We start from the raw sequence: 230686 nt of genomic DNA, 5'->3' as shown, positions 1-230686 counted from the left end.
TGGTGCTGCGCACCCGCGATGGCGGAATCAGTTGGGAAAAAATCAGCCCCGACCTCACCCGCAACGACAGCACCAAGCAGGAAGTCGGCGGTGGGCCTTTCACCAACGAAGGCGCTGGTGGCGAAAACTACAACACCATTTATTACCTGATCGAATCCAGTTTGGAAAAAGGGGTGATTTACACCGGCTCGGACTGTGGCCTCGTACACGTGAGCCGCGACGACGGCCGCACCTGGACCAACATTACCCCCAAAGACCTGGCTGAATGTTTGATCCAGTCCATCGAGGTTTCTCCACACGACCCGGGTACTGCCTACATCTGTGGCACGCGTTACAAATTCAACGACTTTGTTTCCTATACCTACAAAACCACCGACTACGGCAAAAGCTGGGTGAAAATTGCCACGGGCATCGATGCGGATGATTTCATCAAAGTCATTCGGGAAGACAAAGTAACCAAGGGCTTGCTCTACGCCGGAGCGGAACGGGGCTTTTACCTCTCCACCGATGGCGGCATGCAGTGGAACCGTTTGCAGCTCAATTTACCGATTGTGCCGGTCACCGACTTACAAATCCGCAACAACGACCTGGTAGCCGCTACTGCTGGCCGGGCCTTCTGGATTTTTGACGACCTGGGCACTTTCCAACAGGCTAAGGGTGTGGTCGGAACCGCAACGGTTCAGCTGTTCAAACCCCAGGCTACCCGCCGCTACAGTGGAGGTTCTTCCTACCTCTCCGGTGAAGGCTCCCCGGGCGTGGGTATGAACCCGGCTGAAGGCGTCATTTTTGATTATTACCTCAAGGAAAAAGCCGACACCAATACGCTGCGGGTGGAGATTCTGGACGCAAGTGGCAAGGTGATCCGCAAATTCAGCAACAAAAAAGACGAAAACTACAAGCGTTATCCCGGTGGCCCGGCTCCAGAACCCGTTTTGCCCGCCGCCACTGGTGTGAACCGTTTCGCCTGGGATTTCCGCACCGATGGCCTGGTCGATGTGCCGGGCGTGTTCATTTATGGCGATTATCGCGGACATCGGGTTGCTCCGGGCAGCTACAAAATCCGCCTGAGCCACCGCGGGCAGGTACTGGAACAAAGTGTCGAGGTCTTGCCCGATCCCCGCATCAATGTAAGCCCCGCCGATTGGCAGGCCCAGCAAAGCATGTTGCAAAAATTGGCCGAACAAATCAACGCCATTCACCAGTCGGTACTCCAATTGCGCAAAGTCCGCAAACAACTGGACGCCTACAATGAAGTGCTAAAAGACAATAAAGCCGCCGCCGATTTGCTGAAAAAAGGCCAGGACCTGGTCAAAAAAATCAACGACCTGGAAAGTGAACTGGTGGAGCCACGTACCAAAAACGGCCAGGACGTGATCAACTGGCCCAGCAAACTCAGCGCCGAACTTTTCACCGTACGGGGTAGGGTAGATGTACACGATCCGCGCATCACCCAGGGCAACCGCGATCGTTTTGCAGACTTGAGCGCGGAATGGGCCAAACAGCAGCAAGGACTCCAGAACCTGAAGAAGGAGATTCAGGGGTACAACGAGGAGTTTAAGAAGCAGGGGATTCCGGCGCTGGTGGAGTGAGGAATTTTTCGAGCGAGGAATAACGAATCGCGAGAGGCACTGAGCCTTATAGGCTAGTGTCGATTGGTTCTAAATTGAGCACTGATTTCAACCCCGAAGGGGTGACAGGATTATAGAAATGGATGAATGCCAGTTCGTTTTCCAAAGATAAACCCCGAAGGGGTGACATGATTATAGCAAAGGTTTAATGTCCACATTCTTCCAAGAGAAACCCCGAAGGGGTGGTATTATTTTAAGACGACACGCAAAAGAATAATACCACCCCTTCGGGGTTTCTCTTGGATAACGACCTGGCATTCACCAATTTCTATAATCATGTCACCCCTTCGGGGTTTAATTTTGTCATTCCAACCAATCAAAAAGGTATTTTTCGTTGTATTCGACTTCGAATTTTTGCAAAAACTCCAGGTATTCTTCCTTGAATGTTTTTTTGCGATGGTGTTTTTCCTGATTCAAAATGTACTTATACACCGCATCCATTTGGGAATGGGCGTAGGAGAATGCGCCATAGCCGTCTTGCCAGGAAAATTCATACGGGAGGAATTGCTGGTCATTGATGAAATCACTACTGTTGTTTTTGACATCGCGGATCAAATTGGAAACCGACATGGATGGCTTGAGGCCAACAAAAACATGGACATGATCCGCCACACCATTTACAATGATCGACTTCTGGTTTTTATTTTTGATGACGCCCGCCATGTATTTGAATACCTCTTCTCGCCAGGGTTTCTGCAGCAAATTTTGCCTGCCTTTTACTGCAAAAACATATTGGATGTAGATTTGAGTATAGGTTCCAGCCATTCGTTACTGTTTTTGTGAACCGGTTAAAATAATTATAGACATTCTATACCGAGAAACCCCAAAGGGGTGACAGGATTATAGAATCAATGCCTGTGCCGTTCCTAGAAAAACCCCGAAGGGGTGGCATTATTTTATTTTAAGGTGGCATGCAAAAGAAGAATACCACCCCTTCGGGGTTTCTCTTTTATAAATTAACCGGTTATCTTTTGCTATAATCCTGTCACCCCTTCGGGGTTTTTCTTGCTAAGTGCAATCCAGAACAACCCGCAACACCTCTCATCGAGGAGCGATGTGGGAATTCCCATATCGCTCCTCGATGAGTTCAATGTATTCTCGCGTATTTTTCAGCCTCAGGAAATCCGCTACCATTTTACCCTTAAAAGGTTTCGCCATTTCCGTGGCATTGATCATCTTATTGCCATCGGCAAATTCGAAGCTGATGTGCTGGCCTTCGTAATCAAATTTGATGATCTTCTCGCTCATGGTCTGGTGTGTATTTTTGAAAAAGCAGTGCTAAGATACTGGTGAGCAAGGTAGGGAGATGGGGAAGGGTAGTCAAGGCACTTTTGACGGGATTTGACCAGGGCAAATTCAGAGAATTGACGAATTTTTCGAATGATGAATGACGAATCTTGGGTAACCCCAAATTCGTCATTCATCATTCGAAAAATTCGAAAAACCCCTCAATCCAACAACCTCCGATGATAATTGATCTGCCCCAAATGATACGACAAATGCGCGACCAAATGCACCAAGAAGAACTGGGTCGACATTTTTCCGCCGAACACTTCCTGCGGGTAATCCGCTTCTAGTTGTTCGGGAGTGACCTTGCTCAAGGCCTCGGCCACCACTTTGCGGGTGTTTTCGACCATCTGGATGAGTTCGGCCTGGGGGACGTTTTTTTGTGAAAACTCCAGGTCTCGATCGCGGATGTACCCCGTTTTGCCCAGTTCCCCGCCGATGTAGGTGTTCAAATTGCCCACCAGGTGCAGGCAGAGGTTTCCTGCCGAGTTGCTGATGTTGCCATCAACGATCCAGATATTGGCCTCGTTTTGGTACAGGCCAATTTCCTGGCTGAGGCGCTCAAGGTCTCGTTTGTATAAAGTTTGTAAGGTTTCAAGTAACATGATTAGGTATTTTGAATGACGAGTTTTTCGAATGACGAATGACGAATATTGGGCAGCCCCGTATTCGTCATTCGTCATTCGAAAAATTCGTCATTTTATAAACATCCGGATTGTGTACCTCCATCCAAATCGCCGGATTGGCCACTGGTTTCCAGCCATACTGAGCGTACAAACCATGCGCATCACTGGTAGCCAGGATCCAGCGCCGCAGCCCTTGCAACTGGGGGTGCCCCATGATGGTTTCCATCAACCATTTGGACAAACCTTTGCCTCGATGAGCATCCAGAATATAAACATCACCAAGGTAGGCAAAGATGGCATAGTCGGAAATGATGCGGGCATACCCCACCTGTTCCTCGCCACAGAGGACGATAAATGTGAGCGAGTGCGCTGCCGCTTTTTTTACCGTTTCGAAGGGAATTCCGCGGCTCCAATACGATTCTTTGGACAAATACTGGTGCACGGCATGCAGGTTCAAATGCGCTTTGTCCGTGGTAATGAGGTAATTGTCACGAGTGACCGAAATGTTTTCCATAAGTTGAAGTGAATTGAAACAAATGTACAGTTTCGTGAAAACTATTTACAAACTGTCTCCACCGCTACATTTCAAGTGGCATAATAGTTCCATTTTGCAGTCACAATTTGATCGCTTGTATGTTCAGACGCACCAAAATAATACTCATCTTGATGCTGGGCTTCTCCAGTGTCGCCCTCTCCCAGGGCACCCAAACTCCGGCGGAGTTGGGCAAAGTTGCGTGGGTGCGTGATTTTGAACAAGGCTTGGCGCGGGCCAAAAAAGAACAAAAGCCAGTGTTTTTGCTCTTTCAGGAAGTGCCCGGATGCAGCACTTGCCAACGTTATGGCGCTGAAGTACTGAGCCATCCACTTATTGCTGAAGCCATCGAATCCCTGTTCATCCCTGTTGCGATTTACAACAACAAAGGTGGCAAAGACGCCGAAGTACTCAAGTTGTACAATGAACCTGCCTGGAACAATCCGGTGGTGCGCATTGTGGATGCCAGCAAAAAGAACCTGGCTGAACGGGTTTCAGGAAATTACACGCCCCTGGCGGTATTGAATGCGATGTTGGTGGCCCTGGAAAAAAGCAATCTGGTGGTACCCACTTACTTAGCTTTGTTGCGGGAAGAATTCCAAAGCAGGGAGCTGGGCACCAAAACGGCGACTTTATCGATGTACTGTTTTTGGATCGGTGAAAAAGAACTGGGGAAAATCCCGGGAGTAGTAGCGACCGAAGCTGGATTTATGGCTGGCCGCGAAGTAGTAACCGTGGAGTACAATCCCCGCTTGCTTTCTTTTGAAAACCTGATTGAATCGGGCAGCAAAGTGAAATGTGCCGATGGCGTTTTTACCGCCGATGCGCAGGAGCAAGCTAAAGTAGAAAAGGTCTTGGGAAAAGGCAAAGTGAAAAATCCTTCCACTTATCGCCCCGATCCCGAAAGTAAATATTACCTTTATCAAAGTCATTATCGTTATCTGCCGATGACGGAGTTGCAAGCGGCGCGTGCCAATAGCCTTTTGGCTGGTGGCAAGTCGCCAGAAGAGGTGTTGTCGCCTCGGCAGATTGAACTGGCGCGCGAAATCAAGGCCAATCCAAAGAAAAACTGGAAGCCTATGATTGGCAAGAGCGTCACCGAGTCCTGGCCTTGGCCAACGGCTTGACCCAGATTTGTTTAGAGTTAGAGTACCCAATATCATTGCCGACTACCTGAAGTAGTCGGCCTTTTTTTTGCCCACCAACGTACACTTACCGGATTATTTTATACGTTTCACAACTGATTTCCCCCATTGAGCTGAATATTTTGCTCCCTTCTAGTAACACCCAAATTTTAATCAAATGAAAAAAATTCTATTCGTTTTACCCTTCGTCCTGTTCGGACTGAGCCCTGTTTTTGTGCAGGCGCAGGTATCCAGTGGCAGTGTTGGCATTGGTTTACAGGTGGGCGACCCGAGTGGTTTGACCCTGAAGTTTTACAATGGCAGAAAGGCTTCGGTCGATATTCTAGCGGCCTGGGACTTGAATGATTATTTGTTTGTCAACGTCCATGCCTTGTACCACAAACCGGTGGGCGGTTCCGGCAATGTCAACTTCTTTTATGGCCCGGGGGCATTCATCTCCTTCTATGAGCGTGGCCGCTACGAGGATTACATTGGTGCGGGCATCAGTGGTAACTTCGGTTTGAACGTATTTTTTGACCGCTTCGAACTTTTTGGGCAGATTACGCCAAGGTTGCAGGTGCTTGAATACACCGATGGTGATTTGGGCGGTGGGGTTGGTTTGCGCTTCTATTTTTAAGGTGACACTATGTTGATGAGTCCCAATCTTGGGTGACTCTTTGGTGCCTTAGGTTTCTTAGGTGGTGAAAAAGGAAAAAACCTGCGTAGCAGGATATTCTTTCACCACCTAAGAAACCTAAGGCACTAAAGAGTCACCTCAGATTTTTTAAGGCCTTCTCAATTCTCGGATCAACCCCTTCCGTTCCTACTCCATATTGCAAATACTGCCGCGCATGTTCCATATCCCGCTTTTGCTGCGCAAAGTGTACATAACCAACTTGATACGCAAAATCAGCGATTGCCTGAGGCACCGCCCCACTACTTGGTTTGACGTATTTCATAAAGTCATGAATCGACTGCGAATTAGGATCGTACACCGCAGCTTGGGCAAACACATCCAGCATCGGTTGGAGTTGCAGGTCAATTTTGTAGCGCTCACCGGCCAGCCCGGCCATAAAGCCCCAGGCCGCTTTGTACTCTGGTAAAATGCGGGTCGCCTCGGCTACCATTGGGATCATTTCATTCAGCTTGGCCTTTTTGAGTTCATTGGTCGGCAACTGAGCGTACTCATTGCGGAAGATGGCTACGGCATGGAAGAGTTTGGCGCGGGCACTTCCCGTAGAGATTTTATACGCAGCCTCATTAAGGGTCGTTTCATCTTTCCAATCGGGCAAGCGGGTGAAGGTTTTGAGGGCATAACCTAAAGAAAGCACCGCAATCAGCCCCAGCCCCAGTGGGTAACTTTGCCCTGCACTGAGCCCTAATTTTTTTGGCAAAAACGCCACAATCAACCAGGCGCAAAACAAGCTGAATCCCAGAGAGGGCAAAAACACAAAACGCTCATTCATAAAAGCCCCCACGGTAAAGGGCAAATTTGATACTATAGATAAGGTGATCAAATAAAAGGCCGCCGCAAAAGTGGGGACATTTTTTTTCCAAAGCCCCCAAATGGCCACTCCCGCCAACGCTACATGCAACGCCAGTCCCAACGAAGCCCGCCAATCGTCAAAACCAACCACGGGCACATGATAAGGATAGTAGTCGTGGGTAAGTGGGTGGGGAAAAACCAGGAGTTTGAGGTACCAGCCCAGGGTCAGAAAAATGGTTGCGTATTTATTGCTCGAAGAAAGATTGACAAAAGGGTCGTTCATCGGGTTTGGGTCGGTTTCAGGTCCGCCCAACAACTGCCCGACGATGGCGTAACGCAAGGCCACATACAACACCCCGGTCAGGGCCAGGGTTCCCGTATTGATCAGCAAATGCCGCTTGCTGGCCGAACCAAAATAGTAGATGGCCAATGGAATCACCGCAATAAACGTCAAGGCATTTTCTTTGGACAACAAGCCCAGGAAAAAAACCACGGCGGCAATGATGTTCCAGCGCATCTCGCCCGCTTGTGCGTAGCGCCAACTGGCGTACAAGGCACCCATGGCTCCCAGGGCAGCCATAATTTCGTCGCGCCCTTTGACATTGGCTACCGCTTCACTGTGGATGGGATGCAATACATACAATAAGGTAGCTAAACCAGCCAGGCTGAACCACCAGCTGCCTTTTTCCTGCGGCGGAAAAACCCGGCGCAGGGTGCGGTAGGTCAACCAACCCAATAGGGCGTAAAGCAGCAAGTTGACAAAATGGCTCAAGGCCGCATTTTGCCCAAACAAACCCTTTTCGATGGCAAAAGTGACGATGGACAAGGGCCGGTAACGACCACCCACCAGTAGGTTTTTTTGCTCGCCAAAAAAGCCGGCAAAGGACTCCGTACTCAGGATTTTGCCAATTCCGGCAAAACCTTCCTGCACGTACTGGTTGTTGACGTACATCATCTGGTCGTCCAGCACATAACCATAGCGGAGAGAAGGGGCGTAGAGGAAAAAAGCCAATGCGGCGATGATCAGTCCGGCAGTACCCGTGGAAGATTTGGCCTCCATTGGAACGGCTTTAGCAGTTTTGGAGTTTGGTTTATTGGCACTGCCAGAAGCAGGAACAGATTTGGAGCTAGGCTGGTGTTTCCTTTTTGCCATGATTGTATCCTTGATTTGGGAGCGAAAATAGGAAAAAAGTTTAGAAGCTTGAGCTATATCGGTCGCTGAGCGAAGCCGAAGCGCAGATATAGCTCAAGCTTCTAAACTTTTTTCCCCAATCCTAAAAAAACCTGCTAATCCTGCCTATTTTTGCAGCCGCTATGGGGTGATAAAAAAATAAGTGCTCATTTTGCCAAAGGATTAGATAAGGAAACGATTCATTCCAAGTGCCTTATCTAATCCTTTGGCTTAAGAAAAATGAGCACTTATTTTTGCCCAACTATTATAGCGAAATAAATCTTAAACCATGATTAACATTACTTTCCCAGATGGTAAGGTTCGGGAGTACGAACCAGGAACAACGGCGCTTGAAGTAGCCCGTTCCATCAGCGAGGGCTTGGCCCAGAAGGTTCTTTCGGCAAAAGTAAACGGCGAAGTGTGGGATGCCACCCGTCCGATCCCCACCGACGCGACCTTGACGCTGCTCACCTGGGATGATAAAGACGGAAAAACCACATTCTGGCACTCCTCCGCCCACTTGATGGCCGAGGCATTGGAGGCCCTGTTCCCTGGCATCAAATTTGGTACGGGCCCGGCTACCGAGAATGGTTTTTACTACGATGTTGATCCCGGTGGCAAACAGATCTCGCTGGACGACCTGCCCAAGATCGAGGAGAAAATGCTCGAACTGGCCCGGCAGAAGAATGGCTACATCCGCAGAGACATTACCCGCGATGAAGCCCTGAAGTTTTTCCAGGAGAAAGGAGACGAGTACAAAATTGAACTGATTGAAAAACGCGGTGCCGACGAAGCCCTCACGCTGTATACGCAAGGCAACTTCGTGGACCTTTGCCGCGGGCCACATATTCCGGATACCGGATTCATCAAGGCTGTAAAATTGACCAACGTAGCGGGTGCTTATTGGCAGGGTGATGAGACGCGCCAGCAGTTGCAGCGCATTTATGGGGTTGCTTTCCCCAAACAAAAAGACCTGCAAGAGCACCTCGTGATGCTGGAAGAAGCCCGCAAACGCGATCACCGCAAGTTGGGGCAGGAACTAGAACTTTTTATGTTTTCCGAGCGCGTAGGGGCGGGTTTGCCCATTTGGCTACCCAAGGGCAACGCCCTGCGCGACCGTTTGATGAACTTCCTGCGCACTGAGCAAGAAAAGCGGGGCTACAAACTGGTCACTACCCCCCACATTGGCCGCAAGGAATTGTACGTCACTTCCGGGCACTACGCCAAGTACGGCAAGGATAGTTTCCAACCCATCCACACGCCAAGGGAAGGGGAGGAGTTCCTGCTCAAGCCGATGAACTGCCCTCACCACTGCGAGATTTATGCGCACCGTCCCCACTCTTACCGCGATCTGCCGATGCGTATTGCCGAGTTTGGCACGGTGTATCGCTACGAACAAACAGGCGAGTTGCACGGTTTGTCGCGGGTACGTGGCTTCACTCAAGACGATGCCCACATCTTTTGTACCGAAGATCAGGTAAAGGATGAGTTCCTGAATGTATTGGATCTGACCCGGACGGTTTTGTACAAAATGGGCTTTAAGGAGTTCACGGCTCAAATCTCCCTGCGCGACCCCAATACACCCGAGAAATACCTCGGAACGGACGAAAACTGGCGCAACGCCGAAAACGCCATCATCGAAGCAACCCGTGAGGTAGGCCTAAAAACCACCATGGAGTTGGGCGAAGCTGCCTTCTACGGCCCGAAGCTGGACTTCATGGTGCGCGACGCCATTGGCCGCCAGTGGCAATTGGGTACCATTCAGGTGGATTACAACCTGCCCGAACGTTTTGAACTGGAATACGTAGGCGCCGACAACAAAACCCACCGCCCGGTGATGATCCACCGCGCACCTTTTGGGTCGATGGAGCGCTTCATCAGTATTTTGATTGAAAATACGGCGGGTAAATTCCCGCTTTGGCTCATGCCCGAGCAATATGCACTGCTGCCAATCAGCGATAAATTTGTAGACTACTGCAAAGAAATCGAAGAGAAACTGGCCGCTCACGACATTCGGGGTTACATCGACGACCGCAGCGAAACCATCGGTCGCAAAATCCGGGATACCGAATTAAAACGTATACCTTATATGCTCATCGTTGGTGAGAAGGAAATGGAGGCTGGCGCAGTAGCAGTACGTCGCCAAGGCGAAGGGGATAAGGGCAGTGTGAGCCTGGAGGCTTTTGTGGAGCTGTTCGAGGAAGCACTGGCGAAGGAGGAAGAATAGGAAAAAGTTGAGGAGTTGAGAAGTTGAGAAGTTTAGGCTTCCGCAGTGACTTAGACATGGTTTTCGTCAAAAACGCTGCGGAAGCCTAAACTTCTGAACCCCTCAACTTCTCAACCTTTTTATCATCCAAAAGTTAAAAAAATGCAAATACCTAAATTAGGTTTGCATAATACTTGAACTCAACGTATTTTTAAAGTGTTAAAATTTTGTCCTAAAATACTATTGCATGAAGCACTTCTTACTCTTATTAACCCTGGTACTTTTCATAATCCCGAAAGCGATAGGACAAACAAGCGCTAAGACTGGCAATTGGTATGCATCAGCAGAGGCAGACCGAGGTGTCATCATTGAGGTTTACCCCAATCCAACTACCAGTCACATTGGTTTAACTGACGTTCAAGGTGTGCAAAAAGTGATGGTTTTCAACCTGGCAGGCCGCCAGATGAAAATCTTCGATGACATTGCAGCCGACAAAAAAATGTACGTTGGAGACCTACCCAGAGGGATTTACCTGGTGCGGATCATCGGTGATAAAGACAAAGTCATCACCACCAAGAGGATCAGCAAACAATAAATTAGGGGCGAGAAAAAACAAGCGTTCATTTTGACCCACTATTCAGGTATTCAGGAAAGAACCAAAAACGGCTGGATGAAGTTGAAAAGACTTGATTCAGCCGTTTTCTATTTTAGCTTATGTCCAACACGCTCTTGCAACGCCACACCACCCTCAGCGCCAACCTCCTGGCCTTTTGCCGCTACCTGCGCCAGAAAGGTTTCACCATTGGCCCCCAGGAATCAAGTGCAATGTTGGCTGCGCTAGACATCGTTGAACCCTTTCACGACCCACAATTGTTTCAATATACCCTGCGCGCCACTCTGGCCCGCACGCAACGCGAGCAGGAACTTTTTGATCAAATTTTTCCTCAATATTGGAAGGAGCTGGAAAAAGCGGTTGATTCCAAAATCGCCGAGGACAAGCAGCCGCGCAAACCCGGCACCCGCCAACAACCTCCTTCCCTGCAAGCCCTGAAAAGTTGGCTCAACGGCAAACCTGCCCAGGACAACATCGAATTGGCGGTGTACAGTGCTGGCGAATCCCTGGGGCGCAAGGACTTTTCTATGTTCAGTGCCGAGGAATTGCAGGAAATCAACAAACTGATCCTGCAAATTGCCCGGCGCATGGCGCGTCAATACAGTCGCCGCAAAGAACGCGCCCGCTCCGCCAGTATGCTCGACCTGCGTACGACCATGCGCAAAAACCTGCGTAGGGGAGGAGAGCTGATCGAATTGGCCCGTTTTCGCCCCAAACAACAAAAGAACCAACTCATCCTGCTTTGTGATGTAAGCAAGTCGATGGACTTGTACAGCCAGTTTTTGATCCAGTTCGTGTATGCTTTTCAGCAACTGGGCCAACGGGTGGAGACCTTTGTTTTTTCCACCAGCCTGCAACGCATTACCAAGGTTTTACGCCAAAGTAATTACCGCCAGGTGCTGAACGAACTGAGTGAGACCGTCCCCGGCTGGTCGGGAGGGACCCGCATCGGGGCTTCCTTTGAGCAGTTTTATCAGCAATACAGCCGTTTGTTGCACGGCCATAGCACGGTGCTTATTCTCAGCGACGGGTGTGATACGGGCGATATCGAAGTGCTGGAGGAAAGTATGCGCAAAATTGGCAAAAAGGCCGAGCGGGTGATTTGGCTGAATCCACTGGCGGGTCGGCCTGGTTATGCGCCTGAGGTGCGGGGCATGCAGGTGTCGCTGCCGTACGTGGATCTGTTTGCGCCGCTGCACAATGTGGAGAGTTTACGGGCTTTGGGGAGGGTGTTGTGAGTAACTTTATATTTTCAAAACATTTTTCACCACCTAAGAAACCAAAGGCACTTTAGATTCACCTTAGTTTTATTCCATCTACAAACAAACAACATTAGCCACACCACATGAATAAGTTCAGCCTGTCCTTCTGCTGCCTTCTCTGCTTTTCCAGCCTTTGGGCGCAAAAACCAATTCTGCCCAGCGACCAGTCCGAATGGTGGAAACGCAACAACCTGCGGCTCATCCAAATGAACCTACCCGCCTACGAAGCCGCCAAACTAGACGCAGATAGCATCGTCAAAGACCTGCGCAACTTTTCGGCCAATGCCCTTATCATCAATGCGGGAGGGATCATGGCATTTTACGAAAGCAAGCTGGACTTTCACTACCTCAATCCCTACATGAGGCCAGGCGACCTGGGGCGGATCGTTCAACGTTGCCACGATCACGGGATAAGGGTAATTGTACGTTTCGACTTTAGCCGAGCCGATGTAAGCATTTTCCAAAAGCATCCCGACTGGTTTTATCTATCACCTACTGGCAAAAGAATTGTCAATACCGATAAATACGTCGTGAGCATCAATGCGCCCTATGTGCAGGAAAAAGCCTTTGACATCGTTGCTGAAGTGCTCGACAACTTTGATGTGGATGGAATCTTCCTCAACATGCCCGGCTACCAAACCCGCAATTCCTACGAAAACACCTACGAAGGCATCGACCAAAACGAATACGACAAGGCTGCTTTTAAAAAATGGAGCGGAGGCCTGGACTTGCCCCTGAAAGAAGACAAAAACGACCCCGTTTTTAGAAAATACGAGGAATTTAAAAAGGAAAGCATTAGCCTGTGGTCCAAAAGACTCCATGAATTGGTCAAGGGCCGCAAAAAGAAAGTGGCCATCTGCACTTATCTCGAAGACTATGTCGACATCATTCGCCACGAAAGCCAGACCCACGGATTGCCTTATTGGCCTTACACGGGCAGTGACAATACCAACCACATCGAACAAACCTTTCCCGATAAAATTGTCAGCAATGCCAGCATCCAACAAATCTCTTTCCGCAGTCGCTTCAATGCGGCTGAACCCGAAGAGGTAGGCATCCGCCTCTGGGAAAACCTGGCCAACGGCTCCGGTACCGACGTAAGCCTGATGGGTGACCTGCGGGAGTACGAAGACCAGCGGAATTTTGCGGTGATGAAAAAGATATATGCTTTTCAGAAAAAATGGGAACCCTATTTTGGTAATTACGCCTCGGTGGCCAAAGTTGCAGTGGTCGCCCCGGGTTATTGGCCAGGTGGTTTGCCAATGGAGGAGTATCGGGGCATCCAGATGATGTTGAAGGAAGCGCATATCCCTTTCGACATCATCCAGGACAACCATTTGGCCCGGCTTAAAGCAAAACTGAGTCAATACAAGGTTTTGATTTTACCCGATATTCAATATTTGGCTGCGCAGGATTTAGCGGTTTTGCAGGAGCTTTCGCAGGCGGGTGTATCGCTTTTTGCCAGCAATCGCAGCCTATTTGATGCTCCGGCGGCTTTAAAAACCTTGTTTGGGGCGACTATTGTAAAGGATCTCAACGATGGGGAGGGCAATTATTTACAACCCAATGATCCTAAAATCTTCACCCATTTCGTCGGGCAAAGTATGGTGCATTTTAAGTACAACCTGGGGCTGTACCAATTTGATCGGGGCGACAAGTCGTTACTACCCATTTTGGACAAAGGCCGCCCCGGCCCACCCGAAATGATCGGTGGCCACGATCCGCTCAATTATTTTGCAGCGAACTTGCACCAAAACGGCAAGAGCACCAATGCCTTGATGCCCATCAACATTGGCCGCATTTATTACCAAACGGGGTACGAACAGCACAAGTACCTGGTGCTGGATATTTTGAAGCAGTTGTATCCCGCTCTTGACCAAGAGATCGTCACGAATGCCCATCCCCGGGTAGAAATGATCCTGAATGAATACATGCCGAATACGGCAGAGGTGACCATTGCTACACCTTTTCGTTCGGCTGGGCATATCTTGCACTTGATCAACCTGACGGGTTTTAGTGGGAATACGTATTTTGAACCGCTACCTGTTTACGATACTGAGGTCAAAATTAAGGTGACTTATCGGCCACGGAAAGTTTGGAAATTGGGGGAGGAGAGGCCCATCCCTTTTGTCTACCAGGAAGGATATGTGAGTTTCAAAGTGAGCCGTTTGACGGATTATGCGGGGATTGTAGTGGAGAAATAATTGTTCTATTGCGAAGTACCTGAGGTGTTTCTTTAGTGCCTTAAGTTTCTTAGATGGTGAAAAGAAACAATAGGACAATTTCACCACCTAAGAAACCTAAGGCACCAAAGAGGCGCCACAGGTATAGCGCGCAGAAAAAAACTGCCCTCAACACCACGAAACGTTGAAGGCAGCATCTAAAAATATCGCGTCTGCATCATTTGACACTCAAGAGCGTCAAAGTTTGTTTTTTATCTCCATGCTGGAATACACCCGTTTGAGCCTTGTCCAGCTTGGTCGCCAAGGCTGCAGAAACAAGTACTGGAATCTGCTGGAAATAAGTCCATTCCCCAGAGCTGTTTTCCAAAAGCACAGTACCTTCCATATTCAAGGGCAATTCAAAACTCCCGGCTACAGCCTCCTTTTTCAGCACCTTTACCAATTTTATGGCAATGGAAGATCCATCCTGCGGTGGATTTTCGATGGTGGTTTTGTTGACCTCCAGGGTGTAAACATAGCCCCATTCGTACTCAAAGCCTTGGATTTCATCGTACCAATATTCCCAGTCAGCCTGGCCTTGTGTTTTGACCAAATAACAGAGTTGGACAGATTCGCCCTGACAAGGCACTTTGTAGTGTTGCACGGTCATGGTTTCGGTTTTTTCAGGCGTTTTGCTGCTCGTTTTTGCGGCGTTTTCAGCGCATTGAAAAAACGTGGTTGCCATAACCATTAATACGAGGCATTGAACCATTCGAGTCATCATTTGCGCATGTATTGGAAGGATGCATCAGGACGACCAACATAGCAAGTTTTGGTAAACTTGTATTTTTTGATCAAACACAGTGCCATTTGAGCTTCCGCCATCGAAGTGCCAAAGTCAAAGAGGATGCTGTTGCCATCCGTAATTTTGACCCGCCCACCGATGGTCTGGATTTGTAGATTGGCCGGATTGAAGCTAAGGCAATCTTCACCCGCCAACATAGGTGCATTGGATGCTGCGCCATTGACCAAACTGTACTGGAACGAAGGATCGGGGCGACCTACATAACAACTGCGGTTGAAACCCAGGTGTTTGCACAGTTGAACAATGCGCTCGGCTTCAGCTTTGTTGGGTGCAGCAAACATGGAACTGTTGCCACTGACGACTTTCCAAATGCTACCGCTTTGAACAACTGTAAGACTAGCTGGATTGAAAGTCAAACAATCTTCCGCGCCACAATTGGTCGATTTACAAGGACCAGGAGCGTACAGATTGTTCAGCGCTGCGACGTCTTTGGGGCTTAGTGCATTGCGCTGGCCAATGGTAGTAGCGTTGGTGCCTGGAGGTTTGCGGATCGAAATGGTAGGTTGTCCGTTTTTGGAAAAACCATGGGTGCCGTAGTGCATAATCGAGCCGTAGTCGTAGGTGCCAATGTCGGTACCGTCTGCTACATGTTTGTTGAAGTTGTGTTCCTTGCCTGCGGTGATGTTTGCCCAGTTGACGGTGATGAAATTGTCGCGGTCGGCGCGGGAATGCTCGTGCCAAAGTCCGGCAGCGTGACAAATTTCGTGGGCAATGCTACCTTGTGAGCAGCTTCCAATCACGATGTCTTGCATTCCACCTTGGCGGCCTACATAAGAAGCGCAGCCCGATCCCGACACAAAACGAATGTAATCGCCTTGATTGGTGCGGGGCACCAGACAGATGTTGGTTGTGCTGTTGACATGATTGATGGCCCAATTGATGGCTGCGGTTTGGGGGTGCCCGGGGGTGATGTAATAGGGGATCACCGAGTTTGGCCAGCGGTACTGAGCACCGTCGATAGCCACTGCATTGTCGCCTTCAAAACTAACCAATGGACCAAGGATGATGTCGCCTTCGGTGACTACCAGATTGTTGTATACATCTACTTTAATGCTTTGGGCGACTCTGGCGAAAGGAAGTTTGATCGACAGTTGGCGTTGGGTAGGTGTAATGTTCGTCGCGTACTGTTCTTGTGCGGAGAGGGTAGTGGTGTTGCTCAAAAAAAACAGTAGCATCAGGCAGCTGGAAAGGACAGGTAGTGTTCTGAAAATCGGTTTTTGGGTCAATGAAATCAAGAGTTGATTCCAAAGCCCGGCTAAAGGTGTTTTCATGTCGAAGAGGTTTTAGCATCGTAGCAATATTGCTAGTGACACAATTAAGTGTTGATGCAAAACCCCTTCGTTCCAGATTCTGGTACTTTTTTGAAATAGTTTAAAGCCATACTACTGGGCATTTTTGTATTTCAGAAGTGAAGGACATGAATTGCCATGTGCTTTAGCGCGTGGATGGAGATTGTCTTTTTGATGGACTTTAGTCCTGGCATTAATTTTTAAGCGAGGGCTAAAGCCCATTTTTAAAAAATCCTGCTAACCACGCGCTAAAGCACGTGGCAATTGATGTCCTCCGAGTAAAATGTTCAGTAGTGTGGTTTGAAACCCCACCTCTGGAATGGTTTTAGAAATTTAGCCACGAAGTATAAGCATTTTCGCGAACTAGTCGATCCTGACTTTGTCAGGGTAGATTAGTTAATTTTATCGATTTTTACTAGGTTCTCAAAAGTGTCAATGATGTATTGCCCTACATCGCCTTCTATTTCTTGGCAAAATTTTTCATTTATCTTTGAACGGGCACTTTGGTTAAAGCCTAGAGAAAGTACACAAATATCTTGTGGGTTTAACCGATGCTTAAAACCCTCAATACGAGTGAAACCTGGATGAAAAACTGGTAATACTTTATTAGAGGATTCATAACGGAATACTTCGTTCTTTCTGGCATAAATGAGAGGATCTTGCCTAATAGAAGATTGAAGAAGCCCATTTTTTTTTATTCGGATCGTTGTTTTTTCTGAAGTTACAGTTTGTAGACCATCATCCACGGGTTGTGAAAAAGCTATATACGCTTCACCTGTGAAATTTTCAGGAACAAGTATTTCAAGTTTGGGATCACGAGCGAAATTCAGAGAATCTTTATAGCTCTTGTCTTTCAAGAAAAGCCCTACTTCATCAATATGGCCTGAAATTTCACCTGTTTTATACCCAACAAAAACAATATGACTAGTAAAAAAATATAAATTAGCTTTGAATAAAGACCCGATTTTTACAATTAAAACTGAATCATTACTATTCGATTCAATTAGATATGGAAGACCTGGGGCTTCAAATAAAAAATCATCAACATGTATATTAAAATGCCTAAGCGTATCAAAAACAATGAAATTTTCCGAAAAATCATAATTATACCACTTACCTGTGATATTTTGACTGGTCAGCTTGATGCTATAACCGAAAAAGAAAATGAAAGAAATGATGATTAGAACATTTTTCTTTTTCATAGAAATTATTTGGGAAACAAAAAGAATGTGAATTGTCCTGCGTACAAATGAGTTCTTGGCGTAGACATGTCACTAATCTACGACCAAGTAAGAATAGGCTTCCACCCTTCGTTCCAGATTCTGATGCTTTTTTAAACTAAATCTTTATAATTCACCATTGAACTCCCGATAGATTACGGCCAATAACACTTGACCTACTGCTCTTAAAGTGTACCGGTCAATTTTGTCTATGGTATCCCCGTCCGTGTGCCAATGGTCCACAAAACCAGTTTTACTAGCTGCCGGTTTGTTGATGATGTCGATCATTTTGATCCCTGCAATGTAGTTGACGTACACGTGATCATCGGTAATACCGCCAGTTGCTTCTTCTACAAAATATTGACCATAACCCATTTCTTTGGCCAGGCCCCATACTTTTTGCAGGACATCACCAGCACGCTCGTAAGACACATCGTCGAACCCAAAACGTGCGGATGGGGCACCTACCATATCGAGCAAGATGCCATATTCAGGGCGGATTCCACCTTTATAATGCAGGTTTTTGGCCCAGTATTGGGAACCGAGGCACCAGGTGTCGGATTTAGCGTTTTCACTGCTGTCGCCCCAATCTTCGGCATCAAAAAAGACGATGTCCACGCCAATGTCTACTGGATTGGCCTGCAATTGGCGGGCTACTTCAAGCAGAATGCCTACCCCGCTACCCCCATCGTCAGCACCCATTACGGGTTTGGTTTTGTCACCAGTCGCAATAGGTGAGTCAGCAAAAGGGCGTGAATCCCAGTGGGCAGCCAGGAGAATCCGTCGGCTGAGGTCAGGGCGGTATTGACCAATGATGTTGGTGCTATTCAGTTTTTTGCCATCAAAAGTAGTAGGCGTGAAATTTTGCTCGATGACTTCCAGTCCATAGCCTTTTAGTTTGGCAGAAAGCCAGTTTTTGCAGGCCACGTGAGCGGCAGTATTGGGCACGCGGGGGCCAAACTCGGTTTGTTTGTTTACGTACTGGAAAGCCGAATCACGGTTAAAAGCAGGAACTTTTGCTGCAACAGGGGGCTTTTCATCCACTACTTCGGGCTGGCTTTTTCCATTTTTACAAAAAGTAAAACCAAAAGCCAGAACGCAAATAAGCCCACCCAAGAGGGCCAGTTTATTTTTCATGTTTTTCATATTTATCTTCTTTACCTTCCTTGTCTTCCTTCCCAGCGACAACGATGACAATTTCCCCTTTGATTTTTTCGGGGTGCTGTTGAAAAAACGCAACAAGTGACGCCAAAGTACCCCGATGCGCTTCTTCGAATAACTTGCTCAGTTCGCGTACCACACAAGCGCTGCGCTCAGGGCCACAAAACTCCAAGAGTTGTTCCAATGCCTTTACCAGGCGATGGGGCGATTCGTACAGCGCAAAGGTTTGGGGTAAAGACGCCAGGTATTGCGCTCGGGTTTGTCGGCCTTTTTTATGGGGCAAAAAACCTTCAAAATGAAAACGGTCACAGGGCAATCCCGACAGAACCAGGGCCGGTATCAGCGCGGTTGCACCGGGCAAACATTCTACCCGAATCCCTTGCTTTACACATTCGCGTACCAGCAAAAAACCGGGATCAGAAATACCGGGGGTACCCGCATCCGAGATCAGCGCCAACTTTTTACCCGCCAAAAATTCTCGCATTACCCCATTTACCGCCGTATGCTCATTGTGCGCATGATGGGCCCAGAGGGGAGTTTCGATGCCGTAGTGATCAAGCAACTTGCGTGAAGTACGGGTATCTTCCGCCAGGATGATGTCCACCTCCTTGAGTACCCGAATGGCGCGCAGGGTGATGTCTTCAAGGTTGCCGATGGGCGTTGGAACGAGGTAGAGCATGGGTGAGGCTTAAAAGTTTAATGGTTTTGGATTGCATTCAGTCACTGAGCCGGTCACTGAGCGTAGTCGAAGTGCAGGTCAGTAACCGAATGCAATCCAGAACCATTAAACTTTATTCTATTGCGGTTAATTCAAAAGCGAAACTCTCCATAATCAAATTGGCCAGCAATTTGCGGCAGGCGTTGTCCACCGTTTCACGGGCTTCCTCCTCCGTCTCAGCCTCCAGGGTTAGGGTGATGTGTTTGCCAATGCGCACATCCGCCACACTATGAATATCCAGGCTTTTTAGATTGTGTGACACCGCTTTACCTTGGGGGTCCAGCAATTCTTTATGGGGCATAATGTCAATTTCTGCAACAAATTTCATGGCAATGATTTACGCTTAAAAAAATGGATGAAAATTGAAAAAAGGATGTACAGTGATACCACTATCGCTAAGCCGGCAATTTGCCAAAACAGCAAAACAGCCACTGCAATCGCCGCAAAGATAATTCTTATCTCATTCCCTGTCCATTGTAAGGATTTGAATTTAAAACTAAACATGGGAATTTCTAGAACCATTAGTGCTGAAAAGAGTGCCGTAATTACATAAAACCAGATTGGACTGGCAAAATGTAAAAAAGAACCAGGAGAAAGATAAGCCGCCAACAAGCCCACCATGAACAAAGTGCAACCCGGGGTGGGTAAGCCCAAAAAACCATCGCTTTGCCGCTCATCCAGATTGAATTTGCCCAAACGTAAGGCGGCAAAAAGGGTAATGGTAAAGGCCGGGAGCGCCCGAATTTCCAGATCTGTTGGCCATTGCCCCTGCCAGGCCGCAGCAATCAGTCCGTACAAAATAATCCCTGGCACCAACCCAAATGAAACCATATCGGCCAGCGAATCCAGTTGTTTGCCCAATTCAGAATGCACATTCAGCATGCGTGCAAGCATTCCATCGAATAAATCAGCCAATGCACCCAATGCGACCAACCCCATGGCCCATTCCAAACGTCCGTATAGTAGACATAGGCTCGCACATGCGCCGCAAAAAAGATTCAATAAAGTGATGGCATTGGGAAGGTGGCGACGCATTTGTATTTTTTTTGTCATTCAAAGCACAAAAATATCATCCTCTTTCCAAATGGTGTGATATAAATCTGGCTTAATGGCGTTATTTGTAGTAGCTTCAGTAAACTTTATCAATTGAGAGGCCAAATTGGATCGGCTATGAGAAAAATTTTTGTACTGTTTATTTCTGTGTTTGCGCTAGGCAAGCTTTATGCCCAAGCTCCCGTAAACGACATTTGTACCAATGCCTTTTTATTGGATACATTAGATGGGTGGTGTTCCCGATCAGCACAATTTACGACCGTGGGGGCTACCCCAACAGCAGGTCTAGCTATTCCAACCTGTATGGCTACGGGTACTGTTCATAATGACGTATGGTTTGCGTTTGATGCGATAGGGACGGATGTCAACATCAGTATTGCTGGCGCAACTCGCCTTAATTCTGGTGGTACATTGAGGGCTCCCCAGTTTGCCTTGTACAGGGGCACCTGTGGTAATTTGCAGGAGATGAATACCTGTATTTCGGATGCGTTTAATCGGCATACCATTCAAGCTTTTGCTTCCGGGTTGACCATAGGGCAAAGGTATTTTATCCGGGTCAGTTCCCGTACTAACTTGAATGGTACTTTCAGACTATGTATTAATAATTTTACGGCGAGCCAAACCCCCAGCAGTGATTGTGCAACCGGAAATATTCTTTGTGATAAAAGTTCGATTTCGATTCCACTCGTAATAGGTGAAGGCAAAGATCCTAATGAAATAGATGGTTTTTGTGGAAGAACACGTTGTACCCCTGAAGAGTCTCAGTCGAATTGGTACAAATGGACTTGTGATGTAGCAGGGCCTTTAACGTTTACGATTACTCCTTTGAATCCCGATGATGACATTGATTTTATGGTTTTTGAGCTGCCTAATGGTGTCAATAATTGTGCTCGCAAGGACGTCATAAAATGTATGTCTTCGGGTGAAATCACAGGGCCTGGCATCACCATAAATGATTGGATCAATTGTACTGGCGCAACAGGTTTGCGCGCAAGAGAAAATGGAGATGTAGAATACTGCGGATGCGATGTAGGAAGCAATAACTTCCTTTCTCCACTCAACATGGTGAGTGGCCGCGCCTATGCTTTGGTCGTAAACAATTTTAGCAATTCAGGATCTGGATATACGATCACCTTTGGAGGGACCGGGACTTTTGTCGGTCCTAAGACCGATTTTAATGTAGACTCGAGCCCCGGTTGTATTGGCCAAGAAGTGAAATTTACAGATGCTTCTGTTTTCAATGGAGGATTTACCAAATGGGAATGGTTCTTTGGTCCAACCTCCGATCGTCCAGGAGCCGTAGATGGAAAAGGCCCACATGTGATTCAATTTAATCGGCCAGGTAAAAAAAACATCCTGCTCAGAGCCACCAGTACCGATGGATGCGTAGTGACCAAAATTAAGGAAATTGAGGTAGAATGTTGCAAAAATCACTTCACCCTCAGTAGTCAAACACGGGATGAGAACTGCCCCGATACGCGCACAGGCTCCATTGATGTAGGGGTGAGCAACAACTATGGACCTTACATTTACACATGGAATAATGGGTCACGTACTGAAGACCTTCAAAACCTTAGCCCTGGTACCTACTCCATCAAAATCACCGATCAAGCCACCTGTGATACCAATTTGACTTTCACAGTAAAAGGCCCAACTCCCTTTGTACTTACCGCCCAAGACAAAGAAGCGACCTGTAATGGTGGCCGGGACGGCGAATTAAGTGTTCAACTCACTGGTGGCACTGGACCCTATCAGTACAGCTGGAACAATGGCCCCCTGGTCTCCGACCCAGTTCTCCGCAATGCAGCTGCCGGTGATTACACCTTGCGATGGCGGGACCGAAATGGTTGTGAAAAAGATACTTTACTTAAGGTTCGTGAAATTACTCTGCGGCTCGATCCGACCATTGATGCAGTTACCCGACCGACCTGTTTTGGATCGGCAAATGGCTCCATTGTAGTGCGATTGGGCAATGGGCAAGGACCTTATCAATACAATTGGAATGATGGCCTGGGTTTCCGAGGGGCCAATTCTTTGCTCAATATTCGAGCGGGAACCTATAAGGTATCCGTGCAAGATCAAAACCTCTGCAAGGGTGAATTCAACTTTTCAGTAGCGGATTTTCCACGCCTGGTGCTTCAAATGAACAGCAGTGATCCGAGTTGTTTTGGGGCAAAAGATGGAGCCGTCGATATTTTGGGTAGTGGAGGTACCGGCACTTATACCTATCTCTGGGACAATGGATCCATTGCCCCTTTCCGTTCGGATTTGCCCGCAGGTACCTATCGGGTTACCCTGACCGACTCTAATGGATGTAATCGGGATACACTTGCAAGACTGGTTGACCCACCTTTGTTGCTCATTGGTGATGTCCAGCCGGTAGATGTCATCTGCTTCGGCGATGCGTCAGGCATCATTAGTCTACTTGGAGCTGGGGGCCGACCGCCTTATAAGTATGGCATCAATGGTGGCAATTTTCAAAGCGACAATCGTTTTATTGGGTTAAGGGCTGGAACTTATACGGTTGCGGTTGAAGATGCTGGTGGCTGTACAGCTTCACAAGAAGTAAGCATCAAAGAACCTCCACAATTGCTGGTGGACGCTGGTTTGGATACTTCTATTTCATTGGGGCAAAAAATCACCTTACTGGCCGTGCCGAACAATCCATCGGTTAGTTTTCAGTGGTCGCCTGCTGATCTGGTCACTTGCTCTACCTGTCAAACCACACTGGCAGGCCCCTTACGCACGGTGCGCTATCAGATTGAAATAACCGATGCCACGGGCTGTAAAGCCACCGATCAATTGTTGGTCACGGTGGTCAAAAACCGCCCGATTTATATTCCGAATGGATTTACGCCCGATTTGGACGGTAAAAATGATTTTTTCACCCTCTATGGCGGGCCGGCAGCCCGACGAATTCGACGACTCCAGATTTACGACCGTTGGGGAGAACAAATGTTTGATACCAAAGACATCCCACTTGGCCAGGAGCCCCTCGGCTGGAATGGCACTTATCGGAATCAATTGATGCCCGCGGGCGTGTACGTGTACGTCGCAGAAGTGGAGTTTATTGATGATGAGGTGCTGATATTTAAGGGCGATGTGACCTTGGTGCGGTAAGGGTTAACCTTGGCTTCCATTGGATTTTTTAAGATTTTGTTCTATTTTGGCATTAGAAAAGTCTATGTTGTATAAGTAATTGAATAGACTTTTCTATCCAATTATCAACAAACCCTTTGCCAATGAAAAATTCAATTCAAGCCAAGGTTAATCAATACCTGCAACTGGATTTTATTGATGATGATAGTTTGTGGATTTCAAGTAGTTATACACTCAGAAAAGTAATCGGCATTTTGGGGATGTTGCTACCCCTTTTATTATGGGCAATGATTTTGTGGTACAATAATATCATCTATCCTTTGCCTTCTATTAGCCACTACTACTTTACTCATGCGAGCAGCATTTTTGTAATCACACTTAGTTTATTGGCGGTATTTCTGATCATTTATAAAGGAAAAGAACCAGTGGATTTTTATTTTTCCTTATTTGCCGGGATTTTTGCCATGTGTGTGGTTTTGTTTCCAACCAACAATTTGGTCTGTGAATCTTGCACCTCAACCAATAATTGCGTTGTAACTACCTGGAAAGAACAGCCATTTAGAGAAAAGATTCATTTTATTTCGGCAGGCCTTTTTTTGCTTTGTCTTGCAGTTATGTCCTTTTTTTTATTCACAAAATCAAAACTAAAAGGAAAGGAAAGAGGGCCGAAAAAAAGACTCAGGAATATAATTTATCAGGGCTGTGGCGTATTGATTGTTTTGGCAATTTTGGTTGCTTTTTTAGGCAATGTGTATTATCCCGATTGGTGCCATAAATCAAGTTTTATCTTTTGGATGGAGTTTGTTGCTGTTGAGTGCTTCGGGTTTTCATGGATGGTGAAAGGTGATTCTTTTGCTTGTTTCAGGGATAAAGATGAAAATTTGGTGCAATTCACCCAAATTCAACATGTGGGCATCCCCGTTGCAGACCTTGAAACTTCAAAAACATTTTATAAAGGTTTAGGATTTAAAGAAGTAATGGGGACTACTTTTATACACCATGGTAATGAAGGTAAAGTTGCTATGATGAAAAGAGGTTCCGTTACCATTGAAATATATCAGATGCCTGAACCGGAGCTCACAGAAATTAAAAACCGCAAAAATGGACATATCGATCACATTGCCTTCGATGTAAAAGAAATAGACAAGGTATATGCAACTTTAAAGGCCCACAATTACAAAATTATAGAACCAGGACCTGTGCTTTTACCCTTCTGGGAAAATGGTTGCAAATACTTCAACATTGAAGGACCTGATGGTGAACGATTGGAATTCAATGAAATATTGTAAAGAAGTGGGTCGTATTCCGACCTGGAGATAATGCTCAAGTACTCGCGCCCCCGACACGGGGTAACATACGCCAATGTCGCAGAAGTTGAGATTATTGGATCATGAGCCGTTGATGTTTAAGGGAAATGTGACCTTGGTGCGGTAGAAAATGTTCAAGCCAATTGTGCCAACTGCAGTTTCCCTTTTTCCGTAGCGATCAAAGAAAGTTGCCATTTGAGGAGCTTGATATAGTGCTGAATGATTTCTTTTGCCGAAGTATCCTGTTGGTAAATGAACGATTCATGAATCCAGGAGCGACCCAAAAAGGCCAAAAACGACAAAAACATTTCCTGATCGGGCTCCGATAATTGCAATACACCTTTACTACGTAGTCCGATCAGAATGTTGTTGAGCTGAGTTACCCGTTTTTCATAGGTTTTTGTATACGCATACCGCTTCCTGAGTACTTCTTCAAACTCGGTATTTCCAATTAGCAGACCTCTATACGCATATTGGTTGGTAAATAGCCCCTCATATAAGGCAATAAAGGATTGCAATGAAGGCTCATTTAGGGCATAAGCATCAAAACAAATGTTGTTTCCTTCTGACATTTTTTCCATTAATGCCAAAATAACATCCTCTTTTTTAGGAAAATGGTAAGACATATTGCCTGGACTAATCTCTAAAGCTCGGGCAATGTCACGTACACCAACATTGTGAACTCCTTGATGGTTAAAGAGTTCAAGTGATTTTTCTAATATCTTGCCTTTGGTGTTCATGTTTTTTTAGCACAATGTACTAAATTTATTTGCATTAAATAGTACAATGTACTAATTTTGCTGCAAATAAAATCAACACCTATGCAGTACCCTTTCAAATTGCCCCACAAAATCCAGAATTTCTCGGGCGAAGTAATTGTTTTTAAGGAACGCCTGATTGATCAGGATGGCATCGAAATGATGCTCGTTGAAAACGAAGTAGCTCCAGGCAGTGGCCCTCCCTTTCATGTACACTTTTTGCAGGATGAATACCTCAAAGTTGTCGAAGGAACGATGGGTTATCAATCCAGCGGCGAGCCGGAAAGAATAGCCAACCCAGGTGAAGCTGCTTTATTCAAAAGAGGAGACGTACACCGCTTCTGGAATGCTGGAGACACTCCACTACGTTGTGAAGGTTGGGTAAAACCAGCCAATAGCCTTGATTTTTACCTCGCCGCAGTTTATGCTTCAATGGACAAAGCGGGCAAACATGCTGGCGACCCTTTTGACACCGCCTATCTGATCACTCGTTATCGGACTGAATACGACTTAATGGTTATCCCCACTTTTGTAAAAAAAGTAGTGATGCCTATCATCGTTTCTATTGGAAAAATCCTGGGCAAGTACAAGCATTTTGCCAATGCCCCTGCCCCACTTAAATGAATCACCCATCAAACACCTAAAATCATGACTATTAAAAATTTTCTGTACGGTCTTTCCTGTTTCCTTTTTACGCTGATCATTGGCGCTGCTATTTATGAGCATATTGCAATTTGGCCTCATGCCTTTGCAGCTATACCAGCTTCCCTGGCCATGTTTCAAGGCGAGTATGGCTTGAACTCGGCACCTTTCTGGATGAACATCCATCCATTGACACTGCTAGTGTTCCTAATTAGCCTCTTCATGTCCTGGAAAACAGCACGTAAAAAGCATGTGTTGTTTGCTGTCGTAGGATATGTGGTGGTCTTGATTGCTACCTTCACCTATTTTGTGCCAGAATTGCTCGATTTAACTCAAACACCTTTCTCTGCAGAAGTAAACCAGCAATTGACCAATCGAGGCACGCGCTGGGAAAACCTGAGCCTGGTCAGATTGGGAGTTATTATGGTCATTGCGGCTTATTTGTATGCTGGGGCATTCAAACCTGGGGAGAAAATCCAGTAATGAATTCTTGATTAGGATTCATATGATTTGAAAATCAAGAATTTGTGCGCAAATCTAGAACCCCTCCCCGAAGGTTTCAAACCTTCGGGGAGGTAAAGCAACGAAAAGTGCGTTGCTCGACCGCCCCGAAAGTCTAAAACTTTCGGGGCGGGGTTTCAGATACTGCATATGTTTCTAATTATTTGGCAATCAAATTGCCACAATTCTAATCTATATACTTTTACAGCCTCGGATCCACCTCTTCACTCTCCAATGCCAAAACCCCAAACACACATTCATGCGTTTTGCGCAATGGCTCCTTCGCCACAAAACGCTCAAGGGCCTCCATTCCCAGGGTAAATTCCCGGATAGCCAGCGAACGTTTGTGCCCCAGTCCCCGGCTTTTTAGCTTCTGAATCTGCTCGGGGTGGTCGTATTCCGGCCCGTAGATGATGCGCAAGTACTCGCGGCCCCGACACTTGATGGCAGGTTGTACAAAGCCATCTTCGAGCCGGGTGAGGAATTGACGGGGTTTGATGACCATCCCTTCCTGTCCACGAGCAGTGAGCTCCGACCACCAGTCAATGGCGGCAGTGACCGAGGCTTCGTCGTCCAGATTGACCAGCTGGTATGGTGTGGCCAATAGCAACTCAGGATCGGCGGCGCAAAAACTGGCGATTTCCTCCATGTGCCACAAGTGATCTTGTCCGGAATGTACTCGTCCTTCGGTAGCCAAAATGTGAAAAGGTGCCAATACTAAACCCTTCAACCCATCAACCGGACGGCAATAGTTGCGATAAGCCTGGGTGTACTTTTCGATGGCCTCAGCTCGATCGGTATATCGGGTTTGCAAATCTTCCAGCGGCAAATTCCGCGTATTCCCTAGCGTAAAAGCGGATTGAAGTACCTGCATCGAAGCTGTACCCGCTGCGTGCAAACTGGCGTATTGGTTTTTGATCAACTCCTGGGCTTTGGCCGACCAGGGCATCAACTCACAGTCCAGACAAACCCAATCGGTTTCATGTTTTTCCCAAAAATCACTCTGGGTTAGGGCTGCGTTAACCCGTTGGATGAAAGCAGCTTCCAGGTTTTTGTCATCAAAAAAAGCGCGCCCTGTACGGGTATAACATACGCCCAGGCCACCTTGGATTAGCCCAAAACGGCGGGTAGCGACTTCTTTGGTTTGGCAAACAATGACCACCGCCCGAGAGCCCATGTGTTTTTCTTCACAGATCAACTCGGTTACCCCCATTTTGCGGTAATAAGCAAAACCTTCCAGTGGGTGTTCCAACAAGTCGGGCAGGGCACTCGTTTCGGTAGGTGACATGGTAGGCGGCAGGTAAATCAGCCACTTTGGATTGATGGCAAAACGCGACATTACTTCCAGGGCAGCAATGGAGTTTTCCTCCTTGATCAGAATTTTCTTGTCGTAACGGGTCTCGATGAAGCGGCGACCACTGACATCGGCCATATCCAGCATGTCGTCGTTGGCGTGTTGAGCACTAACACTCATCACGGCATTGCTGCGCTGGATCGGGCGGCTTGGTTTGTAGTATTCCTGCAAAGCGGGTATGGTAACCAATTTTTTTTCAGGGTAGCGCAAGGCCGTCAAACCACCGCCGAAAACACAACCGGTATCGATGTCGATGGTGTTGTTCAGCCATTCGGCGTCGGGTACGGGCGTGTGTCCAAAGACAACCATCGCTTTCCCTTTGTATTCCGCGGCCCAGTTGTAGCGTACGGGCAGACCAAACTCGTCGGTTTCGCCGGTTGTTTCGCCATAAAGGCAAAAAGACCGAACAGCACCACTGGCACGTCCCTGCATTTCCTCCCGCAAGCCCGCGTGAGCGACCACCAATTTCCCCTCATCAAAAACCAGGTGACTGACCAAGCCATCCAAGAAGCCACGCAGTTCGTGTACAAATTCGATGGGCTCATCGGCCAGCTGTTCCAGGGTTTCTGCCAGGCCGTGGCGTACTTGTACATCCTTGCCTTTTAGTTTGCGCAGCAGTTTGTCATCGTGGTTGCCGGGTACACACCAGGCCTGTTGGTTTTTAACCATACTCATCACCAGGCGCAATACCTCTGGTGATTTGGGGCCACGATCTACGAGGTCACCAACAAAAATGGCTTGTCGGCCGGCGGGCGGAGTCACTTTGAAACCATAGTCCAAACTGGGATCTTGACGCTCAATCCGGTATTCCATTTTTTCCAGCAGCAATTGCAGCTCGTCAAAACAGCCGTGTACGTCGCCAATGATGTCGAAAGGCCCTTTGATTTGGCTAAAATCACTCCAACTGGGCGTGCGACGAATTTGCACTGCCGCAATATCCTCCAGGCTATCCAGAATGTAAGTATACCGAAAACCATCCTTGCGCAAAAAGCTCAAAGAGCGTTGCAAGTCCCGGCGTTGGTTGCGGATGACGTGTATGCCAAAATCGCGGTCACTGCGCTGCTCGTGGCGCTCGAACAAGAGTTTCTCTGGCAGGTTGAGCACAATGGCTACGGCTAGGACGTGGTATTGACGGGCCAGAGCCAGCAGGGATTTGCGGGCTTCGGGTTGTACATTGGTGGCGTCCACTACCGTCAGCTTGCCTTGTTTGAGGCGTTTGGCCACAATGAGGTGCAACACTTCAAAGGCGTCGTCGTTGACGTTCAGTGCGTTTTCGCTATCGGCCACCAGGGCACGACAATAGTCAGAGGAGACAATTTCAGTTGGGCGAAAATGTTGCCGGGCAAAAGTTGATTTGCCGGAGCTACTCGCCCCAATGAGAACAACGAGGGCGAGTTCGGGTATGTCGAGTTGGCCGGGTATGGGCCGTGGTTTTTTTAGTTCTTCGGGGTTTTTCATGCTTTCATTTTATGATGAAAATCAAAAAGTATTCAATCCACACTCCGCGTAAACACAGCCATTTGGGAAGCCGCGCCCCAATTCGGATCCTCTTCGCCAATGCCTTCGATGCTAGCGGTATACCCAAACTGGTCACCGACCTTTTGAACCCATTCAGCAAATTCCTGCCGGGTCCATTCAAAGCGGTGATCGCCGTGCCGGAATTTGTCTTCGGGCATAGCGTAGTGGGCGTTGTACTCGCGGTTAGGCGTAGTGACCACCACGGTAGTCGGGCGCGCAAACTCAAATACCGCCCGCTCCAGCGCAGGCAAACGTTCCAAATCCAGGTGTTCAATCACCTCGATCAGGGCAGCTGCATCAAAACCGACCATGCGGCGATCGCGGTAGGTGAGGGCACTTTGGATCAGCTCAATCCGCTCTTTTTGTTTGGGCGTCATGTCCTTCAAATACAGGCGACGGGTAGCGACTTGGAGTACTTGAAAGGATACATCCGCGCCCAAAATTCGCGTAAATTGCCCTTCGCGCAGCAGCATTTTTAACAAACGGCCTTCGCCACAGCCCAGGTCAAGCACCGACTTGGCGCCAGAAGTTTTGAGCACTTCCAGCGCGGCATTCAAGCGTTGTTGGTGCAAAGTGAGGCGTTCTTCTTCTACTTCGAGATTGATTGGCTCGGGTTCAAGTTCGGCGCTTTCATTTCCATCTTCTTCTATAAAACGTGCTAGTGCCATTTTGATCAAAGAGGAATGGTTCAGGTAGCGGCGTACAATGAACTCCCGTTCGGGGTGGTCCTTGAGCCAGCTTTCCCCTTTTTTCAACAAGACCTCAATGTCGTTGCTGGAAATGTAGTAGTGCCGCTCGTAGTCAAACACGGGTAGCAAGACGTACAAGTGTTGCAAGAGTTGCTGTAAGGAGATGTTGTGCTGTAAAGTAATGCTGAAATAGGAACTTTCGCCCCATTCCGGGAACTGCTCATCCAATGGCTGCCGCTCGGCTTGCAAGGTATAACCCAAAGGCTGAAAGATCCGCTCCAACAAACCCAGGCCTCCTTTTACCTTTAGTGCGGGAATTTTTGCTTCCAGGGCCAAAGGGATACCGATCCATTCGGGTTTGTCCTCACAGCGGCCATTGAGCGCGGAGGAATAAACATTGGAGATGGCCGAGCTGGTGAAGGACGAAGCTACGTATGGCCGATCGTTGACGTAGTGCTGCAACATGCGGCTTTCGCCGGGTACTTTGAGGCTACGCACCAACTCAACGGGGTCGATGTCCAGCAACAATACGGCGGTACAACGCTCATCGGTAGCCTCCGGGAAAAATACGTGAGCCTTGCCTCCTGCAGTGCTGAAGGTTTGAACTTTATCGGGATGCTTGTGGAGCAGGTAGCCTAGGTTGGTGGCTGGGTGTTGGGTTGTGGTGATGGATAGGAACATGGGATTTTGTGGGTTTGAAAATAGACATTTTGATGCTGCCAGATAATCAGCACATTAGCCTATTACCAAATCAGCAAAATTTTAAACATTCAAATAACTCATCAAACCCTGATAACGTTCCTTCAAACTGTCCAAATATTCTGCTTCGTTGAAAGAAGCTTTGATTTCGTACTTGAAGCGCTCGAAGGTAGCCAGAATATTGTGGATGTGTTGGAGGTTGATCTTGAGGGTGACGTCGATGCGCTCTGATTCTGGGTAGGAGCTGATAAAAGAACTGAGGATGGTCGCTCCTTCCGATTCCACGATCCGGGCGATTTCGGTCATGGAATAATCCCGGCGGCTCAATTCCAGCACAATGATGCTGCCCGAATCGGCGAAAGAAACCGTGCGGGCAAAGTAACGCAGGAGGTCTTCCAGGGTAATGACACCCAGGTAATTGTTGTCCGCATCCACTACAGGCACAACCGAAAGATCTTGATCGGCAACAATGCGCATGACCTCGTAAATGTGGTCATTGCTGTGCACGTAGGGCCTTTGCAAGGAAAGGCTGTAAGAGCCAATGGCTTCGTTGACGTCGAAGTTCATCACGTCGTCTTCCGACAACACGCCCAACAACTCGCGGTTGTTGACGATGGGTAAGTGGCGCACATAAAATTCACTCATCATTTCCAACGCCACGTCACCAGTGTCGGAAGTTTGTAAGGGAATAATGGCCGTCGAAATCAACGTTTCTGCAATCATTTTATGCTTAATAGCGGGGCAAAAAAATGAACACTTGTTTTTTTGTCGCCCCTTAGTTCATTAGCTTGTTCTTTTGGGTTGCAAACTCTTCTTCAGTCAATAAACCTTTCAATTTCAGCTCGTTTAATTTTTGGAGTTGTTCCAAAATTGGCGAGTGATCCTCGGTCGGTTCTTGTGTGGGCTGTGCCTGGGTGTGAGCCGCCTGTTTTTGTGGGGTAGGCTGCTTGAGGCGGAAACCATTGGCTTCGAACTCGTCAAAAGCGTCCTGGATGCGTACAAAAGCCAGGGCATCGTGTTCCTTGATGCGTTTAAAGTCGGTAAAACCCAGGGTTACGGCCCGGTCCAAATGTTCCAGTGCTTTGTCGGCCTCTTCGTTTAAGGAGTAGGTACAAGCCAGGTTGAAATGGATGGAAATGTCATTGGGGTCCAGGTCCAGGGCTTTTTTGAATTCTTCAATGGCCCCTTGGTAATCGTAATCCTTGTATTTGTCGATGCCACTTTTTTTCAGCATTTGTTGTTTGTCCTGGTTTACAGGCTGACGTACGGGTGCGGTACTGCGTCTTTGTGGCTCCTGTGGACGGCGGCGTTCGTTGCGGTTAAACTCCCTGTCTTCTCGCCGATTTCCACGTTTAACAACTTTGTATTGATCAGGATTGAACTGAAGATTAAATTTATCATCATCCATGGTAAGGATCATGATGCCATGAATGAAACCAACAATCCAGGAGATTGGCAAAGGCAACCAGAAAAAAATGAGATGGAGAAAACCCAGGCCAGTTTGACCAAGATAAAAACGGTGTATACCCAATCCGCCTAAAAATATTGCCAACAGACCAGCAGTTGTTTTGTCTTTCATGATGATGTATTACGCCGGAAAACTTCGACATCCAATTTCGAACCAATGTAAAAACGTATGAGGATGGAAAATGGATGTCTGCCCCGGGCTTATTTTGCGATGTAAAATAACAAAAACTAGATTTTGAGGCAATGTCCGACTTAATTTAGTACAGATCAAAATTAAGTCGATCAAATTCCCCACAATTGAGCTTAAGTTATTATAAGACGAGACAAAAGCCTCAATGGTTGTGAATTTTGCAGGTTAAAACAGTAAAATCGTCCGGATAGTTCTCGTCGCCTCTAAAAGCATCCAGGATGGTTAGCAAGCCCTGGTTGAATGTTTCAGCAGGAAGTTTGAAATTTTCCTGCACGTAATCATACAACAACTCCTCGGTGACAAAGTCCCCGGCACTGTTGCGAATATCGGTCAAACCGTCGGTGTAAGCCAGGATAATGGCTTCCTCTTCCTCTACCTTACATTCACCAATCTCAATACCCGGAATTTTCGCATACGAACCCAGCATAATGCAGCCCTTGTTGAGTTCCAGCAGGCGGTTTTGGGAAACCAGAATCGGGGGGTTATGCCCCGCATTGACATAGCGCAATACCCGCGTACAGGTGTTGTATTCAGCGATGAAAAAAGTAATGAAACGATCACCTTGAGTAATGAGGTTGACCGAAGTATTCAAGTCGCGGATGAATTCGTCAAGGTCCGCTTGTTTATTGATCAAGGTATGGAAGTTGGCCTGAAAATTGGCCATCAACAATGCGGCCGACAAACCCTTACCCGTAAAATCGCCAATGCAGAAGACAATTTTATCGTTGGGAAACTCAATGAAGTCGTAATAATCGCCCCCAACCCCAAAATGTGGTTTGTAAATACTGGCAAATTCATAATTCCGGCAAGAAGGCAACTGCTGAGGGATCAATAGTTTTTGTACATCTCCAGCTAGTTCCATTTCCCGTTTCAGGCGCTCCTGCTCCAATTGGCGTTTGAAGAGGCGTTTGTTTTCCATCGCGACTGCGATGATGTTGGTAATGGTGGTGATGATTTGGACTTTGTTGTACATGTCGTCATCCTCAGCAAAACCCCCAATGAATACATAAGCAATCGCAATATCTTTATGGCGAACGGGGATGACTACGTCGAAATGGCGCATAAGGGGGGAATCATTCTCCTCCAAATTGCGCAAACGAGTATACTTAGGAAAATGAGCCGTGATGTCTTCGCTGAGCAAGTTGGCGGGAATCCCGAGGGAAGTTGCACAGCGCCATATTTCTTCCTCTTTGATGAAGAGCGCCATTTTTTTGATGCCCATTTCCCAACTTAAAAATGAACTGTACATGTCGTACAATTCTACTCCGGATACATTGTTGTTGATGGCCTGAGTGATGCTCAACAGGCGATTGATCTGCAATTGTTTCAAATGCAGTTCTTTCTCCAAGTTTTCAACGTTGGACAGCCGGTTGCGGATTTCAGAAAACTCAGCCATAATAATTGTTTGGTCCAGTGTAGAGACGCACGGCTGTGCGTCTTTAACTACAGAGACGCACAGCCGTGCGTCTCTACAATTTCCCTGTGAAGATAAGCCACAGAAAGGAAAAATAAACGATTTTTGTAAAATGGTGTTATGATCTTACCAAAGTTTAGGGGCGATAAAAAAATGAACATCTATTTTTGCCCCACGGATTAGTGATTTTTGTGCCTCGTTGATATGCCCTTCCTGACACGTAACTGACTATTTCCTAACCTCCAAAGCGCCCTTGATAATGTTTTTCCAACTTACACTGGCCATATTACCTGCAATCCTCATTGCATGGGTAATCTACCGTTCCGATCGGCACGAGCGGGAGAAGTGGTTTCCACTTACCCTATGCTTTATGCTGGGTATGTTGGTTACCCTTCCAGTGATGAAAGTGCAGGAGTTCTTTTACCACCGGGGCATTGATGATCCGGCGAGTTTGTTTTGGGTTTGTGTCACTTCTTTTGTAGTGGTATCTTTTACTGAGGAACTGTTCAAGTTTTTAACCTTGGTGCTGTTCCCCTATTTTCGCCCTTTTTTCAACGAGCCACTCGATGGCATCATTTACGCCGTGATGATCAGTATGGGTTTTGCTACCCTGGAAAATGTACTATACGCTATGGAGTACAGCATTTCTACTACTGCGCTACGAGGGCTTACTGCCGTACCAGCCCATGCGGTTTTTGCTACTATGATGGGTTATTTTGTGGGCAAAGCCAAGTTCAAAACCGAACGGAAAGTCCAAATCCGCTTTTTAGCCACGGGCCTGGGTTTAGCTGTTTTGGTACATGGGTTATACGATTTTTTCATCATCCAGGAGTTTTACGACTGGCTGATTCTTTTGGCGATCGTCACGCTTTTTATCAGCATCTTTTTCGCCATGCGCATGCTCAAAGAGGAGCAGGAAGAGTCGGAGGTTTTGTGGCAAAAAAAGCATCCGCAAACGGCGGTGGATGAGTCGGAGGAAATCGAATCGAACCCTTGATACCCTGGCTTCAATCCTGATCGCCATAAAAAAGTCTAATCTTCTCCACTTTGCTTTAACATTTTTATCTAACTTTACCCCACAAGTGAAAAAATTTACAAGCTGTGGATTCAATTCATCGCTTCAAAGTTGAAGGCATCGCGGGGGAAGAGATTGATTTCGCTGATTTTAAAGGCAAGAAAATTCTAGTGGTCAATGTAGCTTCAGAATGTGGCTACACGCCACAATATGTACAGTTGCAGGAGCTCTACGAAACTTTTAAACATAAACTAGTCGTCGTGGGGCTGCCCTCCAATGATTTTGGCGGGCAAGAGCCCGGCTCTAATACTAGCATCGCCCATTTTTGTAAAATGCGTTACGGGGTAAGTTTCCCCATGACAACCAAAGTCCACATCAAAGGCCCTGAAGTTCACCCTTTGTACCATTGGTTGACCCACAAAAGTGAAAACGGGGTCATGGATTCGGAAGTCGAATGGAATTTTCAAAAATACTTGCTGAACGAAAAAGGCCAATTGATCAATACTTTCCGCTCTTCCATTAGTCCTTTTGATGAGGTTATTTTGGACCAAATCGAGGATTGATCCTTCCTTTGAGGCTGTAAAGCCTGAAATCATCATGCGTTTTAAAGATATTATTGGACAAACCGAGGCAATCAGCACACTCCGGTACATGGTCGAAGCCGACCGTTTGCCGCATGCGCTATTGTTGTTGGGACCTCCGGGTATCGGAAAACGCACGCTGGCTCTGGCACTCAGCCAATATTTGTTGTGTACTCAACGAACCGATGGCGACTCCTGCGGAGAATGTGCCTCCTGTGTCAAAACGTCCAAGCTGATTCACCCAGATGTGCATTTTTCCTTTCCGGTGGTTGGTGCGGGCATGACCAGTGATAAATTTATGGTTCAATGGCGGAAAGCCTTACAGGAAAATCCCTATCAAGATAGCAACCAGTGGCTGCAACTGATTGGAGCTGAAAACAAACAAGGCAACATCAACAAGGATGAATGCCAGAACATCATCCGTAAGCTCAGCCTAAAAACCTTTGAAGCGCCAGTTAAAACCTTGATTCTTTGGCTGCCTGAATACCTTGGAAATGAAGGCAACCGCCTGCTTAAACTCATCGAGGAGCCACCTCCCGCTACCCATTTTATCCTCATTGCTGAAAACGCAGAGTTGATCCTCAATACCATTCTGTCGCGCTGTCAATTGGTGAAAATTCCGATGCTGAATGATCAGGATATAGTGGATGGTTTGTTGCGGCAGGAGCTTTGCCCCGAAGACAAAGCCTGGGGAATTGCACATCTTTCTGATGGTAATTTCAATGAAGCCATTACCTTAGCAGCGAATAAAATAAGCAACGATGCAGCCTTGTTACTTGATTGGCTGCGCAAATGTTACAAAGGTTATGGGCCAGAAATGGTCAAATGGAGTGAAGGTTTTGCCACCCTTGGGCGGGAAAACCAAAAGCATTTTTTGCAGTATGCCCTGCATTTTATGCGCGAGTTTTTGATTATGATGGTAACGGGAAGTACTAATGCCCGACTTCAGGCGGAGGAATTGAGCAGTGCCCAAAATTTGGCAAAAGTGCTCAATGTAGACCAAGTGGAGCAAATAGTACGTTTATTCAACAATTGTTATCAATATGTGGAACGGAACGCAAATCCAAAGATCCTTTTTTTGGATGCTTCCATCCAGCTACATAAAACGATGAAACGATGGGATGTTTAGGTTGTACGAGTTGTGGAACCAGTAGTGGCGGCAGCACCAAAGGATGCAACAGCAGTGGAGGCTGTGCAACGGGTGGATGCAATCGCTTGAATACCTACGATTGGCTGTCCACTTTGGACATCATTGATATTGACCCGCTGAATATTGTTGAAATCAGCTTTAAAAACGGGGTGCACAAGCAGTTTTTTCGGGTAGCCGACCAGGTACGTGTCGTTACAGGCGATATGGTGGTGGCTGAAACCGGAAACGGTTATGACATTGGCAAAGTCAGCCTGTCGGGTGAGCTGGTGCGCTTGCAAATGAAACGCCGCCGGGTGGATGAGCGCTCAGTGAACAATTTCGTGTTGCGCCGCGCCAATGAGCGTGACCTGGAGCGCTTGCAAGAAGCCCGTGAAGCTGAGCAACCGACGATGGTGCGCGCCCGGGCCATTGCGCGTACGCTGGGCCTGGAAATGAAGATTGGCGATGTGGAATACCAGGGTGACAAGCGCAAGGCGACTTTTTATTACACCGCTGATGGTCGGGTCGACTTCCGTGAACTGATCCGGCATTTCGCCAAGGAGTTTCGCGTAAAAATTGAAATGCGGCAGATCGGTGCGCGCCAGGAATCCGCCTTGATTGGTGGGATTGGTTCCTGTGGGCGGGAATTGTGCTGCTCTACCTGGTTGACCGACTTCAAATCGGTATCGACAGCTGCCGCACGCTACCAAAACCTGGCCATCAATCAGGTGAAGCTTTCAGGGCAATGTGGCCGTTTGAAATGTTGCCTCAACTACGAATTGGATACTTATCTGGATGCTCTTTCGGATTTTCCGAGTGGTGCAGATAAACTGTATACTCAAAAAGGGGCTGCGACTTTGATCAAAACCGATATTTTCAAAAAATTGCTTTACTACGTTTACGATCACGAGCGGGGTAGGGGAGCAATTTATCCAATGGATTTGAGCAAGGTCAAGGAAATTCAGGAAATGAACGCACGGGGTGAAAAACCAGCCGAGTTCGATGTTGCAGCTACAACGGCATTCGTACCAGAAGAGGAAGGATTTGTGGACGTGACGGGTGAAATTGAATTGCCCGATGACAAAAAACGCCGCAAAAAGAAAAAGAAAAAACGCCCTGATCAGCAGCGTAGCGGGGAAGGGAACGCACAAAACAACAACCGGGGCGAGAACCGGCCCAAGCCACAAGGTGGTGCTGGTCAAAATCCGGGACAAGGAGATCGACAAGGGCGCCCTGAACGCTCTGAACGCCGCCCCGATCCACAACAACGTGGGAACAACAACCCCCGTCCACCCAAAGAGGAAGGTGCTAATCCTCAGCCACCCAAAGGAAACAATCAGGGGCCACGCCCGAATAATCCGAACAACCCCAATAACCCGAACAACCGGGGCGGGGGCGGAAGCAACAACAACAATTCCGGAGGCAACAATACCGGCGGACGGCCCAATCCACGTCCACCGCAGCCGCCACGTGGGCCACAAAACCAGCAAGGTGGAGGTGATCAAGGCAACAATAACCCGAATCCCCCCAGCAATAACGATGGTGGTGGAAATCCAGAGGGTGGAGGCCAAGGGAACAACAACAACCGGAGAAATAAAAATCGGAATAAACGCCGCCGGTAGTAGTGGCAACCCTATGTGGTTGCCACTACATCAGGGTGCGCCACCCATTTCCATGGGACATGGAAATGATAAGAACGTTAGGGGCAACCACATAGGGGCAACCACATAGGGGCAACCACATAGGGTTGCCCCTACGTTATTCTTTCAAAAAACTCACCTTAGCATCCTCGTATTTCGCCAATTGCTGCTTTAATCCGACGATACTTTTTACCGGGCCGTCATCCGCAGCCAGGTTGATCAACCATTTGGGAATGCTGCCTGCCGGGTCCGATTTGAGTTGGTATTCGAGGCGGATCATACCATTTGCCAGGGGAGTGTAGGTCCATTTGGTTTCCAGCGTTTTGATGCGTACGATTCCGTCCTTCTCAGGAATCATCTGAAATGCGGACTTGCTGGTGGATGTCACTTGTTTGGTATGGGGATCCTGACGCATCACATAATGTACAATCATATCCCGGTCAGAAAAAGGTAAGGGAAAATCTGTACGCATGTACAAATAACCTTCAGTGGCACTGACTTCTTTGACCAGGTAGGACTCCTTGAGGCGATAGGCCCAGTTTTTGAGGTTGGGAATATCAGTGGCCAGCGCTACTACTGCTCTTAAACTGGCTTTTACTTCAGTGCGCAGCTTCAATTCTAAAATTCCGGTGATGCTATCCTTGCGGGTATAGACTTGTACCCCATTGTGGTCGTGCCGAAACTTCCAGGGGTTGTTTTGGGCAGCTAAGTGATTAAAGGTCAGGCTGGTGGTCAACCAGAGTAACATGGTCAGGCATTTCATTGCGGGTGGTTTTGACAGTCGTATGCCTGAGTAAACGATTTAATTAAAGGGATTGTTTTGTTTGGGCAACCCTTGGTGGTTGCCTTTGATGGTTGCCACTACCGAATGGCAACCACCAAGGATTGCCACTACTATTTCACATCTCCCATCCATTTTTTTAAGATGGGGTTAAAAATAATGAATAAAGCTCCTGAGATCAGTGCAAAGGTAACCACGGACAAGAACAGGGCTGGCATTTGGCTAGCATTTTCGGTGTCAACACCTCCCGCAAATAAGCCAGCAATCAAATTACCCAAAGATGCACCTACGAACCAGATTCCCATCATTTGCCCGACGTAGCGCTTGGGCGATAATTTGGTCGTAGCACTCAATCCCACCGGGCTCAAGGTCAGTTCACCGATGGAATGTAAAAAATAGGTAAACCACAACCAACCCATACCCACCTTGGTGCCAGCAGCAGCAATTTGAGCCGCAAAATACATGACCACAAAGCCGAATCCCATCAAGATGATCCCGATACCGAATTTAATAGGTGTATTGGGGTTTAAGTTGCGTGCAGCTAATTTTACCCACAACCAGCCAACAATGGGCGCAAAAAGGATAATGACTAAGGAATTCGCGCTTTGCAACATTCCTGCGGGCATTTCCCATGACCCAATCATGCGGTTGGTAAAGTCACGGGCGAAGAGGTTTAAGGAAGAGCCAGCCTGTTCAAATCCGGACCAGAATAAGGCCGCTCCAACAAAGAGGAAAAAGATCACCAACACTTTTTTCTTTTCATCGGGATTCAATCCTCCAGCAACCATGATGTACAGGAAGTAAAAAAGAGTAATTACTACAATGATGACTCCTACGGCCTGGGCAATGCCCGTTGCAGTGGTGACATCGATGATGCCTCTCCATTGGAGTACTGCCAAAAACACAACTAATGCAAGGCCAAGCACCCCAGCCAGGACTCCATTGACTTTACCTACGGCTACACCTTCTTCAACTTCTTCCTTGAGTTTGGGTTTAAGGCCCAGCTCATTGAGGCTACCCTGGGTGAGCCGGAATTGCAACAAACCGAAAAACATCCCGATTGCGGCGGCCCCAAAACCCCAGTGCCAGTTGTAAGCGGCCAGAAAGGGAACAAAGATTTGACCAAAAAAGGAACCCAGGTTGATGCCCATGTAAAAAATGGAAAACCCCTGGTCGCGCCTTGCACCACCTTCGGGATATAAATCGCCCACAACCGTACTAATATTGGGTTTGAGTAACCCCGTACCACTAGCGACAAATACCAGGCCAAGTACAAATATTCCCGGACTACCCGGAATAGCCAGAATCAGGTGACCAATCATGATCAGAATACCTCCGTACCAAATGGCTTTGCGTTGCCCCAAAATATTATCAGCCAGCCAGCCACCGGGTAAGGTCAACAAATACACTCCAGCAGTATACAAACCATAGATGGCCCCTGCTTCGGAAGGGTCAATGCCCAAACCTTTCTCCGCTAAACTCGCAGTCATAAACAAAATCAAGATCGCCCGCATCCCATAATAGGAAAAGCGCTCCCACATTTCGGTAAAAAATAGCGTGGACAAGCCCGCAGGGTGCCCAAAAAATCCCTTGCTCATACTTTAGCCGTCGTTTCGTCAGTAAATTTTTTGCATAATTTAGCAACACCGAATGGTGTCCTCGCTGCTCAAGATAGGGATATTCGGAAATTTTGGAGAAGAAATGCAGTAAATCGGGTGGATTTGTCGGATTTAGAGTACAAAACCCAGATAGCATTGAACGAATAAATTTAGATCCAGTTCTAAATTCCCTTTCCGTCCACACCAAGACATTTTCAGCAAAAGCCCATACTGCCTACTAGCATTTCCGCCGTAAAACCCGCAATTTCGCCTTTATATAAGCGCTTAAACAATTCCAAAACCATGCGTAGCCTCATTCTCTCGTTTTTCCTGGCCTTTTCCCTTTTTACTTGTGAAGAAATCCCTCCAGTGATTACCCCCCTGGAACCGGGCGGCCCCAATGTGAACGTCAAACGGCGGGTGCTGATCGAAGAGTTTACGGGCGTACGCTGCGTCAATTGCCCGGCGGGTACGGTGGAAGTGCTCAATTTGAGGGAATTGTACAAAGACCAAGTGATTTCTGTAGGTGTACATGCTGGTTCCTTTGCGCCTCCTTATCCCGATAGCAAGTACGACTTTCGCACCCCAGAGGGAGACGGAATTATCAACCTCTTGGGTAAACCGCTGGGCTATCCTTCGGCAGTTGTGAATCGCAAATTGTACGATGGCGAATTTGACTTGCAGTTAGGACGTTCGCAATGGGCAGGGTACATTGCTCAGGAGCTTGCTGCTGCACCTTTGGTGGATCTAAAATTGAGCAAAACCTACAATGCAACGACCCGCGTCCTCAAAGTCACCATCGATACCGAGCTGCTCCAACCCCTGCCCCAGGACGATATCCGCCTTAGCGTGATGCTCGCCGAAGACCAAATTGTAGATGTACAACTCACCCCGGATGGTAAAAAAAGTGATTACAGCCATCGCCACAACCTGCGCGACATGCTCACTGCTTTTGACGGCGATTTGATCGGTGGAGAGTTAAAAAGCAGCAAAAAAAGCTCACGCAGCTATACCTTTACTTTACCTGCCAACTGGGTGGACAGTCAGTGCAGCATCATTGCTTTTGCCCATTTGGGCGGTGGGAAGTTGGATGTATTGCAGGTGATTGAGGGGAAAATCCTATAACGAAGTGATGAATGATAAATGATGAGTGATAAATTGGAGCCCTAACTCATCACTCATCATTCATCACTTATCATTTCCTAAGCTGGCATATTCATCAATTTCTTCTTATCCCGAATCGTAATCATCCCATCGGTGATGTCGATATAGCCATCCTGCTTGAATTCAGTGAGCATACGGATTACACTTTCTTTGGCTGTACCGACAATGCGAGCCAGGTCATCGCGCAAGACGTTGATTTCGTCCTTGCCTTCTTTTTCGGCGAGCAGTAAGACTGCGTCGGCTACCCGTTTGCGCACGGAGTTGTAGGCCAATTGCAGGAGTTGTTCTTCTTTTTCGGCGATGTTGTTGGCCAACATTTTGATCAATTGGGAAGAAACATCCCGATTGGCGTGGAGCAGGGCGGTGAAGTCTTCTTTGGGGATGAGGCTCACTTCGGCATCTTCCAGGGCCGCCGCCGAATCATCATAAGTGCTGTCTTTGATCAAATCGACATAACCGATGAAATCACCTTCGGTGTAGATGTCGATGATGTATTCCTTGCCACTTTCGTTGGTTTTAAAAACCTTTACCTTGCCACTTTTGACAAAATAGAGATAACGTGGGTAATCACCTTCCTCATAAACCAGATCCCGCTTTTTGTAGTGCTTGATCTTGCGGTTGTCGGATAGTTTTTTGAGTTCTTCGTAACCTTTAGCGGCGTTGATGAAAGCAGTGATGCCTTGTTCAGTGCGGTCGAACTGTTTGCGCAGGTGTTCGCTTTTTTTCAGACGAGTTTCGATAACAGCCAGCAATTCATCTTTAAAAAAAGGCTTGGTAATGTAGTCGTCCGCGCCAAGGTTCATACCTCGCCGGAAATCAACTCTTTCCGTTTTAGCTGTCAAAAACACAAAAGGAATTGCTGCAGTTTCGGGGCGTTTGCCCAGAATATTGAGTACACCAAAACCATCCAGTTTGGGCATCATTACATCACAAAGAATCAGGTCAGGTTTGACCCTTTGGGCTGCATCTACACCCACAGTACCGTCCTCGGCCAGATGCACCTCATACCCGGAGAGTTCAAGGATTTCCTCCAGGTTTTCGCGTACTTCCTGGTTGTCTTCAATGACCAGAATTTTTTGCTTATTCATCGTTGTGGTGTTTTATGTAACGCAGAAAAATTAAGTTCCCGATTTGGGTTTTGAATAGGAAGTCGAACGCTTCATTTTAAGTGAGCTTCCTATTCAAAAGCCTCTAAAAAAATCGGGAAGTAATTTTTTGCGTCATACTATAAAGATAAGGGAATGTGAACGTGGAAGGTGGTGCCTTCACCCAAGGTACTTTCAAAATGAATACGTCCGCTCATCAATTCCACATAACGTTTGACAATATTTAATCCTAAGCCAGTCCCTGGAATGTTTTCGGCGTTGTGGGCCCGAAAAAAGCGGGTGAACAAATGTTGTTGTTCTTCCTCGGGAATACCAATGCCATGATCCTGGATACTGATGTTCAATTCATTGTTTTCAATGGTGACATAACAATCGATGGTTTTGCCCGGCTCTGAATATTTGATGGCATTGGAAAAAAGATTGATGAATACATTTTTCAGCATCTTTTTGTCCAGTATAATCACCGTATCTGGGCTAACCCCATGGTGTTGGAGAATTTGGCCTGGTTTCAGGAGGGCTTGAACATCGTCCATTACTTCATCGCAAAATTCTTCCAGGTTGAATTCGACCGGTGTAATGGAGATTTTTCCTTCTTCGAGTTTGCTCAAGGACAAAAAATCATTCAGAATACTGATCAGGTTGTTGACCGCAGATTTGATGCGGGTGGTATGCCGCAGCCTTTTGTCTTGTTGGTCTTCACTGGTATACATCTCCAACAAATCTGCGGAAGACAGGATGGTACTCAAAGGTGTACGAAACTCGTGGGAAGCCATCGACACAAACCTTGATTTAAGTGTGTTTAACTCGCGTTCTTTTTCAATGGCTTTGCGCAGCTCCTGTTCGTTTTTGCGTAAAGTGGCTTCCGCTACTTTGCGTTCCTGAATTTCAAATTCCAGTTGGTTATTGGTATTCAGCAACTTATTGATCGTAGTGGCCAATTCTTCGGTACGCCGATGTACTTCCTCTTCCAGGTGCTGATTGAGTTCTTTGATGCGCGCTTCGGCGGCTTTTTCAGCGCTCAAATCGTGCAAAATACCCGTAAACACCATCCTCTCCGGCAGTTGAACTTCACTGATGCTGAGTCGGAGAGGGAAGGTACTGAGGTCTTTGCGCAAGCCCATTACTTCCCGGCCAATGCCGATGATTTTCTTCACCCCGGTTTGGATGTAGTTTTGGATGTAAGTATCGTGAGCATCCCGGTGGGGATTCGGCATGAGCATACGGATGTTTTGGCCAACCAATTCTTCTTCGGAATAAGCGAATAAACGTGCCGCGGCCTCGTTCACGAGTTCAATGATCCCACTCTCATCGATGATGATGATGCCATCTGTAGCTGTTTTGATGATGGCCTTCAAACGTAAGGCTGCTTCAGAATCGTGTTGATGTGCAATTATCCAGTCCAAACCAATGATAATTTTGTGTCGTGAAGGTAAGATAAGTATTCTTTCGGTAATGACTTAATATGTCACTGAATCCGATGACAAAAGTCATTCACAAAAAAACAGAGAACCCTGATCTTGCACAGGTAGAGTAGCAATGCCATGAGAAGAACAATATTTGAACGATACGCGATGGAGAAATCAAGCAAGGCCCAAATCAAGTTGTTAGGGATAGGCTCGGCTAAAGACCGCGCTTTAAAGGCCAATCTTTTGGCTGCATTGGAGGCCTTGGATTTAGAGGTAGAGTTACTGGAAATTAGTAACGTGAATGAGATCCTCAGCTATGGCATTTCAGGCATTCCCGCCCTTTTATTGGATGACAAAATTATCTTCCAAAAAATAGTCCCTTCTGTTGAGGAATTGGGTACCGTATTGAATGAATTGTTGCAATACCGTGAAAGCCCTAAAGGCGTTTGATCGCTAGCTTTTTTCAATCCATTTCATCTGATAAATATCACCATCAAGGTTTGACACTGCTCAGTGCAAGCCAGGAACGGGCTGTGTAATTTTGATTTGTGACGAATGAGAATCTGGAGGAACACTTAAAAATTTAAGCATGGTTCCTTTTCTGTTTCACCCAATCCACATGTATTATGAATCCGAATCGACCCATCAATGAAGTAATGACCTCCAAATTGGTTACCGTCGGCCCTATGGCCAGCGCATATCAGATCAAAGCGATATTTGACCAAAACGAGTTTCATCACCTGCCCGTAGTAGAAGCAAATGACAAACTGCTTGGCATCATCAGCAAGCAGGATTTTTATAAAGTCGCTTATGTACTTTCTCTACAGACTACAGGCCGCACCTGGTCCGAGAAAGAATACGAAGTACTTTGTGCCAAGGACTTGATGACAGAACATCCCCTTACGTTGGAATCAGAAGATACCATCGGGTTAGCCGCAGATATTTTTTTAGCCAATCAATTCCACGCCATTCCAGTTGTAGAAGATGATCGGTTGATTGGCCTGGTCACCACCCACGACCTGCTGTTGTACTCCTTTAATTCGCCCATTGTAGAGGAATGGCAATAAATACCTAGTTGGTATAAGCCCATGGTGAAAATCTAAACGCAAAGAAAAAGCAAAGCCCCCTGCTCATATCGAACAGGGGGCTTATTAATTGGCATTACTTGTTGTAAAGTGCCTATTGGTTATCGTTTGACAATTTTTTGGACACTACCAATCTGGTTCCCTTTTGCGTCGGTTATTCGCAAGAAATAGAATCCAGTCGGTTCGGAGCCTATCGAAAGTAGAATCTGTTGTACAAATTGTCCTTTGTACAAGGATTGCCCTCGCGAGTTGGTCAAGTCATAAAAGAGCTTGACGTAATTATCGGTCTGGATGATCAATAAGTCCGTAGTCGGGTTTGGATAAACCTTGAGTCCTTCAGGAGCGACATCCAAAGGAATATCTGGATTTCCGGTATCGATAGTATCAACAGGAGGTGTTACTATGGTATCCTTCGGAGGAGTCACCACCGTATCTTTAGGCGGAGTGACCACCGTGTCTTTAGGAGGTGTTACGACTGTATCCTTTGGAGGTGTAACGATGGTGTCCGGTGGATTGGTAACCACGGTATCACCAGGGCCACCAATGACGATCGTAGTATCTCCAGGATTCGTGATGGTATCTTTTGGAGGAGTGACCACCGTGTCTTTAGGCGGTGTTACGACGGTATCTTTAGGTGGTGTAACTACCGTATCCTTTGGTGGTTTCGGAGGATCGAGCTTTTTGGGATCAAACTGAGGTACAAAGATCGTCTTGGAAACGATAGTGGTAACACTGTCGCAGCTTGGATCGATGAAAGACCGAGTACGCAGGGTCAGTGTCAAATCGTAAAACCCAGTTCTTGGAAAAACATACCGCAGGGTGTCTTTTGACTTCACCACCGTATCTCTCAAGCCTTTGAAGCTCCAGAAGAACGTTGAATTTTTGACCATGGTATCCGTCAGGTTTCCACGGATAGAGAAGGTATAAAATGGTGCGCCTAAAATAAGTGTATCCTCCACGATTGATAAATCAGCGGGTGGGATCAAGAAGTTAAAGGCGGTGCTTTGGAATTGTACCGACATGTCGTCCAACCAAAGTTTTTCATCTCCTTCACCTGAAAACTCAACGATGTAGGTGATCTTATTGTAAAACGCCACACTATTTGGCGCTTTGGCTTCAATGTTCTGGTAGGTCATGTTCAGGCCAGTATATTCGGCCAATTGAACCCTTTGAGAAAAAAGCCCCTCCAGTTCAGCCCATACTTTTACCGTATCCAATGGACTGACAAATTCGTTGGGAGACATCACTTTCAGGTTCAGGGCCAAATCGCCAAAGAACATGAAGCAAGTCGAATAATTTAACGGCTCCATGACCAAACGAGCTTTTCCGTTGACCCGTTCCAGTTCGATGAAAGACTTACCCGAATAAGGGAAATATCCTTTGGCATTGGCAGGGTTATCCACCACTTTTGCCCCCGTTGATTTGCTGGTGCTCAAAGACCATGGTTTGCCTTGCCCCATCTCTGGCAAGTTGTAGGCCAAAAGCCCTTTGATGGATTCGTTGGTGGGTTCTGTAACTTTTAATACCGCTTTTGACAAAGAGGCATCCTCCAGGGTTTCATCCCGGTGGAACAACAACTTGTCAATGGTCATGTTGCGGGTTGCTTCGGGCAACAAAACCAAAGTATAAAGGGTATTGGCATTAAAGAAAAAGGTGCGGCGAGAGTTTTGCCAAACGTACTTCGAGTCAGGACCGCCTGTTGCAGTTACCCGGCGACGAATGTTATTGGCTGCAGCTTCGTTGATTCGAGGCAGTACAAAACTTGCCGTTGGTGCGGAAAGTTTGCGGCTGAAGTACATGGTATAGTTACCACTGTTGGTCACCTGAATGTGGTAAACGAGCTTGGATGCATTGTAGTCAAGATTGGGAAAGTTGCGGTCAGCAGTAGTGGTGACACCTTTGGTATTCCCATCTTGTTTTATCTCCCAATTAGCCGTTTGGCCTTGTCCGCTTGCTTGATTGTCAGCGAAAGCTTCCGCTTCAAAAAGCAAATAGGCAGACTCGGTCTGGTTAATGATGCGCGCAGTTTGAGCTGACGCGAAGAGATAACAACCTGTTAGTAGCACGGATATAAATAGCCGAATCATGGGTATTATGATTGTGAAAAAAATGACGAAATAACAACCAGATTAATTAGGAAACCTTTACAAAGGTCCGACTGGCCTTTTCATGAGCATGAATCCTGTGCAAGACTTAAAAACAAGAGCTAGGAGAGTAATTAGCTCTGCAAATATAAAAAACCTTTCTGGTTCTCCCTAGCATTTTTAATGATAATAATATAAAATACCGGGTGCAGGGTAGGTGGCTCATAGCTGTCAGCAATCAGCCCTCAGCAATCTGCAACAACAAGGCTGAGGGCTGATTGCTGACAGCTGATCGCTAAATGACTCGCGTTCTTCCCCCGTCAACCAAGATACTGGTACCTGTCACGTAAGCAGCGGCAGGTGTACACAAAAAAGCGGCAACTGAGGCAATTTCTTCAGGCGTGCCAAAACGTTTGGCGGGGATGGTTTCCCGGGCTTGATCCATCTCTTGTTCAAGGGAAATGCCTTTGCGTTGGGCAGCTCCTCCGAGGACTTCTTCCAGTCGTTCAGTTTTGGTGAAACCAGGTAAAACATTGTTTACGGTGATGCCAGTGGCAGCAATTTCGTTAGCAAGGGTCTTTGCCCAGGAGGCTACCGCCCCACGGGTAGTATTGGAAACCCCCAAATTGTCGAGAGGTACCCTCACTGAAGTAGAAACGATGTTTACGATGCGACCAAAGCCTGCTGCCTTCATTTGAGGGATGACCAATTGAGCCAGGAGGTGGTTACACAGGACGTGATTTTGGAAAGCTTCGAGGAATTGTTCTGGTTTGGCGTCCAGAATGGCACCGCCATTGGGCCCTCCGGTATTGTTGACCAGGATATGAATGGGCTTTAAAGTCACCAAACCGTGGACCCGTTGGTGCAATTCTTCCCGCTTGTTAAAATCAGCTACCAAAAAATCATGCTGTTGATGTGGGTGATTTTGCTCCAATTCCTGTACAACTTCTGCCAATAACTCCGCAGAGCGCGCCATAAGTGTTACATTTGCGCCTAGTTTGGCCAGCTCAATGGCGATGGCCTTACCAATTCCTTTGCTGCTGCCACTGACGAGCGCGTTTTTGCCCTGAAGATTTAAATCCATTGTTTCATTATTTTGTGGCAACAAAAATGCAGAATTAATGCCTTATGCAAAAAACTTATTTCGCCTCTGATTTTCACCTCGGGGTGCCCGGAAAATACAGTAGCCAGGAAAGAGAGCGGCAATTGTTGCGCTGGTTGGATCAAATCAGCGTAGATGCTCAGGAGATTTTTCTGGTTGGAGATTTATTCGATTTTTGGTTTGAATACAAAAGAGTCATTCCAAAAGGGTATACCCGATTTTTGGGCAAACTAGCTGAGTTGCGCGACGCAGGTATCCCCATTCAGTTTTTTACGGGGAATCACGATATGTGGATGTTTCGCTATTTTGAGGATGAATTTGGTATTCCGATTCATCGACAACCCATCATGAGAGAAATCAATGGGAAAAGCTTTTTGATTGGCCACGGTGATGGCCTTGGCCCCGGAGACTACGGTTACAAAATGCTCAAACATATTTTTGCCAACCCTTTTTTTCAATGGTGTTTTGCCCGTTTACATCCCAATTTTGGCATGGGGGTGGCCCAATTTTGGTCAGGTCGAAGCCGCAGTGTACATCCTCCGCAGGCGCAGTTTTTAGGCCCTGAAAATGAATGGCTACTCGTTTATATCAATGACCAACTGGAGCGCAAACCTGCTGATTTTTACATCTTTGGTCACCGGCATTTGCCCATCGATTGTGTGCTAAAAAATGGAAAGAGTCGTTATATCAATTTGGGTGAATGGTTGCATTACAATTCTTACGCAGTATTCGATGGTGAAAATCTGGAAATACAGTTTTTTGAAAACCCTCAAGGACAGGTCTTTGGCCCTTAGGTCTTTATTGGTTTGCCTTGTTTTCTTTTTTTTGGACCATCTGGCCCTTGCCCAAAAGGTAGACAGTATCCCTTTGGCCTACAGTTTTGATGCTCAGGTTCAGGTGTTGGGCAGCGATAAACTCAAACAAATTTATTTCGTTTCACCGCGTCAGGTCTTGTACAAGTGTACTGAACAAGGCAAGGTGCTTTTTGAATTCAGCAACCGTTATTTGGGCAACTTGAGCAAAATAGATGTCAGCGATCCCTTCGATATCCTGTTGTATTACCCGGATTATCAGACCCTTATTTTTTTGGACCGGACCCTCAATGTTACAGCGGATATACGCCTGAAGGCTGAACAATTTCCCTTGCCAACACTGGTTGCGCTGAGTCGGGATCGCCAGGTCTGGATTTATGATGCAGGGCTCAACACCCTTAACCGGATGGATCGGCAAGGCAACATCAAAAGCTCCAGTCAGGACTTGAGCCTGCTTTTAGGGCGCCGCTTTAGTCCCAATCAGTTGGTTTGTAATGAAAGAGGGGTGTACCTCGTTGACCCTGAACAAGGCGTATTGAGTTTTGATCTTTTTGCCCAGTTTCAAGCCTTCTTGCCACTGGTGGGTGTTGAACAGTTGCAAACTTTTGATCAATACCTTTTGTACCGCCAACAGGGGAGCTATTACGTGGGAGAAACGATAGGCAACGCCCAACCCCTCCAAGGATTACCCAATAACTTGCTGCTTTTTTGCGGACTGCCGAACTGGATTGTGGCTTGGGATGGCACAAAAATTTTACGCTTTCAAAAATAAGACCATATAAAGACTAACAAGGTATTTAGAAATAGTATTACTTTTAAATCCGTTATTTGACTCCTCTTTTCGGTTTTAGCACATTAACCAAGTTTGGATCACCAGGTGGATCAACACGTAATTTTTGAGGTTTTTTATGGCAAAAAAATAGGTCCATAATCCGCAACCTCATTCTTTTCGTACGTGTCTGTAATTCACCTAAAATACCTAAAATCATGAAGAAGGTTTTTCGAGTACTCGGATTTTTAGTCCTTGCTGTTGTATTGTTGGTTGCTGCTGGAGCGGCTTTTATTCAATTCAGAGGTGTACCTACCTACGAGCCTAAAGATGTCAAAATAACGGTGAAACCTGACTCTACTCGCCTGGAGCGAGGTGAGCACCTCGTAACCCTGATCTGTGCCGAATGCCATCGAGGCGAAGGCAATAAATTAAGTGGGAAACACATGGTTGATGTTCCCGCTATGTTTGGTTACGTGCACTCAGGCAATATTACCCGCGACAAAACCCACGGTGCAGGTCGTTATACCGATGGTGAACTGATCCATTTTTTGCGTACCGGAATTAAGCGTGACGGTTCTTATTCTTACATCATGACCGGTTTTCCTCGCTTATCGGACGAAGATATATACAGCATTGTAGCTTATTTGCGTTCAGATGCACCACAGTTGGACCCTGTTGCCAAATCAAGTCCACCTTGCCAGCCTACCTTTTTTACCAAGTTTTTGACCAATACCGTGTTTAAACCTTTCCCGTATCCAGAAAAACCGATTGTGGCACCACCGGTTACGGACAAAGTAGCCTACGGACGTTATCTGGTGCATGGAGGGGTAGATTGTTACAACTGTCACTCCGCCAATTTTGCGTCCAACAACGCCTTCGAGCCTGAAAAATCGAAAGGTTACCTGGCTGGAGGCAACATATTGATTGATCCTACTGATTTGCGCGAGATACCCTCGGCCAACCTGACTCCACATCCTGAGCATGGTATTGGCAAATGGACGGAAGCAGAATTTGCGGAAGCGGTACGTTTTGGCAAACGCCGGGGTGGAGGCTCATTGAGTGCAGCTATGCCCAAGTTTACGGTAATGACTGATGAAGAGATCAGCGCTATTTATGCTTTTTTGCGTACGGTGCCAGCTACGGATAATGCGGTGGCTAGGGTCAGATAAGGAGTTCCGGGTTTTGGGCCAGAGGGACCAGTTTTAACTCTAGACACTGGCGCTGGTACAAGTCTCCAGACTTGTACCAATATCAACACGTCTTTGACGTGTGTGTTTGCTCGGTGTGTCCGGGTTGCCCGTGCGTCAGAGACGCGAAAATGTTGGTACAAGTCTGGAGACTTGTACCAGCTAGTTTGTCTAATGAAACTAAAATTTCAAAGATCGATGAAACTTTATGTCGATCTTTGTTTGTTCAAGTACCATCATTCGACAAACGCTGGCCGCTGCCAACCCGTACATATGAACCTACAGCCTTTCCGTACCGAACTGCGCATCCTTTTTCACCTAGGTTTGCCTATTGCCCTGGCCGAATTGAGCAGCATGTTGCTGGCTACTTTGGGCACTTTTATGATTGGACAAGTGAATGTTACCGACGTTGCTGCAGCCGGAGCAACCAACCCCATCTTTTGGTTGGTTGCCCTGATCGGCATCGGAGGTTTGTCAATGACCTCGCCCTTAGTGGCCGCGGCAGACGAAAGAGACGACCCGGCTGAAGTCAAACGAATTTTATATGCGAGTGGAATCACCTCATTCCTTTTTTCCTTGGTGGAAGGGATTGTGTTGATTGTGATTGCACTTAATTTTCAACTCCTGGGACATGAGCAGGATGTGGCCAGATTGGCACAGCCCTATCTTTGGATATTGATTGCTCAATTGCCCATGATGTCCTTGTATTTTAACCTCATCTACTTCATTGATGGGCTGTCGATGACCAAAGTTGGTTTGGTATTTTCCCTGGCAGGAGCCCTTTTGGGGGGCACCCTCAATTGGATTTTTGTTTTTGGTATAGGAGGCATTCCTCAACTGGGAGTAGCGGGCCTGGGGCTTTCATTCTTTCTCACCATTGTTGCTCAGCTGATCGGTTTAATTGTCTATTTACGGCGCGGTGCCCGATTCAAAACGATCATGAATGCAGTGATTCATAAAGATGAAATTTGGGCAAAAACAAGGGAATTTATTGGATTGGCCTTGCCCGTTAGCGGACAAGCTTTGATAGAATATTCGGCTTATTCTTTGGGCGCGGTATGGGTTGGACATTTGGGAAAATACTCACTTGCAGGTCATCAGGTAGCGATGACTTTGGCGAGTACCACGTTTGTGGTGCTGATGGCCATTGGGACGGCCGGATCGATTCGGATTGGACAAGCTTTTGGTCAAAAAAACCACAGCCAAATTCGCTTGTCGGGCTTTTCGGCAATGTTTTTAGCCGTGACACTGGTACTGATTCCTGCCTTGTGTTTTATGTTTGGCTCGGGCAGTATTGCCAGGGCTTTTATCGAAGATTCCAAAGTTTGGGACATCGCCTCTGCATTGATCGTCATTGCCGGGTTGTTCCAGGTTTCTGATGCCATGCAATCGGTAGGCATTTCATTGCTGAGGGGAATGGAGGATACTCGAATGCCCTCAATTATATCTTTTGTGGCCTATTGGCTCCTTGGCATGCCTATAGCCTATTGGCTGACCTTCCAATTGGGATGGGGGGTAAAGGGAGTGTGGGTTGGGTTTTTGATCGCTTTGAGTACCCAGGCGGTGTGGTTCACGTGGCGGTTTTATTGGCTGAGTGGAAGACATGTTTGATCATTAACCTTACATTCCTTTCTTCCGCTCCCAATGATTCAAATCTTCAATTTCCTGTAGAATGTACAAATAGTTCTCATAGCGTAGGGAGCTGATTTCTTCCCTTTCCACTGCTGCTTTTACCGCACATTTTGGTTCGTTGCGGTGTAGGCAGGCTCCGCCGAAGCGGCATTGGGGGGATAGAGCGAAAATCTCCCGGAAATTATGGGCTACCTGGTTGGGTTCCAAATGGATAAAACTGAGGGTTTTGATACCCGGAGTATCAATGATTTGCCCGCCCATGTCCAGAGGATGCATTTCGGCAAAAGTGGTAGTGTGCTGCCCTTTGCCTGACCAATCCGAAATTTCACCTACGCGCAATTCCAGGTTGGCTTGGATCTGATTGAGTAAACTCGACTTTCCTACACCCGACTGGCCACTCAGCATCGTGACTTTGTCTTTCAATTGGGCCTTCAACTCAGCGACGCCATCGCCGGTCATGGCTGAGGCCAAAATGACGGTGTAGCCTAAGCCCTGATAAAGATCCTCCAGGTATGCATATACTTCCAGGTCTTCGTCGTTGTACAAATCCGCTTTGTTGAAGACAATAATGGTAGGGATCTCATAGGGTTCTACCATCAGCAAAAAGCGATCGATGAAACCTTGTTTGAGTTTTGGTTGGGTAATGGTGGTGACCAGCAAAGCCTGATCGATGTTGCTGGCTAAAAGGTGCAAATCGTGTTTGCGGCGAGGAGATTGGCGTACCACGTAATTGCGGCGGGGCATGATGCCTTTTATCAGACCGTTCCCCGTTTCATTTTCCATTTCAAACACCACTTCATCCCCGACAGCGATGGGGTTGGTGAGTGGCAAGTCGTTCAAACGCATTTTACCTACCGTACGGCATTCCAACACTTGTCCGTCTTCCATTCGCACATTGTACCAACTCCCCGTCGACTTTATGACTGTTCCTTGCATTTGTTATTCGTTACCTGCTGCACGTACTGCCGCAGCAATTTCGATCAATAATCCTGGATCTTTTTCCAGTGCATTGCCAACCACCAGCAGATCTGCACCTGCCTTTAGGTTGGTATAAGCCAGCTCTGGGCTACGTACTCCACCGCCAGTGAAGAGCGGAACCTCTACAGCTGCGCGTACTGCCTGGATCATCTCTGCACTTACCGGGTGTTGTGCACCACTGCCAGCGTCAAGGTACAACAGCTTTAAACCCAGCATGGTTCCCGCCATGGCTGTACAAACAGCAATTTCAATTTTTTCGGGCGGAATGGGTTGGGTATTGCTCATGTAAGCGGCCGTAGTACTCACGCCGCCATCGATCAATAGGTAGCCTGTCGGAATGATCTCCAAACCCGAAGCTTTCAGATAAGGCGCTGCAATCACGTGTTGACCAATGAGTAAATCCGGATTGCGCCCCGAGATGAGTGAAAGTAGGAGAATGGCATCGGCGCGTGCGGAAATTTGTAAGGGACTACCCGGAAAAATGACCAATGGTTGCCGAACGTTTTGGCGCAGCAACATTAGATATTCCTCCATTTTTGCATCCAGGAGCAAACTGCCCCCAATGAAAAAAAAGTCGACTCCCCGTTCGGCCAGGGCAATGAGTGCATCTACCGATTGGGTACGTAGTCGGTCGGGGTCGATGAGAACCGCCAATTGCTTTTGTCCCGTTGCGCGCGACTGTTCGATGGATGCGTATACCTTTGTGTTCACGTGTTGGTTTCTCTATATGGGGCAATAAAAAAATAAGGGCTCATTTTGCTAAAGGATTAGATGAGTAAGTAGTTTTTTTAAGTGACTTACATGATTCTTTGGCTCAGGGAAAATGAGCACTTACTTTTGCCCCACTACTTTGATGTCAATTAAATTATTGGCATTGCTGATTGATCCCTAAAACATATTTTTCTACCACGCCAATTTCCACTGCCGTCTCGGCACCGGAAAATCCAGTAATCAGCTTGTCTTTCATGTAGTTGCGGGCGAAAGTAGTCAATTTATTTGAGACGGGCATATAAGACCAGTGCCATTTCTCTTCGTTGTAGCCATGAGGGCGCTCGGCGTTTTTGACAGAGTAAGGCTGACAAAACCCAAAATTTCCCGCATTTTTGACCAACCAGGCATAGATTTTTTGGCCATCACCCTGTAAAAACCACTTATCAGAAAGGTTATTCAGGTCAATGTCAGTACCCCAGTGGTGGCGGGATGCACCGGGCATAGCACTGTATTCCATAATCTTGATTGCACGATTTTTGGCAAGGGGGTAGGCTTTAGCGGCATTTTCACCATTAGACAAAATCCGGCTGCCGTTCCATTTGGCCTCCCAAATGCCCTTTTGAGCATCAAAATTGCGGGCTGCCGAGATGATTTTTAAGGAAATTCCCTCTTTAAGTGCAGCAGCATGCATGGATTTGAAAGCTTCGTAAGCGTCTTTACGCATGTACATGTCTGCGCGGTCGGCATAGGGGCTGCTTATTTTGGCAAAATCGGCGTGCTGGGCAGGGTCAAAATGCCCCATCAGGTAGTCCAAATCCAAATCAACTTGCTCGGCTGCTTCGGTTTGTGCCGCCGTTCGTGCTTTTGCCTGGGATTTTTGTTCGTTCAGTTTATGCGATGAACTTCCGGTGTCACTACAACTGGCGCTCCAGAGGCCAAACATCAAAATGGGGATCAAGACTTTTATCATCAGTATTCAAATTCTTTTTGTTCATAAGGATAACCAAAGAGAAACTTCTCCTTGATGAGCGCGGCCACTTTGCTGGGTACCATCATTTCAAAACCAGCATTGCCATTGCGCACCAGTGAGAGCACTTCTTTGGAAAAAATGTGCAGGATGTTGTGATCGTAGCCTTCGATGTCGACAATTTGCTGGTTGTCGATTAAGTGGCGGTACAAAAATTTGGCACCTTCAGGCACTGGGGTATTTTGGGCAGTCATCAATTCTTCATTGCCTTCCTGCATGGCCGGGTACACATAGATCTTGACATTTTTGGTGAACAACTCACCAAAGGCCGCCAACAAACGCCCATCCATGTTTTCATAGTATTTGCGATTGACCAATTCCAGCAAAAACTGCACTCCCAGCACCAAACCAATTTTATTGATGCGGTAGTCGGCCAGGTAATTGATTAATTGAGCGTGTTCTTCACAATTGGAAATGATCACCGTTTGCCCCAGTGCATTCAACAATTCAGCCCGATCCAGGAAGTCTTTTTCATCCAATTCCCCGTCCGATTTTAGGTTGGAAAGGGTGATTTCGGTGAGGAGGTAAGTCTTTTTGGTATCTACATCGGGCTCATTGCGGAACTGTTGATAACCCGTTTTGAGCATGTCCATATTGACGAGGGTAGGGGGGCGGAAACTCCCCCGAACGACCAAGACATCTTTTTTGTACAAAAACTCCGAAGCTTGCAAATTCCGCCCATCGGGGCCAAACATGGCTACATCGGATAGGCCGTGTTTGATCAGGTAAAGACTGAGCAACCGATTGTCCACATGGTCAAAATCGGGGCCAGTGAGGCGCACCATGTCGATCTTGACGCGGCCCCTCAGGCTATCGATCAGGGATTCCAGCAGTTCCTCTGGGTCATCATTGTGGCGGTAGCAGGCATAGAGGAGATTCACACCCAGGATGCCAATGGCTTGTTGCTGGAGTTTGTTGTCGTTGTCGAGCATGCGCACGTGCAACACCAGATCGTTGGGTTCCCCTTCCGGAGTGAGTTGGAAACGAATGCCCAGCCAGCCATCCCCCTGGATGGTTTTGCTGTAATTGATGGCAGCAATGGTGTCAGCAAAAACAAAAAAACTACATTCGGGCCGTTCTTGCCGCAAGCGGGTGTTCATCAACTCGTACTCGTGGTCGAGCATCTTGTACAGGCGTGACTCACAGACATATCGACCACTGGGCTCGGGCCCGTAGATGTGATCGGAATACACCTTGTCGTATGCTGACATGGTTTTGGCAATGGTACCGGCTGCCGCTCCAACCTGGAAAAAGTAGCGGGCTACCTCCTGACCTGCCCCAATTTCAGCAAAAGTGCCGTAAATGAGTGGGTCGAGGTTGATCTCAAGTGCCTTTTGTTCGGTTTCGAGTAGTTTGCGCATGGAAAGAATATTGGGCACAAGGTACGAAATATGTGTGGGGTGTCAGTGCTTGTTGAATTTTTTTTGAATTTGATGATTTCATTTAAGAGCAATCGGGTGCTCAATCAGCATGGAAAGGATTTATAAAAATGTGCTTTCAGGCCACATTTGATGGGCCTGTCCGGTCTACAAAATGACAATCCATCGTAGACCAAGTTCTTTTTTATCCATGCAAAACCTGAAGATCGCCACCGCCCAATTTGAACACAAAAGCGGCGACAAAACCTACAACCTGTCCATTATTGAAAAACTGACGGCTCGTGCAGCCGAGGCTGGTGCCCAGGTCATCGCCTTTCACGAATGCTCCATCACCGGATATACCTTTGCCCGAAACTTATCCAAAGATCAAATGTTGGAGGTGGCCGAATTTGCTCCCGAAGGGGAGAGTACCCAGGCCTTGATTCGCATTTCCCAACAATACAATATCGCTATCCTTGCTGGCCTTTTTGAAAAAGACGAACAAGGCAATTTGTACAAGCTCTACGTTTGTGTGGACAAAACGGGCTTGCTGGCCAAATACCACAAAATCCATCCTTTTATCAATCCCCACCTCACCCCTGGCCAGGGATACTGCGTATTTGACTTGTATGGCTGGAAATGTGGCATCCTGATTTGTTACGACAACAATGTGATAGAAAATGTCCGGGCAACCCGACTCTTGGGTGCCGACATCATTTTTATGCCCCATGTTACGATGTGTACTCCATCCACCCGCCCTGGAGCAGGATTTGTTGATCCAAAACTTTGGGAAAACCGGGAAAATGATCCCACCTCCCTCCGCCTGGAATTTGATGGCATGAAAGGTCGGGACTGGCTGATGAAATGGTTGCCTGCCCGGGCTTATGACAACGGCATTTACGTGGTGTTTGCCAATGCGATTGGCATGGATGACGATCAATTGAAAAATGGTTGCTCGATGATTATTGATCCATTTGGGGATGTGATTGCGGAATGCCGGACTTTGGGGGATGATTTTACCATGGCTACGCTGACGTCGGAAAAATTGACCCAGGCGGGTGGATATAGGTATCTCAAAGCAAGAAAGCCAGAGTTGTACGGAGAGATTTTGGCGCAGGAGCATCGGTCTGAGCAGAAGGTGGTGTGGTTGGATGAAAGTGGAAAATAAAAATTTATGTTTTTATTTTTTTTATCAGACACTTTTTATTATTTTTAGTCACAAAAAAATTATGGACAACCTCATCACCGGCGAACGCATCGCCGACTTGTTATCCATCAAAGGCATTGATTTTGAACAGAAAAAAATGTTTGGTGGGCTCTGTTTTTTGGTAGATGACAAAATGCTGGCTGGCACTTACAAAGGGGGAGTTATGGCGAGAGTAAGCCCTGAGGAAGCAGATCTATTGGCCGAAAAACCTGGTGTCAGCCACATGATCCACGCCGGACGGGCCATGCCAGGTTACCTCATGATTGAAAGTGAGGCATATGAAGAGGATGAAGCTTTGGGCTTTTGGTTGGACAAATGCCTGGAGTACAATCCCAAAGCAAAATCGAGTAAGAAAAAAAAGTAAAGAGTACCATTTTACAAGGCAAAATGGCACCCTTTGAAGTTTTTATTGCTTGGGAATCACACCCAATTGCTGAAGCATCACCAATTGGTCAAGAACTGCCCAATGCTCCACCCCTTTGCCAGCGGCATCAAAACGAATAATGTCTACCTGCTCTAGATCAACTTTTTTATTCGTTGCGGGCATGCCCATAAACGAACCGGTGTTGGTTCCAGTGTAGCGGGAGTGTACAATCACCATGTTTCCTTCGGCAACAATATTGATCGGAGTGGTTTTGCCATCGGGGAAACCGACGTGAAAACCCGAAATCATGATTTTGGCCAACTCAAAATGGCTGCTTGCATTTACTCCAGGAGGAGGTGCCATGTGTTCAACCAAATTGGGGCTAACATACAATGCAAAGGCATTAAGATCTCCGGCATCCACAGCGGAAAGGATTTTTTTGGTGGTCTCTTTGTTTAGTGTGGGTGTTTGTGCAGCAAGAAAGGATGCGCTCAGTAAAAAGCTCAATAGGCTCAGGGTGAAAACATTGGAGATTTTCATTCGTAAAGATTTAGGTGTTAGGTGTAAAAAATCAAATCAAAGCGACTTACGAAAAAATCTCGCCTGTGGATCACCCGAATTATCCTTTTTCAAAAAAATTCCTGCAATGGTTAGGCTTGCTACAAAGTCATTATTATACCAGCAACCAAAATTGGCCAGATGAGGTAACACAGCACCAATAAGCGGTTGGCATAGCCAGCCAATGGAATTACTCCTTCTGGCAACTTTTCGGGTGGTTCGACGTCCGGCCCCATTGGGTACCCCGCTTTTTTAAAGCCCGAAAACAACAAAGCCATGGCTCCCGCCATCAAAACCAAAGCGATCCAGGGAGCATGAGAAGAAAGCAACAAAACGCTCCGATAGGAGGACCAGGGTTCCAGGCTCAGCAAGTGATAACCAATGAGCAAGGTCGCCAGCGGAAGCGTGGGTACCCCGATCATAAAAGAGAGGCCATGGTTAGGGTGTTTTATATCGAACAGGCCGCCCATAATGGCACCAATGCCCGAAATGAAGAGTAAAATCACCCCGATTGATGCCCAAATTGTACCAACAAGGTTCCAAAGCAGTATAGAACTCAGGATGGAACAGGCTCCCCATAAAAAGAAAAATGCGGTCAGGAGCCTTTTGTTTTTACCCAGTGCGTACTCACTGATCATCCGCCAACTCGGTTGAAACTCAGGGCTTACAACGTGCAGCGCCAGTAAACAAAGCAGTGACAGACATCCGGATGCTATTGATAAAACTGCTATAATTTCCATTGAGTCATTATTTTTTCAGGTTATCGAGCAGTTCTTCCAACTGGTCAAGGGCCATCGATAAGCCTTCTTTCATGCCCATTTGAATGACGGTTTCCAAGTCCGCAAGCGATTGATAGGTCACTACCGTTTGTACTTGGGTCGTATCTGAAAGTTCTTCAAACGTGGAGTGCCATTCCGCCCGGGGAAGTTGAGCGTTTAGTTCCCCCTCTGCATCGCAGAAGCCATCCCAACCCTTGTAGCTTTCGATAGGCTGAATGCTAATGTAATCCATACGCCCCCAGTGCTCTTCTCCATCGGGCCCACACATGGCATAATGCCAGTGACCGCCTTCCCGGAAATCCATACTTTTCGTGCGGGCTTTCCATGGTTTTGGGGCAAACCACTGCTCCAATAGTTCGCTTTTGGTGTGACAGTCCCACACCAGTTGGCGGCCTGCTGCAAATTCCCGGCGTACGGTGATGGTGTTTTTTTCCTGGTCGACCAGGAAGTCGAAAAGAAGTTTGGCAGTCATGCTTTATCCGATTTTAAGGTTTGAAGTAAATCGTCGAGTTGATTGTAGCGCTGTTCCCAAATTTTGCGGAACTGCTCAAGCCATTGGTCGATCTCTTTCATTTTATCAATTTTGAGTTGGTAATAAATTTCTCGGCCTTGTTGTTGCTGACTTACCACCTCGCAATCGGTCAGGATTTGCAGGTGTTTTGAAACAGCTTGCCGGGTCGTATCGAAATGTTCAGCGAGGGCGTTTGGCGTCATCGCCTGCACGGCAATCAGGGCGATGATAGCTCGGCGAGTTGGGTCTGCAATGGCTTGGAAAATATCTCTGCGCATGGGTAAATCAATTTGTGCAAATGATCGGTTGCAAATATATGTGCAAATGATCAGTTGCGCAAATTTTTCAGCAGCTTTTTTGGGGAAAAGAGCAACGAGTGATTTAATTGATTGATTTTTAATTTTTTGGATAAAAATAGAATAACCCGACTACTCCGATACTTTATCTCGATATCCTTTGGGTGAAACCCCTGTATGTTTTTTGAAAAAATTAGAGAAGTAAAAAGGGTCATTAAAACCCAATTCTGCAGCCACTTCTTTTACTGAAAGTTTTTCATACGTCAATAAACGTTTGGCTTCAGAAGTCACCAGGCCATAGATGACCATTTGGGCGGTTTTACCCGCGTGGAGTTTGGCCAGCTCGTTTAGCTTGGCTTCATTGCTTTGTAGTTGTTGTGCCAGGGTAGCCAGGGTAGGTGCCTGTCGGAATTGGTTGCGCACCTTTTCCAGAAATTTTAAAAACAGGGCATCCGGTTTCCAGATTTCATCGCCACGGGCAATTTTGGCGCGGTTGATCATCACCAGGATCAACTCCAGATTGGCATGTACGGAAATGAGGTATTGGTAGGGGTTTAAGGTCAAATCTTCCCGAATTTGCTCCAACAATTGGGTGAAACGCTGGTGCTCAGGTACGGTTATGACTTCATTCATTCCAAAGTGGCAAAAAAGCCCATTGTGAAAAATGAGTTCGATATCGGCATCCGTTTTACAAAAAAAATCATAACTGAATTCCAGTACTACACCCTGGGCATTAGAATCTGCTATCAGCCAATGTACTTGCCCTGAAGTAATGGTAATGACCTCGTGGGCAAGCAGCAAGAATTCGGTCCCGTCCACCATCACCTTGATCTCCCCTGCTGTACACCAAAATAAAACATAACGCATGACCCGGCGTGGGCTTTGTAACGCAGTGTACTCCTCCAAAGGATGCCATTCGATCATAAAAGTAAGTATGGATTTGTCCAGCAATTTAGGCCAATATTTCCACTTTTACCAGGAGGATTAAGGGCAAAATGCAATGCTGTTCACTTCGTACCCCATGCTTAAATAGATAACTCCTTTTGGCTACAACATTGCGACTTTTGGCTACAGCAGGTTTCTGGTTTTTAATGAAAATTGCTGTGACAAATGCCAGAAACATAAACGCGCAATTTCAATGTAATTCTTATGAGATTTACACTAAGCATCAACAACAAACCCACAACGCTGGACGCCGATCCCGAGATGCCTTTACTTTGGCTCATTCGTGATGAAGCCAATTTGAAAGGTACAAAATTTGGCTGTGGCAGAGCCCTTTGTGGGGCCTGTTCTCTTTATGTTGATGGGGAATTGATCCGCTCCTGCTCTTACCCCGTCCGTATGGCGGAAGGAAAAAAAATAACCACCATCGAAGGGCTTTCAAAAGATGAAGCCCACTTGCATCCTGTGCAGCAGGCCTGGATCGAGGTTCAGGTTCCTCAATGTGGTTACTGCCAATCAGGGTTTATGATGGCGGCTGCCAAGCTTTTAGAAGAAATTCCAAATCCCTCCGTTGACGACATCAAGGACGGCATTTCAAACATCTGCAGGTGTGGCACACATCCTCGGATCATCAAAGCAATTCTTTTGGCTGCAAAACTGAAAAATGATGGAAAGCAGGGATAAAAAACCTAAAAAAAGTTTTTCAAGAAGAAAATTTCTTGCGCGCACCGGCACCGGTTTGGCTGGCACTATTGCCTTACTTTATTTTGGCCGTTCTATTATTCGAAGAGAACTGGCAGGCTTTGTCTCAGAAATGGACATGCCACTAGGTATTTCTGATTTTGACCCACATTTGTGGTTTGAAATAAATGCAGACAATACCATAACCCTAATGTCGCCAAAAGTAGAAATGGGTCAGGGCATTTTTGCAGGTTTTGCCATGCTTGCAGCCGAAGAACTAGACCTTGCCCTAGACAAAATAAAAGTGGTGCATGCCAATTCTGCTAAAGGCATTACTACCAATACCGGTGCAAGTACAAGCACTGCAACCATGTATGTGGCTATCCGTGAAGTAGCAGCTACTTTACGTGAAACGCTAAAACTTGCAGCATCGAAGTTGTGGGGCATCAAGCCAGAATCAGTCTTAACCAAAGATGGCCTATTATCAGCAGGCAACAAATCGATTAGCTACGCTGATTTGGCCAAACGAACTTCAAAATGGGAAACTGCCAAAACCCCGGCTTTGCGCCCCGCTTCATCTTTCAAATACGTTGGTAAAGCATATGCCAGGCTTGATCTGACCGATAAAGTTTTAGCAAGGCCCATTTATGGCATAGATATGGATCTGCCCAATATGGTTTATGGGGCCGTTTTGTATAGTCCGTACATAGGGGGGGTATTAAAAAGTGCCGATTTAAGTGCAGCAGAACATGCCCCAGGAGTGCTGAAAGTGGTAAAAGATAAAGAATGGATAGGCGTAGTGGCCAATACCAGATTTGCTGCTGAAAGCGCCATTAATAAAGTAAAAGCGACCTGGGATTACAACGCCAAATACAGTACAAAAGATACGCTGGATGCCGTTACTGTTGGTGTTGGCACTGAAGTGAACATACAGAAAGAAGGCAATACCAGAACAGCCCAAGGTACTCAAGTTTCAAGCGAATATCGCACACCTATTGGTTATCATGCAAGCATGGAACCTAGTATAGTAGTGGCCGATGCGAAAGGTGATCTGTTAACCATCTATTCATCTACGCAAAACAGTACTTTTATGCGGCAAACGCTTTCTGATGCCCTGGGTTTAAAGTCAGAAAATATAGAAATTCATCCTACTTTTTTAGGGGGCGGCTTCGGAAGGCGTAGCTTCAAGCACAATGCGGTGGAAGCTGCCAAACTTTCAAAAGCCGTGGGTAAGCCTGTGCATCTGCTTTATACCAGGCAGCAAGAATTTCAAAATGGCTTTGTAAGACCCAATACGCATCATATTTTAAATGGAAAAATAGACAGCAAAGGAAAAATTGTAGCGCTTGAACACAAGCTTGCAACGGGGCCAATGGGCTTCATGGCCATGCCTGATATTGTGGCACCCCTATTAGGTGCGGATTTTGTGGTGGCAGGGCATGGGGCTAGAATAGCCTATAACATAGAAAACCTAAATACAAGCATTTGGCAGAGTAGCCTACCGTTCCAGACGAGTATGTGGCGTGGCGTGGGTATGTTTGCCAATACTTTCGCTATTGAAAGTTTTATGGATGAATTGGCCCATAAAGCAGGCATAAATCCACTAAAATTCAGAATGGACCATTGTGGCAATACAACTCAATTGAACCGCCGGAAAAAGCTGCTCGAATTAATCGCTGAAAAATCAGGTTGGCATAACCCCCAGGCTGAAGGCGTAGGCCGTGGTTTGGCCGTGTGTGATGACCATAAAACAATTTCAGCGGCTGTAGTAGAAATTAAAATCATTGATGGGGTCATCAAAGTCGTTAAAGTTACACAAGCCATTGATCCAGGCAAAATTATTAACCCGGATGGAGTAAGGCAGCAAGTAGAAGGTGCTACCATGATGGCCATCAGTGCCAGCCTTTATGAACAAGGTACCATAGAAAATGGGCAATTCGTAGAAACCAATTTTCATCAATATCCGGTAGCGAGACTCAGCGACACCCCGGAAATAGAGGTCATTTTGCACGAAGGTTCGGAAAAACCCTCGGGAGTGGGTGAGTCACCTATTTCGCCTATAGCACCCGCTATAGCCAATGCTGTTTTTAATTTGACGGGCAAACGCTTAAGGACTTTACCTTTACAAGCTGCTTTTGAGGGCTATAAAAATTAAGTGGTTTGCATAAAAGAACAAATACCTAAATGAGCAATTCAAAACCAATTAGGATAAAATCCATTACCGATGGATGCCGATTAGCGGGGCTTCAGCCTCCCTATCATCCCCTGATCAGCATTATTGATGTAGCAAGACTAAAGCCTGCTCCTGATGTAAATTCGGTTGTATTTGATTTTTATGTTGTCTCCTTAAAACGAGGATGCAATAACCTTCTTTATGGGCAACAGAAATACGACTTTGATGGAGGCTTAATGGCCTTTATGTCGCCAGGGCAGGTATTGGGTGGTGAAGAAGACGGCATGCCTCCTGCTCTTCAGGGCTGGATGTTGTTTATCCATCCTGATTTTTTATGGAATACCACGCTTGCGAAAAAAATAAAGCAATACGATTACTTTGGTTATGCCACCAACGAAGCTCTATTTCTTTCAGACAAGGAAGAAACCATCATCAATGGTATCATTGATAACATGAAACAGGAATTTAGCGGCAATATTGATAAATTTAGCCAAGACGTAATCGTTGCTCAATTAGAGCTTTTATTTACCTACTCGCAGCGTTTTTACGAACGCCAGTTCATCACCAGAAAAATTACCAATAGCAAAATCCTGACTCGCTTCGAAGACGTATTGACAAGTTATTTTAACAATGAAGACCTACTCGCCAAAGGCCTACCCAATGTGAAAGATATTGCCGATATGCTGCACCTCTCAACCAAATATTTGAGCAGTTTATTGAAACAATTAAGCGGGAAAACGACGCAACAACACATCCATGATAAATTGATTGAAAAAGCGAAAGAAAAGCTGTCCACCACTGAATTATCCGTCAGCGAGATCGCATACGATTTGGGGTTCGAACATTCGCAATCGTTCAGCAAATTGTTCAAGAAAAAAACCAAACAAAGCCCATTGGAGTTCAGAGCCAGCTTTAATTGACTGCCAAAAGTGCTGCGCGCAGTTAGACATCAGCGCAAGGGCTCTAGTTCTACTTCTTCTGGAATGATCAAAAATAAAATGCAGCCTTTTTCGCTGCGCACCCCATGCTTAAAACCAGGCGGCGTGTACAAGTAATCCCCGGTTTTGAGCACTGCCCCTTCAATGCTGCAGGAACCTTCCATTACAAAAATCTCCTCCCCTCCAGGGTGATTGTGGTATGGATATTCAGCACCTGCTTCAAATTTAAGCAGGATGCTGGGTGGGCGGCCATTTTCATCGTAACGCAGGGCTTTTACATAGATGCCTGCGGTATCAATGCCTGCTTCTTGCAGGGGTTGCCACTCCATATTGGGGGTTTGCCGAATGTAGTTTTCAATGCGTGTATCCATCATTTTTTTTACAAATTTCGGGTTTTGCAGTACAAGAAGGAATGGACAATCTTGGGAAAAGCATATAAAATCAAAAAGAGATGAGTCAAAAGTTTACTTTATTTCGTTTCTGTTCCTAATACTCCAAAATTTCGCAAACGCATCTGAACCCAACACGGCTTTTAGAATAGAAGCCAAAAGATTCAATTGGCTTGTCAAGCGTAAGTTCCTCAAATTTATTATTCAAATGTTTCAAATTTATTTTCGGGTCAGGAGCGAAGATATAGTAGGCTTGATCATTTTGGCTGGGGTAATTTTTTTTAGCTGCTTCAATTTCTACGTGATAAGGTACTCGATACTTTATTTTTGTATAATACTTTGCTCGTTTGCCTCTTGTTTTCATTGAGTAGGAATACATAACCATAGTCGTTCTCCATGCACAATAGTCCTGCGCTTCCTTAAGATTAACATCAAGAACTGGATAAGAAGCAGGAAAGTAGTCATTACCGTTATTTCCGATCGATACAACAGGATGATATCCAGATTTAAGATTTTTAGGATCATTTAACATACTATCTAACCGGTATTCCACATATTCATTACCTTTTAGTAGCTTTTTTGCCTTTCCCACATACGCCTCATTTTTAACAAAATAGCATCTATCGTCTATGTTTAAATAGGGCGTTTCTACATTTGTCTCAACCTGATTATTTAAAAGTGAATACAAATATTCTGACCAATCAAAATTAGTGATAGGTTGTGAATCGATGTAAAGCTTATCGGTTAGCTTAATCGTACCTGGTGGAGCGATCTTATTTTTTTGAACATCGGGAATTAAGCTGGCAATAAAAACAATGTATACGTATAAAGTATTCATTTTTAGAGTTGATTCTATTGCATTTGTGATTTATTGTTAATTTCGAATGGCTGGAGATTCACTCCCCCTCCGCCTTAAACAATTCCATCGTATAATCCAACAACTCCTTGCCTCCCCATTTACCGTGCCCCGGAATGACAAATCGAGCTTCAGGGTACTGCGCCTTCACTTTGGCTATCGTTTTGGGCCAATCCCCCAGGTTTGCGTCACCCAGATGCCCCTTATTTGCTTGGACTTCCTTGACCATACAGCCGCCAAACAAAACTCGCTCACTGGGTACATAAGACACAATATTGTCTTTCGAATGCGCTTCTCCAAGGAAACGATTTTCTACAGTATTGCCTCCGATTTTCAGGTTCAGTACTCCTGTAAAACCATTTTGCGGCACGGCAGTGTTTTGACTTTTCGCCAAATCAATGGTTGCTTGATTGGCATAAGAAGGAATACCCCTTTGATGAAAGGCATTAAGCCCACCCAGGCAGTCGTTGTGAAAATGATTGACCACAATGGCTTTTACTTTGGCTTTGAGGTTTTGCTCAATCCAGTCAATGAGTAGAAAAGAAACACTATCATTGGGTGGCGTGTCAAAAACTACAGCTTCACCATTGTTGCAGTAAATCATGCCATTGCAGGGTACTCGCCCCCATTGATTGGTATTGAGGTAGGTGACGTGTACGAGGGTTTTGGATGTGAGTGGCTGGATTTTCAGGGCTTTATTGCTGTATTCTGGCAGTTTTTGGGTGGAACAGCCAGCAAGTAGGGCAAGCCCCAAAATAGCTAATGAGAATGCTTTCATGTCGGTGTGAGTTAATTGATTGAGCTGTGAAAAATACGTGTTTTTGCAAGATTTATTGCGAGATTTTACGGTGTTGGGTTCAAAAATTTAGTCTGATTGAGATTCAATGAGTAATTTGGATGATGGAGTTTCCAATATTTTCAAGCTGACTAAAACAAACCTTCCAGGAACGAACCCGATCCGCCAACTGTTGAGTAAACAAAAATTTTTCAACCATGCAATTCGACCTATCCAAATCCATTGAAATTCTTGAGCGGACACCCTTAGTGCTTAAAACCTTGCTCAGCAACCTATCATCCGATTGGACCCACCAAAATGAAGGTGCTGAAAGCTGGAGTCCTTACGAGGTGATCGCCCATCTGATTCATTGTGAACAAACCGACTGGATTGTGCGGACTAAGGTTATTCTGTCGGAAAAAGAGGATAGAGTTTTCGCGCCTTTTGATCGGTTCGCCCATCTCCATACGGGGCAGGAAAAATCATTGGAAGAACTGTTAGAAGAGTTTCAAAATTTGCGCGAAAAGAGCCTGGAAGAACTCAAATCCATGCAGATCAATGAGGAAAAACTGGAAAGAACCGGTATTCACCCGGCATTTGGAGAAGTGAAGCTGACTCAGCTTTTGGCTTGCTGGACAGCACACGATCTGGGCCATATCGTACAAATCACCCGCGTTATGGCCAAACAATACAAAGATGCAGTAGGCCCCTGGATCGAGTATTTGAGTGTACTGCGCAAATAATTTATGCCCGACTTTGTTTATTTTGCTTCCCAAACCTAATCACCTGCCAACATGGTTCAATTGTTCAACATTCAAGACAAATTTCAAAAAGTTACTGAGTACTGGTCACCAAAAATCGCCGGAGAACTCAACGGGCAATACGTCAAACTGGTCAAAGCCAAAGGCGAGATGATCTGGCATAGTCACGACGACGAGGACGAGTTGTTTATGATTTTTAAAGGCACTTTTGTCATGGAGTTTCGAGACCGAATTGAAAAGGTCGGCCCGGGAGAAGTACTCATTGTGCCCAAAGGGGTAGAGCATTTTCCCCGCACCGAAGGTGACGAAGAAGTTTGGTTGCTTTTATTTGAACCCCAAGCCACCAAACACACGGGGAATATCGAACATGAAATGACCAAACACTTGCAGGATTGGATTTAAAAGGGTGCAAAACGCCAGAGGCTGATTTCCCGTCGGACTTTAAACCCCAGTTTTTCATACAAGCCAATGTTTTTTGCACTGTCCGCGTTGGTGTGGAGGAAAGGGATTTTGTTTTTCCTGAAAATGTTGTTGGCAGTATGAGTAACTAGTTGTTTGGCGTAGCCTTTTCCCAAATGATCGGTATGGGTAACTACAGCACTCACCTCGGTGTAGCCGTCCATTTGCATGCGTTCACCTGTAACGGCGACGAGTTCATTCTCTTTAAAAATCCCGAAATAATCTCCCAAAAGAACAGTTTTGCGCTTGAAAAAACTGGGGTAAAAACGCTGCATGAAGGCAAATAACTCTTCTTCGTATTGACCATTCAAAGGAACGATTGTTTCTTCAACGTGCCGATCAATGGGGTTCTCAATCACCATTTGTGCACATGGGAATTCCCCTTTAAAATTGACCTGACTGGAAAAAAGAGGCTTATTGCCAAGTACAAAAAATGGCCCAGCCACCTTTGCGTGCTCCTTCAATGGAACACTCAGGTCATCATTACCGATAAAAGCGCCAAAGGGGCAAAAATCAGGGTGATAACATTTTAAGGAGCCATAGTCCAGGGCTAAATCCCGATGGGTCTCGTTCAGGCAATGCCAAACGAGGTTGTCCAGTTTTTCCATCTTAAATGCATTCACCGATCAATAGATACACACTTGTCCTTGCCCTACTGGCAAAACGGAAGCAATCACATCCTTGCTGGTGGTTTCATCGTACAGGCGTTCTACCGCCCATTGGACCAGATCGATAGCGGCCAGACAACCCGCTGCGGTAGCAACATTGCCGTGCACCACCAGATGTTGGTCTTCAACTACTTCAACCCCTAATTCTCGCAATGCCTCGGTAGCAGTAGGGTAGGTAGTGGCTGTAATGCCTTCCAAAAGTCCCAATGAAGCCAACAAAAGTGCACCTGAACACATGGAGCAAATCAATTGGCGCTCCGGATCAAGCTCAAATCGACTCAGGTATTCAGTATCTTTGTACAAAGCCCGAGTCCCCGAGCCACTGGCAAAAAAGACCAGATCGGCATCGTTTGCCTCTTCAATACTTCCTTGCATGGCCAGATCGATGCCACAGCTGGATTTGTGGGAAGCAGCAGTGCCCAAAATTTTTACCTCAAAATCTTTTTGGCGAAAACGGACCCGATTCAATAAATCCCAGGGAAGAAAAACGTCTACATCGGTGAATTTGTCGAAGGTGACAATGACGGCTTTTTTCATCGGCAATAGGTTTTAGACAGATAATACAACTGAGCATCAGGATTGGTTCCTTAGATTTCGGCAAGTTGCGGAGTGCTGGCCAGTTCTCTCGCTTTTACAAAGCTGGTCACACACAAGTCTACATCTTCTGGCGTAGTTGCCCAGGAACAAACACTGATGCGGATTACCTTTCTTCCGTGCCATTGTGAGCCCCCGCACCAGCATACGCGAAGTTCCTGTAGGTTTTTCAAAACCTTTTCGGTCATTGAATCCTCGCCACAGGCAATCAAAACTTGATTGAACACCACGTCATTGAGCACTTCAAAGCCCTGATCGCCGAGGTTTTGGGCAAACTGAACGGCGCGTTCGTGTAAATTGGTGACCAATTCATCCACCCCACTTTTCCCCAAGTATTTCAGAACTGCCCAAAGTTCAATCACTCGGGAACGGCGACTCATTTCAGGGGTATAGTACATGCCATCTCGCTTGCCTTCCACGATGTAGGCGCCACTCATGTGCAGAGCCGAAACCAAGGCCTCTTTATCTTGGCATAAGATGATGCCACAATCATAAGGCGTGTTCAAGGTTTTGTGCCCATCTGCTGACCAGGATTGGGCCAGTTCCATTCCTTTGGTCAGATATTGGAACTGTGTCGCTGCGGCTGCCCAGAGGCCAAAGGCTCCGTCGATGTGTACCCAGGCTCCAACTTCATTCGCTTTTTGACAAATTGCTTCAATAGGGTCAAATGAACCAGAGTTGACATTGCCAGCTTGGAGAATGACCAAGGTGTTGCGATCTAATGCGGGCATACTTTCGGGAATAATCCGGCCCTGCTCATCTACCTCTGCCCATTCGATGTTGGCTTTGCCAAACCCAAGCAACTGGATCGCTTTCAGCACCGTGGAGTGGGTATGCTTGCCGGTAACCACCCGCACTTTAGGCGCACCATTCATGCCTTGCTCATTGACATCCCAGTTGTTTTTTTGAAAAAGTCGCCAGCGAGCTGCCGCAAGGCCACAATAAATGGCCATTGAAGAACCACTGACAAAACCTGCGACGGTATGGGAGGGCAAGCCCAGCAGTTCGCACAACCAACTTTCTACTACAGTTTCAAGCTTGGCAGAAATGGGCGACAAAACCTCCATTGCTGAGTTTTGATCCCAAAAATCACTCAAGCCTTTCACCGCCAACGTAGCGGGGATGGAGCTGCCGGTTACAAAACCAAAATAGCGGCCTCCGAGGGTGGGAAGGGTGGCAGGCGAGCCGTAGTGATGCAGGCTGTCCAGGATTTCCTGCACATTTCCAGATGAGTCGGGCATTTCCTCTTCAAAATGCGATAGCTTATTCAAGGCTTCTTCGGTGGGGTAAACATTTCGATCGAAGACCTCGTTTAGGTATTGGAAGGCGTAAGATTGGGCGCTTTTGAAGATTTGATGATCCTGGATCTCCTGGAACATTGCGTCCTGAATTTTGCCTATTTTTGTCAAGTTTGCCATTTGTCTAGGTGATTTTGCTATAGCCCAACAGGTTGAGCTAGGATTATTTTATGGGTTAAGACAAGGCAAAATTAATACTTTATTTTTGAAAGTAATAAAATTTAATTACTTTTCCAGTATGAAAAAATATCCGGTTCGTTGTCCAATTACTGCTTATGAATGCGTCATGGATGGCCATTGGAAACCCATAATTGTGTGGGACCTTAGAAATGGAGGGCTGCGTTTTAAAGAATTGCTGGAACTTTTGGTAGACATTTCCACCAAAGTCCTGACCGATCAATTGAAGGAACTGGAAGAGGATCAGATTGTTATACGGACTTCCTACCGGGAATCTCCGCCTCGGGTAGAGTACGCCCTCACTGAATATGGCAGAACTTTGATACCCGTTTTGGCCACCTTGCGGGAATGGGGTTTTAAACATTTACAGCAAAAACCGACACTTTTGGTAGAAAGTAGCCCTTGGGTGAATCGTTTGAATGAACCGTTGGGGGGATGATCATCTAGAGATCCATTTCCTCCAGATTCATCCGCATTTCCAGCAGATTAGGGGTAAATCCTGCTTTTTCATAAGCCCGTTTGGCCCCCTGGTTTTCAGCATAAACCTCCAGTCTAATCTCTGCAATGTCCTGTTCTTTGATCCAAATCGTCAGGGCATCCAGTACTTTTTGATTGATGCCTTGCCCTCGAAAAGCTGGTTTTACGTACATGAAGCCCAAATAGGCAAAGCGGCTGTGTCGCAGGTAATCCTTGGCTTCCCGGATTTGGGCATAACCCGAACCTACAATTTCCTCACCTGCTATTGCCACAACTACCTCCGCCTCAGGAGATAAAATTAAAGCTTTCAAATCATAATAATGAATTTCTCCGGCTTTTAAGGTAGGGTCGAAGGGTCGCTCGGCGGCTACGATGCCTTGTTCGAATTGGAGGAGTGTGTCTAAATCGGCTACGGTTGCACTTCTGGTGGTAATGCGATCCATCATAACAGGCGATGTTTTTTGCCAAAAGTAAAACAAGACCGTAATTTTTTTTGATTTAGGCTGCCCAAATGCTTCCGTTGGAAACTGTTCGGGCAGCCTAACTTGGTGATATTAGCTCAGGTTTTTAATTCAATACCTTGTTGTTCAAAACATTGTGAGGGAAAATTGGCCCTGGAGGTGGACTGATTTTCGCCTTATCCTCTGCTGTTTTCGCCTGGCGGCGTTGCAGCTCCAAACGGATACTTTCTTCCCCCTTGCGCATGGCCCAAAGGTGATTGGCTGAAAAAATGGGCCGCAACAAAGGCGTCATCAATTTCAAAAAAGGCTTTTCAGCACGGATGCGCCAGTCGTATACCACTTCACAAACTTCGGGCGAAATTTGTTTAAAAGTCCAAACTCCCTGACCAACAAAATCTCCGATGGCTTCCAGCGAATATCCATTGGGAAAATCGGTCTGGAGTACCCTGAATTTCCAACGCAGTGTGTAAGGCAAAAAACCTTTGGTGTACAACTCAACCACTTTTCCGACCCCACCTGGTTGGCCTTTTTCCAAAATTCTGGCATCCAGGTATACACTGGGCCACCAACGTACCAGATCTTCGGCATCTTCGAGGGTACGGTATATTTCTTCGCAGGTGGTCGGCAATTCCCAACGGGTAACAAAATGATAACTAGACATAGATGTGATAGGTGTTTTACGCAAGAAAATAGAATTAAACTTACATACGATTTAGCTTTGATTTTGGATCATAGCTTGTAATTTTTTTTCTAGTTTTGTATAAATCAATGAAAAGTAAGGTGCAATTTCGAGACGAATCGGATTTGGTAAAATTGCTCAAGCAAGGCAATGAACAGGCATTCGGAGAACTGTACGATCGATACTCCGCGATGCTGTTTGGAATCCTGCACCGTATCGTCAACGACCAACGCGAAGTGGAGCACCTGTTGCAAGATTGTTTTGTGAAGATCTGGCAAAACATCAACCAATACGACCCTTCCAAAGGCCGTTTGGCTACCTGGCTCATCAATATCGCGCGCAATCAAGCCATTGATTTTACCCGGTCTAAATATTTTTCTCAGAAGCAAAAAAACCAACCGCTTGAAAATCTCGTACATACGATCGGCTCAAACCATGCCGTTCAAACCATGGACGAAACCATCGGTTTGGCCCAGTTGGTGAAAAAACTACCCGAATCCAGCCGACAAATCATCGAGTGGATGTATTTTGATGGCTATACCCAACAGGAAATTGCAGACAATTTTAATATACCGCTCGGTACTGTGAAGTCCCGGGCACGTTTGGCCCTAAATACCCTAAGAACTTTTTTTTCGCATCAACACAACTTGACATAACCATTGAAAAAACAGTACGACATCACAAATCAGGAAATAGGTGAGTGGCTTTTTGATCCTTCTGTTCCCCCAATCGACGAAACAACAGTCAATCAAACAGAAGATGCCCTGATCCTTTTTGCAGAAGCACATTCCGTGGCACCACCTGCGGCATTGCGGCATGCTATTTTAGATAAAATCAAGGGCTTAAATGAGCAAAAGGCCAATCATCAGCCATTAGATCTTAATGAGCTCCCGTTGTTGAATGAGGAATCCAAGTGGTTGGAATGGAGTGAAGCGGTGGCTGGAATTGAACCTCCGGCTGATTTCGAGGACATTCATATGCACACCCTGGAATCCAATGCACAACGCGATTTGTTCGTGATTTGGGTCAAAGAATTTGTTCCTGAGGAAGTCCACCACGATCTTTTGGAAAGTTTTATGATCCTGGAAGGCTCCTGCGTTTGTTACATCACCAATCAAACTGGCGAAACGCGGACGGTACGCCTCGGTGAAGGGGACTTCATAACCATGCAACTGGAGGAGACGCACGACATCCATGTCACTTCTGAAAAACCAGCCAAGGCCATTTTGCAATGGTATAAATTGGCCGCCTAAGGTGCCCCTTTAGTGCCTTAAGTTTCTTAGGTGGTGAGAAAAAACCTGCGAAGCAGGTTATTGGTTCACCACCTAAGAAACTTAAGGCACTAAAGAATCACCTTAGTAGAAGCAATGACCTATTCAATAATGCCGCTTATTCCCGTACTTTTCCCGTCAATACATTCGCTTTCCCATTAAAAGGGTTTCCAGAAGAGCGCCGAAAACTCACCACCTGCCCTACATGCCACAAGGCATCTGCAATCGGGCCATTGATCAGGTTCCAAAACGGAAACTCGGTTTTATTGGCACCATTTTGAAAAACCATGGTATGGTTGTCCAATTTGGTATCTGCCTTCTTGAGCAAATTGCTGGCTTCTTGCAGTATCTCCAAGGTTTTCCTCCTTTTTACTTCAAACGTAAGGGGTGAAGTTTCTTCCCCGCTCCGCACATTGGGCTGGTTTTTCAAGGCATTGAGTGCAACGGTCGAAAGCCCCATGATGTGATCGATGGTCTCTTCACTGCTGCGTGATTCAGGAGTGGGGCGAAAGGCCAGGTCTTCTGGCCGTAAACCTTCAGTGGCCCAGTAAAAACGGAAGCCGAGCCCGTCGATCATCCGCGCCACTACACTTTCGGCGCTGTAGGATTCTGGATAGGCCGGAATTTCGCGGTAGGGTAGGGTGGTGGTCATTGTTGGATTGTTTTGTGCCCACAAGCTCAATTGTCCCAGCAAGAGCAAGGTGCTGATAATCACTTTTTTCATGTCGGATGCTTTTCTGAAGTAAATCTATTTTAGAAGTTGGTTGAGTTTATGTCGCGAAAGCGAAAAGGAGGCTAATTGAAGCCAAATGAGGCACGAAAAGCGGAGTTTAGCAGCGCTAAATGAGCATTTTCGGAACGAAATTTGGCTTCAATTAGGCCCTTTGGAGCTCGCGACATAAATTCAACCAACTTCTTAAAGATAAAGCTAAAAGTTCAAGCAAATAAGGGAATTTTATGCCTTATCTTTCAGGAGCTTAAAACCAATTGAACGAGAACCAATGATCAAGCCTACACCGTCCCTTTGGAGTTTACTACTGCTCTTTTTACCCTTTTTCACTTTAGCCCAGGATGCTGAAGTATTTCCACCCAATCCAGTCAAACGCAGCATCAATAGCACGAAGATCGAGCAAAATCTCAAGGTTGACGGGCGTTTGGATGAGCCTGTTTGGTCAACCACCAAGCCGGCTTCAGACCTCATCCAAATTGAACCTTTTCAAGGCCAAAAAGCTTCCCAACAAACCGATATTCGGGTTTTGTTCAACAAGCAATTTCTCTATTTCGGCGTTTTCTCCAAGGACTCGCTGGGGCGTAAGGCCCTCCGCGCCATCGATTTTAAACGCGATTTTGATTTTCGCAAACACGACCTCATCAATCTCTCCTTTGATGGTTTTCAGGACGAGCGCAATGCCATGGTTTTTGCCACCAATGCTTTTGGCGTACAACGCGACTTGCTTTCCTTCGACGATGTGTTTTACGACCTCGACTGGGATGGGCTCTGGCGGGTACGCACCACGCGTAGTGATTCGGGCTGGGTGGCCGAAATAGCTATCCCCTGGCAAACTTTACGCTACCCCAAAACCGCCGACAGCATCCAAAGCTGGGGCTTCAACCTGCAACGCAATCGCCGTTTCAGCAACGAAACCAGTGCTTTTTCGGCTTACCCTCGGGCTTTTACTTCTACCCGGATGGATTACGCCGGGGTGTTGACGGGTTTGCAGCCGCCACCACCGCGCCCGAATGTTCGTTTACAGCCTTATGTGTTGTTTTCTTATGACCGCTACAGCTCGCCAGAAACGGGTGAAAAAACCAACACCAGCAACTTCAAACCCGGCGGCGAGGTAAAATGGGGCATCAACACCAATACAGTGCTGGATTTGACCGTGAACACCGATTTCGCGCAAGCCGATGCGGATCGACAGGTCAACAATGTTACGCGCTTCTCAGTGTTTTTTCCGGAACGGCGGCAGTTTTTTCTGGAAAATGCCTCCTTGTTTGGTTTCAACGTTGGCCCTTCTCCGGATGGCTCGGGTGGCTCTATGCGTATTCAGCCCTTTTTTAGCCGCAGCATTGGTTTAAATGACGCCGGTCGCCCTATCCCGATTGAGGCGGGGGGCAGATTGGTGTATCGCTCCAATGAACAAAATTTTGGGGTCCTGGCCATGCGGCAACAAGAGGTGGATGAAAGCCCTGCGACCAATTTTTTTGTAGGTCGCTATTCGCGCAACTTTGGCGAGCAGAATCGTATCGGGGGCTTAATGACCATCAAAAACCGCCCCGACGGCACCAATTTTGTCAGCACGGTGGATGGGTTTTTCCGTTTGAGCGAATCCCAGTCCATCAACGGTTTTGTGATGCATTCGGCAGGTGGGCAATCCAATAAGCAAGGTTTTGCGGGTATCGCGCAGTATGTCAACCTTACCAATCACCACAAAATCTGGCTCACACAATCCGTGGTGACCAAAGATTTTAACCCGGAAATGGGTTTTGTGTCCCGCAAGGACGTCATAAGTGTCTCGCCGGGTATCAACTGGTTTTACCGAGGGAAACTCTTGCCATTCCGTAAGAAGATTCGCGCCTTTGAGCCGGGGTTTTTGCCGGAATTTTATTGGCAGGCCTCCACGGGCAAACTGATTGAACGGCAATTGTGGTTCTTCCCTTTTTGGTTAAATCTCCAAAACGGTGGCTTTTTGGGCTATTCACTCAACCCGGTCTATCAAGGTCTAACCGAAACTTTTTCTCCTTTGGGCGTTAACATCAAACAGGGCGATTACCATTATTTCCGCCAACAAATCTGGGTCAATACTGATCCTTCTAAGGTCATCAACCTTTTTGGGCAGTACGATTGGGGCACGTATTTTAATGGTCAGCTGACCATCACTGACCTGACCTTGCAGTTTGCGCCTTCGCCCCATTTTTCGCTCTCCGGAAAATTCAATCACAATCGCTTTAAAAATGTGGGCGATCAACAAGGAGTTAACACCATTGATTTGTACACTCTGGAAGGGCGTTTTGCCCTGAATCCACGTCTGCAATTGATTGCTTTTTACCAGCAAAATTCAGAGGATGATTCGAAAAACTACAACATCCGACTGTCCTGGGAGTACCGCCCGCTGTCGTTTTTGTACATTGTGTTGAATCGTTACGGGTTTAAGGATTTGTCGAACCTCAGACAGCTTGAAAATCATGGGATTGTGAAATTGAGCTATTTGCGGCAGATTTGAGGGGAGGGTTGATTCTGGCGGAATCTCACTTTTTTAAGGACTTAGAGCGAGCAATAAATGTGTATTGCTCGCTTTATCTCGATTTTTTTTGGACTTAGAGCGAGCAATGGGGTTGAAATGCTCGCTCTAAGTCCGTATTTTTAGGACTTAAAGCGAGCATTCATGTCAAAAGAGTTGATTGGAAGGGAGAATGAGGTGAGTGTACTCAAAAATTTACTCACTACCGATGAAGCCGAACTGGTATCGATCATTGGCCGTAGGCGGGTAGGCAAAACCTTTTTGGTACAGTCCGTATACAGCGAGCGCATTGCATTTGAAATAACCGGTATTCAGCACGCCAAAAACAGCGAACAACTGGAAAATTTTGTCGTTGCGCTGAGCCTGCAAAGCAAATCCCCTCTGCCCCTACAAAAACCCAAAACCTGGCTAGAGGCATTTCATCTGTTGATTTTATACCTGGAAAATGTCATTGAAGGGGAAAAAAAGGTGGTCTTTTTTGACGAACTTCCCTGGCTGGATACCCACCGCTCAGGCTTTCTCAATGCTTTTGGCTTTTTTTGGAATAGTTGGGCGGTGAAAAAAAACATTGTCGTGGTCATCTGCGGCTCAGCTGCTTCATGGATGATCCAAAAAGTGGTACACAACAAAGGTGGACTATACAACCGCATCACCAAACGCCTGCATCTCCAGCCTTTTTCTTTGCGGGAAACCGAATTGTACCTGCAAAACAAAGGCTTGAACCTCAATCGCTACCAAATCACCGAATTGTATATGGCGATGGGCGGAATTCCCCACTACCTCAAAGAAATCCAAAAGGGTGAAAGTGTAGCGCAAAGCATCGACCGGATCTGTTTTGCCAAAGGTGGCACCTTATATGATGAATTTGAACAACTTTATCCTTCCCTTTTTGAAAATGCGGAAAGCCATATGGCAGTCGTCCGGGCTTTGGCGGCTAAACCTTCGGGTTTGAGTAGATTGGAAATTGGGCAAAGTAGTGGAATCTCCAACGGTGGCGGCTTGAGCAAAACCCTGGAAGAGCTGCAACATTCCGGCTTCATTGCGGAATACCTACCCTTCGGACGGGTTAAAAGGGATTCACTTTTTCGCTTGAGTGATGAATACTCCTTGTTCTACCTCAAATTCATCGAGACTTTAAAAAAAGAAGGGGCGGGTATTTGGCAAAGTTTTCACGCCAGCCCGGCTTTCCATGCCTGGAGTGGTTACGCTTTTGAAAGCATTTGCCTCAAACACGTGCCTGAAATCAAAAAGGCGCTCGGTATTTCCGGGGTATTCGCCACCGCTTCGGCTTTTTACCGCAAAGGTTCCGAAGGTATGGACGGCTGCCAAATTGATCTCTTGATCGATCGGGATGATAAGGTGATCAACCTGTGTGAAATCAAATGGGCGAATTCAGAATACATCCTCAGCAAAGCCTACGCGGCGGATTTACGGAAAAAAGTGGCATTGTTTAAGCACTACTCAAAGACAAAGAAGCAGGTGTTTTTGACGTTTATCAGTACGTATGGGGTATTGGAGAATGAGCATAGCCGGGGTTTAGTGGATCGGGAATTGGGATTGGGGGAGTTGTTTGGGGGGTAGCTGAATGATATAATCTTTTAAAATAAATACAAGTAACTATGGTACACAAAACAAGCCTCAAATATTATCCAGATCTAGAATCACTTGCCAAGGAAATTGGTGATTTAAGGTATGATGCACTTGAAGCGTTCTTGCGTCATTTAGCGTTGAAACTCAAAAAAGACAGCGAAGCTGACGCCAAACGCGGCAGACCACAACTTGCAGGCAACTTGATGAATGCCTCCAATTTTTCAGAAACATCGGCTATTGAAATTGGGCGGGCATGGAAAATTTGCGCGCCTTATTTGGAAGATGGTTTGCCAGAAGATATCAAGGAATTTATTCGCAAAAATTATAGGGCCGAAGAGTATTTCAAAGCGATAACACTACTTTATGATTATGAGAGTGCTTATACACTAAACTATAATTTTAAGACAAATAGCTTCAGATTATCAAGATGCCTATTGTATTTATCGGCAGGAGATATCGAACGACTGAAGGAAGAAATAAAAAACTCGGATGACTATCGAGATTTAATCTTGGCCGCCGAATATGATGGCAATTGGAATGGCAATATGATTCGCAATTTCAACAATCCATTCGGAGAAGAACATAAGTTAGAAACAGGACTCAGTGACGCTGATTCTGCGGGACACTCAGAAGATGATTTACCTTTTTAACCTGAGCCAATAACCATAAAACATGCAATCAATCGGCTACATTGAATTCCTAGGCAATGCATTCGAAGCGTTTCATGATACCCAAGATCGCTTCCGTTCGCATTTTCAACTTGACGATTACACCAATTGGTTTTACGATCAAGCCACCGAGTTATTGACTCTATCGACAGACGATACCGAGATCAATTTCAAATATATCCCAATTGGGACCTATTCAGCTAACACTGGAACCTGGTTATGGGCCTGGCACAATTCCCACTCCATTGAAAAAAGTAAGGATCAAACTTTACGCCTTAAAACGTTTGGGACTGAAAAGGGGTATGACAAGCTGATTGAAGGGTATTTTGAAAGTGATGAGTATGCTGGTTGGGAGTTCATTGCCATTGCCCATCAAGTTCTAGGTGGAATTGGCGGGTACAACGTCAAGTCTGAACAAGTGGAAAAATACATGTTGGTGATGGAGCAGATCGACAATGATGTTGCCGCCAAGATAAAAGAACAAACCATCACTTGTGAAAAGCACGGTGCAAATCGTATGGCTTTCATCTGCCAGCATTTGAACACCGAAACCCAAACCGGGTTTGAAGAAGCATTCCCAAGCTACAAAGGTATGGAAGTAGAGGAAGATGATGATTTACAAGCCTGGTGTGATCAGTGTGAGTTGGAAAGGCTGCGCACGGATGGTTGGAATGATGAATCCATGGAATTTGCGGGGATAAAACTGGTTTGTGAAGATTGTTATTTTGAAATTAAGGCGTTTAATTTAACAAAATAAGTACTTGACAATGCTAAACAAAATCACCTCCAATCCCAAACTCGTCTTCCTCCTCGACTGCCTCGGCGCCTTACTCTCCGCCTTCCTTTTAGGCGTAGCATTGCCCAGCTTCCAACCCATCTTCGGCATGCCCAGCAATGTCCTATATGGGCTGGCTGCGCTTGCCGCCCTGTTTGCGATCTACTCGTTTTGGAATTATCGCTGGTTCAAGGAGAATTGGCGGCCTTATCTGCGAGGGATTGCGATAGTCAACCTGTTGTATTGCTGTTTGACAGCTGCATTGGTGATCTACTTTCGTCAAGAACTGACCCAGTGGGGACTCTTGTATTTTTTGCAGGAAATGGTGGTTATCATGGTAGTAGTGATGCTTGAGTTCAAAACCATTGCCAGGAAAAATTAAACACTCTAAAGTACTACCCACAAATCTAAAATCCCCACCCGAAGGTTCCAAACCTTCGGGTGGGTCGTGCAACGCATCAATTTACATATGCAGCGCCCGGTTCCCCGTCGCTGCCAATGCCGCTTCCTTAAACGCTTCCGTATACGTCGGGTGCGCGTGGCTCATCCGCGCCGCATCCTCCGCCGAAGCCCGGAATTCCATCAAGGCTACCGCTTCTGCAATCATATCCGCAGTACGTGGGCCGACCATGTGTACGCCCAAAATTTCATCACTCACCTGGTGGGACAACACTTTCACCATCCCATCCGTGTCCATACTCGCCCGGGCGCGGCCCAGGGCTTTGAAGGGGAATTTGCCTACTTTGTAAGGCACACCCGCTTCTTTGAGTTGTTCTTCGGTTTGACCTACACCCGCTACTTCTGGCCAGGTGTACACTACGCCTGGGATGAGGTTGTAGTCGATATGAGGTTTTTGGCCGACAATGGTTTCGGCAACAAAAACCCCTTCTTCTTCCGCTTTATGCGCCAACATGGCCCCTTTGATCACGTCGCCGATGGCGTAGATGCCAGGTATGTTGGTTTGCAGGTGGTCATCTACCAGCACCCGGCCTTTTTCATCCAATTGTACGCCGGCGTTTTCCAGCCCCAATTTATCGGTAAAAGGTCGACGACCAATGGCCACCAGGCAATAGTCTGCTTCAATGCTAAGTTTTTCGTCAGTATCGCGTTTTTGGTATTCCACTACTACCTTGTCTGCGGAAGGAGTCACGGCAGTCACCATGTGTTTGAGGTGGAACTTGATGCCAGCCTTACCGAGTGAGCGTTGCAGTTCCTTACTGCAGTCACCATCCATCCCGGGGATAATGCGATCCAGATACTCGATCACATCGATCTGGGTGCCTAGGCGGGCATATACCGAACCCAATTCCAGGCCAATCACCCCGCCCCCAATGATGACAATCCGGCCAGGTACTTCCTGAATGTTCAGTGCTTCGGTAGAAGTGATGACCCGTTTTTTATCGTAATTGAAACTCGCAGGCACGATGGGCTTGGAACCAGTGGCGATAATGGTTTTGTCGGTTTCGATGTCCTGAGTAGTGCCATCTTCTTTGGTCACTTTGATCAAGTTGGCATTGACAAAAGAACCAAAGCCGTAATAGACTTCGATTTTATTTTTTTTCATCAAAAACTCCACCCCTTTGACCGTCTGGCTTACCACGTCGTTTTTGCGCTTGATCATTTGGGGCATGTTCACTTTCAGGTTTTCCAGCTCAATGCCGTGCTCGCTGAATTTTTCATGAGCCGCATGATAGTGCTCTGAAGAATCAAGCAATGCTTTGGATGGGATACAACCCACGTTCAAACAGGTGCCCCCCAGGGCATTGTACCGCTCGATAATGGCAGTTTTGAGTCCCAACTGGGCGCAACGAATGGCGGCTACATACCCCCCGGGGCCAGAGCCGATCACAGTTACATCGTATTTCATAAGGTTGTGAAATTTGAGGGCAAAAGTAGAGGTTTTATCCAACCCAATTGCCTTTTACTCCAAAAAGAACAGGTCGACAGAGGTTTTTTGTTCACGCTTTTTCAAAATCAGTAGATCTGCGTAGTGGATTACGCAGAGTAGCGGATGTGCCCAGGCTAGGAAAGCTCCCATCTTTGTGTCATCACAAACACCTAATTTTTTTCAAAAACATCAAAACCTTAAAACATGAAAAAGTTACTGTTCAATTTGTTCTTCCTTGCTGGCTTCATCCTTTTCGGTCAAAATTTGCAGGCTCAGGCCCCAAAAATGGAAAACGCTGAACTCTTCAAGTCTTACCTCAAAACAGTGTACGATGCTTACGAAAAAGGAAATGGCGGGGACATGTTTAATTACTACACCACGGATGCAGCTGAAATTGGCCCTGATGGCAGTTTAACTTCAGGCATCGCAGCACTCAAAGCAAGCTGGGCTGCTTTTGAAAAAATGATGGATGAAAAACCCAAATTCACCTACCAGTTGACTTCTTCTCGCATGATCACCCCGGATGTGGCTATCCTCACTTGGGACTCCAATTCCGACATCAAGATTGGTGGCCAGCAAATAGGAGGCAAGGCTACTGCGGTAGCCGTTATTGTCAAAAAAGGCAATCGTTGGATGATTGAATTTGATGGGCTAACTCCGGTGATCCCAATGCCTGATCCAAGTGCTGCGGGGAACAAATAAACCTTTGGAATTAGCTAATATACCACTGCGAAAGCGATATTTTATTAACACAAAGAAAAAAAATAGGACTCAAAGAGCACAAAGAAAAGCGTCGTCAACGTCTAACTTTGTGTCCTCTGAGTCCTCTTTTTTTCTTTGTGGTAATAAAATGCCGCTTTGGCAAAATTGAGTTCTACCCCTGATCTTACCCCTTCAGTTTCCCCAAAGCCCGCTCCAATTCCTCCGGCTTATTCACATTCTCCAGCGCCTCTTCCTTCTCCGCCACCAACAACTCAATCGGTGCATTCAGCAACACTTTCCGCGGACAAGTATAGCCCTGCGCCATGAACTGCAACAAAACCGGATAACTCCGCGGCTCCCAAATGGTCACCAGTGGCTCCGGAAACTGATCAAAGGGACTTTGGAAAGTGGTGGCCACTTTAGACGGATTCCGTTGCGCGACCAATTGCTCCAGGGTATGCTCATCCAAGTGTGGCAAGTCACAAGCCACCACCAGCCAGGCCGCATCCGGGTGCTCCCGAAAAGCAGACAGGATTGCGCCATAAGGCCCCAGCCCCAAAAAAGTATCTGGAATCGGTGCATAAGTCCCCCCAATTTCTTCGACCTGATCACCTCGACAAGAGATAAAAGTGCGGCTACACCACTGGCTCAACAGGTCGGCCATGTACTCGCGCTGCGCTTTGCCGTGGTAGTTGATCAAACTTTTGTCTTGCCCCATACGGGTGCTGCGCCCGCCCGCCAGTACGAGTCCGTAAAGGGGAGCTTGTTTTTTTTGCAGCTCTTCCAATAAAAAATCTGCGATTCCCGCTTCATCCTCCAACTTGAATACAGGCGGCAAAACACCACCCAAATGCTCCAGCAAGAAGGGATAAACAGGGGTGGTATCATCCGTCAGCAGGATACAAGCGGCATCCTTGAGCCGATCCAGTTTTTTTTGCAGTGAGGCTTCCTTGCGGGGATCAATCAGCACAATCTGTTTTTTGGCCTCAAAATGATTGCCATTGACCAACACGGCATCCTGCGCATTGAAATGCTGGCGGAAAAAGAAGGGATTGAGTGCCCCTTCCTGGTCAAAACGGTGGAAACTGATTTTATCGGTGTATTCTTGTCGGGCACCGTGGGCCATGGCACTTTGGGTATCGCGCCCGGTTTCCACTTCAGCATCTGCACCCGCGTGGTCGGCATCCACATAACCTATTTGATAATCATCCTTCAGGCGATCAATTAGGGCAAAAGCCAGTTTTTTAATTACTCCACAAGGCGCACCAATAAAAGCCCATTCCTGTCGGGCGAAATGGCCATAGGAAGGGCGGGTGATGGCAGCGTGTTTTTGATGCTTTTCCATGGTTTAAACTTTCACTTTCGCAAACGCCCGATCCAAAATATCCAGCGCTTCCGCAATATCCTCTTCCTGAGCCGTGAGTGGAGGCGCAATGCGAATAACATTGCCGTACAAGCCGCCCTTGCCAATCAGCAAGCCCAGTTCCTTTGTAGCTTCAAACAACTGCCGGGTCGCCTCGGTTGAAGGTTCTTTGCTATGACGGTCTTTCACCAGCTCCAAACCTTGCATCAAGCCCATCCCACGTACATCGCCGATGACGGGGTACTTCTCCTGCAAACGTTCCAATCCTTCTCGCAACAATCTACCTACTCGGCCTACGTGTTGCGGGTCAGCATGGTTTTCCAATACTTCCATGGTGGCGAGGGATGCCGCACAGGCTACTGGATTACCGCCAAAAGTACTCAGGCTGAGGCCAGCCTCTACGGTGCTTTGGGCAATTTCCATGGTGGTGATCGTATTGCCCAGCGGGAAACCATTGGCAATGCCTTTGGCCATGGTGATCACATCGGGTTCGATATCATAATGTTCGATGCCAAACCACTTGTCGCCCGTCCGGCCAAAAGCAGTTTGTACCTCGTCAATGATCATCAAACCGCCGTATTGTTTGACAATCTCCTGGGCAATTTTGAAGTATTCTTTTGGCGCAGTGATGAATCCACCCACCCCCTGAATCGGCTCAGCAATGAAAGCCGCAATTTTCCCACTCGTGGTCGTTCTGATCACGTCCTCAATGTCCTGTGCACAGGCCACCCCACAGGAAGGATAAGTCATTTTGTAAGGGCAGCGGTAGCAGTAAGGATTCACCGCGTGGGTGATGCCCGGCACTTGCGCTCCCGTCAAACGCCAGGAACTATGCCCGGTGAGCGTCATACCGATAGCTGAGCGACCGCTATAGCCGTGCCGCAACGCCACTATTTCTTGCCGACCCGTATAAATTTTGGCCAAAAACACGGCCGTTTCATCTGCATCGGTACCCGAGGGGGTGAAAAAAGAAACCTGCAATTTGCCAGGCGTGATTTGCGCCATTTTTTCCGCCAAATTGACATGGGCTTCATTGGGATAAAGCGTAGAAGAATGGATCATCTTCTCCGTTTGATTCTTCACGGCCTCCACAATTTCCGGACGGTTGTGGCCCACACTGGTGGTGAGGATACCGCCAAAAAAATCGAGGTATTCCTTGCCTTCTACATCCCATACGCGCAAGCCTTCACCACGCTCGAGTGGGAGGGGCTCGGTGTAATAAAGGAGGTGATTGGGCCAGAGGTATTGCTTCTGTTTTTCTAATAGTTCTTGTTTGGTGGAGGTATGGGTGGTCTGCATGGTTTTGCGGTATTGAATGAGGAGCTAAGCTAGGGATTTTTTGGGGAAAACGAAATAAGTCTTTGTCTTCCGTCATTCTGTCGTATTTTTTCATTCCCTCCTGCCAAATTTTCCTAAAATCACCTTGGCAAATCTTTTGCTATTCTCTCAGATAGTACCAAATTACAGTTAATGATGTTTATTGAAGGAGCAAGTTTTAATCCAGACAAGGCAAAAAACGCAGCCATAGCAGGGCTACGGCGAGGCTTTTTAACGAAGTATGGGTTAAAATTTGCCCTTCAATAAACATTGATTAATTGTGATTTGGTACTAAGTGACAAAAACATCAGATATTAGCCAAATAAAAAGCACAAAACGAAATGACCTACGACAATTTCACCATAAAAGCGCAGGAATCCATCCTGAAAGCCCAGCAAATCGCAGCAGGATTGGACCAGCAGCAGGTGGATACCGTGCACCTCATCAAGGGCATCCTTGAAACCGACGAAAGTGTAGCCGGATTTTTACTAGGCAAAGCCGATGTGAATCTCGACATGCTGCGCCGCAAGTTGGACGAGGCAGTGCTCAAGTATCCCAAGGTAGAAGGTTCGGACAAACAGTTTTTGACCAACGACGCCAACAAATCCCTCAGTAGAGCCAAAGCCCTGCTCAAAGAATTCGGGGACCAATACATCTCCGTGGAGCTGGTAGTGCTCGGCATCCTGCAAGGAGACGACTCTGGCGCCAAACTGCTCAAAGAACTTGGTGCCAACGAACAACTGCTGCGCGGCGCCATCACCGAGCTTCGCAAAGGCCGCAAAGTGACCGACCAAAGTTCGGACGACAGCTACAACGCCCTGGCCAAATACGCCATCAACCTCAACGAACGCGCCGAAACCGGCAAGCTTGACCCCATCGTGGGCCGCGATGAAGAAATTCGCCGCGTGTTGCACATCCTTTCCCGCCGCAAAAAGAACAACCCCATCCTCATCGGGGAAGCGGGGGTAGGTAAAACCGCCATCGTGGAAGGCCTGGCCTGGCGCATCGTAAAAGGCGATGTACCCGAGAGTTTGCAGAGCAAAAAAATCTTCGTCCTGGACATTGCTGCGCTGATTGCTGGCGCCAAGTACAAAGGGGAGTTTGAAGAGCGCCTCAAGGGCGTCATCCAGGAAGTGACCGATTCCAACGATACCATCATCCTGTTTGTGGATGAGATCCATACCCTCATTGGTGCAGGTGGTGGCAACGGTGCCATGGACGCCGCGAACATCCTCAAACCTGCCCTGGCGCGTGGTGAACTGCGTACCATCGGTGCCACCACCCTGGACGAGTACCAGAAATACTTCGAAAAAGACAAGGCCCTGGTGCGCCGCTTCCAGGAAGTGCTAATCGATGAACCCAGCGTAGAAGATACCATCTCCATCCTGCGTGGTTTGCAGGAGCGCTACGAGGTGTACCACAAGATCGAGATCATGGATGAGGCGCTGGTTGCCGCCGCGGAGTTGAGCCAACGCTACATCTCCGACCGCCAGTTGCCCGATAAGGCCATCGACCTCATCGACGAGGCAGCAGCCCGTTTGCGTTTGGAACTGGACTCCCTGCCCGAAGAAATCGACGAGTGGGACCGCAAGGTGCGCCAACTCGAAATCGAACGCGAGGCCATCAAAAGGGAAAAGAACAAAAAACAACAGGATGCCATCGAAGAAAGCATCGCGAATGCCAAGCAAAAGCGCGATTCCTTGATGGCCCGTTGGAAAAATGAGAAGGAGATCGTCGATACCATCCAGGCCATCAAAAAAAGGATGGAAGAACTGGAAATCCAGGCTGAACGCGCCGAACGCGCCAGCGACTACGAAAAAGTAGCCAAAATCCGCTACGGAGAATTGGAAGACCAGAAACAAATGCTGAAAGTCGCCGAGGAAAAACTGGCTGCTTTGCCCGAAGACGATCGTTTCACCAATGACAAGGTAACTGCCAGCGACATCGCTTACATTGTGAGCCGTTGGACCGGGATTCCAGTGGATAAAATGACCCAGAGTGAGAAGGATAAACTGCTCAGTCTGGAAGACGAAATTGGTCAACGCCTGATTGGGCAAGACGAAGCGGTAAAAGCCGTTTCCGATGCCATTCGCCGCAGCCGGGCAGGTTTGCAGGATGCCGATCGTCCGATTGGTTCCTTCATCTTTCTGGGGCCAACCGGGGTGGGTAAAACCGAATTGGCAAAAACCATTGCCGAAGTGCTTTTTGACGATGAAAAGGCCATGACCCGCATCGACATGAGTGAATACCAGGAGAAACACACCGTTTCGCGTTTGGTGGGTGCACCTCCGGGATACGTGGGCTACGACGAAGGAGGGCAATTGACCGAAGCGGTGCGCCGCCGTCCGTACAGCATCATCCTGCTGGACGAGATCGAAAAGGCACACCCCGATACCTTCAACATCCTGCTGCAAGTGCTTGATGATGGCCGTCTGACCGACAACAAGGGCCGGGTCGCCAACTTCAAAAACACCATCATCATCATGACTTCCAACATGGGAGCCGACCTGATCATGGAGAACTTTGAAGATTTGGAGGAAATGGGTGAAAAACACCGCACGGAAATCATCGCGACCACCAAGGAAGAAGTGTTCAACCTGCTGAAGGAAAACCTGCGCCCGGAATTCCTCAACCGCATCGACGAACAAATCCTCTTCCTGCCGCTGAACAAGGATGAGATCAAGCAGATTTTGGAACTCTTGTTGAAAAAGACCCAAAAAATGCTGGCCAAACAGGGCATCATCCTCAAAGTGAGCGATGAGGCGAAAACCATGCTGGCCGATATGGGTTACGACCCGCAATTTGGTGCCCGCCCGATGAAGCGCGTGCTGCAAAAGGACGTGATCAACGAACTGTCGAAACTGGTGCTGAGTGGCGAGGCTAGCCTCGGGGATACTATTTACATCCACACGGATAAGAAGGGGCTGACCTTTAGTAAAACGCCCTATGAAGGGGCGATTAGTATGCCTCCGGAGCCGGTGGATGATGACGGGGATGATGAAAAAGAGGAAGAAAAGCCGGTGGAAGAGAAGGCGTAATCGGTATAAAATAAAGGAAAGTGGCTGCTCGACGTGGAGGTTGGGTGGCCACTTTTTTTATGTTTATTTTTAGACAAATCCAAAAACTTAACATTACAAATTGGGCTTTAATTTTTAAATTGAAAAGAAAGAAACGCTTTTTGAATTTAGTTCCAAAAACATTGATTATGAAAAATTTATGTACATTTTTAACGCTTTTTATATTACATGCTTCACCTATCCAAGCCCAATTTACTTACTCCGGAGGCCCGGAAGACCTAAAAATATCCCAAATCGTAGGCATTGGAGACACCTTGATGACTGTAGTTGGAAATGAAGTCTATTTTAAAGAGGTTTCCAAAAACACCAATTGGCAACCCATTCATCAAGGCTTATTTGGAAAGGATACCTCCATTTTTTCACTGGGTACCCTTAGGGATAAGTTTTTTGTGGTACAAGGAAATGCTGCCTTTTTTTTACCAATAGGAATGGGGAGCTGGCAGAAAACGGTAACGACAGGTATCTGGTTTGAAAACCTACCCCAATACTTAGTCAGTGTGGGTAATCGGGAATTGCTTTTGAATACCTTTAATAAGAAAGAAGGCAGATACTATTTCTACCATTATGATGAGACAAACAATGAGTGGAATTATGTGGAAGCCCTCGACAATGAAAATCTAGGGATGACCTATTGTATTACACCAAGTGGCAATATTGTAGCATATGTTGAAGTAGTATATGGCCTTTGCCCCAGTGAATGTGATAAGACCAGAGAAATGGTTGTTTTTAATGCCAGCACCCGCGAATGGTCCAATTTAGGCCGAAACGACCCAGCATTGTTCAATAATGTAGTGGCTTTATCCGATACTGTTTTATTGGGTACAGGACCTCTGGGAATTGCCAGATCAACTGATGGTGGAAGACGTTGGTCTGCTTTTGGATTGTCTGGAAAAATGGATGCTTATTTGTATCACAGTGAAAACACCCTGTACGTTGTAGGGACCAATGGGGTCGCCCAAAGCAGGAATAATGGACAGTCCTGGAAAAAAATCAGTGCTGCCCCCCAAATTTCCAAAACTACTCCCTTTGTAGCCAAAGACACGCTTGCCTGGATGGTGCTTTCAGGTGTCCCTTATCAAATCAAAAAGATTGGATCAATCGACTCTACCGAAAAGATTCAGATACCCGCCTCGGCGTACATCACGGGTGCAATCAAGCAACAACAAAGCCTCTTTTTTTTAGGGCTGGGTGGGGTGTTCAAATTGGACCTTGACTCAACTCAATCTTTAAAATCACAAAATAGTACTGCTGGACTGCCCAAATTGCCACAATCGGTGTATGCGCTACAAAAAACGGAATCAGGATTATTCAGCATCGCTGGTTTGGGTTTTTATGCCCAATTGCCGGGGCGTGAATGGGCGCTTTCTCTAAACAATATCCAACTGACTTCAGCTTCTTTACTTCATCGGGGTTTGAGCGCCCGAAAAGACACGGTGCTGATTTTTGGGGAAAACCCAACTTATTATTCTTTTGACAGAGGCCAAAACTGGCAGCAGGTGCCTTCTCCCAGCATACACACCATGAAAGATTTCACCGATGTTAATAATGTACTGATTGCTGGTTTTCCTTATGATCCATATTTCACTTTTACCAATGGCCACAACTTCCTCTATCGATGGGATTGGAAAAACCCCTCCTGGCAAAAAATCAATACCGATGAATTTGGAATGCATCAATTTGGAATGAAAGGAGACACCATCATTAAGCAGAGTGGCGAAGGCCGATGGTTTTATAGTAAAAATTACACAAATTGGACAGATATCGGTTATCATGGAGTGAGTAAGTTATTTAGCCTTTCAAGTGGAATTTATAGCTATGCGATCAGCGCAGATCCGGTTAATCCTACCATTGTGGCTACATTCAATGCGAATGGTACCAAAAGAGAATTGCTCAGAATACCTGATAATGGTGTCAAATTCATCACAGGCAAGGATTCTTTGCTGGTAATAATTCCTAATCCTCCAACTTCTCCAGCAGCAAATCGAGACTTTGTGTTGTTTTCAAGCAACTTGGGCAAAACCTGGAAGAAGTTAGTAACTACCCAGATAGGTAAAGTGAATACGGCATTGTTTGATGACAACCAGCTTTGCCTGGGTGGAAGCAATGGGGTTTGGTGCGCGCCTTTGTCTAATCTTCTTACAGGTTTGTTTGATCCACAACCTTTGGTCTCCCATGTACTTAGGGTGTATCCCAATCCAGGAGAGGGGCTATTTCAGCTCAATGACCCTCAAAAATCCATGTCTGGCACTGTATTCATTACCGTCTACAACCTGCAGGGACAATTGATTCAACAGGCGAAAACAAACGTTTATGATTTCAGCTTAAGCGTGGATTTGAGCCAACAATTTCCTGGACAATATTGGATATTGATCAATGATCAGCGCGGAGAAAAGGTATGGGTCGCAAAAGTGATTAAACAATGATCATTCGTTAAACTTCCTTTGTGCTAAACTAAACGGATCAATTTATCGTCAAATGATTTAATGCATGACTGAAATAAAGTTGATCTCGATGAAAAAGTTTCACAATCTATTTATTGTACTATTTTTACTGGCTCAATTAAGTTGCAAAAAAGATGAAATTCAAGACCCCGTAATTTTTGAATTCGTAGGCACTTACAATGATCAGCCTTTCAGCTTTTCAGGTGCTAATCTGGGGTTAGGAAAGGGTAAAGAGATTGCAACTAATAAAATAACCTATTCTCAAACCAGTAGCTTTGGAAATCCGATTCCAATATCTAAAGGTATACGCTTCGATTTTTCTTTTGGAGAAACCAATGCTTCTTACGGTTTGGTCAAGTCCTTTGTTGGTCAAAGCCTCATCAATAAGGGGCTCAATGACCCTTCTTTAAGAATTCTTGTTTTTAATGAAGGGGAAATAATTTATTCAGATGAAGATGATGAATGTCAAATTGAAGAAGTAAGGTTAATTAAAAAGACAGAGATGGTAGCCTCCCATCAGACTGATCGGATTATAGCACTTAAGGGTCGGCTCAAAATTTTGTCAGAGCAAACAATCATCAAAGGTACGTTTACCTTAAAACTTGCTGAAGTGGATTATTAAGTTCGGAGCAAAATTTTCAAGAATCTTATTAATTCTCACTGTTTTTTCATGGCGAGTGCATATCTTGAAGTTGCTGTTAAACAATAATTCAAACGCCTTTTTAACTCAAAAAGCACTTCATGAAAAGCTGGTACTACCGCTCAAAGAAACTTACTGCCTGTTGTTTTTTATTGTTTTTGAGCCATTTTCTTATGGCCCAAAAACCTTCAGCAAGCACCCTCCGCGACCCCCAACTCACTTACCAATCCTACCGCCCCAAACCCACCGACCGCATCCTCTCCCGCGCCACCTACCACCAAAAACTCTACGGCTTCTGGCTCGGACAGTGCATCGCCAACTGGACCGGGCTGGTCACCGAAATGGACAAAATTGGCAACATCGGGGAAATTAAAACCGGACCATTTTACACCCGAGCGGATTGGGGCAAAGCCGATCAACCCAACATTTGGGACAAAACCACCGTAAGCAAGTGGTCGCCTACCCTGGATTTTGTGTTGGAAAAAGAAGGTGGCCTGTGGGGCGCCGACGACGATACCGATATTGAATACATTTATCAGGCATTACTTTACGGCAACAAAACCTCCGTATTGAGTGGCCCCCAAATCCGCGAAGGTTGGCTCAAACACATCAAGGCCGAAGAAGAAAACTTCCTCTGGGTGTCCAATCAAAAAGCTTTAGACCTGATGAGAACCGGCCTGGTACCACCCGCTACCAGCGACCCCGCCAACAACCCCGAGTACGACATGATCGACGCCCAACTCACCACCGAAATTTTTGGATTTTTCGCGCCCACGCGTCCGGATGTTGCCCTCAAAATGGCCCAGCTGCCCATTCAAACCACTGCCCGCGAAAACGCCCAATGGATTTCCGAGTTTTATGTGATCATGTACTCCCTGGCTTCCGCTGCCGATCCCAAAAAATCCAGCAAAGAAAACCTGCAATGGATGGCCGACGAGGCCCGCAAACACTTGCCCCAGAATTCCTACTCCGCCAAAATGTACGATTTTGTCAAAAGCCGCTATCAAGCTGGCATCCCCTGGGAACAGACCCGCGACGAGGTCTATCAACGCTATCAGGTAGAACAAGCCGACGGCTACACCATGACTTCCCAAAACCGCTACTGCAACGCTTGTTTTGCCGCAGGCATCAACTTTGCCTCCAGCATCATCAGCCTGTTGTACGGTGAAGGGGACCTCAAAGAAACCATTAAAATTGGTGCTTTGGCGGGCTGGGATTCGGACAACCCCACGGCCACCTGGGGTGGATTATTGGGCTTTATGTTGGGTAAAGAAGGGGTGGAAAAAGCTTTTGGCCGCAAGTTCGCCAATCAGTTCAACATCCACCGTACCCGCGTCGGCTTCCCGAACAATGGGATTGATACCTTTGAAAACATGGCTAAAATTGGGGTCTTCATTGTCGATCGGGCCGTGCAGGAAGAAATGGGTGGGGGAGTGGATTTGAAAAAGAATCGCTGGTATATTCCCCGGTGAAATGCTTGGATTCACCTTTAAACCTAACATTCCTTCACTTGGTCAATTTTTTCCTAAAAAAGGCATACATCACCGATCCAAACCCAATTTCAATCACGGCACCACTCAATGCTGAAGCGAAAGCGCCTAGGCCAAAGCTAAACAAACCATAAGCCGTCAAGCCCAACAAAGCACCCAGCCCCCAGTACAGCCGCGTTCCGTAAATACTGGCAAAGGTCAAGTACCGTCCGCCAATGATCAGAAGCATGCCTTGAAAAAACCATTCAACTTTCATTTGGGCTAAACCATAGGCCAGAGGGATACACATGATCATCCAAATGGTTCCCTCCATGGCCAGATTCCCGAGGGGGTTGCCCTTGGAATGGCCTCCACGATGGCCCAATAACTTTTCGAATAACGTCCCCAGCGGATAAATGAACATGCCGCCAATGATCAGCGTCCATACAGCTTGTTGGGGAGCATAGTATTGTACCGCTAAACTGGACAACAACCAGATCAGCCCAGATGCTACGATTCCGGGTGCACCATAGGCATAGCCCTCTTGCATGTCGTGTTGGGCATCTTGGAGATTTTGCATGGTAAACGATTTTTCTCAATCAATCACATCCATCTACATCACAAGCCTCTCCACTCTCGGCTGCAGCAACCTGCGTTTTCTCCCAAACGGCCTCCAGTGTCTGCACAAAAGCCTCCACTGGCTGCGCGCCCCGCAGTGCATATTTTTGATCAAAAACAAAAAACGGCACCCCTTGTACCCCAATTTCGTAAGCAAATTCCTCATCCGCCCGCACCGCTTCGGCAAAAGCATTGGAGTTGAGTGTTTCAGTTACCACTTGAGCATCCAAACCCAGTTGAGTGCCAATTTGAACCAAAACCGCCAAATCTGACAAATCCTTTCCTTCTGTAAAATATGCTTTTAGCAAAGCTTCCTTGGCCTGATCCTGCAGTTCATGCTCAGCGGACAGGTGGATCAAACGATGCGCATTCAGGGTGTTGACGGGCACTGCCTGCGCAAAATCAAAGTTGATGCCCACTCCACGGCCCATGTTTTCAACTCCACGCGTCATTTCCTGAGCTTGCTGGCGTGGCATGCCGTATTTGCGGGAGAGCACATCGTAGAGGTCGCCCGGAGATTTTGTTGGAGCTTGTGGATCTAGTTCAAAACTGCGCCAGTTTATCTCCACTTTTTCCATGTGAGGGAAACGAGCCAGAGCAGCTTCCAGGTGGCGTTTGCCAATATAGCAGTACGGACAAGCAACGTCCGACCAGATGTCGATAGTCATTTGATGGTTATTTTGGTAGATGGTAATACATTTCAGAGAACGAAAAGGTTGTAGAGGCAGCCCTATGTGGCTGCCTTGTCCGAAGATTGGGCAACCACGTAGGGTTGCCCGTACGTTACCCAAAATGCTCTGCAAACACCCCTTTGATTTCCGCCATCACCTGCGGCGACCCCGCCAGCATCTCTTCCCCCGTCCAGCATTTTTCTTTTCCACCCTGGAAATCACTAACCTGACCGCCCGCTTCCAAAATCAACAAGCCACCTGCCGCAACATCCCAGGGCTGGAGGTGGTATTCAAAAAACAGGTCGTAACGCCCACAAGCCACATAAGCCAAATCCACTGCCGCCGCGCCCCAGCGCCGAATCCCCCGCGTATTGCGCATGAGGTATTCACTGACTTTTTGATAAGCCTCAATCCGGCTAAAATCGTGGTAGGGGAATCCGGTAGAAATCAAGGCTTCCTTCAAACCATTCCGCTGGCTCACCTGGATGCGTTTGCCGTTGAGGTAAGCACCGCCGTTTTTCCAGCCATAAAAAGATTCGCTGCGGCTGATCTCGTGCACTACGCCCAGGACCATTTCGCCCTGGTGTTCCAAACCAACGCTGATGGCGAAACAAGGCAATTGGTGTAAAAAATTAGTGGTCCCGTCTAGCGGATCGATGATCCAGCGCCATTCACCTTGGGCTTGTTCGGTTGTTTGCTCTTCGGCCAAAAAGACCGAGCCGGGCAGAATTTCGCTCAAACCAGCAATTAATTTTTGCTCCGAAGTTTTATCTACATAGCTGACCAAATTGTTGAACTGCTCGGCTTTGACTTCGATTGTTTCTACTTTTCCCAGTTCGTTGGAGATGAATATGGCTACTTCTTGCACGAGGGCAAGGGTTTGGGCACAGAGGTTGGATAAGTTCATAAAATTTGGTTGGAATTTGAGTTTGAGATCAGCGGCCAAAGGTAAGAAATCTTCCAATTTTGCCTATCTTCCCCTCTCGATCAAACCACCTAACCAATGAAATACCACATCCAATACCTTTTACTCTGCCTATGCCTGGCCCTGACCATTACGACCCAGGCCCAAGGCACCCGCCTGCTCCGCCAGCCCAGCATCAGCAACAAACACATCGTTTTTGTACACGCGGACGACCTCTGGCTGGTCGACCGTGAAGGAGGTGAAGCCCAGCGCCTGACCTCCCACGAAGGCACCGAAAGTTTTCCCCATTTTTCACCCGATGGTAAGATGATTGCCTTTACCGGGCAATACGACGGTAACACAGATGTGTTCGTGATGCCAACCGAAGGTGGTGCGCCCCGGCGTTTGACCTGGCACCCCGGAGATGATGTGGTACAAGGCTGGATGCCTGATGGCAAAGCGGTGCTCTTTCGCTCGGGCCGCGCTGGTGTGCCTACCCGCATCAACCAGTTTTACAGCGTACCTGGTGAAGGTGGGGTGGAAAAAATGCTACCCATCCCGCAGGCATCCTTTGGCGAAGTATCTGAAAATGGCCAGTATGTCGCCTATCAACCCATCACTTTTTGGGACCCTGAATGGCGGAATTACCGGGGCGGACAAGCCCAACCCATCTGGATCCTCAATTTGAAGGACAATTCCTTGATTCAAACTCCCCAAACCGACCGTGAGCGCCACACCGATCCGGTCTGGTACAAAGGGCAAGTCTATTTCCTGTCCGAACGCGACTATGCCAATAACGTTTGGCGCTTCGACCCGCGCAACAAGGAATTGAAACAGGTCTCTTTTCACAAAGACTTTGATGTAAAAAGCATCGACGCCTGCGACGACCGCCTGGTCTATGAACAAGGGGGCTACCTCCATTTGCTCGATCCCCAATCCGGCAAGGCCAAACAGCTGAACATCCAGGTCAATGCCGACCTTAATTATGCCCGGCCACGTTGGGAGGATGTACCTGCCAGTGGCTTGCTCAATGCTTCCTTGTCGCCCACTGGGCAACGCGCCTTGTTTGAACACCGGGGTGAAATTTTCACCGTCCCCAAAGAAAATGGGGATTGGCGCAACATTACCCAGTCCAGTGGCGCAGCCGATCGCTACCCAGCCTGGTCGCCTGACGGGCAAAAAATCGCCTGGTTTTCTGACGCCAGTGGGGAGTATCAATTGATGATTGGTGATCAGGCGGGTTTGGAAAAACCACGGGTCATTGCCATCGAAAAACCGACCTTCTTTTTCCGTCCAGCCTGGTCGCCGGATGGCAAATACATCGCTTATACCGATACTCATTTGCGGCTTTGGTACATTGAAGTAGCTACGGGGAAGAGCAAAAAAGTGGACACCGAGCCATACACCCACGTCGTGCGCACGATGAACCCGGTTTGGTCGCCCGACAGCAAATGGATCGCCTATTCTCGCTTGTTGAACAACCTGTACAAGGCCATTTTCCTGTACAATGTAGAAACCGGACAAAGCCAGCAAATCACTGATGGACTGGCCGATGCCATCACGCCAGTGTGGGATGCCGGCGGCAAATACCTCTACTTCTTGGCGAGTACTGATTACGGTTTGAGCAGTTCCTGGCTCGACATGAGCGGCTACAGCAATCAGGTCAATCGGGGCTTGTACGTGGTGGTTTTATCCAAAAAAGACGCCTCGCCATTTTTGCCCAAAAGTGATGAAGAAGAAGCCAAACCCGAGACCAAGCCAGACGCTCCGGCCAATAAAGACGCCGGAGTGACTGTGACCGTCGACTTGGATGGCATTCAACAACGCATCCTGCCCGTCAATGTGCCACTGCGCAATTACACCAGTTTGGTCGCAGGCCCAAAGGATTATGTTTTTTACCTGGAAGCCATCCAAAATCAGCCAGCACAGACCTTGCACCGCTACAATTTTAAAGACCGCAAAACCGAGGTTTACCTGAGTGGCGTCAATTCCGCGGTCACTTCTTTTGATCGCAAACAACTGTTGTACAATGGCGCAGGTGCCTGGGGCATTGTCAAAACCGACGCCCTACCTAAACCCGGTGACGGCAAATTGACCCTGAACCTGCAATTCAAAGTAGACCCCACCCAGGAATGGGCGCAGATCTTCCGCGAAGGCTGGCGTTTTCAGCGCGACTTTTTGTACGTGGACAATACCCATGGTGCGCCCTGGGATGATGTGTACAAATGGTATCGCCCCTGGGTGGATCACGTCAAACACCGCACCGACCTGAACTATGTGGTGGATATCCTGGGCGGCGAGATTGCAGTGGGGCACTCCTACACCAGTGGGGGCGATTTCCCAGACATCAAAAATATTCCAGTAGGTTTGTTGGGCGCTGACATCGACGAGGTCAACGGATTTTATCGGATCAAAAAAATCTACACCGGCGAAAGTTGGAATCCCGATTTGCGGGCACCGCTGGCTACGCCAGGTATCGATGCCAAAGTAGGCGATTATATCCTGGAGGTAAATGGCAAAACCATCAAATCACCACAAAATTTCTACAGCTTTTTTGAAGGCAGTGCCGACAAACAGATTAAATTGCGGCTCAACCAAAACCCGAATCTGGAAGGCAGCCGTTTGGTAACAGTGGTGCCGCTGGCGAACGAAGGTCCATTGCGCTCACGCGATTGGGTAGAAGGCAATCGCCGCAAGGTCGATTCCTTATCCAAAGGCCAGCTGGCTTATGTGTATGTGCCCAATACGGGTAACCCCGGCTTCACCTACTTCAACCGCTACTATTTTGCGCAACAAGACAAAAAAGGCGCGGTCATTGACGAGCGCAACAACGGGGGCGGTTCGGCAGCGGATTACATGGTTGACATCATGGCCCGGCAATTGCACGGGTATTTCAATAGCCGGGTGGATGGCAATCGCCCATTTACCCAGCCTCAAACCGGAATCTGGGGCCCCAAGGTGATGATCATTAACGAGCGGGCGGGTTCTGGCGGCGATTTGTTGCCTTACTTGTTCAAACGTATGAACATCGGCCCACTCGTCGGTACGCGTACCTGGGGTGGTTTGGTGCACACGGCGGATACACCTGGATTCATCGATGGTGGCCGGATGGTGGCCCCACGTGGTGGATTTTATGATGTGGATGGCAAGTGGGCCATTGAGGGTGAAGGCATTGCGCCGGATATCGAGGTGGAAAATTTACCTTCTGCGGTGCTGAAAGGCGGCGACCCTCAACTGGAACGGGCAGTACAGGAGGCCATGAACTTGATGAAAACGAAAGGGGTGGTATTGAAGCCTGAGCCTGCTGCGCCGATTCGGTACAAGCGGCCCAAGCCTTGATGGAATATGCTTTTATAGCTGGTTTTTAACAAAATAAGTAAGTCTTTAAGGGCTTATTTTACGAGAATACTTGATGAATAAACTTGCTGAGGTGCCCTTAGGCACCTAAGAGCACCTCAGGAACGATGCGCTTTTAGCTTTTAAACTGAACTTGAACATGGACATTCTTCGCCCACACGCCGAAAATATCTACGCTGCCGAACTAACTGCCCTGGCCGCAGCCGACCAACACACCCGTCCCCGCAACTGGAAACTATCCCCCTGGGCCGTAGTGACCTACCTGATGGGCGGCAAACTGGACAGTGGTGAAGAAATTACGCCCAAGTATTTCGGCCAACGTCGCCTGATCGAAGTCGCCGTAGCCACCCTCGCCACCGACCGTGCGCTCCTGCTCATGGGGGTACCCGGCACTGCCAAAACCTGGGTATCCGAGCACCTGGCTGCCGCCATCAGTGGAGATTCTACCTTGCTGGTGCAAGGCACTGCAGGTATGAGTGAAGACGCCCTGCGCTACGGCTGGAACTACGCCCGCCTACTCGCCGAAGGCCCTTCCGAAAAAGCCCTGGTCGCCAGTCCGGTGATGCACGGCATGCAGCACGGGGCCATTGTGCGCATTGAAGAATTGACCCGGGTTCCTTCGGATGTGCAAGATGCGCTGATCACGATTTTATCCGAAAAGACTTTACCGATCCCCGAGCTGAATACCGAGGTACAGGCTATGCGGGGCTTCAACATCATCGCTACTGCCAATGACCGGGATAGGGGGGTGAATGAATTGTCGAGTGCTTTGCAGCGTCGCTTCAATACCGTCGTCCTGCCTTTGCCAAGCAATCTGGAAGAAGAAGTGGAAATTGTCCAAACCCGGGTGAGTCAATTGGGTAAGGCCCTGGATTTAGCAGAGGCCAAAGTGCCCAGTGAAGAAATTCGCCGTTTGGTAACCATCTTCCGGGAATTGCGCTCTGGGCGTACGGAAGATGGCAAGCTGAAACTCAAGTCGCCTACTGCAACGCTCAGTACTGCGGAGGTGATTTCGGTGGTCAACAGCGGGCAGGCGTTGTGCCTGCATTTCGGCGACGGGCAATTGCGCGCGCGGGATTTGGCTTCCAGTTTGACTGGGGCTATTGTCAAGGATACTGCCCTGGATACGGAGGTATGGCAGGAGTACCTGGAGACAGTGGTGAAGGGTAGAGAGGGCTGGCAGGATTTGTATCGGGCTTGTAAGGAGGGGTAGGGGAATTTTATGATACCCCCCCCTTTAAGATATCGATCAGTTCCTTTAAATTCTGCTTTGGAACAGGATTGGGAAGTGCATGGTATCCGTTTTCGACTGTCCACCAATTAATGTAGCGGTTAAATTGACGCCAGGTAGAATCAATAGGGAAATCATTTTCTATGGATAGCGCTCGCAATTCGCTGAAACACTTGGAAATTTCTTCAACCTTTTTTGTTGGCTGAATATGTGGGGCAAGGAGATAGAGCTCTGCTTTGGACCCTAGAGCCCAAATTTTATTATTATTATTTTGTTCGTCATTGAGGACAGCTTGAAAGGCCGCATACCAGTAATATGAGTCTTTGGGGTATCCATCTAAAATGGTTGTTAATGAAAGATATTGAACAGTTGACCAATGGTGGGAAAGGTTGAAATTGGCGGCTTTTTGGTACCAACCCTTGGCATTATGAAGGTTTTCATTGATAGAATTCTTTCCATTGAAATAGGTGTTTTCAAAATTGTCTAGTTCTGCCAAACGTTTGTAAGCACTCGCAACTAATCCAAAATTTTCTTCGAGAAAACCTTTTACGATTTTGGGATTATTTTCATTTGTCTTATAGTTTTTCTCCAACCTTTGCTTGCATTCCAAAAGCGATTTTCGTTTTAGGGCTAGGTCTTTGTAAGTTACAGTAGTTTTTTGCCCAAGTAATCCATCTATTTCCTTTCCCAATTTTTCTAAGAAGATTAATTCTCTTTTTAGAATACTGTCTCCAAGATAGTCTTCATAACCTTCTGGTAACCGTATATATGACACAAGTCCGAACCAATCAGTGAAAGTTTCTTCTCGATTATCATAAAGCTTACAACGAATATCATGAAGTATATTGCGAATATCTTTCCCTGCAAATAATTTGTTGTATAATTCTTCAGTAATTATTTTTGCTCCAGCAAATGATAATGGTATTTGAGAACCAATTACAAATGGAACTCCAACTTCGTGAGTCACTTGCACTAAATTTTTTTCAACATGATTGGAGTTCTGAAAGTTTCCACTGTCACATACCATATAGCTCACAATAAATGGCTTTTGAGCTAAATTTTCAAATATTGATTTGACCTGAGCGACAGAAGTTGGCTTTCCATTTCTTGATTTTAGGTCAATCCCGTACTCAAAATCCGTTTCAATAAGCGGATGGGGTATTTTTTTACCATGTGCAAGTATATGGACATGTGTAAATGGCTTTTTTTCTTTTAAAATTGCTTTTTTTAATTTGTTTTTAATTTCGGCTATGCTAGCATTTTCCAATGTAACAAAGTCCTCGTCCTTAGTCTTCCAGGGTTTTATTGCTTCTTCCAAAGAATTAAGGTGCAAGTTATATTGCTCTTCAGTTAGTTTATCTTTTCCTGGATTAGAAAAGGCAAAAAGAAGACGGGGTTTAATAGGCCAGTTTTCTTTCTTAGCGATTAAACCTTCTTGTCTAACTCTGCGGGTTATTACTATTTTGCGTTCACGGTTGGCAAAAAAAGGGCTACCTTCATACATTAAAATTTCAAATGGAATGAGGCCTAACTCAGTTGGGTTTAACACTACATCTAACTGTATTAAGTTATCGTGAATTGGTTTATCAAAAGGTACTGGAATTGCAGGCCTTATTTTTTTAGAAAGGGCATTTACATTTTTAATTATATTTTTATAAGCAAGGTTTTTTTTGCCCTCTATTTTTGCAATATCGAGCATTACTTCCCAGTGATCAATCCCAACTGAAAACTCCTGTACGGGTTTGTCCTGCCCTTCAACTAGAAGGTATTTATTCCCAATATCTAGTCTTGTCTTTTTTCGCTGCTCAAGTTGAAGAAATTCTAATTTGATGGATTCCATATTTGCATTATTTTAAAGGTAGTACAAGATATAACAGGTGAAAAGAGTTAAAATACCATCTCCACCTGTTATATTAATTTACTATCTAAAGGTCATCTTCTAACTCTCCTGCAATAATTTCATAGGTAGCCCCAGAATTTTTATCATCGAAGAATCTATTTCCCACCTTAAACAGCTCAATTGCCAGAACTCCAGTTTCACCCACAACACCTAGGCCACTTTTTCTAGAGAAGTTTCCGGAAACCCCAGCTTTTACTTTACCTCCTTTTTCTATTTCGGAAAGAATATCTGCGCTCCCTGAGATTTCATACTCAGCTCCCGCTTCACGCGTACAAATTACTACAGCTTCTTGGCCTATAAATATTTTAGATACAACCTTGTAGTTTCTTTTCCAAGTGGCCTTTTTGTACAATTCATCTGTTACATCAGCTATATTTTTCAGCTCTTGGCTAGTTAAAATAGCTTTTATGACACATGAATTTGTTCGACTAAATTGAAACTTCAAGGATGCTTTTAAATTCCCTAAAGCCTCTAAAGCGGCGACTGCCTCACCATCAGCATCAAATTTTAATAGACTTGTTCCTTCTGAGGTGAAATCAACTTTTGACTCCCTACCTAGTTGAACATCAAGTTTAATGTCTGGATAACGGTTTTGGATGTTACCCATTGGTCTAAAAATACCGTCTTCAATTAATCCGAAATCTCCAACTTTTAAGTCATTTGTTATGGGAAACCATGCTGCTTTCATCTGCAGTTCTTTTTCAATGACATTGTCGAATACTTTAGCTAATCCTGGCATTTTAATAGGTTTTAATATAAGGAATAAGGTTAATTGTGGGTATCAATTTGAATATACGGTTTTGGGGTCGTATAAAGAAAAGATACAAGGGGAAAACGTGTCCGGAAAAAATATTATTGTATTAACTTAAGTAAGAGGAAGAATTTTTTTAGCAATTGTAACTAATTGCTACTTTATCCGTTAAATTCGGATCTAGAATTTCACGTCGGTATTGTAATTTAAGAATGAAAAATTATGGCCAAAATTTTCTTATCCTATGCTGGTGAAGACTTAGCTGTAGCCCAACAATTGTATTATGCACTGAGTAAACTCAGTCATCAGGTCTTTTTCGACAAAAAAAGTCTTAGCCATGGAGCTGAATATAATTTTAGAATTGTCGAAAGCATAAGAGAAAGTGATTTTGCTATTTTATTACTGAGCCCAGATTTTTTTTCTGCTGGCTCGTATTGTCAGACAGAATTAAAAATCATCGAAGAGAATTGGCCCATACCAGAAGGGAGAATATTTCCAATTCTAGCTAGAGATGTACCATTTGATATTTTACCAGACTACATAAAATCAGTTACGATACTAAAAATCGAGGGAAATTTAGTTGCTGAAACTGTTAAGGTAATCCAAGACAATCTTTTGGGATTTAAATCCCGCGAAACAGTTAGTGTAAAACTTAAGAAGATTGAAGTTGAATGGAAACTTGAGGCCCTTGATCAAAAATGGGCTCAAACAAAAAAAGAATATTATCCAGAGATAAGGTGCACCAAGAATGAAACGAGACCGGTATATTTCTACAGGTATGTATCAGTGTTTGCCTAAATTCTGTGTTCAGTTACCAAAACTTAGGCAAACACTAATTTTTTCTACTCCTCCTCTACCCAATCATAAGTCTTTTCAAAAATCTCTTTAGAACATGGGTAAAGCTCTCCATTTACTCCGACCATGAGGTAATCACCTGCTTTGCCACGCAGGGTGCCTTCCAGTGTTTCAACTTCAAAAGTTTCTTCGATTTGCACGCAGTTGATCGGAATAGGTTTTTTGATCGCTTTGCGGAAAGGTAAATTAGGTTGGTCGTTTGCTGAAAAATGCAACATAGTTTTTGAAATTTAGATTTTGGGGAGCTTAGCCTTAGCAATATGTTTTTTCCAGTGGGTATTTTCATTTCCCAAAATGGATTCAATTTCGCTGACGAAAAAAGCAAAGGGGCCCTCTACTTTTTCGTATTTACCTGCTTTAAGCAAGTAAAGTAATTTTTCAGAACGTAAAGCTTCAGCTGTACTGCGGTATTGAAGCCAAAGCTCCTGATGTTTGTACAAAGCTAATAAACTTTCACAAATCGTGATAGAAACCCCGAAAATTCCCGTAATCCAACGGAAGTAGTAGGTTGAATCAGTAGAAACTGCTGCCAAAAAAGGGATAGATGCTGAGCAAGCCAGCTCAATTATCCTGATGCGCTTGAAGCATTTTTGGTTGTAAGCAGCCTTTCCTTCCATCCAATTGATTTGGTCATCTACTCGTTCTGTAAGGTATTTTTGTTCATCCATGTTATTGGAGTTTTCTGGTCTAAATCAGGGTCAATGTAAAAAAAACACAGTTATTTTCAAAACCAGCGGTTCAGTGTTGAAATAAAATCCAGATTTTGGTATATTTGAAACTCTTGATTAACCCATAAACACTTTCAAACCATGTCAGTTGATGAACGCACCCAAGCCCCCGGCCCCAAACGTATCCTAGCATTAGATGGAGGAGGGGTACGAGGGATTCTTACCCTTGGCTTTTTAGCCCGAATGGAAAAATTATTACGTGAGCGGTATCAGAATCCTCGTTTTTTACTGTGTGATTACTTCGATTTAATCGGGGGAACCAGTACGGGGTCAATTATTGCTTCTGGTTTGGCAGTAGGAATGGATACTGCAACCCTGATCAAGCTTTATAAAGACCTGAGTAAGGATATTTTTAAAGGCAAAAATCCATTCTGGTTTTTATCCCGCAAATTTAATGCTGTTCCTCTGGAAAAATACCTCAAAGCAAATTTTGGAGAAAAAACTTTGAGTGATCCCAGTTTGCGCACGGGCCTGTGCATCATTAGCAAACGAGTAGATACTGGCAGTACATGGGTTATGGTCAACAATCCACGTAGTCGTTATTTTGAACAGGATAGCCAGAAGCCGATCCATACCCTCATCCGTGCAAGCACGGCTGCACCCACCTATTTTAATCCCAACTTTTTTGAAGTAGACCCAGGTAAAAATGGTGTTTTTGTAGATGGAGGAGTCAGTATGCACAATAATCCAGCGCTACAACTTTTTTTGCTGACTAAAATTCATGGTTTTGGGTACAACTGGGCATCAGGGGCAGAAAACTTAATGATCGTTTCGGTAGGAACAGGCGCTTCAACCCCAATGGTTAAGATTGATGAAGTAGAAGATGGTTCCAATGCACTTACCTGGGCCAATGCTGTGCCTAACATGCTGATGGCTGATGCCAGTGAACTCGGTCAAATCATCTTGCAAATGTTGTCACAAAGTCCAACCCGTTGGCATTTTGATAGCATCATGAAAAGTTTGGATGGGCAAATGATTACTTCAGAGCCTCAACTTCATTACCTGCGTTATGACGCTCCCTTGGAAGCTACTACATTACAAGAAATACACATGACCCATTTAGAGAAAGAACTAGACCAGATTCGTGAAATGAGCAACCCAAAATACATTGAGGAGTTGTTTAATGTTGGCGCAAATATGGCAGATAGAAAAATAGAGGAGGGGCATTTTCCTGAGGTATTTGATGTTGTTTGAATTGTGTAAGATTAAAATCAATTTCTTATGGCATTCAATTCTATTTTTATTAGTTACAGTCATCGAGATGAAGCTTGGAAAAACAAATTATTGACTTATTTTAAGGAACATCCCGAGCAAGAAGAAATTGAAATCTGGGAGGATCGGCAAATCAAGCCTGGAGACCTTTGGTACAATCAGATTCATCAGGCAATTGATCGTTCGGCCATTGCGCTTCTGCTTATTTCTCCGCATTTTCTGGATTCCCATTTTATCCAAAGCGAGGAGATTCCCAAACTCCTGCAACAAAAAGCCGAAGTAGGCTTACGGATTATTCCGATTATCATTCAAGATTGTGCATGGAAAGGTTTTGACTGGATTGAAAAAGCCCAAGCCCGACCTCTGGATGGTAAAGCACTATCTTCGTTTTCAGAAGACCTTCAAAATAGTATTCTCTCGCAGTTTGTTAATGAGACCCTTGAATTAAAAAAAGAACATTTTCAACGGTTCAAACAAAAACTTACAGCATACCTCAATACTGTGGTTGCTGAAGCAGAAAAAACGCCACCTTATTTTCCACCTGAATCCAAACTGACCAATATTCGAGTTAAAGTTAAGGTTAGCCCCAAAGGAGTCTTAGCGTCCCAAGAAGAAGCACAGTATCGGGAAAAGATTTTTCAACAAGCACCATCCAGCAGTTCGATCTATAAATATAGGATGGATGGGATGGGGCTTCGATCTAATGTCCCTTTTAATCCCAAACGGCGAGAAGAGGAAGGGATATACTATTGGGATAAAGAGATTAGCAACAAGCTACAACGCGGAGTTATTGTAGGAGATCCTGGGTTTGGTAAATCCTGGCTTTTGCGTTGGGAAGCCCTTAAATTCGCTACCAAAGCGCTTGCGCTTATTGAGGCTGAAAATGATTGGGGTGATTTAGTCATTCCAATTCGGATGCGATTAAGCGACCTAGCAAATAAATTAACTGTTGAAAATAGTGTACCCGAGGCAATTGGTTTGGTGTTGAAAGAAATGAATTTAATGGGGGTAGATGGGAATTCGGCAGGTGAAATTGATGCTGAATTGGTGTACTTTATCCAACAAAGAATTGGAGGCAAACAGGCATTGCTCCTATTGGATGCACTTGACGAGGTTCCTGTAAACAATGACCTCAAGAAAAACCTATTGTACAAGTTAGGGCAATGGGTGGAGAATTCCCCTAATGCAAAAATTTGGGTTACTTCACGTCATGCCAACTACCAAGCCCCTTGGGGTATTCGACAAAATGAACGGGAACGAGAAGTGGAGCTATTGCCTTTTGACGATGATCAAATTACTGAGTTTATCGAAGCTTGGTTTGGTCAGGGAACAGAGCACGCTGAAAGAATACGTGAGATCATACGCGAAAACCCTCAATTGCGAGGCTTGGCTGAGCTACCGCTATTACTCGGGTTTCTTTGTTTATTGTATAGTGATGAGCGGAAACTGATCCTTTCAACACAAGCTGGTATCTCTTTATCTCAAAAAAGCCGTAGCAAAATTTATGAAGAAATTGTAGTGAAATTGTTATATCGGGAATGGCATCATGACCATAGTGAAATCATCAATGACCAGGGGCCACAAGAAAAATCCTTGATTCTTTTTCAAAGACAAGAGTTATTAGAAGAATTGGCTTTAAACTTATTTTTGGAAGATAAGGTCCAATTTTCTCAAAAGAAATTGGCAAAAATGCTCAAAGCGCTTTTGCCTCGATACAGTGATTTAGAAGATAATGACCCAAAGCTGAAAAAAAATGACATCCTATTACTAATCAGGGAACTTAGTCAAGAGAGAGGGCTATTTATTGAAGGCGGGAGAATTTCCAATACCAACCTCCGATATTTGTTTTTGCACCTAACCATCCAGGAGTATTTGTGTGCCAGTTTCATGGGACGGATCATCAATGAAGAAGGCTGGGATAAAGCAAAACTACCGGGTACCAACCTCTACTTCAAAGATTTAATAGACCAAAAATCATGGGACGGCAGGTGGGAGCAAGTATTGTTGTTATTGGCCAGTATTCTTAAAGATCCTTTTCCATTTTTGGAGCTTTTAAATAACCCGAATACCGATGATGTATTTAAGCATCGCCAGGCCCTTACTGTACATTGCCTAGGAGAATCCTGGCTTGAGCCTACCCTGATAGGCGATCCATTTAAATTTACAAAGCTAGAAACCATTCGAGATCAGTTGGCCCACCAAATTTTTTCTACCTGGATGCAACATGAGGAGCGGAGGACTGCCAGCATGATCCCTCATTTGCGTAATTCAATCCCCGTTTTGATCAGGATCAATGCGCTATTTGGGAAAGAACCAATTTTGAATAAACTTTTTAAAATTTTACAAACCCATAGACTGGACAGGATAAAAACGGCCAGTGTGAACATCATTCAAAAAGCAAAATATGAGCTAATAAGCAGTCCATATTGCATAAAAGAATTTTTAAATATACTGATAAGTGGCCGAGAGGAAGCTAAAAGTACTTTTTACGAAATTCTTGAAGAAACCTACCTTGACCTTTTTCAAACCAGTTTTTTTTCACCTTTACTGACCCAAGCGATTCATGATGCCAAACCCGAACAATTGTTTTTGCTCATGAATATTTTAATACGTGCAGGAGAACAGTCAAAAGTCGCCCTCAATACGATCCATAACCTTAAAGAGGAATATCAGAATCACCCCACACCCCATTTAAGGAAACAAATTTCCAATTTGATTGAAAAGGCCAAGCCAACATTTTTATCCTTTTTGGTAAGTTCAAAAGTTTATGAAAAAAGGGAAGAGCCCTTAGATGTGTTAGATGCCATGCAATACATCCTGGATCGGCAAAAAGCCATTTCCACACCTCCGGTCTTTAACTCCTTAGTTTTTGAACCTGCAGATCAGGAAGTATTGGACCTGATCCTCGAAGCAATTGACATTCAGGGCAGATATGAAATCAATATAGAAGATGAAGAACAATTTATGAAAGAAATCGAAGAAATCGAAATTGGAGATATGAAATTAAAAGATATTTTGAAAGGGTATTTTAATGAATTAGGACAACTATTGGAAGATGAACCGACCAGAAAAATATTCTATTACATGGTCGCGAAAATCCTTATGAAGGGAGGGCTTGGTGCACTCATCACCATTAATAAAAAACCAAAAATGCAATTTGAACATTTGCCTGGTTTAATAGAGGCAATGACCAATATACTTAAAGGTGATAATCCAGCCTTAAAAACGATCGCACTGGAAGGTATTTTAAGCATGTATGAAGAAAGAGAACAATATGATATTTCTGAAGAGGCTTCTATTGCACTAAACGAAGTATTCGAAGACACAATCTCTACCCTAAGTGGTCTGCTGATCCAAGAAACGAACATAGAGGTACTCAAGGCAATGACTTATACCTATTCCAAAATGATCAGCAACCAGGATGCATTGCAAAATATAATCTTCCAATTTCAAGAATTAAAGGAGGACGGCCATTTAGAAGCTATGTACGATTTTTTAGAAGATTTTTTAAGCAAATTAATGCATCGTCTATGGAGTGAAAAGTCATTTATTGTTGCATTTTGCGAAGCATGGTTGAATTTGGACCCACAAGACGTTACTTCTGGCGAGGAACTCCAACAAGACCTTTTGAACTATCCGCTGCTCGTTGATACCGTATTGGAAATATTTTCAACAACGGAAGATAATCTAATTAAAGCTGATATTATACAAGTGTTAAATGTCCAAAAAGCCGGAGGATACAAACACCAAGAATTGATGGATTGTTTAGAAGAATGTTTGTTGTCCAATGATCTGGACTTACAGTCAGCAAGTATGCAAGTCTTGGAAAACGTGGGTAAAGAAATAATTTATCGACCACAAATAATTCAGTTTTTATGTAAAATGATTACGCAAACGAAGAACCTTAAAATGGCTTCAGAAGCGGCCAGAGCTATTCGTGCTGTTGCCAGGTTAAATGTTGAAGAATCCCATGAATGGGAGGAGGAAATCAATCAAATCACTCGTACACTCGTTCAAACTTATTTACATGCCAAGAGTGAAGAAGTAAGATTAAGCACTGCGATCAGTTTATTCGATTTTTCAGAACCGAGGTATCGATTTTTTATGAAGAAGCCAAGTAAAAAGATTTTTTCTTGGTTTGATAACCTTCTGCCTCAACAGAGGACTTACGATTTGATTCCAATTAAGGGGTTGGCCGAGTTCAATATCCTTGGGCCTAATTCTTAACTAAAACATATTTTATTCATTTATAAACTATCAATTATGAAAATCAACTGGGGAAAAATCTTAGACTTTGCACTGGAAACTGGTGCGTCAATTGCTCAGGTTGAGCTTTGGTTAAATGAAAAAATACAGGAACTTTCAAAAGACAGTACGGTGAATGCTGCGCTCTTGGAAATTTCCTACACTGTAGCAAAAATGAATAATGATGATTGGAATTACCTTAAACTACATTTGGGGATCAAGGCGAATAAAAATGAAACTGCAAATTTTATGCTCAAATATTGTAACTATGTTGTCACGGTCGAAAACAATAAAGTTATTCCGTTGCTGGAAGGTAGCTTAAATGATGCTTTTGATGTTATCCAATTTGATCTTAGGTCAGGGATGGATGATTTTGAAATTGCAGCTTTATATGGTGTACTCGCGGCACACGGCGAGCGAAATCCCAAGGCTAATTCACTTACGTCTGCATTTGGCAGATTGCTGAATAGCGGATATTAGCGTTTCCATTAGAATCAATTTAACAATTGTATTATGACAAATCCATCTAGTAATAAGGAAGGTGTTGCTAATTCCCTCATTGATGCTTGTTTAGATATTGTGGATCAAGGGACCACCGAAGTATCAAAGGGGCATGAATCGCCTTTACTGATATTCGTTGTGTGTTTTGCATTATCCCTTTTGGGGTATTTTTTTGACGCTACCTGGTTAATGAGTTTGGCTGGGTTATTTTGGATGACAAGTTTTTTTCTTACGTTTTTGTTCTTTATCGGCATCCACCGAAATTTCGACATAATTATCCAAAATATAGAAAGAGCTAGAAAAGGGCCCCAAATAGCCGAAGCAATAACACTTACTGATGAGGAAAGAGAACTTAGGAAAAAAGAAGTAAGTGAAAAGTTCAAACAATGGCTCAATGGCCTGGAAAAAGTGGTTAGGTGGTCTAACAAAAATACATTCACCTCTTCTAGTATTGTGGTTAGTTTGGCTCATGTTGTTTCTGTTTTACACATCGCTGCAGCCACGGGCAATATTTCCAATTTTTTTAGTTTTTCAAAAACATCACCTGTCACTTATCTTTTTCTCGTCGTGCTGCCTCTCTATGGCTTAATATGTGACAAGTTCTTTTCCAAGAGACCAAATTACGGGCGTGGCGTTTATATTTTCACTGCCTTACAATACTATTTAGGAAGCGTTATTTTTTTTAGTGGTCTTTTAGGTGGAAGGGAAGCTATCCAGGCAATTAACATATTAATGAGGGAGCCTTGGCTGTTTTATGTGATTGACATTTGGTATTATCCCGATGCTTATTCTCATTTTCTTTATAAAAACATGGGTGCGCTATGGTTCTTTTTAGTATATCTTTTCATACCATTTTATATTGCTTTAATTTTTTGGCGCGAGATAGATAGGGTTAGAAGAGGAGAGAAGGCATTAATGCCTATCTGGGCCATGAAAATGATGGTTGGCATTAGTGTTTATCTGGTAATTATGGCATTGTTAGTCGCTTGGCAAGAAGGGTGGATTTATAAAATTTACACCCTGATTTTAGCTGGAATTGAGGCTATTAGCCAATTATTTGGAGAATCTCAAGATGTAAACCCTAAACAATAACCCATTAATAACAAAATTTATGGACATCAAACCCAATGTTTTCATTGGCTCTTCTGCGGAAGGGTTACCCGTAGCCAGGTTGGTAAAAAAATACCTAGCTGATTTTGCAGAATGCAACGTGTGGGATGAAGATATTTTTGAATTCAACAAATCCTACTTCGAAACCTTGATGGAATTACTCTCCTTCTATGATTATGGCATTTTGATTGGGACTGCCGATGACCTGGTCGTTTCCCGGGAGGTAACCACCCAGGAAACCAGAGACAATGTGTTGTTTGAGTTTGGTTTGTTCATGGGGCGGCTTGGAAAGAATAAAGTGTTTTTTATGAAAGAAAAAGGTGCCAAGACGCCTTCCGATTTAAGTGGAATTGCACTACCCGTATTTTCTAGAGAGGGGGACAACCTGGAACAACAAATCAAAGAACGGTGTGAACAAATCGTCAAACAAATAAGGGGGAGAAGTAACATATTTGAAGGGGGCATTTATCCTTCTATTCCACTAGCTTACGGTTATTTTCATAATTCCTTACTACCAACTTGTGATTATTTCCTACGCTCATCAAAAGTTATTTGGAAGGGTCAGGAAAAAGAAATAAAAGATTACCACATTCATATTCTAATTCCAGATGATTTGAGGAGTGATATGAAGAAAAAAGTAGAATTAGCAAAAAAACGTGATACATGGAGTCCAATTGAAGTACCAGTGTTTTTTCCCCGTTCATACATTTTTTATGTTCAAGAGTCAAAATTGGACCTAAATCACCTTGCTTTATTCGATATTCCAACAACTTTGAATAGCCTTCATCAAACAATTGATGAGTTTATTGGATCAAAACAACTTGGGCGAGGAATAAAGGAAAAGCTGGTTGAAGGCCGAGAAATTCGTCATTTTCAAAAAGTATTAAAATACTTAATCGAAAGCCATGATGAGACCAAGAATTTTATCACTACTGAAATCATCGATATATAAAACTACAACTAAAGGCAAGAAGCAATTTTTAACCTAAATTGCGGCCATTCTTTGTCTAAATTTTTAGCAATGGCGCTTACCTTGCCTTTTCAGCACTATTCCATTCAAAACCCCGTTGAGCAGGAAATCGATGAAATTTATTCCTTGCTCACCTACACCTTGGTATACCAGGATTGGCAGTCTGCGTCCATACCCCGCGAAAAACGCCGGGGTTACAATATTGGTGCCTTGCTTGTCAACCCCGCAAAAATGCCGGTTTATGCTGGTTTAAATTGCATCAACTCAACCGACAATGCTACCCAGCATGGTGAACTCCGGGTTATGCTGGCTTACCTTGAGCAGGAGCGTTGTTTTAACCTCAAAGGTTTTACGATTTATACTACCCTTGAACCCTGTATTATGTGCGCAGGTATGATGACGATGACCAATGTGGCACGGGTGGTTTATGGTCAAAAAGACCTCAATTTCAGCAATGGCCTGGAACGCCTGGCACTGGATACTAGCGAACTGGGTGGTTATCCTCCTTTTCAACGTACGACCTGGTCGGATCCTTCACCGTCGCCTTTTCGAGCGCGTCTGGATGCGGCTTATCACCAATATCTGCAGGCGGGTAATGAACAGGTTTTGGCAAAGTTTTTGACGGGGGAGGTAGCTATGGAGATTTTTAAGGAGGCGCATGAGGCCTTTCTGGGGTTTGAATTGAAATATGAGGAAAATCGGGGGATTTTGAGGAACGCATTAAGTTTTTTAACTAATTTTTTGAATAACATGATCTAAATATTTACATTTATTATTCATCAAAATAAAACAGATGAATGTTTTTATAAGTTATGGCTCTAAGGATGAAGACTTTGCAGAGCTTGTAAAAATGAAACTTGAAAAAGAGAGCTTTCAAGTTTGGAAAGACACTGTCCAGATAGGGATAGGGATTGATTGGCGAAATGAAATTGACCGAGGTCTTTTAAATTGTGACGTGGTTATTGTTTTATTGAACCATGCATCAGCCCTTTCCCCTTACGTAACTTATGAATGGGCGTTTGCTTTAGGTAATGGAAAAACCATCATTCCTATCTTAACAGAAGAATGTGAAATACATCCTCGTATAGAAGTATTACAATATCTAGACTTTAAAGACCAAAAAAGGCCATGGGATATACTTATCGAAAGAATAAAAAAAATCAAACAAACTAGTCAAAGATTAAAAGTTTCAGATTTGACCGTTGACGAGTTAGAAAAACTCATTAGCGGCAGCAAAATGCTCGCCAATGAAAACGCTAAATCCGAAGGGAGAGAAATACAAGATGAAGATATAGTTGATGTAGCTAATCGCATTGTGAGTGCAAAATCTATTTTTGAAACTCAACCCACAAAAAATAACATCATCCTTTGGATTGATGATAACCCTGATAACAATGTTTACGAACGCCAGGCAATGGAAGTAATCGGGTTCAAATTCGATTTGGCCTTGTCGACAGCAGAAGCCTTGGGAAAATTAAGAAAGAATCAATATATAGCTATCATTTCTGATATGGGGAGAGTTGAAGGACCGAAGGAAGGTTATGCTCTTCTAAAAGAAGTAAGGAAAAAAGATAAAACAATACCCTACTTCATATATGCTCGGTCTAATGCACTTGAACATAAAGTGGAAGCCCAGGAAAGAGGGGCCCAAGGCTCTACGAATAGTCCTACAGAATTAATGGAGTTGGTGACCGCATACGTTCAGCCTACTCACCTGCATAAATAACTCACATTACGCAGCCCGCCTTCGGCAACTGAGTAATGTGAGTTATCAATGATTTTTTGATAAAGAAACAAAGACTGCTTCAATGTAGTCAAACGGATTGCTCGCACCAGTTACTATTAATCGCTGCCATCCATTTTTTTCAAAACCGATAACACTGCCGCTTGGAGGCTCATTATATTGAATTTGATAACCAATCGAGTTCATGTCTGATGCAAAAGCGAGCCAAGGTACAGCCGTGGTCATCAACATCCAGTTCATAAGCGGCCGCATAAAATTTCTAAAAAACTTCCGTTCGGATGGTGGAGTGAAAATGAAAAATTTATCTGCCAATCCATTTTGAAAAATGTGTTCGAGTTCCAAGCGCAAACCACCCGTATCTCCCGGAACATTGAAAATAGCAGATGAACGCTGACCCCAGTGTTTAAATGCTTCTTGCCAATTTTCATCATGGTAATAAGAGACATTTAGACCTTCGGGTGGTATCCCATCTTCTGGGTTCCCTAAGCCAACCAGCTTGCCAATCTTTTCATTCGTTGCATACTCAAAAAATTGTTGAAAGTTGAGACTAGCAAAAGCCGCGTCGCCCAAATTTAAAATCAGTGAATTTGGCGATATTTCAGTGTAAACGCCATTTTTGAAGATATTGCCAACATAAAATGGAGCATATTCTACTAGAAAAGAACGGATAAATAGCACGGGAGGCCTTAGGTCTTCAGAAACAGACAGTTCAATATTAGGCTTCTCATAAGAGTAATGAAGGAAATGGAAGTAGTTTCGAATGCTTTTTAACTGGGCTAATAAATCGAACTCACGTAATCTTGCCCATGAAAATCCACGTACCAGGCTATTTAAAATGGTTAAAACGACGAAGCCCACAATTAGCCGAAGCCCTAGCTTTTTCCAACTTTCTCCAGAAATCCACAATAAAAATACTAGCCCAAGTCCCATCAAGATTGCCACCCAATTGCCAACGCCACGCCAATTGACTTTAGTGGTACGGTTGCCAGATGCCCTGCTTAGCCTGGATTTAGGAAGCTTATCGGCCCAGGCAAAAAATACCAAGGGCAAAAGGCAAATCACCAAAAAAACGTAGATCGAATAATAAAGCCAATTGATGTTTTTAAGGAAAAATGCTGGAAAAACCAGGCAAATCAGGCCAATTGCCCATGACACTAGCACCAAGCCAATGGCTTGGGCGTAACCCTTTTTTCGCAGAAATAGTGCTGCCCGGGTCCAGGTCATCATGTAAAAAGTTACGGCCAATACGAATATAACTGTCATCAACAGAAAAAGAAGGATTAAGCCTTTTATCGCGAAGAGAGACATTTTAGTTGTTTTTATAGCTATGATTCATCTTGAATGGTTTCAATCCATTCTTTTGGGGTGTCGATGGCAAGTGAGAATCATGACAAGCTGCGAATCATCGGTACGCAATCAAGAAGCCGTTCATAGAGACCTGATCGTGATCTACCCCACATCCCATATACACACGCTACCTGGGGAAAGCGTAATCAACCGTTTATTATCGGGGCTAAGTAGTGCATCCGATATGAGTAGATTAAACGAGTATCTTTTCAGTATTTTTCCTTTTATCGGCTCGACGATCAAGACTTCATTATCTCCCGTTATAACCACTACAAATGAATCGTCCGGGGAAAAATGAATTTTCCTTAATCGTGCCTTCAATATTTCTTCATTGGTCTTTTTTACCTCTGGGTCGCGGGTCGGGGTGGTATTTACCACTTCTATCTTGTTTTCCTCGCTATATAGCCGCACCAGCTTGATTGCATTATAGTCACTGGAATAAATGAAATACCTGCCATTTTTTGAAACATCTATTAAGTGGCTGGAAACTAAACTATTATACGCATATTTCATGAGCGGTTGCCAGCGCCGCGTATGGAGGTCGTATACTTCCACGGTGCTCCAGACGTCTCCACCATCACCAATCCCCTCCCCTCCTGTATGAAGTATGAAACCCGACAATTATTTTACCATCCATTGTAAAAAACACACGGTCATGGTAACCCAGCGTTAGGGTTTCGCCAGTATCGGCCTGAAATAAAACCGACTTCTCAGAAGTAAAGGTACTGAAACCGGTGGCCGCAACCATTTTTCCATCTGCCGAGAAATTTATATTGTCTGTCCTCCTATTTAGGGCTAGATTCTTAACTTTCTGCTTTTTAACCAGATCCCAGAGGGTGGCCGGGGCCGGGCCGAAGAAGGTTTTATCTTTCCCAACGGCGACCCATTTGCCATCGTTTGAAAGGTCGGCGCATCTGATTTGGCCGCCGTCGGTTTGCAGACTTTGCAGGAGGGTGAAATCTTTCGTATCGACCAAGTCGAGCTGCCCGTTCTTATGCCCGATAAGCAAGTAACCGGCGTTCTGGGACAGGTTGATCGATGAAAAACTGTTGGCGGCACTATCGAATCGCCGGTATGGGGTAGTCAGCGGCACCGCTTTTTCGTAAATAATTTTAGGCTGCTCTACTTTATCGGCCTTGGGTGTGGGAGGAGGAGGCGTATTCTTCTTGATGAGTTCTTTTTCTTGATCGCTGATCTTATTTTCGATCCGCTCGATCAACAGGGCGACATCGCTTTTCCATTTATCGTGGCTCAGGGTAAAGCCATTCAATAAAGAAAGGAATTTCAGCCTGGCTGGCAGCACTTCCCTCGCGGGCATATCGGCACCATCTACCAATACGGGAATAATCGTTTTATTTAGATTGAAAGCTGTATAGATTTCCAGCGCCACCACATCGTCCTCTTTAAATATTTTCACTGCGCCCTTTTCGTCAGATGCACTGAAAATCGATTTTCCAATCACGACGATAAAAATGTCGCACTTTTCAATATTTCGTTCAATAATATCTATAAAATTATCGCCTAGTGGGATGCTGTTAATATCCTTGAACACATGGGGCTCTTGGAATTTAACGATCAAGTGATCGTACAGCCGACCTGCCGTTCCCGGTGAATCGGACCTTCTGTAACTGATAAAGAGGTTGGGATGTATATTCATTCGGGCATATGAAAATCGGTGATTCTTTCAAGTTTATTGACGAAACAGATAAGACATATGGTCATTGAGCGCCCAAAATGTTGTTTATCTGGTCCCAACTTTCGGAAAAGGCTCAAATCAAAGATAACCTTATGGCCTATAAGTTTGCAAAAAAAAGCACATCAAATTTTCAGATCATCAATCGGGTGGGTGATTCTGTTCTAGCCCTTGGGGTATACGAGAATAAATTTCCGTCGTTTTACGGCTTATTGTATTCATTCTTCTTTAGGGCGACTAAATTGCCATCTATTTATTTTCCTGAAAGTATTTCTCAATAGGTGAAAGTATTAAATCGTCAATATTTTCAATTAATTGATTTTTTGATTGATATTTTTGAATTTGTAAAAACCAAGGAAATTTCTTAAAAAAATCAATCATTCCATGCTCGAAGTCAAGATGATGAATAATAGGTCGAATAGGAACAGAAGGTAATTCGGGGACAATACCCCTTAACTCTTGCAAAATGCTCTTTGCATTTGTTAAATCAGCAATTATAAATCTTGACATTCTTGCAAGTAGTCCAACGGTTTCATCAACGGTCCTGTTTGAATTCTCAAAATCAAAAACGATAGGGATGAAGTTTTTTTCTCTAAGTTTAACTCTTATTGAATCTAGAACCATTTTTTGTTCTTCCTGGAATCTTCCCAGAATTAAAACTACTTTTTGATTAATAGTATCAATATGTTCTTTTAATTTTTGGTTACCCATTAAATTATAAATAAACTGAGCGACTTCAATATTATCCAAGGTAATTTTAGATTGATTCGGAGGTGTAATAACCAGATTATTTTGAATTGCATTTTCTAGATTCGACATCCAAACAGTACTTCCAAACACATAGGATTCACTTAAGTCAGAATAGGACAGATCAGAGCCAACAAACTTGCAACCTTTTAAATTCGAATTTCGCAAATTCGAATTTGATAGATTACATGCTTTCAAAGTACAATCATTAAAATAGACCCCTTCAAGATTGGAATGTAAAAATTCCGTTTGAAGAAAATATATATGAGAAAATATTGAATTTGAAAGATTTGCATTTTTAAAATTGAAACGCCAAAACTGAGATTCATATTTATTTCCATCTGAATCATAGGAAAAAATTTTCTCAATAGTCGTGAAGTCAAACCCATTGAGGTTGATTTTTTCCAGAGGATTATGCTTCCTCCAATTATTCCAATAATCAACTCCTTTTTTTAGAATTTCTATTTGGTTTTGATTTGCCATTTGTTTTTTTTATAAATACAAATATTGGTTATACTGCACACCACCGTCTACTTATACCTCGCGGAGTGAGCTATTGTGGAAATCATTTCGGTGAAATCCTGTAAAATCAGGGCTTTCAAAATACAATTGGACAAAACCTGAATCCGAATGGTATAAGTCTTCATTTTTCAGATTGATATATAGCATCAAAAACTTACCGCTAAATTAAAAATAAAAACCCCAATTTTGCAAGTAAATATTGAACTAAATATAAAGATCATAGATCGGACTTTCGGTACTATTCCGTATATCGAGCGTATTTCCTGGGAATGTTGAACTGAATCCTAATTCCAAAAAAAGAGGGTACGCTCGGCACGTACTACCCCGCTAATTCTAGTCTTCCCCATTAACTTTCATAGCACGAGGCTCCATGGAGGAAGACTAGAACTAACAGGTACCTTATTCGGAATAAATGGTTATAACATCGTCGCCGATAATAAATGAGCCTTTGTAGGTTTGTCTTCGGACGACTTCCTCTCCGATAAAATTCAGCACTTCCATTCGTTTTTCACGTGGCATGCTCGTTTTGAGTTCCCAATCGTTCGATGAGGGTACCGCGACTATGGCCAAGGCCCCATAGCCCATTTCCCACCACATATCGAAGCTACCGACGCTACTTTCAAAATAGATGACGCCGCTCCGGCCCTCATCCACAAAGCGAAGCCTCGGGTTGCCTTCCAGTTTGGGTGCAGGACTGTCTTTGCTATGGAATTTATCCACTCGGTTCACCACTTCTCTGATTCGTTCCACGAATGTGCGGTCCACGTTGAGCCATTTCATAATATCGGGGGTCGTTTTAGCACCTTCAATGTGTAGGCGGGTCAGATCGCGGAGCAAGGCCGTCCGAATGGCCTCCTCGTACTGCCGGCGATGCTTTTCAAAAGATTCCGCGGCCATTTTTTCACCTTCTTGCTCAGCCTTGGTTCGGAGTGCCTGTGCGGCATCCAATTCGACTTCGAGCCGTTTGCGCTCTTCATGGAGGGCGGCTGTCCCTTGATCGATTCCCCCTAAGGCGTTTTTCATGGTCTGCTCCATCATTGCCGCAAAGGTTGCTTGTTGTTGGGCAATTGCGACGGAGAGTCGTTTTTGTACTTCTGCTTCTATTCGCGATGCTTCATCTTCCATATTCTACTTTTAGATGACTTGAAGGTAAAAATAGTTCTTTTAATCTTTTCAACTTTGTATTTAATCGTTCATTTTACAGGATTTTGGGCTTCTTCTGTGATCAATCTATTCATTATCAGTTGAATAAAATTAAAATTTCCAGACACTTGGAGCTTTAGTGCTCCTTGTTTATCTTTACCAACAAGCGTAAAAAAGACGCATGTTTCCATGTTAGCGGTCAGACTATACCAGTCATCCAACAATATGGCAAAAGCAAAAAAATAGCAGTCGTTGGACTGACATTAACAACAATAACAATACTGACTATGGCTCTATTTAATTTTTTCAAAAAATCTGAAAACCCGCCAGAACCTACAGGCCCTTACAAGGACCCTGCGACAAATTCGATTTACCAATTGCTTTTCTGCGACAACATTGAATTATATAGACCGAAGACTCCTCCTCCTTTTAATTATCCCTTTGATATTTTATTTTCCAAAGAAAGGACTGTGGCTGATTTACAAAAGGTCATTGATGACCCTACCTCTGATCCAAGAGTAAAAATGCTTGCCTACAACCTACAGCTAGCAGATGGGCACACACCCACAAAAAGGGAACTACTTGCCGTTATAGTAGAAGTCGGACTTGACGACGGACTTGACGTAGTGGCTTCATTTAATAATGGAACAGCACGTTATATTAATTATACTGGCCATATGATAATCTGGGAAGCCAAAGATGAAATTTCCGACAGCCTGACAGCGGAATTATTTTCAAAAAGTGCAGACATCGTAAATAAAATTGGTCCTTGGGACAAACCAAGAAAACCAGCCCCAGCAAAAGGAAATGTGAGAATATCATTTCTTGTTTCAGACGGACTTTATTTCGGTGAAGGGGGAATTAATGTTTTATTTAACGATCCACTTGGAAGCCCTGCATTGACAGCTGCGACTCACTTAATGAAATATTTAACCGAAAAGTCGTTAGAAACAAAATGACAATGGGGGCCTGCCCAAGCCAATAACCATAAAATGATTTTTGCGTTGGGTATACTATTTTTATTTCAAAATTTTGACCACCAGTTAGCAACATACAGCATATCGTTGGGTGCGGCTCTAGTTGGATGTACAATTAGGCTCTGATTTCATCATAAAAGGCCCAGATGTATACAAACAATCTAAGCACCTCTGGTGTGACGGTCTATACGCCCCCAATACTAAGCCTATTTCTTCTTCAGCTCGCCCACTTTCCCACGATAGTAAGCAGCCATTTTTTCATCATTCAATGCAAGATATACATTGACGAGGTTGTGGTAAGTCCGGTTCAGTTCAGCATGAGGTGCCATAAGGATCCGTTCTTTAATTTCCAGAGACTTGTGCAAAAAAAACAAAGCGGGGTCATACTCTTTCATTAAGCTGTATACATAGCCTTTGTTGTTGTAAGAATGGCAAAGATCAATGTGTTCTGCATCAAGTATTTTTTCTCTGATGGCAATGGATTGATCGTAGAAGGCAATGGCTTGCGGATAATCCTTTAGTGTAGTACAGGCCAGACCAAGATCGTGCAAATATTGAGCAACCTTAGGGTGTTCAGGCCCAAAAATTGACTTTGTGAGTTCAATCGATTGGAGTAAATAGGCCAGTCCTTGCTCGTTTTGCTCGGATTTTTTGTAACACAAGCCCAAACGATGGTATATTTCTCCGTAGCTGTGATCAGCAGGTGGTAATGTTTTTGCTTTCTCTGCGCGTATTTTTTCATAATAAATTAATGCTAGATGATATTGTAAAAGAGATTCATAAGTTTCGGCAAGTTTGTAATAGGTACGCGAAAGTTGAGGGCTTTTTTCTGCCTCTTGGATTTGTGCGGCGCGGATAAAAAATACCAGGGCTTGGTGAGAATGGTTTAGTCCAAGGTGGGTTAAGCCCAAATAGAATAAATTTTCAGCAAGCCCTTCGCTGTAGTGGCTTAAATGCTTTTTGCGTAAGGATAAAGCATTCTTAAAATAATCAGTTGCTCCCTGGTATTTTTTGAGGAGGTAATATACCCAACCCAGCTGCATGTAGGTATCAATCACTTCTGCCCATTCTGGTTGTTCAGAAGATTCTCTACTCATCAAAGATTTTTTAAAATAATCTCCAGCTAGAGCATAATTCCTCATCTCGCGATAAACACAAGCCATTTCAAAGTAGGAGTATCCCAAATCCGTGTGGCTCTTGGCTAATTTTGCTTCCCTGATACTAATGGCTTTTAAATGATACATTTCCGCCTCATCTAACTTGAGGGTCAATTGGTATGTCCTCGCCAGATTGTAATAAGCCCTGGCCAAACCAAGGTGCTGGGGCCAAGGTACTTTCTCCAGTATCGCAATCGACTGCTGGAGGTATTGCTGAGCTGGTTCATACTGTTGGGCCATTAAATAAGCATTACCAAGGTTGTTGTATGTTGTTGCGAGGCTTGGATGTAATGGGTGAAAAATGGTTTCCTTAATGGCAAGTGCTTTGAAGTCAAAAGTTAAAGATTGTTGATATTGCCCTTTTTGCATGTAAAAAAAAGCCAGGCTTTGATAGGAGCTTGCAATGTCTTTGTTCCCTTCGGGAAAAGATGACAAACGGATCGACAACGCTTGGTTGAGGTATTGATCCGCTTCTTCCCATTGCAGAAGACCAAGATGAGTTAAACCCAATGAGTTGTAAACCAATGCTTGGTCAGCAAGGCTTATTTTTGGAGCAGATTCAAAAAGTTTAAGCGCTTTTCGATCTTGCTGGAGTGCTTTCTCCCATTGATCAAACGAACGATACACAGTACTAAGTCCCACTAATGGTACTATTTTGATCTCTGGCCCTATGCCTAAACCGATCATTTTTTCCTGTGTATCAACTGCTTTTTCAAACCATTTTTTTGCTTCTACATTGCTGCCCAAAAAAGTGTACAACCTTCCAATCTGGCTATACAATTCAATGATCTCCTCAGACACTTGGCCTTCCAGGTGTTCTCCCAACGAACATGCCACATGAAGCCAAGGGTAGTTGTCCGTATAAGGATTTTGTTCAGGTCGATTGTTGATTTTTTCAACTATCGCGTTGACCAAAACCACTAAATCAGCATATTGCGGATTCAACAAATAACGGAGTGCTTTCCAGATGTTAAAATGTAAAAGGTACTCACCAGGGGCCTCTTGCAAAATCCAGGCCTTCTCATAAAAACTTTCCAAAAGTTCCAACACGCTGGGCTCTTCCAACTTTAATAGCTCCGCTAAAGTCGCAGCTGTATATCCCTGCCTGGGTAAGGCCAGCAATAGTTTCCATAGATACAGTTCCTCGTCCTGCCAGTTGCACAGTTCAAACAATCGGGCGATTTGCAGAAAGATTTGCTGTTCATCTCCAGTATGATTAGCAATGATTTCGTCTTCTGCGGCTTTATTGTGGAGTGTAAGTTGAACGAAGTTTTGGCGGAGCAGTTTTACATGGTTGGCTACATCGTTTTCCAGTTGTTTTTTCACAATTTGGATGACGCAGGAATGTGGATTTAAGAGTTTAAGCAATTCAATCAGTAGGGCCTGATCCGTATTATCGGGAATAAGTGCTTCAAATTGTTGTAAAATACCTTCAATACTTGAATCTTTTAACTTGTCAACTATCCACTGATGGTTTTTTGCAAATGAGCTGCCTAAGATTCCTTTTTGTTGAGCAGTTTGGAAGAGCTCTAAACTTGTATTGAAATGATGGTTAGCCCTTTGTAAATTCCCTTGTTTTTCATAGGCAATACCTATGGAACGGTGCAGGTCGGCCAAAGTGTCGATCTCAGCGTCATTATTCGAATATTGACTTATGCTATCCATCGATTTTTGGAAAATGAGGATTGCTTCCTCAAATTTATTTTGCCTAATAAAAACCCATCCTATACCAGAAAAAATCATCATCAGATAATATTGAAAAAATACATTATTGGAATGGTTGACTGAGGACTCTTCAATGATTTGTTGTCCTTCATAATAAAAATTTAAAGCTTCTTCCAAATTATTGTTATCTGAGTGGTATTGGCCGAGAAAAAAACAAGTCATTGAAAACGAACGATTAGCATCGTAGTCGATTTTATTTATTGCTCTATATCCTTTAAGTAAACTAAGGGCATCCTCTAGATATTTTTTCATTATGTCCTTGAAGTTACTTGTATAACTTAATATTCCTATTCCCAACTTGGTTTCTGCATAAGTTTTAATACAATCAAGATCATTAGGATACTTCTGTTGCAAAGCAAAACCTAATTCTTCAGCCACTGCAAGATGCTTCAATGCTTCTTGTGGATTTTCTTGCATTATACTGAAAGCCAAATCGTTATAATTTCGATTCAAACTTCTTGCAATGTCCTTGCTGTTGGGATTAGACTTGTGCAATGGAGTTAATACCGTTAAAGCATAGGAGCTGAAGAATATGCTTCTTTCATTCCTTTCCAGGAATCTATAATAGCTGCCCATGCTACTTGCAACATTACCTAGCTCCTCTATAAGTGGAGTATAATCCGGGATTCTGCGATGCAGCGTTTCAAGGATGGTAAATGCTTCTAAATATGCCCTTTCCGTTTCAACTGAAAATGGGTTTAATAACGTAAAAGCAGTAGCAATATTTTTTAAAGCATGTGCTTTTTCCAATTGATAATCAATACTATTAGGCGTATTTGATAATAAAAAATCAAGAAGATCAAGTCCTTTTCGAATAGAGGAGAGCCCAAGCTCAAAATTTCCTTTGCTTAACTCCAAAGTACCTATTCTACGATAAATTAAGGCTAGTTTTTGTTTTACATACCCATTAGCTGCATAATGACTTGACATGAGCTCCAAAATTCTTTGGCCTATTAAATAATCCTCCAGGGCTTCTTCCAACTGCCCTTGGCTGCGGTGTAAGCCCCCCAACTCTTCCATTATTTCGGCAGCCTCTAAAAGGATTACAAGAGGGATATTATCGCTGTTGAACCGACTAAAAATTGGGTTAATATCGGCTTTAAGCTGCTTTATTGCTTCCGGTTCTTTCCCCAAATACGACAATACCTTAGCATGCCGCCGAGCAAGTTTTACTTGCCCCATGACAATGGCTGTTTCTGTTAAATAAGCCTTGGGCAGGGTATTAAAAATTTTTCGAGCCCTTTCCACTATTGCCAAAGCCATTGAATAAACATGCTTTTGCATGAACACCCAAAACAATTCGTCGTGTATGCGCATGAGCAAGCGTGCCAATCGATCCACACTAAGCCTGATCCCTGTACTTAAAATGGCTTCAAATAGCCATTCCAATTCCTGATTTAATTTTTTATTACTGTTCTTTACCAAAAAATCAAACATCACCCCGCTGGCAACCACGTTATCTTGCTGGTCGGAAGCCAATAGCTCGATTGTGGCATTAGCCTGTTTGGCCTCGGTTAGGTGAAACAGTAGCTCTTGCTTTTGTAATGCATCATCCAGCGGAAGTGTATTCAGGTGATCACTTAAATCTTTGTGTTTTTGGCTGTACAAATGCTGCTTATTTACCCTGGAGCGCAAGATCAAAACAGGCTGTAAATGGGTAAACTGCCACTGCCCCAGGACTCCTGACTGGCGAAGATGCACCCGCAAAAAACGCCTCACCAAGGAAAACTGACGGGTAAACTCCCCTTTGTCTGGTGCCTTTAAAACGGCGAGCAAGTCTGCTTCTCTTAAGCCCCCTCTCGATAGGGCCAAATACTCCAACATTGGAAAAACCCAATCGATCCCGTAGCGAAATTTCAGGTCTCGATCGGCATTGCTGAATACTTGTTGGTAAAGTTCTGCTACATTCGGGCTAAACGTTTGAATGCGTTCCAACATCAGTTGAACCAATTGTTCTGCACCGTCACCATCAAGGTGAGCAGCTTCAGCAAAATCGTCGATATCCAACAAAATCAGTTGTTCAATGACAATCGACAGCCATAGTGGATTCTGATAGGCCGGTCGGCCATCGGGCAGCGTTTTTTCTAGAATTGCCCTACTCACCTTGGGGGACAGACTTTTGTGGTAGCGGCGACAGTGATTGAGTAAAATGCTAGCAGCTTCCTTGGATTGGAGCGGGGGAATTGCCAAAACTGAGGCACCCGCCAAGGAAGCAATGGCTTGGCTTTCAGACCCTGGAACTGTACTCGCAATCAAAACCACATTTTTGTTCCACGCTTTGGGCAACCAACTCATCTGTTGGTTAATGGCCAAACGTTCAAGCTCATTTAGGGCATCAATCAGCAGCACAACACGTTGTTTTTCGGCAGCGCGGTCCAACAATTGTTCCCAAACCTTCAGTTTTTCATGGATGGATTCTTCGGGTTTTTCAAGCGTCAGATTTTCAATGTTTAGCTCCCTTCTTAATAAATGAATCCAGTACTCGATAAGGGTATTCAGACTTTTACTGGATGCATCAACCCCAGCAGCAAAGGGCAATAAGAGGCAATCTTCTGCCTGCAGATTTTTAGCCAGCATGGCCATTACCGCGCTTTTGCCACTACCTGGTTCGCCGGTCAAAGCAATGATCCTGGGGTCTTTTTCGCCATCAGAAAGCGCCCAATTCTTTAATTTATCCAATAACTCGTCCCTTTCAACGAAGTCGCGAGTTTTTTGCTGAACAAAATGCTCGAATGCCTGGGACTCCGGGCGCTCATCCACGGCCTGGGCTAGGTTTTTACTTTTGGCAAAAGCGGCAAATTCAAGAGATAAATCAGTAAGAATGGTGGTTTGTAAATCCTGCAAATCCTGTCTTTGCGCAGCATGATCATTTACATGCAGGGTATAAGTGCGGCAACGCTCGGGGAAACGATTTTTGATGCGTGATTTTAAAGCTTCTAAGTCGTGGAAACGGGCTTGATGCTCCGCATGGTGTCGATCATCAAAGCGTGAACGTTGCTCTGGTGGAAGTTCTGCCAGATCTGGAATTTCTCGGAAATAAAAAAAGCAGCTGAGTTCCTCCGTTGGAACTTGAAAAGCTCCGTATTCAATTTCCAAAGCAGTTACACTTTGAGCGTAGTTGTCTAAAACTACTCCTTTTTCAGTTGCAGCTGATCTCAGGTATACTTCTGGGGGCACCGATCCGTAACGATTGCCCAAAAAAACCAGAATGAAAGGCCTGCAACGGTCAATTTCATCCAGGCAAACTTTTAAGATTTGTAATTCCTTCTCGTCTTGAATGGTTTCTGCACTGGTGTCTATTCCCCAGCGCAAATCAATTGCCTCAAGGTTTATCTTGTATTGCGCCACGATTTCTTCCAATTCCCTAAAAACAACATCGCGTAAAAAATCACGCTCAATGTGCATGTCGAGGAATGTGCTGGAGATGAAAATGGGTTGGGTGTGGGTGGATGACATGGCTGGCTTTGAGAATGCGGTTTTGATGCTTACTGTAAAAATAGGAATTGAGAGACGAAAAATCACCAGATCATCCCAATCGGTGTATAAAATAAATGTATCGAATTACTTTGATGCGTAATCTAAACCTATATTTGAATATCTTTTAACCCCAACACATTCCACATGTCGATCGACAAAATAAGAAAAGCCACGCCCCAGATCACCCTTGATAGGGAATACGTGTATGATTCCTGGTCTAAAGTAGTGCCCGATTCGCTATTCGTCAATCTCAAACACCTCGTTGCACTACGTCGTCGTGCCGCCGCCTCACAAGTTATTTTTTTTGTTTTGGCCAGCCTTTTTATATCAGTGCCTTTGATCATTCTAGGCTTAATTGGAATGTTAACAGGTGAAATTGCAGGTGGGATTTTTTCATTCATGTTGGGGATCATCTCATTCTATTTGATTAAACGAGTCAGTAAAAGTTTTCGTTTTGGAGGTAAACTCGCTCGGATTATTGTTCGAATTTTTGGACTCATGGTGCTTATCTGTGTCATAGTCGGTTTGTTTCTGCCCGAAAACGACCTATCGATTTGGGAAAAATCACTAGGTCTATTCTTGTACGGTGGTTTAATTTTTTATTTGTGGAAAAACAGTTTAAAAAAAACCAGGGCTCTAGCATTAATAGCTGATTTGACTCATTGGGGTATCCCTGATTTTCCAATTTTAGGGCGCCCCTTGCGCACACAAAAGCTTCAACAAATTGTGCCTAAACGGCACTCCCTTCGGGTAAGCTGGAAGGTTGTTTTTTCGTATTTTCTGGTCTTCTTGGTGTTTTTGCTATTTGTAACTCAATTACTGCTGCGTTCAGCGGGGTATAATTTCATTATTATTATCCTTCTCATTGGTGTTTGGCTCAATCGTTCCGCTGCGAGGAAGCTACGTACCGCACAAAAAATGACAGCCATTGATGCGGAAGAAGCTTTAAAACTGGACAAACGTGACCCTGTTTTATTTCTACGTTCCTTCAAAGATGATAGCGCAGTGAAAATTATTCCCCGTTATGCAGACAAACGAAATTTTGTGGAGCTCATCAACCGCAACATTGCTTTTGATGAGTCGATTGTAGCGCAATTGGAGCAAACGGGCCCCGTAGTAGCCGTAGGCAAACCCGGTGAAGAGCTTCCTCCATTGGGTGCCCTCCGTATGTACCTGGCTGATGATGCCTGGCAGGCTCGGGTACTACAACTGATGCAAGATTCCCGCTTGATCGTACTCCTCCTAGGGGAAACACTTGGACTGCAATGGGAAATCAGCCAAATATTTAAGCTAGGCTACGCGCACAAGAGCATTTTTTATATGCCTCCGGTACCCCTGGCCGAAAAACAAAAGCGTTGGCAAATCTTGCACAACTATTTTACTGCTCATTTGGATTTGTCCATGCCACTGCATATTCCGGCTCACTTGCTCGCCTTTATTCCAAATTTTGCACATCGAGTTATTTTGATTGAAAACGAACGGGAAGATGAACGGGCTTTTGAAGTTGCGACGGAGTTGGCGGTGGCGGTGATTGAGAAGGGTTGAATTAAATGGGGGAATTGACGTTATTTGAATACCTGAGCTCAATTCTAATTTTTGCTAATTTCTTGAATTGTTTCATATAAAGTTACTTTTTTTCCAATTTCGGGTAACGGCATAGATTCAATAGCACGTTTAATATCTCTGCTCAATCTAAATCTATTGTTATTTTTTAGTAGGGTGTAATTTTTTAATTCCCCATTTGCATTAAGCATAAACATAACTCCACCTTTGTGATAATCAATTCCCTCAAGCCCGCGTTCAATTAAAATAGGGTTTAAAGAATTTTTCCAATATCTATAAAAGTCATATTCATTTGAAGAGTTTACATTAGTTAGAATTGGAGGAAGGAAAAAAATGGTTTTTTTTAACAGGTTTTCGTCATTCTTAAGCATTTCCAGCTCTTCAAGAACCCCTTTTGAATCAGACAAAATGAATAGATTATATTTTGAATAAGCACAAAGATGCAATACGACTTCTCTCCAGTTCATATCAGAAGTAGGTAAATAATAGATTCCATCCCTTTCGAATGTATTAACTTCTTTTTCTTCTCCTAATGCAGTTAATTGTACATTTTTTTTCAATGCGCTGTAAATGTAAGGGATAATCGAGTAACCACTAATAGTTGCAGACTCTGTGATCCACATCATTTCACCATCTAAATCTGAGGGACGCTGTGAATAGTAAGTTACTTCCGTTGACGGGGCATGCATATTGATTTTCACGTTAAATGATCGTAACAAAAGGCAATATTCTTTAGTAGACTTTTTGAGAGCTCGTGTTTTCATTATTTTAAATATCAATGCCTTTGCCCAATTTTCAATCACTAGAATTGGAACTAAAATAACTGGAGAACAGGTCATTCCAAATATAAAAACAAATAAAGCGAATTCAGGGATTTCATAAAAGCAAAATATTAAAACAGATGGGATAAACAAATAAGATAAAGAAAAAAATGAGGCTAGGGTTATTGAATATTGGTACTCTAGGAATAAATTCCTTATATTGACAAAATAGTTTCGAGTGCTTATCAATGAGCCTATTGCCATAAAAGCCAAAATTAAGAAGCCGGCTATATTGTTAACAATGGCAGATGCCATACAAGTTATTAACATTGCATGAACAGGTTTGCATTAAAACTAGGTTTATTTCCTGCAATAACGACGTTGCACAGATAAATATTTTGCACTAAATTGCCATCGAGAGTCGGTCATGGCCTGATGCCTATTGGTCATTTTGCCTTTTTGAGATTTCAATAAAGGCAATAATTGATCTTACTTTAAGCATAAGTATTAAATATATATTCACATTATTTTGATATCAAGCTGTTGATATTTTGGAATATGTCCGCCGTTTGAAATGACTGGTTTTCAAAAATCAAGTAGGGAATTGAATCTTCAAACTCGCAGCAGCATGAAATCTGAATGGAGCATAAAAATTTTATCATGGAAGACTTTTTCATTAGTTACACGGGTAAAGATCAAATATGGGCTGAATGGGTAGCTTGGCAGATTGAAGAAGAAGGGATGAGTGTTACTATTCAAGCATGGGATTTCGTTGGTAATTGGGTTTTAGAAATGGATACAGCGATGAAAGACGCTAAAAAAACAATAGCTATTTTATCCCAGAGGTATTTAGATGCAACGTATACTCATTCAGAATGGGGTAATGCATTTAGGTTAGACCCAAAAGGAGAAAAGGATTTACTTATAACAATTAGGATTGATGAAGTTGAGCCAGAAGGAATTTTAGCCCAAATTGTTTATGTAGATTTAGTTAATCAAAGTGAAAATGACGCAAAAGACCTGTTATTGAAGCGTTTAAAAGGCGAGAGGCGAAAACCTGCTCGAAAACCCCAATTCCCTGGAGAGGTTCATCATCGAGTGGTGTCGCAAAAACCAATTTTTCCTGCTGAAATCAAAGATAACCAACTGCAAAATAAAGCCCGAGGCTTAATTGTTTTGTGGCGCAACAAATATTATGATAAAATTGATTTGCTACAAAAAAACAGTAAATTAGCAAGAACCTGGAGCAAAAGCCTACCAGACCAAATCGATGAAAGCGTCATTAAAGTTATTAACTTCGCAGCTGAAACGGCTTATGATCTAAGCGTTCTTCCTATTAATGATTTAGAATTTGCATCAAAATATGGATTATACGTTCATGAAACGGTTTTTTGGGGCCAAGCTATACAATATGTAATTGATAGCGCTCAACGAATTACTTCTAACATTGCTTTTGAAGAAGAATTCAATGAAACAATAGAAAAAAAGGATTGGATTCAAAAAGCCATAATATTAGATAATTATAGCTTTGAAATGATTGCGCGGGTGCTTGAATCTGCCTTGGCGCTTGGGCTATTCAACTTAAGTAAACTTCCACAAGGTTACCTAAAAAAGAACTTACAGGAAATCCCTCATAACTTATCCCTATTTCAAAGCCTCTATATAGCCAGTCATAACAATGATCCTGAATTACATTTAATGACAGTCATGCCTGAAAATAAACTATTGGGCTCGTTTGTTGCACGGAGTCATAACTTATTTGTTTTATGCGCTCAACGAAATCTAGAGGGCTCCATTGATCTATTAGCTACTGACCATAACTATTTATATTATTGGCAAAATTCAACAAGCCCATTTCCAAATATGGAATACCCTTATAAGGGTGTTTTAGATGCACAATTCTTGTCGAGGGAGCCTGGGGCACCAATATTGGCAGTACAAAGCGATGGATCAGTATGTATATTTACATCAGATGATGATCAAAAAAAAATAAAACAAATTCCAAATCCTCAAAAAGTAAAAATATGGATCGATCCGCTTCATAATGAGGCCTGTTACATCATTAGTGTTTCAAATAAGAATGAATTTACAATCAGATCTTGTTCTATTCATGATAATAACTATACTGAAGCAAAACATGATATTTGGGAGCACATGAACTTAATTGACGATGTTGACGCGGATTTAAAAACTAAAAACATTCCTTATTGGGAGAACTTTAAGGAGCCTCTTATGAGTATTAGCTCTCTTGGAGGCCTTCCATGTCTAATTATAGGCCGAGAGCAAATATACGGAGCTATGGGTATTCATTTTCTTGATCCAAAATCACTTTTACCAATCCATGCGCCTATACTTATAAGAGAATTTGTGCATACTTTGAACATCATAGCACAACGATGGCTAGTAGTTACATTACTTAAAAATGATAATAACGTCCGCAGCCGTATCCTAATTTGGGACCTTTTCGGAGACTACTCAATACCAATAGGAAGTTATCTTGAAAAAAAAGGAGATGTTTATTATTCTATCGTATTATCAGAAGAAGAAAATGCTTTTCAAACTTTACATGTATTTCGTACTCTTAACATTGATGCTGAAAATAACTTTGAATTGTTTACTTTGGATTGGCCCTCTGGAAAGATAACACAGTTAAAACAAGCCTCACATTTAAGAATTTGGCCCGTATCATATGGCGTGGACATTCAATATTGAGCACAACTCGAAGTGTTAAAACCTAAGAGCCCATAATTTCGTCTGGTAACTGAGACTGCCGTTGAACTATTTACCGCCGCCGGGTTTTGGCCACTTCAGTCCCACTTGCTGCAATTTTCTTGTTAAAAAAGGCAATTAGATGATTTTTGTATTTGTTTTGGCTTCTTTTTTTAAGAGTTTAAAAATATTATGGATTTCGTTAACGAATAATTTACTAGTAGTATCGTTGCTGATAGAAATAAATTTAATTGATGATGCTTTTTGTTTTAATATATTTTGAACGTAGCATTGAATCTGAGATAAATTATTTTGATCGCATATAAAAATAATCCTGTGCTCCGGCATTTGGCTTAAAGTGACTAAAAATTCCCATTCCATATTTTTTGTTGGTAAATCATTCCATTGAAAAATAACTAAATCAGCATGTAGTAAATAAAAAGCTACATGCTTTTGCCAACTTTTTTCAGTAGAATATAATAAAGTTCGATATTCATTGAGTATTTGTTCTGAGTCAGGATTTGTACCAGATTTGGCCTCAAATAAATATTTATCATTAATTGAAAGAAGATTTCCATATGCGCCTAAGGTAGGGTAAATCAATTTCTTGTTTATTTCAGAAAAATCCGCTGAAAAACGTCTAAAAATTAATATTTTAAATTCTTGATTTAGTATTTTCTTGAAAATCTTTATAGTACTATTCCCTAAGATGTACCGAGCAGAAAATACTATAAAAGGACTTAATAACAAGAAGATCCATGTTGGATCTTTTTTTACAAAACTAGAAATGACCGACATTGAAGAAAAGACCCAAAATGCTTCTAATATCATGGAATGAAAAAGGTGAAAGCTAAGTATTTTACTGCCCAAAGGTAATAATGGTTTTCTAAAGAAATTTTCTGGGGATTTTAATCTAGTTGAAGTTGAATAGATACTTTGAAGTAATAAAGCTAATATTATAGCAGCAAAAAAAATATTAAATATTAAGGTTGGTTTTAAAAATAATTCAACATATAGTAGTGAAAGGATGAAGACTAAAGATATTAAATTTATAGTACTAAATTGTATTGTCAAGTCATCATTTTTTTCTGAATCGTTTTCCCAATTGAGTTCATAATCTTCCAATAAATATTCTTTTGTAAAAGCAAGTTTTTCTTGAAAACTCTTGACGTGTAAAAAAAAAATTATACCAGGGATTATGTTCAGAATCTGAGTCGAAATATAAAAAATTGTTAAAGTAAGAATCACATTTAGAATAATGGACCAATGCATAAATTTATAAATTTGTACAATGCTTAAAATTGAGAGAGCAAAATGAATTATCGAAAGTATGCTTCTCATCCAAAGAAAGGGTGAAAATCGGTCAATTATTATTGTTATTTCTTCTAATTTAATATCTATTTTGTTTTGAAACTTTGCCCAAATTGTTGCGGCACTATAAACAGTTGTTCTCCCATATGATATTTCAATTGAAAAACTAAATGCCACAAAAACAATTAAAAAGAATCCAACTTTATCCGGTTTTATTAAAGTGCATAATGCACATAATTTCATAACTATATTAATCCAAAATGCTGTTGTAAGTAGATATGTAAATACAATTTTCCTAAGAAGAGAATGAATACTTGCAGAATCATTGGATATGTTTTTTCCTAAAAATCTTATTGCCCATGGGTGTTCACTACTTGAATGTAGTCCAACGTATTCTTCTACTAAATTCGGCATTATAAATAGATTTAGAAATACCTTATAATTTTTTTATTCTCCGCTAAAAAATATAATCAGCAGTTTTCCTTTAAGATTAATCGCCACTTCCTCTTTTACCGGATCGATCAAAATCAATCCGGTTGTTGTTCCATCTATTACATCTTGTATGCGATCCCAGTTGGTTTTTTCAACAGGAATGATTTTTTTAACTAAACCCATAGTTTTATAAATTGAGGTAAATAATTATAAAAATAAAAAGAACTTTAAAAAAAAATTAAGCTCTATGACGTTTTAATTTTTAAACACTTGCATCTTCATAAAAACAATTCACCTTTTCTTCGCCCTAAACACCAATTCCTGTGCAATCGTCAATTCATCTGAATATTTCGGACCGTTCAGCCTACCCAAACGTGTAGCATACCAGATATAGCGGTGGGGGGCCATCATGAAGCTGTATTGCTGGTAGTCTGTCGCCCCTCGTTGAGCCACTTGTTGTAAAACCTCATGAGGCACCGGGATCAGCTTTGGTTGAACCATTTCAATGAATAGATCGGGGTTAAGCGCATTTTTCCAACTGTATCCGGTGTTTGTAGGCTCTTCAAAAACCCGTTGTTGTGTCCATTCCAAAGAGAAGGCGGGATGATTAAAAAAAGCAGAACGCCCAATCAAGGGAATACTAGCAAATTCGCGCATTTTTTGAGCAGTTTCGGCACCTCTAGTACGGCCTGCGGTGGATAAGAGTCTATCCAAACTCCTTCTTTGTTCATAACTTAGTTCAGGGACAACTCCTGCAGGTTCTACCTCTACCTTTTGAGTTTTAGGATGATATACCTTGAGCAGGGGCCTTCTTTTGCTTACCGCCTGAAAATAAGCCATGAGTACCATTTCGCCACTTGTCCACCAAGATTGATAGTATTGATCTGATTCCAGAATCCATACTTCCTTGACTGTTCGCATCTTTTCCTCGATAATACTCAATATTTCCCAACGCTGTAGGTATGAAAGTACCTCGTCCTGATAAGCCAGTTCTCCGGGTGAGAGCAACAATACTCCTTGTTTTACCCCTTGATGAAATTTTCCAGAAGCTAGCTGTTGTTGTAAATCTTTCGCTTGCTTGTGTACACTATTTCGAAAACTGACAAAAATTTGATGCTGCTGACTTGCTCGGACTCGGGCTTTTTCCAAATCTTTTAGAGGCCCTCTTAAACCTGTGCTCCAGATGTTCTTCCCCGTTCTTGGCAAGTTGGGCAATAAATCTGCCACTTGCTCGCGTATCCAAGCCATAATCGCTTGATTGTTCTGCGAAAAGGGATACGGTGGCGCCCCTCCTTCACGTAATCCGTAAAAATTTTGAGGTAAATAAGTTCTGCTCGCCACTAAAACGTGGTCATATGCTTGAGGCTGTGCCGTAAATGCAGCATAGTTATGTGTTCCCGCTAATTCAACACTTGCATCAACAAAAACTACATCCTGTTTGATACAAGCTGAATTAAATTCGGACTGTGTAGGCTGATTGTGCACGCTTACTATCCAGCCAAGAGCATGGAGAAAGTCTCGGAGCATTCCTTCTAATGCTTTGCCTTCGGGTGAACGTGTGGAAAAAATAGTAGCTTGAATGGGCATAATTTTAGATTTATGGATGAATGATAATTGTTGCAAATTAATTCGTCAATCCTAAATTTGTCGGGGTCCCCTACCTAAACTCTGCCTCCTGAAAAATGCACCCATTCCCCTCCATACCTTTCACGTCCACTGCTTTCGGAAAGCTACAATTTGAAAAAATACAGTTTTCAAACCACTTGCTCCGGATAAACCCTCTAAAATGGCAGGCTTCAAATAATACGTTCACAAATCGAACCTCGCTATTTTTCGGAAGGATTTCTATTACTCCAGCTTGAGGTGGTTCTTCACTGTTTTCTAAAACGCAGTTTTCAAATAAGGCTAATTCATTGGTGACCAAACTCGAATTAGTGTCAATAGGGCTATAGAATTTCACATCACCCATGTTTTCAAGTTCAAGCCTGCTTCCTTTAAAAACACAATTTTCAAGTTCAACCAAAATCATTGAACTTGGATTAAAAGTATTGCCATAAAAATGACAAGCCTTGTACTTGGAAGCCCCGATGCTTAAACCTGGTTCTTTCTCATTGATAAACCCACTTCCCCAAACAACACCACTAAAATTCGACTTCTCGAAATAAACTTCATCTATATTTCCGTGCATAAGGGTAGTATTGACAAGACTGCCCCTAATGAATTCCTGCTGATTGGCCTGAAAGTTTTGGATGAACCATCTTTTACGGGTTGGGTTATCCTTTTCCAAAAGGGCAATTGCAAAAAGTGAATTTACCCTGGCGTTTTCACTACTCTCCGCTGCGTTATAAATATAGTACAGTTGCTTTAGCAATTCATCATCACTCGCATAATCTTTTAACATGTTCTGAAGCTGACCATGATTATAGATTATTTTTGAATTGGTGATTTGAGCAGACAATTCGGCTCTCATCCTTTTCAATCTGGAATCATTCAGTGAGGTGATGGCGTAAAAGTAAAATAAGCCTATACAAACGACTAAAGCGAGCAAGCCTACAATTCGAAAAAGCCAACGTCGAGCAACCTTACGCCGCGTCTCGGTCAGAAATTTGTGAATCAGTAGTACCGCATTAGCGTAATCGTTTTTGTTTTGAACGATTGCATAATTGATGTTTTTTTGAAAGGAGTAAAAAAAGTCATTTTCATCAAACTCCTCATTAGCAGCATACTTGACCGGAATGAATTTTTTACCTAGCGCCACTGCTGTATACACCTCTGCCTGACACCACTGGCTTTGGATTGAATTTTTTGATAAAATGAAAATAAGGGCATCCGTTTTTTGAATTGATTTTTGGATTTTTTGCGCAAAATCTTCACCTATCAAGATCTCTTCTTTGTCAAAAAAAACCTCATAGCCCGATTCTTTTAAGGCAATTTTTAGGTATTCAGCTAGGTCGGTATCTTTGCGGGAATAACTTAGGAATAGTTTTGTGGGGATTAATCTGCTCATTATTAAATTTTTATTTAAATGGTCGTCGATCCTGACTTTGTAAGGGTCGACTATATAAGTCGCAAGTTATCTGATTTGAAGTATCCTTCCATGAATTTCTCGAAAATAGTTAATTAGGTTCAATATTTCTTCATTTGTTGTGGTTCTTCCAAAACTTATACGAAGAGTATTTTTTATGTCCTTATTATTTAAATTTAAACTTCGAAGGACATGACTGGGAGTTAAATCATTGCTATCACATGCCGCTCCAGATGAAATTACTATATTTGGAAATTTATCGATAAGCTTATCTTCAACTAGTTCATGGAATGTTAAACTTGTTATATGTGGAACCCTAACTGCAAAGCGGCCATTAATTGTGAAGTTTGGCAGGTAATTAAGTAATCCTGATTCAAAAAGGGCTTGAAACTCTAAGATCTTGTTATAATACTCATCCTGTTCTTCAAGGCATAATTGCGCGGCAGCTCCCAAGCCTACTATACCGCAGGTGTTCAAGGTCCCTGGTCGAATTCCATCTTCTTGGCCACCACCTTTCGTAATGGATGAAATTCTATTGAATGTATGCTGTGATCTGATGTATAGACCACCTACACCTTTCGGGCCATATATTTTATGGCCCGAAAAACTCATCATATCAATTCCTATTTTATTCATATCAAGTTTATACCTTCCAAAATATTGCGTTGCGTCGCAGTGTATTAAAATTGAAGGGTTATTCTCTTTTACAAATGCTGATATTTGTTCTATTTCATTAATAACACCCGTTTCATTATTTGCATACATTATAGAAATCATAAAAGTATCTTCTTGAATTGCCTTTGCTACCATATCTCTTGTAATAACACCTATAGAATCAGGTTTAAGGTAGGTAACCCTAAACCCTTGCTTTTCTAGGTGTTTGATAGTGTTTAATACTGATTTGTGTTCAAGCTTAGAAGTTATTATATGGCCAAATTTACCATTCTCTCTCATCTTCATACATACTCCTTGGAGCGCAATATTATTCGATTCAGTTGAACCAGATGTCCAATAGATTTCTTGGGGTAAACACTTTATTAACTCGCTAACTTGAATTCTTGCTTTTTCAATGGCTTTGACTGATTCCTTGTTTATACCAGAAGTATTTGATGGATTTCCATAGAAATCTGAAAAAAAAGGCAGTATTTTTTCTAAAACCCGTTTGTCACAAGGAGTGCTTGCTGCATAATCAAAGTAGCCCAAAAATTGATTCTTCTGCATTCTTAGTTAATTTTTATAATTGATTATTCCCAACGACATCTATCGTCCCTGTTCTATCGTCTGGGTTATAAATACAATTAACAATATTTAGTTTAAGGTCTTTAGGCCAATCAAATAGATCAAGAGAAGCTCGCGCACCCAAGTTGACAGACTTTTTTTCTTCGATTTTATTGAAATCAAAAATCCATAGTTCATTAATATCTGGTTTTCTGATTTTTATGAAATTGAATAAATCGTAATAATGCTGGGCCATAATTGATGTACACCTCACCGTGACCGCTGATCTTTCTAAGTCATAATATCCTAGTAAAATAGGGTCTCCCTTATCGCTCTTTATAGATACATCAAATAATTGTTCCTCGTTATTAATAAGCTCTATTTTTTTATTCTCTTTGATGAGTTCTTTCAAATATTTTGACACCTTGTTTCTTGTATTACGCATTCCAAAAATTTCAAGTTCGGTAGCACTAATGTTCCTAACTCGGTATTTAGACCTGATAGATTCTAATAACTCAATTATCAACCTATCCTTATCTTCTTTGCTGGAGTTAACTAAATCGACATCACAATATTTAAATTGGCAAATACTTGATGTCGAGAAATCATTAATAAATGATTCTAATAATATGCTTTTTTTGTCAGAAACAAAGTTTACTAAATTTTCATATAACCACAGGGCATCTTCCAAGTGATAATATCTTTCTTCGTCATCAGGAGCCCTTAAATCAAAATAGCCGCCTTCTATTACTATTCCTGCCCTATCAATATTAATCATGTGTTTATGAAAATAATTAAAGGCCATTTCCTTTGGTAGACGGTTCCTCTCCATTTCATTTCTACTGTAAAATTGGCTAAATATGTCTTTTATATCTTTACTTAAAGCCCAAAACCTATTAAATCCATCAGTTTGAGAATTTATTTTATCTATGTCACAATTGACTTGGCACATTGGGTTACTTACAAAGTCGTTTGGTGCAGTAAGTGTAGTTTCGATAATAGAAAAACTATCATGTTGATTTTTAAACAAAGCGAAATCATTAAGTTCTCTAATTTTGTTAACACTTCCAGGGTTCCCAATAGTTGAATATACATAAATTTTGGTTTCAACTGCCACTCTACCCAGTAAATAATTCCATTGCCGTTCTTTATCATAAAAGAATTTTAATACCTCAAATGTTTTATTGCTCCCTAGCTTTCCTTGGTCTATTACAAGAATTCGCCTGAATAATTGACATCGGTTCTGTTCCAAAATGGAATTCATAGCTTCAAATATCTCTAGAGAAATATTAACTGTTTGAGAATGTTCAAATTGAATTAATTCCTCCCATCTGTCGAAGGCTAAATCAAAAGCCATAAACTCCTCGAAGCGCTCATGGTTAAACATATATAGTAATAAATTGTATGCTCTTTCATATGATATGTTCATGCTTTTTTTGCTGTATATCAAGGGCTCTTCTTTGTTTGCATACCGTACTAAATACTGGCAGAATTGATTTGCAATCTCCTCTTGAATGTTTTGAGTAATATGCTGAATAACGTCATTGCAAAAAGGTGCAAGTGCAGCAACCCAGTTATGATCAGTTCTATTTGAATCATATTGACCGTGGTGAATCCCGGATAAGTCGCTCAATAGATGAAAATTCTCTATCGATTTCGGAGAAACAAAAAATACTTTTTTGCTCCCAAGTTTCCCTATAAAGAGACCTGTTTCAAAAATAACGTTATCCCTGGGAATGATATACTCGGAGTTTTTTATAGATGCTACATCATCAGGTGTATAAACAAATATTGCATAATCAAATTTGGAAAGCGCCTGTTCCAATGAATCCAGGTAACTTGCAGTCAGTTTAAAAACGCCTTGGCTCCATTCCGTAATCTCTCCAAAATCTCGTAGATTATTATGAATTGCAGCAGCAATGTTTTTCCCATGACTGGATGAGCCAATAAATATACGAGGTTTCATATCGATCAAGATTAGCCAAACTTAAACGATAATATTACAAGAAAATTTTAGTTTTTCCCACCCCCATCACGCCGTCTTCCGATAATTCCAAATCGCCCAGCTATTAAAAAACAGCGCGAACCCCGTCATCACCAGAAAATGGTACTTGATATCCTGGAACCCACTGCCTTTCAACACCACCATGCGCACCACCTCGATGAAGTGCGTCACCGGATTCAGCCTAGCAATCACAATGGCCCAATTGGGCATGCTGTCGACAGGGGTGAACAAGCCACTCATCAGCATGAAGATCATCATGAAGAAGAAGGCGATAGACATGGCTTGTTGCTGGGTTTCGGAATAGGTAGAGATCAGCAGTCCGATGCCCTGCACTGCGATTAGAAAGAGGAACAAAAAGGAGTACAGCAAGGGGATACTGCCAAGCGGGTGGATGTCGTACACCAAACCTGCGATGATGAACAAACCCACCGAAAAAAGGAATACCCCAATGACCCAAAAGGGAATCAGCTTGCCCAGGATGAAGTGGATTTTTTTGATGGGCGTCACGTTGATTTGCTCAATGGTACCGACCTCTTTTTCCTTTACAATGTTCAGTGCGCACATGTATACGCCGATCATGGTCACGAGGGTACACAAAATGCCGGGCACCATAAAGAAGGGATAATTCAGGTAGGGATTGAAGCGATTGATGGAGGGCACTTCGATGTTTGGGACGGGATTCATGCGTGGATTGGCCGTCATTTCCAGTCGAATATCCGCATTGTAACTCGCAATGATTCTGCTCAGGTACGAACTACCCACCATGGCTTTGGTGCCGTTGATGGCGTTGACGGCGATGAAGAGTTTTTGCTCGTTTTCTTTGACCAGATTGCGCTCAAAACCGAGTGGGATTTCCAGAATCAAGTCGGACTTGTCCTTTTCAAATTGCTGAAAAGCAGCATTGAATGAGGTGCCGTAATCACTGATCACAAAGTAGCCCGAAGAGCTGATTTTGGACACCAATTGCCGGGAATACGCCGAATGATCGTGGTCTACAATGGATATATTGATGTTTTTGATCTCGTAATCGGCGGCCAGCGGCATGATCAGCAACTGAATCATCGGCGCAATGAAGATCACTGGCAACAAGGCCCGGTTTCTGAAAATCTGGCGAAACTCTTTTTGCAACAAAAATCTTAAAGTTCTCATCCGAGGCGAATTTTGAATTTATTGATGCTCACGCTGAGCAAAAACACGGTCATGCCCAGCAAAATCAGGGTCTCTTTCCAAATGGCGCTAAGGCCCAAACCTTTGATCATGATCGATTTTACGATGATGTAATACCACTTTGAGGGCACTACGTTGGCAATGATTTGCAGGGGCAGGGGCATATTCTCCAAGGGAAACATAAACCCAGTAAACAACAGCACTGGAATCAACATCCCCATCAGTGAAATGAGCATGGCCTGTTGCTGCGATTGTGCTGAATTGGAAATGAGCAAGCCCAGGGAAAGCGCAGTGAGAATGAGTAGTGAGCTTTCAAAAAAGAGCAAGCCGATGCTGCCATTGATGGGCATTTTTAGCAAAAAAATACTCAAGAGCAAAATCACTGAAAGGTTGACAATCGACAAAAACAGGTAGGGCACTGCCTTGGAAATGACCACCATCAGCGGGTGCATCGGCGAAACCAGCAGTACCTCCATCGTCCCTTTTTCCTTTTCCTTCACGATCGAGACCGAGGTCATCAGCACACAAACCAGGAGCAAAACCAGCGCCATTACTCCTGGCACAAAATTGGTGGTGCCTTTGAGCTCCGGGTTGTAAATCATCCTGATTTCGGTATTGATTTGTTGCGGCAGATCATTGAATGGGGTGATCTCTTTTTGGTAATCCATGACGATGTTGGTGATGTAATTCGTCAGGGTATTGGCCGTATTGGGGTCGGAAGCGTCGGCGATGACTTGAATTTGCGCTTTGTGGAGGTGCAGCAAGTCGTCGTTGAAGTGGTTGGGAATCACGACCACCAATTTGACATTGCCCTCCTTGAAGGCTTGCTCAATTTGGCGGGGATCGAACAAGAATTTTTTGATTTCAAAATTCTTGCTGGCCTCAATTTTGTCGATGATGCGCTGAGACGCCGGGTCCTGGGCAAAATCACAAATGACAATTTTTGAGTTTTTGATCTCGTTGGTTAACGCAAATCCAAAGAGCAAAATCAACATGATGGGCATCCCGAACAGCATCAGCATGGACTTGGGGTCGCGGAAAACGTGGTAGAATTCCTTGATGACGAAGGCGAAGAATTGTCTCATGGTTAATCTGCTTTTCTTTTTGCACCCCGTGCTAGTTCAAAAAATACTTCATCCATGGTTTCGGCAGAAAACTGTTGTTTGAGCTTCGTCGGAGTATCCAGGGCTTTGATGTAGCCGTCGACCATCATCGAAATGCGGTTGCAGTACTCGGCTTCGTCCATGTAGTGGGTGGTGACAAAAATGGTAATGCCCCGGTCGGATGCATCGTAAATCAAGTCCCAAAACTGCCGCCGCGTAACAGGGTCAACCCCTCCGGTGGGTTCGTCCAAAAACACAATTTTGGGCTCGTGAAAAATGGCCACGGAAAAAGCCAGTTTTTGCTTCCAGCCCAATGGCAGGGACCCGACTAGTTTGCTCCGTTCTTTTTCCAGCCCCAGCTGTTGAATCAATTCATCACTTTTGGACTTGATTTTTTGATCGGAAAGGCCATAAATGCCGCCAAAAAAGCGGATGTTTTCCTGCACCGTCAAGTCCTCGTAAAGGGAGAATTTTTGACTCATGTAGCCAATGTTGGCCTTGATCTTTTCGGTTTCCTTGTACACATCAAAGCCGGCGATGCTCGCTTTTCCAGATGATGGGATGGACAAACCGCAGAGCATCCGCATGGCCGTGGTTTTGCCAGCTCCATTGGCACCCAGGAACCCAAAAATCTCACCTTCGTATACATCAAAAGTGATTTCATTTGTCGCCACAAAATCGCCAAAGCGTTTGGTGAGTTTATCGGTAGAGATGACGATGTTACTATTCATGCTGATCGAGTAATTTGATGAAACAATCTTCGATGGTCGCAGGCGTTGTCTTGAATTCGATGTACTCGTGGTTTTGGTGGTTCAAATCCGCGATCAGTTTTTTCTGCATCTCGTAATCATCATCGTCCCGAAAAGTGATGTGGTGAAATTCTCCGAAGGAATTGCAACTGTCGATGTAGTCCAAGTGCCGGATGTCGCGCAACAATTGGCTCATGCGCTCGGATTTGATGGCGTAGAGGTTTTTGGGAAACTGCGCCACAACCTGAGCAGGGGTATCAATCGACAAAATTTTGCCATCCTGGATCAAGGCAATGCGCTCGCACAAAGTGGCCTCGTCCATGTAGGGTGTAGAGACCAAAATGGTGATGCCTTGTTCCTTGAGGCGCTTGAGCATTTCCCAAAATTCCTTGCGCGAAACCGTATCAACCCCCGTGGTGGGTTCATCCAAAAACAAGACCTGTGGGCGGTGAATCAGGGCACAACACAAGGCCAGTTTCTGCTTCATCCCTCCCGAAAGTTTTCCGGCGCGGCGGGTTTTGAAAGGTTCGATTTGTACATAAATGTCCTTGATCAAATCGTAGTTTTCGGCAACGCTGGTGTTGAAAACCGTAGCAAAAAAGTTGAGGTTTTCTTCCACCGTCAAGTCCTGGTACAAGGAGAACTTGCCCGGCATGTACCCTACCCGCTGGCGGATGGCCTTCCAGTCTTTGACCACATCCAGGCCATTGACCGATGCCGAACCTGCATCGGGCAACAACAGCGTGGTGAGCACGCGAAAGATGCTGGTTTTGCCCGCCCCATCGGGGCCGATCAGGCCAAAAAGCTCCCCTTTTTCAACGGCAAACGACACATCCGTTACCGCTTTGACCTCGCCCTTGTTGTAGGTTTTGCTGATGTGGTTCAATACGACGTCGGCCATGGCTATTGAAATTTGATTTCCCCATACATTCCGATTTTATAGGTGCCGTCGTTTTTCACTTTCACTTTGATGGCGTACACCATATTGGCGCGTTCGTCTTTGGTCTGGATGGTTTTGGGGGTGAATTCCGCCTTGTCATTGATCCAGGTGATCCGACCAGTGGCTTCTTTGTAGCCGCCTTTACCATCGTCGGTGAGGACTTTCACTGGTTGGTTCAACTTGATCAGGGGCAACTGGTTGCCGGTGATGTAAGCGCGCAGGGTAAGCACGGAGAGGTCGGCGATTTTGTACAAAGCCTTGCCCATGCTGGCAAATTCTCCGGCGGAGGCGTACTTGGTCAGCACCGTTCCAGCAACAATGTTTTTGATTTGCCCGCGACCAATTTGCTCGTCCAGGATGCTGATCCGCTTTTGCATCGGCGTCACTTCGCTAAGCACACCCCGGTTTTGGATGCTGACATTTTCTTTAGCAGCGGCGATTTGCTCATTGAGCACGCCAATTTGGTCTTGTGCAGCAGCGATCTGTTTTTCCAGAATCGATTTTTGCCCCATCAGGTCGTCCAATTGTTTGGGCGTGGCAGCATCGGCCTTGACGAGGTTTTGGGTTCTGGCCACTTCCTTGTTCAGCACTTCCAATTGCTGATTCAGTACCTGGATTTGGGCTTTTTGAGTTTTAATCTGGCTTTGCAGAATATTGACCTGGGGCGCAGAATTGTTTACTTTTTGGCCAATGGCATTCACCGAGGCCTGGGTTTGTTCTTTTTGCACATTGAGCGCGGCTACATCGATTTGCCCGATGACCACATTGCTTGCCAACTCTTGGCCTTCTTCGATGTTCAGGCTCAAAATTTTTCCGGTTTGTTCGGCAGATACGATCACCTCTTCGGCTTCAAAAGCACCGGATGCGTCGAAGGTGTTTTGGTCTTTGTTGCAGGCGAAGAGGGAAATGAAAAGGCAACAAATCAGGCCGATTTTTGATAAAGTATTCATTGTATTTTGATTAAAGGTTAATAGGTTAGTTTCCTAGGCGCTGGGGAACAATAAATTGACATTTTGGCCACAGCTATTTTGCTGCCAACCGACTATTTTTTAAGGCGAATAGCAGCGCTATTTAACGAAAAAAATAGGAAGGGTGGCGGTGAAAGAGCAAGGCAAAAGTGGTAATTTATTGTTCCCCAGCGCCTACGGTGGTTTGGTAGTTGTACTGAGCCATCAGCAACTGAATTTGATGCAGCAGCAAGCCCTGTTTGGCCTGGTCTTCGGCATTCAAATAGGTGATGTAGTCGTTGCTGGTCACCGTGCCAAAATCCAGTTGGTTTTTAGCGGTGTTTTTGATGCTTTCGCGCAATTGGATGATCTCGCTGTCGGAAGCAATCAGCTCCTGCAATTTGCTCAGCTCGGCATTTTGTTGCTTAAGGTTGAGGTTGGTGTTGAACAGGAAGGTTTCCCGTTGCAGCCCGATGATGTCCTGGTTAATCGACAGGATTTTTCGTTCATTTTTGGCGGTGTAATAGCCCGAAAGGTTCCAATTCAGCCGCAGACCTCCGATGTAATACAAATCGAAAGCATTGTTGAGCACATTCAGCGCAGGTTTGCCGTAGCCACCTTGCAGGAACAAACTGGCGCGAGGCAGGTTTCTGGCGGTGATGAGCTTGTTTTGTACCTCGAAGGTGCGTTGTTGCGCACTGAACAAGCGCAACTCGGGGCGATTGATGCTGGAAGAAACGCTCAGTACCGCTGGTTTTTCAAGTACTACGTTGTCATCCAATTGTTGATGGATGAACAAGGAAAGCATGTCCAGGTAGCCTTTGCGGGCAGCTTTGAGTTCAATAATCCGCTGATTGGCCTTGAGTAATTCGGCTTTCAGGGCGTTGACGCTGCTTTTGAGGGCGGTGCCGTTGGCGATGGCGGCATTGGTTTTGTCGATCCCCAGCTGGATGTCTTTTTTGAGCAACTCCGTTTGTTGGACTTGGGCATCGACCAGGATGATGCCAAAAAAAAGCTGATTGATCCGTTCTTTGATCTTGAACAGCTCCACCTCAATTTTTTGACTTTCCACCTCGGCATTTGATTTGATCAGCTCTTTTTGGTATTTGACCGTAAAGAGGTCGGTGATGGGCTGAGCCACCTCGGCGTACAATTTGTACTGGTCTTTGCTCAAGGTCGGAATCTCCAGATTGGGCAAGGAAATTGGAATCCTGGTCACCTCCGACTGGTACGTGCCTTGTCCGGCCAGATTGAGCTGGGGCAGGGTTCCTTTGGCGGCATTTTCGAGCGAGTAGTCCCTCGATTTTTCGATCAGGGCGTATTGCTTCAGCAGCGGGTAGTTCCGCTTGGCCATGGCGTAACAACTGTCCACGGATAATTTACCTGTTTGGGTAAATGCGGGGCAAAAAATAAGGGCACTCAAGCCCAGTAAGATATACCTGTACATAGATCAGGGTTTTTCGAATGACGAGTTTTTCGAGTGACGAATGACGAATGGCTACCGCAGGGACTTAGACAATGTCCTTGTCAAAAACGCTGCGGTAGCTATTCGTCATTCGTCATTCGAGCTATTCGTCATTCCATTACGGTTTTATAGCGTGTTTCACAAAATCCAAAATTTCAGCTTTCCGCTGGCGCATCATGTCCATGAAGGTTTCATCGTTGACATTTACCACCCGTTGGAACAAAGGCCGGGCAATAAAAGGAAAAACCGTCATCGACAACACATTCAATATCAAGTGTACCGGATTGATGGGGCGTATTTTACCCTGGGCCACTTCTTCCATGATTTGCATGATCAGGGGAAGTGGATTGGGCCGATTGGGTTTTTGCATGATTTCCTCCACAAAGGCATGGGTATTGGTATGCAACTCATTGACGATAAAACCGGGTAAATTTGGATTCTCCAGCAATAAGTCGAAATAAGCGTCCAACACCGATTCAATTTTGTGTTCAAAACTATCTTCACTTTCGAAGATGATATTAATGCGGGATGTCATTTTTAGGAAAGCTTCTTCAAAAATGGCTTTGAAGAGTTTCTCCTTACTTTTGCCCTTGAAGTAGTATTGCAAGAGTCCCTTGTTGACCCCAGCCCGGAGGGCAATTTCCTCAGTACGGGCAGCTGCATACCCCTTTTGAGTAAATACTTCCTTGGCAGCTTGCACAATCTTTTCCTCAGTACTCAGTTCTTTCATGGGCTGAATTTACCCAAATGGGTAATTTTAGGCAAAAGTAAAGAGCTTCAATGATTAAGTCAAGTACTTACGCAAAATTTTTTGTAAACAATGATTTTTAGGTTACGTTAACCAATAGTTAGATTTTCGGATATTTGCAAATTCTAAGGTATTTCGAACTCGGGTAGACTATAATTTTACACAAAATCACCATTGATTTACCGCAATAACAACAAGCCATTATGAAACTTCAACTCCTATTCCTGCTACCACTTTTAGGGACTGTACCTTTTTTCGCCCAAAAAGCTAGTATTGAGCATAACAGTGAAGTTACAGCGCTAACTTTTTCTCCAGACAGCAAGTACATTGCAACAGCAACTTCCAATGGCATTCGTGTGAACACAATGGACGGAATTAATCTTTATCAATTGAATACCTGGAACTCCGTTTATTGTTTGGATTACTCTTCAGATGGTAGCTTAATTGCTGCAGGCCTGCATGGTGGTTACATCGAAATATGGAATAATCAAGGTAAAAGAATCAAGCGGTTCAATTCCCAAGATCACGTTTTCAAGGTCACGGCTATCGCTTTTTCATTTGATGGTAAACAAATTGTAGCTGGATATGAGAATAGTGAAGTTCTTATTTGGAGTTTAGATGGTGAGATCATTCAACAACTAAGCTCAAAATCAGTAGCGAAAGGCAAGCCAAATGTGATCCAACCTTCTGACGATGCTCTGATGGAATTGGGGAGTGAAGAAGAACGAAAAGGCTGGATGAAAAAAGAATTTGAAGCGTATAATACGTCTCGGAAAGCATATCCCGCAAACGTTACCGAACTCACCTTTTCTCAGGATAATCGATTGATCATAGCCGGAAGTATGGATAGCACAGTCCGAATTTGGGATGCAAAAGGGGAATTGATAAGTTCTTTTAAATCTGAATTTGGTCAGGTAAAAAGCATCTCTATTTCTTTAAATGAAGAACAATTACTTACCACGCATGAAGGATTGTCGATGGCCATATTGTGGGATAAGCAGGGAAAAGTTATTCGGCGCATTCGGGGGCACCTCGCTCCGATAATCATGGCAAAATTCGTAGCAGAGGACCAAATTGCTACAATAAGTGATGACGGTATGATTCGCATACAGGGGGTGCCTTATCCAATTATTTCTACAATCTCTGAGGCTTTGTGGTATCGGGAGTACCTAAAAAAGGCAAGAGTCTCACCGGATAGGAAATGGGTGGCTACGCTGGATAACCAGAACAAAGTAAAGGTTTGGGATTGGTCAAAGCCAAGCCAGCAAGAGCGAACTTTTCAATTTGAACGCGATCCTATTACAGCTTTGGCATTTTCGCCCGCAGGGGATATGTTCGTATCAGGAGGTAGGGAGAGTAATTACATTAAACTTTGGGATTCAACAGGTCTTTTGCTACAAAGTTTTACGGCAAAAGATCTTTGGGAGGTACATAGTCTGGCTTTTGCACCCGATGGCCTGTCTTTTTTAGCTGCCTGTTACAAAGGGCGGCTTATCCAATGGCATATCGATGGCACACCTATCCAGTTATTATCTGGAGGTCCTAAAAAATGCATTGAACTTGCTTTTTTTGCGAATGGCCACCAAGCCATTGCAATCGGTACAGACTCCATGATCATGGTTTGGGATTTAAAACATGGAGCCCTAATTCGTAAATTTTCCACTCGAAGCTCCATTGTTACAGCTGTAGTTTCATCAAACGGGAAAAATATTTTGATTGGAGATAAAAAGGGGGATGTCACCTTATGGGAGCCATCAGGAAAATTCCTTTCCAAAATAATATCCAATCAGAAGGGACTTAAGAGCATCGCTATTTCGAAGGATAAAAAAATAATGCTTGGGTTTGAAGACAATAGCATCTCACTATGGAGTTTTAAAGGTGAAATGCTGAAAAACATTAGGCCACCTTCCTCTTTACCACCTGAAGTCAAATTTTCGCCACTGGTTAAGTTCTCTTCAGATGGTAAACAATTATTTTTAAGCGATATATGGAATGGCGTAATTACCGATCTAGAAGGGCAAGGCGTACAGAAAATTGGAGCAGCACCGTATGCAGCAGCTTTTAACCCTCGGAGCAAGCAATTGATAGTTGGGTATGGAAATGATGGCATCAAATCATGGGATACGCAAGGGAAATTGTTGCATACCATTAGCGGATCACCTTCTAATTTTAAACGATTGGCATTTCATCCTACTGAAAAGCTTTTCTATACGCTAAGTACAGATGGAGAGGTAATTGCCTGGGATTATTCGTTAAAAGCATCTCACCGACTCGTTGAATTTTCTTCCGTTATCGCTTTCCATACTGGCGCTGAAAAAACGTACATGCTGAGTGGGGGCGTGGATGGCTTTATTAAACTATTGGACGATCAAAAACAGGTTGGGTGGTCAAAAATGGTTTCAGATCCTTTTGATATTAGTTGTGTATCATTCTCTCCAAATGGCGAAACCATTTTTGTTGGCCGAGAAAATACAGGATATGCCCAGCTTTGGAATTTGCAGGGTAAATTAAGGAGTGGCTTTTTTGGGCACAACTCAGATATTACTTCGGTGGCCTTTGCTCCGGACGGTCTAAGTTTTGTTACAGGTAGTCTGGACTCTACAGCAGTACTCTGGGATTTAGAAGGTAATAAGTTGCAAACTTTCAAAGGACATTCTGGTAAGGTTACTTCGGTCGCTTTCTCGCCTGATGGTAAGTCAATTCTTACAGGTGGAGGTGATGCCTATGTAAAGATTTGGGATTTAAATGGGCAAATGCTGCAAAGTTTTCATAATAAATCTTTCGGTGTGAATAGTGTTGCTTTTTCACCCGATGGCAAATACATTCTTACCGGCAATAAGTACACGGGTACCCCAGCCACACTCTGGGATTTAAAAGGGAACAGTTTACGAGAATATTACAAGGGTAACAGTATAAAAGAAGCTTTTGATGCCCGGTTTTCTCCTGATGGAAAGTACATCGTTTTATTGTTGAGAGATACCATTGTTCTGGTGGAAGCGTGGCGGCCTGAATAATTAGATTTTCATTTGAACAAAAAATGGGAAGGGCCTTGACCCTTCCATATGCAGTTCAAAAGTTCAAGAATTCCAGGGTTCACGAAGTGCTAAAACTTACCCACAAACCCTGGAACTCCGGAATTTTGGAACCCTTACAAGTCACTCATCGAATAAGGCACATCCCCCTTACCCACGCCCCTTAGCGTATTCGGCTTCGCCCCCATCATCAACTGCAAAGTCCCGCCCTGCATGATTTGTTGATGCGTCAAAAAGTTTTTCGTCCAAGGCATTTGGTTCAACTTCGCGCTTTGGATGTAAACATTTTGCTCCGAATTCCCTGTTGCGTCGATGCTGAAGGTTTTGCCATTTTCCAATTTCAATGTGATCTTTTGGAAAAGTGGGCTCCCCATGGCGTATTCCCCCGCAGCGGGACATACCGGATAAAAACCCAGCGCGGAGAACACATACCAGGCCGAAGTCTGGCCATTGTCTTCATCGCCACACAAGCCATCCGGGGTGGGTTGGTACATTTTTTTCATGATGTCGCGGGCCCGCATTTGTGCTTTCCAGGGCTGGCCCACCCAATCGTAGAGGTACACGGCGTGCTGGATCGGTTGATTGCCATGCGCGTATTGCCCCATGCCCATGATCAACATTTCGGTGATTTCGTGGATGGGAAAACCGTAGTAGGAGTAGTCAAAAGTAGGCGCTGAACTAAAGATGGAGTCCAGTTTAGCTGCCATCTGAGCTTTTCCACCCATGGCTCCAGCCAAGCCGGAAGGGTCGTGAAAAACCGACCAGGTGTAGTGCCAGGAAGACCCCTCGGTGAAGGCATCGCCCCATTTGTCGGGGCGGAAGGGCGTTTGCCAGGAACCATCTTCGTTGCGGCCCCGCATGAAGTTACTAGATTTGTCAAAAACATTGCGCCAGTTTTGGGCGCGTTTGGCGAAGGTCGCCGCTTCGGGTTTGCCCAATTTTTGCCCCAATTGCCAAATGCAATAATCGGCGTAGGCATATTCCAGGGTACGGGCCGCATTTTCATTGATGCCCACATTGTAAGGCACATAACCCAAACGGTTGTAGTACTCGGCACCCAGACGGCCCACCGAAGAATAGGGCCCCACGCCTTGGCTGTTTTTGACCATGGCCTCGTACAGGAGATTGATGTCGTAGCCCCGAATACCTTTGAGCCAGGCTTCGGTGATCAGGGAGGAGGAATTGGAGCCAATCATACAATCGCGGTGCCCGGGGCTGGCCCATTCCGGCAACCAGCCACTTTCTTTATAGGTATTGACCAAACCCTCCATAATCTGGCGATCCAGCTCTGGGAAAAGCACTGAAAACAGCGGGAAGACCGCCCGGAAAGTATCCCAAAAGCCATTATCCGTAAACATATACCCTGGCAAAACCTGCCCATTGTAAGGGCTGTAATGTACCATTTGTCCCTTGGCGTCGTATTCAAAAAACTTGCGGGGGAACAACATGACCCGGTACAGGGCGGTGTAAAAATTCATTTTGTCCGTTTCCAGGCCGCCTTGTACTTGTATCCGGGCGAAGATTCTTTCCCAGCTTTGCCGGGCCTTTTCGCGGGTAGCGTCAAAGGCGTCGCTGCCGATTTCACGCTGGAGGTTCAATTCGGCTTGTTCGTGGCTGATGAATGAAGAGGCCAGTTTAACTCCAACTTGACGAACGCCGGGTTTGAAGTGCACCACTGCCCCCACGTGTTTGCCTTCCACACTGGCATCTTTCAGCACGATGGTATCGCTGAAGGTGCTGAAGCCTTCAAAGTCCTGGTCAAAAACCGCTACGAAATAATTGCGGAAATTATCCGGCACTTTACCGTGGTGATTTTGGGCATAGCCGATGATTTTGCGTTCTGCTGGGATGATTTTGACCATGCTGCCTTTGTCAAAGGCATCGAGCAACACACATTTTGGGCCTTCCTGCCCCCAGCGGAAGCGCATTTGGGCGGCCCGCTCGGTGGGGGTGATTTCGGCCCAGCAGTCGTAATCCGCCAAATAGACCTGATAGTAGTGGGCCATGGCGGTTTCGGTTTTGTGGGAGTACCAGGAGCCGCGTTTTTTGTCGCGAACTTCCGGGTTTTTACCCGTCATGGGCAGCAGTGAAAATGCGCCGTAATCGTTGATCCAGGGTGAGGGCTGGTGGGTTTGTTTGAAGCCCCTGATTTTATTGGCGTCGTAGGCGTATTGCCAGCCGTCGCCGTTGGGTGCCGTTTGGGGTGTCCAGAAGTTCATGCCCCAGGGCAATGCAATCGCAGGGTAGGTGTTGCCCGTGGACAAGCTGAAGTCGGAGTCAGTCCCTACGAGTGGATTTACGTAACGCAGCGAGTTCTGCGCATCGTTTTTTTGCGAAAAAAACAAGATAGCAGTCAGCAGGAAAAGGATTTTTTTCATGTATGTAGATTGGTAAGTTGAAGAAATGGCACTGTTATTTTTTTTGCCACAAAGGCACAAAGACACAAAGGCACAAAGTATGGTCATTTTAACCACTTAGTGTCTTAGCGTCTTCGTGTCTTAGTGGTGAAAAAAATTAAAAAAAGCGACTAGTGTTTAAAAAGCCAATCGGCAACGCAGTTGCCCCTTTAGCACTCAAATCAGCCAGAATTTCCCCCACTACCGAGGCAAACTTAAAGCCATGCCCACTAAACCCTGCGGCAATGACTACATCCTGATCAAAGCCCGGCAAAAAGTCGATCACAAAATTTTCATCCGGCGTATAGGTGTACAAGCAGGTTTTGAGCACGTGAGTAGACTGGTAGCTTTCCGGGAAAAAACGCAGCAAGGCATCAATGATTTTTTGCTCCTCTTCCTGGCTTACTTCACGATCAATTCGATCTGGATCGCTTACCTGACCGGGCACATGATAACCAGCCTTGAAGCCAATTGGCCCGTTGAACTGCCCGACGGGCATGATTGGAAACCCGTATAAAATTCCCGGATTGACTTCGTCCACAATCATCCAGCAAGGCAATTGGCCCAATTCAAAAGGCTGTGGATTTTTAGGAATGACCCAGGCCAATACCTGGCGAGTAACTTGCAACTTGGGTTTAAGCTGAGGAATAAAATGCCCCGCCCAAGGCCCCGCAGTAATGACCAATTTGGCCGCATGATAAGTTCCTTTATCGCTGATCACGGTGACTCCACCTCCGGGATTTTTTTCCCAGCTCAAAACCTTTTCCTGGGTTTTGATCACTGCTCCATGTTTGATTGCCTGATCGGTGTACAACAAGATGGCACGTTCGGGCGGGAGGAATCCTGCACCGGGCTCTAGTAGTCCTTCGTAATGGTCGGGCACGCTTATTTGGGGAAACTTGTTTTGGTTAGGGTCTTGATTCAGCACCTCAAGTGGCACATCGTAGGTTCTGGCCGATAATTTCACCCCTTGCATCATGTCGTCTTCGGGAGGGCCATAATAAAGTAACCCCGTTTCATGGTAAAGTGGGGTATCCGTCAACTTTTCCAGATCCTGCCAGTTTTGGTAGGCGCGCTCCAAAAGGGGCACATAATCAGGGTGCTCAAAATAGGCTTTGCGGATGATCCGGCTCTGCCCGGCGTGTGAGCCCTGGTCGTGAGGAATACTGAATTGCTCCAATCCTAAAACCTTTAAACCACGCCTGGCCAAATGAAAACAAGTGGCTGATCCCATCGAGCCTACTCCGAGTACAATGACATCGAAGGAGTTGTGTTCTGCATTTGAGGCTTTAATTTGCACATCCATAACGACACAATCTGAATTCTTTCCCACACTACTGTGCATTTTGCTCGGAGGACATGAATAGCCCCAGGCTTCAGCCTGGGGTTATGGAGACGCTCTTGATTTGGCTTTAGCCCTAGCCTTGATTTTTAACTGGGGCTAAAGCCCAAATCAAAGGGTATTACGACAACCCCAGGCTGAAGCCAGGGGCTATTCATGTCCTCCGCTTCCAATAAGCAAAAATGCTCAGTAGTGTGATTTTTTGCTTGAATTTTGACTGGGAGTAAATGTAGAAGGAAAAAATCACCTATTTAGGTGAGGCGTGCCCCTTTTTTCTGCTGCAACTTTGTGGGGTATTCAATCGAATGCTCAAACAGCTACTCAAGATTGAATCAAATTCATTGAATCTCAAAATCCTATTGACATGAAAAAAGTATTGTTTTTGCTCGGATTGTTCACCTTGTGTGCAACGGTAACTTTTGCTCAGGATCGCCCAAAAACCAACGCCAGAGTCGCAAAAAAACCTTCGGGCTGGAGAGATGATTCCTTGTTGTGGGTGAAAAAACCAGTTGGGAATGCCACCATCAAGAGCCCTCGTGATGCGGCTAGTGGCCAAACTGGAGGTCAGCCCACGCAAGACAAGCTGGGCAATTTTGAAATTCAGGATGTCAAAGCGCCTGAAAACAATGCTCGTGAAGCTGGAAGTGGTCAGGCAACGGGAAGAAGAATACACAAACCAGTACGTCGGAAGCCTAATTAGTCAGCGTAACCCGTCTTGACAAAAAAGCTAAAAGTTGCACAAAGGAGGACATTTCGTGCAACTTTTGGCTTTTTCAGGTAGTTGGGCGATACACAGATACGGTTATTACAAGATTCCTTATTTTGGGGCAAAGCGCAAAACCGTACCTATGCAACGTCTATTTACCTGCACCTTTCTTTTCTTTGGGATCCTGATTTCCCTTTTTGGTCAGAACAAATTATCTAGCGAGCTTTTGTCCAAACTGCCTTACCGCAACATTGGCCCCTTCCGCCCTGGTTGTTGGGTGGTGGATATTGCCGTTCCCGAACAATCCCAAAACGAGCATCTGTACACCATTTATCTGGCCACGCGCAACGCTGGCCTATACAAATCCAGCAACAACGGCACCACCTGGACCTCAGTGTTCAACCACCCCGATGTACACTCCCTCGGGGCAGTGGCGGTTGCGCCTTCCAACGCCAATGTCATTTACTTAGGCACTGGCGATTCGTATTATGCCCGCAGTTCCTACAGTGGCAATGGGCTGCACAAAAGTACCGATGGCGGCAAAACCTGGACCCATTGTGGTTTGCCCGAAAGTCAGCACATCGGCAAAATTTTGGTTCACCCCAAAGATCCGAATACCGTTTATGTAGCCGCCATGGGTCACCTCTTTGGCCCCAACCCCGAACGTGGCGTTTTTAAAAGCAGCGATGGGGGCAAAACCTGGCAAAAGGCCCTCTTTATCAGCGACAATACTGGCGTGGTAGACATGGCCATGGACGTCAATAACCCCAATGTCATTTACGCGGCTGCTTACGAAAAATACCGTTATCCCTGGACCCTGATCACCGGAGGCAAGGAAAGTGGGATTTATAAAAGTGTTGATGCAGGCAAAACCTGGAAAAAACTCAGCCAGGGTTTACCTACCGGAGACTTGGGCCGAATTGGCCTGGATGTATGCCGGACCAAACCGAATGTAGTATACGCCGTAATTGAAAATGTAAACCTCCGCGACCCTTTTCCTGCCGAAAGCAAAGCCGATACTGACGCTGGCCGTGAACCTCAAAAACGCGAAATCGGCGGCGAAGTGTACCGCAGCGATGATGCCGGAGCGACCTGGCGCAAAACCAACCGCGCTGAAGACAATGTGGGGGGCAAAGCGGCCTATTCTTTCAACACCCTGCGCGTTGACCCGGTGGATCCCCAAAAAGTTTATGTCACCGGGCTGAATCTCCAACACAGTTACGATGGCGGCAAGACCTGGAAAGGCATCGAATGGACCGATACCACTAAAATTTTCCGCGAAGCTTTTGGCGATGTTCGTACCCTGTACATCGACCCCTTCAACCCCCAACGCATGCTGCTCGGCAGCGACGGCGGCTTGCACCTCAGCTACGATGGCGGCATCACCTGCGATTATTACGACAACATCCCTGGTGGTGAAATTTATGCCATCGGTGTAGACATGGAAGAGCCCTACAATATCTACGCTGGCCTGCAAGACCACGACTCCTGGAAAGGCCCCAGCAACGCCTGGTCGGGTGAAATTACCCTCGAAAACTGGGTGCCCGTAGGCGGTGGCGACGGCATGTACAACCAAATCGACCCCAGCAACAACCGTTGGGTGTACAACGAAGAACAATTTGGCAACCACATTAGGGTGGATCAATGGACGGGTGCCCGCAAAAACATTGCCCCCCGCCGCCCGGCCAGCCAAAAACCATACCGCTGGAACTGGTCGCCGCCGATTCGACTTTCTCCTCATAATCCATCGATCATTTATACTGGTGCTGAAGTGTTACTCCGTTCCCTGGATCGGGGTGACAGCTGGGAGGAAATCAGCCCAGACTTGACCACTAACCATCCACACCGCATCAATGGTAAGGGCAACATTCAGTTTTGTACCATCACCACCATCGCTGAATCGCCGCTGCAAACTGGCGTCATTTGGGTAGGTACCGATGATGGGCGGGTTTGGGTGACCAAAGACCATGGCAAAACCTGGATAGAAAGCACGGCAGCTTTGATTGATGTAGGTGGCCCCAAAGAATTGTGGGTGAGCCGGGTGTTTGCTTCCGCACATCGCCCGGGTACGGCTTATGTCACCAAAACTGGCTTTCGGGTGGATGATTTTAAACCTTACGTGTTCAAAACAACCGACTTTGGGGTAACCTGGAAGAGGATCACCCAAGGCCTACCCGATAAACCCGTCAATGTCATTCACGAAGACCCTAAAAACCCGTCATTGCTTTACGTAGGCAACGACAAGGGTGTATATGTTTCCATGAATGGGGGCGAAAACTGGCAGCACTTCCAAAGCAATATGCCCCCAAGTGTTCCGGTACACGACCTCCTGATTCACCCTCGTGAAAATGACTTGGTAGTGGGTACGTATGGGCGGGGAATTTTTGTGGCCGACGTCAGCGCCTTGCAAGAATGGAAGCCGGAACTGGACAATGCCAATTTTCATTTGTTTGACCTTGAACCCAAAGCCCTGCGTTTGGAAGGCACCCAGTTGGCGAATTACCAGCTCTACGGCAATCGTCACATCCGCACGCCTAACGAACCCAATGGGCTCTGCATCCGCTATTACACCCGCAATGCCAGCGACTCAACACAAGTCAGCATCAAGGACATCAATGGCAATCTGGTGCGGAGCTGGAAAGTTTTGCCCAAAGCAGGCCTGAACGAAATCACCTGGAATTTTCGGGCTTCAGCCTCAGGTGGAAGGCGCCGTGCCGCAGACAATCCGGTAGCCCCAGGTGACTATGCCATCATCGTGGAACAAGCTGGGCAAAAGCAGCAGAAAATTGGGAAGTTTACCAAGGTGTTGGGGTGGAAAATTGGAGCAACGACGATGGAAAAAGAATGATGGGAAAATTTGTGGCGAGGTAAAATCACCCATTTAGGTGAGGTGCGGGTCTTTTTTTGCCAGCAGTTTTGTAAGGTAATTTTTAAGCAAAAACACACAAACCTTATGAAAAAGATCTTGCTCTTGTTAAGCCTGTTCACCTTGATGGTCACGGTTACCTTTGGCCAAGAGAGGCTGCGTACCCGAAACTACACCGAACGCCCGGATACCGAACCTCCCTATGATAAGCCCCTGCCAGTTGGAGTCAAAGTGAAAAAGCCAAGCACTTCAACAGCGAGGACAAGTGCTCCCGGGAAAACCGGAGTTCGCAATGATTCCACTCCACCGGGCCCCAGAATTCCAATTAAGGCCAAACCAGTTAACCCTGGGGCAAGTAGCAGGAGGAAGAGCCCAGCTCGCCGTCCAGGAGCTGGGAATTAGGTTGAACCTGGAGTATTTTGATTGTTTGGTAACATGAATCATCTCAAAGCTACAAGTATCACAATTAAAAAATGAGCACAAAGGACACCAAGGCAGCACAGAGAACACAAAGACGCGATTTTGACAATGCAATACACCTGGGCTTTTTCTTATTTTAGATGTAAAACCTCGTCAACGTCTCACCTTTGTGTCCTTTGTGCTGCCTTGGTGTCCTTTGTGAAAATATGTCGCTTTGGCGTTTCTAGAAAAATTCTTCGTGCCCTTTACTCGCTCTTCAACGACTTCACCGGATTCGCCAAAGCCGCCCGGATCGTATGAAAACTCACCGTCACCATTGTCAAAGCCAATAAAATCAACAACGACAAGATAAATGTCAGCGGTTGCAACGCAGTATGGTACGGGAATTCCTTGAGCCAGCCCTGCAAAAACCAGGCCGCCAGTGGGATGGCAATCACCCCTGCCACCAGCACCAAAATGATAAAATGCCGCGCCAATAAGGTCACTACCTGACCTTGCCCGGCCCCCAGCACCTTGCGGATACCAATTTCCCGGCGTCTTTGTTCCGTGGTATAAGCCACCAGCCCTAGCAAGCCCAAACAAGCAATAAAAATGCTCAAGCCAGAGAACACCGAAAACAAAGTACCCCGTTTTTGATCGGCAGAAAACTGCTGATTGAACTCGTCATCCAAAAACGTGTATTTAAACTCCTGAGCCGGGAAGGCTGCCTTCCAGTCTTTTTCTACACTTTTCAGGGCAGAAGCTACATCAGGTGCCTTGACATGGGCATGTACCACAAACCCCGCCTGGCGATATACAAAAATCAAAGGCTCAATGGGGTTGTACAAGGATTTTTGATGATAATCTTTTACCACACCAATCACCTGGGCAAAAGGAGCATCATTGCCACCCGACACCCTGGCTTTTTTGCCAATGGGATCAGCCCAGCCCATTTTTTTAACCAAAGCTTCATTTACGACGATGGAATTCAGCGTATCACTCAATTGACCCGTAAACCCTTTTCCCTTGACCACATCTATTCCCAGTGCATCAAAAAAATACTGGTCAGCACCAGCAATGTCAATGCCTACTTCTTTCAAACCTTCGTTGCCCTCAATGGTCACTACGTTTTTATAGGTAACATCAATACCAGGAGTTACAGATGCGGTAGCAACCGCGCTTAAAGCTGCATTTTGCTTCAACAGGTCGCGGAAGGCCACTACCTCCGAACGGCGAGTGCTGCCTGGATCAGGGCGCAACACCAGAACTTGATCTTTTTTGAACCCCAAATCCTTATTTTTCAAAAACTGCAATTGATCATAAATAACTCCAGTTGCAATCAGCATCATCAGGGAAGCTGCAAATTGGGTGACCACCAAAGCCCGCCGTAACCAGCCGCCACTACTCCGTATTTGATCTCCTTTCAATACAGCCACCGCTTGAAAACCGGAAAGCACCAGTGCTGGATAACTTCCCGCAATCAAACCCGCCAGTACCAAAATGGAGGCCAGGCCAATCATAATGCTAGGTTGAAACAGGGCGCCGGTCGTGAGCAATTTTCCGGACATGGTATTAAAAATGGGCAATAAGGAAGTGGCCAAACCCAGGCCAAGTACACCGGAAACTAGCGCTAATAAAGCTGATTCGCTTAAAAATTGGGCGGCCAGACTGCCCCGGGTAGAGCCCAGTGCCTTGCGTACACCTACCTCGCGGGCGCGGCGGGTAGCTCGGGCCGTGGTGAGGTTGATGTAGTTGATGCAAGCCAGCAAAACCAGGAAAATGGCGGTAATGCCCAAAATGCGCACATAGGCCAGGCTGCCCAGGGGCTCGGGCTCCTGCGTCATGACCGAGTGCAAGTGGATAGAAGTAATGGGTTGTACAACGTAGTTGATGTTGATTTTGAGCGGCTTAAAAATCGAAGCCATGTATTTGTCGTACATGCCCCGAATTTTGGTCTCAAATGCCTGTGGATCAACTTTTGGGTGCAAAAGCACATAATTGTAGGCGGCAAATTGCCCCCAGGCGCCACCATTTTCAGCTGTAAATTGACGGATATCATGATCGGCCATCAGGGCATCGAAACGGATATGGGAGTGTTGAGGAATGTCCTTCATTATCCCAGTCACTTTCCAGGTTTCGCCGCGATTGTTGTCGAGGGTTTTACCAAGGTAGGAACTGCTTTTGCCAAAATACTTTTCAGCAGTAGTTTGGGACAAAACAATTGAATTAGGCTCTTTTAACGCTGTTTTGGCGTCGCCTTCCACCAAAGGAAAAGTGAAAAAATTAAAGACATTTTCACCAGACAAGTAAAATTTTTCCTCCAAAAAACGAGTCTGACCAGTGCGGTACTCCAGGCGGTCGTTGGGCAGTAGGCGCAAGGAAGCCTGCACCTCTGCTGGATATTCACGTTTCAGGGTCTCACCCGTCAGCATTTGAGCGGTGGCCCAATTGAATTCATTCTCTGTTTCTTTAATGTGCGCACTGATGCGGAAGATGCGCTCAGCTTTGTCGTGAAAACGGTCGTAACTCAACTCATCGTTGACGTACACCATCAACAAGAGGCTAAAAGTAATACTGACCGTCAGGCCCAATACATTGAGCAGGGTATAACTGCGGTCTTTCAGCAAGTTGCGGATTCCAATGGCGAAATAGTTGTACAACATGTTTCCAAATTATTGATCATGAAGAGGTTCAATAGCCCCGGATAAAAAAGTTGGCTATAATTATGCCAAAAAAACAGAGAATTGATTTTCAATTTTTTATACACTGGATTTATTCAAATGTTGTCCGTTTTTAGTACAAAACTGTCCGTTTCTAATACAATTATTGCAGTTGATAAAATACACTATTATATTGTTGTTCAAAAAGTAGAGATGAAAAAACAAAAGCTCCAATTTTACGGCCTTAGTGCTTTCTTTTTATGCACCATGTTCTTAAATGCACAAGAAGCCAGCTTTTCCACCAAAGAAATTAGTCTCTTTAAAAATGGGAATGCACTTTTTTTAAAACAAGGCTATTTCCCAACTTCTCAGCAAGGAAGTATTGTATTGGATAATCTCTTATTCCCTAAGGCAATGGAAATGAGCAGCGAATCACACTATGCTGTTCAGACTGCCAGGTTTCCTTTCATGATTGGGACGCTAAATTTTAATGCGCCTAACAACCACATCAAACAAATCCAGCGGCGAAACAAACCGACGGACACAGATACCTTGCTTCAACATATTACCTCCTTTCACGATCTTTTGAAAGCAAATCGGGGCCAAAAAGTAAAAGTTATTCTTCCAGAAGAAAATCGGGCCTTTGAGGGTACTATTTTTTCAGTCAGTGAAGAGGAGGTTTTTTTGCATAATGGCAAAGATTTTTTTCTCGCACCCATCAAAAAAATCCGGGATTTTAAATTTATTGATCCCCCTGTCAACACCCAAAAAATTCTATTGCCGAATCCCAAAATGTCAACTCCCTTTACAAAACCTTGGGAAATTCAGCTGGATCTTGAAAATAACCATCCCAACCAATTGTTAGAGTTGAGCTATTTGCGCCGGGGTATAACTTGGCTGCCTTTTTACCAAATTGAATTTCTTCCAGGTCATAAAGCAAACCTGGATTTTAAAGCGGAGATTATCAATGATCTAGAAAGTTTTGATCGTGCTAAAGTTAATTTAATTGTAGGTATTCCTTCTTTTAAATACGCTTATGGGGAAGATCCCATTGTTTCTGGGCAGAGTTTGGCCAATTATTTGGAACGAATGAATAACCCACCTCAACAAAAACGTGAAGAAGATTTCATGAGTCAAATGAGGATAAGTTCAATACAGGATGATGGCAATCAAGTCCTAGCCTCAGCTCCATTTGGACAAGAAATCGGGGATTTATATTATTATCAATTGAAAGATTTATCCTTGTGTGAATCCTGTAGAGGGATGTATACTTTAGCTAGTAGTCAGGTGGATTATGAAGACATCTACACACTCAGATTAACAGGCAATTCAGAAGATTACGAGCAGGACAAAGACCAGCAAAACTCATCGCTAAAAGTATGGCATACCATTAGGTTTAAAAATACACTGGGTAAACCAACTACTACAGGCCCGGTATTTTTCTTCCACACCCAACAAGGTGTAAGGCTTCCCTTAGGCCAACAGTTGATGGAATATACTCCGGCTGAAGCTATGGCTACTACCAATGTTGCGATCACTCCGGAAATTCAAGCTGATTTTATTGATTTAGAAATTGATAGAGAAGATATAGACAAAGACGACTATGATTATTTGGTGAAAGTAAAAGGGCAAATCCGCCTCAAAAACGACAAACGGATAGCTGTTAATCTTCACATAGAACGCCCAATTATAGGTGACCCCAAAAATTCTTCAATCCCTTGGAAAACACTTGCCTTAGCATCCAACTTAAACTCCCAGAATAAAAATAATTTGGTCATCTGGGACTTAACCTTAAAACCAGGGGAAGAAAAAACCATTGAGTATTTTTATGATTTTCTAGCGCGTTAATGGTGCTAAAAATTCCCCAAAACGCGGTAAATGCTAAGCCATGATCAAAGCCTTACAAACCTGTTTATACTTCTCTATAATGTTGGGTTCGGTACAATGCAACAGTCAAGTGGATACAGCAAATGATTTTAATGGTGATCGGGTAGCCCAAGCCCGGCATTTGCTTGGCGAGCAATTGGCGCAGGACTTGGTCGCAAAAGGATTCAAGCCTGGCGCCCCCATCTTCATTCGGGCCTTTAAATCCGAACAACAACTGGAGGCCTGGATTCAGGATTCGCTGGAATTCCGCCATTTTCGCACATATCCCATTTGCAGAGTACCCGGTCTACTTGGCCCCAAGCGCAAGGAAGGCGACTTACAGGTGCCCGAAGGTTTGTATTGGATCGAGGTGTTCAACCCCAAAAGCAGTTACCACCTTTCGATGGGCATCAATTACCCCAATGAATCAGACCGGATTTTGTCAGACCCCAAAAAGCCGGGTGGTGAAATCTACATCCACGGCAATTGTGTATCGGTGGGTTGTTTGCCCATTACCGATGAAAAAATCCGGGAGTTGTACCTGCTGGCTGCGGATGCCAGAGATGCTGGGCAGCAGCAAATCCCCGTGCACATTTTCCCCTGCCGGATGACGCCGGAAAATCGGCAAAATCTGCTGGCCACAAACCGACCGGAGTTGTTGCCGTTTTGGGATAATTTGGGGGAAGCGTATGATTTTTTTGAAACCCAAAAGCAAATAGTGAAATATAAAGTGGATAAAGCGAGTGGACGTTATGTCTTGGAGCGGTAGGTCATAGAGAGATTAATGCCTATAAGCTCGTTAAAAATGTGTTAAATCAATTATTCCCTTACGCACACAAGCAGTGATTTGATTACATTTATCAAATCTTAATGTATTCACCACTAAAACAGGTATATGTTTTTGAGAATCAGAACCTCAAACGCCACATTTATTCTATACACTCTATTTTTCCTACTTGTCTTCTCTTGTAGTAAAAAGGAAGAGGTTCAAACACTTAATCCTTATATTGAACGATACCTGAATGAATTATTGACTATAATGAAAAATAACTCCATCAATAAAAGTACTATTGATTGGGTTAAGCTTGAAAAAGACGTAAAATCCAAGGCATTAGGATTTAATTCTATTGCTGAGATTGGAATTGCTATTCAATATGCAATTTCCAGTTTAAAAGACGACCATACCATGTATACGGCAGCAAATGGCAAAGTTTTCAGTGGGTTTGTAGGGCAATGTGCCCCCCTTCAGATCGGTTTGGTTGAGGTACCAACAGACAAAATTGGTTATATCAGAATACAAACTTTTTCTGGCAATCTAGAACTTAGCAAAGGACATGCTCAAAACATTCAAGCCCAAATCAAAAGTTTGGATAAACCAACACTAAAAGGCTGGATCGTCGATTTGAGGGGTAATTTAGGGGGAAACATGTGGCCAATGCTGGTAGGTGTAGGCCCGATACTTGGGAATGGGGTTTGTGGAGCCTTTATTACAAGTGAAAATGCCGTTTCAAAGTGGTCTTATGCAAACGGAATTGCTCAAATTGACAGCAATAAAATACTTGAAATAGCGAATCCCTACAAACTAATCAACTCATCCACCAAAGTCGCTGTATTAACCGACAATGCGACGGCCAGTTCTGGAGAAGCTATTGCGATAGCATTTAAAAATGCCCCTAACACTAAAAGCTTTGGACTCAGAACCTGCGGCGTTAGTACCGCAAATGCTACCTATTCTTTGTCTGACGGCGCATCACTCAACTTAACCGTATCTGTAATGGCTGATAGAACATTAAAAAAATACGGCTCAAATGTTTTACCCGATGTGGAAGAGCCATCATCTGCTGAGCAAATAAAAAAAGCTGTTGATTGGATATTGCAGTAACCTTGAAGCAAAAATTTAAGGACTTTAATGAAAAACCTTCAGAACAAGCTTTAGGTTCCTGAATGTTTTTTGTTTCGTTTAAAACTCTGCTAAAATCTCCTTGAAAAACCGAACATCATCAAAGTTTTCACCATTCGGCGTACAGCCCAAACGCACCACCACCAGATTTTTGGAAGGCACAATCAACACCCGTTGCCCTTCGAATCCATCCGCATAGTATAAATCCTGGGGCATGCCGTCCTTACGGTAGCCAATCCAGAATTGTGCAGCATAAAGCCCATCCGAATGCGGAGTTTCTTTCCCAGAATAAGCAGCCCAGCCTTTAGGTAAAATCTGTTCACCTTTCCATTGTCCATCCTGCAAGTACAATTGACCAAACTTGGCCCAATCCCGTGCCGAAGCAAACATGTACGAAGAACCTACGTACAAACCGGAAGGATCAGGTTCCATAATGGCCGTACTCATGCCCAATTTTTTAAATAGACGCTGATGAGGGAAAGCGAGGTAAGCAGGCAAGGTTTTAAACTGCCGCCGGATCAATTCCTGCAAAATGTTGGTAGTGCCGCTGGAGTAATACCATTCTGTACCCGGCTTGACCTTGAGGGGCGACTGGATGGCATATTGCCCGGCGTTTGGCACGCGGAAGAGCATGTTGGTGGCATCGCTGACTTTGCCATAGTCTTCTTCAAAATCCAGGCCGCTGCTCATGCGCAGGAGGTTGTCCAAGGTGATGGCGGCGCGTTCATCGTTTTTCCATTCCTTGATGGGAGCAGGAGCACTTACTCTGAGTTTACCGTCTTTCACCAGCAAGCCGATCATGGCATTGGTGACACTTTTGGTCATTGACCAACCAATCAGTGGAGTATTGCGGGTGATGCCATCGGCATAGCGCTCGGCTACCACCTTGCCATTGTGCAGGACGACCACGGCACGGGTCTGTACTGGACGGGTACTATCAGGTTCGGAAAAAGCCCAATCCAGGGTTTTTTCAAGGTTTATTTTGATGAAATCGGGAAGCGTAGAATCGGGTAATTCCTGTGCCGCGATGCGGGGGATTTTTAGCCGGGCTTGTTTGCGCAGATCGCCAGGGGTGGTTTCATTCAAAAGGGTGCAACCCAAACCCGGGCGGTAAAATGCCGTTTTGGACACCAGACCAAAGATGCTGGAAGTCACCGTATGCGCACGGCGGTCGATGGTTTGGGTAGTAAAAGGGATGGCGTACAAATCCTCTTTTTCAATCGAGTTCAAGCTACGGCCGGAAACAAACACACAGGAGCAGGTCATTTTGGCGTTGTAGGCGGCACCTACCTGGGCGTATTTGTAGTAGTAGGGGCCGTTCCAGGCGACGGCAACTAGGACGAGAAGTAAAATGCCGAGGAGGATTTTTCTGCGCAGAGTCATTGGGCTTGTGGTTTTGTATGGTAAACAAAGATAAGGCCTATTTCGCCAAAATGTTGGAATACCTTTCAAAACCCCAGGTTGGGACAAACGCTCCTGCTTGTCCCTACCCATCCTGGGCCAAATTGCAACGAGAATAATATAAAAAAACAGTCAGCGAATTACTTACAAGAAAAGAGCCGTGCGGCTGCTTTTATCTAATGATGCCAGGGGATAGGAAATAGTTGGGTAGAATGGATAAAAAAATGGTGCAGCAAGTTGCAAATACAGTTCGTAGCTCCACACATTTGCAACTTTAGTCGAAGCATGCACCGTTTTTTGCACATTACTCGTATTTTGCAGCCAGGTCATGTGATACCAACCTATGCAAGTGGACCGTTTACACCTACAACAACAATTGCTGCATCGCCTACGCACAGACGACAAAGGCGCGCTTCAGGAGATCTTTCAGGACAACTACCAGAAAGTCTGTGGCGCTATTTTTCGCCTGATCAAGGATTCGGTGATTGTGGAAGACCTTGCCCAGGAAGTCTTTTTTCGCTTTTGGCAAAAACGCCACCAAATTGAAATCACTTCCTCCTTGGATGCCTATTTACGACGTATGGCGGTCAATGAAGGTTTGGCCTATTTGCGCAGCCGCAAGTACTTCACTGAAGAAATTGAACCTCATTCTGCACAAATCAGCGATTCCGGCACTGCTGAAGACAGTTACTTGCATTCCGAACTGGAACAAAACATCCGTAGCGCCATTGATGGCCTGCCACCCAAATGCCGCATGGTGTTTCAATTGAGCCGTTATGAAGAAATGAGTTATCAGGAAATTGCGGATCAAATGGGCATTTCCATCAAAACAGTGGAGAATCAAATGGGTAAAGCCTTAAAAATACTGCGGCAAGAATTGCATGGGTACTTGCATATTTTGCTGTTAATCTGGCTGTTTGGAAGCTAAGTCGAAAAAAATCATAAATTTTTCATAAAATTGCAGAACAGAATAGGGGTGCTGCTGCGTTTTTCACATCCCTACCATTGACCATAATTCTGTTTACAATGGAGCATACTTTACAAGAGGATCTGATTGGCAAATACCTCTCGGGCGAATTGAGCGCCAGAGAAGAAGGCGAGCTTATGGCCTGGGTAGAAGCCAGTCCTCAAAACCGCGAGGTTTTTGAGGAGATGGTCCAATTGTGGAGCCTCAGCGAAACCAGTCCAGAGCCCGAATTCCCGGTCAATTTATCCAAAGCCTGGGCTGCATTGGATAGCCGCATTGAGTTGGGGGAGCCTACTCTGGTGGCTGAACCAATGGTGAGTACCGCAAAACCAGCCCTGCAAGTCGTATCCCAGCCCAAAGTGCGCAGTTTGAACTGGGCCTGGTCGGCAGCTGCAGCAGTTGCAGTATTGGTCGTAGCAGCATGGTGGGTTTTTATGCGGGATACCACACCCGAAACTTTGGCCTTCAGCACTCCTGACAATCAGAGTCGCAGCATTACGCTACCCGATCAAAGCCAAATTGAACTCAACGAAAATTCTACCCTTTCCTATACTTTCGATGGGAATATCCGCAAGGTTGTCCTGAGCGGCGAAGCCTTTTTTGATGTCGAAAAAGATCCTGAACACCCCTTCGTGATTGAAACTGGTGAGGTACAAACCCGCGTCTTAGGCACTAGCTTCAATATACGCGCTTACCCTGATGAAGCAAAAGTAAAAGTAAGTGTCAAAACCGGAAGGGTAGAAGTGCGCAAGGTGGAAAAAACACCACAACAAGAAAACCCGGCATTGGTACTCTTACCGGGCAACACCGGCGTATACGCCAATGAAAGTGCTACCCTGGAAAAAGCGCAGGACGTTGCTACCGAGGATGTCGATTCTTGGCAGCAGGGCACGATAGCATTTCCCAATGGAACCGCATTATCTGAGGTGATTCCAGCCGTAGAGAAGTTCTACAATATTCAAATTGATGCAGACGAGTCTATCCTTAATAAGACCATCAATGGTGCCCGTTTTACCCGCGATATGAAAGCTCTGGAAGCATTGGACATCATTACGGTGTCAACTACCAGCAAATTGGCCGTTGAAGGCGATGTCTTTATAATCTCTGGTGGCGGTCAGTAAGGGGCAATAAAAATAAGCACTTATTTTTGCCCTGCTACTAAGGAAGCCCTATTTTGCCCATTTCACTTAGCTTACACATGAAACCGTTTTCCTTTGCCCTGATCTTGTATTTTTGTGTAGCGTCATTGCATGGGCAAAACCTGGCACGTAAAGTCAGCTTCTCCTATAATCGTTTGGCACTTAAACTGGTTCTTGAAGATATTTCCGCCGACCACGACGTATACTTCGTGTATAGCCCGGATTACATTCCCACTACCCAACCCATTACCATTAGCGTCAGCAATATCGCCCTTTCAGAGGCTTTGGATAAATTGTTTGACCCTCTACCTGTGGCCTACAAACCGATCGGTGGACAAATTGTGCTGCGTCCGGTAGAAAAAAATCCGCCGCCCCGGATTACCAATAAAACCATTCCGAAAGAAGTTGACCAGCAAAGTCCCCTTTACGCCGATCCACGGATGGAAGAAATGATTGCCGAGCGCAAAAAACGTTGGGAGTCCCCTACCATTTCCGGGCGACCTACACCACAACAACTTCCTTCGAACACTGAAAGCAAAAGGGTAGAAAACCTGACAGCTAAGCGTTTCGATCCGCTGGTGATAGATTCGGCTTTGTTGGTGGAAGAAGAAGTCGCGGCTGCACTGATCCCCAATCCAGATTCGACTGCAGATAGCATCAGTGTGGTGATCAACCCTAAGAAAAACCTCCCACGTTTGGCCCAAATTTCCTTGCTGCCTTTCCTGGGATCCAATTTTGTACAAAGCGCCCGCACGACCAACCGCGTCTCGGTGAATTTACTATGGGGTCACAACGGTGGAGTAGAAGGCCTGGAAATTGGTGGCATCATGAATTCGATCCGCAATGACGTGCAAGGCATCCAAATTGCTGGCCTGGGCAACACCGTTGGCGATGACGTACTGGGTACCCAGGCAGCAGGCTTGTTCAACATTGCCAGCGACACCATGATAGGGGTGCAGGGTGCAGGTTTGTTCAACATCCTGGGACGGGGAGCTGCGCTGCAAGGAGCCGGCTTGTTTAATATTGCCAGACACGATTTTGCGGGCGTTCAGGCCGCCGGTTTATTCAATATTGCTGGCAAAAACTCTCGCGCAGTGCAAGTAGGCGGTTTGTTCAACGTCAGTGGAGGTAGAACTCGTTTGCAGGTGAGCCCCTTGTTCAACATCGCAAAGGATGTAAACAATGGCCAATTGAGCTCTATCATCAACGTAGCCCGTCAGGTAAAAGGCGTTCAAATCGGTTTGATCAACGTGGCAGATACCGTCAGTGGAGTTACGATTGGACTGCTCAACCTCGTGCGGAAAGGGTACAATCGGGTTGAATTGTCCACCAGCGAATCTTTTTTAGGAAATTTAGCATTTAAAATAGGGGTAAAGCCATTTTACAACATCTTCTATCTGGGAGCGCGGATCAGCGAGGCGCAAAACCCGGGTAACAACGCCGAAGAGAGCATCAAAGAGTTGACCTGGGGTTTGGGCTACGGCATCGGTGCCGCTTTCAGCCTGGGTAAACGAACCCTGAGCAATTTGGAACTGATCACTATCAAAGTAAACGAGCGTGAAGGCTGGACCCGACCACTACACCAACTGCACCAATTTCGCCTGCTTTTCGACTGGCGTTTGGGCAAACGGATGAGTATTTATGCGGGGCCAACGGCCAACCTGCTGGTGTCCAGTCGCAAGGATCCTGAACTGGGCATTGGAGGCAGCGAGCTCATCCCCAAAACTACTTTGTACGACAAGATGGATGCGAACAAACGCAGCCAGGGTTGGATCGGTTTCAACGCAGGTATTCGCCTGTAAGCTAAGGAATTGATTTCCTGAAATTTCCCTTGAATTTTACTGTCAAATTGAATTGCCGCGTGGAGTTGTCTGTGCTGCAAAGAGGGCTTTTTTTGCCTCCGCAATTCAGTTTGTATTGTCTCACTAACTACAAAGCTCAAACATTATGAAAAGCTTCATCATCACCGCGTTTATGCTCCTCTGTTGTGGAGCCATTTTTGCCCAGGAACAAACTCTCTTTGGCCGTAGCCATGTAACGGGGGGCTTTGGGAGCATGATTTTTGAATACGGTTTGAACGACAACAAAATTGGCACCTCCGTAGGTGGTGGTGGCGGGATTGTATTCAAAAACTTCTTCCTGGGTGGTTATGGCGTGGGGAGTGTGGATTTTGACTACCTGCTCGACAACAACACCCTGGAGAAAATCGACATCGGCCACGGTGGTTTGTGGTTGGGTATCACGGTGCCTACGAACAAATTGATCCACTTGTACGCCAGTGGCCGTTTTGGTTGGGGCGCAGTGGACATCCCAGTGGATAACCCCAATTTTCAATTCCGCGATGCGGACCAGGTTTTTGTAATGACCCCCGAAGCAGGTTTGGAGCTGAACATTGCCCGCTGGTTTCGGGTAGCAGGTACCGTTGGTTATCGCTTTCTGCGCGGTGCCAATGAAAACCGTGGCTACACCAACGACGATTTTAGCGGTTCACACTGGGGACTGACCTTGCGTTTTGGAGGATTTTAATTTTTTGCTGTATTTTTTTTCGACCGACTCTTGTAAGCAATAACCCGTAATTTTTTTAATAAACACCTGACTGTTATGAAAAGGATCTTGTTTTTGACTTTCGGCCTAGTGCTGGCTTTAACGCAGTTTTCCTGCGATTTTGATTTTGATGACGGCTTTGGCCCATGTATTCGTGGCAATGGCAATACCGTATCTCGAACGCTGAACTTGCCTGAATTTACTGGCGTCGACCTCGACATTTCGGCAGAAGTCATCATTACTCAAGGTGACAGTTTTAAAGTTACCGTAGAAGGAGAATCGAACATCATCGCTGAACTGAAAACCAACGTACGGAACGGGATTTGGGAAATCGATTTTGACCGCTGTGTAAACCATCGGGACGATTTGACCATCTTCATCACCATGCCCCGGATTCGCTCCCTGAGCATCAGTGGCTCGGGCAGCATCACCAGTACCAACATCATGAATGTGGACGACATCGATTTGAGCATTTCAGGTTCTGGTAAAATCGACGTGGGCCTTAAAGCCGATGATGTCTTCAGCCGGATCAGTGGCTCGGGCAGAGTGGTATTGGAAGGCGAGTCCAATAGTATTGAACATACCGTAAGTGGCTCCGGTGATTTATTCGCTTTCCAGCTAAAAACCCGTGATGCAGATATCCGCGTAAGTGGTAGCGGCAACTCCGAAGTAAATGTGAGCGATAACCTGAATGTCAGAATTTCTGGCTCCGGCGACGTGTACTACCGCGGCAAACCTCAGGTAGAGGTGAGCGTGTCGGGGTCTGGAAAATTGGTGAACGCCAATTGATGTAGTGATGAGTGATAAATGATGAGTGATGAATTGTTTGAAGCATTGCATTGACAATTCATCACTCATCATTTATCACTCATCATTCAAATTATATCGCATTCGCAATCGCCTCATCAATCACATCCTGCGGAATACTGGTTGGGCAGGCGAAATCGGTTTTGGCGATGTTCGCTTCGGCTTCGATGGCTTTCCAGCCGCCTTTGATGTCGACGAGGTGTTCAAAACCACGCGCACGCAGGATGGAGGCAAAAACCATGGAGCGGTAACCTCCGCCACAATGCAGGTAATAAGTATCCTGCGGATTCAACCGGTGCATGTTGTTGTTGATGTAATCCAGCGGAATGTTTTCGGCAACCAAAGCGTGTTGGGAAATGAACTCGGTGGGTTTGCGTACATCCAACAGATGTTCAACCTGATCCGCTTCCATCCTTTTGGCCAATTCAGCTGCATCAATGGATTCAATCGTATCCAGTTCTTTACCCGCAGCTTTCCAGGCTTCGATGCCGCCTTTGAGGTAGCCGAGGGTATTGTCGTAACCAACCCGAGCCAGACGGGTAACTACCTCTTCTTCGCGGCCTTCGGGGGTGACCAGCACAATCGCCTGCTTCAAATCGGGGATCAGTGCGCCTACCCATGGAGCAAAGCTGCCATCGATGCCGATGAAAATGGAATTGGGAATAAAACCGTCCTTGAATACCTGTTCATTGCGCACATCCAATACCAGCGCTCCTTCGGCTTCCACCACCATTTCCAGTTCATCCGGGCTGAGCGGGGTTGCGCCACGTTCCAGCACCTCATCGATGCTGTCGTAGCCCGACTTGTTCATTTTGGCATTTTTGGCAAAATATTGGGGCGGCGGCGTCAAACCTGCAGTAACCTCGCGGATGAATTCCTCCTTACTCATGTCTGCCCGCAAGGCGTAGTTGTTTTGCTTTTGGCGGCCCAGGGTATCCCAGGTCTCTTTACTCATGTTTTTGCCACAAGCCGAACCTGCACCGTGCCCAGGATAAACGATGACCTCATCAGAAAGGGTCATGATTTTTTCCCGCAAACTATCGTACAACCAACCAGCCAGATCTTCCTGGGTAACTTCACCGGATTTTTGAGCAAGGTCGGGGCGACCTACATCCCCAATGAATAAGGTATCTCCTGTAAAAATGGCAAAGTCTTTACCGTCCTCATCCTTTAATAAATAGGTGGTGCTTTCAGGCGTGTGGCCAGGGGTATGCAATACCTTAAAACTTACCTTACCCAATCGTAACACTTCACCGTCTTTGGCCTGGTGAATGTCAAAAGTTGTATGGGCAGTAGGGCCGTATACAATGGTTGCGCCGGTTTTTTCGGCAAGGTCAATGTGCCCCGAAACGAAGTCCGCATGGAAATGTGTTTCGAAGATGTATTTGAGCTTGCTACCGTTTTCAGCTAATTTTTCCAGGTAAGGTTTGGTTTCCCGCAATGGATCAATGATGACCGCTTCGCCCTCACTTTCGATATAATATGCTGCCTCGGCCAGGCAACCTGTATAGATTTGCTCTACTTTCATAGTGTAGTGACTTTAGAGAATGATGCAAAAATATGAAAGTCTGTTCATGTATTCCTGTAACAATGCTAACTTTCTTTAGGTTGAACGAACAAGACGGGTACAAAAGTAGAGGGTGAAAAAGAGTGGAACAGTGATCTAGTTCACATTGGGCCATTTTGTAGGCTTGAAAATAGGAATCATCCTGAGTTTTGGTTTCAGTTAAGCACTTAGAATCACGGAGTGATTCAATCTTGAATAGCCGCGGTCGTCCGCGGTAAAATGAACAGCGGAATGCACCACAACCGCGGTAGCGGTTGAACAAACTGAGGCGAAATTCAACCGCTGCCGCGGTTGCTAAATCGCTCAAAACACCTAAATCCACGGACGACCGCGGCTATTCAAGATTCAACCGCTGCCGCGGTTGGGCTTTCAAAACTCAGGATGATTCCTTTCTCAATCAAAAACTACAACTTGTAATTCACCCGAATACCGCCAAAGAAGTTGGCCTCTCTGGGGCCAGGCAGGTATGCATCTGGCAATTGGTTCAAAAACACCATCTGGTAGTACTGTTCTCCAGTGATGTTGTTCATGCCAAAATACAGATCCAGGCCAATTTTTTGCCCCAAGTCATGCTGATAACCCAACTTGGCATTGATCAAACGGTAAGGCTTGGTCTTGTTCAAGTTGTCCGAAGTATAGTACATCGGGTCGCGGTAAGACAGGGTCATATTGGCGTACAAACCTGGTTTGGTCTGGAAATCAAAGCCCAGGTTAAAGGTCACCGGCGGAACTCCGGCTACAATTTTGTTGCTGAAATCCACTTCGGTCACCGACTTCCGGTCTCCACTTAACTGTTGGTATTTAAAATCACCATATTGGAAATCCGAGAGAGTGAGGTTCAGAAAAGGGCTTAAGGATTGTACAAACCCGGTTTTGCTGGAAATCGCCACGCCACGCAAGGCAATCTCGATACCCCGGTTGTTCTGTTTGCCACCATTGGCAACATACACATAAGAAGTGGCCGTATTTTGGGCATTGGGCACCGCCACTGTGGTCATTTTGTCGGAGAAAACGGCTGAAAATGCGGCAATCTGGTAACTCAATCGATCATTCCAAAGGGAGCCTTTGCTGCCAATCTCAAATTGAGTACCGATTTCAGGTTTAAGCCCACGTACCACCTGTCCCGTAACCGGGATGAAAAAATAGGAACTAACCGGTGCTTTGTAGCCCTTGCTGTAAGCCACATACAGCGATACTTGTTTGGACAATACCTTGTTCAGCGCTAGCCGGGGCGAGAACAGATTCCCGTATTCCGCTTTGTACAAAGATGGTTTGTGCGTTCCGTTCGGGTTGCGTGGGTTGTTGTTGCTGGCTACAAAAAAGCGGTCATTCAACTCGATACCCATCACGCTGTAACCCAAGCCCGCGGTCAAAGAAAACTCAGCCGGCAGTGAGAGCGTCCATTCCGAAAAAGCCGAAAGGGTTCTGGAAATGGCGTATTGATTGCTGCGCAAAGTGCCAATGATGTTGTATCCAGTCAGGTTGAAACTATCCACTACCATGGGATAACCCAGGGTTTGGGCATTTTGAACCTGTCCTTCTATTCCAGTTACTCCGGAAAGGGAAATCCTTTCACCTAGGTAAAATTTGGTATCAAAGCTAGAGCGGATGCCATAATTGACCGAAGATTTGTCGGTCCAACCACCAGCTGAGCTCACGTTACTAATCAAACCCGTGCCAAACAGGGTAGTGGTGTTGGCTACCTGCTGGTTGAATTGATAAGTGTGGCTTACTCCAGTTCTAAAAGAGATGACATTGGAGTGGGCATCGTTTTTGATGTAATTGGGGTTGCCGGAATAATCGAAACTCTCGTATTGCTGCTTGGTCAATTCACCGTTGCGTTGGTCATAACTGTTGCTGAACCCAAAATAAGTGGTGATGCTTTGTTTCTCATTTGGATGGAATTCACCCAGCAGGTTCACAAAGTCCTTGTGCGAAGCGGTATGCTTCATGAATCCATCAAAAGTTTGACGCCCATAAGTGGCCAGGTACGAAGCGCGCTCCTTGCCAATTTGCAGGCGGGTAGTGTAACGCCGCAAACCATAACTGCCCAGGGTCGCCTCCTGACTGATGGAGCTTTGCCCAGGAGTTGGTTTGATCGTATTCAGGTTAACCACCCCCGCAATAGCCAAACCGTACAAGGAGCCCGCAGGCCCTTTGAGCACTTCCACATTGCCAATGGAACCAAAATCCAGGTCATCCATCAGGGTGATCCCTTCCGCATCGGTGATCGGAATGCCATTGAGGTAAACCTTGGAGCCCTGACCGTCGAAGTTGCTGTTGATGCCATTGGTTCCTCGGGCGCCATTGCCGTAGCCGCGGATGTTGAATTGTTGCCCCGCCGAAAAAGTCCTACGCTCCATAAACACGCCGGGAATATTGACATTGACGGCATCATCGAGGAACAGCCCTGTACTGCGTTTGATCTCCGTTTCGCCCAATTTGGCGATGGAAAGCGGCTGATACAACACCGATTTATTCAAACTTGAGGTGGCGGTAATTTCAACGGTATTCAGGTTTTTGGGAACAGGAATGAGATAGAGCTCTAAAACTGAACCACAGTCTGCTTTTTGGAACAGTGCTTCGTAACCAACAAAGGAAATAGTCAGTTCTAGGGCATTGCCATTGCAAGTAACTGTGAAACTCCCCACCTGGTCACTTACCGTGCCACCATCGCCTTTGACTGTTACATTGGCTCCCTCCAGTGGCAGTTTGGAAATTGCATCAAAAATTCTCCCGCTGATTTCTCGGGATTGGCCAAATACAGCAGCACTGCACCACAATAGGATACAGAGTAATACAATATTTTTCATGATCAATTGACTTTAGGAAAATAAACCATAGCGTGCTTCACCCTACACCACTTGTATAAGGCAAAATCACCACCAGGCATAAATAAACAGACCCAGCACAATTCAAATGAATGAACTGTACAGCTTAGGCCATAAAAATGAAATGGAAAATTAAGCGCGGATACCCTCAGCATTGGTTGAAGGCAAGCGCTGGGCAAGAAAATACTCGGGCGGTGGTGAGATTTTGTTCAGATGGGGTGACCCATAAAAATGTGGATCATACCAGCATTGCTGAATTTTGATGTTCCAATGATTTACCCATAAATTTTCGCCAGGGTGAATTTCCGGCGGGAATAAGTGAATTAATTGAACTTTGGAGAGTTTAAAATGCCCTTTGGGATGATGGTGTTTTTTGATAAAATGATCCAGATCGGCAAACAGCGCCGTTTCTTTATGATCGGCAATACAATGGTAGACTGTAGTAGTAGAGTCAACGATGACTTTTTCCATGACATCAAACATGACCCCATGGTAACTGAATTCCCGTTGATGCTGCCAATTGATGAGCCTGGAATTTTCCGGAGTAACCGTTACGGTGTAAGTTTCTTTGCCGGAATGGTATAAGACATAGTTTTGCATTTCCCGGGCAATTCTATGGTGCAGAATCGCGAACTTCAAAAACGGACCAACGCTATTGAAGATGAAAACTGCTGATAGAAATATTGCCCCTAGTTTTTTCACGCGAATCATTTAGTCCCGGGAAGATAGTGCAAATCTTAAATTTTTCAGCGGAAAAAGTAAGGAGTAAGAACGATAAGGTAGCCAATAATTAGCCTGAATTTTTCAGAAACAAGTGCCTTTTCTTGAAAAACAACAGACAATACTTGTTAAGTCTACCCTATGCTTTACTCAAGAAAGCAGCATCTTCAAACCAAATCCTGTCTATATTGCGTTAGAGACTGCGAAATTGCTTATGTTTCATGAGGGAGGGGAGCATTATTCTGAGCCTGATGGTATTTGTTGTGCTGAGTGCATTGCCCGCTCATGCACAGCAATCGCCCCAAAGCAATTGGCGCAGGATTCAGCTTTTGCAATGCAAAAACGATCGCCCACTCGACACCCTGCTCATTTTACCCCACAACGTTCAAATTCGCGAAAAAAACACCCAGCGCTTACTGGACACATCCTGGTATCGGGTACAATTTAATTTGTTGATCTGGCGAGTGGATACGGTACTGTTGAATCCGCCCTTTGAAATGACTTACCGCGTTTTGCCCGCCTCACTTTCCCAAAGTTTCCGTTTGTTGGACACCAGCAAGCTGCGGCAACCCAGCATCCTCGGTGGCACCCGCATCGCCATCCGCAACGAAGGCCCCTTGGTTGATTTTCGCCAATTGAACTACAGCGGCAACTTTTCCCGTGGCGTCTCCCTCGGCAACCGCCAGGATTTGGTGCTCAACTCCAACTTTAACCTACAACTGGCGGGCGATCTGGGTGACGGCGTGCAAATCCTCGCCGCCATTTCCGACGAAAGTATCCCTATCCAACCCGAGGGCAATACCGTTCAGCTCCAGGAGCTCGACCGCGTATTTGTGCAGCTGCGCAAAAAAGATACCCAGCTCACCGCCGGCGATTACGAAATCAATCGCCCGGACAGTTATTTTATGAACTATTACAAAAAACTGCAAGGGGCAACTTTTGGGCAAAAACAAAAACTGGGTGAAAAAAGCAGCCTGCAAAACAGCGCCAGCATCGCCGTATCCCGTGGTAAATTTGCCCGCAACATCATCACTTCCAGCGAAGGCAACCAAGGCCCTTACAAACTGCGCGGCCCCAACAATGAACGTTTCATTATCGTGCTATCCGGCACCGAAAAAATCTGGCTCAACGGTCAACGCATGCAACGTGGGCAAGACCAGGACTACATCGTGGACTACAACCGGGGCGAAATCACCTTCACCTCCCGCCACCTGATCAGCCGAGAGAGCCGCATCATTGCCGAGTTTGAATACGCCGATCAGAACTACCTGCGCACCCTGGTGGCAGCAGGGGTGCAATACCAGGCTCCAACTTTGCGGGCTTATGTCAATTTGTACCAAGAGCAAGACAGCCGTAGTTCCACTGGCGGGCTTTCCATTGGCGAGTCAGAGCGGATGGCTCTGCAACTGGCTGGGGATGATCCAGCCAAGGCCGTAGCTTCAGGTTTGCGCGAGCAGACCGAATTTGTAGCCAGTCGGGTCTTTTACGAGTTGCGGGATACCCTTTTGGCTTGCGGGCAACGCGACTCTGTCCTCGTTTTTAGCAACAATCCGCAAAAAGCCAAGTTTACCGCCAGCTTCTCCTACCTGGGGCCGAATCAGGGAAACTATCAACTGGCACCCGCCCAAACGGCCAATGAACGGGTTTACATCTGGGTGCCACCCGATCCCATCACCTGTGCGCCTATGGGCGAGTATGCCCCGGTGATCGCGCTGAGTACGCCCCAAAAACAACGGATGGTGACGGTAGGCCAAAACTGGACACCCAATCAAAACACCAGTTTACAAACCGAAGTGGCGCTCTCACAATACGACCGCAACCGCTTTTCTACCCTCGATCAGCAGGACGACGCGGGCTGGGCGGCTTTTACGCAGTTTAAACAACGGCTATTGTTGGGGAAAAAAACGGCAGCACCAGAGATGAACCTGCGCCTGAGTTACGAGGCGGTGCAACGCAATTTCCGCAGTTTGAACCCTTACCGCAACCCCGAATTTTTGCGCGATTGGAGTTTGGCCGACTTCCAGGGGCAGGGCACCGTGACTGCGGCCAATGAGCAAGTTGCCCGGGCGGAATGGAACTTGAGTAAAACCGGAGTAGGGGCGTTAAATTATGGCTTCAGCACTTTTTTGCGGGAAAAACAATACCAGGGCACCCGGCACGAACTAAGCGGTGAAAGCAGCTGGAAAGGTTGGCAACTCAAAGGATTCGCCAGTAGCCTGCAAGCCGATGCCAATGGGGAAGAACGCCGCTTTTTTCGCCCACAGTTGAGTGTGGACAAAACCTTCAAAAAACTAAAAAACTGGTCTTTCGGCTGGGCCGCCGAGGGGGAACAAAACGATCGTTTTGCCCCAGCCCAGGATTCTTTGACGGGTAGTAGCTTCCGCTTTTTTAGCCAGCGTTTTTACCTCAAAAGTCCCGAAAGCCGCAAGTGGGAAGGTGGTCTGGAATACGTGAACCGGCAGGATACCCGCCCCATCGAGGGCATTTATCAGCCGCTCAGCAAAGCCAGTGAATGGCGCTGGAACAGCAAACTGCAACTGAAACAAGCCTTTGGCCTCAATGGAAACCTGACCTATCGGCAACTGGAAACTTTTCAAAGCCAGTCGAATGCCAATACGGGCAATACCCTGCTGGGCAGGATTGATGTGAACGCAGCTTTGTGGAAAGGCCTGGCGCGGGCGAATACAACCTACGAATTGGGCTCAGGTCAGGAACCCCGCCTCGAATTCACCTACATTCGGGTAGCGCCCGGCGAAGGTTTGTACATTTGGCAAGACTCCTTGTACAATAGCGACGGGGTGATCCAGCCCAACGAAATGGAAATTTCACCCTTCCCCGATCAGGCCAACTACATCCGGGTAGCCACCATCACGGATCAGTACATCCGCAACAACTACGTGAACTGGAACCAAAGCATCAACATCGACCCTCGGGCGCGTTGGTTCAATGCCAAAACGGGCATAAAAAGTTACCTCAAAACCCTGGCCTTACAATCTTCCTGGCGCATCAGCCGCAAGGTGCAAGATCGGGAGCAGGGTTTCAACTGGAACCCCCTGGCGCTCAACCTGAGTGACACCAACCTCGTGGCCGCAAGTGCCAATGGCCGCCACATCCTGTTCATCAACCGCGCCAGCCCTAAATGGGAAATCCAGATCGGTAATACCGATACACGCAGCAAACTGGTGCAGACTACTGGTTTTGAAAGCCGCGCCCTGCAGGAGCATTTCATCCAGGGCCGCTGGAACCTCAACAAGGTGCTCAGCCTTAAGCTTAACGTGGCCCGCGGCCTGCGCAGCGCCGACTCGGAGTCTTTCAACAACAAGGATTACCGCCTGCAATTCCAAAAATACGAACCCCAACTGACCTGGCAACCCGCCGCCGATTTCCGGAGCATTTTCCAATACCGTTACCAAAGGGACCAAAATACCCTGGAGCAAACGCCCATTGGGGCCCAGCAGCACGACCTGAGTGCGGATTTTACTTACTCCAAAGCGAGCAAATCGGCGCTGCGAGGCAAGGTTTCCTGGGTGAACATCGATTTTCAAGGCATGGCTAATTCCCCGACGGGTTTTGCGATTTTGAATGGTTTGCAGCCAGGCACGAATTGGTTGTGGAATGTGAGCCTGGATCGGCAAATCGCGAAGAATTTGCAGTTGCGGTTTAGTTATGAGGGTCGGAAAACGGGGGAGAGTCGGGTCGTGAATGTGGGGAGGGTGCAGGTTGGGGCGGTGTTTTGAAGTGATTATGATATTTTTCGCCTCTTGTCAATCAAATCTTTAAATTCATTGGTTATTTGCAGCCTATTATTACTACCCTTCCATGTTATTTTGGGGACAAAAATTGCATCAATCGCATAATGGACTAAATTGCTAAGGGTCATTCCACTTGAGTTAGAAAACTTGCTTCTAAAAAAATCAAAATTTTCTTTTACGGCCAATAGGGCTTCTTCAAATTGTGTAATTGTAACTGCATATTGGGTCAAAATTTTTGATAAATCACCCCTTTCTATTAGAATATCGCCAAAATATTTTTCAATTAAAATTGCGATCTTTTTTTCAGTATCAGGTGGAAAATCAAAAGGTTCAATAATTTCAATACTCCCTTTAGAAGATATCTTCTGCTGAGGTAAGGATTCATTTAACTGCTCTTCTATTTCATCTATAAATTCGAGTGTTTTTAGTACCGCTCGGTTTATCCCTACGCTATCATTTTGCAAATTCAACATTTCTGCATTATAGTTTCTTTGATAAGAGAAGCAATTAAGGAGAATGGCATTTCGCAGCTTTTTGTCACCAATTATTTTTGATAAATTTTTAAGTTCATCAAATGCTTTATCAATTTTTCCAGTCGCAATTAAATCTCGGATGTTTTCTAGATTTTTATTTTTTTCCATTATTTTTTATTTATTTCAAATCAGGGCTGATTCTTAGGTTTCACGCCACAGCGTATCCACTTCCCGCCCTCAACTCAGGCTCCTGTAAACCCAATACAATATCCTCCTTAGGTATTCCTCTTTCAACCAATTCTTTAGCAATCAGCACGGCAGTGCGATTTTCCTGAAGCCAAACTTTACCATCTTTGAGCTCCAAGTGGAAGATGACGTAAAACTGATAATCATCTTTTCTCCATCCTAAATTCAACAGTTGATAATGCCCTCCATTGCTGTCAACAATGACTTTGGCCTCAAGACCATCGCGCTGTTGGTTGTACATCTTGGCGTTTTCGACAATTATGGCTTCGTACATGCTTTCATTTGGAGAGGAATCACCTCCTTTGGCAATAATCGCTAAGTGCCTTTGCCGCTCTTGCTCATCCATCACTCTAACAAACGGCGAAATAACTTTTAGCCCAATCCTCTGTGCCAAAAGCAGCAACAATTGCAAATCATCAGCTTTTTCTATTTCAAAAGTTATTCTTTGCATAAATGTAGAATATTGAACTTTTAAAATTAAGGCAAAAAAAGAAGACATGCAATTTTTGGTTTATTTGCCCACTACTTTTCCCACTCCTTAACCATATCCCAATTCCCACCCTCATATTCAAATCCCCCTAAAACCCGAAACCCCATTTTTTCATAAAAGCGCAACGCAGCTGCATTACTGGCCTGTACGCCGCCCCACAAAATCACCCGCCGAATTCCACGCACTTGTAGTTCAGTCTGGATAAAATTGAAAAGCTGGCCGCCGAGGCCCTGGCCTTGCCAGTCGTCGGCTACGGAGGGAGCAAAGGTGCAATCCGTATGTTGGCTGAGACTCAATCCATAAGCTTCCAGACGCGGGCGATCATGTTCCAGGTACCCACGTTTGACCGGAGCGTAGGCCACAATCGCTCCAGTTTCGGCTGATTTGGCCAAAAAGCCCCAAACTTCAAATGGATTGGAGTAAAAACGCAGAATAGCCGCCTCGTCAAAAGGATGCGGGCCAAACCTTTTGCGGGTAGCCGGACTCAGTCGCTGCAAATAATCCAGCAAAAGGGGCAAATCCGAGGACTGAAAATAGCCAAATGAGACTTGTGCTTGCATGGCCACAAGATACCACAAGTGCTATTTTAGCTCAACAATGCCAGGCCATTTTTGATCAATTTTTCCAATTCAGCCATTTCCTGAGTAGTTGGCATCACGAGTGGGGCCCTTACCTGACCAGCGCTCCGCCCTACAATTTGAGCACCCGCCTTGATCAAACTCACCGCATAGCCATTCTTTTTGTTGCGCAGTTGTACAAAAGGGATGAAGAAGGTTTGCAGGATTTTTTCCACCATTGCCTTGTTGCCCGCCCGCAGACTTTTGTAAAAATGATTGGCCAGTTCGGGTACAAAATTGAACACTGCCGAAGAATAAGTATTCACCCCAACCGATAAATACGCCTCCGAAATGATCTCCGCCGTGGGTGCGCCACCGATATACGACAGGCGATCACCAACCGTACGAATGATCATGTTCAGGTCTTGCATGTTGCTGGTGCCATCCTTGAGGCCGATGAGGTTGGGGCAAGCTTCGGCCAATCGGGCGACGTGCTCGGCTTGCAGGACGCCATTGCCACGGTTGTAATAGATAACGGGCAGGCTGGTTTGTTGCAGGATGGCTTTGGCGTAGTTGACCACGCCTTCGGCTGGGCATTCGGTGAGGTAGGGGGGAAAGAGCAAGAGGGCGTCGATCCCTGCTTTTTCGGCCATTTTTGCACAGGCTACTGCGTCGGGAATGCTGCGGCCGGCGCCAGCGATAACCGGGGTGGTACCTTGTACTGTGCTTGCTGCTACTTCAACCAATTCCTGATATTCAGCAGAAGACAAGGAAAAAAACTCCCCCGTGCCACCTGCTACAAATACGCTGGAAACGCCGTGCGAGACGAACCAACTCAGTCTTTCTGCGTAGGTGTCGGCCTTGAAGGCTCCTTGTTCATCCATGTCGGTGATGGGGAAGGAGAGGAGGCCGTCTTCTAACGCCGATTTAATTTTATCCAGTGAGAGTGCCATGTGTTTTTGAACTTGTTGAGTAAAAGGAAGAGTATTTTTTTCTTCACCACCTAAGAAACCTTAGGCACCTAAGTTATCACCTTAGGAAGGTTTATGTTTAAGGTTGTTCAGTTCGAAAAATTATTTTACGTCAATGGCCCTGGATTGAACAAGACCAACTCATTGTGAATTCCCAATTTATCACAAGCCACCTGGGTCCGGCCACTGGCCACCTCCAAAATCAGGTGGAATAACTCCCAGCCCATCTCCTCTATACTTTTTTCACCAAAAGCAATCGGCCCTGCATCAAAATCAATCAGGTCAAACCAACGATTGCCCAGCTTGGAGTTGGAACTTACCTTGATGACGGGCACCATCGACAGGCCGTAGGGCGTACCCCGCCCGGTGATGAACACGTGCAAGTTCATCCCAGCAGCCAGTTGCAAGGTGCCACACACAAAATCACTGGCTGGAGTGGCAGCAAAATTAAGGCCCTTGCGGCGGATTTTTTCACCAGGTTTCAGTACATCGACGATGGGGCTACGACCCGATTTGGCAATTGATCCCAGAGCCTTTTCTACCACATTGCTCAATCCGCCCAGTTTATTTCCCGGGGTGGGATTGGCACTGCGATCGGCCTGAGCCAGGGCCAGGTAGTCGTCGTACCAACGCATTTCTTCCAACAGGGCTTGAGCCACACCCGCATCAGTGGCACGAGCAGCCAGGAGATGGCAGGCGTCGCGTACTTCGGTCACCTCTGAGAACAGAACCGTTCCTCCAGCGCGTACAATCAGGTCTGCGGCAAAACCAGCCGCGGGATTCCCGGTTAGACCCGAAAAAGCATCACTACCCCCGCATTGCATACCTACCACCAAGTCCGAAGCAGGGCAAATTTCCCGTTGGCGACGGTTCAGTTTTTGCAAATGGACTTCTGCCATTTCCATGATGCCTTCCACCATGTCTGCAAATCCATGAAAAGCTTCGTCTTGCAAGTACAAGATGTGCCCTTGCCCCGAATCGCTGGTTTCTGCCATCAATCGTTCCGGGCGCAATTTCTCGCAACCCAAACCAATCATCATCACTTCCCCACCAAAATTGGGGTTGTGCAGGATGTTTTGCAAGGTACGAATGGGCACCATCGCCGCCGGAGCATCAATCGCTATGCCACAACCGTAACTGTGGTTGAGCGCCACCACCTCGTCTACATTGGGGTACTTGGGCAACAATTCTTGGCGGATTTTTTTCTCGATGTACTGAGCAAGTCCACCTACACATTGCACACTGGTAGCAATGGCGAGTACGTTTTTGGAGCCTACGCTACCATCAGGATTTTTATACCCTTGAAAGGTGTAGCCCTCCAGTGGTTCTGGATTGGCTTTGGGGCTGATATCGAGCGAAATGTCCTCCAGCCGGGGCGCTTGTGGGAGCAACATCCGGGTATGGTCTACCCATTCCCCGGCTTGGATGTTGGTGCCTGCCAGGCCGATGGTTTCACCATATCGGATGATGGCTGCGCCAGCTGGAATGTCGCTCAGGGCAACTTTGTGACCCATTGGGACAGCCTGTTTCAACAACACTCCATTGGACAATAAGGCTCCTTTGGGCAAACCTTCCAGATTGGGTACGATCCCTACATTGTCCAGGGGAGTAGTTTGAATGACCGTATAAATGGTTTCGTTCATCAGGAATGATTAAACCATGGGAAACAAGCGGGCAAGAATCATAACAGAAATTAGACCCGCAAAACCCATCACCGTAAGTAGATATGAAAAATGCTGGATGCTTTCCTTATTGGTCATGCCACTCATTTTGGAGATGATCCAAAAGCCGCTGTCGTTCATCCAAGGGAAAATTTTGGAACCACAACCGATGACGATGGCCAAATAAACTGGGTGGAAAGAGTAAGCATGTTCACCGCCAAATCCGTTGACAATTCCAATGGTGGTCACCATTGCTACGGTAGCCGAGCCTTGTGCCGTTCGGATCACTGCCGTGAGGAAAAAAGCCAGGGGCAAAATGGCAGATTGGGCGTTCCCAGTAAAATCAGTCAGGCGCATGCCAATATTGGTTTGTTGTAACATTTGGCCAAATGCACCGCCCGCACAGGTGATCAAAATGATCATCCCGGCGCTCATCAGCGATTCCTGTATTTGTTGGTTGAATTGTTCCACATTTTTCAGCCTGCTCCACAACAAATACATGGCAATCAGGGCGGCAATGAATAAGGCAATATTGCTGTCACCCACTATGTTCAACAATTGAACCAGTTGAACTTGAAAGGGAGATAAACCATCCAGCTTGGAGTCCAGAAACATCTCCAGGAATGACTTTCCGGTAATCAACAAAATGGGCAGTACAATCGGCAGCAAGGACAACCAGAGCGAGGGTAAATCTTCCTGTTTTTTATCGGCAATTTCTTTCAACTCCTCAATGCTGATGTCGGGCGTATCACGCATGGGTAGATCCCAGCGTCGATTGGCCCAAAGGGCATACAAAAAACCTGCGAAGCTGGTAAAGAGCCCAAAAATGATCCCTACCACCATCATCAAGCCCATGTCGATACCCATTTCTTTGGCCACAAACAAAGGGCCGGGGGTGGGCGGTACCAGGGAATGCGCCATTACGCCCCCTGCAATCACCACCATCAGGTAAAGACTGTATTTGCGCGGGTTACGGATACTCATGGATTTGACCAGCGGAATCATGAGGTAAAAAACGGTGTCAAAAAACACGGGAATGGCCAGGGTGAAACTTCCGGTTAAAAAAGCCAGCGAGGCATTCTTTTTACCAACCAAATTCAACAAACTTCGGATGATGCGTTCCGCACCTCCACTGCGCATCAAGGCTACCCCAATAATGGATCCCAGCGCAATTAAAATGCTGATTTTGCCAGCGGTACTGCCAAAGGCTTCGGCAATACGTTCACCCAGGGCTTGACTGGCGAGGGCTTCGGCTTTTTCGGGTGACAAACCCTTGTTCGTAGCGTAATTGTAAATGTGTTCCTTGGCGGTTAATAAACTGGTTACTATGGCAGCAAAAAGAAGGGCGACAACCGCATTGAGGCGCAGGGCAATGATGCAAAACAAAACCAGTCCGATGCCGAGGAGGACAATAATGATTGGATCCATGTGTTGATTTTAGGCACTATACCCCACGCGGGATGATCAGGTGATTTTTGTCTCTTTCTTTTTTCGCCCTGCCGCGTTGCAAATGCTCGCCGTAGCTTTGGCTACGTCTGCGCTTTGCGCCTCGCAGGTCAAAAAAATAAATTCGCCAAAATTTCACCTGCCCACCCCGCGTGGGGTATGGTAGAGAAGATGGAATTTCCAATAAAAAAACTATCTTCTCACCAGTAGTAGAAATTTTATTTTATCAAAACTACAATTTACTTGTGCAAAGTTGGGAATATCAAGATAGGATAGATGGCCCTTTTATTCGTTTTTTTACGCAATCGTTATCGGGAACGTTCCCATGTGGAGGGATTGGGGCATAAAAAAAGGCCAACATGAATGCATGTTGACCGTTCACAATATTAAGCGTGCTAAAAAGAAAAGATATTACATTTTATTTCTCAGCAGTTTCCGTTTTGCCCATCAGCCCTACGCTCTCGATCATACGGATCATTTCGGCGCGATAACCTTCAGTATCTTTACCCCGGGCACCAGCGGCCAGCTTTTTGCACTGCTCATAATTGGCCTCTCCCTTAAATTCGGAGTTGCGCAGCAGCATCCCAAAAGTAGCGACTGCCGCAGACCAGCGGAAATTGTCACTCGACTTGCTCAAAGCGACATTTTTATCCATCACCACTTCTTCCATCAATTGACTGTTGTCGGCCTCGGGAGCTTTATAACGGAACTTGACGGTCAAGAGTTCATTCGAGCGGTTGGCAATTGGCTTCAGGTCGCGCTGCTGGTATTTGAGGTCTTTGTCGGCAGCCAGAAATTTGCTTTCGATGCCTACAGGGATGATTTCGTAAAGAGCCGTAACGGTATGGCCTGCACCCAACTCACCTGCGTCTTTTTGGTCGTCGTCAAAATCGGCGTTGTTCAGCACCCGGTTTTCGTAGCCAATCAGGCGGTAGCCTTGTACCACGGCAGGGTTGAACTCCAGTTGCAACTTGACGTCTTTGGCAATGGTGTACATGGTGCCACCGAATTCGCTCACCAATACACGGCGGGCTTCATCCAGGTTGTCGATGTAGGCGTGATTGCCATTGCCACTGTCGGCCAGTTTTTGCATTTTATTGTCTTTGTAATTGCCCATGCCGTAACCCAAAACGGTCAGGTATACACCACTTTTGCGCTCTTCCTCTACAATGCGCACCAGCTCGCCATCACTGCTGACGCCTACGTTGAAGTCTCCGTCGGAAGCCAAGATGACCCGGTTGTTGCCACCTTTGATGAAATGCTCTTTAGCGGTTTGGTAAGCCAGGCGGATGCCTTCGCCACCGGCGGTAGAGCCACCAGCCTGGAGTTTGTCAATGGCTTCCTTGATTTTGGTTTTGTTGTTGCCCGTGGTGGGTTCTAGGACCAAACCGGCTGCTCCAGCATAAACGACAATGGCTACACGGTCCTGTGGGCGCAATTGATCCGCCAGGAGTTTGAAGGAAGTTTGTACCAGGGGAAGTTTATTGGCGGCATTCATACTACCCGATACGTCGATCAGGAAAACCAAGTTGGCAGCTGGCAAATTTTCAGATGGGGTATGTTTGCCTTGCAGGCCGATGTGTACCAGGCGGTGTTTAGGCTGCCAGGGGCAATCGCTCACTTCGGTAGTGATTGAAAAAGGATGTTTGCCCGTAGGCTCTGGGTATTCGTAGTCGAAATAATTGATCATTTCCTCGATACGCACTGCGTCTTCTGGTGGCTTTTGGCCATTGTTGATGAAGCGGCGCAGGTTGCTGTAGCTGGCTGCGTCAACATCGATGGAAAAAGTGGATTGGGGCTCCTGGGTAGCGCGGTGGAAGCGGTTTTCCTGGATGCGGTCGTAGTCTTCGGTGTTGAAGTTGGGCTGGGGAGCATAAGTTCTGTTGGCATAACCAGCAATGCCTGGAGTAGACAAACTACTCATCTCCTTTTTGGCTTTTGATAAAACAGGTCTTTCGTATTCTTGTGCTTTTCGATCTTCTACTACGACTACTTCTTCAAGCATTTTACTGGCTTTCAGTTTTACACTTATAGGTTTACCTGCACAAACTTTGGCTTCTTTTACCTCAAAGCCAATGTAACTGATTTCCAGCGTGGCGCAAGAATCTGGGCTGATCAAATTGAAAGAACCATCCAGGTCGGTCATTGCGCCCGTCGTGGAGCCTTTGAGTAATACCGTTACACCTGACAATGCCTGACCGGCTTCATCGGTAACTTTACCTTTTAGTTCATAGGTTTTGTCGGTTCCCCGGAAGCTTACAAATCCAAGGAGCAGGACAGAAAGGGCAAGGAGAATGTTTTTTTGGAACATGGCTTTGTAATTTTTCTACAGGATGCAGCCTTGTACGGAAATGCATAAAAGCTTTGATAATTTTTTTCTTTCCCTAATTTTATCTTTTTTAATAGACTTTATGAACAGAAGGTGCTTGAGGCAGAACTGAGGGATTTTTGGCCTGATTGAGGCTTATTTTTGAGTGCGTAGCAGCGCTACGGACGAAAAAATAGCCGAAAAGCAGGCCAAAAAGACCCAGTTCTGGCCGAGCAACCTTTTGTTCATAAAGTCTAAAACACTGATTCAACACATGAAACCAAATTACATCACCCGATTTACCCTCTTGCTGGGGCTACTCAGCCTGGGGTTCAGTGCAGTGCAGGCACAAGAAACCGGAGCCAAAAAGGACACGAGCAAAGTGGCCGTTAAAAAAGACTCCAAAAAACCTTTACCCCTGGAGCCCGAGCGCAAAATCAAACTCCAGGTTACGGAAGGCACCTGGATGTCGCTCGACGTCAGCCCGGATGGCCAAAGCATCGCTTTTGACCTCATGGGCGACATTTACAGCATTCCCATCGCCGGTGGCAAAGCCAAACAGCTGACCAATGGTATGGCTTACGACACCCATCCTCGCTGGAGCCCCGATGGTAAAAAAATCGCCTTCACCTCCGACCGCAGTGGCTCCGAAAATGCCTGGTACATCGATTTTGAAAAACAGGACACCGTACAAGTCACCAAAGACAGCGACCAAAACTACCAATCGGTGGAATGGACGCCCGACGGCAATTACCTGATTGTATCCAAGGGTGGGCGCAACCTGAAACTATTTATGTTCCACAAAGATGGGGGAGGAGGTACCCAACTGATCAAAACACCCGAAACTTTAAAATGCATCGAACAGGCCTTTGGCAAAGACAGTCGCTACATCTGGTTTTCTCGCCGCACCGGAGCCTGGAACTACAATGCCATTTTGCCCCAATACCAATTGGCGACTTATGATCGGGAAACCGGGCAGGTGGAAACCCGCACCGAAAGAGTAGGTTCCGCCTTTACTCCAACACTTTCCGCCGATGGCAAATGGTTGGTATACGGCACCCGGTTCAACGAACAAACCGGCCTGGTGAAGCGCAACCTGCTCACTGGTGAAGAAGCCTGGTTGGCTTATCCGGTTCAGCGTGATGAGCAGGAGTCGATTGCCCCATTGGGGGTTTATCCGGCGATGTCTTTTACGCCTGACTCCAAATTCGTTATCGCTTCTTATGGCGGTAAAATCTGGAAATTGCCCATCGATGGTGGGGATGCGGTGAACATTCCGTTTGAAGTGGATGCCGAAATTGGCATGGGCCCGGCGGTAAAATTTGATTTCCCGATTTCGGATGAAAAAACGATGATCGCCAATCAAATTCGCGATCCAAAAATTTCGCCTGATGGCAAAAAACTGGCCTTTACCGTACTCAATCGGCTGTATGTGATGGATTATCCGGCGGGGACGGCCAAAAGGTTGACTACATCCAACTTCACCGAAGCCATGCCCGTATGGTCGCCCGATGGCAACAGCATTGCTTACGTTACCTGGGAAAACAAGGAAGGGCATATCTATAAGGTGAACGCGGGTGGCGGTGCCCCTACCAAGCTAACCCGATCTGGAGCGATCTATTCCGACCTGGCCTGGGATGCCAAAACCAAGCGCATTGTGTTCACCTATGGTCCTTCCCAGGTTTTTGAAGACGCCTACAGCCCCTTCTTTTCCGGAGCAGCGGCCAACCTGGGCTGGATTAGCGCCGATGGCGGCGAGGTTACCCGCATCGAAAATGCCAATGGCCGAGGCAATCCTCACTTCGTGAAGGCTGATGAACGCATTTATTTGTTCAGCGGAACCAAAGGTTTGGTCTCCATCCGTTGGGACGGTACCGATGAAAAAGTACACCTCAAAGTGAGTGGCATCACCACTTATCCGGCTGAACTGGGGCATACCCATTGCCTGATGATCCACAGCGAAACGGAGCCAACCCCTAAACCATCGGAAGCAGAACTGATCACCATGGCCCCCGAAGGCGAACAGGCGCTGGTGCAGATCAACAATGAAATTTATGTGGTAACAGTCCCTAAAACCGGGGGCGAAGTGCCGAATATTTCGGTAGCGAAAGCAGAAAGTGCCCAATTCCCTGCTCGCAAATTGACCACCATCGGCGGCCAATTCCCCCACTGGACAGCTGATGCCAAACGGGTAAACTGGTCGATTGGCAATGCTTATTTCTCCTATGACCTGGCCCAGGCCAAATTGGTTGAAGACCAGTTGAAAGCAGAAAAGAAGGCCCAGGAAAAGGAAAAAGCCAAAGCCGAAGCGGAAGGCAAAAAGCCGGAAGAGAAAAAGGACGAAAAGAAAGAGGAAGACAAGTCCTACAAAGCCGGAGAAATTCGGGTAAAAGTTACCGTTCCCCGCGACGTGCCAACAGGAGTAGTCCTGCTGCGCAATGCCCGCATCATCACCATGAAAGGCACCGAAGTCTTTGAAAAGGGGGATATCCTGATCGAAAACAACCGCATCAAGTCGGTTGGCAAAGCGGGCTCTATCAAAGCTCCGGCTGGCGCCAAGGTGATGGACATGGCTGGCAAAACCATCGTTCCCGGCTTTGTGGATACCCACGCGCACATGTGGCCTTATTGGGGTTTGCACAAAAGCCAGGCCTGGATGTACAATGCCAACCTCGCTTACGGTGTAACCACCACACGTGACCCACAAACCGCCACCACCGACGTACTTACTTACGGCGACATGGTGGAAAGTGGCCAAATCCTGGGTCCACGGATTTATTCCACTGGCCCCGGTGTCGGTTATTGGGCCTATCGCCTGGAAAGTTTGGAGCAGACCCGCAACGTACTCAAACAATACTCTGAGTACTACAATACCAAGACCATCAAAATGTACCTGACGGGCAATCGCCAGCACCGCCAGTGGGTGATCCAGGCGGCCAAGGAGCAGGGTTTGATGCCGACTACTGAAGGTGGTTTGGATTTTAAACTCAACATGAGCCAGTTGCTGGATGGTTACTCGGGGCATGAGCACGCATTCCCGATTTACCCCATTTATAAGGATGTGATTAAGTTGGTGGCTGAATCCAAGATGTCGTATACCCCAACTTTACTGGTGGCCTACGGTGGCCCTTGGGCGGAAAACTATTACTACGCCACGGAAAATGTGGTGGGTGATAAAAAACTCAATCATTTTACACCAAAGGCAGAATTGGATGAAAAAGCACGGCGTCGGCCAGGATGGTTTTTGCCAGAGGAACACATTTTCCGCCGCCACGCCGAGTTTGCCAAAGCCTTGGTGGAAGCTGGAGGCATTGCCGGGATTGGCTCGCACGGTCAGTTGCAAGGTTTGGGCTATCACTGGGAACTATGGGCTGTACAATCCGGGGGCATGAAAACCCACGATGCACTGCGGGTGGCAACCATTCTGGGTGCACAGGCGATTGGTCTGAGCAAAGACCTGGGCTCGCTGGAAACTGGAAAACTGGCGGACTTGCTCATTTTGGACAAAAACCCACTGGAGAACATTCGCAACACCAATACCATCAAGTACGTCATGAAAAATGGCCGCTTGTATGAGGGGGATTCGTTGAATGAGGTGTATCCAAAGGTACAGGCTGCTCCGGCACCGGAGTGGAATGTGGCGCAGCCAATGGGAGTTCCAGGGATGAAGTAAGCATCGTGGTTATTTAAGACCACAACGACATTTTTTTAGCACAAAGGACACAAAGGCGCACAGAGGACACAAAGGTGAGACGTTGACAAGGCTTTACATCCAAAATAAGATAAATTTCAGGCGTATTGCTTTGTCAAAATCGCGTCTTTGTGTCCTTTGTGCGCCTTTGTGTCCTTTGTGCTCATTTTTTCATTGTGATATTTGTAAAATTCGGGATGACTAAAGTTTTTCGCCCATTTTTTATTTACCTGAGTTTATTTTAAAAAAATCACCATCGCGTTTCTACCCCTGACATACCGTTGACACAGCCCACCCTTACCTTTGAGGTACATTCAAACATCAACAGCAATGAATTTACAACACTTGATCACCAATTACGCGGAGTACAATTTATGGGCCAATGAGAGACTGGTCAACTGGCTCAAAACCAAACCTCAAGACATTTTTCAGGCCGAAGTTCCTTCCAGTTTCCCCAGCATTTTAAAAACATTGAACCACATTTGGGCGGTAGAAGAATTTTGGCATTCGGTGGTTGCGGAAGAAGCGCTGAATGGCAGTCGGTACGGCAATCAAGACTTGGAAGTTGACGAGGTTTGTGCGGGGCTCATCATTGAGTCGCAGGTTTTGCACCACTATGTCAGTGGGCTTTCGGAAGCTGATCTATTGCAAAAGGTACATTTGGATACGCCTTGGGTGTCAGGCGAAATGCCCCGTTTTGAATTCCTCCAGCATGTGTTCAATCACAGTACTTATCACCGAGGGCAGGCCGTTACGATCGGGCGGGTGCTCGGGCTGACGGATGCGCCGATGACGGATTACAATTATTTCAACATGGCGAGGGTGGCGCAGAATTGAGTTGAATTTTGCGTAAAAAACATGAGTCATCTCAAATTTCTTAAAGCATTACAAAAGCGATATTTCTTAATCACAAAGGAAAAAAAGAGGACACAAAGCGAAGCGTTGTCAAAGCCTAACTTTGTGTCCTTTGTGTTTCTTTGTGTTTTCTTTGCGAAAATCATGTCGCTTTGGAAGCTATCCCAATCACCATACCAGCGTCGCCACTGCCCCTGCCGCCAGCGTATGAGTAAAACCCTTCACCCCCACATTCACCCTGAAAGTCTCTGCCTTCCCACTGTCATTCACGACCAGCAGCACCGTTTTTCCATCCGGATTTTTAAAAGCCACATTCGCCAGTGACAAGGTATTGTTCGAAAAAATCCGTTTCGCCCCGGGCTTTACAAATTTGGAAGCATGGGCCATGATGTAGTAGGCCGGATTGCGGGTTACCTTATCCTGATCCAGCGTAATGGCTCCCAAACATTCAGTGCAACCCCCATCCGTGTGCGGATTCTGCTGCGGATCGGCGGCCAGGTTCCATTCCAGTACGGTTTTGGCCCAGTTGCGGGGGGCGCCAATCATCAGGTTTTTGATGTGCCATTTGAGGTCCCCCTCCATATTTCCGGGAGAACCGATCCACTGCTCAGTGAAGTAGAGGTTTTTATCAGGATGGGCCGCATGTACTTCCGATAGCGCCTCAATCGGGCCGCCGTACAAGTGAAATGCCGAACCATCGATGAATTTTTTGGCCACCAGATCATTCAAAATGGCAATGGGATAATCCGGGCGATCCGCGTTGTGGTCGTAAATGATGATTTTGGTTTTGATGCCGTTTTTGACAAAAGCCGGCCCCAGGTGGTTTTTGACAAAATTCGCCTGTTCGTGTGGGTACATCAGCAAAGAGGGGTTATTGCCGGGATGTAAGGGTTCGTTTTGCACAGTGAGGGCGTCGATGGTAATGCCTTCCGCTTGCATGGCCTTGATGTATTTGACCAGGTAGAGTGCGTAGGCTCCGTAGTATTCAGGTTTGAGGCTGCCGCCTTTGGAGTTGCCATTGCTTTTCATCCAGGTGGGTGGCGACCAGGGTGAACCCATGATTTTGATAGCCGGATTGACGCGTAGGATTTCTTTGAGCATCGGCAAAAAGTCTTTGCGCTCGGGCTCCAGGCTGAATTTTTGCAGGAGCGGATCCGTTTGCCCCTCTGGCAAATCATTGTAAGAAAAAACATGATCACTCAGGTCCGAAGCCCCCACGCTGATGCGCAGGTAGCTGATTCCGATACTGCCAGGGGCTCTGGGATCGAATAATTCTTTAAGCAAAGCCGTACGTTTTTCGGCACTCATTTTTGCCAACAACTGGGTACTGCCCCCAGTGAGGGTACAACCAAATCCATCCATGGATTGATAGGTTTTGAGGCCATCAATAAAAATGGTGGGCAGGGTTTCGCTGCCCTGAGCTGGGCTGGCCGCAATGGTAGATTGTTGTAAAAATTGTTGGGTGGCCGGGTGAGTAGTCCAGCACTGGATTTGAGCTTGTAGGCTGACAGCAAAGAGCAGCACAATGCCACTCAGTGTTTGGTATCTGATGCGCATGTAGGTAGGTTTTAAGTAGTAGACTTTATGAACAGAAAGTCCAACAAGTGTAAGCAAAAAAGGGGAGCTAATCCTGCTTTTTTCCAAAATTCGCATTGATAAAAAACACCCCGGTGAGCATAATCGCCGCAGCGATCAGGGAGCGGGTGGTCACTTGTTCGTTGTTCAAACTCCAGCCAAGGAACATGGCCACGACAGGGTTGACATAATTGGTAGTGGCTACTTTTTCAGGTGATACTTTGGTCAACAAATAATTAAAGGCCGAAAAAGCGATCAGGGAGCCCATCACGATCAGGTAAAAAAAGGAAAAAATACCCTGGGCAGTCAGGTTTTCCCACTCGAATTGCTTGTAATCGCCAAAAATCAAACTCATGATCAATAACCAAATGCCTCCACAGGTCATCTGCATACCTGCCGATTGCATTTTGGACTTGGGTAAATTCGCCTGCCCGATGTAAATTGAAGCATAACCCCAGGCGAAAAGGGACATTGCAATAACACCTACGCCAATAAGGGTGTCGCGATCTGCCGCGATTTGGGGTTGTCCAACCAATAAAAACATTCCCAATACACCCAAAGCTACTCCCAGTAAACTATGCAATTGTGGGCTTTTGCCACGCATCACCCACAAAAGCAGCACGACAATTAAGGGCTCGAAAGATACCAATAGCGCGGCCATACCACTGTCCACCCATTGTTCAGCCCAGACCACCAAACCGGTGCCCAGGGCCATGAACATCAGACCGATCCAGGCTGCGTTTCTCCATTGTGCCAGGGTAGGCAGAGGGATTTTGCGCAAGGCGGCTACGCCAAACAAGAGCAGTCCCGCCGTCAAAAAGCGAGTGCCCGACATCAAAAAAGGTGGAATTTCGAGAATGGCCAGGTAGTTGACCAAATAGGTGGAGCCCCACACGAGGTATACCGTGGCAAAGGCAGCAATAATGAGGTAGCGTTCGCGCATGAGTTGATGGTCAGCCCAGGAGCTTATTCCTGGGTGGGGCACAAAGATCATTAAAAACCAGGAAATTGTTAAAGTCTGGTGAATTGACTTTTTGAATGATCTTTGTGCCCTTTCAAGCAGGTCGGAGCAGGGACCCCAAAAGGAAGCATTATTTCATTGCTGAAACTTGTTCTTTTTTGGGTTTGTCACTTGGCATAGTAGAAGTGGCTACTTTTACCGGAGCTTTGGCGGGGGCAGGTTTGATGCCTTCACAAATGTACTCCAGTCGTTCTACCAGGCCATTGTACTCTTTTTCCAATGCTGGTTTTTGAGCAGGGTCAACCGCTTTGGTTTCAGCCTTAGCCTGGAAGCTGTTCCAATCTTTTTTCAAAGTTTGGTATTCTTCCGAAGCACTGGTAGCATTTGGTTTTTCTGGTTGGTTGGATTGTTGGGCCAGGGCAAAATTCATAGAAATGGCCATGGCCAGCAGCGTTGAAAATCCAAATTTGATTTTGCTTTTCATGTTGTCAGGGATTGCGATAAAAATTAAATTTGGGTCTAGGACTGATTTATGTGTTTAGATCCTCAAATACAACGCAAAGGTGCCCCCTTCTGATCGACAAAAACAATGGCCTAACCCAAATGGTCGACCGAAGCTCGATATGGCATCGACGAAATTGTTGAAATTATCGACCAAAGTGTATATTTATCCGACCAAGGTCTTTTTTTGATCGAAAAAGGGTTTTATTCTGCCTTCCTTATATTATTAGGCATTAGGTTAGGTTTGTAAACCAATTTAGGGAGTAAATTTTGAAAGGAGGCAAGACGCGAAATTTAATTTTGTAGATTCTTGAATGGATTAGCGCATTGGACTACAAAATATCCGGTATATTTGCGCCTTGAAAACTAATTACAACCCCAAAATCACCAAATACAATCGTTCATGGACCATCGAAGTCATTCGATTACTACATTAGCTGCACTAACTGGTGTACTTGCTTATCTCACGCCGATCGGGTGGGTATTGGCTTTTGTGATTCATATTATCCGCAAGGAAGAGTATCCCGCTTTTCACCTTCGGCAAGCAGGAGGAATTTACCTAACCTTGGCCATATTGTTGTTCTTGAGCACCATCCCGTACCTTGGCTTTCTGCTTTGGTTGCTTGGCCTTATTTTGTGCTTCTTCTTGTGGGTGGTTGGGTTTATGGGGGCAGTACAAAGTTACCGAACCATTATTCCATACTTTGGCCCATACTTCCAAAGTTGGTTCAATATCAGCCGTTTGTTGGGAGGGTATTCCGATGAAGATTAAAGCAGGCCGCTCAATTTCCGGATGACGTAACTCGCCATATGGATGCCAAACAAGGCCGGCAGGTAGGAAATGGTGCCATAGTAGGACTTTTTGTAGGAGCTGCCAGAAGTGAGTTGCAGGGAATTGGGCATCACGAGTTCGGTAGAAAAAACCACCGGGAAACCCTTTTTGATGCCTCTCTGGCGCAAAAACTTGCGGGTCTGCTGGGCAAAAGGGCAATTGTAAGATCGAAAAACGTCGTCAATTTTTACTTTGGATGGATCCACCCGGCCACCTGCGCCCATCGAGCTGATCAGGTTCACTTTGGCATCCAGGCATTGAACCAGCAAATTGATTTTAGGTTGGAAACTGTCAATACAATCCAAGACGTAATCAAAGCCGCCTCGAACCAATTCCTCCATAAAATCAGGTTGTTGAAAAGCTTGCACGACTGTCAGCTCAAGTTCTGGGTTGATGTCCAACATGCGCTGCGCCATCACTTCCGCCTTGGGTTGGCCAACGGTGGAGTCAAGTGCAGGTAACTGGCGGTTTTTGTTGCTCACATCCACCACGTCGCCATCAACAATGGTCATTTTGCCCACTCCAGCGCGGCACAAAAACTCGGCAGCAAAACTCCCCACACCACCTAATCCAACGACCAGAACCTTGGCCTTGCGTAAACTTTCAATTTTTTCGGTTCCAATCAACAATTCCGTTCTGATCAGCCAATTGTCTGTGCTCATTTTTTTGATTCCCTTAAAAGCTTGTCTAAGTTGTTTTGCAGCGCGTTTTCCAGTTCCTGGATGGATACGCCCTTGATTTGGGCGGCGCGGGCGTAAAGGTCGGCAATTGGCAGCATTTTATCATCGCTTTCCAGAAAAAGCTTTTCCAGCGGCGTTTGTGCTAAACTTTGTGCTGCTGCACTGTTGGGCTGAAGAATGGCTGCACCATAAGAAATGTAAAAATCTCGGTCTAACAGCGGTTTCAAAACTGTAGCTTTCCGGGCATAGCCATGGATGATCAGTGGAACCGAAGGTTTTATTTTTTGAACGGAAGCAAACAACTCCTCATAGGCACGCACACAATGAATGACAACTGGTTTTTGCAAGTACTCGGCTAAAGTCAAACAATGTTCAAAGACAAATTGCTGATAGACCAAATCAGGCCCCTGCAATTTGTCCAACCCACATTCGCCCAATAGTAACACCTTTTCTTCTCGTGCGACCCTTGAAAGCCAATCCCACTGCTCATCCCGCACCCAATCAACTTCAGACACAAACCAGGGATGCAAACCCACCGAACACGCCGAAGTCCACTGGCCAAGCAAGTCCTGCTCCCGCTGATGAAATGAACGTATGCTCAAAACATCCGGTGAAGAAGACAAATGATGGTTGTGAAAATCGATCAACAATGTAGTGTGTGTGTTTGAGATTGAGTGTGGGTGTGGAGTGTGAAAGTGTGAGTGTGTTGGGGCAGTCCTATGTGACTGCCCTATGTGACTGCCCTATGTCCGAGGGATGTGCACTGCCAACCCACGGATTTATCCGTGGGAGGCCACCCTACTGATCCAACCCATGGCTTTAGCCGTGGGGATGGCCGTGGGAGGCACCATCATGGGGATGGTCGTGAGGATGGCTATCAACGACCATCAATACTGCGCCTTCTCCCCATACGCCAAATCCCCCGCATCACCCAAACCCGGCACGATGTAAGATTTTGCGGTCAATTCCTCATCCAATGCCCCCATCCAAATCCCTGCTTTGGGAAACATCCGGCGCACATATTCCAGCCCGGGCACTGCGGCGATGGCCGTCACAAAATGCAACTCAGCAGGAGTACCATGTTCCATCAACTGCTTGGCCGCAATCACCATAGAAGCACCCGTAGCCATCATCGGATCGGCGATCACCAGGATTTTACCCTCCAGGTTAGGGCAGGACAAATACTCCAACTTAATTTCAAAAGTACCGTCCTTATGGTGTTTGCGGTAAGCAGAGACGAAGGCGTTTTCCGCGCTGTCAAAATAATTCAAAAGGCCTTGATGCAAGGGCAAACCTGCGCGCAGAATGGTTGCCAGAACAATGGGTTTGGCTAGTGCTTTGCTGCTCGCGATTCCCATTGGTGTTTCCACTTCGATGGTATCGTAGGGCAGATGTTTGCTCAATTCATACGCCAGAATTTCGCCGATGCGTTCCATATTGCGCCGAAAACGCATCCGATCATTTTGGGTACTGGTATTGCGCATTTCTGCTACAAAATGGCTCGCAACACTTGGACTTTTACTTAGGTCAAATAGCAATGGCGACATGGATATCAGTTTTTCTGAATTTAGTAACGCAGAAAAATTGACTTCCCGATTTTGGGTTTTGAATAGGAAGTCGAACGTTTCATTTCAAGTGAGCTTCCTATTCAAAAGCCTCATAAAAAATCGGGAAGTAATTTTTGCGTCATACCTGAGCAAGATAAAACCTTTTCCCATAATCTCTACACGAACAATAATCAGGCCTGGGTTTGATTTTACTTACTATTACCTCAAGTCCCACCATTTTTTTAATTCTTCCAGGCGGCTTTCTCGCGATTGTAAATCATTCAACATGTTGCGACTGCTCAACCCGGATTGTTCCAAAAAAGGTTTAGCGCGCAAGTAGGCGGCTTTGGCTTGTTGGATGCGCAAAAGCGCTTCAGACTTGTCTTTTGGACCCAGATTGGGATTTTTGACCAATTTTTCGTGTAATTTATAGGCCACCTGCGCCTGATAAGCACCAATTTGAACATTGGCCAAACCTCCTCCGGCATTGAGGAATTGGACGATGGTTTGGCGTTCAGCGTTGTTGCCACTGCTGCTAATCATTTTTAAACCCTCCACTGCTCTGCGTTCACTTTCGCGATAGCCTTCCAAAGCAGTGCTGAAGTTGCTGTTTAAAAAAGGCAGTGGGTTGTCAAAAACGAGCCGATAGCGCTGATTGATTAAATCGTAGCGGGTTAGGCTTTCATTGGCCAATAATTTGGCCATCAACAACGGATAATCCTTGTCCATTTCACTGAACCCGCTGATTGCAACCGCTGCGGATTTGCCCAGGTCCAGGACTTTTTTCATATTCAGCAGGTTGGTTTTTCCGCGCAGAATCAGCGTGAGATTACCATTTAAGGTTTCTTCGCTAGTGTTGCCTCGGTTGGCGCTAGCATTGAGGTGACTGATCGCGCTGAGGTATAGGCTGCGTGCCCAAAAGAAAATGATTTCGCCGCGTTTTTGCACAATGGCCTGGGTAGTGTCCTGAGCGTACAAATCCAGGGCTTGCTGGTAATAGTTGGAGGCCTGTTCGCATTCCAGGCTGATGCGACGCAAGAACAGTTGAAGATTGGCATTGTTGAGCTGTTGGATGTTTTCGCGGCTGTATCGGCTCAATAAAGTATAATGGATGTGGCCACGTACAAAAATAAGCTCGGCATGCATGTATTCCAGGGGCTGAACTTGTTGTTGCACCATTTGCAGGCGACTCGATTTTATGGCGCCTAAATAGGCCCAGGCTTGGGTGAAGTATTGCTCGATGGACAACAATTGGCGATTGTACCGCAATGTATCAATGGCCTGTTTGGGCGAACTTTCCAGGGCAAACAAACTGCCATAAATATCCACCAGTGCAACTAAACCTTGCTCGTACATTTTTAATCCCAGCTGGGTCAGTGCATAGTCGTCGTTGGGGTTGAAGCGCAAGATACGAGAACAGGTGCGCAAGGTGCGTTGCAAAGTGTCCAACCTGCTCATTTGAGCAATAGTGTCAGCATAAAAGAAAGCGAGTGTACTGGCATTTTTAGGCGCAGGGGAGTTTAAATCCCAGTTCTCCCATTGTGACTGGGTCATCGGGAAACGATTGAGTTGCCAAACGGGGTCGAAAGGGTAGTGGTCGCGGATCATGTCGATAGGTGGAACCAGAAAATACAAATCATCACTAGGAGGGAAGTGAATGCCTGCGTCGGGATCGTAATACCCGGCACCCCAGGTGGGGTCACTGAGCGACCATTCACCCCCAATTTTGATGGCGATCCAGGCGTGACCAATTTCCGGTATTTGACCATCCTCTCTCCTGACTTTTCCGGTGACAATTTCAGCACTGAGGCCCATTAAATTGGCCAAGGCTTTGTACAAATTGGCATAGCCTTCACAAACTCCGCTGCGTTGGGCCAGCACATTTTCGGCCTGTTGCATCAGCGTGTTTTCGCGGGTGCCCAACAGGTTTTGTTCGATGATGCTGTGGTTGTAGCGAATATTGTGAGTCACCCAGGTATAGATGGCCCGGGCCTTCTCCTGTTCGCTGAATTTTCCGGTACCTTTGAGGTAATACGCCAAAGATTCGGGGCTTTTACAAGCTTCTACAGGTGCATTTAGGGCATAGGTGTCTATGGCTGCGTAAACTTTTGCCTGGGCGTTTATCCCTCCAAAAGAAGCCAATACGAGGTAAAATAGCGTGATATGGCGCAACATAGACTTAGGTTTTGCCGTAAGATAACGAATTCTTAGTGTGAAATATTAGCTGCTTGGCGCTTGACTGAAAGTTGAGTATATTTGTTAAATCAACCCAAAAACCCACAATGATGCGAATCCTACCTGTTTTATTTTTTGCAACGCTGCTGCTGAACACGGAAGCAGATGTTCCACTCAACAAAGGTAAAGTAGTCGGCAAAATCGCAATTCCAGAAAATGTACCGCTGCTCAAACGGGGCAGCAACCAAAAATACTGCGAAGAAGAACCTGCAAGTGCACGGAAAAAACAAATCGATTTGGAGAATCACCCAAATCGGCATGTCGTGGTGAGTTTTCACCCTACTGATTTTACTCCTGAATTGAGCCCAACGCCCCGGGCCATCATGAATCAAATGGAAAAAACCTTTGTACCCAAAGTGTTGCCCATCACCAAAGGCAGCACGGTTGAGTTTTTGAACAGTGATACTGAAGTGCACAACATTTTCAGCATGACGCCTCGCGCTACCTTCAACATCGGCCGTCGGCAACCCGGAAAATCGGTGCCTCAGTTGATCGAAAAGGTAGGCGTAGTTGACCTAAAGTGCGACATCCATTGTGGCATGAACGCCTCCATTTTAAGCCTTGATACCCCTTATTTTACCAAAGCCAATGCCAGTGGGAATTACGAAGTAGATGGTTTGCCCGATGGCAATTACCGGGTGCAGGTCTACCATTTTAGTTTGGGGGTTATCGAAGACAACATCACGATTAAAGGTGGTGGTGTGTTCACTAAAAACCTCGCTTTGGTCAAACCTTAATCGGTAGGTATGAAACGCAAAATTGGCTTTGTTTTTTGGTGCCTGTTGACCCTAGTAAAACTAGCTGCACAGGAGAAAACCCAAATAGAAATCAACGGCATTGCTGACCTGGAATATATGGTAGGTGGGATGAGTTCTCACTATTACCTCAATGGAATACACAAAGATCTCAAAAGTGGAGCAGTGCGGCCTTTGGAATTGAACCTCTTGTCCAAAATCCGTTTGAACCCCCAATGGAGTGCCAATTTTCGCTTGCAAATGGAACGGGACGAAGGGCTCAAATTCAATCAAGTCCGTCTTGCCCAAGCCAATGTACAATGGGCACCCGAAGAAAGCCCTTGGTTGTTCACGGTGGGGCGTTTTGTTTCGCCCTTTGGTTTGTTTGCCAATCAGCAACTCTCCACTGCCCGTACTTTTGTGGATGTTCCGCTGGCCTACGGCTATTTTATCAACATCTCCGAACAAGTGGGACAGGTGGATCGCCTGGGCAATGGCACCCAGATTCCCATCAATGGCCGCAACGAATGGGGCATTCCCCTCCAGTACTACAACGGCTATTCCAATGGCTTGAAAGCCCGTTGGAACATCAAACCGGGGAAAAGCTCCCTGGAATTTGCGTTGACTACGGCCTCGCCCAATCTGCCCCGGAACTTCAATTTTGATCCCCTCAATTACGGCGTAATGGCCCGCCTCAAGCTGCAACCCAAGTACTTTTGGAAACAAGGTTTTTCGGGTAGCTTTGGTGAATTTTTGCAAAACCACCCATTGAATGAACAACTTGTTGATCAAACTGGCTACCAACAAACCTTAGTAGGCACCGATTTTGTACTCGGAACCGGGCATTTTGAATGGTCAGGTGAATTGACCGCAGGTTTTTATCGCGTGCCGGAATACAACCCAACGAGTAAGCGATACACCCAAAATCAAAACTTCAATGCTTTTTCCGCCTGGCTGGACACCAAATACGAGTTTCCTTTTTTGGTAGGCACCTATGCCGCCTGGCGGATAGAAACCTTGCAATTCTCAGACGATTGGGATCAGGCGGTATTGCGGAATTCACTGGTATTAGGAGCGAAAATCAAAGATTTTATCCTCTTGCGTAGTGCTTATTGCTTTCAATCCGTTCAAAATAGCAATCAGACTGGCTACAATGCCTGGCGGACTACTTTAACCTTATATTTTTGATCAAGATGCGACCAGAAGCCCGGATAAACATGCTGCTTTATGTGCTGCTTCTGGCGGTTTTGCCCAACTTCTGCCTTGCTTTTTCTACTCCCGAACTCATTAAAAAAGCACAATACTACCTAGCGCAGGATCAACCCGATTCCGCGCAATGGTTTTTTAATAAAGCTATTCAGCAAGCAAAATTGAAGCGGCAACACCAATTGCAACTCGAAGCAGGCCTTGGCCTGGTTGAATCCAGTTTTTACATCGGTGACTATGCCAGAGCCAAAGATCAACTGGAGATCTGTGTAAACTGGGCCCAATCCCGTGCGGACCGCCCTCATCTGCTTCAGGCCTGGTTGAAACACGCAGAAATACATTTTATAGAAGGGAACTGGCCAGATGCTGAAGCCTTATTGGCTAAATTGGAAAAAAAGGCCAACCTAGCCCAAGATCAGTCTACTTTGGCCAGTGCCTATAACTTATGGGCAAAAGTAAACAGCCAACAAGGCCAATTAAACCAAGCTAATTTTTATTTAAAAAAAGGAAAGGCTTATGCCCATCAATTGTCCGATAAAACGCTGGAGATTAATTTTCTCACCCAATTGGCTACCAATTACAAGAACCAGGATGGGGCACTCATTCAAGCTCAAGCCTACCTGGAAGAACTGATCCAATTGCGCAAGAAGACCCAGGATAAGAACAATCTGATTGCCGATTATCAGGAGCTGGCCGAGCTACTGCAACAAAAGGGCGATTACCCCGAGGCACAGGAACAAAGGCTAAAAGCATTAAAATTAGCCATCTCGATCCAGGATTCCTTGCAGCAAATGGAACTCTTGTACAGCCTCGGTCTGGCCTACCAGCAACAGAATCAGCTCCAGAGTTCGAATGCCTATCTCAACCGAGCTTTGAAGCTGGCTTTGATGAAAAACAACACCTTCAAAGCGGCAGAAATTCAACGTTGTTTAGGTGAAAATCAAGCTCAAGTTGGTCACCCAGCCCAGGCCCGACAATGGTACCAAAAAGCGCGGCAGGGCTTCTCCAGTATGGGCAACGACCTGGAAATTGGCCGCACTTTGGTTCTATTTCAACAGACCGACTCTTCCCGCAAGGCGCTAGCCTATTTTAGCAAAGCCTTGCAATCCAAAATCACCAATGGGGAAATCCTGGGCGAAGTGGAGACCCGCCTGGACATGGCCAGGATTCAGATAGAGGTAAAGGATGCCGCCGGAGCCTTGCGCAGTTTACAACCCTGTGTAGAACTGGCTCAATCTGCAGGTAGTCGCGAACAGTTGTTGGCCGTGTGGGACAATCTGGCCCGTGCCCATGCCATGCAAGGCAATTTTAATGCGGCTTATACTTTTTCCAATCGCCACCAACATTTGAAAGACTCCATTTTTAACCTGGAACAAACCCGCATCATCAGTGAAATGAATGCCCGCTTTGATAATGCTGCCCTGAGGGATAGTTTGCAACAGGCCGAAATAGCGCGCAACCGGGCGGAATTGCGCCAAAAAAACCTACTTAATTATTTGTTGGGCGGGGCACTATTGGCTGGGGCATTGATCGCTTATTTGATGTTCCGAAACTATCGTGCAGGAGTTGAAAAGCAGGTGCAAGCCGAACGTATGGCGGCTCTGGAGAAACAAAGAGAGGCCGATCAATTGCGCTCCATGATTAACGGGGAAGAACAGGAGCGCAAACGTATTGCCCAGGAATTGCACGATGGATTGGGGACCTTGTTGGCCACAGTGAAGTTACAATTCAACGCCGTGCAAAATGAAAGGCCAGACATCGACACCGTCAAATCCTATCAAAAAGCGGACAACCTGCTGGATGAGGCTTGTACGGAGGTGCGCAAAATTTCGTACAACCTAATGCCTGCCATTTTGCAGCAGTATGGATTGGAGTATGCTTTACAAGATTTATGTGAAGGCATCAACCACTCTGGTAGGTTGGAAGTGAGCTTTATTCCGTATGGACTGGATTATGCCTTTGATGACCAAACGGCAGTATCTGTTTACCGGATCGTGCAGGAATTGGTTAAAAATACTTTAAGACATGCCGAAGCCAGTGAGTTGATTGTGCAGCTCAGCGTTGAAGATGATGCATTAAATATTGTAGTTGAAGACGATGGGCAAGGTTTTGATCCTGCTGAAAAACTACAAAACCCGGGGATTGGTTTGCAAAGTATTCAGTCCCGCTTGGCTTTATTGGATGGCAAAATGGAGGTGGAATCTTCCCCGCAGGCCGGTGCAACTTTTACCATCGACATTCCCTTAAAACCCGAAAAACAGTAGTATGGAAAATTCAAACACCATTAAACTCCTCGTAGTAGACGATCACCAAGTGCTGATTGATGGCATCATGGCGCTGCTGGAGAAAGCCGAAGGCATTCGCATCGTACATCAGGCGCTGAATGGCAAAGGTGCTCTGGAGGCGCTCGAAAAGCACCACGCGGACATTGACCTCATCCTACTGGACATCAATATGCCGGACATGAATGGTTTTGAAGTGTGTCAGGAAATTAAAAAACGTTTCCCGGATAAAAAGGTGCTCAGCCTGACCATGCACAGCGAAGCGGGCTTTATCACCAAGATGGTCAAAGCTGGTGCGGATGGCTATGTGTTGAAAAATGCAGGCAAGGACGAGTTGGTTACGGCCATTCAAAGCATTCAACAAGGGGAAAAATACTTCAGCAAAGCGGTGACCAACAGCCTTCTGGATGGTATGCAGGCCAAAAAACCTTCCCGCTCGCAGTACATCCCCAAAATCACCCGCCGCGAAAAAGAGATCCTGCGCCTAATTATTGATGAGTGTAGCACCGATGAGATTGCCGCCAAATTGTTCATCAGCGATACCACGGTGATTTCACACCGCAAGAGTTTGTTGCGCAAGTTGAATGTGAAAAATACAGCGGGGCTGGTGAGGGTGGCGTATGAGTTTAATTTGTTGGCGGAGGATTAACATTTGAGCGTTTGCCTCCTAAACTCCGACGGCGTGCACCCCACCACCTTTTTAAACGCGCCATTAAACACCGAAAGCGTATTGAAGCCACTTTCGTATGCCAACGCTGCGATTTTTAACTGGGCAAATTTTGGGTCGTGCAACAACTGGCAAGCATACTCCACCCGGAAACGATTGAGCCAATCCGGGAAATTACAACCTTCATAAGTGTTGATGTAGTGCGAAAGAGCGTGGGTACTGCTGCCAAGTTGTTGAGCCAGTTTTTCCAAATTTAGCTCAGGGTCGCGAAAACCCTGCTCCTCCTCCATCAATAGTTTCAATTGCCCTTTGAGTTGAGCAATTTGCTCGGTTTTAATAGGGAAAGGTTTACCTTTTTCCCAGGCGTAAGCTTTTTGAAGCGAAGTATAATTTTTGATAAAATAAGCCAGGATCAGGTAAACAATAATGGTGTAAAACAAGGGGCAAAAAATCACACAAAGCACTTTGGCATTGTTGAAGCTGTAGCCCAAAATCAAAATGCCCATGAATAGCAACAAACCCCATAACCACTCTTGCACTTTTTGTACATTCCATCCCTGGGCTATTTTCTCTGCCAAGTTTAATTTTGACCAACGGAAAGCATAAACCAGGTACAAAATCCAATGCAACAAGGTCAACTGATTGACCATGAACCAGCCATTTTTAAAAGGCTCAAAAAAAGTCCCTGCCGGGAGGACGGTTCGGGCCAATATCGCCAGAATACCCAGGCCAATTGCAAGCAATAGCTGTCTTATCCAAAAGAAATTGGGAAGTGGGGCCTTAAACAGGCTGAATACATAGGCTAAAAAACAAGGCCCCAGCGCCAAATTGAGCACCAAACCCATATCAACAAAGTACCACTCCGGGCTACGATAAAAATAGGATAGGGTAGTGATGGCAAAGCGCAAACTCAGCAAAAGCATGAAGTAGCCGAGGAATTGATTCGTGGTTCGGGTTTCCCCTTGCCCCTTGCGCAAGAGATACAAGCCAAACAAAATCCCATTGACAATACCCAAACCACTCAGTGCTGCAAATAAGCTGTCGAATTGATACATGTTGTACTGATGGATTTATAAATCAGGTAGACCGGGACAAAAACGAGCTACATTTTTGCACCCAAAACGATCAATCACCATGCAAAAGTACACGCTTTTTACCACCCGATTTCTGGCTGTCTGTATACTCTTTTTGACCTTTGAGCTACAGTTACCGGCCCAAACCGCTTCAATTTTTGCCCCAGGTATCCTCTCCGATGGGCAAGTTTTTGGGTTAACCCTTTCTCCAGACGGGCAAACTGCCGTTTTTGTGAAAGCCTACGGTGGCCGGGATAGTTTGCAACTTTTTATCTCCTCCCTGGTCAATGGGATCTGGACCAAACCAGTGGTTGCACCCTTTTCCACCCGAGGTACCCGCTGGAAAGACATTGACCCAGCGTTTTCACCGGATGGAAAACTTTTGCTTTTTAACTCCACCCGGCCTTTAAGCACTGGACAAACCAAAGAGGATTTTGACATCTGGGGTGTAAAACGCAATGGCAACAGCTGGGGTGAACCCTTCCACCTCGGAGCCGCCATCAACACAGATAGCTCGGATATTTATGCGACCATAGCCAAATCTGGCAACATCTATTTTTCCTCTAATCGTGCAGGCGGGCAAGGGAAACTCGACCTATACGTGAGCGAATACCGCAATGGAGCTTATCAAACCCCTAAAAACCTGGGCTCGGTACTCAACACCGAAAACCACGACAGCAACCCCTTCATTTCTCCCAAAGAAGATTTTATCATTTTTTGGCGACAAGAACCTGGTGGCTATGGTGCCTCGGATTTGTACATCAGCTTTAAACAAAAAGGCAGTTGGGCAAAACCCCTTAACCTTGGACCCAACATCAATTCCAAGCTGGGCGATTTTTGCCCCTTTATGCAGCCCAAGGGTAAAAAACTCTATTTCAGTCGGACAGAAGTGCGGGATGGCAAAAGGATTGAAGACCTATATTCCATTGATTTTTCGCCAAAGGAATGGAAAGCTAAAGTGGGTAAATAAATTTGACAATTTGAAGATGAGCTAATTTTTGGCATTCGTCGCCCGCTTGGCGAACAGATTGAGGGGCAAAGCCTATCTTTGTTCCTCAACTTTTATGTTATGCAATCAGTTTTTCAAACCTACCTCGGGTTAGGATTCGACCACATTTCCGACCTGGCTGGATACGACCACATCCTCTTTATCGTTGTCTTATGTGCAATCTACCGTTTACAAGAGTGGCGTAAAGTCGCAATTCTGGTGACGGCATTTACCCTGGGGCATTCACTTACCCTGGGTTTGGCGGCGATGAACATCATTGGGGTGAACACCAAGTTGATTGAATTTTTGATTCCTTTGACCATCTTTACCACTTCGATTTACAATGTGATTTTTCACAAATTTGATCAAAAGGAAATCCGCAGTGGTACGTTTAATCGTAACTTAAATGTCAACTACGCTTTTGCCCTGATCTTCGGATTGATTCATGGAATGGGCTTTTCGAATTTTTTTCGGGCGTTGACTTTGCAGGGTGGAGAAAATGACTTATTATTACAACTCCTAGCCTTTAACGTGGGAGTTGAATTGGGTCAACTCGCCATCGTCGCTGTAATTCTACTGTCTTCTTTCTTGGCATTCAATGTGTTCCGCATCAAACAAAGAGAGTACAATCTGTTTGTATCCGGTGCGGCAGCAGGTTTGTCACTCGTGATGATGCTGGAAAGGAATCCATTCACATAATATTTTTGCTAAATTAATGTCATTTTTCGATGAATGACTTGTTTTCTTCGGGATATGACGCTATATTGCATTTAATTGGTAAGAAACATGGTTTTTAGCCAAAATTGGAAACGCTTAGTCAAATTTATTCTTATTCTTCCTATTCGATTCTACAAGGTTGCCATCTGGCCCTTGCTTAGGCCGCATTGTGCATACGAGCCAAGTTGTTCCGCTTACATGATAGATGCTATCGAGAAGTGGGGTGTTCGGGGAGTATGGATGGGGCTCAAACGCATCGGTCGTTGTCATCCCTGGGGAGGTTTCGGATTTGATCCGGTACCCAAACGTCGTGACTCCCAAAACCATTAATTGTTTTTGTTTTAATAGGACACTTATGCTAAAAAGACCTAGACGTAATCGAAGAAACGCTGCCATTAGAGGAATGATCCAGGAAACACACCTTTCCACGGAACATCTCGTGCAGCCCCTGTTCCTGGTTAGCAAAGAAACCTCACGTGAACCTGTGAAGGCTTTGCCTAACACCTACCGACTTGGCCTCCGGGAAACATTGAAAGAAGTGGAAGATTCCCTGAACCTTGGAATCACCAACTTCATTCTGTTCCCAGTGGTGCCAGACCAGTACAAAGACAAGTTTGCTACCTACGGCTATGATGAGGACAATTTTTACCTCAAAATAGCTGCGGAAGTCAAACGCCGTTTTCCCGAAACCTGCCTAATTAGTGATGTTGCCATGGATCCGTACAGCACTGATGGCCACGATGGCCTGGTACGCGATGGCAAAATCATCAACGACGAAACCTTACCGATTCTCGCAAAAATGGCGGTTGCACAAGCTGCGGCTGGTTTTGACCTGCTTGGCCCATCCGATATGATGGACGGAAGAGTAGGTTACATGCGCGAAGCACTTGATGCGGCTGGCTATATGGACACCGGTATTATGGCTTATACGGCCAAGTATGCCAGTGCCTTTTATGGTCCATTCCGTCATGCCCTGGATTCAGCTCCACGTGGAGGGGACAAAAAAACCTACCAGATGGATCCCGCTAACCAAAGAGAAGCGCTGATTGAGGCGGCTTTGGACATCGAGGAAGGAGCAGATTTCATTATGGTGAAACCTGCACTAAACTATCTGGATGTGATCAACTTGTTAAAAACCAATACCGAAACTCCGGTTGCTGCTTACCACGTGAGTGGGGAATGTGCCATGCTCATTGCCGCAGCAGAGAAGGGTTGGTTGGATTTGGATCAAGCGGTTCAGGAAACCCTCATGTGTTTGCGCCGGGCTGGCTCGGATGTGATCATCACCTATTTCACCAAGCACTACGCTCGCCTGATGAAACATGGTCACTTACCAGAAGAACACAAAGAACCTAAAACTCATGCGCGCAGCAAGCGTACGAGTACCAGTATGCCAGCTTTTATTAAAAACTACAAGATTTGATTGAGTAGTTGAATAAAGTTTGGAAGTTGAGGGGTTGATTGCCGGTAAGAGGTAGTCAACCCCTTAATTTTTTGGGCGGTCAAAATTGGATTTCAAATGACAAATTATCATTCGTGGTATTATTGCTAAATTAAATAGGAAAGATTAACTTTGTGCTCTAACAAAACCAACAGATTATGAAAACTTTTCACCTTGTTTTTTGGGCACTTATGCCTCTCTTTGCATTTTCACAGGATTTAAAAAATGGATTGCTTGCCCAATACGAGTTTAATTCCACCCCGCTAAAAGATTTGTCTGGAAAAGGGCATGATGGGCAAAGTGTTGCAATCACCCTGGAGAAAGACAGGTTTGGAAATGCCAATCAGGCCTACTCTTTCAATGGCCTCAGCAGCAGAGTTGAAATTCCTAACCATCCTGATTTTCAATTTGGGAAAAAAGACTTTACCCTAAGTCTATGGCTGAAATACGGCAGTCAGGAAATTGGCAACAATTTAGACTATTCAGCAATTTTCATTAAGGCCGAAAACCCTGTAAATCCGTTTGAAGGGCTTACTGTTTTTGCGGATTATCCTTCCAAAGGAACCGTTTCCTTCAGACAAGAGTGGAACGATCTTTTGTCCACTGTTCCTCAAAACCTCAACGATTCAGCTTGGCGTCATTTTGTATTTCAAAGAAGTGGAGACCGCTTGTTGATTTTTATCAATGCAAGATTGGTGGCGAATCAGAAAGTTACCATACAGGATATGAGTAATAACGCAGCAATTAAACTCGGTGTCAACCATATTTTTAATAATTCTCAAAACTATTTTGGTTTGATGGATGACCTGCGCATCTACAACCGTGCTTTATCACGGACAGAAATATTGATGTTATATCGACAAATGATGCCAGCGAGTGATTCTTCAAACTTGATGCAAGCTTCTGTTTTTGAGCCAGCTGTATACAACGCACCTCAAGTAAGCACTACTTACAAGTTAAAGCTGTTTCCCAATCCACTTAACGGCAGTTTGTTGCACATTGAAGTGCCAGAAAAAGTAAACATTGAAACCATCAATTTACTAGACATCAATGGGCGCAGGGTTTGGAGCCAAAAAATTGCCTCAACTGATGGTTCAGCGTTGATTTCCTTAAGTTTACCAAATCTCAGCAAAGGAAATTATTTTGTTGAAATGTTGGTAGGGGGATCCAGGAAACCCATAGTAGAAAAATTGGTTATTCAATAGTTAGTCATTGGGTAGAATGACCCCGCTTGAAAGCGAAAGGGTAAGACTTGGACTAGTGGGTGGTTGCCGATGATTGGCAACCACCCACTAGTTTTTTAGGGTATGACGTGAGGCCGCCAGCGCCAGAAATTCTTCTGTACTCATCTGGATTGGCTTTGTCCTCAAAAAAAATGAACATTTATTTTTGGCCTACTACTAAATCGCAAATTTAGGAGCCATATCTTTGAAACTTCGTATCTTATGTTCGAAAATTGCGTCATACCAAAAAGGCTTAAGTTGAACGACTCTTCGCTCAGCTCAGCATGCCTCATTGGTGTATCGCTTAGCATACTACATACTATTAAGAGAACAAAACTTATTTCCATGAGACTTTATTTACTCGTTTTAGGTTTCGTACTGCTTTTGTCTTCAAAAAGCAGCGCACAATTATTCTTTGGCATCGGCGCACAACACCAAACCTTTTCTTTCAGCCGCGATGGCAGCCAGGGTTTACAAGGCGTCGATCAAGTCGTGAAATTAGCGGGAGGCGATTTGGACAAGGTTTTTCCCAAGCGAATCCGCTCTACCACGCTTGCACCACAAGTTTTTATTGGCTGGCATTTCCCACAAGAAAATGACTATTACGTCCGGGCACAGGTTGCCACCTCGCAAAATTTTGCACAAACCTTCAAATTGCGGGGAAACGTGAACGTAGAAGGCAAAAATATTCCGCTCCCCAATGCGATCGCGTTGGGCGTTGAAATGGGGCGCAAATTCGACAACAGCACCTTCTTGTTCGGTAGCATCATCTACGACGACGGCGTTCGTTTTTCGGATTACCTCTTATCACAAGGGACCAATATGGATCGCGATGCCATCGACGCGCTGAACAACATCAGCTCGAGGGTAAATTTACTAAGCGGCGCAGGTAAAGGTTTGTTTCAGGTGGCGGTTGGCGGAGGGTACTGGTTGCCTTCACCCAATTTTGACATCCGCGCCAGAGGATCCGTCGGTGCTGCGGGCAAGGCCCTGGTCCTGAACTTTGGCTTTCTGGTCGAATTGCACAAAAAGAACAAAAAAAACCTGGATTTGGAGAAGCACCCAAATTTGTGGTTTTGATCATAACGCTGTTCGAGTGGGTATGGTAAAAAAGTTCTTAGGGTAATTAAGATGGATGAAGGATATAAACACAGAGGGTCGGCTACCATTGATTCAAATGGCAACCGACCCTCAATTTTTAAACTTCTAAGCTTTTAAACTTCCGTTTACTGCAGAATCACTTCTTTCTCTTCCACCATCTTCCGAATGTTGATCAAGGCGTAGCGCATCCGGCCCAGTGCAGTGTTGATACTTACCCGGGTTAGTTTGGCAATTTCCTTAAAGCTCATGTCGGCATAATGGCGCAGGATAACCACTTCGCGTTGCTCGGGTGGGAGCATGTCTACCAGGTGGCGCACTTTGTCGTGGGTCTGGCTGCGGATGATGGTCTGCTCAGAGTTGAAATCCGGCGTTTGAAGAACGTCGAAAATATCGAAAGTATCGGTTGGCGAAACTTTAGGGCGGCGCTTCGTGCGGCGGAAATAATCCACACACATGTTATACGAGATACGCATGGCCCACTGGAGGAACTTACCCTCGTGATTGTACTTGCCGCGGCGAAGAGTATCAATGATCTTGATGAACACTTCCTGGAAGATGTCTTCAGCAAGGCTTTGCTCCTTGACAAACAAATAAATAGAGGTATAAATTTTTTGTTGGTGACGGTTGAGCAATTCTTCGAACGCTCTTTCGTTTCCTTCCAAGTAGCAGGCGATGAGCTGCTGATCGTTAAGCTGTGTAACTTGCATAACTAAATAGTTTAAAGCAATGGGATCAAATCCGTTAAAAACTTTTAGTGTAGAAGTTTCAGCTTATATGCGCCTGCGTTTTAGTGAAGCAATAATGTTTTGGAAGAAAAATTGATAATGAGTCAAAGATAAACGCAATAATTTAATGAAAAAACAGTTTAGGAGATTTTTTTTCAAATTAACCAAAGATTAACGGTTTTTTAGGGTTTCCCCTAGCCGCAAAGAATGGTGCATAAAATTGTGTAAAACTTTTTGTAAGCGTTTTTAACAAAGGCTCGTGCAATGCACAACTTTTTGTATCTTGCCCCCTCTAACTGCCAATACCATATGAAACAGCAGGCTACCACGGAAACCACCCTACCTACACCCGACGCAGACAATTGGATTTACATCAAAGGCGCCCGGGGCAATAACCTGAAAAACATCGACTTAAATATTCCCAAGAACCAGTTGGTTGTGGTTACTGGAGTTTCAGGCTCGGGTAAGTCTTCGATTACGATGGATACCTTGTACGCTGAAGGGCAACGTAGATATGTGGAAAGCCTGTCCTCCTACGCCCGGCAGTTTTTGGGGCGGATGAAAAAACCGGAAATTGACTACATCAAAGGCATTTGCCCAGCTATTGCCATTGAGCAAAAGGTTAGCACCAGCAATGCCCGCTCCACTGTCGGCACACTCACCGAGCTGTACGACTATCTGCGGCTTTTGTATGCTCGTCTGGGCAAGACTTATTCTCCCATTTCTGGTCAGGTGGTTAAAAAGCACGAAGTAGCTGACGTCAACGATTACATCCATACTTTTCCGGAAGGAACCCGGGTGCAATTGTTCATTCCGCTACCTTATAAGTACAAAGACCGTTTGTTGGAGCGAGAATTGAGTTTGTTGCTGCAAAAAGGCTACACCCGTTTGCGCAATCAAGGCGAGTTGATGGACATCCAGGATTTTTTAGACAGCAAAGATGCCATCCTGAAACTGAAAATAGAGGAAATTCCGGAAGACACCCTATATATCCTGATTGACCGTTTTGCGGTTAGCAGTGAAGAAGACAATGTACGCCGCATCGCCGACTCCATCCAAACTGCTTTTTACGAAAGTGAAGGCGAGTGCTGGGTGGACGTGGTAGGCACCGAGGCCATGAAAGGTTTCAACAACCGCTTTGAGCTGGATGGGATGACCTTCGTTGAGCCCACGCCCCAATTGTTCAATTTTAACAACCCCTTCGGTGCCTGTCCCAGTTGTGAAGGTTTTAGTATGGTAATGGGTATTGATGAAAATAAAGTGGTACCGAATAAGTCTCTTTCCGTGTATGAAGGAGCAATTGCCTGCTGGAAGGGGGAAAAACTGGGGCTGTGGCTGGAGGAAGTATTGGAACATGCGCACAAATACAATTTCCCGGTTCATACCCCTTATCAGGATTTGAGCAAGGAGCAACGCAACATGCTTTGGAAAGGCACGGCTAGTTTCGGTGGTATCCATGCCTTTTTTAAGGAATTGGAAGAAAAATCCTACAAAGTCCAAAACCGGGTCATGCTGGCGCGTTATCGCGGGCGTACCCAATGCCCTACCTGTGAGGGTTCGCGCCTGCGCAAAGAAGCCCGTTACATCAAAATAGCTGATCGGGGCATCCATGAATTGATTGATGAGCCTGTAGATGAACTCTTGCCTTTTTTTCAAACCGTTGACTTAAGCGAGTTTGACCAAAAAGTAGCCAACCGCTTGCTCCAGGAAATCACCTCGCGCTTGCAGTTTATGTGCGACCTGGGACTGGGCTACCTCAACCTCAACCGGGTTTCAGCCACCCTCAGTGGAGGTGAAACCCAACGCATCAACCTGACCCGCTTGCTGGGGAGCAACCTCACCAGCTCGATGTACATTCTGGACGAACCCAGTGTGGGCCTGCACCCCCGCGATACCGATCGTTTGGTCAAAGTGCTCAAGTCTTTGCGTGACCTGGGCAACACAGTTATCGTGGTGGAACACGAAGAAGACCTGATCAAAAATGCTGATTACCTCATCGACATTGGCCCCGCTGCGGGTATCCACGGCGGTGAAGTGGTTTTCGCCGGACCTTATGCGGATATTTACACAGAAGCTGCCACTAGCCTGACCACCTTATACATGAATGGCACGATGGAAATTCCCGTGCCGACCTTCCGCCGCAAAGCCAGTGATTTTATTTGGGTAAAAGGCGCCCGAGAAAACAACCTGCGCAACATCGACGTAGCCTTTCCTCTCCACGCCATGACGGCGGTGAGTGGGGTATCGGGTTCGGGCAAAACGACTTTGGTAAAACAAATCCTTTTCCCTGCCCTCAAAAAAGAACTGGGCGAAGCTACGCCCAAGGCGCCCGGCTTGCACTCCGCTATCGAAGGTCCATTCCAAAAAATCAAGGCGGTGGAAATGGTGAACCAAAGCCCGATTGGCAAATCTTCCCGTTCCAATCCCGTCACCTATGTAAAAGCTTACGATGCCATCCGGGACTTGTTTACCAACCAACAATTGTCCAAAATCCGGGGCTTCAAACCCAAACATTTTTCATTCAACGTGGATGGTGGCCGCTGTGACGCCTGTAAAGGTGAGGGCGAACAAATCATCGAAATGCAATTCCTCGCCGATGTGCGCCTGGAATGTGACGTATGCCAGGGCAAACGTTTTAAGCCCGAAGTACTGGAGGTAGAATACAAAGGCAAAAACATCCACGAAATCCTGGAAATGAGCATCGACGAAGCCATGGAGTTTTTTGCCGGTCATAAGGACATCATTTCCAAAATTAAACCTCTGCAAGACGTAGGTTTAGGGTATGTACACATGGGGCAATCCTCTAGTACCTTATCTGGAGGTGAAGCTCAAAGGGTTAAGCTGGCCTCTTTTTTAACCCAAGAGCATTCCAATCAGCACGTGCTTTTCATTTTTGATGAGCCTACTACCGGTTTGCATTTTCACGATATCCGCAAATTGTTGGATGCGCTCAATGCGCTGGTGGAAAAAGGGCATACGGTAATCGTGGTGGAACACAACCTGGAAGTGATCAAATCCGCAGATTGGGTCATTGATTTGGGGCCGGATGGAGGAAAAGGTGGAGGTAACTTGGTGTACCAGGGGGTACCTGAAGGCTTGACTCAAATTGAAACATCCTACACTGGTCAATATTTGAAAGAAAAATTGTAGACTTCATACCACACTGTTCAAAACTACAGAAGGGGTAAGTTTTTAATTTTGATGCCTGCAATTTCAGGGGGAATAGTCGTATGAATTGAGGTTTTAAAAAGTATTTTTTTGCAAAGTCCTTGTTATTATAAAAACAACAAGATATATTTGGGAACTAAAACATTTCTAAACACAAACAATTAGCTCAATGAAAAGACTATTCACTATTCTCGCACTTTGTTTCGGAATCCTGATGAGTACCAACTCTTTTGCAGTAGTTGGAGTACCCGCCAACTCCCAGCAAGAGACGGTAACGCAAAAAAGCCCAAGTATTACCATTGAAGACATCAAAACCCTTTCCGCAAAGGAAATTGAAGAAAAAATTGGGCAAAAACTCAATTGGAAGCAAAAATTGGCGATCAAGCTGACCAAGAACAAATTGGCCAAAGCAGACAAAGCTGAAGACAAACCTGCTGAAATTTCCGGCGGTTTTGGTATCGGCTTGTTGCTTGGTTTTGTATTGGGTTTGATCGGCGTTTTGCTCGCCTATGTTGTTTTTAAAGACAAACAAACCATTAAAGGCTCCTGGATTGGCGTTTTGGGCCTGATTGTATTGATTATTCTACTTACGGTAGTACTTGCTGCATCGGTAGTTTAATTTCACCTGTAAGATAAGTTAGGCAGCTGCCTAACAATTTAACCCGCATTTTGACGTCAATCAAAATGCGGGTTTTTTTTGCCCTGGCTTAGAGCTTTTTTCCTACTTAATTAATGATTACATTTAAAGATTAATTTGTTGATTCTCAAAACCAAATACATTTTACTATGAAAAAACTTTTCATTTTCCTATTCCTGTGCCTTTTATTGGTAAGCAACAGCTACGCCGGGATTTCAAATTTGCCTGCTGCAAGTGATCCGGTAGCAGCAAATGTAAGTGCGGAGGCCAAACTGGGCATCGACGATTTGAGAAACCTTTCAGTGAAAGAAATTGAAGCGAAAATTGGCCACGATTTGACCTGGAAGCAAAAGTTGGCCATCAAAGTGCTGAAAAGTAAAGCCACTAAAGCGGAAAAACATCCGGAAAAACCCGCTGCCAGCACCAACAACATTATTGGCTTTTTGCTTGGACTGGTGTTGAGCATTATTGGGGTCTTGATTACCTATGTCGCTTTTCAGGGAGAAAGAAGCACCATAAAGGCTGCCTGGATTGGATTTGCAGTAGGGCTTTTGCTCTACATTCTGGTTTTGGTATAATCGATCAGGTTTAAAACGATCCTAAAGTAGGGATGTGCAACAATTGTGCATCCCTATTTTTTTTTGCAAAACTTTACGACCTGTATTTAATTAGCGTTTCAAATTACCCGGACTGTTGATAAATTCACAAACTTATTTTGCCGCAAAAAACGGGTCAATTATATTTGATCAACCATATTGTTCATTTCTCTAAAACAAACGAGCCATGAAGAAATTCTTAGCCATTCTATTCCTCTGTTTCGGCACTTTTTTGGCAACGACTACCTATGCTACTATTGCCAGTGCGCCTGTAGCAGGCACTGAAACTGTCAATGCGGAGGCTAAATTGGGCATCGACGACCTAAAAACCATGACGGTTAAAGAAATTGAAGCAAAAGTTGGCCACGAATTGACCTGGAAACAAAAATTGGGCATCAAAATGCTCAAGAGCAAAGTCGCCAAAGCAGAAAGACACCCCGAAAAGCCTGCGGGTAGTGGTAGTACTTTCATTGGACTTTTGTTAGGTCTGTTTTTGTTTCTTATCGGAGTATTGATCGCTTATGTTGCTTTCTCTAATGATAGAAACGTCATCAAGGGAGCCTGGATCGGGGCTGCGGTAGTGCTGGTTTTTTTCCTGCTCTTGTAAAAAGACTTTGATTGAACAGAAATTATATAAGAAGAAGGGGTGCAGTGGGAATTGCATCCCTTTTTCATTTTCGTTCCTTACCTTTACACCCACAAAACAAAAAACCAAGGCCTGATGAAACTATTGCAGGACAAAGTCGCTCTCGTAACCGGTGGTTCCCGTGGAATCGGGGCGGCCATCGTCAAAAGATTTGCAGAACAGGGCGCAAATGTCGCCTTTACCTATCGCTCTTCGGCGGCTCAGGCGGAAGCCATTGCTGCGGAACTTGAGGCACTCGGTGTAAAAGCCAAGGCTTATGCGTCTGATGCTGGTAACTTTGCTGAAGCCGAAGCGCTGATCAATTCGGTTGTGGCCGATTTTGGCAAACTGGACATTCTGGTCAACAACGCCGGGATTACCCAGGATACCCTCATGCTCCGCATGACGGAAGAACAATGGGATAAGGTGATCACCACCAATCTCAAATCGGTATTCAACCTTTCCAAACACGCACTGCGCCCAATGATGAAAGCGGGAGGTGGCTCAATCATCAACATGAGCTCCATCGTTGGCATCACGGGCAATGCTGGCCAGGCCAACTATGCTGCTTCTAAAGCAGGGATCATTGGTTTTAGCAAGTCATTGGCCAAAGAAATGGGTTCTCGCGCCATTCGTTGCAACACAGTAGCACCTGGTTTTATCGAAACGGATATGACCGAGGCACTGGATGAAAAAACCAGAGATGCTTACCTGGCGAATATCCCTCTCAAACGTTTTGGAAAAGCCAACGAAGTGGCAGACCTTTGTGTTTTCCTGGGCTCAGATTTGTCAACCTATGTGTCGGGGCAGACGATTTCGGTTTGTGGCGCGCTGCATACCTAGATGGAATGACGAATTTTTCGAATGACGAGTAACGAATTCTGGGTTACCTCCAAATTCGTCACTCGTCATTCGAAAAATTCGTCAATAATTAAGAACAATGCTTGACCAATCCTTCCTCAACCTATTTGTCTCAGAGATCAAACGCCGCCTTTTTGAGGAATCTCAGGTGCGACTGGAACGTTGTTTGAACGAACTCAGCGAAGCCGACATCTGGTGGCGCCCCAATGAAAACTCCAATAGTGTAGGCAATTTGGTTTTGCATCTAAGTGGCAATGCCAGACAGTGGATCCTGGCCGGTTTGGGCGGTGCCTTGGACCAGCGGCGCAGACAGGCAGAGTTTGATGAGCGAGGGCCTATCCCCCGAGCAGAACTGATCCAAAAGGTGCGTGATGTAATGAGTGAGATTGATGAAGTGCTTGATCGCTTGAAACCGCAGGATTTGGAGCGACCCATTGTGGTGCAAAGTTTTGACGAAACAGGACTGAGCATCCTTATCCATGTGGTGGAGCACTTTTCTTACCACGTGGGCCAAATGGCTTATATCGTCAAAGCCAGACTGGACAAACAAACCAATTTTTACGGGGGTATCAATTTGGAAAACAATGATACCCATTAAATTTGCTGCAAAAAAATTCCATGCTACTTCGAAAGTTGACCTTCAAGTAGTGTAAAAAATAGGCCCCTATCCGCAAAATTGCACTGAGGATAGGGGCTTTTTTGTTAAAGACTTATCGAACCAATGCCGAAACCTTTTTCAGTTTATTCTGGCTGACACTAAATGTAGAGTTGTAACCATCCATTTGATTTTGAATCAAGCCTGCTTCTTGCATCAGCTTGAGGTGATCATTAAGAAAATCGGCATCCAATTGGGTGTGGATCAGCAGATCCACCCAGGCTGCTTCGGGCCATTCGCGCAAACAATCCAAGATTGCTGAGGTTTCTGGCTGACATAGTAGTTCCAAAATACCAATGGCTTTACTTACTTTTTCACCTTGGGCGAAAAAGCGATTTTTAATGCTAGTGTTCATGGTGTGTTTCAGTGTTTCTTAAGCAAAGACAATTGTCAAAATAGACGTTAACACACTTTTACGAATCCACAGCGAAAAGGTTACAAGGAAGGGGAGTTTTTTTTTATAATTTCAGCCATTAAATTTAGCTGTGCTTTTTTAACCAAAAAACCATTGAACCATGCCAATCAGAATGGAAGAAGATGACCCCAAAGGTGGGGGAAGACAAAACCCAAATCCAAACAACAACAATCGAGGTGGTGGAGGCGGAATGGGCTGGTTGATTCAGCTTTTGCCCCTGGCCATTTTGTTTTTGATCAAACGCCCCAAACTCCTGATTCCGCTACTCCTGGTAGGTGGTATTTGGTACTTTTTCCTGGGCGGGCAGGAAATGCTCAGTGGTGGTGGTGGCGACCCCAGCGCATACGAAGAATACGAGGACGAAAATGCTCCGGTACAGTTTTCATTGGGTGCCTCCCTCAGCCCCGAACGTTTTGACAAGGCTCAGGTATTTGAAGCGCTGTCCTATGGACAAAACGGCCAGTTGAATCGTTTGCCAAGCAAAGTCAGTTTGTTGCCTTTTGCTCCCCGCCGGATGCACCAAGGTGGGCAAGGTTCTTGTGTGGGTTGGGCCAGTGCTTATGCTGCACGAAGTATCTTGGAAGCTCGCGCGACCGGGCGCAACCCCAATCAGGTAGTGTTCAGCCCGGCATATCTCTACAATCAGATTCACCTGGATGACTGTCAGGGGGCCTACATGATTGAAGCCATGAAGTCCATGGCACAAAACGGGGCTATGCCTTTTCAGGCTTTTGGGTACGATGAATCCACTTGCGAAAATTACCCAGACAAAACCGACATTCGCGAAGCCCAAAAGTACCGCATCAAAGGTTACAACCGCCTTACGGTAAGCGACGAGGAACAAGCCCCTGACATTGAGGCCATCAAACAAAACCTGGCTCAAGGGGCACCGGTTGTCATTGGGATGATGGTGGGTGGTACTTTTATGAGCAACATGATCGGCCGTAAAGTGTGGCAACCTACCCAACGGGACTACAATATGGGCGGTTTTGGGGGCCATGCGATGTGTGTCATTGGCTATAATGATGATTTTGAAGGCGGCGCTTTCCAGATCATGAATTCCTGGGGAGAGGATTGGGGTGACCAGGGGATCTTCTGGATGAGTTACGAAGATTTTGAGTACTTCACCAAAGAAGCGTATGGTTTGTACCCCATGGGCTCAGCGCAGGACAAACAGGTGAACCCCGGCAAAATGGCCGTGGAATTTGGGTTGTACGACAACGATAAACAAGCCGTTATTCCAGTTAAACAGGTGAGCGACATCGTATTCCGCACCAGCAGCACATTGACCAAAGGCCAAAAATTCAAAGCCTTGATCGCCAATTCGGTGGATTGTTACGTGTACATCTTTGGCCAGGAAACCGATGGTTCCAGCTACGTTTTGTTTCCCTACACGGAGAAACATGACCCTTATTGCGGCATTGTGGGTACCCGCCTGTTCCCGAAAGACCACTCGATGGTACCAGACGCTAAAGGACAACGGGATTACATCGCGATCGTGATCAGCAAAACCGAATTGGATTACCAGGCCCTAAACCAGGAAATCAATGGGGCTTCTGGCAGTACCTATGCCGACCAACTCAAAGCCGCTTTGGGCAATAAGCGGATGAGGACCACCAGTTTTAAAGCAGGGAATACCATCGCTTTTGAGGCCGATGTGAAGGACAGTGGCGCGGTAGTGGGCGTTGTGGTGGAAGTGGATAAGAAGTAAAAAGGTAAAAGCCGACGCCAGTGGGGGTAGATATAGAAATACACTGGCGTCGGTGAAACCTATAATGTTAATCGAATCAGTCCTCAATTTTTGCAGCGATGGCAGCTTTTGCTTCTGTTACTGCTTCTTGTGCTGCTTTGGCTGCCTCGGTACAAGTTGGTTTTTGTGTCTTTGCAGATACTTTGTATTCAGTACCATTTTTGTTTACAGTGCCAATCAATTCTACTGTACATGCTTTGCTGGAGGGCATTTTATCGAGCTTGGCTGCTACTTCCAGCATGTTTTCCAGGTCTTCTTCCGTGGTGGAAATAAATAGACCATCGGCTTCGATTTTTAATTTGTTGGTTGGAGATTTTGCTTTGTTTTGGGCAAAACTTACTGAGCTCAAACCAGCAAGAAAAAGCATCGAAAGGATGAGTTTTTTCATACGAAATGGATTGTATGTGATTGAATGACTCAAACCTACGGAAAGTGGGAGGGGTAGTCAAGGCACTTTTGCAAGTTGTTGACTACCCCAAATTTTTGGGATTGAAAGGGAGTTACCCTGGCTCAAAGAAAATCAGCTACTCAATGATCGTATAGTTCAGAAAATTTTTCGCCTCATTCATCTGGTTGCTTGCTGATTTAGCTGCTTCTGTGCAGGATTCAGCACTTGCCGAAACAGTATAATAAATTTGCATCATCCCAAATTTTATCCAGGAACTAAGCGTGACGGTACAAGTTTGGGACGTAGTCGATTTTGTGCTGAAGACTTGGACATTTGTTGTGCCTTTAAGTTCCTGGGCTTCTTTTGAGGATAGTTTACAATCCAGGTTATTGGCAAACGAAGCAATGGCCAAAATGAGCATGAATGCTGTTGTGCTGAGCAATTTCTTATTCATAAATAATGGGTTGAATGGTGAAAAAATGGCTAAACAAGCCACTAAAGCTTAATTAGCCAGGTGAAACAAACTTATTGCAGGGCTTCTTGAATGGCCTTTTTGGCATCTCCCAATTGGCTGATCGCGGAGGTGGTCGCATCTGCGCAAGTTTCACCGGTGGCAGTCACATTGATCACACATTGCACGCTGCCTACAACAACGGTTGCGCTCATGGATACCGAACATTCTTTTGGTTCTGGAGTGGTGGCGAAGCTTGAAAGCCCTACCGGAGTTTTTTGAACAATGGTAGATTGTTCTGAATGGAGAAGATTCACTGCTGGAACCCGGGCAAAAGTGGTAAATGCCATAGTCAACATAACCACCAGAATACTTAAAGTTTTCATAGCGAAAAGTTTTGTTTAAAAAATGAGAAAATTGGATTGGAATCTTGGCGCTTAAATCTGCTCAAAGATATTTTTCATCACCAGAATCGCTTTTCTAGCTTCGATTTCAGCCTGCTCTCGTGAAGGTGCGGTCACGGTGACGGAAACGGGAATGATGGTCGTTCCTAAATCTACTCTACCAGAAATGGTGATGAGGTGGACGACTTCATTTGACTGCTCAGTAATAACCAATGTCGTGGAACTGGATTGGCTGGTCAATGCCACTGTTTGTAGCGGTTCTTCGGGTAAATGTGTTTGATGTGCCTGAAGATTTAGTCCACTCAAGGACATCAATGCGTAAAAAAATAAAGTTTTCATAGCCGTTATGTTTTGATCAAAAAATTAAAAAGAATAACCAAGTTTGATCAGGACGAGGGCCGGATTTAGCCTCAATCCTGAGAAATAGTTGTAAGCATCACCAACCGAAAGGGTTTCAAACCACTTTAATCCGGTTAAATTGTTGCCGTGGATTTCGAAAAAATAGGGCTTGTTTTTAGGCGAAGCCATTACCTGAACATCCAAAAACACCAACCACTTTGAATTGGGATCCAACAAGTCTTTTTGAAAAGCATCCAAATGGAGTCCAGCTCTAATCCAGTTGACAAACCTGTATTTGCCATTGATGCCCAGCTGCGAAAAGAGCCGTCCTGTATTGGCAATCGCGGATTGAACCCGGCTGGCCCCCACTTTAAATTCTAAATCGGCATTAAAGGATCCTGGAAAAGCACTTTGCGCAATCATTGCACCCGAGATGGTTCTGGCCACTGAAACTGCACTTTGCTCATTGACGCCACTTGGATAACTGGAAATAGAGAGCGCGCCACTGAATTTGACCTTTGTAGATAAGCTTGACAAAAGCTGGTCTTTAGATACATTCAAGGAAAATATCTTGTGTTTACCCTTTTGGATCTTGGTCAAAAACGAATAGTCATCAGTGATGTGCAAAAATCGACTGTACGCGTTGGCCGAAACATTGCTGAAAATGGAGAAGTTTAAGGACGACTGCTTGAATAAATTAAAATCAAAGTAGCCAAGTACAAAGGTGTGCGTCAGATTCATCAAATTCTCGGGACGAGATTGCTGAAAATTGCGGTATCCCTGCATGATGTAACCACCTGCTAACTCCGTTGCTGAGGCAAATGCGTTGCCTTGAAAATAAGTGCCATATACCTTGCTTACTCCCTTGAGTGCCAGACCAAAACCCATCGCCGGGTTCACATTTAACCAGGTATTCGGTGTGAAAAAAAATTGACTACTATCTCCTGGTGCTAAAGATTGATGCTGGACTTTTAAATCACTGAATAATTTGAGGCGTTTTAACTGGATAGAAAACCCAGTGGATAAAAATGCACTCGATTTAATGATGGAGAAGCGATTGGAAAAATAGTCGGTTGGAGTAGGCGCTTCGATGGTTTTGGAAGCGGTCAATTGTGAATTGAATTGCTCCACACTATGGACATACCCCATTTGTGTTTTGATTTTTAGCAAGTCGTTCACTTTGATCAAACTCTTTCCAGCAACATTAATCCGGTGCAGGTCTGCAAATGCTTCTTGTACTTGTTGGGATGATTCAAAAAAATCATTCTGAGGCCCTTCCAAATGTTTTACCACCAAAGTTTGTGGTGTGCTCCCGATTTGATGAATAAAATCCAACTGGAGCACCTGTTTTGCCGACAATTTTATCGTGGACTTCAAGTCTTGGTAGAAACGACGATTGTTGTTGTTAAAAAACGCAGTGAATCGACCATTGATGGAAGACTTCAACTGGTTTTCAGCATGTTCATTTGTTGCACTATAACTGGTATTGTAGGCTATGTTCAGCTTTTCATTTCCGGCATAAGTTGCATTGAAATGATTGCTCCACCGCATGGGCTTGTACCGGTTGCCCAATTGTTCCTGGATCGACAAGGTATCCTTGTTCAAAAAGTAGGATGTTTCGTTGAACTCATAGGCCGAAGTCTCATCCTGACTGAAGGCAAAATAAGCTTGGGTTTTGAGGAAACGGCTAAAGGAACGATTGAGGCTTATGGCACCAAGTTTTGAGGTATTGCGGGCGAATCGATTGGGGTCGATTTGCGAGGAACGAAATTTTTCAAAATTGATCGCCGGCTCCCCAAATTCAGCAAGCGTTGCCGGGTCGTTGGCCGAAGCTGAGCTTAAGGGATTTTGTTCGTTGAGTTGGTACAATTTTCCCGTATTGTTCATGCCTACAATGGCAGCCAGTTTTAACTTCTTGAGCAGAGCAAAATCATGCGCATTGATTTCCTTCCAACCCTTAGTCCCCCAGGCGGCTTCAAGATCCACGTTGTTTTTGAATTTGACAGCGTCTTTAACTGTCAGATTAAGCGCAATCTCATCAGAATCTTCAAAACCCTTCATAACGCCGTTTTCCTGATAATGCTCAATTGATTGAATTTTATCCACAATGTTTGCTGGTAAGTGTTTGGTGACCAAGTCGCCTTGCCCTTTCCAAATGTCATCGCCATCAACCAGGATTTTATTTACTTTCCTGCCGTTGACGAACACGGAGCCATCTTCAGCGACGGAGACACCAGGGAGCTTTTTCAACAATTCACCGATTTTTCGTTCGCTGCCATCTGAAAAGGACGCCGCTCGAAATTCCGTGGTATCGTTTTTTATTTTAATGGCCGGCCCTTCAGCCTTAATGACTACTGCTTGCATGGTGAGTATTTCAATGGTTAAGACCAAATCCATGTAAACCCTTGGTGTTTTAAGGGAATCACGAGCAATTGGAATCCATTTTTCTTTAAAACCTAATGCGCTTACATGTAGGAAACAGGAGTCAACTGCACTGGGAATTTCGATGCGATAGGTCCCTTGTTCGCTTGAAAAGGAAAATGATATGATTGATGAATCTGCCCTGCTTTTTGCCACTACATTGGCCATAAAGACTGCCTGCAAATCATCAGAAGTAATTTTGCCTTCAACGAACCAGCTATTTTGAGCACGCAGCATGACTGCTGATAACAGGGCAATCAATGCGAGTATCATTTTCCTAACTTCCATATTATTCAGCTTTTTCGATTCTTTGGAGCGTTACCCCAACTTCGGTATTGCCTGCTGGAATCGAAGAGGACAAGAACTGTTTCAACTGCGCGGCTTTTTTGGTCCAGAGTTTTTCAAATTCTACCCTACTGATTTTATCCCCTTGGGTTGGAGGCGCAACTGGTTCAGATAAAGCAAAGGGGAAATCGATCGATTTAGCGCTGAATTTTACAACCTCTTGCTCATCGTATGCTTCGACAATTAAACCCGGGAGCCCCCAAAGTTTCCATGGCCCTGCGCTAACCGGGATTTCTTTCGAAAACCAGGCAATAAAGTTTCGGCCTTTATAAAAACAAGTTGCTTTTTGGCAGAGCAAATTCCCGATTTTTTTCTGCTCATTACCAATCGCCCAATTGATGTCTTCAATGCCTTCCTGGAGAATAAAAGGTTTGTTGAGGATGAATTCACGGGAGACTAGTATTTTTGACTGGATATCCTTGAAGTAGCTGAATCCATATTTATCAGAAATAGAAATTTCAAATCCCCCATCAGGCCTATCTTTTAGAGTTGAACCTTCCGGGCTTTGGCTCAAAATAAACAGGGATTGTGAACCATTTAAAAACAGGGTTGACTGGTACTCGATGGGCGCTTTATCCTGGGCACCGCCTTGTTTTACATCTTTGGAATAATCAATTACCGAGGTGAATAAGATGCGGCCTTGATTTTGGCTTTGGCCTTCCAAATGCAGCATAAATAGGATTCCTAAAACGAAAAGTGCTTTCATGATAGATAGATTTGGTTGAGGTGATGAAAATAGTGAGCTACCCTTCGCTCAAGCAGTGAAGGTTGAATGAATAAAATGAAACGAATTGATGGATTTGCCCGGCAGAACCGCCAGGACTAATTCGTGTAGGCCTACTTAATAAAACGCCGCCATAACTGCTTTTTTCGCATCAGTCAAGCCTTGGATGGCCAAATTGGTCGCTTCTGTACAAGTGGAACCAGATACGGTAACAGAAATTTCCACTTCAACAAAGCCCATTTTTACTTTGGCTGTGAGGGAGATTTCGCATTCTTTAACCTGGTGTGCCGCATCAAAATCCGCTGCCATTTTTTGGAGGTCAGCAATGTTTGATTCGTCGGTTTTGATTACGATGGATTTGAGGATGGTCTCCTCTTTGTCCGTTTTTAAGACATTAAGGGACTCCCCACAGAAAGCATTGATGCCGCTAAACAGCATGATTGCCAAGGAAAAGAAAATAGTTTTCATAAGCTTAGATATTAAATTGGTTAATGATTAAAAGCGAAAAGTAGCTCACTTAGGAATCGAAAAGCGGATTAAAAGCTTTTCCTTTCTGTTCGATTTCTGATACAAAACTATTGCTGTTGGTCACCCCAATCAAGTCAATTTTCCCACTTCTCGACCACCCCAAATTTGCCGTTTTAAACCTACTACTTTTGCTTCTAGGGAAGGGCATCCGCTAGGTATGCCCCTACGGATCAACTTCACGCTTCATTTTCCGCTCATTTCCAAAAAAAATTCCCAACTTTGCCCTCCAGTATGAAACAGATAGCCGTCACAATAGCTGCCATAATTTTGCTCATGGCCAGTGGGTGTAATCAATCTACCGGAGATTCAAGTTCAATCCCGGCCAAGACCCTTTTTTCAACCATGCCTGCCAGTGTCACTGGCATCGACTTCATCAATCAAATCCAGTATACCGAAGAATACAATCCATACACCTTCCGCAATTTTTTCAATGGTGGCGGCGTAGGCCTGGGCGACATCAACAATGACGGGCTCGTTGACGTGTTTTTTTGTGCCAATTTTGAAAGCAACCGCCTGTACCTGAACAAGGGCAATTTCCAGTTTGAAGACATCACCCGCAAAGCTGGGCTCAGCACCAAAAACGTCTGGTCGTCCGGCGTAGCCATGGCCGATGTGAATGGGGATGGATGGTTGGACATCTATGTGTGTAAATCGGGTAAACCCGGCGGCAATCGGCGCTACAATGAACTCTTCATCAACAATGGCAACCTGACTTTTACCGAGAAAGCCGCCGAATACGGCCTTGCCGATATGGGCCTTTCCTCCCATGCTGCCTTTTTCGACTATGACCGCGATGGTGACCTGGACTGCTACCTGCTCAACAACTCCATGAAATCGGTAGGGGGCTATGACCTCGTGAAAGGCCAGCGCAACGTGCGGGACAAAAGAGGGGGCAATAAATTGTACCGCAACGACAACAACAAGTTTGTCGACGTAAGTGCCGAGGCAGGTATCTACGGCAGTAGCATCGGTTTTGGTTTGGGGGTAACCATTGGTGATGTAAACCGCGACGGCTGGCCGGATATTTACGTCTCCAACGACTTTTTTGAGCGGGATTACCTTTACCTCAACCAAAAAAACGGCACTTTTCACGAAGAATTGGAAAGCTGGATTCAGGAATTGAGTTTCAGTTCGATGGGGGCCGACATGGCCGATGTCAACAACGATGGCCACCCCGAGATCTTTGTGACCGACATGCTTCCCGAAACGGAGGCACGGATGAAAACCAAAACCAATTTTGAAGACTGGAACAAATACCAACGCAATGTCCTCAATGGCTACCATCGCCAATTCACCCGAAATGTGTTCCAGCGCAACAATGGTGATGGCACCTTCAGCGAAATTGGGCGTATGGCTGGAGTTTTTGCCACCGACTGGAGTTGGGGTGCGCTCATGACCGACCTGGACAACGATGGCCAGAAAGATATTTTTGTTGCCAATGGCCTCCTGCGCGATTTGACCGATCAAGACTACATCAACTTTTATTCCGACCCTGCCAATGTGCAGGGGCTGATGCAAAAAAAGAAAGGGGTAATCACCAAAATGGTGGATGCCATGCCTTCGGAGCCTGTGCCCAACTACGCTTTTGCCAACCAGGGCAATTTCTCCTTTCAAAATAAAGCTGTAGAGTGGGGCCTGGGTGAGCCCAGTTTTTCCAATGGCTCGGCTTACGGCGACCTGGACAACGACGGCGACTTGGATCTGGTGGTCAACAACATCAACCAACCCGCTTCCATCTTCCGCAACAATGCCGAAGCGCAACGCAAACAAAAAGCCAATTTCCTCAATCTGGAATTACAGGGGGAAGGCAAAAATCCCTTTGCCGTTGGTGCACAGGTGAGCATTCGCCACCAGGGCCAAACCTTGTTTCAGGAGCTTTTTCCCATGCGTGGCTTCCAATCTTCGGTGGATTATCGACTCAATTTTGGACTGGGCACTTGGACCACTGTGGATACGCTGGTCATAGCCTGGCCCAATGGACGCTACACCTTGCAAACCAAGGTGAAAACCAATCAACGCCTCCAATTCAAACAAGCGGATGCCCAATCGGACGAATTCCCCCTCGCGGAACCCCATTATAAGCCTTTTATCTCCAAAGTAGCCGATGCCTTGAGTTTCAAACACCAGGAAAATGAGTTTTCCGATTTTGACCGTGATCGGCTCATTTACCAAATGATGTCGTACGAAGGGCCTCGCATGGCCAAAGGGGACGTCAATGGTGATGGGCTGGAAGACTTGTTTATCGGCGGGGCAAAGGATCAGGCCGGGGCTGTTTTTGTGCAACAAGCGGGCGGGAAATTCCGCCGCAGTGCCCAGCCAGCCCTGGAGGCTGATAAGATTTGTGAAGATATGGACGCGATCTTTTTTGATGCCGATGGCGATCGTGACCAAGATTTGTACGTCTGTAGTGGCGGTTATGAATTTCCCAATAGTTCTAGCTCACTGATTGACCGTTTGTATTTCAATGATGGACGCGGCAACTTCACCAAATCCAACCAAATTTTGCCCACCTTCCAGTTTGAAAGTACTTCCTGTGTAGATGTTGCCGATGTGGATGCAGATGGTGATCTGGATTTGTTTGTAGGGGTACGTTTGCGTCCTTTTGAATATGGAGCCCCAGTGAACGGCTACGTGTTGCGCAATGATGGTAGGGGTAATTTTACTGATGCCACAGCACAAATTGCCCCACAGTTGTTGAACTCTGGCCTCTATACGGATGGGCGTTGGGTGGACATCGATGGGGATCGGGACCCTGACCTGGTCGTATCTGGCACCTGGATGCCTGTGCGGGTATTTCAAAACAACCGGGGGCAATTGAAAGAAATGACCAATGAACTGGGTTTGGCCAAGAGCAATGGTTTTTGGACTTGTATTG

At 45.5% G+C, this 230686-nt stretch carries 191 protein-coding genes (2 of these 191 cut by a window edge); 89 read left to right on the top strand and 102 right to left on the bottom strand.

Features of this window, described 5'->3' with window-relative positions:
• Positions 1 to 1589, top strand: partial view of a VPS10 domain-containing protein gene (locus ACO08K_RS02265; protein ID WP_421794766.1) — the 3' portion only. 1585 nt of this gene lie to the left of the window's left edge; the window shows 1589 of its 3174 coding nt (coding positions 1586–3174); its start codon lies beyond the left edge, outside the window; its stop codon occupies positions 1587 to 1589.
• A 342-nt stretch (positions 1590 to 1931) separates the two neighbouring features.
• On the opposite strand, the gene tnpA is transcribed toward ACO08K_RS02265, so the two are convergent.
• From tnpA to ACO08K_RS02245, 4 genes are all read right to left on the bottom strand, one after another.
• Positions 1932 to 2393: an IS200/IS605 family transposase gene (gene tnpA / locus ACO08K_RS02260; RefSeq protein ID WP_421794765.1), complete on the bottom strand. Its 462-nt coding sequence runs from the start codon at positions 2391 to 2393 to the stop codon at positions 1932 to 1934.
• A 276-nt stretch (positions 2394 to 2669) separates the two neighbouring features.
• Entirely contained in the window at positions 2670 to 2876 is a 207-nt protein-coding gene (locus tag ACO08K_RS02255; protein WP_421794764.1) for a KilA-N domain-containing protein, read from the bottom strand.
• Between the two features lie 200 nt (positions 2877 to 3076).
• Positions 3077 to 3520, bottom strand: a complete 444-nt coding sequence (locus ACO08K_RS02250; protein WP_421794763.1) for a DinB family protein — start codon at positions 3518 to 3520, stop codon at positions 3077 to 3079.
• A 67-nt stretch (positions 3521 to 3587) separates the two neighbouring features.
• Entirely contained in the window at positions 3588 to 4055 is a 468-nt protein-coding gene (locus ACO08K_RS02245) for a GNAT family N-acetyltransferase (protein ID WP_421794762.1), read from the bottom strand.
• A gap of 119 nt (positions 4056 to 4174) precedes the next feature.
• Here ACO08K_RS02245 and ACO08K_RS02240 point away from each other — a divergent pair, with 119 nt between their 5' ends.
• Entirely contained in the window at positions 4175 to 5200 is a 1026-nt protein-coding gene (locus tag ACO08K_RS02240) for a VPGUxxT family thioredoxin-like (seleno)protein, type 2 (protein ID WP_421794761.1), read from the top strand.
• Between the two features lie 175 nt (positions 5201 to 5375).
• Positions 5376 to 5834 carry a hypothetical protein gene (locus ACO08K_RS02235; protein ID WP_421794760.1) on the top strand — a complete coding sequence of 153 codons (459 nt, stop codon included), beginning with the start codon at positions 5376 to 5378 and terminating at the stop codon, positions 5832 to 5834.
• 133 nt (positions 5835 to 5967) lie between these two features.
• On the opposite strand, the gene ACO08K_RS02230 is transcribed toward ACO08K_RS02235, so the two are convergent.
• Positions 5968 to 7836, bottom strand: coding sequence for a glycosyltransferase family 39 protein (locus ACO08K_RS02230; RefSeq protein WP_421794759.1), 1869 nt, complete (start codon positions 7834 to 7836; stop codon positions 5968 to 5970).
• A gap of 307 nt (positions 7837 to 8143) precedes the next feature.
• Between ACO08K_RS02230 and thrS the strand changes: the two genes are divergently transcribed.
• From thrS to ACO08K_RS02210, 4 genes are all read left to right on the top strand, one after another.
• Complete coding sequence (thrS, locus tag ACO08K_RS02225; RefSeq protein ID WP_421794758.1) at positions 8144 to 10081, top strand: threonine--tRNA ligase; 1938 nt, start codon at positions 8144 to 8146, stop codon at positions 10079 to 10081.
• Positions 10082 to 10307: 226 nt separating this feature from the next.
• On the top strand, positions 10308 to 10655 hold the full coding sequence (locus ACO08K_RS02220; RefSeq protein WP_421794757.1) for a T9SS type A sorting domain-containing protein: 348 nt from the start codon (positions 10308 to 10310) through the stop codon (positions 10653 to 10655).
• Positions 10656 to 10774: 119 nt separating this feature from the next.
• Positions 10775 to 11911: a vWA domain-containing protein gene (locus ACO08K_RS02215; protein ID WP_421794756.1), complete on the top strand. Its 1137-nt coding sequence runs from the start codon at positions 10775 to 10777 to the stop codon at positions 11909 to 11911.
• 107 nt (positions 11912 to 12018) lie between these two features.
• On the top strand, positions 12019 to 14139 hold the full coding sequence (locus tag ACO08K_RS02210; protein ID WP_421794755.1) for an alpha-amylase family protein: 2121 nt from the start codon (positions 12019 to 12021) through the stop codon (positions 14137 to 14139).
• Positions 14140 to 14335: 196 nt separating this feature from the next.
• Here the strand turns inward: ACO08K_RS02210 and ACO08K_RS02205 are convergent, their stop codons facing one another.
• From ACO08K_RS02205 to ACO08K_RS02175, 7 genes are all read right to left on the bottom strand, one after another.
• Positions 14336 to 14842, bottom strand: a complete 507-nt coding sequence (locus ACO08K_RS02205; RefSeq protein WP_421794754.1) for a DUF4377 domain-containing protein — start codon at positions 14840 to 14842, stop codon at positions 14336 to 14338.
• A 35-nt stretch (positions 14843 to 14877) separates the two neighbouring features.
• Positions 14878 to 16233, bottom strand: a complete 1356-nt coding sequence (locus ACO08K_RS02200; protein WP_421794753.1) for a M12 family metallopeptidase — start codon at positions 16231 to 16233, stop codon at positions 14878 to 14880.
• 410 nt (positions 16234 to 16643) lie between these two features.
• Positions 16644 to 17453 carry a hypothetical protein gene (locus ACO08K_RS02195; RefSeq protein WP_421794752.1) on the bottom strand — a complete coding sequence of 270 codons (810 nt, stop codon included), beginning with the start codon at positions 17451 to 17453 and terminating at the stop codon, positions 16644 to 16646.
• A gap of 144 nt (positions 17454 to 17597) precedes the next feature.
• Positions 17598 to 18608 (bottom strand): M28 family peptidase, encoded by a 1011-nt coding sequence (locus tag ACO08K_RS02190; protein WP_421794751.1) that lies wholly within the window; start codon positions 18606 to 18608, stop codon positions 17598 to 17600.
• A complete protein-coding gene (gene rsmI, locus ACO08K_RS02185) occupies positions 18598 to 19311 on the bottom strand; it encodes a 16S rRNA (cytidine(1402)-2'-O)-methyltransferase (RefSeq protein ID WP_421794750.1) in 714 nt (237 codons plus the stop codon). The genes ACO08K_RS02190 and rsmI overlap by 11 nt, the downstream gene beginning before the upstream one ends.
• Positions 19312 to 19423: 112 nt before the next feature.
• Positions 19424 to 19678 (bottom strand): phosphoribosylformylglycinamidine synthase subunit PurS, encoded by a 255-nt coding sequence (gene purS, locus ACO08K_RS02180; RefSeq protein ID WP_421794749.1) that lies wholly within the window; start codon positions 19676 to 19678, stop codon positions 19424 to 19426.
• Entirely contained in the window at positions 19675 to 20385 is a 711-nt protein-coding gene (locus ACO08K_RS02175; RefSeq protein WP_421794748.1) for a CDP-alcohol phosphatidyltransferase family protein, read from the bottom strand. The genes purS and ACO08K_RS02175 overlap by 4 nt, the downstream gene beginning before the upstream one ends.
• A gap of 135 nt (positions 20386 to 20520) precedes the next feature.
• Between ACO08K_RS02175 and ACO08K_RS02170 the strand changes: the two genes are divergently transcribed.
• Positions 20521 to 23523, top strand: a complete 3003-nt coding sequence (locus tag ACO08K_RS02170) for a gliding motility-associated C-terminal domain-containing protein (RefSeq protein WP_421794747.1) — start codon at positions 20521 to 20523, stop codon at positions 23521 to 23523.
• Positions 23524 to 23645: 122 nt separating this feature from the next.
• The gene (locus ACO08K_RS02165) at positions 23646 to 24791 is read left to right on the top strand and encodes a VOC family protein (protein ID WP_421794746.1); all 1146 of its coding nucleotides are present in this window, start codon (positions 23646 to 23648) and stop codon (positions 24789 to 24791) included.
• Between the two features lie 152 nt (positions 24792 to 24943).
• Here ACO08K_RS02165 and ACO08K_RS02160 read toward each other — a convergent pair whose 3' ends face one another.
• Positions 24944 to 25549 (bottom strand): TetR/AcrR family transcriptional regulator, encoded by a 606-nt coding sequence (locus ACO08K_RS02160; protein WP_421794745.1) that lies wholly within the window; start codon positions 25547 to 25549, stop codon positions 24944 to 24946.
• A gap of 81 nt (positions 25550 to 25630) precedes the next feature.
• Between ACO08K_RS02160 and ACO08K_RS02155 the strand changes: the two genes are divergently transcribed.
• Positions 25631 to 26191 carry a cupin domain-containing protein gene (locus tag ACO08K_RS02155; RefSeq protein ID WP_421794744.1) on the top strand — a complete coding sequence of 187 codons (561 nt, stop codon included), beginning with the start codon at positions 25631 to 25633 and terminating at the stop codon, positions 26189 to 26191.
• A gap of 24 nt (positions 26192 to 26215) precedes the next feature.
• Entirely contained in the window at positions 26216 to 26692 is a 477-nt protein-coding gene (locus ACO08K_RS02150) for a hypothetical protein (RefSeq protein ID WP_421794743.1), read from the top strand.
• Positions 26693 to 26912: 220 nt separating this feature from the next.
• Here the strand turns inward: ACO08K_RS02150 and ACO08K_RS02145 are convergent, their stop codons facing one another.
• The 5 genes from ACO08K_RS02145 to ACO08K_RS02125 all read right to left on the bottom strand — a co-directional run bounded on the left by ACO08K_RS02145 (position 26913) and on the right by ACO08K_RS02125 (position 34023).
• Positions 26913 to 29522, bottom strand: coding sequence for a polynucleotide kinase-phosphatase (locus ACO08K_RS02145; RefSeq protein WP_421794742.1), 2610 nt, complete (start codon positions 29520 to 29522; stop codon positions 26913 to 26915).
• Between the two features lie 32 nt (positions 29523 to 29554).
• On the bottom strand, positions 29555 to 30952 hold the full coding sequence (locus tag ACO08K_RS02140) for a 3' terminal RNA ribose 2'-O-methyltransferase Hen1 (protein ID WP_421794741.1): 1398 nt from the start codon (positions 30950 to 30952) through the stop codon (positions 29555 to 29557).
• Positions 30953 to 31033: 81 nt separating this feature from the next.
• The gene (locus ACO08K_RS02135) at positions 31034 to 31693 is read right to left on the bottom strand and encodes a CBS domain-containing protein (protein ID WP_421794740.1); all 660 of its coding nucleotides are present in this window, start codon (positions 31691 to 31693) and stop codon (positions 31034 to 31036) included.
• A gap of 52 nt (positions 31694 to 31745) precedes the next feature.
• Complete coding sequence (locus ACO08K_RS02130) at positions 31746 to 32549, bottom strand: NINE protein (protein WP_421794739.1); 804 nt, start codon at positions 32547 to 32549, stop codon at positions 31746 to 31748.
• A 220-nt stretch (positions 32550 to 32769) separates the two neighbouring features.
• On the bottom strand, positions 32770 to 34023 hold the full coding sequence (locus ACO08K_RS02125; protein ID WP_421794738.1) for a PP2C family protein-serine/threonine phosphatase: 1254 nt from the start codon (positions 34021 to 34023) through the stop codon (positions 32770 to 32772).
• A gap of 277 nt (positions 34024 to 34300) precedes the next feature.
• On the opposite strand from ACO08K_RS02125, the gene ACO08K_RS02120 reads away from it, so the two are divergent.
• The 4 genes from ACO08K_RS02120 (at position 34301) to ACO08K_RS02105 (ending at position 38388) form a co-directional block, all read left to right on the top strand.
• Complete coding sequence (locus tag ACO08K_RS02120; protein ID WP_421794737.1) at positions 34301 to 35038, top strand: PrsW family intramembrane metalloprotease; 738 nt, start codon at positions 34301 to 34303, stop codon at positions 35036 to 35038.
• Positions 35039 to 35142: 104 nt separating this feature from the next.
• Positions 35143 to 35619 carry a glutathione peroxidase gene (locus ACO08K_RS02115; protein WP_421794736.1) on the top strand — a complete coding sequence of 159 codons (477 nt, stop codon included), beginning with the start codon at positions 35143 to 35145 and terminating at the stop codon, positions 35617 to 35619.
• Between the two features lie 34 nt (positions 35620 to 35653).
• A complete protein-coding gene (locus ACO08K_RS02110) occupies positions 35654 to 36766 on the top strand; it encodes an ATP-binding protein (RefSeq protein WP_421794735.1) in 1113 nt (370 codons plus the stop codon).
• Positions 36754 to 38388: a PSP1 domain-containing protein gene (locus tag ACO08K_RS02105; protein ID WP_421794734.1), complete on the top strand. Its 1635-nt coding sequence runs from the start codon at positions 36754 to 36756 to the stop codon at positions 38386 to 38388. Before ACO08K_RS02110 ends, ACO08K_RS02105 begins: the two co-directional genes overlap by 13 nt.
• 136 nt (positions 38389 to 38524) lie before the next feature.
• Here the strand turns inward: ACO08K_RS02105 and ACO08K_RS02100 are convergent, their stop codons facing one another.
• Both ACO08K_RS02100 and ACO08K_RS02095 read right to left on the bottom strand, forming a co-directional pair.
• Positions 38525 to 39169 (bottom strand): START domain-containing protein, encoded by a 645-nt coding sequence (locus ACO08K_RS02100; protein WP_421794733.1) that lies wholly within the window; start codon positions 39167 to 39169, stop codon positions 38525 to 38527.
• A 131-nt stretch (positions 39170 to 39300) separates the two neighbouring features.
• The gene (locus ACO08K_RS02095) at positions 39301 to 40785 is read right to left on the bottom strand and encodes a peptide MFS transporter (protein WP_421794732.1); all 1485 of its coding nucleotides are present in this window, start codon (positions 40783 to 40785) and stop codon (positions 39301 to 39303) included.
• Positions 40786 to 41088: 303 nt separating this feature from the next.
• Here ACO08K_RS02095 and ACO08K_RS02090 point away from each other — a divergent pair, with 303 nt between their 5' ends.
• Positions 41089 to 41910, top strand: coding sequence for an Omp28-related outer membrane protein (locus ACO08K_RS02090; protein ID WP_421794731.1), 822 nt, complete (start codon positions 41089 to 41091; stop codon positions 41908 to 41910).
• A 77-nt stretch (positions 41911 to 41987) separates the two neighbouring features.
• Here ACO08K_RS02090 and ACO08K_RS02085 read toward each other — a convergent pair whose 3' ends face one another.
• Together ACO08K_RS02085 and ACO08K_RS02080 are read right to left on the bottom strand one after the other, a co-directional pair.
• The gene (locus ACO08K_RS02085) at positions 41988 to 43037 is read right to left on the bottom strand and encodes a response regulator (RefSeq protein ID WP_421794730.1); all 1050 of its coding nucleotides are present in this window, start codon (positions 43035 to 43037) and stop codon (positions 41988 to 41990) included.
• A gap of 137 nt (positions 43038 to 43174) precedes the next feature.
• Entirely contained in the window at positions 43175 to 44458 is a 1284-nt protein-coding gene (locus tag ACO08K_RS02080; RefSeq protein WP_421794729.1) for an ATP-binding protein, read from the bottom strand.
• A 138-nt stretch (positions 44459 to 44596) separates the two neighbouring features.
• Between ACO08K_RS02080 and ACO08K_RS02075 the strand changes: the two genes are divergently transcribed.
• Both ACO08K_RS02075 and ACO08K_RS02070 read left to right on the top strand, forming a co-directional pair.
• A complete protein-coding gene (locus tag ACO08K_RS02075) occupies positions 44597 to 44911 on the top strand; it encodes a thioredoxin family protein (RefSeq protein WP_421794728.1) in 315 nt (104 codons plus the stop codon).
• 176 nt (positions 44912 to 45087) lie between these two features.
• Complete coding sequence (locus ACO08K_RS02070; RefSeq protein WP_421794727.1) at positions 45088 to 45528, top strand: HPP family protein; 441 nt, start codon at positions 45088 to 45090, stop codon at positions 45526 to 45528.
• Between the two features lie 119 nt (positions 45529 to 45647).
• On the opposite strand, the gene ACO08K_RS02065 is transcribed toward ACO08K_RS02070, so the two are convergent.
• Both ACO08K_RS02065 and ACO08K_RS02060 read right to left on the bottom strand, forming a co-directional pair.
• The gene (locus ACO08K_RS02065) at positions 45648 to 47633 is read right to left on the bottom strand and encodes a T9SS type A sorting domain-containing protein (protein ID WP_421794726.1); all 1986 of its coding nucleotides are present in this window, start codon (positions 47631 to 47633) and stop codon (positions 45648 to 45650) included.
• Between the two features lie 292 nt (positions 47634 to 47925).
• Positions 47926 to 48714, bottom strand: coding sequence for an SDR family oxidoreductase (locus tag ACO08K_RS02060; RefSeq protein WP_421794725.1), 789 nt, complete (start codon positions 48712 to 48714; stop codon positions 47926 to 47928).
• Positions 48715 to 48758: 44 nt separating this feature from the next.
• Between ACO08K_RS02060 and ACO08K_RS02055 the strand changes: the two genes are divergently transcribed.
• From ACO08K_RS02055 to ACO08K_RS02040, 4 genes are all read left to right on the top strand, one after another.
• A complete protein-coding gene (locus ACO08K_RS02055) occupies positions 48759 to 49526 on the top strand; it encodes a UDP-2,3-diacylglucosamine diphosphatase (protein ID WP_421794724.1) in 768 nt (255 codons plus the stop codon).
• A 31-nt stretch (positions 49527 to 49557) separates the two neighbouring features.
• Positions 49558 to 50316, top strand: a complete 759-nt coding sequence (locus ACO08K_RS02050; protein WP_421794723.1) for a hypothetical protein — start codon at positions 49558 to 49560, stop codon at positions 50314 to 50316.
• A 215-nt stretch (positions 50317 to 50531) separates the two neighbouring features.
• Complete coding sequence (locus ACO08K_RS02045; RefSeq protein WP_421794722.1) at positions 50532 to 51485, top strand: c-type cytochrome; 954 nt, start codon at positions 50532 to 50534, stop codon at positions 51483 to 51485.
• A 216-nt stretch (positions 51486 to 51701) separates the two neighbouring features.
• Positions 51702 to 53114 (top strand): MATE family efflux transporter, encoded by a 1413-nt coding sequence (locus tag ACO08K_RS02040; RefSeq protein ID WP_421794721.1) that lies wholly within the window; start codon positions 51702 to 51704, stop codon positions 53112 to 53114.
• Between the two features lie 9 nt (positions 53115 to 53123).
• Here the strand turns inward: ACO08K_RS02040 and rsgA are convergent, their stop codons facing one another.
• From rsgA to ACO08K_RS02020, 4 genes are all read right to left on the bottom strand, one after another.
• Positions 53124 to 54071 (bottom strand): ribosome small subunit-dependent GTPase A, encoded by a 948-nt coding sequence (gene rsgA, locus ACO08K_RS02035; protein WP_421794720.1) that lies wholly within the window; start codon positions 54069 to 54071, stop codon positions 53124 to 53126.
• A 3-nt stretch (positions 54072 to 54074) separates the two neighbouring features.
• Positions 54075 to 54824 (bottom strand): geranylgeranylglyceryl/heptaprenylglyceryl phosphate synthase, encoded by a 750-nt coding sequence (locus tag ACO08K_RS02030; protein WP_421794719.1) that lies wholly within the window; start codon positions 54822 to 54824, stop codon positions 54075 to 54077.
• A 154-nt stretch (positions 54825 to 54978) separates the two neighbouring features.
• Complete coding sequence (locus ACO08K_RS02025) at positions 54979 to 55794, bottom strand: M15 family metallopeptidase (RefSeq protein ID WP_421794718.1); 816 nt, start codon at positions 55792 to 55794, stop codon at positions 54979 to 54981.
• Entirely contained in the window at positions 55794 to 57212 is a 1419-nt protein-coding gene (locus ACO08K_RS02020) for a TonB-dependent receptor (RefSeq protein ID WP_421794717.1), read from the bottom strand. Before ACO08K_RS02020 ends, ACO08K_RS02025 begins: the two co-directional genes overlap by 1 nt.
• A gap of 208 nt (positions 57213 to 57420) precedes the next feature.
• Between ACO08K_RS02020 and ACO08K_RS02015 the strand changes: the two genes are divergently transcribed.
• Together ACO08K_RS02015 and ACO08K_RS02010 are read left to right on the top strand one after the other, a co-directional pair.
• Positions 57421 to 58377, top strand: coding sequence for a nitrilase family protein (locus tag ACO08K_RS02015; protein WP_421794716.1), 957 nt, complete (start codon positions 57421 to 57423; stop codon positions 58375 to 58377).
• 61 nt (positions 58378 to 58438) lie between these two features.
• Positions 58439 to 58780, top strand: a complete 342-nt coding sequence (locus ACO08K_RS02010; protein ID WP_421794715.1) for a TfoX/Sxy family protein — start codon at positions 58439 to 58441, stop codon at positions 58778 to 58780.
• A gap of 42 nt (positions 58781 to 58822) precedes the next feature.
• Here ACO08K_RS02010 and ACO08K_RS02005 read toward each other — a convergent pair whose 3' ends face one another.
• The 5 genes from ACO08K_RS02005 to ACO08K_RS01985 form a co-directional block, all read right to left on the bottom strand.
• A complete protein-coding gene (locus tag ACO08K_RS02005; protein WP_421794714.1) occupies positions 58823 to 59320 on the bottom strand; it encodes an ester cyclase in 498 nt (165 codons plus the stop codon).
• Positions 59321 to 59439: 119 nt separating this feature from the next.
• On the bottom strand, positions 59440 to 60078 hold the full coding sequence (locus ACO08K_RS02000) for a DUF998 domain-containing protein (RefSeq protein WP_421794713.1): 639 nt from the start codon (positions 60076 to 60078) through the stop codon (positions 59440 to 59442).
• Positions 60079 to 60085: 7 nt separating this feature from the next.
• Positions 60086 to 60589 carry an SRPBCC family protein gene (locus tag ACO08K_RS01995; protein ID WP_421794712.1) on the bottom strand — a complete coding sequence of 168 codons (504 nt, stop codon included), beginning with the start codon at positions 60587 to 60589 and terminating at the stop codon, positions 60086 to 60088.
• Positions 60586 to 60906, bottom strand: coding sequence for an ArsR/SmtB family transcription factor (locus ACO08K_RS01990; protein ID WP_421794711.1), 321 nt, complete (start codon positions 60904 to 60906; stop codon positions 60586 to 60588). The genes ACO08K_RS01995 and ACO08K_RS01990 overlap by 4 nt, the downstream gene beginning before the upstream one ends.
• Before the next feature lie 150 nt (positions 60907 to 61056).
• Entirely contained in the window at positions 61057 to 61848 is a 792-nt protein-coding gene (locus ACO08K_RS01985; RefSeq protein WP_421794710.1) for a helix-turn-helix domain-containing protein, read from the bottom strand.
• A 225-nt stretch (positions 61849 to 62073) separates the two neighbouring features.
• Here ACO08K_RS01985 and ACO08K_RS01980 point away from each other — a divergent pair, with 225 nt between their 5' ends.
• Genes ACO08K_RS01980 through ACO08K_RS01970 form a run of 3 tightly spaced genes read left to right on the top strand, consistent with a single transcriptional unit; the run spans position 62074 to position 65640 of the window.
• Complete coding sequence (locus ACO08K_RS01980; RefSeq protein ID WP_421794709.1) at positions 62074 to 62550, top strand: (2Fe-2S)-binding protein; 477 nt, start codon at positions 62074 to 62076, stop codon at positions 62548 to 62550.
• Complete coding sequence (locus ACO08K_RS01975) at positions 62531 to 64702, top strand: molybdopterin cofactor-binding domain-containing protein (RefSeq protein ID WP_421794708.1); 2172 nt, start codon at positions 62531 to 62533, stop codon at positions 64700 to 64702. Before ACO08K_RS01980 ends, ACO08K_RS01975 begins: the two co-directional genes overlap by 20 nt.
• Positions 64703 to 64731: 29 nt before the next feature.
• Positions 64732 to 65640: a helix-turn-helix domain-containing protein gene (locus tag ACO08K_RS01970; RefSeq protein WP_421794707.1), complete on the top strand. Its 909-nt coding sequence runs from the start codon at positions 64732 to 64734 to the stop codon at positions 65638 to 65640.
• Between the two features lie 29 nt (positions 65641 to 65669).
• On the opposite strand, the gene ACO08K_RS01965 is transcribed toward ACO08K_RS01970, so the two are convergent.
• From ACO08K_RS01965 to bla, 3 genes are all read right to left on the bottom strand, one after another.
• The gene (locus tag ACO08K_RS01965) at positions 65670 to 66032 is read right to left on the bottom strand and encodes a cupin domain-containing protein (protein ID WP_421794706.1); all 363 of its coding nucleotides are present in this window, start codon (positions 66030 to 66032) and stop codon (positions 65670 to 65672) included.
• A gap of 112 nt (positions 66033 to 66144) precedes the next feature.
• Complete coding sequence (locus ACO08K_RS01960; RefSeq protein WP_421794705.1) at positions 66145 to 66885, bottom strand: hypothetical protein; 741 nt, start codon at positions 66883 to 66885, stop codon at positions 66145 to 66147.
• A 58-nt stretch (positions 66886 to 66943) separates the two neighbouring features.
• On the bottom strand, positions 66944 to 67681 hold the full coding sequence (bla, locus tag ACO08K_RS01955; protein WP_421794704.1) for a subclass B1 metallo-beta-lactamase: 738 nt from the start codon (positions 67679 to 67681) through the stop codon (positions 66944 to 66946).
• 215 nt (positions 67682 to 67896) lie between these two features.
• On the opposite strand from bla, the gene ACO08K_RS01950 reads away from it, so the two are divergent.
• The gene (locus tag ACO08K_RS01950) at positions 67897 to 68421 is read left to right on the top strand and encodes a DinB family protein (RefSeq protein ID WP_421794703.1); all 525 of its coding nucleotides are present in this window, start codon (positions 67897 to 67899) and stop codon (positions 68419 to 68421) included.
• Positions 68422 to 68472: 51 nt separating this feature from the next.
• The gene (locus ACO08K_RS01945) at positions 68473 to 68841 is read left to right on the top strand and encodes a cupin domain-containing protein (RefSeq protein ID WP_421794702.1); all 369 of its coding nucleotides are present in this window, start codon (positions 68473 to 68475) and stop codon (positions 68839 to 68841) included.
• On the opposite strand, the gene ACO08K_RS01940 is transcribed toward ACO08K_RS01945, so the two are convergent.
• From ACO08K_RS01940 to ACO08K_RS01930, 3 genes are read right to left on the bottom strand one after another with little or no spacing between them, the layout of a single operon-like run.
• Positions 68838 to 69506, bottom strand: coding sequence for a GNAT family N-acetyltransferase (locus ACO08K_RS01940; RefSeq protein WP_421794701.1), 669 nt, complete (start codon positions 69504 to 69506; stop codon positions 68838 to 68840). The two genes, ACO08K_RS01945 and ACO08K_RS01940, sit on opposite strands and share 4 nt — an antisense overlap.
• An 18-nt stretch (positions 69507 to 69524) precedes the next feature.
• Complete coding sequence (locus tag ACO08K_RS01935; protein ID WP_421794700.1) at positions 69525 to 70103, bottom strand: DJ-1/PfpI family protein; 579 nt, start codon at positions 70101 to 70103, stop codon at positions 69525 to 69527.
• Positions 70104 to 70153: 50 nt separating this feature from the next.
• Positions 70154 to 71578 (bottom strand): pyridoxal phosphate-dependent decarboxylase family protein, encoded by a 1425-nt coding sequence (locus ACO08K_RS01930; protein ID WP_421794699.1) that lies wholly within the window; start codon positions 71576 to 71578, stop codon positions 70154 to 70156.
• 118 nt (positions 71579 to 71696) lie between these two features.
• Here ACO08K_RS01930 and ACO08K_RS01925 point away from each other — a divergent pair, with 118 nt between their 5' ends.
• A complete protein-coding gene (locus ACO08K_RS01925; protein ID WP_421794698.1) occupies positions 71697 to 72074 on the top strand; it encodes a winged helix-turn-helix transcriptional regulator in 378 nt (125 codons plus the stop codon).
• Between the two features lie 4 nt (positions 72075 to 72078).
• Here ACO08K_RS01925 and ACO08K_RS01920 read toward each other — a convergent pair whose 3' ends face one another.
• Both ACO08K_RS01920 and ACO08K_RS01915 read right to left on the bottom strand, forming a co-directional pair.
• Positions 72079 to 72558 (bottom strand): GNAT family N-acetyltransferase, encoded by a 480-nt coding sequence (locus tag ACO08K_RS01920; RefSeq protein WP_421794697.1) that lies wholly within the window; start codon positions 72556 to 72558, stop codon positions 72079 to 72081.
• 121 nt (positions 72559 to 72679) lie between these two features.
• Positions 72680 to 73234 (bottom strand): polyketide cyclase, encoded by a 555-nt coding sequence (locus ACO08K_RS01915; RefSeq protein WP_421794696.1) that lies wholly within the window; start codon positions 73232 to 73234, stop codon positions 72680 to 72682.
• 107 nt (positions 73235 to 73341) lie between these two features.
• Here ACO08K_RS01915 and ACO08K_RS01910 point away from each other — a divergent pair, with 107 nt between their 5' ends.
• Positions 73342 to 73908: an RNA polymerase sigma factor gene (locus ACO08K_RS01910; protein WP_421794695.1), complete on the top strand. Its 567-nt coding sequence runs from the start codon at positions 73342 to 73344 to the stop codon at positions 73906 to 73908.
• A gap of 3 nt (positions 73909 to 73911) precedes the next feature.
• Entirely contained in the window at positions 73912 to 74505 is a 594-nt protein-coding gene (locus ACO08K_RS01905) for a hypothetical protein (RefSeq protein WP_421794694.1), read from the top strand.
• Positions 74506 to 74641: 136 nt separating this feature from the next.
• Here the strand turns inward: ACO08K_RS01905 and ACO08K_RS01900 are convergent, their stop codons facing one another.
• Positions 74642 to 75247 (bottom strand): hypothetical protein, encoded by a 606-nt coding sequence (locus tag ACO08K_RS01900; protein ID WP_421794693.1) that lies wholly within the window; start codon positions 75245 to 75247, stop codon positions 74642 to 74644.
• Positions 75248 to 75524: 277 nt separating this feature from the next.
• Here ACO08K_RS01900 and ACO08K_RS01895 point away from each other — a divergent pair, with 277 nt between their 5' ends.
• The 5 genes from ACO08K_RS01895 to ACO08K_RS01875 all read left to right on the top strand — a co-directional run bounded on the left by ACO08K_RS01895 (position 75525) and on the right by ACO08K_RS01875 (position 81180).
• On the top strand, positions 75525 to 77747 hold the full coding sequence (locus ACO08K_RS01895; RefSeq protein WP_421794692.1) for a DUF5916 domain-containing protein: 2223 nt from the start codon (positions 75525 to 75527) through the stop codon (positions 77745 to 77747).
• A 162-nt stretch (positions 77748 to 77909) separates the two neighbouring features.
• A complete protein-coding gene (locus ACO08K_RS01890; RefSeq protein ID WP_421794691.1) occupies positions 77910 to 79346 on the top strand; it encodes an ATP-binding protein in 1437 nt (478 codons plus the stop codon).
• Positions 79347 to 79384: 38 nt separating this feature from the next.
• On the top strand, positions 79385 to 80005 hold the full coding sequence (locus tag ACO08K_RS01885; protein WP_421794690.1) for a hypothetical protein: 621 nt from the start codon (positions 79385 to 79387) through the stop codon (positions 80003 to 80005).
• 22 nt (positions 80006 to 80027) lie between these two features.
• Positions 80028 to 80780 (top strand): DUF6882 domain-containing protein, encoded by a 753-nt coding sequence (locus ACO08K_RS01880; RefSeq protein WP_421794689.1) that lies wholly within the window; start codon positions 80028 to 80030, stop codon positions 80778 to 80780.
• A gap of 10 nt (positions 80781 to 80790) precedes the next feature.
• The gene (locus tag ACO08K_RS01875; protein ID WP_421794688.1) at positions 80791 to 81180 is read left to right on the top strand and encodes a hypothetical protein; all 390 of its coding nucleotides are present in this window, start codon (positions 80791 to 80793) and stop codon (positions 81178 to 81180) included.
• 81 nt (positions 81181 to 81261) lie between these two features.
• Here ACO08K_RS01875 and lpdA read toward each other — a convergent pair whose 3' ends face one another.
• Complete coding sequence (gene lpdA / locus ACO08K_RS01870; protein ID WP_421794687.1) at positions 81262 to 82665, bottom strand: dihydrolipoyl dehydrogenase; 1404 nt, start codon at positions 82663 to 82665, stop codon at positions 81262 to 81264.
• 225 nt (positions 82666 to 82890) lie between these two features.
• Between lpdA and ACO08K_RS01865 the strand changes: the two genes are divergently transcribed.
• On the top strand, positions 82891 to 83388 hold the full coding sequence (locus ACO08K_RS01865) for a YybH family protein (RefSeq protein WP_421794686.1): 498 nt from the start codon (positions 82891 to 82893) through the stop codon (positions 83386 to 83388).
• 184 nt (positions 83389 to 83572) lie between these two features.
• On the opposite strand, the gene ACO08K_RS01860 is transcribed toward ACO08K_RS01865, so the two are convergent.
• Both ACO08K_RS01860 and ACO08K_RS01855 read right to left on the bottom strand, forming a co-directional pair.
• Positions 83573 to 84733, bottom strand: a complete 1161-nt coding sequence (locus tag ACO08K_RS01860) for an NTP transferase domain-containing protein (protein ID WP_421794685.1) — start codon at positions 84731 to 84733, stop codon at positions 83573 to 83575.
• A gap of 3 nt (positions 84734 to 84736) precedes the next feature.
• Positions 84737 to 86050, bottom strand: coding sequence for an aspartate aminotransferase family protein (locus tag ACO08K_RS01855; RefSeq protein ID WP_421794684.1), 1314 nt, complete (start codon positions 86048 to 86050; stop codon positions 84737 to 84739).
• 359 nt (positions 86051 to 86409) lie between these two features.
• On the opposite strand from ACO08K_RS01855, the gene ACO08K_RS01850 reads away from it, so the two are divergent.
• From ACO08K_RS01850 to ACO08K_RS01835, 4 genes are all read left to right on the top strand, one after another.
• The gene (locus tag ACO08K_RS01850; RefSeq protein WP_421794683.1) at positions 86410 to 89106 is read left to right on the top strand and encodes an ATP-dependent Clp protease ATP-binding subunit; all 2697 of its coding nucleotides are present in this window, start codon (positions 86410 to 86412) and stop codon (positions 89104 to 89106) included.
• Between the two features lie 167 nt (positions 89107 to 89273).
• Positions 89274 to 91568, top strand: coding sequence for a T9SS type A sorting domain-containing protein (locus ACO08K_RS01845; protein WP_421794682.1), 2295 nt, complete (start codon positions 89274 to 89276; stop codon positions 91566 to 91568).
• An 88-nt stretch (positions 91569 to 91656) separates the two neighbouring features.
• Positions 91657 to 92208 (top strand): hypothetical protein, encoded by a 552-nt coding sequence (locus ACO08K_RS01840; RefSeq protein ID WP_421794681.1) that lies wholly within the window; start codon positions 91657 to 91659, stop codon positions 92206 to 92208.
• A gap of 191 nt (positions 92209 to 92399) precedes the next feature.
• Positions 92400 to 93698 carry an ADP-ribosylglycohydrolase family protein gene (locus ACO08K_RS01835; RefSeq protein ID WP_421794934.1) on the top strand — a complete coding sequence of 433 codons (1299 nt, stop codon included), beginning with the start codon at positions 92400 to 92402 and terminating at the stop codon, positions 93696 to 93698.
• A gap of 34 nt (positions 93699 to 93732) precedes the next feature.
• Here the strand turns inward: ACO08K_RS01835 and ACO08K_RS01830 are convergent, their stop codons facing one another.
• The 3 genes from ACO08K_RS01830 to ACO08K_RS01820 all read right to left on the bottom strand — a co-directional run bounded on the left by ACO08K_RS01830 (position 93733) and on the right by ACO08K_RS01820 (position 95891).
• A complete protein-coding gene (locus ACO08K_RS01830; RefSeq protein WP_421794680.1) occupies positions 93733 to 94275 on the bottom strand; it encodes a DUF7010 family protein in 543 nt (180 codons plus the stop codon).
• Positions 94276 to 94294: 19 nt separating this feature from the next.
• Complete coding sequence (locus tag ACO08K_RS01825; RefSeq protein ID WP_421794679.1) at positions 94295 to 94981, bottom strand: DsbA family oxidoreductase; 687 nt, start codon at positions 94979 to 94981, stop codon at positions 94295 to 94297.
• 115 nt (positions 94982 to 95096) lie between these two features.
• Entirely contained in the window at positions 95097 to 95891 is a 795-nt protein-coding gene (locus tag ACO08K_RS01820) for an inositol monophosphatase family protein (protein ID WP_421794678.1), read from the bottom strand.
• Between the two features lie 96 nt (positions 95892 to 95987).
• Between ACO08K_RS01820 and ACO08K_RS01815 the strand changes: the two genes are divergently transcribed.
• Both ACO08K_RS01815 and ACO08K_RS01810 read left to right on the top strand, forming a co-directional pair.
• Positions 95988 to 99227: a S41 family peptidase gene (locus ACO08K_RS01815; protein ID WP_421794677.1), complete on the top strand. Its 3240-nt coding sequence runs from the start codon at positions 95988 to 95990 to the stop codon at positions 99225 to 99227.
• Positions 99228 to 99384: 157 nt separating this feature from the next.
• The gene (locus tag ACO08K_RS01810; RefSeq protein WP_421794676.1) at positions 99385 to 100458 is read left to right on the top strand and encodes an ATP-binding protein; all 1074 of its coding nucleotides are present in this window, start codon (positions 99385 to 99387) and stop codon (positions 100456 to 100458) included.
• A gap of 7 nt (positions 100459 to 100465) precedes the next feature.
• On the opposite strand, the gene ACO08K_RS01805 is transcribed toward ACO08K_RS01810, so the two are convergent.
• Positions 100466 to 102316 carry a CHAT domain-containing protein gene (locus ACO08K_RS01805; RefSeq protein ID WP_421794675.1) on the bottom strand — a complete coding sequence of 617 codons (1851 nt, stop codon included), beginning with the start codon at positions 102314 to 102316 and terminating at the stop codon, positions 100466 to 100468.
• Between the two features lie 85 nt (positions 102317 to 102401).
• Positions 102402 to 103115, bottom strand: a complete 714-nt coding sequence (locus ACO08K_RS01800; protein ID WP_421794674.1) for a hypothetical protein — start codon at positions 103113 to 103115, stop codon at positions 102402 to 102404.
• A 234-nt stretch (positions 103116 to 103349) separates the two neighbouring features.
• Between ACO08K_RS01800 and ACO08K_RS01795 the strand changes: the two genes are divergently transcribed.
• Complete coding sequence (locus tag ACO08K_RS01795; protein ID WP_421794673.1) at positions 103350 to 103925, top strand: toll/interleukin-1 receptor domain-containing protein; 576 nt, start codon at positions 103350 to 103352, stop codon at positions 103923 to 103925.
• A 44-nt stretch (positions 103926 to 103969) separates the two neighbouring features.
• On the opposite strand, the gene ACO08K_RS01790 is transcribed toward ACO08K_RS01795, so the two are convergent.
• On the bottom strand, positions 103970 to 104200 hold the full coding sequence (locus ACO08K_RS01790; RefSeq protein ID WP_421794672.1) for a hypothetical protein: 231 nt from the start codon (positions 104198 to 104200) through the stop codon (positions 103970 to 103972).
• A 12-nt stretch (positions 104201 to 104212) separates the two neighbouring features.
• Positions 104213 to 104650: a DUF4231 domain-containing protein gene (locus ACO08K_RS01785; protein ID WP_421794671.1), complete on the bottom strand. Its 438-nt coding sequence runs from the start codon at positions 104648 to 104650 to the stop codon at positions 104213 to 104215.
• Positions 104651 to 104791: 141 nt separating this feature from the next.
• On the opposite strand from ACO08K_RS01785, the gene ACO08K_RS01780 reads away from it, so the two are divergent.
• The 7 genes from ACO08K_RS01780 (at position 104792) to ACO08K_RS01750 (ending at position 114474) form a co-directional block, all read left to right on the top strand.
• Positions 104792 to 105904, top strand: a complete 1113-nt coding sequence (locus ACO08K_RS01780; protein WP_421794670.1) for a patatin-like phospholipase family protein — start codon at positions 104792 to 104794, stop codon at positions 105902 to 105904.
• Positions 105905 to 105931: 27 nt separating this feature from the next.
• Positions 105932 to 110149: a TIR domain-containing protein gene (locus ACO08K_RS01775; RefSeq protein WP_421794669.1), complete on the top strand. Its 4218-nt coding sequence runs from the start codon at positions 105932 to 105934 to the stop codon at positions 110147 to 110149.
• 36 nt (positions 110150 to 110185) lie between these two features.
• Positions 110186 to 110647, top strand: a complete 462-nt coding sequence (locus ACO08K_RS01770; protein ID WP_421794668.1) for a hypothetical protein — start codon at positions 110186 to 110188, stop codon at positions 110645 to 110647.
• Positions 110648 to 110680: 33 nt separating this feature from the next.
• The gene (locus ACO08K_RS01765; protein ID WP_421794667.1) at positions 110681 to 111760 is read left to right on the top strand and encodes a hypothetical protein; all 1080 of its coding nucleotides are present in this window, start codon (positions 110681 to 110683) and stop codon (positions 111758 to 111760) included.
• Between the two features lie 19 nt (positions 111761 to 111779).
• Positions 111780 to 112730: a TIR domain-containing protein gene (locus ACO08K_RS01760; protein ID WP_421794666.1), complete on the top strand. Its 951-nt coding sequence runs from the start codon at positions 111780 to 111782 to the stop codon at positions 112728 to 112730.
• Between the two features lie 69 nt (positions 112731 to 112799).
• The gene (locus ACO08K_RS01755; protein ID WP_421794665.1) at positions 112800 to 113507 is read left to right on the top strand and encodes a nucleoside deaminase; all 708 of its coding nucleotides are present in this window, start codon (positions 112800 to 112802) and stop codon (positions 113505 to 113507) included.
• 34 nt (positions 113508 to 113541) lie between these two features.
• Positions 113542 to 114474, top strand: coding sequence for a TIR domain-containing protein (locus tag ACO08K_RS01750; protein ID WP_421794664.1), 933 nt, complete (start codon positions 113542 to 113544; stop codon positions 114472 to 114474).
• A gap of 45 nt (positions 114475 to 114519) precedes the next feature.
• On the opposite strand, the gene ACO08K_RS01745 is transcribed toward ACO08K_RS01750, so the two are convergent.
• The 4 genes from ACO08K_RS01745 to ACO08K_RS01730 form a co-directional block, all read right to left on the bottom strand.
• Positions 114520 to 115800 carry a hypothetical protein gene (locus ACO08K_RS01745; protein WP_421794663.1) on the bottom strand — a complete coding sequence of 427 codons (1281 nt, stop codon included), beginning with the start codon at positions 115798 to 115800 and terminating at the stop codon, positions 114520 to 114522.
• Between the two features lie 616 nt (positions 115801 to 116416).
• On the bottom strand, positions 116417 to 117496 hold the full coding sequence (locus ACO08K_RS01740; RefSeq protein ID WP_421794662.1) for a toll/interleukin-1 receptor domain-containing protein: 1080 nt from the start codon (positions 117494 to 117496) through the stop codon (positions 116417 to 116419).
• A gap of 285 nt (positions 117497 to 117781) precedes the next feature.
• Positions 117782 to 118762 (bottom strand): pentapeptide repeat-containing protein, encoded by a 981-nt coding sequence (locus ACO08K_RS01735; RefSeq protein ID WP_421794661.1) that lies wholly within the window; start codon positions 118760 to 118762, stop codon positions 117782 to 117784.
• 438 nt (positions 118763 to 119200) lie between these two features.
• Complete coding sequence (locus ACO08K_RS01730; RefSeq protein ID WP_421794660.1) at positions 119201 to 119926, bottom strand: hypothetical protein; 726 nt, start codon at positions 119924 to 119926, stop codon at positions 119201 to 119203.
• Positions 119927 to 120090: 164 nt separating this feature from the next.
• Between ACO08K_RS01730 and ACO08K_RS01725 the strand changes: the two genes are divergently transcribed.
• The gene (locus ACO08K_RS01725) at positions 120091 to 120903 is read left to right on the top strand and encodes a hypothetical protein (protein ID WP_421794659.1); all 813 of its coding nucleotides are present in this window, start codon (positions 120091 to 120093) and stop codon (positions 120901 to 120903) included.
• Positions 120904 to 121127: 224 nt separating this feature from the next.
• Here ACO08K_RS01725 and ACO08K_RS01720 read toward each other — a convergent pair whose 3' ends face one another.
• Positions 121128 to 127259: a tetratricopeptide repeat protein gene (locus ACO08K_RS01720; protein WP_421794658.1), complete on the bottom strand. Its 6132-nt coding sequence runs from the start codon at positions 127257 to 127259 to the stop codon at positions 121128 to 121130.
• A 939-nt stretch (positions 127260 to 128198) separates the two neighbouring features.
• Here ACO08K_RS01720 and ACO08K_RS01715 point away from each other — a divergent pair.
• Positions 128199 to 128825: a hypothetical protein gene (locus tag ACO08K_RS01715; protein WP_421794657.1), complete on the top strand. Its 627-nt coding sequence runs from the start codon at positions 128199 to 128201 to the stop codon at positions 128823 to 128825.
• A 44-nt stretch (positions 128826 to 128869) separates the two neighbouring features.
• Here the strand turns inward: ACO08K_RS01715 and ACO08K_RS01710 are convergent, their stop codons facing one another.
• The gene (locus ACO08K_RS01710) at positions 128870 to 129919 is read right to left on the bottom strand and encodes a hypothetical protein (protein WP_421794656.1); all 1050 of its coding nucleotides are present in this window, start codon (positions 129917 to 129919) and stop codon (positions 128870 to 128872) included.
• A gap of 345 nt (positions 129920 to 130264) precedes the next feature.
• On the opposite strand from ACO08K_RS01710, the gene ACO08K_RS01705 reads away from it, so the two are divergent.
• Complete coding sequence (locus ACO08K_RS01705) at positions 130265 to 132316, top strand: toll/interleukin-1 receptor domain-containing protein (protein ID WP_421794655.1); 2052 nt, start codon at positions 130265 to 130267, stop codon at positions 132314 to 132316.
• 135 nt (positions 132317 to 132451) lie between these two features.
• On the opposite strand, the gene ACO08K_RS01700 is transcribed toward ACO08K_RS01705, so the two are convergent.
• The 13 genes from ACO08K_RS01700 to ACO08K_RS01640 form a co-directional block, all read right to left on the bottom strand.
• Complete coding sequence (locus ACO08K_RS01700; protein WP_421794654.1) at positions 132452 to 134038, bottom strand: hypothetical protein; 1587 nt, start codon at positions 134036 to 134038, stop codon at positions 132452 to 132454.
• A 33-nt stretch (positions 134039 to 134071) separates the two neighbouring features.
• The gene (locus tag ACO08K_RS01695) at positions 134072 to 134239 is read right to left on the bottom strand and encodes a hypothetical protein (RefSeq protein ID WP_421794653.1); all 168 of its coding nucleotides are present in this window, start codon (positions 134237 to 134239) and stop codon (positions 134072 to 134074) included.
• A 108-nt stretch (positions 134240 to 134347) separates the two neighbouring features.
• Positions 134348 to 135643, bottom strand: coding sequence for a hypothetical protein (locus tag ACO08K_RS01690; RefSeq protein WP_421794652.1), 1296 nt, complete (start codon positions 135641 to 135643; stop codon positions 134348 to 134350).
• Between the two features lie 70 nt (positions 135644 to 135713).
• Complete coding sequence (locus tag ACO08K_RS01685; RefSeq protein ID WP_421794651.1) at positions 135714 to 137063, bottom strand: toll/interleukin-1 receptor domain-containing protein; 1350 nt, start codon at positions 137061 to 137063, stop codon at positions 135714 to 135716.
• 66 nt (positions 137064 to 137129) lie between these two features.
• Positions 137130 to 138302 (bottom strand): cysteine desulfurase family protein, encoded by a 1173-nt coding sequence (locus tag ACO08K_RS01680; protein ID WP_421794650.1) that lies wholly within the window; start codon positions 138300 to 138302, stop codon positions 137130 to 137132.
• A 13-nt stretch (positions 138303 to 138315) separates the two neighbouring features.
• A complete protein-coding gene (locus ACO08K_RS01675; RefSeq protein WP_421794649.1) occupies positions 138316 to 140265 on the bottom strand; it encodes a nucleotide-binding protein in 1950 nt (649 codons plus the stop codon).
• Between the two features lie 66 nt (positions 140266 to 140331).
• Positions 140332 to 141453: an ABC transporter permease gene (locus ACO08K_RS01670; protein ID WP_421794648.1), complete on the bottom strand. Its 1122-nt coding sequence runs from the start codon at positions 141451 to 141453 to the stop codon at positions 140332 to 140334.
• Positions 141450 to 142556, bottom strand: coding sequence for an ABC transporter permease (locus ACO08K_RS01665; RefSeq protein ID WP_421794647.1), 1107 nt, complete (start codon positions 142554 to 142556; stop codon positions 141450 to 141452). The genes ACO08K_RS01670 and ACO08K_RS01665 overlap by 4 nt, the downstream gene beginning before the upstream one ends.
• 2 nt (positions 142557 to 142558) lie before the next feature.
• Positions 142559 to 143305: an ABC transporter ATP-binding protein gene (locus ACO08K_RS01660; RefSeq protein ID WP_421794646.1), complete on the bottom strand. Its 747-nt coding sequence runs from the start codon at positions 143303 to 143305 to the stop codon at positions 142559 to 142561.
• The gene (locus ACO08K_RS01655; protein ID WP_421794645.1) at positions 143298 to 144224 is read right to left on the bottom strand and encodes an ABC transporter ATP-binding protein; all 927 of its coding nucleotides are present in this window, start codon (positions 144222 to 144224) and stop codon (positions 143298 to 143300) included. The genes ACO08K_RS01660 and ACO08K_RS01655 overlap by 8 nt, the downstream gene beginning before the upstream one ends.
• Before the next feature lie 2 nt (positions 144225 to 144226).
• Positions 144227 to 145213 carry an HlyD family secretion protein gene (locus tag ACO08K_RS01650; RefSeq protein WP_421794644.1) on the bottom strand — a complete coding sequence of 329 codons (987 nt, stop codon included), beginning with the start codon at positions 145211 to 145213 and terminating at the stop codon, positions 144227 to 144229.
• 175 nt (positions 145214 to 145388) lie between these two features.
• The gene (locus ACO08K_RS01645) at positions 145389 to 146657 is read right to left on the bottom strand and encodes a TolC family protein (protein WP_421794643.1); all 1269 of its coding nucleotides are present in this window, start codon (positions 146655 to 146657) and stop codon (positions 145389 to 145391) included.
• Between the two features lie 136 nt (positions 146658 to 146793).
• On the bottom strand, positions 146794 to 147405 hold the full coding sequence (locus tag ACO08K_RS01640; protein ID WP_421794642.1) for a TetR/AcrR family transcriptional regulator: 612 nt from the start codon (positions 147403 to 147405) through the stop codon (positions 146794 to 146796).
• Positions 147406 to 147626: 221 nt separating this feature from the next.
• On the opposite strand from ACO08K_RS01640, the gene ACO08K_RS01635 reads away from it, so the two are divergent.
• A complete protein-coding gene (locus ACO08K_RS01635; RefSeq protein WP_421794641.1) occupies positions 147627 to 150437 on the top strand; it encodes a WD40 repeat domain-containing protein in 2811 nt (936 codons plus the stop codon).
• 134 nt (positions 150438 to 150571) lie between these two features.
• On the opposite strand, the gene ACO08K_RS01630 is transcribed toward ACO08K_RS01635, so the two are convergent.
• Together ACO08K_RS01630 and solA are read right to left on the bottom strand one after the other, a co-directional pair.
• Positions 150572 to 152833 (bottom strand): GH92 family glycosyl hydrolase, encoded by a 2262-nt coding sequence (locus tag ACO08K_RS01630; protein ID WP_421794640.1) that lies wholly within the window; start codon positions 152831 to 152833, stop codon positions 150572 to 150574.
• Between the two features lie 136 nt (positions 152834 to 152969).
• The gene (solA, locus tag ACO08K_RS01625) at positions 152970 to 154184 is read right to left on the bottom strand and encodes an N-methyl-L-tryptophan oxidase (protein WP_421794639.1); all 1215 of its coding nucleotides are present in this window, start codon (positions 154182 to 154184) and stop codon (positions 152970 to 152972) included.
• Positions 154185 to 154557: 373 nt separating this feature from the next.
• Here solA and ACO08K_RS01620 point away from each other — a divergent pair, with 373 nt between their 5' ends.
• From ACO08K_RS01620 to ACO08K_RS01610, 3 genes are all read left to right on the top strand, one after another.
• On the top strand, positions 154558 to 154893 hold the full coding sequence (locus tag ACO08K_RS01620; RefSeq protein ID WP_421794638.1) for a hypothetical protein: 336 nt from the start codon (positions 154558 to 154560) through the stop codon (positions 154891 to 154893).
• A 148-nt stretch (positions 154894 to 155041) separates the two neighbouring features.
• Complete coding sequence (locus ACO08K_RS01615) at positions 155042 to 157747, top strand: VPS10 domain-containing protein (RefSeq protein ID WP_421794637.1); 2706 nt, start codon at positions 155042 to 155044, stop codon at positions 157745 to 157747.
• A gap of 105 nt (positions 157748 to 157852) precedes the next feature.
• On the top strand, positions 157853 to 158167 hold the full coding sequence (locus ACO08K_RS01610; protein WP_421794636.1) for a hypothetical protein: 315 nt from the start codon (positions 157853 to 157855) through the stop codon (positions 158165 to 158167).
• A 263-nt stretch (positions 158168 to 158430) separates the two neighbouring features.
• Here ACO08K_RS01610 and ACO08K_RS01605 read toward each other — a convergent pair whose 3' ends face one another.
• Positions 158431 to 160827: an ABC transporter permease gene (locus ACO08K_RS01605; RefSeq protein ID WP_421794635.1), complete on the bottom strand. Its 2397-nt coding sequence runs from the start codon at positions 160825 to 160827 to the stop codon at positions 158431 to 158433.
• 81 nt (positions 160828 to 160908) lie between these two features.
• On the opposite strand from ACO08K_RS01605, the gene ACO08K_RS01600 reads away from it, so the two are divergent.
• From ACO08K_RS01600 to ACO08K_RS01590, 3 genes are all read left to right on the top strand, one after another.
• Entirely contained in the window at positions 160909 to 162672 is a 1764-nt protein-coding gene (locus tag ACO08K_RS01600; protein WP_421794634.1) for a hypothetical protein, read from the top strand.
• Positions 162673 to 162712: 40 nt separating this feature from the next.
• Positions 162713 to 163459: a L,D-transpeptidase family protein gene (locus ACO08K_RS01595; protein WP_421794633.1), complete on the top strand. Its 747-nt coding sequence runs from the start codon at positions 162713 to 162715 to the stop codon at positions 163457 to 163459.
• A gap of 132 nt (positions 163460 to 163591) precedes the next feature.
• The gene (locus tag ACO08K_RS01590) at positions 163592 to 164572 is read left to right on the top strand and encodes a S41 family peptidase (protein WP_421794632.1); all 981 of its coding nucleotides are present in this window, start codon (positions 163592 to 163594) and stop codon (positions 164570 to 164572) included.
• A 78-nt stretch (positions 164573 to 164650) separates the two neighbouring features.
• On the opposite strand, the gene ACO08K_RS01585 is transcribed toward ACO08K_RS01590, so the two are convergent.
• Complete coding sequence (locus ACO08K_RS01585; protein ID WP_421794631.1) at positions 164651 to 165973, bottom strand: serine hydrolase domain-containing protein; 1323 nt, start codon at positions 165971 to 165973, stop codon at positions 164651 to 164653.
• A 361-nt stretch (positions 165974 to 166334) separates the two neighbouring features.
• Here ACO08K_RS01585 and ACO08K_RS01580 point away from each other — a divergent pair, with 361 nt between their 5' ends.
• The 5 genes from ACO08K_RS01580 to ACO08K_RS01560 all read left to right on the top strand — a co-directional run bounded on the left by ACO08K_RS01580 (position 166335) and on the right by ACO08K_RS01560 (position 171430).
• A complete protein-coding gene (locus ACO08K_RS01580; RefSeq protein ID WP_320029804.1) occupies positions 166335 to 166919 on the top strand; it encodes an RNA polymerase sigma factor in 585 nt (194 codons plus the stop codon).
• 98 nt (positions 166920 to 167017) lie between these two features.
• The gene (locus ACO08K_RS01575; protein ID WP_421794630.1) at positions 167018 to 168079 is read left to right on the top strand and encodes a FecR family protein; all 1062 of its coding nucleotides are present in this window, start codon (positions 167018 to 167020) and stop codon (positions 168077 to 168079) included.
• Between the two features lie 77 nt (positions 168080 to 168156).
• Positions 168157 to 169899, top strand: coding sequence for an STN domain-containing protein (locus ACO08K_RS01570; RefSeq protein ID WP_421794629.1), 1743 nt, complete (start codon positions 168157 to 168159; stop codon positions 169897 to 169899).
• Between the two features lie 145 nt (positions 169900 to 170044).
• Entirely contained in the window at positions 170045 to 170623 is a 579-nt protein-coding gene (locus ACO08K_RS01565; RefSeq protein WP_421794628.1) for an outer membrane beta-barrel protein, read from the top strand.
• A gap of 75 nt (positions 170624 to 170698) precedes the next feature.
• Positions 170699 to 171430 carry a head GIN domain-containing protein gene (locus ACO08K_RS01560; RefSeq protein ID WP_421794627.1) on the top strand — a complete coding sequence of 244 codons (732 nt, stop codon included), beginning with the start codon at positions 170699 to 170701 and terminating at the stop codon, positions 171428 to 171430.
• A gap of 91 nt (positions 171431 to 171521) precedes the next feature.
• Here the strand turns inward: ACO08K_RS01560 and ACO08K_RS01555 are convergent, their stop codons facing one another.
• The 3 genes from ACO08K_RS01555 to ACO08K_RS01545 all read right to left on the bottom strand — a co-directional run bounded on the left by ACO08K_RS01555 (position 171522) and on the right by ACO08K_RS01545 (position 176446).
• Entirely contained in the window at positions 171522 to 172976 is a 1455-nt protein-coding gene (locus ACO08K_RS01555; RefSeq protein WP_421794626.1) for an MBL fold metallo-hydrolase, read from the bottom strand.
• Between the two features lie 443 nt (positions 172977 to 173419).
• Positions 173420 to 175828: a TonB-dependent receptor gene (locus tag ACO08K_RS01550; RefSeq protein WP_421794625.1), complete on the bottom strand. Its 2409-nt coding sequence runs from the start codon at positions 175826 to 175828 to the stop codon at positions 173420 to 173422.
• A gap of 150 nt (positions 175829 to 175978) precedes the next feature.
• The gene (locus ACO08K_RS01545; RefSeq protein WP_421794624.1) at positions 175979 to 176446 is read right to left on the bottom strand and encodes a hypothetical protein; all 468 of its coding nucleotides are present in this window, start codon (positions 176444 to 176446) and stop codon (positions 175979 to 175981) included.
• Positions 176447 to 176787: 341 nt separating this feature from the next.
• On the opposite strand from ACO08K_RS01545, the gene ACO08K_RS01540 reads away from it, so the two are divergent.
• Positions 176788 to 180303, top strand: coding sequence for a hypothetical protein (locus tag ACO08K_RS01540; protein ID WP_421794623.1), 3516 nt, complete (start codon positions 176788 to 176790; stop codon positions 180301 to 180303).
• A gap of 5 nt (positions 180304 to 180308) precedes the next feature.
• Here ACO08K_RS01540 and ACO08K_RS01535 read toward each other — a convergent pair whose 3' ends face one another.
• From ACO08K_RS01535 to ACO08K_RS01505, 7 genes are all read right to left on the bottom strand, one after another.
• A complete protein-coding gene (locus ACO08K_RS01535) occupies positions 180309 to 180959 on the bottom strand; it encodes a hypothetical protein (RefSeq protein ID WP_421794622.1) in 651 nt (216 codons plus the stop codon).
• Between the two features lie 40 nt (positions 180960 to 180999).
• Complete coding sequence (locus tag ACO08K_RS01530; RefSeq protein ID WP_421794621.1) at positions 181000 to 181536, bottom strand: XisI protein; 537 nt, start codon at positions 181534 to 181536, stop codon at positions 181000 to 181002.
• Between the two features lie 23 nt (positions 181537 to 181559).
• Entirely contained in the window at positions 181560 to 182087 is a 528-nt protein-coding gene (locus ACO08K_RS01525; protein WP_421794620.1) for a GNAT family N-acetyltransferase, read from the bottom strand.
• Positions 182088 to 182113: 26 nt separating this feature from the next.
• Positions 182114 to 183037: a 5-dehydro-4-deoxyglucarate dehydratase gene (gene kdgD, locus ACO08K_RS01520; RefSeq protein WP_421794619.1), complete on the bottom strand. Its 924-nt coding sequence runs from the start codon at positions 183035 to 183037 to the stop codon at positions 182114 to 182116.
• A 125-nt stretch (positions 183038 to 183162) separates the two neighbouring features.
• Entirely contained in the window at positions 183163 to 184698 is a 1536-nt protein-coding gene (garD, locus tag ACO08K_RS01515; protein WP_421794618.1) for a galactarate dehydratase, read from the bottom strand.
• A 9-nt stretch (positions 184699 to 184707) separates the two neighbouring features.
• Positions 184708 to 186144, bottom strand: a complete 1437-nt coding sequence (locus ACO08K_RS01510) for a GntP family permease (protein WP_421794617.1) — start codon at positions 186142 to 186144, stop codon at positions 184708 to 184710.
• Positions 186145 to 186580: 436 nt separating this feature from the next.
• Entirely contained in the window at positions 186581 to 188473 is a 1893-nt protein-coding gene (locus ACO08K_RS01505; RefSeq protein WP_421794616.1) for a YfbK domain-containing protein, read from the bottom strand.
• A gap of 271 nt (positions 188474 to 188744) precedes the next feature.
• On the opposite strand from ACO08K_RS01505, the gene ACO08K_RS01500 reads away from it, so the two are divergent.
• Together ACO08K_RS01500 and ACO08K_RS01495 are read left to right on the top strand one after the other, a co-directional pair.
• The gene (locus ACO08K_RS01500) at positions 188745 to 192143 is read left to right on the top strand and encodes an amidohydrolase family protein (RefSeq protein ID WP_421794615.1); all 3399 of its coding nucleotides are present in this window, start codon (positions 188745 to 188747) and stop codon (positions 192141 to 192143) included.
• 348 nt (positions 192144 to 192491) lie between these two features.
• Positions 192492 to 192998, top strand: coding sequence for a DinB family protein (locus tag ACO08K_RS01495; RefSeq protein WP_421794614.1), 507 nt, complete (start codon positions 192492 to 192494; stop codon positions 192996 to 192998).
• A gap of 186 nt (positions 192999 to 193184) precedes the next feature.
• Here ACO08K_RS01495 and ACO08K_RS01490 read toward each other — a convergent pair whose 3' ends face one another.
• The 3 genes from ACO08K_RS01490 to ACO08K_RS01480 form a co-directional block, all read right to left on the bottom strand.
• Positions 193185 to 194573 carry a glycoside hydrolase family 30 protein gene (locus ACO08K_RS01490; RefSeq protein ID WP_421794613.1) on the bottom strand — a complete coding sequence of 463 codons (1389 nt, stop codon included), beginning with the start codon at positions 194571 to 194573 and terminating at the stop codon, positions 193185 to 193187.
• 67 nt (positions 194574 to 194640) lie between these two features.
• The gene (locus tag ACO08K_RS01485; RefSeq protein ID WP_421794612.1) at positions 194641 to 195534 is read right to left on the bottom strand and encodes an EamA family transporter; all 894 of its coding nucleotides are present in this window, start codon (positions 195532 to 195534) and stop codon (positions 194641 to 194643) included.
• 148 nt (positions 195535 to 195682) lie between these two features.
• Positions 195683 to 196036, bottom strand: coding sequence for a hypothetical protein (locus ACO08K_RS01480; RefSeq protein ID WP_421794611.1), 354 nt, complete (start codon positions 196034 to 196036; stop codon positions 195683 to 195685).
• 420 nt (positions 196037 to 196456) lie between these two features.
• Here ACO08K_RS01480 and ACO08K_RS01475 point away from each other — a divergent pair, with 420 nt between their 5' ends.
• Entirely contained in the window at positions 196457 to 196825 is a 369-nt protein-coding gene (locus ACO08K_RS01475) for a hypothetical protein (protein WP_421794610.1), read from the top strand.
• Here the strand turns inward: ACO08K_RS01475 and ACO08K_RS01470 are convergent.
• From ACO08K_RS01470 to ACO08K_RS01455, 4 genes are all read right to left on the bottom strand, one after another.
• Positions 196822 to 197547, bottom strand: a complete 726-nt coding sequence (locus tag ACO08K_RS01470) for a tRNA threonylcarbamoyladenosine dehydratase (RefSeq protein ID WP_421794609.1) — start codon at positions 197545 to 197547, stop codon at positions 196822 to 196824. The genes ACO08K_RS01475 and ACO08K_RS01470 overlap by 4 nt on opposite strands.
• Positions 197544 to 198167, bottom strand: coding sequence for a TatD family hydrolase (locus ACO08K_RS01465; protein WP_421794608.1), 624 nt, complete (start codon positions 198165 to 198167; stop codon positions 197544 to 197546). Before ACO08K_RS01465 ends, ACO08K_RS01470 begins: the two co-directional genes overlap by 4 nt.
• Positions 198168 to 198452: 285 nt before the next feature.
• Positions 198453 to 199103: a uracil phosphoribosyltransferase gene (upp, locus tag ACO08K_RS01460; protein WP_421794933.1), complete on the bottom strand. Its 651-nt coding sequence runs from the start codon at positions 199101 to 199103 to the stop codon at positions 198453 to 198455.
• A gap of 228 nt (positions 199104 to 199331) precedes the next feature.
• Positions 199332 to 201287, bottom strand: a complete 1956-nt coding sequence (locus tag ACO08K_RS01455) for a transglutaminase domain-containing protein (RefSeq protein WP_421794607.1) — start codon at positions 201285 to 201287, stop codon at positions 199332 to 199334.
• A gap of 107 nt (positions 201288 to 201394) precedes the next feature.
• Here ACO08K_RS01455 and ACO08K_RS01450 point away from each other — a divergent pair, with 107 nt between their 5' ends.
• Genes ACO08K_RS01450 through ACO08K_RS01435 form a run of 4 tightly spaced genes read left to right on the top strand, consistent with a single transcriptional unit; the run spans position 201395 to position 206218 of the window.
• Positions 201395 to 202084 carry a hypothetical protein gene (locus ACO08K_RS01450; protein ID WP_421794606.1) on the top strand — a complete coding sequence of 230 codons (690 nt, stop codon included), beginning with the start codon at positions 201395 to 201397 and terminating at the stop codon, positions 202082 to 202084.
• Positions 202085 to 202093: 9 nt separating this feature from the next.
• Entirely contained in the window at positions 202094 to 203269 is a 1176-nt protein-coding gene (locus ACO08K_RS01445; protein WP_421794605.1) for a hypothetical protein, read from the top strand.
• Between the two features lie 5 nt (positions 203270 to 203274).
• Positions 203275 to 205551 (top strand): tetratricopeptide repeat-containing sensor histidine kinase, encoded by a 2277-nt coding sequence (locus ACO08K_RS01440; RefSeq protein WP_421794932.1) that lies wholly within the window; start codon positions 203275 to 203277, stop codon positions 205549 to 205551.
• Between the two features lies 1 nt (position 205552).
• Positions 205553 to 206218 (top strand): response regulator, encoded by a 666-nt coding sequence (locus tag ACO08K_RS01435; protein ID WP_421794604.1) that lies wholly within the window; start codon positions 205553 to 205555, stop codon positions 206216 to 206218.
• Here the strand turns inward: ACO08K_RS01435 and ACO08K_RS01430 are convergent.
• Entirely contained in the window at positions 206215 to 207291 is a 1077-nt protein-coding gene (locus tag ACO08K_RS01430) for a helix-turn-helix domain-containing protein (protein ID WP_421794603.1), read from the bottom strand. The two genes, ACO08K_RS01435 and ACO08K_RS01430, sit on opposite strands and share 4 nt — an antisense overlap.
• Before the next feature lie 79 nt (positions 207292 to 207370).
• Here ACO08K_RS01430 and ACO08K_RS01425 point away from each other — a divergent pair, with 79 nt between their 5' ends.
• The 6 genes from ACO08K_RS01425 (at position 207371) to ACO08K_RS01400 (ending at position 212758) form a co-directional block, all read left to right on the top strand.
• Positions 207371 to 208279, top strand: a complete 909-nt coding sequence (locus tag ACO08K_RS01425) for a TolB family protein (RefSeq protein WP_421794602.1) — start codon at positions 207371 to 207373, stop codon at positions 208277 to 208279.
• Positions 208280 to 208378: 99 nt separating this feature from the next.
• Positions 208379 to 208996, top strand: a complete 618-nt coding sequence (locus ACO08K_RS01420; RefSeq protein ID WP_421794601.1) for a HupE/UreJ family protein — start codon at positions 208379 to 208381, stop codon at positions 208994 to 208996.
• A gap of 87 nt (positions 208997 to 209083) precedes the next feature.
• On the top strand, positions 209084 to 209344 hold the full coding sequence (gene yidD / locus ACO08K_RS01415; protein WP_421794600.1) for a membrane protein insertion efficiency factor YidD: 261 nt from the start codon (positions 209084 to 209086) through the stop codon (positions 209342 to 209344).
• Between the two features lie 25 nt (positions 209345 to 209369).
• Positions 209370 to 210437, top strand: a complete 1068-nt coding sequence (hemB, locus tag ACO08K_RS01410; protein ID WP_421794599.1) for a porphobilinogen synthase — start codon at positions 209370 to 209372, stop codon at positions 210435 to 210437.
• Positions 210438 to 210613: 176 nt separating this feature from the next.
• Positions 210614 to 211660: a LamG-like jellyroll fold domain-containing protein gene (locus ACO08K_RS01405; RefSeq protein ID WP_421794598.1), complete on the top strand. Its 1047-nt coding sequence runs from the start codon at positions 210614 to 210616 to the stop codon at positions 211658 to 211660.
• A 363-nt stretch (positions 211661 to 212023) separates the two neighbouring features.
• On the top strand, positions 212024 to 212758 hold the full coding sequence (locus ACO08K_RS01400) for a hypothetical protein (RefSeq protein ID WP_421794597.1): 735 nt from the start codon (positions 212024 to 212026) through the stop codon (positions 212756 to 212758).
• 146 nt (positions 212759 to 212904) lie between these two features.
• Here the strand turns inward: ACO08K_RS01400 and ACO08K_RS01395 are convergent, their stop codons facing one another.
• Entirely contained in the window at positions 212905 to 213486 is a 582-nt protein-coding gene (locus tag ACO08K_RS01395) for an RNA polymerase sigma factor (RefSeq protein WP_320029761.1), read from the bottom strand.
• Between the two features lie 327 nt (positions 213487 to 213813).
• Between ACO08K_RS01395 and uvrA the strand changes: the two genes are divergently transcribed.
• From uvrA to ACO08K_RS01365, 6 genes are all read left to right on the top strand, one after another.
• Complete coding sequence (gene uvrA, locus ACO08K_RS01390; protein ID WP_421794596.1) at positions 213814 to 216654, top strand: excinuclease ABC subunit UvrA; 2841 nt, start codon at positions 213814 to 213816, stop codon at positions 216652 to 216654.
• A 187-nt stretch (positions 216655 to 216841) separates the two neighbouring features.
• Complete coding sequence (locus ACO08K_RS01385) at positions 216842 to 217291, top strand: hypothetical protein (RefSeq protein WP_421794595.1); 450 nt, start codon at positions 216842 to 216844, stop codon at positions 217289 to 217291.
• A 167-nt stretch (positions 217292 to 217458) separates the two neighbouring features.
• Positions 217459 to 217887, top strand: coding sequence for a hypothetical protein (locus ACO08K_RS01380; protein WP_421794594.1), 429 nt, complete (start codon positions 217459 to 217461; stop codon positions 217885 to 217887).
• 205 nt (positions 217888 to 218092) lie between these two features.
• A complete protein-coding gene (locus ACO08K_RS01375; protein WP_421794593.1) occupies positions 218093 to 218512 on the top strand; it encodes a hypothetical protein in 420 nt (139 codons plus the stop codon).
• A gap of 114 nt (positions 218513 to 218626) precedes the next feature.
• The gene (fabG, locus tag ACO08K_RS01370; RefSeq protein WP_421794592.1) at positions 218627 to 219373 is read left to right on the top strand and encodes a 3-oxoacyl-[acyl-carrier-protein] reductase; all 747 of its coding nucleotides are present in this window, start codon (positions 218627 to 218629) and stop codon (positions 219371 to 219373) included.
• A gap of 97 nt (positions 219374 to 219470) precedes the next feature.
• Positions 219471 to 219989, top strand: a complete 519-nt coding sequence (locus tag ACO08K_RS01365) for a DinB family protein (RefSeq protein ID WP_421794591.1) — start codon at positions 219471 to 219473, stop codon at positions 219987 to 219989.
• 112 nt (positions 219990 to 220101) lie between these two features.
• Here the strand turns inward: ACO08K_RS01365 and ACO08K_RS01360 are convergent, their stop codons facing one another.
• A complete protein-coding gene (locus tag ACO08K_RS01360; protein WP_421794590.1) occupies positions 220102 to 220401 on the bottom strand; it encodes a hypothetical protein in 300 nt (99 codons plus the stop codon).
• 160 nt (positions 220402 to 220561) lie between these two features.
• Here ACO08K_RS01360 and ACO08K_RS01355 point away from each other — a divergent pair, with 160 nt between their 5' ends.
• A complete protein-coding gene (locus ACO08K_RS01355; protein WP_421794589.1) occupies positions 220562 to 222172 on the top strand; it encodes a C1 family peptidase in 1611 nt (536 codons plus the stop codon).
• Between the two features lie 76 nt (positions 222173 to 222248).
• Here ACO08K_RS01355 and ACO08K_RS01350 read toward each other — a convergent pair whose 3' ends face one another.
• From ACO08K_RS01350 to ACO08K_RS01320, 7 genes are all read right to left on the bottom strand, one after another.
• On the bottom strand, positions 222249 to 222599 hold the full coding sequence (locus tag ACO08K_RS01350; protein WP_421794588.1) for a hypothetical protein: 351 nt from the start codon (positions 222597 to 222599) through the stop codon (positions 222249 to 222251).
• A gap of 136 nt (positions 222600 to 222735) precedes the next feature.
• Complete coding sequence (locus ACO08K_RS01345) at positions 222736 to 223053, bottom strand: hypothetical protein (protein WP_421794587.1); 318 nt, start codon at positions 223051 to 223053, stop codon at positions 222736 to 222738.
• Positions 223054 to 223124: 71 nt separating this feature from the next.
• A complete protein-coding gene (locus ACO08K_RS01340) occupies positions 223125 to 223436 on the bottom strand; it encodes a hypothetical protein (protein WP_421794586.1) in 312 nt (103 codons plus the stop codon).
• Between the two features lie 51 nt (positions 223437 to 223487).
• Positions 223488 to 223793 carry a hypothetical protein gene (locus ACO08K_RS01335; protein WP_421794585.1) on the bottom strand — a complete coding sequence of 102 codons (306 nt, stop codon included), beginning with the start codon at positions 223791 to 223793 and terminating at the stop codon, positions 223488 to 223490.
• A 24-nt stretch (positions 223794 to 223817) separates the two neighbouring features.
• Entirely contained in the window at positions 223818 to 226502 is a 2685-nt protein-coding gene (locus ACO08K_RS01330; protein WP_421794584.1) for a hypothetical protein, read from the bottom strand.
• Position 226503: 1 nt separating this feature from the next.
• Positions 226504 to 227265, bottom strand: a complete 762-nt coding sequence (locus ACO08K_RS01325) for a GLPGLI family protein (RefSeq protein ID WP_421794583.1) — start codon at positions 227263 to 227265, stop codon at positions 226504 to 226506.
• Positions 227266 to 227400: 135 nt separating this feature from the next.
• Positions 227401 to 227751, bottom strand: coding sequence for a hypothetical protein (locus tag ACO08K_RS01320; protein ID WP_421794582.1), 351 nt, complete (start codon positions 227749 to 227751; stop codon positions 227401 to 227403).
• A gap of 291 nt (positions 227752 to 228042) precedes the next feature.
• Here ACO08K_RS01320 and ACO08K_RS01315 point away from each other — a divergent pair, with 291 nt between their 5' ends.
• A protein-coding gene (locus ACO08K_RS01315) for a VCBS repeat-containing protein (protein WP_421794581.1) crosses the window boundary here: on the top strand, positions 228043 to 230686 show its 5' portion. The gene runs 683 nt beyond the window's last position; the window shows 2644 of its 3327 coding nt (coding positions 1–2644); its start codon is at positions 228043 to 228045; the stop codon falls past the right edge of the window.

It is taken from the genome of Haliscomenobacter sp. (assembly GCF_965225875.1).
Lineage (GTDB): Bacteria > Bacteroidota > Bacteroidia > Chitinophagales > Saprospiraceae > Haliscomenobacter.
The sequence above is the reverse complement of the archived record's forward strand: the minus strand, read 5'-3'. Positions and strand labels throughout refer to the sequence as shown.

Bases quoted from the DNA above. Each gene is read 5' to 3' on its own strand.
- tnpA (WP_421794765.1), bottom strand. From the start codon at position 2,393: ATGGCTGGAACCTATACTCAAATCTACATCCAATATGTTTTTGCAGTA.
- ACO08K_RS02255 (WP_421794764.1), bottom strand. From the start codon at position 2,876: ATGAGCGAGAAGATCATCAAATTTGATTACGAAGGCCAGCACATCAGC.
- ACO08K_RS02250 (WP_421794763.1), bottom strand. From the start codon at position 3,520: ATGTTACTTGAAACCTTACAAACTTTATACAAACGAGACCTTGAGCGC.
- ACO08K_RS02245 (WP_421794762.1), bottom strand. From the start codon at position 4,055: ATGGAAAACATTTCGGTCACTCGTGACAATTACCTCATTACCACGGAC.
- ACO08K_RS02240 (WP_421794761.1), top strand. From the start codon at position 4,175: ATGTTCAGACGCACCAAAATAATACTCATCTTGATGCTGGGCTTCTCC.
- ACO08K_RS02235 (WP_421794760.1), top strand. From the start codon at position 5,376: ATGAAAAAAATTCTATTCGTTTTACCCTTCGTCCTGTTCGGACTGAGC.
- ACO08K_RS02230 (WP_421794759.1), bottom strand. From the start codon at position 7,836: ATGGCAAAAAGGAAACACCAGCCTAGCTCCAAATCTGTTCCTGCTTCT.
- thrS (WP_421794758.1), top strand. From the start codon at position 8,144: ATGATTAACATTACTTTCCCAGATGGTAAGGTTCGGGAGTACGAACCA.
- ACO08K_RS02220 (WP_421794757.1), top strand. From the start codon at position 10,308: ATGAAGCACTTCTTACTCTTATTAACCCTGGTACTTTTCATAATCCCG.
- ACO08K_RS02215 (WP_421794756.1), top strand. From the start codon at position 10,775: ATGTCCAACACGCTCTTGCAACGCCACACCACCCTCAGCGCCAACCTC.
- ACO08K_RS02210 (WP_421794755.1), top strand. From the start codon at position 12,019: ATGAATAAGTTCAGCCTGTCCTTCTGCTGCCTTCTCTGCTTTTCCAGC.
- ACO08K_RS02205 (WP_421794754.1), bottom strand. From the start codon at position 14,842: ATGGCAACCACGTTTTTTCAATGCGCTGAAAACGCCGCAAAAACGAGC.
- ACO08K_RS02200 (WP_421794753.1), bottom strand. From the start codon at position 16,233: ATGAAAACACCTTTAGCCGGGCTTTGGAATCAACTCTTGATTTCATTG.
- ACO08K_RS02195 (WP_421794752.1), bottom strand. From the start codon at position 17,453: ATGAAAAAGAAAAATGTTCTAATCATCATTTCTTTCATTTTCTTTTTC.
- ACO08K_RS02190 (WP_421794751.1), bottom strand. From the start codon at position 18,608: ATGAAAAATAAACTGGCCCTCTTGGGTGGGCTTATTTGCGTTCTGGCT.
- rsmI (WP_421794750.1), bottom strand. From the start codon at position 19,311: ATGCTCTACCTCGTTCCAACGCCCATCGGCAACCTTGAAGACATCACC.
- purS (WP_421794749.1), bottom strand. From the start codon at position 19,678: ATGAAATTTGTTGCAGAAATTGACATTATGCCCCATAAAGAATTGCTG.
- ACO08K_RS02175 (WP_421794748.1), bottom strand. From the start codon at position 20,385: ATGCGTCGCCACCTTCCCAATGCCATCACTTTATTGAATCTTTTTTGC.
- ACO08K_RS02170 (WP_421794747.1), top strand. From the start codon at position 20,521: ATGAGAAAAATTTTTGTACTGTTTATTTCTGTGTTTGCGCTAGGCAAG.
- ACO08K_RS02165 (WP_421794746.1), top strand. From the start codon at position 23,646: ATGAAAAATTCAATTCAAGCCAAGGTTAATCAATACCTGCAACTGGAT.
- ACO08K_RS02160 (WP_421794745.1), bottom strand. From the start codon at position 25,549: ATGAACACCAAAGGCAAGATATTAGAAAAATCACTTGAACTCTTTAAC.
- ACO08K_RS02155 (WP_421794744.1), top strand. From the start codon at position 25,631: ATGCAGTACCCTTTCAAATTGCCCCACAAAATCCAGAATTTCTCGGGC.
- ACO08K_RS02150 (WP_421794743.1), top strand. From the start codon at position 26,216: ATGACTATTAAAAATTTTCTGTACGGTCTTTCCTGTTTCCTTTTTACG.
- ACO08K_RS02145 (WP_421794742.1), bottom strand. From the start codon at position 29,522: ATGAAAAACCCCGAAGAACTAAAAAAACCACGGCCCATACCCGGCCAA.
- ACO08K_RS02140 (WP_421794741.1), bottom strand. From the start codon at position 30,952: ATGTTCCTATCCATCACCACAACCCAACACCCAGCCACCAACCTAGGC.
- ACO08K_RS02135 (WP_421794740.1), bottom strand. From the start codon at position 31,693: ATGATTGCAGAAACGTTGATTTCGACGGCCATTATTCCCTTACAAACT.
- ACO08K_RS02130 (WP_421794739.1), bottom strand. From the start codon at position 32,549: ATGAAAGACAAAACAACTGCTGGTCTGTTGGCAATATTTTTAGGCGGA.
- ACO08K_RS02125 (WP_421794738.1), bottom strand. From the start codon at position 34,023: ATGGCTGAGTTTTCTGAAATCCGCAACCGGCTGTCCAACGTTGAAAAC.
- ACO08K_RS02120 (WP_421794737.1), top strand. From the start codon at position 34,301: ATGTTTTTCCAACTTACACTGGCCATATTACCTGCAATCCTCATTGCA.
- ACO08K_RS02110 (WP_421794735.1), top strand. From the start codon at position 35,654: ATGCGTTTTAAAGATATTATTGGACAAACCGAGGCAATCAGCACACTC.
- ACO08K_RS02105 (WP_421794734.1), top strand. From the start codon at position 36,754: ATGGGATGTTTAGGTTGTACGAGTTGTGGAACCAGTAGTGGCGGCAGC.
- ACO08K_RS02100 (WP_421794733.1), bottom strand. From the start codon at position 39,169: ATGAAATGCCTGACCATGTTACTCTGGTTGACCACCAGCCTGACCTTT.
- ACO08K_RS02095 (WP_421794732.1), bottom strand. From the start codon at position 40,785: ATGAGCAAGGGATTTTTTGGGCACCCTGCGGGCTTGTCCACGCTATTT.
- ACO08K_RS02090 (WP_421794731.1), top strand. From the start codon at position 41,089: ATGCGTAGCCTCATTCTCTCGTTTTTCCTGGCCTTTTCCCTTTTTACT.
- ACO08K_RS02085 (WP_421794730.1), bottom strand. From the start codon at position 43,037: ATGAATAAGCAAAAAATTCTGGTCATTGAAGACAACCAGGAAGTACGC.
- ACO08K_RS02075 (WP_421794728.1), top strand. From the start codon at position 44,597: ATGAGAAGAACAATATTTGAACGATACGCGATGGAGAAATCAAGCAAG.
- ACO08K_RS02070 (WP_421794727.1), top strand. From the start codon at position 45,088: ATGAATCCGAATCGACCCATCAATGAAGTAATGACCTCCAAATTGGTT.
- ACO08K_RS02065 (WP_421794726.1), bottom strand. From the start codon at position 47,633: ATGATTCGGCTATTTATATCCGTGCTACTAACAGGTTGTTATCTCTTC.
- ACO08K_RS02060 (WP_421794725.1), bottom strand. From the start codon at position 48,714: ATGGATTTAAATCTTCAGGGCAAAAACGCGCTCGTCAGTGGCAGCAGC.
- ACO08K_RS02055 (WP_421794724.1), top strand. From the start codon at position 48,759: ATGCAAAAAACTTATTTCGCCTCTGATTTTCACCTCGGGGTGCCCGGA.
- ACO08K_RS02045 (WP_421794722.1), top strand. From the start codon at position 50,532: ATGAAGAAGGTTTTTCGAGTACTCGGATTTTTAGTCCTTGCTGTTGTA.
- ACO08K_RS02040 (WP_421794721.1), top strand. From the start codon at position 51,702: ATGAAACTTTATGTCGATCTTTGTTTGTTCAAGTACCATCATTCGACA.
- rsgA (WP_421794720.1), bottom strand. From the start codon at position 54,071: ATGCAAGGAACAGTCATAAAGTCGACGGGGAGTTGGTACAATGTGCGA.
- ACO08K_RS02025 (WP_421794718.1), bottom strand. From the start codon at position 55,794: ATGATAAAAGTCTTGATCCCCATTTTGATGTTTGGCCTCTGGAGCGCC.
- ACO08K_RS02020 (WP_421794717.1), bottom strand. From the start codon at position 57,212: ATGCGCAAACTACTCGAAACCGAACAAAAGGCACTTGAGATCAACCTC.
- ACO08K_RS02015 (WP_421794716.1), top strand. From the start codon at position 57,421: ATGCAAAACCTGAAGATCGCCACCGCCCAATTTGAACACAAAAGCGGC.
- ACO08K_RS02010 (WP_421794715.1), top strand. From the start codon at position 58,439: ATGGACAACCTCATCACCGGCGAACGCATCGCCGACTTGTTATCCATC.
- ACO08K_RS02005 (WP_421794714.1), bottom strand. From the start codon at position 59,320: ATGAAAATCTCCAATGTTTTCACCCTGAGCCTATTGAGCTTTTTACTG.
- ACO08K_RS02000 (WP_421794713.1), bottom strand. From the start codon at position 60,078: ATGGAAATTATAGCAGTTTTATCAATAGCATCCGGATGTCTGTCACTG.
- ACO08K_RS01995 (WP_421794712.1), bottom strand. From the start codon at position 60,589: ATGACTGCCAAACTTCTTTTCGACTTCCTGGTCGACCAGGAAAAAAAC.
- ACO08K_RS01990 (WP_421794711.1), bottom strand. From the start codon at position 60,906: ATGCGCAGAGATATTTTCCAAGCCATTGCAGACCCAACTCGCCGAGCT.
- ACO08K_RS01985 (WP_421794710.1), bottom strand. From the start codon at position 61,848: ATGATCGAATGGCATCCTTTGGAGGAGTACACTGCGTTACAAAGCCCA.
- ACO08K_RS01980 (WP_421794709.1), top strand. From the start codon at position 62,074: ATGAGATTTACACTAAGCATCAACAACAAACCCACAACGCTGGACGCC.
- ACO08K_RS01975 (WP_421794708.1), top strand. From the start codon at position 62,531: ATGATGGAAAGCAGGGATAAAAAACCTAAAAAAAGTTTTTCAAGAAGA.
- ACO08K_RS01970 (WP_421794707.1), top strand. From the start codon at position 64,732: ATGAGCAATTCAAAACCAATTAGGATAAAATCCATTACCGATGGATGC.
- ACO08K_RS01965 (WP_421794706.1), bottom strand. From the start codon at position 66,032: ATGATGGATACACGCATTGAAAACTACATTCGGCAAACCCCCAATATG.
- ACO08K_RS01960 (WP_421794705.1), bottom strand. From the start codon at position 66,885: ATGAATACTTTATACGTATACATTGTTTTTATTGCCAGCTTAATTCCC.
- bla (WP_421794704.1), bottom strand. From the start codon at position 67,681: ATGAAAGCATTCTCATTAGCTATTTTGGGGCTTGCCCTACTTGCTGGC.
- ACO08K_RS01950 (WP_421794703.1), top strand. From the start codon at position 67,897: ATGCAATTCGACCTATCCAAATCCATTGAAATTCTTGAGCGGACACCC.
- ACO08K_RS01945 (WP_421794702.1), top strand. From the start codon at position 68,473: ATGGTTCAATTGTTCAACATTCAAGACAAATTTCAAAAAGTTACTGAG.
- ACO08K_RS01940 (WP_421794701.1), bottom strand. From the start codon at position 69,506: ATGGAAAAACTGGACAACCTCGTTTGGCATTGCCTGAACGAGACCCAT.
- ACO08K_RS01935 (WP_421794700.1), bottom strand. From the start codon at position 70,103: ATGAAAAAAGCCGTCATTGTCACCTTCGACAAATTCACCGATGTAGAC.
- ACO08K_RS01930 (WP_421794699.1), bottom strand. From the start codon at position 71,578: ATGGCAAACTTGACAAAAATAGGCAAAATTCAGGACGCAATGTTCCAG.
- ACO08K_RS01925 (WP_421794698.1), top strand. From the start codon at position 71,697: ATGAAAAAATATCCGGTTCGTTGTCCAATTACTGCTTATGAATGCGTC.
- ACO08K_RS01920 (WP_421794697.1), bottom strand. From the start codon at position 72,558: ATGATGGATCGCATTACCACCAGAAGTGCAACCGTAGCCGATTTAGAC.
- ACO08K_RS01915 (WP_421794696.1), bottom strand. From the start codon at position 73,234: ATGTCTAGTTATCATTTTGTTACCCGTTGGGAATTGCCGACCACCTGC.
- ACO08K_RS01910 (WP_421794695.1), top strand. From the start codon at position 73,342: ATGAAAAGTAAGGTGCAATTTCGAGACGAATCGGATTTGGTAAAATTG.
- ACO08K_RS01900 (WP_421794693.1), bottom strand. From the start codon at position 75,247: ATGAAAAAAGTGATTATCAGCACCTTGCTCTTGCTGGGACAATTGAGC.
- ACO08K_RS01895 (WP_421794692.1), top strand. From the start codon at position 75,525: ATGATCAAGCCTACACCGTCCCTTTGGAGTTTACTACTGCTCTTTTTA.
- ACO08K_RS01890 (WP_421794691.1), top strand. From the start codon at position 77,910: ATGTCAAAAGAGTTGATTGGAAGGGAGAATGAGGTGAGTGTACTCAAA.
- ACO08K_RS01885 (WP_421794690.1), top strand. From the start codon at position 79,385: ATGGTACACAAAACAAGCCTCAAATATTATCCAGATCTAGAATCACTT.
- ACO08K_RS01880 (WP_421794689.1), top strand. From the start codon at position 80,028: ATGCAATCAATCGGCTACATTGAATTCCTAGGCAATGCATTCGAAGCG.
- ACO08K_RS01875 (WP_421794688.1), top strand. From the start codon at position 80,791: ATGCTAAACAAAATCACCTCCAATCCCAAACTCGTCTTCCTCCTCGAC.
- lpdA (WP_421794687.1), bottom strand. From the start codon at position 82,665: ATGAAATACGATGTAACTGTGATCGGCTCTGGCCCCGGGGGGTATGTA.
- ACO08K_RS01865 (WP_421794686.1), top strand. From the start codon at position 82,891: ATGAAAAAGTTACTGTTCAATTTGTTCTTCCTTGCTGGCTTCATCCTT.
- ACO08K_RS01860 (WP_421794685.1), bottom strand. From the start codon at position 84,733: ATGGAAAAGCATCAAAAACACGCTGCCATCACCCGCCCTTCCTATGGC.
- ACO08K_RS01855 (WP_421794684.1), bottom strand. From the start codon at position 86,050: ATGCAGACCACCCATACCTCCACCAAACAAGAACTATTAGAAAAACAG.
- ACO08K_RS01850 (WP_421794683.1), top strand. From the start codon at position 86,410: ATGACCTACGACAATTTCACCATAAAAGCGCAGGAATCCATCCTGAAA.
- ACO08K_RS01845 (WP_421794682.1), top strand. From the start codon at position 89,274: ATGAAAAATTTATGTACATTTTTAACGCTTTTTATATTACATGCTTCA.
- ACO08K_RS01840 (WP_421794681.1), top strand. From the start codon at position 91,657: ATGAAAAAGTTTCACAATCTATTTATTGTACTATTTTTACTGGCTCAA.
- ACO08K_RS01835 (WP_421794934.1), top strand. From the start codon at position 92,400: ATGGCCCAAAAACCTTCAGCAAGCACCCTCCGCGACCCCCAACTCACT.
- ACO08K_RS01830 (WP_421794680.1), bottom strand. From the start codon at position 94,275: ATGCAAAATCTCCAAGATGCCCAACACGACATGCAAGAGGGCTATGCC.
- ACO08K_RS01825 (WP_421794679.1), bottom strand. From the start codon at position 94,981: ATGACTATCGACATCTGGTCGGACGTTGCTTGTCCGTACTGCTATATT.
- ACO08K_RS01820 (WP_421794678.1), bottom strand. From the start codon at position 95,891: ATGAACTTATCCAACCTCTGTGCCCAAACCCTTGCCCTCGTGCAAGAA.
- ACO08K_RS01815 (WP_421794677.1), top strand. From the start codon at position 95,988: ATGAAATACCACATCCAATACCTTTTACTCTGCCTATGCCTGGCCCTG.
- ACO08K_RS01810 (WP_421794676.1), top strand. From the start codon at position 99,385: ATGGACATTCTTCGCCCACACGCCGAAAATATCTACGCTGCCGAACTA.
- ACO08K_RS01805 (WP_421794675.1), bottom strand. From the start codon at position 102,316: ATGGAATCCATCAAATTAGAATTTCTTCAACTTGAGCAGCGAAAAAAG.
- ACO08K_RS01800 (WP_421794674.1), bottom strand. From the start codon at position 103,115: ATGCCAGGATTAGCTAAAGTATTCGACAATGTCATTGAAAAAGAACTG.
- ACO08K_RS01795 (WP_421794673.1), top strand. From the start codon at position 103,350: ATGGCCAAAATTTTCTTATCCTATGCTGGTGAAGACTTAGCTGTAGCC.
- ACO08K_RS01790 (WP_421794672.1), bottom strand. From the start codon at position 104,200: ATGTTGCATTTTTCAGCAAACGACCAACCTAATTTACCTTTCCGCAAA.
- ACO08K_RS01785 (WP_421794671.1), bottom strand. From the start codon at position 104,650: ATGGATGAACAAAAATACCTTACAGAACGAGTAGATGACCAAATCAAT.
- ACO08K_RS01780 (WP_421794670.1), top strand. From the start codon at position 104,792: ATGTCAGTTGATGAACGCACCCAAGCCCCCGGCCCCAAACGTATCCTA.
- ACO08K_RS01775 (WP_421794669.1), top strand. From the start codon at position 105,932: ATGGCATTCAATTCTATTTTTATTAGTTACAGTCATCGAGATGAAGCT.
- ACO08K_RS01770 (WP_421794668.1), top strand. From the start codon at position 110,186: ATGAAAATCAACTGGGGAAAAATCTTAGACTTTGCACTGGAAACTGGT.
- ACO08K_RS01765 (WP_421794667.1), top strand. From the start codon at position 110,681: ATGACAAATCCATCTAGTAATAAGGAAGGTGTTGCTAATTCCCTCATT.
- ACO08K_RS01760 (WP_421794666.1), top strand. From the start codon at position 111,780: ATGGACATCAAACCCAATGTTTTCATTGGCTCTTCTGCGGAAGGGTTA.
- ACO08K_RS01755 (WP_421794665.1), top strand. From the start codon at position 112,800: ATGGCGCTTACCTTGCCTTTTCAGCACTATTCCATTCAAAACCCCGTT.
- ACO08K_RS01750 (WP_421794664.1), top strand. From the start codon at position 113,542: ATGAATGTTTTTATAAGTTATGGCTCTAAGGATGAAGACTTTGCAGAG.
- ACO08K_RS01745 (WP_421794663.1), bottom strand. From the start codon at position 115,800: ATGTCTCTCTTCGCGATAAAAGGCTTAATCCTTCTTTTTCTGTTGATG.
- ACO08K_RS01740 (WP_421794662.1), bottom strand. From the start codon at position 117,496: ATGAATATACATCCCAACCTCTTTATCAGTTACAGAAGGTCCGATTCA.
- ACO08K_RS01735 (WP_421794661.1), bottom strand. From the start codon at position 118,762: ATGGCAAATCAAAACCAAATAGAAATTCTAAAAAAAGGAGTTGATTAT.
- ACO08K_RS01730 (WP_421794660.1), bottom strand. From the start codon at position 119,926: ATGGAAGATGAAGCATCGCGAATAGAAGCAGAAGTACAAAAACGACTC.
- ACO08K_RS01720 (WP_421794658.1), bottom strand. From the start codon at position 127,259: ATGTCATCCACCCACACCCAACCCATTTTCATCTCCAGCACATTCCTC.
- ACO08K_RS01715 (WP_421794657.1), top strand. From the start codon at position 128,199: ATGACAGCCATTGATGCGGAAGAAGCTTTAAAACTGGACAAACGTGAC.
- ACO08K_RS01710 (WP_421794656.1), bottom strand. From the start codon at position 129,919: ATGGCATCTGCCATTGTTAACAATATAGCCGGCTTCTTAATTTTGGCT.
- ACO08K_RS01705 (WP_421794655.1), top strand. From the start codon at position 130,265: ATGGAAGACTTTTTCATTAGTTACACGGGTAAAGATCAAATATGGGCT.
- ACO08K_RS01700 (WP_421794654.1), bottom strand. From the start codon at position 134,038: ATGCCGAATTTAGTAGAAGAATACGTTGGACTACATTCAAGTAGTGAA.
- ACO08K_RS01695 (WP_421794653.1), bottom strand. From the start codon at position 134,239: ATGGGTTTAGTTAAAAAAATCATTCCTGTTGAAAAAACCAACTGGGAT.
- ACO08K_RS01690 (WP_421794652.1), bottom strand. From the start codon at position 135,643: ATGCCCATTCAAGCTACTATTTTTTCCACACGTTCACCCGAAGGCAAA.
- ACO08K_RS01685 (WP_421794651.1), bottom strand. From the start codon at position 137,063: ATGAGCAGATTAATCCCCACAAAACTATTCCTAAGTTATTCCCGCAAA.
- ACO08K_RS01680 (WP_421794650.1), bottom strand. From the start codon at position 138,302: ATGCAGAAGAATCAATTTTTGGGCTACTTTGATTATGCAGCAAGCACT.
- ACO08K_RS01675 (WP_421794649.1), bottom strand. From the start codon at position 140,265: ATGAAACCTCGTATATTTATTGGCTCATCCAGTCATGGGAAAAACATT.
- ACO08K_RS01670 (WP_421794648.1), bottom strand. From the start codon at position 141,453: ATGAGAACTTTAAGATTTTTGTTGCAAAAAGAGTTTCGCCAGATTTTC.
- ACO08K_RS01665 (WP_421794647.1), bottom strand. From the start codon at position 142,556: ATGAGACAATTCTTCGCCTTCGTCATCAAGGAATTCTACCACGTTTTC.
- ACO08K_RS01660 (WP_421794646.1), bottom strand. From the start codon at position 143,305: ATGAATAGTAACATCGTCATCTCTACCGATAAACTCACCAAACGCTTT.
- ACO08K_RS01655 (WP_421794645.1), bottom strand. From the start codon at position 144,224: ATGGCCGACGTCGTATTGAACCACATCAGCAAAACCTACAACAAGGGC.
- ACO08K_RS01650 (WP_421794644.1), bottom strand. From the start codon at position 145,213: ATGAATACTTTATCAAAAATCGGCCTGATTTGTTGCCTTTTCATTTCC.
- ACO08K_RS01645 (WP_421794643.1), bottom strand. From the start codon at position 146,657: ATGTACAGGTATATCTTACTGGGCTTGAGTGCCCTTATTTTTTGCCCC.
- ACO08K_RS01640 (WP_421794642.1), bottom strand. From the start codon at position 147,405: ATGAAAGAACTGAGTACTGAGGAAAAGATTGTGCAAGCTGCCAAGGAA.
- ACO08K_RS01635 (WP_421794641.1), top strand. From the start codon at position 147,627: ATGAAACTTCAACTCCTATTCCTGCTACCACTTTTAGGGACTGTACCT.
- ACO08K_RS01630 (WP_421794640.1), bottom strand. From the start codon at position 152,833: ATGAAAAAAATCCTTTTCCTGCTGACTGCTATCTTGTTTTTTTCGCAA.
- ACO08K_RS01620 (WP_421794638.1), top strand. From the start codon at position 154,558: ATGAAAAAAGTATTGTTTTTGCTCGGATTGTTCACCTTGTGTGCAACG.
- ACO08K_RS01615 (WP_421794637.1), top strand. From the start codon at position 155,042: ATGCAACGTCTATTTACCTGCACCTTTCTTTTCTTTGGGATCCTGATT.
- ACO08K_RS01610 (WP_421794636.1), top strand. From the start codon at position 157,853: ATGAAAAAGATCTTGCTCTTGTTAAGCCTGTTCACCTTGATGGTCACG.
- ACO08K_RS01605 (WP_421794635.1), bottom strand. From the start codon at position 160,827: ATGTTGTACAACTATTTCGCCATTGGAATCCGCAACTTGCTGAAAGAC.
- ACO08K_RS01595 (WP_421794633.1), top strand. From the start codon at position 162,713: ATGATCAAAGCCTTACAAACCTGTTTATACTTCTCTATAATGTTGGGT.
- ACO08K_RS01585 (WP_421794631.1), bottom strand. From the start codon at position 165,973: ATGACTCTGCGCAGAAAAATCCTCCTCGGCATTTTACTTCTCGTCCTA.
- ACO08K_RS01580 (WP_320029804.1), top strand. From the start codon at position 166,335: ATGCAAGTGGACCGTTTACACCTACAACAACAATTGCTGCATCGCCTA.
- ACO08K_RS01575 (WP_421794630.1), top strand. From the start codon at position 167,018: ATGGAGCATACTTTACAAGAGGATCTGATTGGCAAATACCTCTCGGGC.
- ACO08K_RS01570 (WP_421794629.1), top strand. From the start codon at position 168,157: ATGAAACCGTTTTCCTTTGCCCTGATCTTGTATTTTTGTGTAGCGTCA.
- ACO08K_RS01565 (WP_421794628.1), top strand. From the start codon at position 170,045: ATGAAAAGCTTCATCATCACCGCGTTTATGCTCCTCTGTTGTGGAGCC.
- ACO08K_RS01560 (WP_421794627.1), top strand. From the start codon at position 170,699: ATGAAAAGGATCTTGTTTTTGACTTTCGGCCTAGTGCTGGCTTTAACG.
- ACO08K_RS01555 (WP_421794626.1), bottom strand. From the start codon at position 172,976: ATGAAAGTAGAGCAAATCTATACAGGTTGCCTGGCCGAGGCAGCATAT.
- ACO08K_RS01550 (WP_421794625.1), bottom strand. From the start codon at position 175,828: ATGAAAAATATTGTATTACTCTGTATCCTATTGTGGTGCAGTGCTGCT.
- ACO08K_RS01545 (WP_421794624.1), bottom strand. From the start codon at position 176,446: ATGCAAAACTATGTCTTATACCATTCCGGCAAAGAAACTTACACCGTA.
- ACO08K_RS01540 (WP_421794623.1), top strand. From the start codon at position 176,788: ATGAGGGAGGGGAGCATTATTCTGAGCCTGATGGTATTTGTTGTGCTG.
- ACO08K_RS01535 (WP_421794622.1), bottom strand. From the start codon at position 180,959: ATGGAAAAAAATAAAAATCTAGAAAACATCCGAGATTTAATTGCGACT.
- ACO08K_RS01530 (WP_421794621.1), bottom strand. From the start codon at position 181,536: ATGTCTTCTTTTTTTGCCTTAATTTTAAAAGTTCAATATTCTACATTT.
- ACO08K_RS01525 (WP_421794620.1), bottom strand. From the start codon at position 182,087: ATGCAAGCACAAGTCTCATTTGGCTATTTTCAGTCCTCGGATTTGCCC.
- kdgD (WP_421794619.1), bottom strand. From the start codon at position 183,037: ATGGCACTCTCACTGGATAAAATTAAATCGGCGTTAGAAGACGGCCTC.
- garD (WP_421794618.1), bottom strand. From the start codon at position 184,698: ATGAACGAAACCATTTATACGGTCATTCAAACTACTCCCCTGGACAAT.
- ACO08K_RS01510 (WP_421794617.1), bottom strand. From the start codon at position 186,144: ATGGATCCAATCATTATTGTCCTCCTCGGCATCGGACTGGTTTTGTTT.
- ACO08K_RS01505 (WP_421794616.1), bottom strand. From the start codon at position 188,473: ATGTTCCAAAAAAACATTCTCCTTGCCCTTTCTGTCCTGCTCCTTGGA.
- ACO08K_RS01500 (WP_421794615.1), top strand. From the start codon at position 188,745: ATGAAACCAAATTACATCACCCGATTTACCCTCTTGCTGGGGCTACTC.
- ACO08K_RS01495 (WP_421794614.1), top strand. From the start codon at position 192,492: ATGAATTTACAACACTTGATCACCAATTACGCGGAGTACAATTTATGG.
- ACO08K_RS01490 (WP_421794613.1), bottom strand. From the start codon at position 194,573: ATGCGCATCAGATACCAAACACTGAGTGGCATTGTGCTGCTCTTTGCT.
- ACO08K_RS01485 (WP_421794612.1), bottom strand. From the start codon at position 195,534: ATGCGCGAACGCTACCTCATTATTGCTGCCTTTGCCACGGTATACCTC.
- ACO08K_RS01480 (WP_421794611.1), bottom strand. From the start codon at position 196,036: ATGAAAAGCAAAATCAAATTTGGATTTTCAACGCTGCTGGCCATGGCC.
- ACO08K_RS01475 (WP_421794610.1), top strand. From the start codon at position 196,457: ATGGACCATCGAAGTCATTCGATTACTACATTAGCTGCACTAACTGGT.
- ACO08K_RS01470 (WP_421794609.1), bottom strand. From the start codon at position 197,547: ATGAGCACAGACAATTGGCTGATCAGAACGGAATTGTTGATTGGAACC.
- ACO08K_RS01455 (WP_421794607.1), bottom strand. From the start codon at position 201,287: ATGTTGCGCCATATCACGCTATTTTACCTCGTATTGGCTTCTTTTGGA.
- ACO08K_RS01450 (WP_421794606.1), top strand. From the start codon at position 201,395: ATGATGCGAATCCTACCTGTTTTATTTTTTGCAACGCTGCTGCTGAAC.
- ACO08K_RS01445 (WP_421794605.1), top strand. From the start codon at position 202,094: ATGAAACGCAAAATTGGCTTTGTTTTTTGGTGCCTGTTGACCCTAGTA.
- ACO08K_RS01440 (WP_421794932.1), top strand. From the start codon at position 203,275: ATGCGACCAGAAGCCCGGATAAACATGCTGCTTTATGTGCTGCTTCTG.
- ACO08K_RS01435 (WP_421794604.1), top strand. From the start codon at position 205,553: ATGGAAAATTCAAACACCATTAAACTCCTCGTAGTAGACGATCACCAA.
- ACO08K_RS01430 (WP_421794603.1), bottom strand. From the start codon at position 207,291: ATGTATCAATTCGACAGCTTATTTGCAGCACTGAGTGGTTTGGGTATT.
- ACO08K_RS01425 (WP_421794602.1), top strand. From the start codon at position 207,371: ATGCAAAAGTACACGCTTTTTACCACCCGATTTCTGGCTGTCTGTATA.
- ACO08K_RS01420 (WP_421794601.1), top strand. From the start codon at position 208,379: ATGCAATCAGTTTTTCAAACCTACCTCGGGTTAGGATTCGACCACATT.
- yidD (WP_421794600.1), top strand. From the start codon at position 209,084: ATGGTTTTTAGCCAAAATTGGAAACGCTTAGTCAAATTTATTCTTATT.
- hemB (WP_421794599.1), top strand. From the start codon at position 209,370: ATGCTAAAAAGACCTAGACGTAATCGAAGAAACGCTGCCATTAGAGGA.
- ACO08K_RS01405 (WP_421794598.1), top strand. From the start codon at position 210,614: ATGAAAACTTTTCACCTTGTTTTTTGGGCACTTATGCCTCTCTTTGCA.
- ACO08K_RS01400 (WP_421794597.1), top strand. From the start codon at position 212,024: ATGAGACTTTATTTACTCGTTTTAGGTTTCGTACTGCTTTTGTCTTCA.
- ACO08K_RS01395 (WP_320029761.1), bottom strand. From the start codon at position 213,486: ATGCAAGTTACACAGCTTAACGATCAGCAGCTCATCGCCTGCTACTTG.
- uvrA (WP_421794596.1), top strand. From the start codon at position 213,814: ATGAAACAGCAGGCTACCACGGAAACCACCCTACCTACACCCGACGCA.
- ACO08K_RS01385 (WP_421794595.1), top strand. From the start codon at position 216,842: ATGAAAAGACTATTCACTATTCTCGCACTTTGTTTCGGAATCCTGATG.
- ACO08K_RS01380 (WP_421794594.1), top strand. From the start codon at position 217,459: ATGAAAAAACTTTTCATTTTCCTATTCCTGTGCCTTTTATTGGTAAGC.
- ACO08K_RS01375 (WP_421794593.1), top strand. From the start codon at position 218,093: ATGAAGAAATTCTTAGCCATTCTATTCCTCTGTTTCGGCACTTTTTTG.
- fabG (WP_421794592.1), top strand. From the start codon at position 218,627: ATGAAACTATTGCAGGACAAAGTCGCTCTCGTAACCGGTGGTTCCCGT.
- ACO08K_RS01365 (WP_421794591.1), top strand. From the start codon at position 219,471: ATGCTTGACCAATCCTTCCTCAACCTATTTGTCTCAGAGATCAAACGC.
- ACO08K_RS01360 (WP_421794590.1), bottom strand. From the start codon at position 220,401: ATGAACACTAGCATTAAAAATCGCTTTTTCGCCCAAGGTGAAAAAGTA.
- ACO08K_RS01355 (WP_421794589.1), top strand. From the start codon at position 220,562: ATGCCAATCAGAATGGAAGAAGATGACCCCAAAGGTGGGGGAAGACAA.
- ACO08K_RS01350 (WP_421794588.1), bottom strand. From the start codon at position 222,599: ATGAAAAAACTCATCCTTTCGATGCTTTTTCTTGCTGGTTTGAGCTCA.
- ACO08K_RS01345 (WP_421794587.1), bottom strand. From the start codon at position 223,053: ATGAATAAGAAATTGCTCAGCACAACAGCATTCATGCTCATTTTGGCC.
- ACO08K_RS01340 (WP_421794586.1), bottom strand. From the start codon at position 223,436: ATGAAAACTTTAAGTATTCTGGTGGTTATGTTGACTATGGCATTTACC.
- ACO08K_RS01335 (WP_421794585.1), bottom strand. From the start codon at position 223,793: ATGAAAACTTTATTTTTTTACGCATTGATGTCCTTGAGTGGACTAAAT.
- ACO08K_RS01330 (WP_421794584.1), bottom strand. From the start codon at position 226,502: ATGGAAGTTAGGAAAATGATACTCGCATTGATTGCCCTGTTATCAGCA.
- ACO08K_RS01325 (WP_421794583.1), bottom strand. From the start codon at position 227,265: ATGAAAGCACTTTTCGTTTTAGGAATCCTATTTATGCTGCATTTGGAA.
- ACO08K_RS01320 (WP_421794582.1), bottom strand. From the start codon at position 227,751: ATGAAAACTATTTTCTTTTCCTTGGCAATCATGCTGTTTAGCGGCATC.